General features: G+C 68.4%; 160 protein-coding genes (1 of these 160 only partly in view). 100 read left to right on the forward strand and 60 right to left on the reverse strand.

What is annotated here, in order from left to right; all coding sequences use genetic code 11:
- From Q8W67_RS05665 to Q8W67_RS05675, 3 genes are all read right to left on the reverse strand, one after another.
- A protein-coding gene (locus Q8W67_RS05665; protein WP_305542011.1) for an HD-GYP domain-containing protein crosses the window boundary here: on the reverse strand, positions 1 to 1,005 show its 5' portion. 69 nt of this gene lie to the left of the window's left edge; only the first 1,005 of its 1,074 coding nucleotides appear in the window; it begins with the start codon at positions 1,003 to 1,005; its stop codon lies beyond the left edge, outside the window.
- 114 nt (positions 1,006 to 1,119) lie between these two features.
- The gene (locus Q8W67_RS05670) at positions 1,120 to 1,272 is read right to left on the reverse strand and encodes a hypothetical protein (RefSeq protein ID WP_305542013.1); all 153 of its coding nucleotides are present in this window, start codon (positions 1,270 to 1,272) and stop codon (positions 1,120 to 1,122) included.
- 556 nt (positions 1,273 to 1,828) lie between these two features.
- Positions 1,829 to 2,521, reverse strand: a complete 693-nt coding sequence (locus Q8W67_RS05675; protein WP_305542015.1) for a GntR family transcriptional regulator — start codon at positions 2,519 to 2,521, stop codon at positions 1,829 to 1,831.
- 480 nt (positions 2,522 to 3,001) lie between these two features.
- Between Q8W67_RS05675 and oxlT the strand changes: the two genes are divergently transcribed.
- Complete coding sequence (gene oxlT / locus Q8W67_RS05680; protein ID WP_305542018.1) at positions 3,002 to 4,279, forward strand: oxalate/formate MFS antiporter; 1,278 nt, start codon at positions 3,002 to 3,004, stop codon at positions 4,277 to 4,279.
- A 161-nt stretch (positions 4,280 to 4,440) separates the two neighbouring features.
- Positions 4,441 to 5,097, forward strand: a complete 657-nt coding sequence (locus Q8W67_RS05685) for a class II aldolase/adducin family protein (RefSeq protein ID WP_305542020.1) — start codon at positions 4,441 to 4,443, stop codon at positions 5,095 to 5,097.
- A gap of 72 nt (positions 5,098 to 5,169) precedes the next feature.
- Here Q8W67_RS05685 and Q8W67_RS05690 read toward each other — a convergent pair whose 3' ends face one another.
- Entirely contained in the window at positions 5,170 to 6,102 is a 933-nt protein-coding gene (locus tag Q8W67_RS05690) for a methionyl-tRNA formyltransferase (protein ID WP_305542022.1), read from the reverse strand.
- 164 nt (positions 6,103 to 6,266) lie between these two features.
- Entirely contained in the window at positions 6,267 to 7,544 is a 1,278-nt protein-coding gene (gene frc / locus Q8W67_RS05695; protein WP_305542025.1) for a formyl-CoA transferase, read from the reverse strand.
- Between the two features lie 443 nt (positions 7,545 to 7,987).
- Here frc and Q8W67_RS05700 point away from each other — a divergent pair, with 443 nt between their 5' ends.
- Positions 7,988 to 8,272 carry a hypothetical protein gene (locus Q8W67_RS05700; RefSeq protein WP_305542028.1) on the forward strand — a complete coding sequence of 95 codons (285 nt, stop codon included), beginning with the start codon at positions 7,988 to 7,990 and terminating at the stop codon, positions 8,270 to 8,272.
- 121 nt (positions 8,273 to 8,393) lie between these two features.
- On the opposite strand, the gene Q8W67_RS05705 is transcribed toward Q8W67_RS05700, so the two are convergent.
- A complete protein-coding gene (locus Q8W67_RS05705; RefSeq protein ID WP_305542031.1) occupies positions 8,394 to 9,113 on the reverse strand; it encodes a hypothetical protein in 720 nt (239 codons plus the stop codon).
- A 523-nt stretch (positions 9,114 to 9,636) separates the two neighbouring features.
- On the opposite strand from Q8W67_RS05705, the gene Q8W67_RS05710 reads away from it, so the two are divergent.
- Genes Q8W67_RS05710 through Q8W67_RS05720 form a run of 3 tightly spaced genes read left to right on the forward strand, consistent with a single transcriptional unit; the run spans position 9,637 to position 13,027 of the window.
- Positions 9,637 to 11,520, forward strand: coding sequence for an MHYT domain-containing protein (locus Q8W67_RS05710; protein ID WP_305542034.1), 1,884 nt, complete (start codon positions 9,637 to 9,639; stop codon positions 11,518 to 11,520).
- The gene (locus tag Q8W67_RS05715) at positions 11,517 to 11,969 is read left to right on the forward strand and encodes a response regulator (protein WP_305542037.1); all 453 of its coding nucleotides are present in this window, start codon (positions 11,517 to 11,519) and stop codon (positions 11,967 to 11,969) included. Before Q8W67_RS05710 ends, Q8W67_RS05715 begins: the two co-directional genes overlap by 4 nt.
- Positions 11,966 to 13,027 (forward strand): response regulator, encoded by a 1,062-nt coding sequence (locus Q8W67_RS05720; protein WP_305542040.1) that lies wholly within the window; start codon positions 11,966 to 11,968, stop codon positions 13,025 to 13,027. The genes Q8W67_RS05715 and Q8W67_RS05720 overlap by 4 nt, the downstream gene beginning before the upstream one ends.
- Before the next feature lie 10 nt (positions 13,028 to 13,037).
- Here Q8W67_RS05720 and Q8W67_RS05725 read toward each other — a convergent pair whose 3' ends face one another.
- A complete protein-coding gene (locus Q8W67_RS05725) occupies positions 13,038 to 13,601 on the reverse strand; it encodes a TetR/AcrR family transcriptional regulator (protein ID WP_305542054.1) in 564 nt (187 codons plus the stop codon).
- A gap of 105 nt (positions 13,602 to 13,706) precedes the next feature.
- Between Q8W67_RS05725 and Q8W67_RS05730 the strand changes: the two genes are divergently transcribed.
- The 4 genes from Q8W67_RS05730 to Q8W67_RS05745 all read left to right on the forward strand — a co-directional run bounded on the left by Q8W67_RS05730 (position 13,707) and on the right by Q8W67_RS05745 (position 19,456).
- On the forward strand, positions 13,707 to 14,801 hold the full coding sequence (locus tag Q8W67_RS05730; RefSeq protein WP_305542057.1) for an efflux RND transporter periplasmic adaptor subunit: 1,095 nt from the start codon (positions 13,707 to 13,709) through the stop codon (positions 14,799 to 14,801).
- The gene (locus tag Q8W67_RS05735; protein ID WP_305542060.1) at positions 14,798 to 15,901 is read left to right on the forward strand and encodes an efflux RND transporter periplasmic adaptor subunit; all 1,104 of its coding nucleotides are present in this window, start codon (positions 14,798 to 14,800) and stop codon (positions 15,899 to 15,901) included. The genes Q8W67_RS05730 and Q8W67_RS05735 overlap by 4 nt, the downstream gene beginning before the upstream one ends.
- Before the next feature lie 22 nt (positions 15,902 to 15,923).
- A complete protein-coding gene (locus Q8W67_RS05740) occupies positions 15,924 to 18,989 on the forward strand; it encodes an efflux RND transporter permease subunit (RefSeq protein ID WP_305542063.1) in 3,066 nt (1,021 codons plus the stop codon).
- Positions 18,990 to 19,234: 245 nt separating this feature from the next.
- Positions 19,235 to 19,456, forward strand: coding sequence for a hypothetical protein (locus Q8W67_RS05745; protein WP_305542066.1), 222 nt, complete (start codon positions 19,235 to 19,237; stop codon positions 19,454 to 19,456).
- A gap of 26 nt (positions 19,457 to 19,482) precedes the next feature.
- Here Q8W67_RS05745 and Q8W67_RS05750 read toward each other — a convergent pair whose 3' ends face one another.
- A complete protein-coding gene (locus Q8W67_RS05750) occupies positions 19,483 to 19,860 on the reverse strand; it encodes a 4a-hydroxytetrahydrobiopterin dehydratase (protein WP_305542068.1) in 378 nt (125 codons plus the stop codon).
- A gap of 188 nt (positions 19,861 to 20,048) precedes the next feature.
- On the opposite strand from Q8W67_RS05750, the gene Q8W67_RS05755 reads away from it, so the two are divergent.
- Genes Q8W67_RS05755 through Q8W67_RS05765 form a run of 3 tightly spaced genes read left to right on the forward strand, consistent with a single transcriptional unit; the run spans position 20,049 to position 22,536 of the window.
- On the forward strand, positions 20,049 to 21,032 hold the full coding sequence (locus Q8W67_RS05755) for an ABC transporter substrate-binding protein (RefSeq protein WP_305542071.1): 984 nt from the start codon (positions 20,049 to 20,051) through the stop codon (positions 21,030 to 21,032).
- Positions 21,033 to 21,083: 51 nt separating this feature from the next.
- Entirely contained in the window at positions 21,084 to 21,821 is a 738-nt protein-coding gene (locus Q8W67_RS05760) for an ABC transporter permease (protein ID WP_305542074.1), read from the forward strand.
- On the forward strand, positions 21,802 to 22,536 hold the full coding sequence (locus Q8W67_RS05765) for an ABC transporter ATP-binding protein (RefSeq protein ID WP_305542079.1): 735 nt from the start codon (positions 21,802 to 21,804) through the stop codon (positions 22,534 to 22,536). Before Q8W67_RS05760 ends, Q8W67_RS05765 begins: the two co-directional genes overlap by 20 nt.
- A 6-nt stretch (positions 22,537 to 22,542) precedes the next feature.
- Here Q8W67_RS05765 and Q8W67_RS05770 read toward each other — a convergent pair whose 3' ends face one another.
- Together Q8W67_RS05770 and Q8W67_RS05775 are read right to left on the reverse strand one after the other, a co-directional pair.
- Positions 22,543 to 24,459, reverse strand: coding sequence for a hypothetical protein (locus Q8W67_RS05770; RefSeq protein WP_305542082.1), 1,917 nt, complete (start codon positions 24,457 to 24,459; stop codon positions 22,543 to 22,545).
- Positions 24,460 to 24,610: 151 nt separating this feature from the next.
- Positions 24,611 to 24,937 carry an iron-sulfur cluster assembly accessory protein gene (locus Q8W67_RS05775; RefSeq protein WP_305542084.1) on the reverse strand — a complete coding sequence of 109 codons (327 nt, stop codon included), beginning with the start codon at positions 24,935 to 24,937 and terminating at the stop codon, positions 24,611 to 24,613.
- A gap of 155 nt (positions 24,938 to 25,092) precedes the next feature.
- On the opposite strand from Q8W67_RS05775, the gene Q8W67_RS05780 reads away from it, so the two are divergent.
- From Q8W67_RS05780 to tatC, 7 genes are all read left to right on the forward strand, one after another.
- A complete protein-coding gene (locus tag Q8W67_RS05780) occupies positions 25,093 to 26,340 on the forward strand; it encodes a deoxyguanosinetriphosphate triphosphohydrolase (protein ID WP_305542087.1) in 1,248 nt (415 codons plus the stop codon).
- Positions 26,341 to 26,482: 142 nt separating this feature from the next.
- Entirely contained in the window at positions 26,483 to 28,234 is a 1,752-nt protein-coding gene (gene argS, locus Q8W67_RS05785) for an arginine--tRNA ligase (RefSeq protein ID WP_305542091.1), read from the forward strand.
- A gap of 49 nt (positions 28,235 to 28,283) precedes the next feature.
- A complete protein-coding gene (locus Q8W67_RS05790; RefSeq protein WP_305542094.1) occupies positions 28,284 to 29,660 on the forward strand; it encodes an SPOR domain-containing protein in 1,377 nt (458 codons plus the stop codon).
- Positions 29,661 to 29,901: 241 nt separating this feature from the next.
- On the forward strand, positions 29,902 to 30,909 hold the full coding sequence (gene nagZ, locus Q8W67_RS05795) for a beta-N-acetylhexosaminidase (protein ID WP_305542097.1): 1,008 nt from the start codon (positions 29,902 to 29,904) through the stop codon (positions 30,907 to 30,909).
- A gap of 144 nt (positions 30,910 to 31,053) precedes the next feature.
- Positions 31,054 to 31,329 carry a twin-arginine translocase TatA/TatE family subunit gene (locus tag Q8W67_RS05800; RefSeq protein ID WP_305542100.1) on the forward strand — a complete coding sequence of 92 codons (276 nt, stop codon included), beginning with the start codon at positions 31,054 to 31,056 and terminating at the stop codon, positions 31,327 to 31,329.
- 103 nt (positions 31,330 to 31,432) lie between these two features.
- On the forward strand, positions 31,433 to 32,044 hold the full coding sequence (tatB, locus tag Q8W67_RS05805) for a Sec-independent protein translocase protein TatB (RefSeq protein ID WP_305542103.1): 612 nt from the start codon (positions 31,433 to 31,435) through the stop codon (positions 32,042 to 32,044).
- Positions 32,041 to 32,841: a twin-arginine translocase subunit TatC gene (gene tatC, locus Q8W67_RS05810; RefSeq protein ID WP_305542106.1), complete on the forward strand. Its 801-nt coding sequence runs from the start codon at positions 32,041 to 32,043 to the stop codon at positions 32,839 to 32,841. Before tatB ends, tatC begins: the two co-directional genes overlap by 4 nt.
- A gap of 30 nt (positions 32,842 to 32,871) precedes the next feature.
- Here tatC and Q8W67_RS05815 read toward each other — a convergent pair whose 3' ends face one another.
- The 8 genes from Q8W67_RS05815 to tyrS form a co-directional block, all read right to left on the reverse strand.
- Positions 32,872 to 33,561 (reverse strand): response regulator, encoded by a 690-nt coding sequence (locus tag Q8W67_RS05815; RefSeq protein ID WP_305542109.1) that lies wholly within the window; start codon positions 33,559 to 33,561, stop codon positions 32,872 to 32,874.
- On the reverse strand, positions 33,558 to 36,272 hold the full coding sequence (locus Q8W67_RS05820) for a sensor histidine kinase KdpD (protein ID WP_305542112.1): 2,715 nt from the start codon (positions 36,270 to 36,272) through the stop codon (positions 33,558 to 33,560). Before Q8W67_RS05820 ends, Q8W67_RS05815 begins: the two co-directional genes overlap by 4 nt.
- A 12-nt stretch (positions 36,273 to 36,284) precedes the next feature.
- Complete coding sequence (locus tag Q8W67_RS05825; protein WP_305542115.1) at positions 36,285 to 36,890, reverse strand: K(+)-transporting ATPase subunit C; 606 nt, start codon at positions 36,888 to 36,890, stop codon at positions 36,285 to 36,287.
- 14 nt (positions 36,891 to 36,904) lie between these two features.
- On the reverse strand, positions 36,905 to 39,016 hold the full coding sequence (kdpB, locus tag Q8W67_RS05830) for a potassium-transporting ATPase subunit KdpB (protein ID WP_305542118.1): 2,112 nt from the start codon (positions 39,014 to 39,016) through the stop codon (positions 36,905 to 36,907).
- A 60-nt stretch (positions 39,017 to 39,076) separates the two neighbouring features.
- Complete coding sequence (locus Q8W67_RS05835) at positions 39,077 to 39,277, reverse strand: hypothetical protein (protein ID WP_305542121.1); 201 nt, start codon at positions 39,275 to 39,277, stop codon at positions 39,077 to 39,079.
- Positions 39,278 to 39,280: 3 nt separating this feature from the next.
- Entirely contained in the window at positions 39,281 to 40,996 is a 1,716-nt protein-coding gene (gene kdpA, locus Q8W67_RS05840; protein ID WP_305542124.1) for a potassium-transporting ATPase subunit KdpA, read from the reverse strand.
- A gap of 19 nt (positions 40,997 to 41,015) precedes the next feature.
- Positions 41,016 to 41,105, reverse strand: coding sequence for a K(+)-transporting ATPase subunit F (locus Q8W67_RS05845; protein WP_305542127.1), 90 nt, complete (start codon positions 41,103 to 41,105; stop codon positions 41,016 to 41,018).
- A gap of 332 nt (positions 41,106 to 41,437) precedes the next feature.
- Positions 41,438 to 42,709 carry a tyrosine--tRNA ligase gene (tyrS, locus tag Q8W67_RS05850; RefSeq protein ID WP_305542130.1) on the reverse strand — a complete coding sequence of 424 codons (1,272 nt, stop codon included), beginning with the start codon at positions 42,707 to 42,709 and terminating at the stop codon, positions 41,438 to 41,440.
- Positions 42,710 to 42,833: 124 nt separating this feature from the next.
- On the opposite strand from tyrS, the gene Q8W67_RS05855 reads away from it, so the two are divergent.
- The 5 genes from Q8W67_RS05855 (at position 42,834) to ribB (ending at position 47,355) form a co-directional block, all read left to right on the forward strand.
- Positions 42,834 to 43,973 (forward strand): anhydro-N-acetylmuramic acid kinase, encoded by a 1,140-nt coding sequence (locus Q8W67_RS05855; RefSeq protein WP_305542133.1) that lies wholly within the window; start codon positions 42,834 to 42,836, stop codon positions 43,971 to 43,973.
- 69 nt (positions 43,974 to 44,042) lie between these two features.
- A complete protein-coding gene (locus tag Q8W67_RS05860) occupies positions 44,043 to 44,462 on the forward strand; it encodes a hypothetical protein (protein ID WP_305542135.1) in 420 nt (139 codons plus the stop codon).
- Complete coding sequence (locus tag Q8W67_RS05865) at positions 44,459 to 45,082, forward strand: DUF3578 domain-containing protein (RefSeq protein ID WP_305542138.1); 624 nt, start codon at positions 44,459 to 44,461, stop codon at positions 45,080 to 45,082. The genes Q8W67_RS05860 and Q8W67_RS05865 overlap by 4 nt, the downstream gene beginning before the upstream one ends.
- Before the next feature lie 60 nt (positions 45,083 to 45,142).
- The gene (aroC, locus tag Q8W67_RS05870; protein WP_305542141.1) at positions 45,143 to 46,243 is read left to right on the forward strand and encodes a chorismate synthase; all 1,101 of its coding nucleotides are present in this window, start codon (positions 45,143 to 45,145) and stop codon (positions 46,241 to 46,243) included.
- 35 nt (positions 46,244 to 46,278) lie between these two features.
- Positions 46,279 to 47,355, forward strand: a complete 1,077-nt coding sequence (gene ribB / locus Q8W67_RS05875) for a 3,4-dihydroxy-2-butanone-4-phosphate synthase (RefSeq protein WP_305542144.1) — start codon at positions 46,279 to 46,281, stop codon at positions 47,353 to 47,355.
- Positions 47,356 to 47,393: 38 nt separating this feature from the next.
- Here ribB and Q8W67_RS05880 read toward each other — a convergent pair whose 3' ends face one another.
- Entirely contained in the window at positions 47,394 to 48,011 is a 618-nt protein-coding gene (locus Q8W67_RS05880) for a LysE family translocator (protein WP_305542148.1), read from the reverse strand.
- Between the two features lie 160 nt (positions 48,012 to 48,171).
- A complete protein-coding gene (locus Q8W67_RS05885) occupies positions 48,172 to 49,101 on the reverse strand; it encodes a histone deacetylase family protein (RefSeq protein WP_305542151.1) in 930 nt (309 codons plus the stop codon).
- A 183-nt stretch (positions 49,102 to 49,284) separates the two neighbouring features.
- Here Q8W67_RS05885 and Q8W67_RS05890 point away from each other — a divergent pair, with 183 nt between their 5' ends.
- The 8 genes from Q8W67_RS05890 (at position 49,285) to Q8W67_RS05925 (ending at position 55,899) form a co-directional block, all read left to right on the forward strand.
- Positions 49,285 to 49,863, forward strand: a complete 579-nt coding sequence (locus tag Q8W67_RS05890) for a L,D-transpeptidase (RefSeq protein WP_305542154.1) — start codon at positions 49,285 to 49,287, stop codon at positions 49,861 to 49,863.
- 162 nt (positions 49,864 to 50,025) lie between these two features.
- Positions 50,026 to 50,466: a hypothetical protein gene (locus tag Q8W67_RS05895; protein ID WP_305542157.1), complete on the forward strand. Its 441-nt coding sequence runs from the start codon at positions 50,026 to 50,028 to the stop codon at positions 50,464 to 50,466.
- A 100-nt stretch (positions 50,467 to 50,566) separates the two neighbouring features.
- Positions 50,567 to 52,570: an acetyl/propionyl/methylcrotonyl-CoA carboxylase subunit alpha gene (locus Q8W67_RS05900; RefSeq protein WP_305542160.1), complete on the forward strand. Its 2,004-nt coding sequence runs from the start codon at positions 50,567 to 50,569 to the stop codon at positions 52,568 to 52,570.
- Between the two features lie 381 nt (positions 52,571 to 52,951).
- A complete protein-coding gene (locus tag Q8W67_RS05905; protein ID WP_305542163.1) occupies positions 52,952 to 53,383 on the forward strand; it encodes a gamma-glutamylcyclotransferase family protein in 432 nt (143 codons plus the stop codon).
- 145 nt (positions 53,384 to 53,528) lie between these two features.
- Positions 53,529 to 54,377, forward strand: a complete 849-nt coding sequence (locus Q8W67_RS05910) for a formate/nitrite transporter family protein (RefSeq protein WP_305542166.1) — start codon at positions 53,529 to 53,531, stop codon at positions 54,375 to 54,377.
- Between the two features lie 57 nt (positions 54,378 to 54,434).
- Entirely contained in the window at positions 54,435 to 54,719 is a 285-nt protein-coding gene (locus Q8W67_RS05915) for an acylphosphatase (protein WP_305542169.1), read from the forward strand.
- A gap of 113 nt (positions 54,720 to 54,832) precedes the next feature.
- Positions 54,833 to 55,594: a DUF599 domain-containing protein gene (locus Q8W67_RS05920; RefSeq protein ID WP_305542172.1), complete on the forward strand. Its 762-nt coding sequence runs from the start codon at positions 54,833 to 54,835 to the stop codon at positions 55,592 to 55,594.
- Positions 55,591 to 55,899: a DUF3253 domain-containing protein gene (locus tag Q8W67_RS05925; protein ID WP_305542175.1), complete on the forward strand. Its 309-nt coding sequence runs from the start codon at positions 55,591 to 55,593 to the stop codon at positions 55,897 to 55,899. The genes Q8W67_RS05920 and Q8W67_RS05925 overlap by 4 nt, the downstream gene beginning before the upstream one ends.
- Here the strand turns inward: Q8W67_RS05925 and Q8W67_RS05930 are convergent.
- The 5 genes from Q8W67_RS05930 to epmA all read right to left on the reverse strand — a co-directional run bounded on the left by Q8W67_RS05930 (position 55,836) and on the right by epmA (position 60,136).
- Positions 55,836 to 56,663 carry a YdcF family protein gene (locus Q8W67_RS05930; protein ID WP_305542484.1) on the reverse strand — a complete coding sequence of 276 codons (828 nt, stop codon included), beginning with the start codon at positions 56,661 to 56,663 and terminating at the stop codon, positions 55,836 to 55,838. The two genes, Q8W67_RS05925 and Q8W67_RS05930, sit on opposite strands and share 64 nt — an antisense overlap.
- A gap of 9 nt (positions 56,664 to 56,672) precedes the next feature.
- Positions 56,673 to 57,326, reverse strand: a complete 654-nt coding sequence (locus Q8W67_RS05935; RefSeq protein WP_305542178.1) for a dimethylmenaquinone methyltransferase — start codon at positions 57,324 to 57,326, stop codon at positions 56,673 to 56,675.
- Between the two features lie 86 nt (positions 57,327 to 57,412).
- Positions 57,413 to 58,024, reverse strand: coding sequence for a glutathione S-transferase family protein (locus Q8W67_RS05940; RefSeq protein WP_305542181.1), 612 nt, complete (start codon positions 58,022 to 58,024; stop codon positions 57,413 to 57,415).
- Positions 58,025 to 58,040: 16 nt separating this feature from the next.
- A complete protein-coding gene (locus tag Q8W67_RS05945; protein ID WP_305542184.1) occupies positions 58,041 to 59,084 on the reverse strand; it encodes a lysine-2,3-aminomutase-like protein in 1,044 nt (347 codons plus the stop codon).
- Positions 59,081 to 60,136 (reverse strand): EF-P lysine aminoacylase EpmA, encoded by a 1,056-nt coding sequence (epmA, locus tag Q8W67_RS05950; RefSeq protein WP_305542187.1) that lies wholly within the window; start codon positions 60,134 to 60,136, stop codon positions 59,081 to 59,083. Before epmA ends, Q8W67_RS05945 begins: the two co-directional genes overlap by 4 nt.
- A 299-nt stretch (positions 60,137 to 60,435) precedes the next feature.
- Between epmA and efp the strand changes: the two genes are divergently transcribed.
- Positions 60,436 to 61,002: an elongation factor P gene (gene efp, locus Q8W67_RS05955; protein WP_305542190.1), complete on the forward strand. Its 567-nt coding sequence runs from the start codon at positions 60,436 to 60,438 to the stop codon at positions 61,000 to 61,002.
- 27 nt (positions 61,003 to 61,029) lie between these two features.
- Here the strand turns inward: efp and Q8W67_RS05960 are convergent, their stop codons facing one another.
- The gene (locus Q8W67_RS05960; protein WP_305542193.1) at positions 61,030 to 62,040 is read right to left on the reverse strand and encodes a heparan-alpha-glucosaminide N-acetyltransferase; all 1,011 of its coding nucleotides are present in this window, start codon (positions 62,038 to 62,040) and stop codon (positions 61,030 to 61,032) included.
- Between the two features lie 356 nt (positions 62,041 to 62,396).
- Between Q8W67_RS05960 and Q8W67_RS05965 the strand changes: the two genes are divergently transcribed.
- From Q8W67_RS05965 to Q8W67_RS06000, 8 genes are all read left to right on the forward strand, one after another.
- The gene (locus Q8W67_RS05965; RefSeq protein ID WP_305542196.1) at positions 62,397 to 63,002 is read left to right on the forward strand and encodes a cold-shock protein; all 606 of its coding nucleotides are present in this window, start codon (positions 62,397 to 62,399) and stop codon (positions 63,000 to 63,002) included.
- An 89-nt stretch (positions 63,003 to 63,091) separates the two neighbouring features.
- A complete protein-coding gene (locus Q8W67_RS05970; protein WP_370693822.1) occupies positions 63,092 to 63,577 on the forward strand; it encodes a DUF192 domain-containing protein in 486 nt (161 codons plus the stop codon).
- Positions 63,578 to 63,696: 119 nt separating this feature from the next.
- A complete protein-coding gene (locus Q8W67_RS05975; protein WP_305542201.1) occupies positions 63,697 to 64,095 on the forward strand; it encodes a hypothetical protein in 399 nt (132 codons plus the stop codon).
- Positions 64,096 to 64,178: 83 nt separating this feature from the next.
- A complete protein-coding gene (locus Q8W67_RS05980; RefSeq protein ID WP_305542204.1) occupies positions 64,179 to 65,051 on the forward strand; it encodes a dienelactone hydrolase family protein in 873 nt (290 codons plus the stop codon).
- A 191-nt stretch (positions 65,052 to 65,242) separates the two neighbouring features.
- The gene (locus Q8W67_RS05985) at positions 65,243 to 65,698 is read left to right on the forward strand and encodes a response regulator (protein ID WP_305542486.1); all 456 of its coding nucleotides are present in this window, start codon (positions 65,243 to 65,245) and stop codon (positions 65,696 to 65,698) included.
- Between the two features lie 76 nt (positions 65,699 to 65,774).
- On the forward strand, positions 65,775 to 65,975 hold the full coding sequence (locus tag Q8W67_RS05990) for a hypothetical protein (RefSeq protein WP_305542207.1): 201 nt from the start codon (positions 65,775 to 65,777) through the stop codon (positions 65,973 to 65,975).
- Positions 65,976 to 66,090: 115 nt separating this feature from the next.
- Positions 66,091 to 67,260, forward strand: a complete 1,170-nt coding sequence (locus Q8W67_RS05995) for an alpha/beta hydrolase (protein WP_305542210.1) — start codon at positions 66,091 to 66,093, stop codon at positions 67,258 to 67,260.
- A 75-nt stretch (positions 67,261 to 67,335) separates the two neighbouring features.
- Positions 67,336 to 67,536 (forward strand): hypothetical protein, encoded by a 201-nt coding sequence (locus tag Q8W67_RS06000; protein ID WP_305542213.1) that lies wholly within the window; start codon positions 67,336 to 67,338, stop codon positions 67,534 to 67,536.
- Positions 67,537 to 67,539: 3 nt separating this feature from the next.
- Here Q8W67_RS06000 and Q8W67_RS06005 read toward each other — a convergent pair whose 3' ends face one another.
- From Q8W67_RS06005 to Q8W67_RS06035, 7 genes are read right to left on the reverse strand one after another with little or no spacing between them, the layout of a single operon-like run.
- Positions 67,540 to 68,496, reverse strand: coding sequence for a YncE family protein (locus Q8W67_RS06005; RefSeq protein ID WP_305542216.1), 957 nt, complete (start codon positions 68,494 to 68,496; stop codon positions 67,540 to 67,542).
- Positions 68,493 to 69,026, reverse strand: a complete 534-nt coding sequence (locus Q8W67_RS06010; protein ID WP_305542219.1) for an SRPBCC family protein — start codon at positions 69,024 to 69,026, stop codon at positions 68,493 to 68,495. The genes Q8W67_RS06005 and Q8W67_RS06010 overlap by 4 nt, the downstream gene beginning before the upstream one ends.
- Positions 69,027 to 69,047: 21 nt before the next feature.
- Positions 69,048 to 69,638: a DUF447 domain-containing protein gene (locus Q8W67_RS06015; protein WP_305542222.1), complete on the reverse strand. Its 591-nt coding sequence runs from the start codon at positions 69,636 to 69,638 to the stop codon at positions 69,048 to 69,050.
- 3 nt (positions 69,639 to 69,641) lie between these two features.
- Positions 69,642 to 71,201 (reverse strand): DUF6513 domain-containing protein, encoded by a 1,560-nt coding sequence (locus Q8W67_RS06020; protein ID WP_305542225.1) that lies wholly within the window; start codon positions 71,199 to 71,201, stop codon positions 69,642 to 69,644.
- Positions 71,198 to 71,773, reverse strand: coding sequence for a uridylate kinase (locus tag Q8W67_RS06025; protein WP_305542228.1), 576 nt, complete (start codon positions 71,771 to 71,773; stop codon positions 71,198 to 71,200). The genes Q8W67_RS06020 and Q8W67_RS06025 overlap by 4 nt, the downstream gene beginning before the upstream one ends.
- Complete coding sequence (locus Q8W67_RS06030; RefSeq protein ID WP_305542231.1) at positions 71,770 to 72,471, reverse strand: (5-formylfuran-3-yl)methyl phosphate synthase; 702 nt, start codon at positions 72,469 to 72,471, stop codon at positions 71,770 to 71,772. Before Q8W67_RS06030 ends, Q8W67_RS06025 begins: the two co-directional genes overlap by 4 nt.
- A gap of 27 nt (positions 72,472 to 72,498) precedes the next feature.
- Positions 72,499 to 73,026 (reverse strand): DUF3280 domain-containing protein, encoded by a 528-nt coding sequence (locus Q8W67_RS06035; RefSeq protein WP_305542234.1) that lies wholly within the window; start codon positions 73,024 to 73,026, stop codon positions 72,499 to 72,501.
- A 185-nt stretch (positions 73,027 to 73,211) separates the two neighbouring features.
- Between Q8W67_RS06035 and Q8W67_RS06040 the strand changes: the two genes are divergently transcribed.
- The 9 genes from Q8W67_RS06040 to Q8W67_RS06080 all read left to right on the forward strand — a co-directional run bounded on the left by Q8W67_RS06040 (position 73,212) and on the right by Q8W67_RS06080 (position 82,283).
- Positions 73,212 to 74,456: an ABC transporter substrate-binding protein gene (locus Q8W67_RS06040; protein ID WP_305542236.1), complete on the forward strand. Its 1,245-nt coding sequence runs from the start codon at positions 73,212 to 73,214 to the stop codon at positions 74,454 to 74,456.
- A 122-nt stretch (positions 74,457 to 74,578) separates the two neighbouring features.
- Positions 74,579 to 75,562: a YVTN family beta-propeller repeat protein gene (locus Q8W67_RS06045; protein ID WP_305542239.1), complete on the forward strand. Its 984-nt coding sequence runs from the start codon at positions 74,579 to 74,581 to the stop codon at positions 75,560 to 75,562.
- A gap of 122 nt (positions 75,563 to 75,684) precedes the next feature.
- Positions 75,685 to 76,119, forward strand: a complete 435-nt coding sequence (locus Q8W67_RS06050; protein WP_305542241.1) for a hypothetical protein — start codon at positions 75,685 to 75,687, stop codon at positions 76,117 to 76,119.
- The gene (locus Q8W67_RS06055) at positions 76,119 to 76,361 is read left to right on the forward strand and encodes a hypothetical protein (protein ID WP_305542243.1); all 243 of its coding nucleotides are present in this window, start codon (positions 76,119 to 76,121) and stop codon (positions 76,359 to 76,361) included. Before Q8W67_RS06050 ends, Q8W67_RS06055 begins: the two co-directional genes overlap by 1 nt.
- Positions 76,358 to 77,107 carry an ABC transporter ATP-binding protein gene (locus Q8W67_RS06060; RefSeq protein ID WP_305542246.1) on the forward strand — a complete coding sequence of 250 codons (750 nt, stop codon included), beginning with the start codon at positions 76,358 to 76,360 and terminating at the stop codon, positions 77,105 to 77,107. The genes Q8W67_RS06055 and Q8W67_RS06060 overlap by 4 nt, the downstream gene beginning before the upstream one ends.
- A gap of 253 nt (positions 77,108 to 77,360) precedes the next feature.
- Positions 77,361 to 78,236, forward strand: a complete 876-nt coding sequence (locus Q8W67_RS06065; protein WP_370693823.1) for an ABC transporter permease — start codon at positions 77,361 to 77,363, stop codon at positions 78,234 to 78,236.
- A 13-nt stretch (positions 78,237 to 78,249) separates the two neighbouring features.
- A complete protein-coding gene (locus tag Q8W67_RS06070) occupies positions 78,250 to 78,888 on the forward strand; it encodes a hypothetical protein (RefSeq protein ID WP_305542251.1) in 639 nt (212 codons plus the stop codon).
- Between the two features lie 257 nt (positions 78,889 to 79,145).
- A complete protein-coding gene (locus Q8W67_RS06075) occupies positions 79,146 to 81,719 on the forward strand; it encodes a TonB-dependent receptor (protein ID WP_305542254.1) in 2,574 nt (857 codons plus the stop codon).
- Positions 81,720 to 81,929: 210 nt separating this feature from the next.
- Entirely contained in the window at positions 81,930 to 82,283 is a 354-nt protein-coding gene (locus Q8W67_RS06080) for a hypothetical protein (protein ID WP_305542258.1), read from the forward strand.
- An 82-nt stretch (positions 82,284 to 82,365) separates the two neighbouring features.
- Here the strand turns inward: Q8W67_RS06080 and Q8W67_RS06085 are convergent, their stop codons facing one another.
- The 4 genes from Q8W67_RS06085 to Q8W67_RS06100 form a co-directional block, all read right to left on the reverse strand.
- A complete protein-coding gene (locus Q8W67_RS06085) occupies positions 82,366 to 83,889 on the reverse strand; it encodes an undecaprenyl-phosphate glucose phosphotransferase (RefSeq protein WP_305542261.1) in 1,524 nt (507 codons plus the stop codon).
- 138 nt (positions 83,890 to 84,027) lie between these two features.
- Positions 84,028 to 85,227, reverse strand: a complete 1,200-nt coding sequence (locus Q8W67_RS06090) for a glycosyltransferase family 4 protein (RefSeq protein ID WP_305542264.1) — start codon at positions 85,225 to 85,227, stop codon at positions 84,028 to 84,030.
- Between the two features lie 130 nt (positions 85,228 to 85,357).
- Positions 85,358 to 86,041: a hemolysin III family protein gene (locus Q8W67_RS06095; protein WP_305542267.1), complete on the reverse strand. Its 684-nt coding sequence runs from the start codon at positions 86,039 to 86,041 to the stop codon at positions 85,358 to 85,360.
- A 148-nt stretch (positions 86,042 to 86,189) separates the two neighbouring features.
- The gene (locus Q8W67_RS06100; RefSeq protein WP_305542270.1) at positions 86,190 to 87,287 is read right to left on the reverse strand and encodes a COX15/CtaA family protein; all 1,098 of its coding nucleotides are present in this window, start codon (positions 87,285 to 87,287) and stop codon (positions 86,190 to 86,192) included.
- A 190-nt stretch (positions 87,288 to 87,477) separates the two neighbouring features.
- Here Q8W67_RS06100 and Q8W67_RS06105 point away from each other — a divergent pair, with 190 nt between their 5' ends.
- Both Q8W67_RS06105 and Q8W67_RS06110 read left to right on the forward strand, forming a co-directional pair.
- Positions 87,478 to 87,684, forward strand: coding sequence for a DUF2842 domain-containing protein (locus tag Q8W67_RS06105; protein ID WP_305542489.1), 207 nt, complete (start codon positions 87,478 to 87,480; stop codon positions 87,682 to 87,684).
- Between the two features lie 80 nt (positions 87,685 to 87,764).
- Positions 87,765 to 88,097: a hypothetical protein gene (locus Q8W67_RS06110; protein ID WP_305542492.1), complete on the forward strand. Its 333-nt coding sequence runs from the start codon at positions 87,765 to 87,767 to the stop codon at positions 88,095 to 88,097.
- Between the two features lie 84 nt (positions 88,098 to 88,181).
- Here the strand turns inward: Q8W67_RS06110 and Q8W67_RS06115 are convergent, their stop codons facing one another.
- Positions 88,182 to 89,243: a polysaccharide deacetylase family protein gene (locus Q8W67_RS06115; RefSeq protein WP_305542273.1), complete on the reverse strand. Its 1,062-nt coding sequence runs from the start codon at positions 89,241 to 89,243 to the stop codon at positions 88,182 to 88,184.
- A gap of 249 nt (positions 89,244 to 89,492) precedes the next feature.
- On the opposite strand from Q8W67_RS06115, the gene Q8W67_RS06120 reads away from it, so the two are divergent.
- The gene (locus tag Q8W67_RS06120; RefSeq protein ID WP_305542276.1) at positions 89,493 to 90,677 is read left to right on the forward strand and encodes a GNAT family N-acetyltransferase; all 1,185 of its coding nucleotides are present in this window, start codon (positions 89,493 to 89,495) and stop codon (positions 90,675 to 90,677) included.
- A 9-nt stretch (positions 90,678 to 90,686) separates the two neighbouring features.
- Here the strand turns inward: Q8W67_RS06120 and Q8W67_RS06125 are convergent, their stop codons facing one another.
- Positions 90,687 to 92,909, reverse strand: a complete 2,223-nt coding sequence (locus Q8W67_RS06125; protein ID WP_305542279.1) for a GumC family protein — start codon at positions 92,907 to 92,909, stop codon at positions 90,687 to 90,689.
- 188 nt (positions 92,910 to 93,097) lie between these two features.
- Here Q8W67_RS06125 and Q8W67_RS06130 point away from each other — a divergent pair, with 188 nt between their 5' ends.
- Positions 93,098 to 93,676, forward strand: coding sequence for a polysaccharide biosynthesis/export family protein (locus tag Q8W67_RS06130; RefSeq protein ID WP_305542282.1), 579 nt, complete (start codon positions 93,098 to 93,100; stop codon positions 93,674 to 93,676).
- 21 nt (positions 93,677 to 93,697) lie between these two features.
- On the opposite strand, the gene Q8W67_RS06135 is transcribed toward Q8W67_RS06130, so the two are convergent.
- Entirely contained in the window at positions 93,698 to 94,333 is a 636-nt protein-coding gene (locus Q8W67_RS06135) for a hypothetical protein (protein WP_305542284.1), read from the reverse strand.
- A gap of 188 nt (positions 94,334 to 94,521) precedes the next feature.
- The gene (locus Q8W67_RS06140; protein WP_305542287.1) at positions 94,522 to 94,770 is read right to left on the reverse strand and encodes a hypothetical protein; all 249 of its coding nucleotides are present in this window, start codon (positions 94,768 to 94,770) and stop codon (positions 94,522 to 94,524) included.
- 268 nt (positions 94,771 to 95,038) lie between these two features.
- Here Q8W67_RS06140 and Q8W67_RS06145 point away from each other — a divergent pair, with 268 nt between their 5' ends.
- Complete coding sequence (locus tag Q8W67_RS06145; protein WP_305542290.1) at positions 95,039 to 95,254, forward strand: hypothetical protein; 216 nt, start codon at positions 95,039 to 95,041, stop codon at positions 95,252 to 95,254.
- A gap of 19 nt (positions 95,255 to 95,273) precedes the next feature.
- On the opposite strand, the gene Q8W67_RS06150 is transcribed toward Q8W67_RS06145, so the two are convergent.
- Together Q8W67_RS06150 and Q8W67_RS06155 are read right to left on the reverse strand one after the other, a co-directional pair.
- Complete coding sequence (locus tag Q8W67_RS06150; protein ID WP_305542293.1) at positions 95,274 to 96,326, reverse strand: hypothetical protein; 1,053 nt, start codon at positions 96,324 to 96,326, stop codon at positions 95,274 to 95,276.
- 27 nt (positions 96,327 to 96,353) lie between these two features.
- Positions 96,354 to 99,392, reverse strand: coding sequence for a penicillin-binding protein 1A (locus tag Q8W67_RS06155; RefSeq protein ID WP_305542296.1), 3,039 nt, complete (start codon positions 99,390 to 99,392; stop codon positions 96,354 to 96,356).
- Positions 99,393 to 99,549: 157 nt separating this feature from the next.
- Between Q8W67_RS06155 and Q8W67_RS06160 the strand changes: the two genes are divergently transcribed.
- The 6 genes from Q8W67_RS06160 to Q8W67_RS06185 all read left to right on the forward strand — a co-directional run bounded on the left by Q8W67_RS06160 (position 99,550) and on the right by Q8W67_RS06185 (position 108,362).
- Complete coding sequence (locus tag Q8W67_RS06160) at positions 99,550 to 101,217, forward strand: alpha-amylase family protein (protein WP_305542299.1); 1,668 nt, start codon at positions 99,550 to 99,552, stop codon at positions 101,215 to 101,217.
- A 63-nt stretch (positions 101,218 to 101,280) separates the two neighbouring features.
- Complete coding sequence (locus Q8W67_RS06165) at positions 101,281 to 101,670, forward strand: hypothetical protein (protein WP_305542302.1); 390 nt, start codon at positions 101,281 to 101,283, stop codon at positions 101,668 to 101,670.
- A gap of 89 nt (positions 101,671 to 101,759) precedes the next feature.
- Positions 101,760 to 102,404, forward strand: coding sequence for an MBL fold metallo-hydrolase (locus tag Q8W67_RS06170; protein WP_305542305.1), 645 nt, complete (start codon positions 101,760 to 101,762; stop codon positions 102,402 to 102,404).
- Positions 102,405 to 102,408: 4 nt separating this feature from the next.
- Positions 102,409 to 103,371 carry an aldo/keto reductase gene (locus Q8W67_RS06175; protein WP_305542315.1) on the forward strand — a complete coding sequence of 321 codons (963 nt, stop codon included), beginning with the start codon at positions 102,409 to 102,411 and terminating at the stop codon, positions 103,369 to 103,371.
- A gap of 178 nt (positions 103,372 to 103,549) precedes the next feature.
- Positions 103,550 to 105,994 (forward strand): DNA topoisomerase (ATP-hydrolyzing) subunit B, encoded by a 2,445-nt coding sequence (gyrB, locus tag Q8W67_RS06180; protein WP_305542318.1) that lies wholly within the window; start codon positions 103,550 to 103,552, stop codon positions 105,992 to 105,994.
- A gap of 700 nt (positions 105,995 to 106,694) precedes the next feature.
- On the forward strand, positions 106,695 to 108,362 hold the full coding sequence (locus Q8W67_RS06185) for a methyl-accepting chemotaxis protein (protein ID WP_305542320.1): 1,668 nt from the start codon (positions 106,695 to 106,697) through the stop codon (positions 108,360 to 108,362).
- A gap of 27 nt (positions 108,363 to 108,389) precedes the next feature.
- Here Q8W67_RS06185 and asd read toward each other — a convergent pair whose 3' ends face one another.
- Positions 108,390 to 109,271: an archaetidylserine decarboxylase gene (gene asd, locus Q8W67_RS06190; protein ID WP_305542322.1), complete on the reverse strand. Its 882-nt coding sequence runs from the start codon at positions 109,269 to 109,271 to the stop codon at positions 108,390 to 108,392.
- Between the two features lie 32 nt (positions 109,272 to 109,303).
- Between asd and Q8W67_RS06195 the strand changes: the two genes are divergently transcribed.
- Positions 109,304 to 110,995, forward strand: a complete 1,692-nt coding sequence (locus Q8W67_RS06195) for an aminotransferase class III-fold pyridoxal phosphate-dependent enzyme (RefSeq protein WP_305542325.1) — start codon at positions 109,304 to 109,306, stop codon at positions 110,993 to 110,995.
- 43 nt (positions 110,996 to 111,038) lie between these two features.
- Here Q8W67_RS06195 and Q8W67_RS06200 read toward each other — a convergent pair whose 3' ends face one another.
- Together Q8W67_RS06200 and Q8W67_RS06205 are read right to left on the reverse strand one after the other, a co-directional pair.
- On the reverse strand, positions 111,039 to 111,650 hold the full coding sequence (locus tag Q8W67_RS06200) for a hypothetical protein (protein WP_305542328.1): 612 nt from the start codon (positions 111,648 to 111,650) through the stop codon (positions 111,039 to 111,041).
- A gap of 58 nt (positions 111,651 to 111,708) precedes the next feature.
- Positions 111,709 to 112,395, reverse strand: coding sequence for a class I SAM-dependent methyltransferase (locus Q8W67_RS06205; protein ID WP_305542331.1), 687 nt, complete (start codon positions 112,393 to 112,395; stop codon positions 111,709 to 111,711).
- Between the two features lie 822 nt (positions 112,396 to 113,217).
- Here Q8W67_RS06205 and Q8W67_RS06210 point away from each other — a divergent pair.
- Together Q8W67_RS06210 and Q8W67_RS06215 are read left to right on the forward strand one after the other, a co-directional pair.
- Positions 113,218 to 113,991 carry a lytic transglycosylase domain-containing protein gene (locus Q8W67_RS06210; protein ID WP_305542334.1) on the forward strand — a complete coding sequence of 258 codons (774 nt, stop codon included), beginning with the start codon at positions 113,218 to 113,220 and terminating at the stop codon, positions 113,989 to 113,991.
- A gap of 239 nt (positions 113,992 to 114,230) precedes the next feature.
- Entirely contained in the window at positions 114,231 to 115,316 is a 1,086-nt protein-coding gene (locus Q8W67_RS06215; RefSeq protein WP_305542337.1) for a DUF2778 domain-containing protein, read from the forward strand.
- A gap of 115 nt (positions 115,317 to 115,431) precedes the next feature.
- Here Q8W67_RS06215 and Q8W67_RS06220 read toward each other — a convergent pair whose 3' ends face one another.
- Together Q8W67_RS06220 and mdcB are read right to left on the reverse strand one after the other, a co-directional pair.
- Entirely contained in the window at positions 115,432 to 116,166 is a 735-nt protein-coding gene (locus Q8W67_RS06220) for a DUF3750 domain-containing protein (protein ID WP_305542340.1), read from the reverse strand.
- A 117-nt stretch (positions 116,167 to 116,283) separates the two neighbouring features.
- The gene (mdcB, locus tag Q8W67_RS06225; RefSeq protein WP_370693824.1) at positions 116,284 to 117,141 is read right to left on the reverse strand and encodes a triphosphoribosyl-dephospho-CoA synthase MdcB; all 858 of its coding nucleotides are present in this window, start codon (positions 117,139 to 117,141) and stop codon (positions 116,284 to 116,286) included.
- A gap of 1,118 nt (positions 117,142 to 118,259) precedes the next feature.
- Between mdcB and Q8W67_RS06230 the strand changes: the two genes are divergently transcribed.
- Positions 118,260 to 119,684 carry a methyltransferase domain-containing protein gene (locus Q8W67_RS06230; protein ID WP_305542346.1) on the forward strand — a complete coding sequence of 475 codons (1,425 nt, stop codon included), beginning with the start codon at positions 118,260 to 118,262 and terminating at the stop codon, positions 119,682 to 119,684.
- 103 nt (positions 119,685 to 119,787) lie between these two features.
- Here Q8W67_RS06230 and Q8W67_RS06235 read toward each other — a convergent pair whose 3' ends face one another.
- On the reverse strand, positions 119,788 to 120,480 hold the full coding sequence (locus tag Q8W67_RS06235; protein ID WP_305542349.1) for an SGNH/GDSL hydrolase family protein: 693 nt from the start codon (positions 120,478 to 120,480) through the stop codon (positions 119,788 to 119,790).
- Positions 120,477 to 120,974 (reverse strand): tRNA (N6-threonylcarbamoyladenosine(37)-N6)-methyltransferase TrmO, encoded by a 498-nt coding sequence (gene tsaA / locus Q8W67_RS06240; protein ID WP_305542495.1) that lies wholly within the window; start codon positions 120,972 to 120,974, stop codon positions 120,477 to 120,479. The genes Q8W67_RS06235 and tsaA overlap by 4 nt, the downstream gene beginning before the upstream one ends.
- A gap of 119 nt (positions 120,975 to 121,093) precedes the next feature.
- On the opposite strand from tsaA, the gene Q8W67_RS06245 reads away from it, so the two are divergent.
- From Q8W67_RS06245 to dprA, 21 genes are all read left to right on the forward strand, one after another.
- Complete coding sequence (locus tag Q8W67_RS06245) at positions 121,094 to 122,587, forward strand: AMP nucleosidase (protein WP_305542351.1); 1,494 nt, start codon at positions 121,094 to 121,096, stop codon at positions 122,585 to 122,587.
- A gap of 423 nt (positions 122,588 to 123,010) precedes the next feature.
- A complete protein-coding gene (locus Q8W67_RS06250) occupies positions 123,011 to 124,261 on the forward strand; it encodes an SLC13 family permease (protein WP_370693825.1) in 1,251 nt (416 codons plus the stop codon).
- Positions 124,262 to 124,391: 130 nt separating this feature from the next.
- Positions 124,392 to 124,793, forward strand: coding sequence for a succinate dehydrogenase, cytochrome b556 subunit (gene sdhC / locus Q8W67_RS06255; protein ID WP_305542357.1), 402 nt, complete (start codon positions 124,392 to 124,394; stop codon positions 124,791 to 124,793).
- A gap of 10 nt (positions 124,794 to 124,803) precedes the next feature.
- A complete protein-coding gene (gene sdhD, locus Q8W67_RS06260) occupies positions 124,804 to 125,223 on the forward strand; it encodes a succinate dehydrogenase, hydrophobic membrane anchor protein (protein ID WP_305542359.1) in 420 nt (139 codons plus the stop codon).
- A gap of 31 nt (positions 125,224 to 125,254) precedes the next feature.
- Complete coding sequence (gene sdhA, locus Q8W67_RS06265) at positions 125,255 to 127,072, forward strand: succinate dehydrogenase flavoprotein subunit (RefSeq protein ID WP_305542362.1); 1,818 nt, start codon at positions 125,255 to 125,257, stop codon at positions 127,070 to 127,072.
- An 81-nt stretch (positions 127,073 to 127,153) separates the two neighbouring features.
- Entirely contained in the window at positions 127,154 to 127,978 is an 825-nt protein-coding gene (locus Q8W67_RS06270; RefSeq protein WP_305542364.1) for a succinate dehydrogenase iron-sulfur subunit, read from the forward strand.
- A gap of 166 nt (positions 127,979 to 128,144) precedes the next feature.
- Positions 128,145 to 128,729 carry an AprI/Inh family metalloprotease inhibitor gene (locus Q8W67_RS06275; protein ID WP_305542367.1) on the forward strand — a complete coding sequence of 195 codons (585 nt, stop codon included), beginning with the start codon at positions 128,145 to 128,147 and terminating at the stop codon, positions 128,727 to 128,729.
- 149 nt (positions 128,730 to 128,878) lie between these two features.
- Positions 128,879 to 130,744: an ABC transporter ATP-binding protein gene (locus Q8W67_RS06280; protein WP_305542370.1), complete on the forward strand. Its 1,866-nt coding sequence runs from the start codon at positions 128,879 to 128,881 to the stop codon at positions 130,742 to 130,744.
- Between the two features lie 205 nt (positions 130,745 to 130,949).
- The gene (gene petA / locus Q8W67_RS06285; RefSeq protein ID WP_305542373.1) at positions 130,950 to 131,519 is read left to right on the forward strand and encodes a ubiquinol-cytochrome c reductase iron-sulfur subunit; all 570 of its coding nucleotides are present in this window, start codon (positions 130,950 to 130,952) and stop codon (positions 131,517 to 131,519) included.
- A gap of 13 nt (positions 131,520 to 131,532) precedes the next feature.
- Positions 131,533 to 132,819 (forward strand): cytochrome b N-terminal domain-containing protein, encoded by a 1,287-nt coding sequence (locus Q8W67_RS06290; RefSeq protein ID WP_305542376.1) that lies wholly within the window; start codon positions 131,533 to 131,535, stop codon positions 132,817 to 132,819.
- 21 nt (positions 132,820 to 132,840) lie between these two features.
- Complete coding sequence (locus tag Q8W67_RS06295) at positions 132,841 to 133,749, forward strand: cytochrome c1 (RefSeq protein WP_370693826.1); 909 nt, start codon at positions 132,841 to 132,843, stop codon at positions 133,747 to 133,749.
- Positions 133,750 to 134,054: 305 nt separating this feature from the next.
- Positions 134,055 to 134,930 (forward strand): S-methyl-5'-thioadenosine phosphorylase, encoded by an 876-nt coding sequence (locus Q8W67_RS06300; protein ID WP_305542381.1) that lies wholly within the window; start codon positions 134,055 to 134,057, stop codon positions 134,928 to 134,930.
- An 87-nt stretch (positions 134,931 to 135,017) separates the two neighbouring features.
- Complete coding sequence (gene hisB / locus Q8W67_RS06305; protein WP_305542384.1) at positions 135,018 to 135,605, forward strand: imidazoleglycerol-phosphate dehydratase HisB; 588 nt, start codon at positions 135,018 to 135,020, stop codon at positions 135,603 to 135,605.
- Positions 135,606 to 135,673: 68 nt separating this feature from the next.
- Positions 135,674 to 136,159, forward strand: coding sequence for a DUF2628 domain-containing protein (locus Q8W67_RS06310; RefSeq protein ID WP_305542387.1), 486 nt, complete (start codon positions 135,674 to 135,676; stop codon positions 136,157 to 136,159).
- Between the two features lie 19 nt (positions 136,160 to 136,178).
- On the forward strand, positions 136,179 to 136,838 hold the full coding sequence (gene hisH / locus Q8W67_RS06315) for an imidazole glycerol phosphate synthase subunit HisH (protein WP_305542390.1): 660 nt from the start codon (positions 136,179 to 136,181) through the stop codon (positions 136,836 to 136,838).
- A gap of 37 nt (positions 136,839 to 136,875) precedes the next feature.
- Positions 136,876 to 137,619: a 1-(5-phosphoribosyl)-5-[(5-phosphoribosylamino)methylideneamino]imidazole-4-carboxamide isomerase gene (hisA, locus tag Q8W67_RS06320; protein WP_305542393.1), complete on the forward strand. Its 744-nt coding sequence runs from the start codon at positions 136,876 to 136,878 to the stop codon at positions 137,617 to 137,619.
- A complete protein-coding gene (locus Q8W67_RS06325) occupies positions 137,609 to 138,001 on the forward strand; it encodes a DUF29 family protein (RefSeq protein WP_305542498.1) in 393 nt (130 codons plus the stop codon). Before hisA ends, Q8W67_RS06325 begins: the two co-directional genes overlap by 11 nt.
- A gap of 19 nt (positions 138,002 to 138,020) precedes the next feature.
- Positions 138,021 to 138,824 (forward strand): imidazole glycerol phosphate synthase subunit HisF, encoded by an 804-nt coding sequence (hisF, locus tag Q8W67_RS06330; RefSeq protein ID WP_305542396.1) that lies wholly within the window; start codon positions 138,021 to 138,023, stop codon positions 138,822 to 138,824.
- On the forward strand, positions 138,821 to 140,125 hold the full coding sequence (locus tag Q8W67_RS06335; RefSeq protein WP_305542398.1) for a dihydroorotase: 1,305 nt from the start codon (positions 138,821 to 138,823) through the stop codon (positions 140,123 to 140,125). Before hisF ends, Q8W67_RS06335 begins: the two co-directional genes overlap by 4 nt.
- Positions 140,125 to 140,739: a glycerol-3-phosphate 1-O-acyltransferase PlsY gene (gene plsY / locus Q8W67_RS06340; protein WP_305542401.1), complete on the forward strand. Its 615-nt coding sequence runs from the start codon at positions 140,125 to 140,127 to the stop codon at positions 140,737 to 140,739. The genes Q8W67_RS06335 and plsY overlap by 1 nt, the downstream gene beginning before the upstream one ends.
- A 51-nt stretch (positions 140,740 to 140,790) precedes the next feature.
- Entirely contained in the window at positions 140,791 to 142,017 is a 1,227-nt protein-coding gene (gene dprA, locus Q8W67_RS06345; protein WP_305542404.1) for a DNA-processing protein DprA, read from the forward strand.
- Here the strand turns inward: dprA and ruvX are convergent.
- Both ruvX and Q8W67_RS06355 read right to left on the reverse strand, forming a co-directional pair.
- Entirely contained in the window at positions 142,007 to 142,507 is a 501-nt protein-coding gene (ruvX, locus tag Q8W67_RS06350; protein WP_305542409.1) for a Holliday junction resolvase RuvX, read from the reverse strand. The two genes, dprA and ruvX, sit on opposite strands and share 11 nt — an antisense overlap.
- Positions 142,508 to 142,515: 8 nt before the next feature.
- Entirely contained in the window at positions 142,516 to 143,082 is a 567-nt protein-coding gene (locus Q8W67_RS06355) for an SMI1/KNR4 family protein (protein ID WP_305542412.1), read from the reverse strand.
- 171 nt (positions 143,083 to 143,253) lie between these two features.
- Here Q8W67_RS06355 and Q8W67_RS06360 point away from each other — a divergent pair, with 171 nt between their 5' ends.
- The 5 genes from Q8W67_RS06360 to gatB all read left to right on the forward strand — a co-directional run bounded on the left by Q8W67_RS06360 (position 143,254) and on the right by gatB (position 147,419).
- Positions 143,254 to 143,394, forward strand: coding sequence for a hypothetical protein (locus Q8W67_RS06360; protein WP_305542416.1), 141 nt, complete (start codon positions 143,254 to 143,256; stop codon positions 143,392 to 143,394).
- A 212-nt stretch (positions 143,395 to 143,606) separates the two neighbouring features.
- Positions 143,607 to 143,894, forward strand: coding sequence for an Asp-tRNA(Asn)/Glu-tRNA(Gln) amidotransferase subunit GatC (gene gatC / locus Q8W67_RS06365; RefSeq protein ID WP_043355468.1), 288 nt, complete (start codon positions 143,607 to 143,609; stop codon positions 143,892 to 143,894).
- A gap of 77 nt (positions 143,895 to 143,971) precedes the next feature.
- Entirely contained in the window at positions 143,972 to 145,450 is a 1,479-nt protein-coding gene (gene gatA / locus Q8W67_RS06370) for an Asp-tRNA(Asn)/Glu-tRNA(Gln) amidotransferase subunit GatA (RefSeq protein WP_305542424.1), read from the forward strand.
- Positions 145,447 to 145,746 carry a hypothetical protein gene (locus tag Q8W67_RS06375; RefSeq protein WP_305542427.1) on the forward strand — a complete coding sequence of 100 codons (300 nt, stop codon included), beginning with the start codon at positions 145,447 to 145,449 and terminating at the stop codon, positions 145,744 to 145,746. The genes gatA and Q8W67_RS06375 overlap by 4 nt, the downstream gene beginning before the upstream one ends.
- Before the next feature lie 200 nt (positions 145,747 to 145,946).
- The gene (gene gatB, locus Q8W67_RS06380) at positions 145,947 to 147,419 is read left to right on the forward strand and encodes an Asp-tRNA(Asn)/Glu-tRNA(Gln) amidotransferase subunit GatB (protein WP_305542429.1); all 1,473 of its coding nucleotides are present in this window, start codon (positions 145,947 to 145,949) and stop codon (positions 147,417 to 147,419) included.
- Positions 147,420 to 147,943: 524 nt separating this feature from the next.
- On the opposite strand, the gene Q8W67_RS06385 is transcribed toward gatB, so the two are convergent.
- The 5 genes from Q8W67_RS06385 to Q8W67_RS06405 form a co-directional block, all read right to left on the reverse strand.
- A complete protein-coding gene (locus Q8W67_RS06385; protein WP_305542432.1) occupies positions 147,944 to 148,108 on the reverse strand; it encodes a hypothetical protein in 165 nt (54 codons plus the stop codon).
- 84 nt (positions 148,109 to 148,192) lie between these two features.
- Positions 148,193 to 149,248 carry an HlyD family secretion protein gene (locus Q8W67_RS06390; protein WP_305542435.1) on the reverse strand — a complete coding sequence of 352 codons (1,056 nt, stop codon included), beginning with the start codon at positions 149,246 to 149,248 and terminating at the stop codon, positions 148,193 to 148,195.
- A complete protein-coding gene (locus tag Q8W67_RS06395) occupies positions 149,249 to 149,443 on the reverse strand; it encodes a DUF1656 domain-containing protein (protein WP_305542438.1) in 195 nt (64 codons plus the stop codon).
- A 23-nt stretch (positions 149,444 to 149,466) separates the two neighbouring features.
- Positions 149,467 to 151,503: an FUSC family protein gene (locus Q8W67_RS06400; protein ID WP_305542441.1), complete on the reverse strand. Its 2,037-nt coding sequence runs from the start codon at positions 151,501 to 151,503 to the stop codon at positions 149,467 to 149,469.
- A 143-nt stretch (positions 151,504 to 151,646) separates the two neighbouring features.
- Positions 151,647 to 151,937, reverse strand: a complete 291-nt coding sequence (locus tag Q8W67_RS06405; RefSeq protein ID WP_305542443.1) for a hypothetical protein — start codon at positions 151,935 to 151,937, stop codon at positions 151,647 to 151,649.
- 242 nt (positions 151,938 to 152,179) lie between these two features.
- Between Q8W67_RS06405 and Q8W67_RS06410 the strand changes: the two genes are divergently transcribed.
- On the forward strand, positions 152,180 to 152,815 hold the full coding sequence (locus Q8W67_RS06410; protein WP_305542446.1) for a glutathione S-transferase family protein: 636 nt from the start codon (positions 152,180 to 152,182) through the stop codon (positions 152,813 to 152,815).
- A 24-nt stretch (positions 152,816 to 152,839) separates the two neighbouring features.
- On the opposite strand, the gene Q8W67_RS06415 is transcribed toward Q8W67_RS06410, so the two are convergent.
- A complete protein-coding gene (locus tag Q8W67_RS06415; RefSeq protein ID WP_305542449.1) occupies positions 152,840 to 153,304 on the reverse strand; it encodes a DUF2147 domain-containing protein in 465 nt (154 codons plus the stop codon).
- 267 nt (positions 153,305 to 153,571) lie between these two features.
- On the opposite strand from Q8W67_RS06415, the gene ndk reads away from it, so the two are divergent.
- On the forward strand, positions 153,572 to 153,994 hold the full coding sequence (ndk, locus tag Q8W67_RS06420) for a nucleoside-diphosphate kinase (RefSeq protein ID WP_305542452.1): 423 nt from the start codon (positions 153,572 to 153,574) through the stop codon (positions 153,992 to 153,994).
- Positions 153,995 to 154,162: 168 nt separating this feature from the next.
- Positions 154,163 to 154,528, forward strand: a complete 366-nt coding sequence (locus tag Q8W67_RS06425) for a hypothetical protein (protein WP_305542455.1) — start codon at positions 154,163 to 154,165, stop codon at positions 154,526 to 154,528.
- A 57-nt stretch (positions 154,529 to 154,585) separates the two neighbouring features.
- On the opposite strand, the gene purN is transcribed toward Q8W67_RS06425, so the two are convergent.
- Together purN and purM are read right to left on the reverse strand one after the other, a co-directional pair.
- A complete protein-coding gene (gene purN, locus Q8W67_RS06430) occupies positions 154,586 to 155,236 on the reverse strand; it encodes a phosphoribosylglycinamide formyltransferase (RefSeq protein ID WP_305542457.1) in 651 nt (216 codons plus the stop codon).
- The gene (gene purM / locus Q8W67_RS06435; protein ID WP_305542461.1) at positions 155,236 to 156,303 is read right to left on the reverse strand and encodes a phosphoribosylformylglycinamidine cyclo-ligase; all 1,068 of its coding nucleotides are present in this window, start codon (positions 156,301 to 156,303) and stop codon (positions 155,236 to 155,238) included. The genes purN and purM overlap by 1 nt, the downstream gene beginning before the upstream one ends.
- 144 nt (positions 156,304 to 156,447) lie before the next feature.
- Between purM and Q8W67_RS06440 the strand changes: the two genes are divergently transcribed.
- The 5 genes from Q8W67_RS06440 to Q8W67_RS06460 all read left to right on the forward strand — a co-directional run.
- The gene (locus tag Q8W67_RS06440; RefSeq protein ID WP_305542464.1) at positions 156,448 to 157,575 is read left to right on the forward strand and encodes an AI-2E family transporter; all 1,128 of its coding nucleotides are present in this window, start codon (positions 156,448 to 156,450) and stop codon (positions 157,573 to 157,575) included.
- Between the two features lie 7 nt (positions 157,576 to 157,582).
- Complete coding sequence (locus tag Q8W67_RS06445) at positions 157,583 to 158,293, forward strand: hypothetical protein (protein ID WP_305542467.1); 711 nt, start codon at positions 157,583 to 157,585, stop codon at positions 158,291 to 158,293.
- Positions 158,294 to 158,398: 105 nt separating this feature from the next.
- The gene (locus tag Q8W67_RS06450; protein ID WP_305542469.1) at positions 158,399 to 160,780 is read left to right on the forward strand and encodes an RNA degradosome polyphosphate kinase; all 2,382 of its coding nucleotides are present in this window, start codon (positions 158,399 to 158,401) and stop codon (positions 160,778 to 160,780) included.
- A gap of 85 nt (positions 160,781 to 160,865) precedes the next feature.
- Positions 160,866 to 162,419 (forward strand): exopolyphosphatase, encoded by a 1,554-nt coding sequence (gene ppx / locus Q8W67_RS06455; RefSeq protein ID WP_305542472.1) that lies wholly within the window; start codon positions 160,866 to 160,868, stop codon positions 162,417 to 162,419.
- 516 nt (positions 162,420 to 162,935) lie between these two features.
- The coding region (locus tag Q8W67_RS06460) for a HAMP domain-containing protein (protein WP_370693821.1) at positions 162,936 to 164,304 on the forward strand (1,369 nt) is incomplete at its 3' end.

Here is a 164,304-nt window from a genome sequence, read left to right on the forward strand (position 1 = left end):
GCCGGAACTGTCGGCCATGATCGCCAGGGCCTCGGGGGCGCTGGCGGGCTGCCGGTAGGCGCGGCGCTCGGTCAGCGCCGAGAACACGTCGCAGATCGTCACGACCCGCACCAGATCGGTGATCGCCGCGCCGCCGAGCCGGTCCGGGTAGCCGGTGCCGTCGAGGCGCTCGTGATGATGGCGGACCACCTCGATCACCTCGTCCTCGAATCCGCCCTGCGCCAGCAGCAGGTCGGCGCCGATATCAGGGTGGCGCTGCATCAGGCGCAGCTCCTCGGGATCGAGAGGGCCGGGCTTGTTCAGGATCTCGGTCGGGATGCGCGACTTGCCGATGTCGTGCAGGAGGGCGGACCGCACCAAGCGCGCCAAGTCGATCCGACCCAAGCCGATCTGCGCGCCGAAGGTGGCCGCGTGGCCGGCGACGCCGAGGGTATGCTGGTAGACGCCGAAATCGTGACGCCAGACTTCGGCGAGCCAGGCCGTGATGCCGGCCTCAGAGATCGCAGTGAGGACCAGATCGGTTCCACGCTCGACATCGCCGCGCTGGAGTCCCGCGCCGAGCGCGGCGCTGTCAAACAGTTCCGCGACGATCGCGGTCGCGTCCGAGACGCGCCCTGTAAGCCGCCGCTGCCGCGCTTCGGCTGAGCGCGTCGCCGTCTCGATCATCGCGAAGACGTTCGCCAGTACCAGCTGGCGCGGCGCCGCAGCCGGTAGCTGCCGCAGGTGGGCGGCGGCGGTCGCAGGCTCGCCCCGCACGAGGACCAAGCGTGGCACCGGCGGACCCCGATGGGCAAGCGCCGGTTCCAAAGCGGCCGCTTGCGCGGGCGGGAGGTCCAGGATCACGAGGTGCGGGCGCGTCCGTGGAAGGGCTGCGCCGGCGGGAATCGCGTGGCAATCCATGACCAACGCGATCGCACGCTCCAGGGCCGCCCGCTCGAAGGGGCGATCCGAGATCAGCAGGACGAACGGACCGTCCGAGGCGCGCGATCGGGAGCCGAGGGCCAACGCGGATGCTCCCTCGCCCGCATGGTCAACGATTCGTTGACGCTAGCGGATAGTTTTGAGGAAAGCGTTAACCCTACGCACTATGCCGGCGTATGGACGCCGGAAAACGGGACCTCAGGCGAGGCTGACGGCGCCGTCCTCGCGGGCCGGCTTCGCCGACGGGCGGCCCGACTGGGTCGCCGGGCTCAGGACATCGGCGAGCTTGACGGTGAGAAGGGCCTGGCACGCCGCGAGGGCGACGAAAACGACGAGGAAGCTGGCGATCATCGAAGTACCCCTGGCGGCGGTGCGCGACGCGTATGTTGCAACGCAGAAATCCCATATCGCCGCGCAAACTGGTATGCCAGATACCGAATGCCATTCATGCTTGAGGCGCATGGCCGGAGATCAAGACCGCTCAAAACAGTGATCTGACCGAGGTGTCATGCATTTAGAAGAGAGTTGCGGTTGATTTACCGGATGCTGCAGATAGTGAGCATCAATGTCGCACTGCGTCCGTAAAAGCTGATCCGCGTGACGCGAGCTCGATTTATCGGACAAATCGAGGGCGTCGGCTCGGGCGTCGGCTACGCTCGTCCTGTCGGTCCTCAGCCTGAAGCTGGAGGTCCATAAGCCTGCAGAGCGCACATGCTCGCGGCCGGACGAAAGGCATGGATCGTGGCGGCTCGACGTGCCCAGGACAATTCTCGGTATCGCGGGAGCCGAACGGCTATCGACGGTGTAGGAGCCGGAAGGCGTCGGTCCGCAGCCGCTTCGATGATCCTCAACGTGCTGACGGGCGCCGAGGACTGGTTCCGGTGATCCGGGATCTCGGGAAGTGCCGTCAGTCCAGATAGTCGCCGTAGGTGTCGACGTGGCGGGCCAGACCGAGGCCGTGCTCCCGCACCAAGCGTTCCGCCAAGTCGGCGTCGCGTGCCTCAAGGGCAGCGATAATTGCCACGTGCTCGCGGATCGACCGCTCCGCCCGGTCGCCCTGGCGCAGGGCCGTGCTGCGGATACCGCGGACATGCATCAGCAGATTGCTCGTCAACTCCGCGATCGCCTCGCAATGGCCGAGGGCGATGATCCGCTGATGGAAGCGGATGTTGGCGTCCGAGTACTCGTCGATGTGCTCGGCCGGCTGTCCCTCGTAGAATTCCGGAAACGACTCGTGCAGGGCGCGCAGCTGCGCATCCGTGGCGCGGGTGCAGGCGAGACGAGCCGCCATGCTCTCCAGCGCCGTCCAGGCGTGGATCATGCCGACGATCTCGCGCTTGTTCTTCTTGATGACAAAGACGCCCCGGCGCGCCTCGGAGCGGACAAACCCCTCCTGCTCGAGCACGGTGAGCGCCTCGCGCACGGGCGTGCGGCTGACACCGAGATCCTGCGACAGCTTCCGCTCGTCGAGCCGCACCTCGTCGGGCCGGCCATAGATATCCATGTTGGTGATGGCAGACTTGAGCGCCTCATAGGCCAGGGTCCGTAGACTGGAGCTGGCGACGATCGGCTTTACGCTCAACGGCTCGGAGTTCGACATGCCTCGTCCAGTCGGCTCATGCACATGATTTCTCGCACGACTTTTCTCGTGCGCTCATAAAACGGACTAACCCAAACCTTTTCCCGATCCTAGTCGATTGCGGACCAACCCCACAGACCTGTGGCCACGCTCACGATCACGTGCTGATCCGCAAGGCACGGCAAACCCGAACGCAAATCCTGGAGCTTTGGGCTACGTCTGAGTGGAAGACTTAATCCAGTCTGATAAACATGAATTTTTATGCAGCATCCGTTGACAGGGCGACCGGCCATCAGCACTCTACTGCTGGCATACCGTCGACCACATCGGACGGGGCGCGGCATTCATGGGGGCTGATCGGCCCCCAACACTTTGTTTGTCTGGCGCCCAAGAATTTTTCAACGCACGCCGGCTGCTTTGTTCTGCCAAGTGCGACGGGGTGAGGGCATAGGAACGGCCCGGAATTGGACGCCAACAATAAACTTCGACAGGAGGGAACATATGTCCGAGATCCGCGAGCAGGTCGGTGCAGGCCGGTGGCTGCAGCTCGCGTTCGGCGTGGTCTGCATGTGCATGATTGCCAACATGCAGTACGGCTGGACCTTCTTTGTGAACCCGATGCAGGAGCGCCACGGCTGGGACCGGGCGGCGATCCAAGTCGCCTTCACGCTGTTCGTGGTCACCGAGACGTGGCTGGTGCCGATCGAGGGCTGGTTCGTCGATAAGTACGGCCCGCGGATCGTCACCCTGATCGGCGGCCTGCTCTGCGCCATTGCCTGGGTGATGAACTCCTATGCCGATTCGCTGACCATGTTGTACGTCGCCGCCGCGATCGGAGGCACCGGTGCCGGTGCAGTCTACGGGACCTGCGTGGGCAATTCCTTGAAATGGTTTCCGGATCGCCGCGGGCTCGCCGCCGGCATCACCGCAATGGGCTTTGGTGCCGGCTCGGCACTCACCGTCGTGCCGATCCAGGCGATGATCAAGGCGCAGGGCTACGAAGCGGCGTTCTTCTACTTCGGCATCGGTCAGGGCGCGATCGTGATGCTGGTCGCCCTCTTCCTCCGGGCGCCGGCCAAGGGACAGGTCCCGGAGGTCGCCCGGGTCAGTCAGTCGAAGCGCGACTTTGCACCGTCCGAGATGGTGCGCACGCCGATCTTCTGGGTGATGTACGCGATGTTCGTTATGATGGCCGCCGGCGGCCTGATGGCGACCGCGCAGCTCGGCCCGATCGCCAAGGACTTCAAGATCGCAGACGTGCCGGTCTCCCTCCTCGGGATCACCCTGCCGGCCCTGACCTTCGCGGCGACGCTCGACCGCGTGCTCAACGGCGTGACGCGGCCGTTCTTCGGCTGGGTCTCCGACCATATCGGCCGCGAGAACACGATGTTCATCTCCTTCGCGATCGAGGGACTCGGCATCTACGCGCTAAGCCAGCTCGGCGAGAATCCGGTGGCCTTCGTGCTGCTCACGGGTCTGGTGTTCTTCGCCTGGGGCGAGATCTACTCGCTGTTCCCCGCCACTTGCGGAGACACCTTCGGCTCGAAATATGCCGCGACCAATGCCGGCTTGCTCTACACCGCGAAGGGGACGGCGGCCCTGATCGTGCCCTACACCAGCGTGCTCACGAGCATGACGGGGAGCTGGCACGCGGTGTTCCTGGCGGCGGCCGGGCTGAACATTCTGGCGGCGTTCCTGGCCCTGTTCGTGCTCAAGCCGATGCGCGCAGCCTACACGAAGGGAACCCGAGCGAAGCTTGCGCCGGTGCTGGTGCCGTAGCGCCGGCGCGAGCGAGCGCGCGACAGAAGCGGCTCCAGCAGCGGGCCCGGCGCCGGCTTTACGGCGCCGGGCCTTCACGCGTACCCCGGAATCGAGACGCGTATTCCGGCGAACGGCCTCCGCCCGGCCGGAACGCGCGCGGGGCCATCCGGGGATCGAACATGGATACGGGCGAGCGGACGGCGCGGGAGCGCGTGGTGGCAGTGGCGCGAGACCTCGACGCGCAGGGTTTGAACCGCGGCACCTCGGGCAATGTTTCAATGCGCTTCCGCGACGGCTTGCTGATCACGCCCTCGGGACTGCCCACGGCGCGCATGGGCCCGGACGACATCGTTCCGCTCGCGTTCGACGGCACGCACCCACCGGGGCTCAAGCCTTCCTCGGAGTGGCGCTTTCATCGGGATATCCTGGCGGCGCGCCCCGAGTTCGACGGCGTCGTCCACGCCCATCCGGTCCACTGCACCGCCTTCGCCATGTGCGGGCGGGAGATCCCGGCGGTGCACTACATGATCGCGGCGTTCGGTGGCCCGCACGTGCGTTGCGCGCCCTACGCGCCCTACGGCACCGAGGAACTCTCGGACCTCGCGCTCGTCGCTCTGGCGGATCGGAGGGCGTGCCTTCTCGCCAATCACGGCATGATCGCTGCCGCCGAGAGCCTGGAGAAGGCGCTCTGGCTAGCCGTCGAACTGGAGACGCTGTGCTGGCAATACGCCCTCGCGCTCCAGGTCGGCGCCCCGCTGATCCTATCGGATGACGAGATCGCCTCGACCGTCGAGCGATTTCGCGGCTACGGCCTCAACGCCGCCGACCGGAACTGAACCGGGGGCGGCCGGCGGTTATCGAGCCGGCGAACGCACCTGCCGCGGGTAGGGAGGAGCGTCCGCCTCGGCTCAGCGGCCGAGGATCTGCCCGACCGCCAGGGCTCCGGAGGCGGCGAACTCGGCGGCAGCGATCTTCTTTCCATCCTCCGGCTTGACCTTTCGGATCTCGATCCGGCCGCCCTGCGCGCAGACGCTGAATCCGTCCTCGTCGACCGCGATCACTTCGCCGGGCTTGCCCTTCACGTCGGAGAGGCGGCGGACCGGATGCAGCCGCGCATCGAAGATCTGAATCTTCTTGCCATCCAGGGTCGTCCAGGCGCCGGGCGCCGGGTTCGCCGCGCGGATGAGGTTGTAGATCTGCTCAGCATGCGCCGACCAGCGGATCTCGGCCTCCGCGGCCCGGAACCAGCCCTCGTAGCTCGCCGCGTCCTCGTCCTGATCGATCTCGATATGCTGCCCCGCCACCACGAGGTCGGCCGCCTCCAGCATCGCGTCCACGCCCAATGGGAACAGGCTGCCGAAGTAGACGTCGCCGAGCGTCGCATCCCCGCCGATCTCGCAGGTCTTCTGGAGGATCACCGGACCCTCATCGAGCCCGTCGGTCGGGCGGAAGATCGTCAAGCCGGTCTGGAGGTCGCCCTTTGCGATCGGCCAGTTGATCGAGGACGGGCCGCGATACCGGGGCAGCAGGCTCGGATGATACTGGATCGTCCCGTGCTTCGGGATGTTGACGAAACTCTGCGGAGCGAACTGCAGCACGTAGGCCATGATGCCGATATCGGCCTCCAGGCCGCGCATCGCCGCGTCGGCCTCCGGGCTCTTCAGGCTCGGGAACTGGAAGACCGGGAGCCCCTTCTCCTGCGCCGCGATCCTCAGCACGTCCGGCTTCGCGCCCGGCTTCTCGGGTGCGCAGAAGACGCCAGCCACGCTGTCGCCGCGCTTGAGGAACGCCTCCAGGACGGCCTTGCCGAAATCCTGCTGACCGATGAAGGCGATGCGCATGCAAATCTCCGAGGTCGTCCGGCCCGTCGCGGGGCGGGACGAGAAACGTTCACGAGGTCAGGTTGAGCCTCGCGCGGCCGGGTTGGACGCTCGATCGTGCGCCGGACCTATGTAGCCCGAAGCCGGCGACCCACGGCGTATCGGCCGAGATCGCCGGCCGCGTCTCACTCCGCGGCGAACTTCTGCACCGCGCCGATGGCGCCGGAGCCTGAGATCTCCCCGACCTCTTCCTCCGAGTACTTGAGCAGGTCGCGCAGAATCTCCTCGGTGTGCTCACCGAGCAGCGGCGACCGTACCACCTCGGTGGGGCTCGCCGACAGCTTGATCGGATTGCCGACCGAGAGGTACCGGCCGCGGGTCGGGTGATCGACCTCCACGATGGTGCCGGTGGCGCGCAGCGCCTCGTCGGCTGCGATCTCCTTCATGGACAGGATCGGGCCGCACGGGATGTCGTGTCCGTTGAGGATATCCATCGCCTCGAACTTCGACATCTTCATCGTCCAGGCCTCGATGCGCGTGAAGATCTCGTTGAGATGCGGCAGGCGCGCCTTGGGCGTGGCGTAGTTGGGGTCTGTCTTCCAGCCCGGCTCCCCGATGATGTCGCAGATCGGCTCCCAGACTGGCGCCTGCGTGATGACGTAGATGTAGGCGTTCGGGTCCTGCTCCCAGCCCTTGCAGCGCAGGATCCGCCCCGGCTGTCCGCCTCCGGAATCGTTGCCCGCCCGCGGGGTGGCGTCGCCGAACGGGACGCCTTCGCCGAACTGGCTGTACTCCTTGAGCGGCCCATGCTGCAGCCGCTGCTGGTCGCGCAGCTTCACCCGGCAGAGGTTCAGCACCCCGTCCTGCATGGCGCAGTCGACCTTCTGGCCCAGCCCGGTCTGGGTCCGGTGGTAGAGGGCAGTGACGATGCCGAGCGCGAGGTGCAGGCCCGTACCGGAATCACCGATCTGGGCGCCCGTCACCATCGGGATGCCGTCCCGGAAGCCGGTGGTCGAGGCCGAGCCGCCGGCGCATTGCGCGACGTTCTCGTAGACCTTGCATTCCTCGTAGCGACCCGGCCCGAAGCCCTTCACCGAGGCGAGGATCATGCGGGGGTTCTTCGCGTGGATCTTCTCCCAGGTCAGGCCCATGCGCGCGAGCGCGCCCGGCGCGAAGTTCTCGACGAGGACGTCGCATTCCTCGATCAGGCGCCAGAGCACCTCCTTACCCTTCGGGTTCTTGGAATCGAGCGTGATCGAACGCTTGTTGTGGTTCAGCATCGTGAAATAGAGGCTGTCCACATCCGGTATATCTTGCAGTTGCTGGCGGGTGGCATCGCCGACGCCGGGCCGCTCGACCTTGATCACGTCGGCGCCGAACCAGGCCAGGAGCTGAGTGCAAGTCGGGCCGGATTGGACGTGCGTGAAGTCCAGGATGCGGACGCCTTCGAGGGCCTTGGTCATGGTCGGTCTCGGGTCGGGTTTCGGGATGCGGCGGGAAATGCGTCTCAGGTCGGGGCGGGGCCGATGCGGAGCAGTACCGCGTGCCGGCCACGGAAAGCGGCGTTTCCCGTCCTCGAACGGACCATGCCTGCCCTCCCTCCCGACGCGCGGTCCCGTCGAGCCGCGGTCCCGTCACTCATAGTCCGATCTGGTCGGCCCATGAACATGTATACCACATGCCATCAGCTCGACGCGAGTGCGAACGGAGGCGCGGGAAGTTAGTCGCTCGGTCCCAACCATAGACTGAAGATTCTGCTGTCTCAACGCAGGTTCGGGCGGCTGCGTGCAGGGGAGCAAGAGCGCGCCGCCCCCCTTGGCAGACGTTCAAAGGCGGTCCATGATTTCGTCAAAATGAGCCCGCCTCCCGGTAGCCGGCCGACACCAACGCTGAACGAGGAACGCCCATGCTCGCCAGCACAAGCCTGATCAAGTCGTCTTGGATCGCAGTGGATGTCAGCCGCGACCGCGCAGAGCGCGTGCTCGTTGTGGAAACCTACATCGCGGTGAGTCCGCTGGAGCCGAATTTCGACGCTGCTCAGTACGATCGCGTCCTGGGCTGCGTGCAGAAGGTGCTCAAGGCGCATCCGGAGATCGATCGGGCATCGATTCTCAGCATGCATCGCGGCTCCGGCTGCACGGCGCTGTTCCGTGAGCCGCCGGCGGACGTCGCGCATCCCGCGGCAGCCTGAGTTCGGCACCGCCGGCCGGGCGCACCAGTCTGCGTCCCGGTCCGCAGCAGGGATCAGCGTGTCCGGTCGAACGAATCGGCGCCTTGTGCCGTCGCGCGTTCCCCGCTGTCGCCGAGGGTGATCACCCCCCAGGACCTCGCGACGCTCCGTCCTGCTCCTGGCAGGGCAGCGGTTCATGCGGCTCCAGGGCGACCCGGGCGGCGTGGAACCACCAGAGCGGGATGTCGCGGTTGGCACTGGCCAGTTCGGACGCCCAGCCCTCCTTGGGCATCACATCGGCCCGGTCGGCGAACAGCCGCAGCGCGCTCTCGGCGCGCTCGCGCCGGCACCGCTCACGGATCGCGGTGCGTTCAGCCTCGGCCCGAGCATCGGTCTGCTCGATCAGTCGGCGGGTCGCCAGTTCGTCGGCATCGAAGGCGAATTGCTGCCAGAAGGCCTCCGCCTCCCGGGCGACGTCCCGTTCCCGCTGCACGGTCAAGAGCGCGGCCTCCGCGGCGTCCTTCGCTGCCTCGGCCGCGGTGGCGCGGGCGAGCATGCGGTTGTTGGCGTCGAGAAGTTCGCGCTCCCGCTCCGCGGCCATCCGCTGGCGGCGCAGGACGCGCAGCTCCTCCTCGTGCGCGTTCCGGTCGCTCAACTCCGTGAGGAGCGGAGCGAGGGGACCCTCCGCCAGGGCGTCGGCGCGCTTCAGATAGCGCTCGCGCAGGCCCGGGTGCCGGGTGTCGAGGGCGCCCCCCTCCCAGGCCGGTTGATCTGTCATTCCTTCCCGGTCGTGCTCGTAGAGGGCACGCGCCAGGGAGCGGCGGAGGTCGTCCTGAGGCGGTGTCGCGGCGTGTTCTGTCATGACGCTACGCTGGCGTGAGCAACTGACCCGCCGTCAACGCATCCGCGCGGCCGCAGGGCCCACGTCCGTGACGATCCGGTTTTGCCGTTCAAAATACCATCTGGCGAGTTCACTGGCATGGCCCCGTTCACGCGACGCCGTCGAGGGTCGTTCCTCGCTTCGTCGTTGCGGCGATCAGATAAAGACGCCGACGCTAATTCTACGGGGTGTCGACCTCCCGGCGGCCGCGCACATCTTGGACGATGAACGCCCCATCCGGGAGGATCGTGTTTCGAGCTTGGCGACCCATAAGATCATGGGGCGCTCTGGCCCGCTAGCCGAGTCAGTCAGTACCGTCACGAGGGCAACGGCTCGGGCGCAACCGGCACCGACCGACGCCGCCGCGGCCGATGCGGATCGAGGCTGCACGGGCTCCGGATAGATCCAGTCTCCAAGGCGGCGTGGCTGCGAATGCTCCCGATGGCGCTCCCGTTCGACACGAGATACAGCACGAATAACGCGTCTCGCGTGCGAATGAGCGCAGATGGTCCATACCGGCTACAATCCGGCGCTCGTCGCCTTGTCGATCGCCATCGCGGTCTTCGCCGCCTACACGGCACTTGATCTCGGCGGACGCGCCCGGGGGCCGGTGCCCGGCCCGCGTTGGCCGTGGATTACCGGCGCGGCCGTGGCCATGGGCGGCGGCATCTGGTCGATGCACTTCGTCGGCATGCTTGCCTTCGAGATGGGCATGCCGGCCGCCTATGACCTGAGCCTGACGCTGATCTCCCTGCTGCTTGCCGTGGCGGTGACGGGCGGAGCCTTCGCGTGGGTCGCCCTCTCGGGGGAGCGGTTCGCCGGACTGCTGATCGGCGGCCCGCTCATGGGCCTCGGCGTCGCCGGGATGCACTACACCGGCATGGCCGCGATGCAGGTCCCGGGGAATCTCGCCTACAGCCCGTCGATCGTCGCGGTCTCGGTCGCGATCGCGGTGACGGCGGCGACGGCTGCCCTGTGGCTCACGTTCCGCCGCCACGGCGTCTGGCAGAAGCTCGTGGCCGCCTGCGTGATGGGCGTGGCCGTAGCCGGCATGCACTATACCGGCATGGCGGCCGCGACCTTCACGGCCGAGGAGACGGGCGCCCATGCCGCGCACACCGCGGTGATCGCCCAAAGCCAGCAGAACCTCGCGTTGTACGTGGCAGGGGCGACCTTCCTGATCCTGTTCCTGGCCATGCTGGCCTCGTCGCTCGATCAGCAGCGTGTGCAGATGGAACTCCAGGCCAGCGAGGCGCGATTCCGCGCCGCCGTCCAGGCCGTGCGCGGGGTCCTCTGGACCAACGACGCCGCTGGCCGGATGGTCGGCGAGCAGCCCGGTTGGAGCGCCATCACCGGGCAGACCCGGGCCGAATACGAGGGCTACGGCTGGGCCGACGCCGTGCACCCGGACGATGCGCAGGCCTCGATCGAAGCCTGGAACGAGACGGTGCGCGCGCGGCGCACCTTCATCCACGAACACCGGGTTCGCTCGCGGGACGGGACCTGGCGGCATTACGCGATCCGCGCCATCCCGGCGCTCAACCGGCGCGGTGAGATCCGCGAGTGGGTCGGCGTTCACACCGACATTACCGAGCAGCGGGAGGCAGAGGCCGACCTGCGGGAATCCAACGAGGAGATCCAGCGCTACGCTTACATCGTCAGTCACGACCTGCGCTCGCCGCTGGTGAACGTGATGGGCTTCACCAGCGAGCTGGAGACGACGCGGGACGACGTGCGCGCAGCCCTGGACGGCCATCCGCAGGCCGAGCGGATCGACACGGAATTCGGCGAGGCGCTGGGCTACATCAAGGCCGCGGTCAACCGCATGGAGGGACTGATCGCCGCCATCCTGAAGCTTTCACGGGAAGGGCGCCGCCAATTCAACGCCGAGCGCCTCGACATGACCGCCCTGCTGCGCGGGGTCGCGGATGCCCAGCAGCATCAGGCCGAGGCCGCGGGCGCGACGGTGACCATCGCGCCGGATCTCCCTTGGATCGTGGCCGACCGGCTGGCCGTTGAGCAGATCTTCGGAAACCTGATCGACAATGCCATAAAATACCTCGACCCCTCCCGGCCGGGGCAGGTGACGGTCACGGCCCGGTCGGCCGGCCCGCGCGGGGTCTGCTTTTCCGTGACCGATAACGGCCGCGGTATCGCGGCTCGCGACCACGCCCGGGTCTTCGAGCTGTTCCGGCGATCGGGGCGCCAGGACCGGCCCGGCGACGGGATCGGCCTCGCGCATGTCAAGGCACTCGTGCGCTCGTTCGGTGGCCGGATCGAGGTCGCCTCGGAACTTGGGCAGGGCACGACGTTCAGCGTGACCTTGCCGCGTGGCGCGGCTACAGCTCTGGATGAGCCCCTGGTTTCGGCACCTTTGGCCGCGGAATGAGCGTGGAGCGACCAGTGCACCCCGTCAGCATCGTGATGATCGAGGATGACGAGGGCCATGCGCGGCTGATCGAGCGCAATATCCGGCGCGCCGGTGTCAATAACGAGATCGTCCCCTTCCGGGACGGCACATCGGCGCTGCAGTACCTCCTCGGGCCGGATGGTTCTGGCGAGGCGAGCTCCCGGCGCCACCTGCTGATCCTGCTCGATCTCAACCTGCCGGACATGACCGGCCTCGACATCCTCGAGAAGGTCAAGGCGAACCCGCATACGCGACGCTCGCCGGTGGTGGTGCTCACGACCACCGACGACAATCGCGAGGTCCAGCGCTGCTACGATCTCGGCGCCAACGTCTACATCACGAAGCCGGTGAACTACGACGGCTTCGCCAACGCGATCCGTCAGCTCGGATTGTTCTTCTCGGTCATGCAGGTTCCCGAAAACCCATGACCGATCCGGGCGCTCCCGGGGATGCCGCCGCGGCGGCGCGCATCCTCTACATCGACGATGATCCCGGCCTCGGTCGGCTGGTCCGGCGCTCCCTGGAGGCGCGCGGTTACGCAGTCGAGCTCTGCGCCAGCGGCGCCGAGGGGCTCGTGCGGCTGGCCGAGGGCGGTATCGACGCCGTCGCCCTCGACCATCACATGCCCGGCCAGACCGGCCTGGACCTGCTGCCCGAGATCCGCGCCCTGCCGCAGGCCCCGCCGGTGATCTACGTCACCGGATCCGAGGACAGCCGCGTCGCCGTGGCAGCGCTCAAGGCCGGCGCGGTCGACTACGTCTGGAAGGATGTCCAGGGCCAGTTCCGCGAACTCCTTGGCGAGGCGGTCGCCACCGCGCTCCGCCAGGAGGCACTTCGGCGGGACAAGGAGCGCGCCGAGGCCGAGATGCGCGAGGCGCGCGACCGGGCGGAGCTGCTCCTGCGCGAAGTGAACCACCGGGTTGCGAATTCTCTCGCCCTGGTGGCGGCGCTGGCCCACATGCAGCGCAACACCGTGACCGATCCGGCCGCTAAGGCGGCGATCGATGAGATGCAGGCCCGGATTTCGGCCATCGCCGGCATCCACCGGCGGCTCTACACGTCGGACGACGTCGAATCCGTCGAGCTGGACGCCTACCTCGAGAGCCTCGTCGAGGAATTGCAGGCCGCCATGCGGGCGAGCGGGCGCGATCACGCGATCCACCTGCGTGCGGATTCCGTGCGGCTCTCCACCGATAAGGCGGTCTCGGTGGGAGTCGTCGTGACCGAACTCGTCACCAACGCGTACAAGTACGCCTATCCCGCCGGCACGTCGGGGGAGATCCGGGTCGCGGTTGAGCGCCACGGGGCCGACAACATCCAGCTCGCGGTGGAGGATGACGGCGTCGGATGGACAGGGGACGGGGAGATCCGCGGCACCGGACTCGGCTCGCGGATCGTGCGGGCCATGGCGACGAATCTGCGTTCGGGCCTGTCCTACGTGCCGGGGCATCCGGGGACGCGGGCGCTGCTCTCGTTTCAGGCCTGACCGGACGGCCTCACGATCCGGATTTGCGGGCGATGCGCTCAAGCGCTTCGAACATGGGCTGGAGTTCGTCTGCCTCGAGCTGATGGAAGCCCAGCGTGCGGCCCATCATAAGGCCTAGGATCGAGAAGAACAGGATCGAGCCCTCGCCCGGGCAGGCTCCGTTCATCTCGGCGAGCCGCCCGAGCCGTTCCGCCACGAAGCTGCGGTAGTCGTTCAGAGCCTCGGGATACTCGATCGAGGCTAGGAGCAGGGCGCGCGATGACTGGTCGTCTTCGCAGTAATGCGCTCGGGCATGCGCCACCATCGCCATCGGCAGTTGCGACGGTCCCGGCGGCGCGTCGGCTTCGCAGGCGGCGATGCCCTCCCGCAGTTCAGAGAGCTTCCGGCCGACCAGCGCCAGGATCAAAGCGTCCTTCGAGGCGTAATGGTGGAGCACCCCGCCCTTACTCAGCCCAGCCTCCGCCGCGACAGCGTCGATGGTCAACGCCCGCGCGCCACCCTTCCGAAGGACCGCATCGGCCGCCTCCAGGATGATCTCGGGCCGTTCGGCCAGCCGCTGGCGCTTAACTCGCATAGGTCATCCCGTTAAAAACCGACTGGACGGTATGTAGCCGATAGCGTAAGGAGGCGTCACGCAGTTCGCCGCGATTCTGCGGCGTGGGCGGACCGCAAGAACACCATGATCGCTCACCCTTACACAGTCCTCCTGCTGGCGACGATCGCCCTCTGTCCGGTCGGCGCAGTCGCCGTCGAGCCGGCTACTGAGGCCGATCCATCGCTGGCGCGGGTCAGGATCGTCGAGGCGCGACGTACGCCGGTCGCCTCCGAGGTGGTGCTCACCGGCGATATCCAAGCCCAGGCACAGGTCAACGTCTCATTTCGGACGAACGGCAAGGTCGCCGAGCGCCGCGTCGAGGTGGGAGATCACGTCGAGGCGGATCAGGTGCTCGCCGTGCTGGAGCCGCTGACCCAGCGGGCGAACCTCGACAACGCCAAGGCCGCGCTGAACTCGGCCGAGGCGCAACTGACGCAGGCCAAGATGGCTTTCGAGCGCCAGAAGCAGCTCATGGTCGGCGGCTACACGACGCGGCCGTCCTACGACAACGCCGAGCAGGAGTTGCGCACCACGCAGGCCGCGGTCGATTCCGCCAAGGCCGCACTCGGCACGGCGCAGGAGCAGTTCTCGTACACGGAGCTGCGCGCCGGCGTTGCCGGGATCGTGACGAGCCGAAGCGTCGAGGTCGGGCAGGTGGTCCAGTCCGGCCAGACGGTGCTCGTGCTCGCCCAGGACGGCCCTCGCGACGCGGTCTTCAACGTCTACGAGTCGCTCACGGCCCGCCCGGCGGCCGACAAGACCATCACGGTCGCGCTGCAGACCGACCTGTCGGTCACGGTGCGCGGGTCCGTGCGTGAGGTCTCGCCGACCGTGGATGCGTCGAGCGGCACGGTCCGGGTCAAGGTTGGCCTGGAACGGACGCCGCCCGCCATGGGCCTGGGGGCCGTGGTCGTCGGTCGCGGGCGCTTCGCCCCGCACGAGGCGGTGATCCTGCCCTGGTCGGCGCTCTACCGCTACGACGGCCGCCCCGCCGTGTGGGTCTACGATCCGGGGCGGCGCACTGTTTCGGTGCGCGCCGTGGAGATCGACCGCTACGGGCCGGACGTGATCGCCCTGAAGAACGGTGTCGAGCCGGGCGAACGCATCGTCGTCGCCGGCATCCAGTTTCTGCGGCCCGGGCAGACCGTCGCTGCCGCCTCCGTCGGGAGCAATCCATGAGCGCCCGCGCAGTTCTTGCCCTCGCCGTCGTCACGATGGGTCTCGGGGCTTGCGGTAATCACGGTGAGGAGCCGCGTGAGCCGGACTCCGCGGCGACGGTGCGGCCGGTGCTGACGCAGGCCGCGGAGCCGAGCGACGCCATCATGTTCGGTCCCTTCGCGGGCACGATCCAGCCCCGCTACCAGTCCGAGCTCGGCTTCCAGATCCCCGGCCGGATGGTGGCGCGCGACGTGACCGTCGGCGATATCGTCAAGAAGGGGCAGCGTCTGGCCGCCCTCGACACCGTGGTCACGCGCTTCGACCTGACCCGCGCCGAGGCCGATTATGCCGACGCCAAGGCCCAGGCCGAGAACGCCGAGGCCGCCGAGATACGCAGCCGGCGCCTGATCTCCGGCAACACGGTCTCGCAGGCCACCCTCGATCAGGCGGTGGCCAAGCGGGACACCGCGCGAGCACGCGTCGACCAAGCGGCGGCGAGCCTGCAGAAGGCCCGGGACCAGATGGGCTACACGGAGCTGAAGGCCGAGTTCGACGGCGTTGTGACCCAGCGCCTCGCCGAGATCGGTCAGGTGCTCAGCGCCGGCCAGGGCGTCGTGACCATCGCCCGACCGGAGGTCCGCGAGGCGGTGGTGGACATCCCGGAGCAACATGTCGGCGCGCTGCCGGCGGACGGCGTGTTCACGGTCAGCCTGCAGAGCGCTCCGGAGCTGACGGCCCGGGGCCGCATCCGGGAGATCGCGCCGCTCGCCGAGACCGGCACCCGCTCGCGCCGGATCCGCATCGCCCTCGACGATCCCGGGCCTGCCTTCCGGCTCGGCGCGACGATCGACGTGTCCCTCGCCCGCAAGGTGGCGCGCCGCTTCCTGCTGCCCGCCTCCGCGCTCCTCGAGGAGGGCGCGCGCCGGTCGGTCTGGATCGTCTCGGCCGACGGCAAGTCGGTGGCGCGCCGCGACGTCACCCTGGCCTCCGCATCGGAGGCCTCCGAGGCCGGTCGCATCACCGTCTGCGCCGGGATCGAGCCGGGCGAGCGGGTCGTGGTCGCCGGCGTCCATGCGCTGCATCAGGGTCAGGCCGTGCGCCTGACCGACGACGCCCGCTGAGCCGACCGGACGAGGTCTTCGCGTGAAGGATTTCAATCTCTCCGACTGGGCGCTCGGGCATCGCTCGTTCGTCTGGTTCCTGATGCTGGTCTCGCTCGTGGCGGGCGTGATGGCCTACGGCAAGCTCGGCCGCGAGGAGGACCCGCCGTTCACGATCAAGACCATGGTCGTGCAGACGACGTGGCCCGGCGCGACGATCAAGGACACCCTCGACCAGGTCACCGACCGCGTCGAGAAGGAACTCCAGCAGCTCAACGGGCTGGATTTTGTCCGCAGCTACACCACGCCGGGTTCATCCACCGTCTTCGTGCAGTTCCGCGATACGCTGAAGAAATCAGAGGTACAGCCGGCGTTCTACCAGGTCCGCAAGCGGCTCGGCGACATCAAGGGCCAGTTCCCGGACGGCGTGCAGGGACCGTTCTTCAACGACGAGTTCGGCGACGTCTACGGCAACATCTACGCGTTCACCGCCGACGGCCTGACCTACCGCCAGCTGCGCGACTACGTCGAGGGGATCCGCACCGAGGTCCTCGGGGTCCCGGATATCGGCAAGACCCAGCTGATCGGGACTCAGGCCGAGACGATCTATCTCGACTTCTCGACCCGCAAGCTCGCGGGCTACGGCATCGACTTCCAGGCGCTGATCAAGGCCTTGCAGGCGCAGAACGCGGTCTCGGCTTCGGGGGTCGTGCAGGCCGGTCCGGAGCGTGTCTCCCTCCGGGTCAGCGGATCGTTCACTTCGGAAGCCTCGCTGCAGGACGTGAACCTGCGGGTCAACGACCGGTTCTTCCGGCTTGCCGACATCGCCGACATCAGCCGCGGCTACGAGGACCCGCCCGCCCCGATGTTCCGGGTGGACGGCAAGCCCGCGATCGGGCTGGCCATCGCTATGCGGCCGGGCGCCAACCTGCTGCATTTCGGTGAGGCCTTGAAGGAGCGCATGCGCCGGATCGAGGCCAAGCTCCCAGTGGGCGTGGGCGTCCACCTGGTCTCGGACCAGCCCAAGCAGGTCGAGCACGCGGTTGGCGGCTTCACCGAGGCGCTGGTCGAGGCGGTGATCATCGTGCTCGCCGTCAGCTTCGTCAGCCTCGGCGTCCGGGCCGGGCTGGTGGTCTCGGTGTCGATCCCCCTCGTCCTGGCGATCGTCTTCGTCGTCATGCAGATGATGGACGTGACGCTGCAGCGCATCTCGCTCGGTGCGCTCATCATCGCTCTCGGCCTGCTGGTCGACGACGCCATGATCACCGTCGAGATGATGGTCGCCCGGCTCGAACAGGGCGACTCGCTCCGCAAGGCGGCGACCTTTGCGTACACCTCGACCGCGTTCCCTATGCTCACCGGCACCCTGGTGACGGTGGCGGGCTTCCTGCCCATCGGCTTCAACGGCTCTGGGGCAGGCGAGTACACCTACTCGCTGTTCGTGGTCTTGGCCGCCTCGCTTCTGGTCTCCTGGGTGGTGGCCGTGCTGTTCGCGCCGCTGATCGGCGTGACGCTCCTGCCGAAGACCGTGAAGCACCACGCCGAGAAGCGCGGGCTCTTTACCCGGCTGTTCCTCGTCGCCCTCAGGCTCGCCATGCGCTGGCGATGGACCACGGTCGTCCTCTGCTTGGCGCTGATGGCGGCGGCGATCGTCGGAATGGGCCACGTGCAGCAGCAGTTCTTCCCGTCCTCGGACCGCTCCGAGGTGCTTGTCGACCTGACGCTGCCGCAGAACGCCACCATCAGTGAGACCCGGTCGCAGATGGACCGGTTCGAGGCCAAGCTGAAGGACGACGCGGACGTGACGAGTTGGTCGTCCTATGTCGGGCAGGGGGCCGTGCGGTTCTACCTGCCCCTCGACCAGCAGCTCGCCAACGCCTTCTACGGCCAGATCGTGGTCGTGACGAAGTCGCTGGAGATCCGCGACCAGGTGATGGCGCGCCTGCAGGAGATCGGCCGGCGCGATTTCGTCGGCACCGACGTCCTCGTCCAGCCTCTGAGCCTCGGGCCGCCCGTCGGCCGGCCGGTGCAGTACCGGCTCAGCGGCCCGGACATGGAGAAGGTGCGCCGGCTCGCCCTCGACCTCGCCAACGTGGTGGCCGCCGACCGGCGCCTCGATGTGCCGACCTTCGACTGGAACGAGCCCGGCAAGGTGCTGCGGGTCGAGATCCTTCAGGACAAGGCACGCCAGCTCGGCGTGACAAGCCAGGACATCGCCGGCATCCTGAATGGCATCGAGGGCGGGCAAGCGCTCACGCAGGTGCGCGACTCGATCTACCTGGTGAACGTCGTCGGCCGGGCCGGAGCGGCGGAACGCTCCTCGCTCGACACCCTGCAGTCGCTGCAGGTCGGGCTCGCGAACGGTTCGGTCGTGCCGCTGCTCTCCTTCGCGCGGATCGGCTACGACCTGGAGCAGCCGATCGTCTGGCGCCGGGACCGACGGCCGACCGTGACGGTACGTGCAACGATCCGCGACACCACGCAGCCCGCCACCATTGTCACCGCCCTGCAGCCCGGGATCGACGGCTTCGCGAAGGCGTTGCCCGAGGGCTACACGCTGGAGACCGGCGGCGCCGTGGAGGAATCGGCCAAGGGCCAGGGGCCCATCGCCGCCGTCGTCCCGGTGATGCTGCTCGCCATGGCGCTGCTCCTGATGGTGCAGCTCCAGAGCGTCGGCCGGATGCTGCTCGTCTTCACGGTGGCGCCGCTTGGGCTGATCGGTGTGGTGCCGGCGCTCCTCCTGTTCGACAAGCCGATGGGATTCGTGGCGATCCTGGGCATACTGGCCCTGATCGGCATCATCATCCGCAACGCCGTGATCCTGGTGAGCCAGATCGAGGAGTTCCGCGCCGAGGGCATGCCGCCCTGGGAGGCCGTGTTCGAGGCGACGCACCATCGCATGCGGCCGATCCTCCTGACCGCGGCGGCGGCCAGCCTCGGCCTGATCCCGATCGCCCGCGAGGTATTCTGGGGGCCCATGGCCTTCGCGATGATCGGCGGCATCCTGGCGGCGACTTTCCTGACCCTCCTGTTCCTGCCGGCCCTGTACGTCGGCTGCTACCGCATCCGTCCGGAGACCGGCAGCCGGGCCGCGGCGACGGGCGCCTGAGCATCCGAGGGAACGAGCACGCCGCGTCACGGAGTTTGGAGCCTCGCCCGATCTCGACGAGAGCGGGCGAGGCTCCGATGAGTTCGCAGCGCCATCCGACGCTGCGAGAAGCGGTCGGCCCGCCCCTCCGCCCCCTCAGGGCGGGCCGACCGTGACAACCCTCTGGGGCGCGTTCTGCACCGACGGCCGAAACTCCGGGCGCCCCCCGCGCGTAAGAGGGGACGAGAACGGAGGAAACCGCCCGTATGAACGCCTTCATCGCCGTCGTCCTGGTCTGTGCCAACGGTCTCGCCCAGGAGGCCTGCACGGACACCGACGCGCTGGAGGTGCGCAAGGTCCGGGTCGCCAACGAATTGGGCTGCGCCACCGGCTGGCAGGAGATCATCGCCCGCACCGAGCGACGCGACGAGGTCGGCAGGACGGCCTATCTGAAGACCGAGTGCCGCCGGGTGAAGGAGCCGCAGTGACGATCCGGGCCCGACGTCCGGTGCCGCTACTTGGCGTACTTGATGTAGGCAAAGCGGGGATCGGTCGGCGTGCCTTCGAGCCCCTGTCCCTCGAGACCGGGCTGCCACGAGACGACCTCCTCGATCTTCCTGGCCAGGGCGAAGTCCTTGTCGGTGATGCCCTTGGCGGCATGGTTCATCAGCCGCACCTCGACCCAGGCGTAGGAGGCCGTGATGTCGGGATGGTGCCAGGCTGCCTCGGCGAGGTGGCCCACGGTGTTGATCACCATGAGGGTGCTCTTCCAGCCCGCTGTCTTGTAGGTGCGGCGGATCCAGCCGTCCTCCAGCCGCCACGTCGGCAGTTCCGCCTTCAGCCGCGCCTCCACGGTCGCATCGTCCAGAACGCCCTCGCGCCGCTCGCTCATCGCCCTCATCCCTCTCGTCCCGGTTTGGAGGCCCGAGGGTGCCCTCGTGGCAGGCCGTGCGCAAGCGCGCTTCCCCCGGTGGACGGCGTGCCGTGCGGGCCCTATGACCATTTTCCGAAGGCGCGCGGACAAATCCTCGCTCAGACCGCCGTCTCTGAAGACTGCGCAATACGATGGGAGAAGGCGTGATGCTGTCACGGCGCGCGATGCTCGCCGGCGGCCTGCTCGGCGGCCTCGGCCTGCGGGCAGCGCGGGCGGACGTGCCGGTGCTCCGCCTCGGGAGCCTGCCGTTCGGCACCTCGACCTGGGAGGCGGCGGTGATCAAGGCCCGCGGCCTGGATTTGGCCAACGGCTTCCAGCTCGACGCCGTCAAGCTCGCCGGTAACGACGCTGCGCGGATCAGCTTCATCGGCGGTCAGGTCGACACCATCATCGGCGACCTGCTCTGGGCGGCGCGCCTCGGCAATGACGGTCAGGCGGTGCGGTTCATCCCGTACTCGACCTCGGAGGGCGCCGTGATGGTGCCGGCCGACAGCCCGATCAAGAGCCTCAAGGACCTCGACGGCAAGCGCTTCGGCGTGGCCGGAGGACCGCTCGACAAGAACTGGCTGCTCCTGAGGGCGCAGGCCAAGGACGCCGCCGGCATCGACCTGGAGCACGCCGCCGAGATCGCCTATGGCGCGCCGCCTCTGATCACGCTGAAGCTGGAGCAGGGCGCCCTCGACGCGGCGCTGACCTACTGGACCTATTGCGCGCGCCTGGAGGCCAAGGGCTTCCGGCGCTTGGTGGGCGCCGAGGACATCATGCACGCGCTGGGAGTGGCCGGCGACGTGTCGCTGATCGGCTACTTGTTTCAGGACGCCACCGTGAAGGAGAAGCCCGCTGCCGTGGCCGGCTTCGTGCGGGCCTCACGGGCCGCCAAGGACATGCTGGCGTCGGATCCCGGCACCTGGGAGATCGTGCGTCCGCTGATGGCGGCCGAGAACGATGCGACCTTCGAGGCGCTCAAGCGCGACTTCCTGTCCGGTATTCCCCGCCGTCCGGTGGCCGATGAGCGAGTCGACGCGGAAAAGCTCTACGCCGTGATGGCGCGGCTCGGCGGCGCACGCCTCGTCGGAAAGGGAACCGGGCTTCCGCCAGACCTCTACTACGATAGCGGTCGCAATGGCTGAGGCGCCCGCCCAGCGGGGTTCCATATCGGACTGCCGGAACTCCGGGACCGCATGGGCGCGCTGACCCGCATCGCGTCCCTCGCTGTGCTCGTGGCCGCCTGGCAATTCGCCGCGCTGGAGGCTGGGTCGCGCCTGCTGCCCGCGCCGATGGCGGTGCTGCGCTTCATCGTCCAGGAAGCCGAACGCGGCGATCTCACCCACAACGTCGGGGTCACACTGCTGCGGGTGGCGATCTCCTTCGCGGTAGCGATGGCGCTTGGGATCGCGCTGGGCGTCGCCCTCGGGCGCTCGAAAGCCGCCGACCTCACGCTCGACACGCCGCTCCTCGTCCTGCTCAACACGCCGGCCCTGGTGATCACGGTGCTGGCCTATGTCTGGGTCGGCCTGACGGAGACCGCCGCGATCATCGCGGTGGTGCTCAACAAGCTGCCGAACGTGGCTGTGATCGTGCGCGAGGGCGCGCGCAACCTAGACCCCGCCCTCGACGAGATGGCCCGCGCCTACCGGTTCGACCGGCGCACCTGGGCGCTGGATGTGCTGGTGCCGCAACTCCAGCCCTACGTGGTCACGGCAGCCCGCTCCGGCCTGTCTCTGGCCTGGAAGATCGTGCTTGTGGTCGAGCTGCTCGGGCGCCCCGACGGCGTCGGCTTCGCGATCAACTACTACTTCGTGCAGAGCACCGACGTGGCCGCGATCATCGGCTACAGCCTCGTCTTCATGGCGGTGATGATCGGCATCGACGTCCTCCTGTTGCAGCGGCTCGAATCCCATGTCCGCCGCTGGCGCTGAACCCGTCCTCCAGGTCGCGATCGCCGCGAAATTCTACCGCCCCAAGGGGGCGGAGCCCGTCGAGGCTGTACGCCGCCTCACCTTCGGGGTTCGTGCCGGTGAGATCGTCTGCCTCATCGGGCCGTCGGGAGCCGGCAAGACCACGACCCTGCGCATCCTGCTGGGCCTCGACACCGATTTCGAGGGGCAGGTTTCCGGGGCCGAGAAGGCCGGGATGGTCTTTCAGGAGCCGCGGCTGCTGCCCTGGCGCAGCGTCGAGCACAATGTCCGCCTGGGGTTGCCGCGCGCCCGGCGCGGGCGCGACCTCGACGGGCTCTTTACGCGCCTCGGCCTGACGCCGTGGCGCGCGAGCTATCCGAAGGCGCTGTCGCTCGGCATGCAGCGCCGGGTTGCGCTCGCCCGCGCACTCGCAGACGGTCCCCGGGTCCTCGTCCTCGACGAGCCGTTCGTCTCCCTCGACGACGCGGCCGCAGCCGAACTGCGCGGGCTCGTTGTCGACACGGTCGATTCCGCCGGAATGAGCGTCCTGATGGTGACCCACAACGTCGCGGAGGCCATCGGCATCGCGGACCGGCTGCTGCTCGTCTCGAAGCGTCCGGCGAGCCTTCTCGCGGACGTGCCCCTCGACCGACCGCGCGGCCGGCGCGATCGCGCCTGGGCTGAGGCGACCCGGGCGGCGCTCGCAGCGCGCCATCCCGAGATCATCGCCGAATAGCGGGCCTCAATTGGCCTTGGCATCCACGTCGAGCCGCTCCAGCACCGCGGCGGGTGAGCGCGCCGCGCCGATATCGATGAAGCCGATACCGGCCGGCTCCTTCGACTTGGCGCGCACCACAAGCTTGCCAGGTTTCATCACGAACTGACCCATCGCGGCGCCGAGACCCTTGGCGGCCGGCGTGTTGCCAAGGATCACCGGGACGCCGAGCAGACTGGCAGTGACGTATTCCTTGCGCAGCTCATCCGGCTTGAGGCTCAGATCCTTCGACTGGGCGGCGAGGAATCGCTCGAACAGGCCTGCATTCTCGACAGTCACGTCAAGATTCTTCGCGCTGCCGGAGAACATCAGCATCGTGGCAGCCGGCAAGCTTCCGGAGAACAGCTCTGGCCCGATGCCGCCGAGGGTACCGGTGAGCCGGACCGTGCCGATGTCGCGCCCCGAGACGGAGACCTCGCGTATCGACAGGTCGCGCGCCTTCTCGTCCAGGGCGGCATCGGCCACCACGTCGAGGTCGAGATCCCGATAGCCATAGGCAGGCAGCGCGCCGATGATGGGTGCACCCGCCACCAGATCCGCGGGCAGGCTCAGGCCGGTCAGGGTGAGTCGGCTGGCGCTGGGTAAGCCGTCCTGGAGCGGGCCGAAGGAGAGTGCGGCCGCGCGCAGGGCGACCCGGGGGGTGGAGGGCGGTGCGATCGTGACCGCCAGCGGATCGCCCGGCTTCGGTTCCGAGAGCTTCGCCGATGCGGATTTGGTCGGGTCGGGCGCTGCCCCGCGAGACGGGACATGCGGGTCCCGCGGGACGATCTTCGGGGGCCCGGTATCGGGCGGCAGATCGACGCTCAGGTCGCTCAGGGTCAGGCCGCCCAGGGCCGGAGTGAGCCGATGCATCTCGGCGTCGCTGAACCCGGGTCGGGGCTCCGGATCGGCAGCGGCGGCGCGTAGGGCCGCGACCGTAGGCGCGAGTGACACGCCGGTCAGCGCCAACCGACCGAGATGGGCGCGCAGGCTCCCGCGTGACAGCGACACGTTCTCCAGGACTGTGCCGGCATCCGGACCCGTCGCGGCATAGGCGGCGCGGTCGATCTCGAACAGGATCGGTCCCCGCGGATCGGAATCGCTGACGCTCAGCCCGTGCATCTCCAGGCTGCCCAGCGCGCTCGCCTCGATGAGGTCGGCCGCCGAATCGGCGAAGGGCCGACGGTCCTTCGGCCCCTGGAAGCCCGCGGCCACGATCTCGAACGCGCCGTTCCAGCCATCCGGCACCTGCCGGGCACCGAGGTCGCGCCCGTTGAGACGCGCGATCTTTACCGTCGTGCCGCGCGCGTCAGAATAGGTCACGTCCGAGACTTGGATCGTGCCGTAGACTCGTTGGACCGGCCCCTTGCCGTCGCCCGGGACCGTATAGAGGCGGCTGAGCGCGGTGAGGTCGAGGTCGGTCGCCCGCACCTGCCCATAGGTTCCGGTGCCGCGATTCGGTCCCGCGACGGCGCTGACCGTCGCGCCCGCGGCGGTCAATTCACCCACGCGCCCCGACCGAACGTCGCGGGCGACGACGTCGCGGTAGGTCACGGTCTGCCGGTCGTCGCCGGGCCCGGCATGTTCGGATGTCAGAACCGGGATCGTCAGGCTCCCGGCATCGAGCCGCGCCAGCCGCGCCTCCCAGGCCTCGGACGAATCCGGCCGCAGGATCGCCGCCAGATCCTCCTTCGAGAGTCGCGTGCCGCTGGCAGTCAGCTTCGGAGCCTTGAGCAGCGTGCCCCCGAGCGGCAACATGACGTCGGTGACCGTGACGTCCTGAACGGCGGCGGCGCCTTCCTGGGCCGCGAGCGGCGCCGGCGAGGCTGCCCCGGCGAGGAGGACCAGCGCGCAGGTCGCGGCCAGGGTCGACCGGAGGCGGGATCGGGCCTTCGGATGGATCATGGGAGGGTCCGTATCACGGCTCGCGGGGGGATCCGCATGGGTGCCGCGTTTTACCCCACGAGGCAATCGCGCATGGTGTGCCCGGAGCCCGAGCCCCTACCGGTGTCGTACCGGCGCAACGGCGTCGGCGTGCCGACGCCGGGCAGGCGCGTCAGAGCGAGAACGACGTGCCGCAGCCGCAAGAGGCGGTGGCCAGCGGATTCTCGATCTTGAAGGACTGGCCGATCAGGTCGTTGACGAAGTCGATGGTTGAGCCGGACATGTATTCCAGCGAAACGGGATCGACGATCACGGTGGCACCGTCGCGCTCGATCGCCACGTCCTGAGCCTCCCGGGTGCGGGCGATGTCGAACGCGTAGGAGAAGCCCGAGCAGCCACCGCCGTTGACGCTGATGCGCAGCGACGAACCGGGCGGTTCCGCGCCCATGATCTCGATGATGCGCTTGGCGGCGCGGGGGGTCAGGGTGATTTCAGCCATCTTACGCTCTGGCCACGCATGTGTCCGGTGGATGGCGCCGCCCGGCCGTTGCCGGACGCGCCTCGGCCCACAAGATATGGACTTGAGGTCCGCGCCGCAACGCGCCGGGCGGGGAGGGGTCATGAGCAGGCTGCGCGAGATCGGGAGCGGACGCCGTGCGGCCGAACGGTGAGCGCTGGCGCGCGCCCTACGCCACGGATCCGGGACGCACGCGCGGACGGCTGATCGCCGAGGAATCTTCGCCGACGCGGAGCGACTTCCAGCGCGATCGGGACCGGATCATACACTCGACGGCGTTCCGTCGGCTGAAGCACAAGACACAGGTCTTCGTGCATCACGAGGGCGACCATTACCGCACCCGCCTGACCCACACTCTGGAGGTCAGCCAGATCGCCCGGGCTCTGGCCCGGGCCCTCGGGCTCGATGAGGATCTGGCGGAGGCGCTCGCTCTCAGCCACGACCTCGGCCATACTTGCTTCGGGCATACCGGCGAGGACGCGCTGGACGCCTGCATGGCCGCACATGGCGGTTTCGACCACAACGCGCAGGCCCTGCGGATCGTTACCCGGCTCGAGCGGCGCTATGCCGGATTCGATGGCCTCAACCTCGCCTGGGAGACCCTGGAGGGGCTAGTCAAGCATAACGGGCCGCTGTTGACCGCGGACGGGCGGCCGGCGCCCCGCTACGCCGAGCGTGGCATTCCGGCCGCCATCCTCGAATACGACGCCCTGAACCCGCTGGACTTGTGGAGCCAGGCCGGTCCGGAAGCGCAGGCGGCCGCGCTCGCCGACGACATCGCCTATGCGGCGCACGATCTCGACGACGGCCTGAGGGCCGGCCTGTTCGAGATCCCGGAGCTGCGGGCGGTTCCCTTCCTGGCCGAGCTGCTCGACGAGATCGACCGGCTGCATCCGGGCCTCGAACCGTCGCGGGTCATTCACGAGCTGGCCCGGCGGGTAATCACCCGTTTCGTCGAGGACGTGGTCCGAGAGGGCGGCTGCCGGATCGCCGCGCTCGATCCGCGCAGCGTCGCGGACATCCGCGGCGCCGACGCGTCGGTCATCGCCTTCTCGCCGGCCATCGCGGCAGCGGATGCCGACATCATGCGCTTCCTGTGGTCCAGGATGTACCGGAACCCGGGCGTGGTGGCGGTGCGCAGGAAGGCGGACGCGATCGTCCGCGATTTGTTCACGGCCTTCACGGCCGCGCCGTCAAGGATGCCGGAGGAGTGGAGCACCGGGCTGGCCGACGCATCCGAGGGGCGCATCGCGCGCCGGGTCGCCGACTACATCGCCGGCATGACCGACACTTACGCGGTCCTGGCGCACCGCCGGATCTACGACGCCACGCCCGACCTGCGCTGGGAGCTCCCGAGCCGCGGCCTGCCCCTCGCCGAGCCCTGAGGGTCCGAAGCCGGCGGTCCGCGCGGGCGTGCCCGGCGTCGGCGGCGCCGTGACACCCTCCCGCCCCCTTGCTAGACGGCCCCGGCGGACGCAGGCCTATGGGGCCGGGCGGCAACACCCCGCGCGAGCGAGACCGAGACCAATGAACATCTTCGCCCTGTTCGAGGCACGCGTGCGCGAGGCCGTGGAGGCGCTGACCCGAACCGGCCAACTGCCCGAGGGCCTCGACCTCGGGCGTGTCGTCGTCGAGCCGCCCCGGGACACGTCGCACGGCGACCTCGCCACAAACGCCGCGCTGGTGCTGGCGAAGGAGTCCAGGACGAACCCGAAGGCGCTGGGCGAGGCACTGGCGGCGGAACTCCGCACGGACCCGCGTATCGTGGAGGCGAGCGTCGCTGGACCGGGCTTCATCAACCTTCGCCTGGTACCTGAGATCTTCCACGCAGTCGTTCGCAGCGCGCTCTCCGAGCCGGAATCCTTCGGTCGGGCGCAGCTGCCGGGTGGCGCGATCAACGTCGAGTACGTCTCGGCCAACCCGACGGGGCCGATGCATGTCGGCCACGGGCGCGGCGCCGTGTTCGGCGACGCCCTTTGCAATCTCCTGGTCGCTGCGGGGCGGCAGGTCACGCGCGAATATTACATCAACGATGCGGGTGCCCAGGTCGACGTGCTGGCCCGCTCCGCCTATCAGCGCTACCGCGAGGCCCTGGGCGAGCCGTTTGCGATCGCAGACGGGCTCTATCCGGGCGACTACCTCAAGCCCGTGGGCACCCGGCTCGCCGAGAACCACGGCCGAGCGCTTCTCGATCAGCCGGAGGCAGAGTGGCTGCCGGTCGTCCGCGAGACCGCGCTCGGCATGATGATGGACATGATCCGGGCCGATCTCGCGGCGATCGGCATCCGCCACGACGTCTTCTTCTCCGAGAGGACGCTCCAGGACAGCGGTGCCGTGAAGGCGCTGCTCCAGGAACTGCGCGAGAAGGGCCTCGTCTATGAGGGGCGCCTGCCGCCGCCCAAGGGCCAGCTCCCAGAGGATTGGGAAGACCGGGAGCAGACGTTGTTCCGCACCCGCGAGTTCGGCGACGACAGCGACCGACCGCTCCTCAAGTCGGACGGTTCCTACACCTACTTCGCGTCGGACATCGCCTACCACCGGGCGAAGTATCTCGCGGGCGCCACGGAGCTGATCGACGTGCTCGGCGCCGACCATGGCGGCTACGTCAAGCGCATGCAGGCAGCGGTCAAGGCCGTCAGCGACGGCAAGGCGACGCTCGACGTGAAGCTGTGCCAACTGGTGCGGCTGTTGCGCGCGGGCGAGCCCGTCAAGATGTCAAAGCGCGCCGGCGAATTCGTCACCCTGCGCGACGTGATCGACGAGGTCGGACGCGACGCGATCCGGTTCATGATGCTCTACCGCAAGAACGACGCGACGCTCGATTTCGACCTCGCCAAGGTGGTCGAGCAGTCGAAGGACAACCCCGTCTTCTACGTGCAGTACGCTCATGCCCGAGTCCGCTCGGTCCAGCGGCAGGCCCGCGAGGCGTTCCCGGATGCGGACCTGTCCGGAAGCGCGCTCCTGCGCGAGGCCGAATTCGGAATGCTGACCGATCCGGGCGAGATCGAGATGATGCGGCTGATCGCCCAGTACCCGCGGGTGCTGGAGTCCGCGGCCGTTGCGCATGAGCCGCACAGAATCGCGTTCCACCTCTATGAAATGGCCTCGGCACTTCATAGTTTCTGGAACAAGGGCAAAGACTTGCCGCAATTACGGTTTGTTAATGCAACCGACCGAAAGTCGACCTGGGCGCGGCTGGCGCTCGTCGAGGCTCTGCGGAGTACTCTCGCGGCCGGCCTCGCGATTCTCGGTGTGACTGCCCCGGACGAGATGCGCTAGGCCCGTTTCGCATCGGGCCTGCGACCGGCGCTGATGTGAGGAAGCTGCCATGACGAACGCTTCGCGCGCTCAGGTCGATTTGGACGCTCTCGCGCGCGATCTGCGTCAGGATCGCGGCGGCGCCCAGGGCGGCAAGCCAGACCCGCTTGCGGAGCTTGCCCGCATCGTCGGCCAGGACGACCCGTTCCGCGCGCTGCTGGCGGCCCGTGACGAGATGCGGGGCGCGGCCGCGACACAGCCCCAGGCCAAGCAGCAGGACGGCTGGAACGGCCGGGTCGAGCCGAGCTTCGCTCCCGAGGTCGTAAAACCGAATCCCGCCGACGCCTTCGACCAGTATCTGGCCTCGGTGGAGCGCGACACCCACCAGGAGGCCGCGACCTACGGCGCTGAGGCCGAGGAGGCGCAGAACGCCGTCCCGGACTACGAGGATGGCCGCGGGCTCCGGCGCGCGAACCCACGCCGCCGTCTCGCCTCTGTCGGCGCCGGTATCGCGATCGTCGCCGTCGCCGTCACGGGTGCGCTCACCTACAAGGCCTTGCACGGCTCCGGAGGGAGCGGCGGCGTGCCCGTCATCCAGGCCGATTCCACACCCCTCAAGGTCGCCCCGAAGGTCGCCGACGGCGTCGAGATTCCGGATCAGAACCGGCAGATCTACGATCCGAAGGGCAAGTCCAAGGACGGACAGATCAAGATCGTCAACCGCGAGGAGCAGCCAATCGACGTGGCCGAGGCCGCCCGCGCCGCGCAGGGGACCGGACCCGCCGGGGGTGCCCAGAGCGGCACCACGCCGGGCAATGGCCCGTTCGAGGCGTTCGGCGAGCCGCGCCGGGTGCGCACCGTCGCGGTGAAGCCGGAGACGCCGCCTGCGCCGCCGCAGCGTGAGGCACAGGCCGACGCCGGACCCACCCCGATTCCCACGATGGTCCTGCCGACCGATGAGCCGCCGCAGGCCAAGCAGAAGCCCGGTCGCCAGGCCGCGGCGGCACTTCCGACGCCCGTGCCGGCGCCGGTCGAGGCGCCGCCGCCCCCCACTCCGGTGGAGGCGCCCCAGCCCAAGCCCGTGGCCGTGAAGCCGCCACCGAAGGCAGCGCAGCGGGTCGCGGCCGTGGTCCCGCCGTCGCCTCCCGCCCAGGACGCGCCCGATGCGGCGGCGGAAGCCGACGCCGCCATCAGGACGGGTTCCACCGGCGGCTACGCCGTCCAACTGGGGGTGCGCAGCTCCGCCGCCGAGGCGAAGGCCGCGTTCCGGCAGATGCAGGCCAAATTCGGCCAGCTCTCCGGTAAGCCGGAGCTGATCCGGCAGGCGGAGGTCAACGGCAAGACCATCTTCCGCGTCCGCGTCGGGCCCCTCGCCAAGACCGAGGCCGCGAGCTTGTGCAGCGCCCTGCAGGGCGAGGGCGGACAGTGCTTCGTGGCCAAGAACTGAACCCCGGCGACCCAGCCTCGGACTGAGACCGGCGGACGGGTTCTCGCCGACCTTCGAGGCGACCGGACGCGAGTCCGGCCAGCAACAATCGCCATCCGTCCAACCCTTCAACGGTTCGGACGCACGGTTTCGCCTTGCCGGCCCCGCGTTCCCGCCCGACTCTGCCGGCATCGATTCGCTGGATCGTCTGTTTCCTCCGCCCCACCCGTGCGGTCACCGAGAAGTCCCCCGAGAAGTCCCTATGACATCCCGTGCCTTGATCCTCGGTTGCGCCGGCAAGACGCTCTCCACCGAGGAGGCCGCCTTCTTCCGCGATGTGCGGCCCTGGGGCTTCATCCTGTTCAAGCGCAATATCGGCACGCCCGACGAGGTGCGCGCCCTGACGGCGTCGCTGCGCGACTGCCTCGGCTCCGACGCGTCGCCGATCCTGATCGACCAAGAGGGCGGCCGGGTCCAGCGCATGGGGCCTCCGCACTGGCCGGCCTACCCGGCGGGCGGCCGCTACGGCCGCCTCAACGGCAGCGCCACCGCGATGGCGCGGCTCGGGGCGCGCCTGATGGCGCACGACCTCGCCGAGGTCGGGATCAATGTCGATTGCGCACCGGTCCTCGACGTGCCGGCACCCGGAGCGCACGACATCATCGGCGACCGGGCCTATGGGTCGAGCCCGGATACCGTCGCCGAGATCGGCCGCGGTGTGGCCGAGGGCCTGATGGCCGGCGGCGTCCTTCCGGTGATGAAGCACGTGCCCGGCCACGGGCGCGCCGCCTGCGACAGCCACCACGGGCTCCCGATCGTCGAGGCAACCCTGGAGGCCCTGGCCGCACAGGATTTCAGGCCGTTCCAGGCGCTGGCCGACCTGCCGATGGCGATGAGCGCCCATGTCGTCTTCACGGCGATCGATCCCGATCGACCGGCAACCCAGTCGGCCGCCGTCATCCGGGACGTGATCCGCGGCGCGATCGGCTTCGATGGGCTGCTCATGACCGACGACCTGTCCATGCACGCGCTCTCGGGTACGTTCCGCGCCCGCACGGAGGCGGCCTTCGCGGCGGGTGTCGATGTCGGGCTGCATTGCAACGGTACGATGGACGAGATGCGGGCAGTGGCCGAGGCGGCTCCGGCGCTGGAGGGCGAGTCCGCCCGGCGGGCCGCCGAAGCGCTGGCGCGCCTCGATCACGCCTGCGACGGGCTCGACGTGCCGGCGGCCCGTGCGCGCTTCGCGGCGGCGCTTGCCCCTGCGGCCTGATCCGCGGCCTTCCACCGCGGCCTTCCACCGTCCCTGGCACCGCCTCTGCTTGTGTTCGGGCGGCGCGATCCCTAGGTTCGCCCGGAAATCTTCAACCGGTCGTGGCGTCACGCTCCCGCACGGGGGCGTTCGCAGGAGGTTGCCATGGGCAGCATGAGTATCTGGCACTGGGTCATCGTTGCCGTCATCGTGATGCTGCTGTTCGGGCGCGGCAAGGTCTCCGACCTGATGGGTGACGTGGCCAAGGGCATCAAGGCGTTCAAGAAGGGCATGGCCGAGGACGAGACGCCCCCGGTGAGCCAGCCGGCCGCTGCTCCGCCGAGCGAGCCGGTCCGGACGATCCCGCACACCGCCGAGACCAGCCCCGGCACGGCGATCCCCGCGAGCCACCTGCCGGGCGGCGAACGCAAGCCTGTTTGAGAGCCTGCCGGTCTGAGGACTGTCAGGGCGCGCGCGCTGGTGTAGAGCCTGACGGGGGTTCGGGCTCGGGTCCGGATCCCAGGACAGCAGGACCGTCGACGACATGCTGGATATGAGCTGGGGCGAGGTGATGCTGATCGGCGGCGTCGCCCTCATCGTCATCGGGCCGAAGGATCTGCCGAAGGCGCTTCGCACCGTCGGGCAGATCACGTCGAAGCTGCGCCGCATGGCCGGCGAGTTCCAGATGCAGTTCAACGAGGCGATCCGCGAGGCCGAACTCGACGAGGTCCGCCGCGAGGTGGACGGCATCCGCAACACCGTCCGTAACGCCAGTTCCGGGTTCAACCCGGTTCAGACGATCCGCGACGAGTTGAAGGGCGCCGTCGAGGGGCGTGTCGCCAAGGTCGGCCCCGAAAGGCCTGATCCCGACGCGACTGGCGCCGGATTGCCGGCGCCGGAGTCCCGCTCTCTCGCAGACGCCACCGCACAGCTTCGAGCTGAGCAGGAGGCCGCCGCGCCCGGCGGGCCGGAGCAGGCCGCAGAGCCAGCGTCCGGGGCAACCGCAGCGCATCCGCAGCCGCCGCAACTCGCCGCCGTTCCTGAGGCGCCGCTTCCGGTCCCCGGCTCGGTCGACGATCCGTTCGGTCCCCCGCCGGAGCCGGCGACCACGCACGATTCCCCGATGGACCCGAAGAACGGCGCCGCCGCCCGATGATCAGCGAAGCGGATGAGGCCGAGATCGAGGCGTCGCGGGCGCCCCTGCTCGAACATCTGATCGAGCTGCGGTCGCGACTGATCAAGTCGCTGATCGCCTTCGTGGTGATGTTCTTCGGTTGCTTCTTTTTCTCGCGCGATATCTACAACGTGCTGGTCTATCCGTACGTGTCGATCGTGGGCGCGCAGAACGCAGAGCTGATCGCGACGCATTTCCTCGAGCAGGTCTTCACCAACATCAAACTCAGCGTCTTTGGGGCGGCGTTCCTCGCTTTCCCGGTGATCGCCACGCAGATCTATGCCTTCGTGGCGCCCGGCCTGTACCGCAACGAGCGCAAGGCCTTCCTGCCCTACCTCGTGGCCACGCCAATCTTCTTCGTGCTGGGCGCGCTGGTGGTGTTCTTCCTGGCGATGCCACTGCTGATCAAATTCTCGGTGTCGCTGCAGCAGGTGGGCGTCGCGGGAGAGCCGACGATCAAGCTTCTGCCCAAGGTCGACGAGTATCTCTCGCTGATCATGACGCTGATCTTCGCCTTCGGCATCGCGTTCCAGCTGCCGGTCATCCTGACCCTGCTCGGCCAGATCGGGATCATCGACGCGGCCTTCCTGCGCGAGAAGCGCCGCTACGCCATCGTGCTGGTCTTCGTTGCCGCCGCCGTGCTGACGCCGCCGGACGTGATCTCCCAGCTCTCGCTCGCGGTGCCGATGCTGCTCCTCTACGAGGCCTCGGTATTCTCCGTTGCCCGCGTCGAGAAGCTGCGCGCGGCGCGGCGGGTCGCCGATGGGCTCGATCCGTAGGAGCCAGCCGAGCGATCCGGCAGCCTCCCGTCATGACTCCGGCGCGCGCAGGCGGTAGCCGACCCCGGTCTCGGTGAGCAGGTAGCGCGGACGCTCCGGGTCCGGCTCCAGCTTCTGGCGCAGCTGGCGCATGTACACGCGCAGGTATTGCGGGTCCGACGAGGACGGTGCGTGTCGCATGAGCTGCGCGTGGGTCAGGACCTTCCCCGCGTGCTGCACCAGCACGCGGAGGAAATCGTATTCCCGCGGTGACAGTTTTACCTCGCGTTCGCCCAAGCGCACGATCCGGCGCACGAGATCGACCGACAGGTCGTCGAGCCGGAATACCGGCCGCTCGCCCTGCATGGCGAGGCGGTGGCGGAGCGCAGCGCGGATACGGGCCAGCAGCTCGTTCATGCCGAAGGGCTTGGTGACGTAGTCGTCCGCCCCGAGATCCAGGGCCTCGACCTTGCCGCGCTCATCGTCGCGGCTCGACAGCACGACGACGGGCAGGTCCGGCCACCGCTCGCGGATCGCGGACAGCAGCGCATGGCCCGCCATGTCGGGCAGGCCGAGATCGAGGATCGCGAGGTCGACGCCGCCGCCGGCCAGGGCTGATAGGGCCGACGCGCCGTCCGCGGCCTCCACCACCGCGTAGTCCTGCGTGCCGAGGCCGGTGCGGAGCAGCCGGCGGATAGGTGGCTCGTCGTCGATCACGAGGATGCGGGCTGGCGCGCTCACGCGGCACTCTCCAGGGCAGGGCGGTCCGGCACAGGCAGGATCACGGTGAAGACCGCACCCGTGCGGTCCGGGCGATTCCCGGCGGAGATCGTGCCGCCCATCGCCTCGACGAAGCCCCGAGCGATGGCGAGACCCAGCCCGGTGCCGGCGCGGACGCGGTCGCCTTTGCGGACCCGGTAGAACTTGTCGAACACGCGCTCCCGATCCTCCTCGGCGAGACCCTCCCCCTCGTCCAGGATCTCGATGCTCACGCGTTTGCGCTGTGTCCGCGCCCGTATCGTGACGCGGCTCCCCTCGGGCGCGTATTTGGCGGCGTTGTCGAGCAGGTTGACCAGCACCTGCTCGAACAGCACCGCATCGAGGTCGAGCGGCGGCAGATCGGGGCCGAGGTCGAGCACCACCCGCTCGGGGGCGAGCGTGCGCTCGACCCGTTTCAATGCCGTGGCGACGATCTCGCCGAGATCGTGAAGCCCGCGGTTCGGCGCCACCGCTCCGGCTTCCAGGCGGGTCATGTCGAGCAGGTTGGCGATGAATCGGTTCAGGCGTTCCGCCTCTGCAATGACGGTGCCGATGAGGTCCGCCTTGGCGTCGGGATCGAGGCCCGCGTCGAGGTCGCGCAGGGTCGTGGCGGCGCCGAGTACGCTGGCAAGCGGCGTCCGCAAGTCATGTGAGATGGAGGTCAGCAGCGCCTGCCGCAGGCGCTCGGTCTCGGCGGAGCGCTCGGCCCGGTCGAGATCTTCCACGAGGTGGACGCGCTCGATGGCCAGCGCCCCCTGGTCGGCGAGCGCGTCGAGGAGGCGGCGGCTATCGGGGGTCAGCAGGGGTCCCTGGCCGTCGGCGTCGATGCCGACCACCCCGATGATGCCGCGACCGGTTCGCATCGGCAGGAACAGGCGCTTCGCTCCCGGCAGGGTATCGGCGCCGCGGCCGGCCGGCCGGTCGTTGTCGAACGCCCAGCGGGCGGCGGCGAGGTCCGCCTCGTCGAGGGTGTCCTCGGGCGGGTAGCCGGCGCGCACGCCGAGGGTGCCGTCCTCCGGCAGGATCAGCACGACCCGGACCTTCAGCATCGCGGCGACCTGATAGGCGGTCGCCCACAGAACGTCGTCCAGGGTGCCGCAGCTCGCGAGCTTGCGGCTGAAGCCGTAAAGAGTCTCGGTGGTCCGTGCGCGCGAACCGGCAATCAGCGCCTGCTCCCGCGTCCGCGCCGTGAGGTTCGAAACCAGCACGGCGACCACCGCGAAGAAGAACAGCGCCGCGATGTTGGTCGGGTCGGCGATGGTGAAGGTGTAGAGGGGCGGCAGGAAGAAAAAGTTGTAGGCAAGCGACGAGGCCGCGACCGCGACGAGCGAGGGATAGAGGCCGAAGCGGACCGCCACCGCCACCACCGCGGTGAGGAAGACGAGGTCCACGGTCTCGATCCCGACCAGCGGCTGGACCAGCTCGGCGAGGCCGAGCGAGGCTGCTACCGCAGCGAGGGCGATCACCAACGGCAGCGCCCAGGGCCGCTTCTCTCGGGCCGTGCTCACGCGCTGCCCGAGCTTCGGGACGGCTGCGCCGACCTGATCTCCGGCAATCACGTGGACGCTGATCGCACCGGAGCGCCGCACGAGTTCGTGCACCACCGAGCCGTGGAGAATCTCGAACAACCGCGAGCGGCCCGACTTGCCGACCACGATGTGGGTGACGTTCTGCGTCTCTGCGTAGGCGATCACGGCTTCCGCGATGCTCTCGCCGATGCCCGGCACGGTCACGGTCTCGCCGCCGAGTCGGTCGGCCAGCCGCAGGGTCTCGGCCAGCCGGTCGCGGGCCGGCTCGGGCAGCGTCGCCGAGCGCCTCGTCTCCACCGCGAGCGCGATGAACGGGGCACGCAGCCGGTCGGCGAGCCGCTTGGCGTAGCGCACGAGTCCGGGCGCCGAGGCATCGTCACTGACGCAGACGAGGACGCGCTCGCCTGCGGCCCAAGGGCCGGCGATGGCGTGCGCCTGCATGTGGGTGAGGAGCTGCGCGTCGACGCGCTGGGCGGTTGCCCGCAGCGCCAGCTCGCGCAAGGCCGTGAGATTGCCGGGCGAGAAGTAGCCGGCGAGGGCCCGCTCGGCGTGGTGGGGCAGGTAGACCTTGCCGGCCTTCATCCGGGCCATGAGTTCGTCGGGCGCGAGATCGACGACCTCGATGTCGTCCGCCGCATCCAGCACGGCGTCCGGCACGGTCTCGCGGACCCGCACCCGCGTGATCTGCGCCACGACGTCGTTCAGGCTCTCGACGTGCTGGATGTTGAGCGTGGTGTAGACGTCGATCCCGGCCGCCAGGATCTCCTCCACGTCCTGATAGCGCTTCGGATGGCGCGAGCCCGGAGCGTTGGTGTGGGCGAGCTCGTCGACCAGCGCCAGCGCCGGTCGGCGGGCGAGCAGCGCGTCGAGATCCATCTCGGCGAGGCTGCTGCCCTTGTAATCGACCTGTCGGCGGGGAAGCATCTCGAGCCCCCGGAGCAGCTCCTCGGTCTCGCCGCGGCCGTGCGTCTCCACGACGGCCGCGACCACGTCGATGCCGTCGCGCAGGCGAGCATGCGCCGCCGTCAGCATCTCGTAGGTCTTGCCGACACCAGGAGCGGCGCCGAGGAAGATCTGCAGGCGGCCGCGCACGCCGCCCGCCCGCCGCGTCTGGGCCAACAGCGCGTCGGGCGAAGGTCTGGTGTCGCGCCGGCTCTCGGGCATGGGGCGTTGTAGCTAGCCCGGCGGCAGGGCGTCGAGGGCGAGGTTCAGTTCCAGCACGTTCACGCGCTTCTCGCCGACCACGCCGAGGAGCCGGTCCGCGGTGTTGGCAGCCACCAGGGCGCGCACGCGAGGCTCGGGCAGGCCCCGGGCCCTGGCGACGCGGGGAACCTGGAACTCGGCCGCCTCCGGGGAGATGTCCGGATCGAGCCCGGAACCGCTGGTCGTGACGAGGTCGACGGGGATCGCGCTGCCGGGATTGTCGGATCTGAGCGTCTCAAGGTCCCCCTTGATCCGCTCGGACAGAGCCGCGCTGGTCGGCCCGAGATTGGCGCCGCCGGAATTGGCGGCGTTGTAGGGCACCGGGATTGTCTTAGTCACATCGGCCGGGTCCGGTGCGGTCGTCGCCGAAGGGCGGCCGTGGAAGTAACGGGCTTCGGCGAAGGGCTGGCCGATCAGACGCGAGCCGACGACGCGGCCGCCGCGCTCGATCAGGCTGCCTTCCGCTTGCCGGGGGAGGAGGGTCTGCGCCAGTCCGGTGACGGCCAGCGGATAGGCGAGACCGGTGATCGCCGTCAGAGCGACGATCAGCACGAGGGCGGGACGGATAAGGGTGATCATGGCGGTAGATCCGGTCAGACGAGGTGGAGGGCGCTGACCGCGAGGTCGATCGCCTTGATGCCGACGAACGGCACGAGGATGCCGCCGAGCCCGTAGATGGCGAGGTTGCGCCGCAGCAGCGCCCCGGCACCGACGGCCCGGTAGGTGACGCCCCGCAGGGCCAGCGGGATCAGGGCCACGATGATCAGCGCGTTGAAGATGATAGCCGAGAGGATCGCACTCTGCGGCGAGGCCAGCCCCATGACGTTGAGGGCCTGGAGCTGCGGATACAGCCCGAGGAACATCGCCGGGATGATGGCGAAGTACTTCGCCACGTCGTTGGCGATGGAGAAGGTCGTCAGCGCCCCCCGTGTCATCAGCAGCTGCTTGCCGATGCCGACGATCTCGATGAGCTTCGTCGGGTCGGAATCGAGGTCGACCATGTTGCCGGCCTCGCGGGCCGCGACCGTGCCGGTGTTCATGGCGACGCCGACATCCGCTTGGGCCAGTGCCGGGGCGTCGTTGGTGCCGTCGCCGCACATGGCCACGAGCTTGCCGCCGGCCTGCTCGCGCCGGATCAGCGCAAGCTTGTCCTCGGGTGTGGCCTGGGCGAGGAAGTCGTCGACGCCGGCCTCGGCGGCGATCGCCGCGGCGGTGATAGGGTTGTCGCCGGTGATCATCACTGTGTGGATGCCCATGCGGCGCAGCTCCGCGAAGCGGTCCCGGATGCCGCCCTTCACGATGTCCTTGAGGTGGATCACCCCGAGGAGCTTGCCGTCGCGGGCGACCGCGAGCGGTGTCCCACCGGACTTGCCGACCGCATCCGCGATTGCGCGCAACTCCTGGACGATGTGCGGATCGATGTCCGACCGGTAGGCGAGGGCGGTGTTGGAGCGCGGCATCGGCGCGGGACCCGCATCCAGCGACGCCGTGATGGCGTCGACAGCGCCTTTGCGGATCGACACGCCGTCGAGGTCGACGCCGGACATCCGCGACTGGGCCGTGAACGGCACGAAGGTCGCGTTGAGGCTCGCCATGTCGCGGGCGCGGATGCCGTAGCGCTCTTTGGCGAGCACCACGATCGAGCGGCCCTCGGGGGTCTCGTCCGCCAGGGAGGCGAGCTGGGCTGCGTCGGCAAGCACCTGTTCGGAGACGCCGGTGACGGGCCGGAACTCCGTGGCTTGGCGATTGCCGAGGGTGATCGTGCCGGTCTTGTCCAGAAGCAGCGTGTCGACGTCGCCCGCCGCCTCGACGGCCCGGCCCGACATGGCGAGCACGTTGAAGCGCACCAGCCGGTCCATGCCGGCGATGCCGATCGCCGAGAGCAGCGCGCCGATCGTCGTGGGGATCAGGGTGACGAACAGGGCGACCAGCACGATCAGCGGGATGGCGCCGCCGGCATAGGTGGCGAAGCTTGGAATGCTCGCCACCGCGAAGACGAACACGAGGGTCAGGCCGGCGAGCAGGATGTTCAGGGCGATCTCGTTCGGGGTCTTCTGGCGCGACGCGCCCTCGACCAGGGCGATCATGCGATCGATGAAGGTCGATCCCTGCGCGGCGGTGATGCGCACCCGGAGCCAGTCGGAGAGCACTTGCGTGCCGCCGGTCACCGCCGAGCGGTCGCCGCCGGATTCACGGATTACCGGAGCCGATTCACCGGTGATCGCCGCCTCGTTGACCGAGGCCACGCCCTCGATCACCTCGCCGTCGGAGGGGATCAGGTCGCCTGCCTCCACAAGGACGACATCCCCAACCTTGAGGGCGGTGCCCGGTACCGTCTCGTAACCGGTGCGGCCGCCGCCGGGACCGGCGGAGGCGCCGCTCAGGCGCTTGGCCTGGGTTTGGGTCCGGGTCTGGCGGAGCGAGGCGGCCTGCGCCTTGCCGCGGCCCTCGGCCAGTGCCTCGGCGAAGTTTGCGAAGATCAGGGTGAACCACAGCCACAGGATGATCTGCCCGGAAAAGAGCAGGTCCGCACCGCCGGTGGCGATGTCGCGCACGAACAGAACGGTGGTGAGGGCCGCGACGACCTCGACCACGAACATCACCGGGTTTCGGATCATCGTGCGGGGATCGAGCTTGCGCAGGGAGCCGACGAGCGCGGGGCCGACGAGGGCCGCGGTGAACAGCGAGGATTGGGTACGGGCCATGACGGGGTGTCCGAACAGGGGGCTGGGCGGCCCGGCGCGGCGCCGGGTCTGCGTGCGTGGTCAGGGGGCGAGGGTTCGCCCGAGCATGGCGGCCGCGGCGGCCAGGGCGAGGCCGCCGAGCAGCGCGACGCCGAGGAGCGCCAGGATCAGGTCTGAGGTCCTGGCGGCCGCGGCCGCCGGCCGGCCGCTCCGAGGGGGCGGCGACCGGTGCGGCATCAGCCGATGGCGCGGGACCCGCCGCGGCGGGATGACGTGGCGCATGGCTCAGCCCCCCGTGGCGAAGGTCTGGCCGGCCGCGCCCGCGAGGTGCTCGACGATCGGTCCGAGCGCCAGGGATGGAAAGAAGGTCAGGCCGCCGACGATCAGGATCACCCCGACCAGCAGCCCGATGAACAGGCCGCCATCCGTCGGGAAGGTGCCCGCCGAGGCCGGGACCGTTTTCTTGGCCGCGAGCGACCCGGCGATGGCGAGCGCCGGCACGATCACGAAGAACCGCCCGACCAGCATGCCGGCAGCCAGCATCGTGTTGTAGAACAAGGTGTTCCCCGAGAGCCCGGCGAAGGCCGAACCGTTGTTGGCCGCCGCCGAGGTGAAGGCGTAGAGGATCTCCGAAAAGCCGTGCGGTCCGGCATTTGCGGGGCCCGCGAGCCCGGCCGCCACGACGGTGGCGACGGCGGTGCCCCCGAGCATCATCAGCGGCAGGCACAGGATGGCCAGCATCGCCATCTTCACCTCGCGCGCGTCGATCTTCTTGCCGAGGTATTCCGGCGTGCGCCCGACCATGAGGCCGGCCACGAAGATCGCGACGATCACGAAGACCAGCATGCCGTAGAGCCCGGCGCCGACGCCGCCGACGATGATCTCGCCAAGCTGCATGTTGATGAGCGGGATCAGGCCGCCGAGCGCCGTGAAGGCGTCGTGCATGGCGTTGACCGCGCCGCAGGACGCGGCGGTGGTGACAACCGCGAAGAGCGCCGAGCCGACGATGCCGAACCGGACCTCCTTGCCCTCGAGGTTCCCGCCGGTCAGCCCGAAGGCGTGGAGCACGGAGCTGCCGCTCGCCTCGGCCCAGTAGGTCACAGCGGTTCCGGCGAGGAACAGCACCGCCATTGCCGCGAGGATCGCCCAGCCCTGCTTCTCGTCGCGGACCATGCGGCCAAACACGTTGGTGAGCGCTGCCCCGAGCGCGAAGATCGAGACCATCTGGACGAGGTTCGACAGCGCCGTCGGATTCTCGAACGGATGGGCGGCGTTGGCGTTGAAGAAGCCGCCGCCGTTCGTGCCGAGCATCTTGATCGCGACCTGGCTGGCCACGGGACCGACCGCGATCGTCTGCTTGGCGCCCTCCAGTGTCGTCGCGTCGATATACGGCTGAAGCGTCTGCGGGATGCCCTGCCACACCAGGAACAGCGCGTAGGGCACGCAGAGCGGGAGCAGCACGTAGAGGGTGCAGCGGGTGACATCGATCCAGAACGAGCCCACCGTTTTGGCCGAGGCGCGGGAGAAGCCGCGGATCAGCGCGACCGCCAGGGCGATGCCGGTGGCGGCGGAGAGGAAGTTCTGGTGCGTCAGCGCCAGCATCTGGGACAGATACGAGAGCGTGCTCTCGCCCCCGTAATTCTGCCAGTTGGTGTTCGTGACGAAGCTCGCCGCCGTATTGAAGGCGAGGTCTGGCGCGACCTCTCCCTGGCCAGCCGGGTTGAAGGGCAGCACGGTCTGGAGGCGCAACAGCCCGTACAGAACCAGGAAGCCGAGCGCGTGGAAGAGCAGCATCGCCACCGCGTAGGACTGCCAGTCCTGCTCGTGGTCGGGACGGATGCCGGCCACGCGGTAAAGCCCGCGCTCGACGGGGCCGAGCACGGGCGAGAGGAACGTGCGCTCGCCGGTGAAGACGTGCGTCATGTACAGACCGAGCGGACGCACGAGCGCCAGCACGATCGCGCAGAACAGCGCGATCTGGATCCAGCCGTTGATGGTCATGGGTGAGTTCTCGCGTCGCTCAGAACCGCTCGGGGCGGACGAGGGCGTAGGTGAGGTAGACGAAGAGCAGAGCGGTCACGGCACCGCCGAGTATGTAATCGAGGGTCATGTCAGCCTCACAGGCGCACGCAGACCGCGGCGTAGGCCGCGGCGAGTGCGAAGAAGGCGAGACCTGCCGCTACGAAGACGAGGTCGAGCATCGGCTGAGGGCTCCGGCCCGCGCCGCGTCCGTTCGGGGATTCGATCGGTGCGCCGCGCTGACCCGGACATGCTCGCGTCTCCGTGAGGATGCGAGACGATCAGCGGGTCCGGCGCGTTAGGATCGCATAAGGAAACGACCCATCCGACGCGCGGCCCATCGCAATACGGCGCGCCTGCTCCCTCGTCATCGGGAGGTGACGCGCCGTCGAGCCGCTCGGTTGGGAATGCGGCGTTCGAAGCCTATTCGGCGCGCAGCAGCACGTGCCGCTTCTTGCCGAAGGACAGCTTGATCACGCCGTCCTGAGTCAGGTCCGCAAGCCTGAGCAACGCCTTCTCGTCCGTCACCGGCACGTCGTTGACGCGCAGGCCCCCACCCTTGATCTGCCGTCGCGCCTCACTGGTCGAGGGCACGAGCTTGGCGATCTCCGGCCCGAAGGCCGTCAGTACGCCAAGCCCCGCCTCAAGAGCTGCCGCGGGCACGGTGACGCTGGGCAGGTCAGCGGCCAGCGTCCCCTCCACAAAGGTCTTCCGCGCCGTCTCGGCGGCGGTCTCAGCGGCGTCCCGGCCGTGCATCAGCGCCGTGGCCTCGGTGGCGAGCACCATCTTGGCCGCGTTGATCTCTGAGCCGGCGAGGGCGGCGAGCCGCGCGATCTCGCCCATCGGCAGCAGCGTGAACAGCCTGAGGAAACGGGCCACGTCCGCGTCCTCGGTGTTCCGCCAGAACTGCCAGTAATCGTAGGGCTTCAGCATCTCCGGGTTGAGCCAGACGGCGCCGGCAGCGGTCTTGCCCATCTTGGCGCCCGAGGACGTGGTCAGCAGCGGGCAAGTCAGCGCGTAGAGCTGCGGCGTTCCCATGCGCCGGCCGAGATCGATGCCGTTGACGATGTTGCCCCACTGGTCCGAGCCGCCCATCTGCATCACGCAGCCGTAGCGGCGGTTCAGCTCCACGAAGTCGTAGGACTGGAGGATCATGTAGTTGAATTCCAGGAACGAGAGTTCCTGGTCGCGCTCGAGGCGCAGGCGTACGCTGTCCATCGACAGCATCCTGTTCACCGAAAAGTGGCGGCCAACGTCGCGCAGCATCTCGATGTAGTTGAGCTTTGTCAGCCACTCGGCATTGTCGACCATCACGGCGTCGCCGGCCCCCTCGCCGAAGCGCAGGAACCGGTCGAAGGTCTTGCGGATCTCGGCCTTGTTGGCGTCGATCTGCTCCACCGTCAGGATTTTACGGGTCTCGTCGCGGCCGGAGGGGTCGCCGACCCGGGTGGTGCCGCCGCCCATCAGCGCGATCGGCCGGCCGCCGGTGGCCTGGAGCCAGTGCAGCATCATGATCGACAACAGGTGCCCGACATGAAGCGAAGGCGCCGTGCAATCGTAGCCGACATATGTGGTCAGCCGTCCCTCCACGGCCGCCGCGTCGATCCCGGCAAGGTCGGAGGTCTGGTGAATGTAGCCGCGCTCGGTCAGGATCCGCAGGAAGTCGGATTTCGGCGCGAAGCTCTCGGCGGTCATGGCAGCGGTCTCGGGTCGCGAGCCGGCGCGACAGGCCGAAGCTCTGCGTGCTAACTCGCGCTTGGGTTCAGGATACGGCGCGCTCATAGCAGGGCGTTGGCCGAAAGGCACGGGGCTGGGCGGCATGGCGATGATGCGCGCGATCGGGCTGATGAGCGGCACCTCGCTGGATGGCGTCGATATCGCGCTGATCGAGACCGACGGCGAGCAGGTCCACGTGGTCAAGGGCCACAACAACTTCCTGGAGCCGCTCGGGCCCAACGGCTATCGCGGCTATTCCGACACGGAGAAGGCGCTGCTGCGCGCCGCGACCAAGGACGCCGAGGCGGTGCTCCATCCGGGCGACCGGCCCGGGCGGCTGCCCGAGGCGGAGGCCTTCGTCACGCAGGCCCATGCCGAAGCAGTCGAGCGGTTCCTGGCCGAGAACGGCCTGAGCGCGACGGCGATCGACGTCATCGGATTCCACGGTCAGACCGTGATTCACCGGCCGGACCAGCGGATCTCGATCCAGATCGGCGACGGGCAGGCGCTGGCGGACCGGCTCGGCATAGCGGTGGTCTCGGACTTGCGCCGGGCCGACATCGAGGCCGGTGGCCAGGGCGCGCCGCTGGTGCCGGTGTTCCACAAGGCCCTGGCCGAGGCTTCGGGATTCGACGGCCCGTTCGGCATCCTCAACATCGGCGGCGTCGCCAATGCGACGCTGATCGATTCCAAGGGCGGCGTGATCGCCTTCGACACCGGGCCCGGCAACGCCCTGATCGACGAGTGGATGCAGGAGCGCGAGGGCAAGAATCTCGACGACGGCGGCCGCACCGCCGCCCGCGGCCGCGCCGACGAGCAGCTGCTCGCCTGGCTGCTGATGCACCCGTTCTTCTTTCGCCGGCCGCCGAAGTCGCTGGATCGGAACTGGTTCTCGCACAAGCTCGCTGGGCAGCTCTCCACGGAGGACGGCGCCGCGACGCTCACCGCCTTCACGGCGCGGGCGGTGGCGCGGGCGCTCGATCACGCACCCGAGATTCCGACCCGCTGGATCGTCGCCGGTGGCGGCGCGCGCAACGGCGAGCTTGTGCGTCTGCTGAATTACCATCTGCGCGCCGAGATCACGACCGCGGACGCCATCGGCTGGTCTTCCGCCTATCTGGAGGCGCAGGCCTTCGCGTATCTCGCGGTGCGCTCCCTAAAAGGGCTGCCGATCACCTTCCCGTCGACCACGGGTGTCCGCGAGGCGATGACCGGCGGCGTGCTGGCGCGGCCGAATGCCTGATCCCCGACGGTGAAACGAATGGCCGGCCGGTCGGTTGGTCCCGGACGCGTCGGAACGGGACTTGAGACCTTGGCCGAGACCCGCCTCCGCTATCACGACGGCATCGAGAGGCCGGCCCCGAAGGCGAACGAGACCGTCGGCGGCCTCATTGCGTCGATGACCCGCGAGAGTGAGACCAGAGCCGAACGCTGCGGGCGTTCCGTGGGAGCATCGCACGCCGAGGGGGCGACCCATCCGGCGATCGTGCGTTTCGCTCAGGCACCGCGCGAGCTTCCGAGAGACAGCCTCACCACCCACCGGGGCGTGGCGATCGAGGTGCTGGACGTCGCGGGCGCGGCACTGCGCGGCCACGGCGCGACGACGCAAGACTTCGTGCTCGCCACCGGCCCGGCCTTCCGAAAGCCGGACGCCAGGAGCTTCCTGGGCAGCATGAAGCACCTCGAAATCGGTACGACGGCAGGTGCGGGCTTGATGCGAGCCACCGAGTGAGCCTCGGGCATGCGCTGCGCCGGATCATCGAGGAATACCCGCTGGCCCGGCTCGACCCGCCGGCCGGCCATCCCCTGGCCTCCGTGATCCGGCGCGGCGCACCCGACGAGCTGCGCGCGGCTCTTGAAACGATCGACGGCCCGTTCCTGGTGAAGGGCAGCCCGGGGCGCGGCAGCAACTGGGCGGCCGTCCCCTGGGTGGCCGTTTTCGATCCCGCCATCACCACCAGCGCCACGCGCGGCTACTACCTCGTCTACCTGTTCCCGGCGCACCGCGAGGTGGTCCATCTGTCCCTGGCGCAGGGCACCGTGGCGGCGATCCGGGAGCACGGACCTGCGGCCGGTCCCTACCTGCGCGCCAGCGGCGACGCGCTTCGATCCCGGCTTACCGACTTCGCCGACCGGCTGCCGAACGCGACCATCACCCTCGGCAGCACGGGCGAGCTTCCGGAGGGCTACGAGGCCGCCCACATCTTCGGCCTCACCTACGGCCTCGACGATCTCGGCGACGAAAGCCGCCTGCGGGCGGATCTCGCCGTCGGGGTGGCGGCTTATCGGGCGCTGAAGGCGCGGGGCGGTCTTCAGCGACAAAAGGCGCTCATTGATTCGAGGCCGGCCTAGAACCCTGCCGCGCGGAGGCGGTTTGTGCCCCCGGCGCTCCCGCGCTAGACGGGCCGCGTCATGTCTCACAACACCTTCGGCCACCTGTTCCGCGTCACGACCTTCGGCGAGAGCCACGGGGTCGCGCTCGGTTGCGTGGTCGATGGCTGTCCGCCCGGCCTTCCGCTGGGAGCGGAAGAGATTCAGGCCGAACTCGACCGACGCAAACCTGGCCAGTCGCGCTTCACCACGCAACGCCGCGAGCCCGACCAGGTGAAGATCCTGTCGGGTGTTTTCGCTGACGACCGCACAGGCGGCCGTCAGTACACCACCGGCACGCCGATCGCGCTGATGATCGAGAACACGGATCAGCGCTCGAAGGACTATTCGGACATCCGCGACAGCTACCGGCCCGGCCACGCCGACTACACCTACGACGCCAAGTACGGCATTCGCGACTATCGCGGCGGCGGGCGTTCGTCGGCCCGCGAGACGGCGGCGCGAGTGGCGGCCGGTGCGGTGGCGCGCAAGGTGATCCCCGGCGTGACCATCCGGGCGGCGCTCGTCCAGATGGGCCCGCATGTCATCGACAGGTCTCGCTGGGACTGGGCCGAGGTCGGCAACAACCCGTTCTTCTGCCCCGACGCCGAGGCTGCGGCCCTCTACGAAACATACCTCGACGGAATCCGGAAGGACGGCTCGTCGGTGGGTGCCGTGATCGAGGTGGTGGCCGAGGGTGTTCCGCCCGGCCTCGGAGCCCCGGTCTACGGCAAGCTCGACGCGGATCTCGCCGCCGCGATGATGTCGATCAACGCCGTCAAGGGCGTGGAGATCGGCGACGGCTTCGCCGCCGCTGCACTCCGCGGCGAGGCCAATGCGGACGAGATGCGGGCCGGCAACGACGGCCGCCCGCGCTTCCTGGCCAACCACGCTGGCGGGATCCTCGGCGGCATTTCCAACGGCGAGCCGGTGGTGGTGCGCTTCGCCGTGAAGCCGACCTCCTCGATCCTGACGCCACGCCGCTCGGTGACCCGCGACGGCGCCGAGGTGGATCTCGTCACCAAAGGCCGCCACGATCCCTGCGTCGGCATCCGCGCGGTGCCGGTGGCGGAGGCCATGATGGCCTGCGTGCTGGCCGATCACTATCTGCGCCATCGCGGACAGGTCGGGCAGCAACCCTGAACCCGGCCCCGGTACCAAACGATTCGAGATTGCCCGTGCCCCACTGCACCGTCACCGAGGCCATCGCGGCCTTCGCCCGCGGCGAGATCGTCGTCGTCACCGACGACGACGATCGTGAGAACGAGGGCGACCTCGTTGTCGCGGCCTCGCTCTGCACGCCGGAGAAGATGGCGTTCATCATCCGCAACACGTGCGGCATCGTCTGCGCACCGATCACCCAGAGCGAGGCGCGGCGGCTGCACCTGGCCCCGATGGTCGCCTCGAACGACGCGCCGCTCGGCACGGCCTTCACGGTCACGGTCGACGTGAAGCACGGGCTCACCACCGGCATCTCGGCCGAGCAGCGCTGCAACACGGTGCGGGCGCTCGCCAACGGCAACATGGGCGCTGGCGACTTCGTGCGCCCCGGCCACGTCTTCCCTCTGATCGCCCGGGATGGGGGCGTTCTGATGCGCTCGGGCCATACCGAGGCCGCGGTCGATCTGTGCAAGCTGGCCGAGCTGCCGCCCGTCGGTGTGATCTGCGAACTCGCCAACGACGACGGAACCGTGATGAAGGGGCCGCAGATCGAGGCCTTCTCGGAGACGCATGGGCTGAAGCGGGTCTCGGTGGCCGACCTCATCGCCTACAGGCAGGCACGGGACAGGCTGGTGGAGCGGGTCGGGCATTTCCCGGTTCGGTCGAGCCACGGCGACATGACCGCCTATGTGTTCTCGACCCCGTTCGAGACGATCCAGCAATTCGCCTTTGTGACGGGCGAGATCGGCGACGGGCGTGACGTGCTGGTGCGGCTGCACCGCTCCAACGTCGCCGCCGATGTGATCGGCGGCGGCAAGCAGATCGACGCGGTGCTGAAACGCTTTGCAGCTGCGGGCCGCGGAGTGCTGGTCTACCTGCGGGACGGCACCGCGGGCGTCCCGCTGAAGAGCGTCACCGAGGAGGGCACGGAGGCCCAGCGTGCCCGCCAGTGGCGCGAGGTCGGCCTGGGCGCGCAGATCCTGCGGGATCTCGGCGTGGTCTCGATCCGCAACCTCGCGACCTCGTCGCGCTCCTATGTCGGTCTCTCGGGTTTCGGCATCGAGCTGCTGGGCGACGAGCCGCTGGAGGGCTGAACCGCTTCCGGGCGGACTGCTGCCTGTCGGTGGGAGGGTCAGGCGCGTCGTACGACGGTCCAGACCGCCGCGCCGGCCATGATGGCGGCCGCGCTTCGGTTCAGCCGGGCGCGGAATCCGGGTCTGCGCAGCGAGTCCCGGGCTCGCGCGGCCAGGGCGGCATAGGTCGTCATGACCCCAGCGATGACCAGGGCAGTCACGGCGACGAGGGCGGCGAAGTCGCCGCCCGTGACGTTGCGGAGATCGACGATCGTGGGCAGCACGGCGAGATAGAAGACGATCGTCTTGGGATTGGCGAGGGTGATGGTGATCCCGGCGACGAAGCTCGCGAGCGGCCGGTCGGCGGGACCGCCCTCGATCCGGTCGGTAGCCCCAGCCGAGCGCCAGAGCCGGAACGCCAAATAGGCGAGATACACGCCCGCGCAGAGCCGGACGACGACGAAGACCTCGCCGAGCGTTTCGGCGATCAGGGCCAGCCCGAAGACGGCCGCGGCGAGGTAGGTCAGATCGCCCAGGATCAGCCCTGCAGCGAAAGCCATCGCCGCCCGGAAGCCCGAACCGAGCGCGCGGGCGACGAGGGCCACGACCCCGGGACCGGGCACCGCAGCGGCAACGCACAGCGCCAGCGCGTAGGTCACGAAAGGGGCTGCCGTCATCGGCCGGCGACCCGTGCAACTCGGCACGCGATACCCGCGCGGCCGAACGCCCGGACAGGCGGGGCGCAGCGATTCAATGGCGGCATCGTTCCGAATTCCGCGAATCGGTCGATTATGTCGCAACCGGCGTCGGTCTCAATCCCGAACATGCCGCGCGTCCTCACCGTCCCATCAGGGCATCCACGTGCGCGGCGACCGACTTGGCGAGGCCCTCCAGGCTGTAGCCGCCCTCCAGCACCGACACGATGCGGCCGCCGGCGCAGCGCTCGGCCACATCCATCAGTCGACGCGTCGCCCAGCCGAAATCCTCCGCCTCCAGCCGAAGGTTGGCCAGGGGGTCAAGGCGATGGGCGTCGAAACCCGCCGAGATCACGATCACGTCCGGCCGGAAGGATTCCAGGCGTGTGAGGATGCCGGTCTCGAACGCCTCGCGGAAGACCTCGCCGTCGTCGTTAGGCCGCAACGGCACGTTGACGATCGTATCCTTCTCGCCCCGCTCCGAGGCGGCGCCGCTGCCCGGATAGAGCGGCATCTGGTGCGTGGAGCAGTAGAGCACAGACCCATCGTCCCAGAAGATGTCCTGGCTGCCGTTGCCGTGATGGACGTCCCAGTCCACCAGTGCGACGCGCTCGGCTCCGTGCTTCTCCTGGGCGTAGCGGGCCGCAATGGCAGCGTGGTTGAACAGGCAGAAGCCCATCGCCCGGGTTCGCTCGGCGTGGTGACCGGGCGGGCGCATCGCCACGAAGGCGTTGCGGCACTCGCCGGCCATGATCGCGTCGAGCGCGTGGGTAGCCCCGCCGATCGCCCGGAGCGTCGCCTCCAGGCTGCCGGCGGACAGGATCGTGTCGGCATCGATCCCGACCATGCCGTGCTTGGGCACCGCGGCGACCAGCGCGTCGACGTAATCCCGTGGGTGTACCAGGGTTGCAAGTTCGACCTCTGCCCGGGGGGCCGATGTCCGTACGAGGCAGGCGAAGCGCTCGTCCTCCAGAGCGCGCTCGATCGCCCGCATACGCGCCGGCCGCTCGGGATGCCCCTCCGGCACCTCGTGGTCGAAGCTCGCGGGATGGCTCACGTACAGGGTGGTCACGACGGTCGCTCCCGGATGCGGTCCTGTCGCGCACCTGCAACAGGAGCCGGCAATGTGCCATGGGCGCAACGCGCGGACTACGGCGGGGTGCCCGCACCCGGTATGGTTGACTGGATCTTCCACGGGACGCACCCGAACGCGGCGGCACGTCCGGCCTCGCGGAGGACGACCGAGGGTAGCAGCATGCGCTTAATCCCGATCTTCGCCTGCGCCCTGCTGCTCTCGGGCTGCAATTTCCAGTCCGTGCCGGACCCGAAACTCTCGGCCCGCGACGTGGAATTCATGGCGCTGGTCCCCGATGCGGAGTTCGATCCGCATTTCGCCCGTTACCAAGTGAGCGATCCGACCAAGCAGCCACCCGGCACGATCGTCGTCGAGACGAAGGAGCGCCAGCTGTACCTCGTGCTGCCGGGCGGCAAGGCGATCCGCTACGGCGTGTCGGTGGGCGATGAGGCCTATGGCTGGACCGGCACCGCCATGGTCGACCGAAAGGCGGCATGGCCGGCCTGGAACCCGCCGGCCGAGATGATCAAGCGCTGGCCCCATGTCCACGCCATGGCGGGTGGCCCCATGAATCCGCTCGGCGCCCGCGCCCTCTACCTGTCGGACCATGGCAAGGACACGCTCTACCGGATCCACGGCACGAACGAGCCGGAGAAGATCGGTCTGGCGGTTTCCTCGGGCTGCATCCGCATGCGCAACATCGATGTGGTCGACCTCTTCGATCGCGTCCCCGTCGGCGCTACGGTCATCGTCCGGTAACGCAACTGCTCAACGTCCCAATAAGCCTGATTGCTCGGGCGGTGTTTACCTGAACTTGCGTTCAGATTTCGCCGTTAACCTCTGGCAGGCATGCGGTCCCGTAAGTTCAGGACACACCGGGACAAGCACCGGCCACAGCAAAAGCCGGAGGAGCAGGCGACCATGACCATGATCTCCGTTCAACAGTTCTGCAACCATGCGGTTTCGACCGGCTCGATCAGCGACGAGGATCTCTTGGTCCTGAAGCGCGAAGTGCTGCCGGAGGGCATCATGAGCCGCGAGGAAGCCGACATGCTGATCGCCCTGGAGCGGGCCGTGATCGGCTCGGACGATTTCGCCGATTTCCTGGTGGCGTCGGTGGTCGACTTCGCCGTGTGGGGCCTGCGCCCGACCGGCTACATCGACCGAGAGGTTGCCGCTTGGCTCGCGGCTTCGCTCAGCGGTCGTGACGGCCCCACCGCGGTCGGCGCCCGGATCGCCATGGAGATCGTGCGCGAGGCCCAGGGCAGCGCCGAGTCGCTGATGGTCTTCGCCATGGAGGCAAACCGCTGGACCCGCGAGGCCGTCCGCGCCCCGCGCATCACCTTCGCGCTCGCCGCCTGAGCCTTCAACCAAGGCGCAGCTTCCGTCCGCGGCGCAAGTGATCTATCGGGACACCCAAGCCGGTGTGCAATCCGGCGATCTCGAAAGCAGTGCGCCAGCGATGTTCGACAAGATCCTGATCGCCAACCGGGGCGAGATCGCCTGCCGGGTCATCAAGACCGCCCGGAAGATGGGCATCAGGACGGTAGCGGTCTACTCGGACGCCGACCGCGACGCCGTGCACGTCGCCATGGCCGACGAGGCGGTCCATATCGGCCCCGCCGCTGCGGCCCAGTCCTATCTTGTCATCGAGAAGATCGTCGAGGCGTGCCTGCAGACCGGCGCCCAGGCGGTCCATCCGGGCTACGGCTTCCTGTCCGAGCGCGAGGCCTTCCCGAAGGCGCTCGAAGCGGCCGGCATCGTCTTCATCGGCCCGAATCCCGGCGCGATCGCCGCCATGGGCGACAAGATCGAATCGAAGAAGGCGGCAGCCGCTGCCGAGGTCTCGACCGTGCCGGGCTTCCTCGGGGTGATCGAATCACCTGAGCACGCGGTGCGGATCGCCGATGAGATCGGCTACCCCGTGATGATCAAGGCCTCCGCGGGCGGCGGCGGCAAGGGCATGCGCATCGCCCACTCGGCCGATCAGGTCGCCGAGGGCTTCGCCCGCGCAAAGTCCGAGGCGGCCTCCTCATTCGGCGATGACCGCGTCTTCATCGAGAAGTTCATCACCGACCCGCGGCACATCGAGATCCAGGTGATCGGCGATAAGCACGGCAACGTCGTCTATCTCGGCGAGCGCGAATGCTCGATCCAGCGCCGAAATCAGAAGGTTATCGAGGAGGCCCCGTCGCCGCTCCTCGACAAGAAGACCCGACGCAAGATGGGCGAGCAGGCTGTCGCGCTGGCCAAGGCCGTGAACTACGATTCGGCTGGCACCGTCGAGTTCGTCGCCGGGCAGGACAAGTCCTTCTACTTCCTGGAGATGAACACGCGGCTGCAGGTCGAGCACCCGGTGACAGAGATGATCACCGGCCTCGACCTCGTCGAGCTGATGATCCGGGTCGCGGCCGGCGAAAAGCTGCCGATCACGCAGGACGACGTGAAACTGAACGGCTGGGCCGTGGAGAGCCGCGTGTACGCGGAGGACCCGACCCGCAACTTCCTGCCCTCGATCGGGCGGCTGACGACCTACCGCCCCCCCGAGGAGGGCCGGCAGGGCTCAGCGATCGTTCGCAACGACACCGGCGTGGAGGAGGGCGGCGAGATCGCCATCCACTACGATCCGATGATCGCCAAGCTCGTCACGTGGGCGCCGACCCGCGCCGAGGCGATCGCCGCGCAGGGAGAGGCCCTCGACGCCTTCGCGATCGACGGTATCCGCCACAATATCCCGTTCCTGTCGGCGCTTATGGCCCATCCGCGCTGGCAGGAGGGCCGGCTGTCGACCGGCTTCATCGCAGAGGAATTCCCGAACGGCTTCACGGCTCCGGAGCCCGCGGGCGCAGTCGCGATCCGCATGATGGCCGCGGCGGCGGCGATCGACCACAAGCTCAACCAGCGCAAGCGCGGCATTTCGGGTCAGATGCGCGCCCCCGGCCTCTTCGCGTTCGAGCGCGAGCGCGTCGTGGTGCTCGCTGGCGAATCCTATCCCGTCACCCTCGAGCCCGAGGGCGAGGACCTCAGCGTGATCCGGGCCGACGGCACGGCGCTGTCGGTAGCGAGCACGTGGCGGCCGGGCGAGCCGGTCTGGATCGGCACGATCGGGGCAGAGCGCGTCGCCATCCAGGTGCGCAGCCTGCTGAACGGCGTGTTCCTTCAGCACGCGGGCGCAGCTGGCGAGGCCAGGGTGTACACGCGTCGGGAGGCCGAACTGGCCGCTCTGATGCCGGTCAAGGAGCAGGCAGGTTCAGGCAAGCAAGTGCTCTGCCCGATGCCCGGCCTCGTGAAGCAGATCCTGGTGACCGAGGGCCAGGAGGTGAAGAACGGCGAGCCGATCGCGATCGTCGAGGCGATGAAGATGGAGAACGTCCTGCGCGCCGAGCGCGACGCCACCGTGGGAAAGATCCACGCCAAGGAGGGCGATAGCCTGGCTGTCGACGCCGTGATCCTGGAATTCGCCTGAGCGCGGCGAGCGTTCGTCGTGAGCGCCGTTCACGACGAACGGACGCAGAGCTGCTGGCCACCGCGCTGAAGACTATTGCGGTGGCGTTCGTGGTGATCCGTTTCGTGGCGCCCATTTCCGCGATGAGTTTTGGAAGCGCCATCGCTGCCAGTCTGCGTCCGGCAACGGCTTTCTTCCCGGCGATCTGGCTTCGTGCCAGCATCAGCATAGTTTGGATCGGGGGATATGTGGTGCGGAGCCTAAGGCCGTGAGTTCGGGCGAGATCTTCGTCGCATTCGTGGTCCCGGACGTCGCAGTCACGTATGCGGCCATGCGGGCGAACGAGTGGATCGTGCGACGCGAGGTTAGCAAGTCCGGCAAGTAGCGTTCGAACCGTCAGGCATGCCTCTCTACTTCGCCTACGGGGCCAACATGGATGCCGCCGCGATGGCCCTGCGCTGCCCGATCTCGCGGATGGTCGGCGGTGGGCATCTGCCGCGGCACCGTTTCATCATCATGCGTGAGGGCTACGCCTCGGTGGTGCGCGATCCCGCCCGCACCGTCTGGGGCGTGCTCTGGGACCTGGCCCCTGGCGACATCCCGGCGCTCGACCGCTACGAGGGCGTCGCTGGCGGTCTCTACGCCAAGGCGACACTCCCGATCAGCACGGCGGTCGGCGTGAAGCGCGCGCTGATCTATCTCGGGCGCTCGACCGCGCCCGGCCGTCCGCGCCCGGGCTATCTCGACGCCATGCTGGCGGCCGCAAAGGCGGCGCAACTGCCGCCGGCCTACATCGGCGAAATCAGTCGCTGGATGCGCGGTCCGCCCGCCTGAACGACCGGCAACTGGTACGCAACCTGCTTGCTCGCGACTGACCGGACCCAGGCACCATCATCAGCGCCAGGCCGGCAGTTCGTGATTGCGCAGCGTGCTCATCGGTCAACGGCGATCGGCAGCCGCGTGCGAGGGAGAGGTTCGCATGTCCTATCTGGCGCCCGCCGATTTCGTGAAGAAGGCTGTCGATGCCGGTGAATCGAAGGTATTCATGGCGACCAAAGACACTTTCATCCGTGCCTACATGGCCGGCGCGATCCTCGCTCTCGCAGCGGCCTTCGCGGTGACCATCAACCAGACCACCGGGCAGCCGCTGGTTGGGGCGCTGCTGTTCCCGGTCGGCTTCTCGATGCTGTACCTGCTCGGCTACGACCTGTTCACTGGGGTCTGCGTGCTCACGCCGCTCGCCCTTATCGACAAGCGCCCCGGCGTGACCGTGGCCGGTATCGCGCGCAACTGGGTGCTGGTGTTCTTCGGCAATTTCGCGGGCGCGCTTACCACCGCCGTGATGATGGCGATCGTCTTCACCTTCGGATTCGCCACCGAGCCGAATGCAGTCGGCAAGCTGATTGCCGGAATCGGCGAGGCCCGCACCCTCGGCTACGAGAAGTACGGAGCCTCCGGCATGCTGACGCTCTTCGTTAGGGCCATGATGTGCAATTGGATGGTCTCCACCGGCGTAATCGGGGCGATGCTGTCCACTTCGGTTCCCGGCAAGGTGATCGCCATGTGGATGCCGATCACGGTGTTCTTCTTCATGACCTTCGAGCACTCGGTGGTGAACATGTTCCTGTTCCCGTCGGCGATCCTGATGGGCGGCCACCTGACCATCATGGACTACCTGCTGTGGAACGAGATCCCGACGCTGCTCGGCAATATCGTCGGCGGCCTCGCCTTCACGGGGCTGATGCTCTACTCGACCCACGTCCGAACCGGTGAGAATCGAATGGCCGCGGTCAATGCCGGCGTCCGTCGTCCGATGGCGGCCGAGTAACGCGCGCAGGGCCCGCGCAGTTTCTGGGCGGGCCTTACCAAGAGCGGTAGCCACCCGATGAGCGCAACCTGCACCGTTTCCGTCGTCATCCAGGGACGCGTGCAAGGCGTATCTTACCGGGCATGGACTCAAGCCGAGGCCCGAGCCCGACAACTGTCCGGAACGGTGCGCAACCGCGACGACGGTTCGGTCGAGGCAGTGTTCATCGGAGCGCCGGAAGCCGTCGAGGAGATCGTGACGTTGTGCTGGGCCGGACCGCCCGGGGCCTGTGTGACCGAAGTTACCGTGCGCGAAGGCGGCGATTCACCAAGTTCGGGCGGCTTCGAAATCCTGCGCGGGTGATACCGGGCGATCGGCGCAGAACGGATTCGCACAGCAGGCGGGTTCTGCGCGCGGAGCGGGACTGGTATTGCCCCGGGCTTATCCGATTCCATCTCCCGCCGGTCCCGGAGACCATGACCGACCTGACCGCCGGCACTGCCGCGTTCTCGCCCCTGGACATCGGGGCGCTGCTCTATTTCATCCTCGCCTGGATCGCCTACGGCCTGTCGGTCGGGCGAATGCGCGGGCGGATGGTGTCCCTCAGCCAGATCATGAACGGCCACCGGTCCAATTGGGCCCGGCAGGTCATCGGGCGTGACAACCGCGTGGTCGACACGCAGATCAATGCGTCGCTGCAGAACGGCACCGCCTTCTTCGCCTCCACCTCGCTGATCGCTCTCGGCTCGGTTCTGACCCTGTCGCGGTCCGGCGACGACGTGCTGAACCTGTTCGCGACGCTACCGTTCGGGACGGTGGCGAACCGTACCACCTGGGAGTTGAAGGTCGCTGGCCTCGCGCTGGTCTTTGTCTATGCCTTCTTCAAGTTCGCCTGGGCCTACCGGCTGTTCAACTATGCATCCATCTTGCTCGGTGCCGTGCCGTCGAAGGGCTCTGGGGCCGGCGAGTCCGAGATGCTCCGCGCGGTGCGCCGGCTCGCGGCGATGAACGTCAGCGCCGGCCGGCACTTCGCGCGCGGGCAGCGGGCGTTCTTCTTCGCGCTGGCCTATCTCGGCTGGTTCGTCAGCCCGTATGTGCTGATCGCCTCGACATCCGCGGTGGTGGTCATCATGTGGCGGCGGCAATTCGCCTCGGAAATCCGCAAGGCGCTGCTCGCGGCCGGCGAAGGCCCGCACGAGGGTCCGCTTCTGGACCCAACCGACGAGGCACGGATATGAATGCGATCAAGGCGGACGCGGCGGCGATCGAGGCGGCGATACTCGGCCTCGTCGCGGAGCGGGGCGTGGGCAAGACCGTCTGCCCGTCGGAGGTCGCCCGCGCCATCGGCGGCTTGCATCCCGACGGCTGGGGACCACTGATGCAGCCGGTCCGCCGGGTAGCCGTGCGCCTTGCGCAAGCGGGCCGGATCGCGATCCTGCGCAAGGGCAAGCCGGTCGACCCGGAGGATTTCCGCGGCATCTACCGGCTGGCGCTGCCGGACGCCGCGGGCGGTTCTGGCTCAGGCAGCCAATCCGACGTGTAGCCGGCGATCCGGTAGACGACGAGACCGATCCACTCCTTCGTGGCCAAGTCGAGTTGCAGAAGCCCGTCGGAGGCAAATCCGTTGAAGCGGGCGGCATCGCGCCATCCGCGGGTCCGGTAATCCACCGGGAAGGCGTCGATGGTGAAGCCCGCTTGGCGGAAGCAACCGACCGCCCGGGGCATGTGCCAGGCCGAGGTGACGAGCAACCAGCGTTCGCCCGGCTTCGGATGGACGAGAGCTGCCGAAAAGGCGGCGTTTTCCTGCGTATTGCGAGAACGGTTCTCGAGGATCAGCCGGGTCCGGGGCAGGCCCAGCGCGTCGGCCTGCCAGCTGACGATGTCGGCCTCCGGCGTGCCGCCCCCGACGAAACCGCTGCCGCCGGAAAAGACCAGTCGGGCCTCTGGGAAACGCCGGGCCAAGTCGGCGAAATAGATCGGCCGCTCCCCGGCATCGTTGACGACGACCTGATCACGCGCCTCGGACAGGCCGGCCTCGATGCCGCCGCCGAGCACGATGATGCCCACCGGAGCGGGGGCATCGGCCGGATATGGCGCAAACCGCTGCTCCAGCGGCAGCAGGACGATCTCCGACAGCGGTGACAACCCGCCGAGCGCCAGTCCCATCACGCCGAGACCAGCAAGGCCGAGGCCGGCCCGGCGAAGGCGCGTCGCCGCCAGCAGGCCGAGTCCGGCCAAAGCCGCGAAGACGAAGAAGTTCGACGGCGTGATCAGGAAGTAGACCACCTTCGACAGGGGGAAGAACACGGATGCCACTCAGCCCGGCTTCGTTTCGGCCTCGAACCGCGCCATCGCCGCCGCGTCTGGCGGCAGCAGGCTGGCGAGGGTCTCGCCCTTCTCGACCTCGCGCTGGATCCAGAGGTCGAGGCGCTGCTGCTCCACGGCTTCGAGCGCGAGCCGCTCGGCCATGTCGGCAGGAAGAGCGACGACACCGCCAGGTGCGCAGACCACAATGTCGCCGGGATGGATCGCCGCGCCCCCGCAGCAGACAGGTTGCTGCGTCCCGACAAGGGCCAGAGCGCCGCTCCCGGCTTCCGGTGCGCACCAGACCGGAAGGCTGACCTCCTCCGGCAGGGCGGCGTCCGTGACGAGAGCCGCGACCCCGCGCTGGGCGAGCCGCGCCGCGAGGATCGACCCGAAGGGCAGGGCGAGGCCCGAGCCGGCGGCGTCGATCACCACTACGGCGCCCTGCGGCACGGCATCGATCGCCGCGGCGACATCCCCCGCGCCATCGTTGCGGGCCGGGATCATCCGCAGCGTGTAGGCGGTACCGATGGCGCTTCCGCCGCCACGGCCGGAGAGGCCGCGCGGGTGGAACGCCGTCACGCCGGTCCGCGTAAGCGCGCGGACCAAGCTGGCGGTCGTCACGGCGGAGAGTGCGTCGCGCAGGGTCGTGTCGATCGCCATCATGAGGCTCCGTGAAAGGCCGGCGCCGGACGGATCGGCGAGTCCGGCCAAGGTGGATCGCGCGGGCGCGCCGACAAGGCCGCGCGGCCTCAGGCGATGGGCTCCCCGAGCGCCCGGGACGCGGCGGGCCGGGCAGCGATCCGCTCGTACCAGCGGCGCAATGCCGGCCGCTCGACGCGGTTCACCGGCAAATTGAGCCACCGATGCGCCGCACAGCCGAGCGCAATGTCGGCGATGCCGAAGCGGTCGCCGGCTACAAAATCCCGGTCGGCCAACCGAGCGTCGAGGATAGCCGCCATCGCCTCGCCCTGCTTCAAAGAGTTCTCGATCAGTCGCCGGTCCGGATCTGCCGTCCGGTAGAGCTGCCAGAAGGCATCCCGCATGGCAGGCGTGAAGCTCGTGGCCTGCCAATCGAGCCATTGCTCGGTTGGCGCCCGCGCATGCGGATCGTCGGGCAGCGCCAGAGCCGGCGAGGTGGCCGCGAGGTAGCGCAGGATCGCGTTCGACTCCCAGAGCGCGAACCCGTCCTCCTCCAAGGTCGGGACCAGTCCGTTCGGGTTCAGGGCGCGGTAGGCGGGGTCATCGACGACGCCGTAAGCGCCGCCCGCATCGATCCGCTCGTAATCGAGCCCGGTCTCGTCCAATCCCCAGACCGCCTTCTGCACGTTCACCGAGGTGAGCCGGCCCCAGAGCTTGCGCATCGTCTTCGGATCTCCGTCACGCCTTGGGCGGGTAGGCATGTTCGCACCCGTTTGGATCGGTCACCTGCGTCCCGTCCTCGGATTCGCGCAGATAGTGCGGCCCGACCGGCACCTTGCCGTAGCCGCCGGGGATGTCGAGCACGTAGGTCGGCTGCGCGAGGCCGGAGAGGCGGCCGCGCAGGGCGCGCATCAGGTCCTGTCCCTCAGCCAGACCGGTGCGCAGGTGGCCCGTGCCGGGCGCGAGATCGCCGTGGTGCAGGTAGTAAGGCTTGATCCGGTTCTCGACGAAGGTCCGCATCAGCGCTTCGAGGGTCGCGGCATCGTCATTGACTCCGCGCAGCAGCACCGACTGGCTGACCATCGGGATCCCGGCATCGACGAGCCGGGCACAGGCGGCGCGGGCAGCCGGCGTGAATTCGCGCGGATGGTTGGCGTGCAGGGCCACGAACACCGCGCGCCCGAAGCTCTTGAGCCCCTGCACCAAAGCGTCGCCGACGAGGTCGGGCTTCACCACAGGCACGCGGGTGTGGATCCGCATCACGCGCACATGGTCGATCGCCGAAAGGCGCTCGGCGATGAGGCCGAGGCGCCGGGCCGAGAGAGCGAACGGGTCGCCTCCGGTGAGCACAACCTCCCAGATCCGAGGATCCCGCGCGATATACGCGACGGCGCCTTCGAGTTCTGAATCCGTCAGGGTCCCGAGGCCGTCCGGCCCGACCATCTCCCGGCGGAAGCAGAAGCGGCAATAGACCGGGCAGATGTGCAGCGGCTTCAGCAGGACGCGGTCGGGATAGCGGTGCACGATGCCGGGTACGGGGGCATGGGCGCCGTCGCCGATCGGGTCCGCGCGTTCCTGCGGGGCGACCGTGCACTCCTCGACCCGCGGCACGAACTGGCGGGCGATGGGATCCTCGGGGTCGTCCGGGTCGATCAGTTCGGCCATGTCGGCCGTCACCGCGACGGCGTAACGGGCCAGCACGTCGCGCAGGGCGCGCGCATCCGTCCCGGACAGCAGGCCGGCTGCGGAGAGGTCGTCGGCGCCGCGCAGGGTGCGGTTCACGGCAGGGTCTCCGCCACCGGCGTCCAGATCACGTCGTCGACGCGGCTCGCGCCGCAGGCCAGCATGGCGAGGCGGTCGAAGCCGAGGGCGATCCCGGAGGCCTCGGGCATCGCGGCGAGCGCGACCAGGAAATCCTCGTCGATCGGGTAGCACTCGCCGTAGACGCGGTGCTTCTCCGCCATCTCGGCCTCGAAGCGGCGGCGCTGCTCGGCCGGGTCGGTCAATTCGCCGAAGGCGTTGGCGAGTTCGACACCGCAGGCGTAAAGTTCGAAGCGCTCCGCCACCCGCGGATCGTGGGGTGCCGGCCGGGCGAGCGCCGCCTCGCTGACCGGGTATTCGTACAGGATTGTCGGACGTCCGTGGCCGAGATGGGGCTCGATCCGGGCCACCAGCACCCGCGAGAACAGGTCGGCCCAGGTGTCGTCTGGCGCGACCCGCAGGCCCGTCTCCGCTACGGAGGCAGCCAGACCGTCGCGGTCGGTCTCACCGGTCCGCGAAACCGTGGCCAGGAGATCAATGCCGGCGAAGCGGGCGAAGGCCTCCGCCAGGGTCAGCCGCTCGGGCTCGGCCTGCGGGTCGGCCTCCCGGCCCCGGTAGAGAAAGCGGGGCGTGCCGGCGGTCTCGGCGGCGCGCCGGAGCAAATCGGTGCAGTCCGCCATAAGGTCCGTATAGGGCGCGCCGGTTCGGTACCATTCCAGCATCGTGAATTCGGGGTGATGCAGTGGTCCACGCTCGCGATTGCGGAACACCCGCGCGAAGCTGAACAACCGCGTCTCGCCCGCCGCCAGCAACTTCTTGCAGGCGAATTCCGGCGAGGTGTGCAGGTAGAGCGGCGTGCGCGCTCCGCCTGCGCCGACCGCCTCCGTGGCGAAGGCCGACAGATGCGCCTCGTTGCCAGGTGAGACCTGAAGGCAGGCGGCCTCAGCCTCGATGAAGTCGCGAGCCGCGAACCAACTGCGGAACGCGGTGAGGATGCGGTTCCGCAGGAGCAGGGCCGGCCGGCGGTCCGCATGCCGTTCGGGCGACCACCAGGGTGACGGCGTATCGGTCAACGCCGGCATCCCGGGCCGGCCGGGAGCATTCCGCAGCTGCGCCCACAGTAAAAGTTTCGCGCTGGCCGATGGTTGATGCGTGTTCTCATGCCTCGTCCTGACCCGTTCCGGACGGCAGGCAGAACCGGGATCCGGGGGATTCCGGCGCGGCTCCCGCCTGACGCGCCGGGGCGCCACGCTACACGGTTCATGGCCGCCCGCTGGCAACTGCGCCACAGATGCGATAGTGGCGAGGCCCGAGATTCAACGCACGCGCTTGGCGTGTGCCGGCCCGCCTTGTCAATGCAGGACCTAATTCCGTGAAGGTGATCGCCTCAACGCTCCGTAAGGGCAACGTCGTCGAAAAGGACGGCAGGCTCTACGTGATCCTGTTCGCCGAGAACATCCACCCCGGCAAGGGCACCCCGGTGACCCAGCTCGACATGCGCCGCATCACGGACGGCGTGAAGGTCTCGGAGCGCTACCGTACCACCGAGCAGGTCGAGCGGGCGTTCGTCGAGGATCGCGAGCATACCTTCCTGTACAGCGACGGCGAAGGTTTCCATTTCATGAACCCGGAGAACTACGAACAGATCGCCGTGCCGGCGGACGTGGTCGGCGACGCCGCCCCCTATCTTCAGGAGGGCATGGCTGTGATGCTCTCGGCCCATAACGGTGTGCCGCTCACCATCGAGCTGCCCCAGCGCGTGACGCTTGAAGTGGCCGAGACCGAGCCGGTTCTGAAAGGCCAGACCGCATCCTCGTCCTACAAGCCGGCCACGCTCTCGAATGGCGTGCGCACCACCGTGCCGCCGCACATCGCCGCCGGCACCCGCGTCGTGGTGATGACCGCCGACGGCGCCTACGTCGAGCGCGCCAAGGACTAGTCGAAGGCCTCGCTGCGCGACGTCGCGTCAGTGCGGCGTCCGGGCGGCTGCCTCGATGTTCGCGTAGCATTCCTGCGACAGGCCTTGCGCGCGCAGCCGCTCCGGCGTGCTGAACGGCCTGCCGTCCTCCCGGAGGAGATCCTCCCGCAGCAATGCGTCCGAGGTGCAGCGGGCAGCGATGCGGCAAAGGGGCGGTTCTCCGCCGGTGCGTGTGCAGATCCTCACGTAATCGGCCCGGAATCCCCGCAGGCTTGCCTGCGGGTTCGATCCGGTCAGCGTGACGAGGCCCGTGAGCAATGCCAGCAGCAGCGGCTGGTGGATGAGGTAGACGACGAGGCTGTGGCGCCCCGCGAAGGTCGCGGTTCGCCCGAAGGTCGAGACAGGGCTCCAGGCGCCGAGGCGCGAGCGCGCGAGTCTGGGTAGCCCCGAGCGGCCGAGAACAATGCCGGACAGGACCCATCCGAACCACGGGACCAGCGGCACATAGTCGTTGGTCCGCGGCGTCCCGATGCCGAGGCCGAGGAAGTAGAGAGCCGGAGCGTCCAGCACGGGCGCGTGCACGAAGTGGGGAGCCGCGATCACGGCAGCGGCCCCCAGCACGGTCACGGGGACCGGCAGGAACAAGAATGGCAAGCCCAGCACGCTCGAGACGGCGATGCAGTGGAGGACGCCGAAGAAGATATAGGCGTCGGGAAAGGCGATCCAGGTCCCGAGCGTGACCAGAAGCGCGGCCCCCCCGATCCGCGCGAGCCGCAACAATGTCGGCCTCAGGCGGATGCCGCGCCCGTTCATCAGCACCATGCCGACCCCGACGAGAACCAGGAACGTGCCGGCAATCGCCTCGGCGGCCCTGTGCCCCGCGGGTGTCAGGGCGTAATTGTCGGGCGTCAGCCGCAGATAACCGAGGTCCCAGAGCGTATGATAGCTCGCCATCGCCAGTAGCGCAGTCGCGCGTGCCGCGTCGATGACCGGCATGCGGCGCCGCGGTGCGGTCACGGCGGGAGACGATCGGAAGGCGAGGGCTGCATCAACGGACATGGTGAGCGCCTCAAACCATGCTGACGGCGCGCGCGCCACCAGGGGCGACGGTTATTTCCGACTGGCGCACCGCCAGGGCCGGGCGCCCGCCTCTCGAAAACGTGAAGGTCCGGACTTCCGCGCCACGGTAAGTCGGGAGGGGATGGAGACCGGCGAAATACACGTAGCCGTTCCGGCGCTTAAACGTCGCATTCCGTGCCGCCTGCGACTGATCGACTGTTGCTGACGTGCCTCCCACAGCCGAGATTGCATCTTGGCGGGGCTCTTCTGCCGGTCAAATGGGCTTCCCGGGAATCAGGACTTCGTTAATCTTGCTGAGAGAGCGCGCGGCGTGATTCGGTGTAGGTTGCTCGGCCATGTCTGACGAACGCGGATCCGGGCTAGAGAAGTCCAGTCGACTGGAGGGCAACGCGGCTCCTGAGGCAGCTCTCGGCGGCGACGAGGCCCTCGATCTCATCGAGGTCGCCGGGCGGATCAAGTGGTTCGATGTGGCCAAGGGCTTTGGCTTCATCGTGCCCGATGACGGGTCTCCGGACGTCCTGCTGCATGTCACCTGCCTGCGCCGGGATGGCTATCAGGCGGCAAGCGAGGGTGCGCGCATCGTCGTGGAAGCCGTCGAGCGTCCCCGTGGCTGGCAGGCATTCCGGGTGCTGTCACTGGACCAGTCGGCGGCGGTGCATCCCTCCGAGATGCCGATGCCGCGCACCCACGTGACCGTGACGCCCACCAGCGGCTTGGAGATGGCGGTGGTGAAGTGGTTCAACCGGCTGCGCGGGTTCGGCTTCCTCACCCGCGGGGACGGCACGCCCGATATCTTCGTGCACATGGAGACCCTTCGCCGCTACGGGATCGCCGAGTTGAAGCCAGGTGAGGCAGTGCTTGTGCGCTACGGGGACGGTTCGAAGGGCGTCATGGCCGCCGAGATCCGCCTGATCGACGGAGCGCTCCCTGCTTCGCACTGACGGCGTGACCCGGACGCGCTATGTCTTCCGCGCGACGGGCCTTGGGGCTCGCGCACACGTTTCCCAAGGGGCATGCACCGGTGAGAGCCATATTTCACGTCGCGCAGTCGGTCGCCATCGCCTGCCTCGTCCTGACGTCATCGGCCCAGATTCTCCCCGTCGCCGCGCAGACTGCGGCACAGGCGGCCACCGCTCAGACCGAGCCGCTCACCATCGTCACGAAGTCCGGGCCGAAGCGCTTCGAGGTCGAGGTGATGCGAGACGATGCCGGTCGCTCCCGCGGCCTGATGTTCCGCCGGCATATGGCGCCCGAGCACGGCATGCTGTTTGATTTCGAGCGGATCGAACCCGTCACCATGTGGATGAAGAACACCTACCTGCCCCTCGACATGGTGTTCATCCGCCCCGACGGAACTGTGAGCCGGATTGCAGCCGACACGGAGCCGCTGTCGACGGCGATCATCCCGTCGGGAAGTCCGGTCGTGGCGGTCCTGGAACTCAATGCGGGCACTGCGGCCAAGCTCGGCATCCAGGCCGGTGACCGCGTCGAGCATCCGATGTTCAAGGGCCGCTGAGAGCCGCCGCCCAACTGCGAACGCACCGGGAACAATCGTCTTGACCGCCGCGACGATCCGCGCCAGTGTTCCGGCAATGTTCCGGCGCGCCGGGACGCTGGTTCAGCGCGGAGGACCCGATGAGCGACGTGGCCGATGCCGAATTGTTCGGCAATGACGATTGGTCCGTCAGTGCGGACGGGATCGAGCACCGCGATACCGGTTACTTCATCGCCCGCGGGCTCGTGGCGGCGCGCCGGGCCGAGGGGCTGTGGGACTGGCCGCTGCAGATGGCGGAGAAGAACTGGTGCCGGCCGAGCCTGTTCCGCGAGGCGTTCCTGACCGCCCTGGATCGTTTCGGGATCACGCGCGATGCCGGCCTGACCCGCTCCTTCGCGCTGGGCTACGGCATCCGGGCGATCGATTGCCCGGATGCGGACGGGTTCGTGGCTCTGGCAAACGTATTGCAGCCGCGTGAGGTCCCGGAAGCGGCCCGCGTCGCCACGCGGCGTCCGGCGCTGGCGGCGGCTGTGGCATAAGGCCTTCGTCCGTTTGCGGCGCCATTTGACCGCGCCGGTCATGCCCGGATAGCCCTCCTCGCTGGAATGAGAGAGGGATCGTCATGGCGGATCTGTTGAAGGACGGGCTGGATGGGCTGATCACGCCGCCGTTGTCGCGACGCGGCTTCGTGATGACGAGCCTGATGAGCGGCCTGACGCTGGCGACGACCAGCGTCGAAGCGCAGGTCATCCACACCGATACCGCTGGCATCGCGGCCGGCGAGGTGAAGATCCCGGCAGCGGACGGTCCGATGCCGGCCTACCGGGCCGTTCCGGACGGCCCGGGTCCGTTCCCGATCGTCCTGGTGATCGAGGAGATCTTCGGCGTCCACGAGCACATCAAGGACATCTGCCGCCGGCTGGCCAAGGCCGGATATTGTGCGGTCGCGCCCGAACTCTACGCCCGCCAGGGCGACCTCGCGACCATGACGGATCCGAAGCTGATCATCCGGGACGTCATCGCGAAGACGCCGGACGCGCAGTGGATCAGCGACCTCGACGCAACGGTCGCGTGGGCGGTTTCCGCGGAAAAAGGCGACTCGAACCGGCTTGGCGTAATGGGCTGGTGCCGGGGTGGGCGGGACGTATGGCTATACGCGGCGCATCGTCGCGACCTGAAGGCCGCGGTCGCCTGGTACGGCCCGGTGGGCGGCGAGCGCACAGGCATCCAGCCGCGCACTGCCGGAGACGTCGCGGCCGAGATCCATGCGCCGCTGCTTGGCCTCTACGGCGGTGCCGACGCCGGTATCCCTGTCGCCGATGTCGAAGCCGCCCGCGACCGCGCTAGGCAAGCGGGCAAGAGTGTCGATCTGGTGATCTATCCGGATGCGCCGCACGGCTTCTACGCGGACTACCGGCCGAGCTACCGCAGGGACGCGGCCGAGGATGGCTGGAAACGTGCACTCGCCTTCATGAAATCGCACGGTGTCGGCTGATCCCGGGACTTCGCAGCGTCGAACCGGGATGTTCCTGGGACGCTGTGCTTCCCAGGACACGGCCGCAAATTGTCGATTGTGCAAGGATCAAGGGAGGATCTGTGCCTGCGCGGGTCCGGCCCACCGCGACGATCGGACCGTTGAACCGATCGGCGTGGCCGCCGTTCAGCCCCTGTAGAGTGTCCTGGTCCATGAGCGATTCGGTACAGCCTGGACAGAAGCCCGTAATCCTCGTCGTGGAAGATCAGCCCGACGAGCGCTTCCTCGCGGCTACCTTGCTGGAGGACACCGGCTTCACGGTGATCGAGGCCGAGACCGCCGACCGGGCGCTCGCCATCCTCAACGACCGGGGCGATGAGGTAAGCGTCGTGTTCTCGGATGTGCGCACGCCCGGCCCGATCGGCGGTTTCGAGCTAGCTCGGATCATCGGCGTGACTTGGCCCCGGGTGCGGGTGCTGCTGACGTCGGGCGATGCGGGCGACCAGCCGAGCGATCTGCGCGTATCGGCGACCTTTATCCCGAAGCCGTGGCGGGCAGAGGACATCCTCGCTTGGGTGGAACACGCCGCTGGCCGTCCGGCGAGCGTGGCCGGACCAGCCGTCATCGGACCGGGAGGAAAATTAATAACGCCTGGGGTGGAAACCTGAGGCCAACTCGGGGTTGTAGCCCACTCCCGGAGCGCGTGGCGCCCGGCCCTCCCAACGCCGGGCCCCGATGAAAGTCATGAAGACCATCGCTGCCAACCATGCCGACTGCCTGCGCCGACCCGCCTCGGAGGACACGCCGGAGGCGCTGGTCGTCGATACGGTGAGCGGGGAACTGCGCGTCCTTTACGGCGAGACCACCGACGACCTACCTGCCGGTATGGCCGTCCTGCTGAAGCAGCTGGACGGTATCCGAGCCGATCGGATGTGCAGAGCCTGAACGGAATCTCGCGATTCGAGCCCTGCCCGGCAAGGGCGAGTCGCAAAGGCAGTGGAATCTGCTATTCAGCCGCTACTGACCTGCCGGCGCATCGCGTCTCTCAATCGAGCCCCTCATGCGTCTCAACGTTCTTCGCGGATCGCTCGCCGCGGGCGTGATCTTGTTTCTGGCCGGAATCGTCTCCGTCGAGGCCGCTTCCCCGCCGTCACAGCCGGCCGAAGGGCCCGGCGGCGTGGGCGACCGCAAGGCGACCGTAGTTAAGCGCCTGCTCGGGCGCGGCGCCGCAACCACCTTCGCGTTCTATTCTTCCGGCGCTCCCCCCGCGGCCGGCCGCCCGGTCGTGATTTTTCTGCACGGCTGGGGCGTGGTGAACCCGCAGAGTTACGGCGGTTGGATCGACCACTTGGTTCGGCAGGGCTGGCTCGTGCTCGTCCCCCGCTTTCAGGAGGTGAACCGGACGCGCCCATCGGATGCCCCGGGCATCGCCGAGACCCTCGTGAAGTCTGCGATCACCGACCTCGCATCCGATGCCGATGCCAAGCCTGATCTCGCTCGGGTCGCCCTCATCGGGCACCTTGCCGGTGCTGCCGTCGCCATGGACCTGGCTGCGGACGCCAGATCCCACGGGCTTCCGGTCCCGAAATTGATCTTTGCCGCCACCCCCGGGGGCATCGCCAGTGGGCCGAAATCGCGCGGGATCACACTGACAGACCTGTCCGCCGTCGATCCATCCACGATCATTGTCACGATGGTTGGCGACAAGGACACGCGGGCGGCGGACCTGGCCGCGAAGCGCCTCCTGCGCGAAGCGAGCGCCGTCCCGCTCGAGCGCAAGCTGTTCGTCCGCGCCCTATCGGACGACCACGGCTTCCCGGCCCTGACCGCGACACTCGCGGCACCGGCGGGCGTCGACCCGGCCTTCGACGGCGGCGCGATCAAGCAGGGTCCCGAGCCGAAGGATGCGCCTAAGGATACCCCGAAGCCGCCGCCGTTCCGGTGGTCGCCCGAGATGGCGCTCACCGGCGAGCAGCAGACCCTGGTCTCCCAGGTCAACATCGCGCGCGTCGATGCCTTGGACTACCTCGGCTTCTGGAAAACCTTCGACCTCGCCGCCGCGGCTGCGTTCGCGGGTTCCGATGCCATCGCGATCAAGAACAATGCGCGGCTCGCCGACATGGAACGGTGGAGCGACGGCTGGCCGGTGAAGCGGCTGTTCATCGAGACGCCGCGGCCCGCGCCGGCAGCGCAGGCCGGTGCCCCGGCGGCTGCGGCCCGCAAGCGCTGAACTGTTGCGAAAGCCGTGCTTTCCCTTGGCGCACGGCTTGCTGCTCTCACCGTGTGCGCCACGGGGGATGGAATTATGCCCGAGTTCGTCGCCAGCCTGCTCGCCGCGGCTGCCTTCTGCCTGACGCTTCTCGCGCTGAACGCGCTGACGCGGCTTCTGATCCAGTCGCACGTGGCGCCCCTGGATCTCGGCGAGACCGGTTTCCTTCAGATCGGCGGCGCTTTGGTGGTCGCGCACGCGGTCTACCGGCGGGCACCGCTTCGCCGGCCTTACTGATCGTCAGCGCAGGAAATCGCCGAACGATCGCGGGCCGTTCCCGGTGGGGAGCGTCGCCAGCACTTTCAGGCTGCGCGCGTCGAGGACGCTCAGCGTGTTGTCGCCCCAGTTGGCGACGTAGAGGCGTCCCTCCCCATCCGCCGCGATGCCCTCGGGGTGATCTCCGACTTCGACATCGCCGATCGGTTTGAGGGTCACGAGATCGAACGCCGTGACGCTGCCGGCATATTGGTCGGTGACGAAGCCGCGACCCTGCGAGAGCGCGATCACATAGGGCCGCCGCCCGGTCGGGATCCGGCCGATCTCGCGCCCGGCTGCGAGATCGATCACCGAGACGTCGTCGCTCATCACGTTGGCCGTGTAGGCCCGGCCCGCAGCGGCATCCAGGGTGATGCCAAAGGGGTGCTGACCGACCGGGATCACCTTAGTCTGGCGGCGCGCGGCAGCGTCGACAATTGAGACCGAGTCGGCCTCGCGATTGGCGATGTAGAGTGTCGCTCCGTCGGGGCTCACCGCGATGCCGGAGGGTGAGGCGCCGACTTCGATCTCGCCGTCTGGGGCGAGTGCGCCGTTGCGCTCGGTCAGGACAAGAACCCGGTGCCCGTACCAGTCCGCGACGTAGACCGTGCCGCCGCGCGGATCGGCGGCGACCCCCAACGGTCCGCCGGGCAGCGCCACCTCGGAGACCACGCGGCCCGCATCGAGGTCGAGCACGGCGAGGCCGTGCCCCTCGGGCCGGGTCACGTAGGCGCGCTTACGGTCGGGCGACAGCGCGATACCGGCCGGCGCCCCGTCGACTGGAATGCTGCGCACCACCTTACCGGCGGCGAGATCAACGACCTCGACGGCACCGCCGAGTTGGGCGGTGACGATCGCTTCCCGCGCCGGTGCGGCGGATACGGCCGTCGCGGCCAGGGCGAGGCCTGCGGCGAGCGCCGCGCGGCCCCGGTCGCGCTTCACGAGCCCTTCTCGACCTTGGCCTTCAGGTTCGCGAGGCTAGCCTTGATCCAGTCGCCGACGCCCTTTTCCGAGGCCTCGTCGTTCAGTTCGGGCGGCGGATCGTTGTTCATGTAACCGCGGTAGAACGCCGCCTTCCACTCGACCTTGGACTTCGCATCGCCCGCTGGCTCGACCGTGATCGTCGCGGAATAATCGTTGGCCGGCAGATCCTTCACATCGACCTTGTCGATGTAGTACGAGAACAGCTTGTCGTCGGGCTTGTACTTGTTGCTGGTCTCCTGGATCTGGTCGCCATTCTTGAGCGTCAGCACGCGCTTGAACTTGCTCGTCACGTCGCCGCTGACCTCGGTCTTGGTGACGTTCTGCATCCAGTCGGCGTTATTCACGTCGCCGAGGACGGCCCAGACCTTGTCGGCCGGCGCGTTGATCTCGATCGACTCGTTGATCTTGCGACGTGTCGGGCCGTGGGCCTGCGCCGTCGCGGCCACCAGGGCAGCGGTGGCCGCCAGGGCCAGGGTGATTTTCTTCATCTTGTGCTTCTCCTCCCGCCTTCAGCGGTCGTCCCGACCGAGAACACGCGCCTCGGGGCCGAGCGCCGCCGCGACCTTGTCCTCGATCCAGCCCCAGGCCTCGCGCTCGCGCGGTCCCGCGGTCTTGCCGACGGCGATGGCGAGGTAGGCCATCTCCGTCAACACCTTGTCCGGCTCCAGCATGTGGAGCCGGGTCGAAAGGATGGCGGCTTCCATTACCGCGGCCTGCGCCCGGTTATAGCCGATGAACGGCGCGTGCGCGGCACTGTGGACAATACGACCGCGGAAGCGCGGCCGCGTCTCGTGGTGCTCGACAGCCGCGACCTCGAACTCCGCGTGGCCGAAGCTGTCGGCGAGACGCCGGCCAGGGATTGCCGCGCATGCCAACGTCGGCCACTCGCGCCGACCCGTCACCGCGCCGGCGATGACCCGGATGTCGCGCGGGCTTGAAGCGGCGAAACACGGGTTCGCTTCGAGGTTGACGATGGTCGGAGACGGGCGAAACGGCGCCAGCACGTAGCCCTCGTCCTCGCCGATCAGCCCGAACGGAACGAGATGAAGCTCGCCGGCGTCCGACAGCGTGGTTACGATCGTCTCCAGGATCAACGGCATCGTCTAAGACCTGTCCGCCGGCACGACGCGTCCGCAGACCAGTTTGACCGACGGCTTTGATCGGTCCGGGACGGCCGCGTCACGGGCCTCCGACCGCGAGATCGTCTCGGGCGCCACCGCGTCGGTCTCGGGCTTGACGGCGCGCGCGTCGCGGGTGCCGGGCGGCGGTGCGTCCGGCCCGGAATGGCGGGTGTGACCAGCCTTCTTGAAGGCGGTGGAATCCTCCACCTCCGCGTCGGCCGCGCAACCCCAGTCGAGGGGCTCGTCCTGGACATAGCGCTTGCCGAGCCGCCAAGCGGTCTCGGCCTTTGCGAGTTCCGCCCCGAGATAGAAGGCATGGGCACCGTCGCTCGCCACGTCGAGATCGGGGAAGAAGGCCATCGCGTCGGTGCCGACCCTGTGGACATCGCGGTTGTAGACGTGGATCCCGTCCTCCGCGACGGCGATCCGGTAGTTCGGATCCCGGACTTCCGCTGCGGCCAACGCGATATCCTCGGCGGTCTGCACGAAGGGACGCTTGTCGTGAAGGGCCAGCAGCGCCCGCCCGTAGCCTTTGGGCAGGGCAGAGTCCGCTTTTGCCGCATACATCACCCGCCGCGCGGCGTCGTGCTCCTCCACGGTGCGGCGGGTGTGGTTCGAGACCTGCACGATCAGTACGTTGCGGATCGCCAGCTCGGAGCACATCCCGATCAGGAGCGCGGTGATGCCGAGCGAATCCGCCTCGGTCAGCTCCGTGAGGTTGCCGGTGCCCATCATCATCTCGATGTCGGGCCAGCGCACGCGGGTATCGCGGTAACGGGCGATGGAATCGACGAAGCCGTGGTGGATCGGCTCCAGGATCGGGTCTGCCAGGAACGGGCGCCCGGCCTTCAGCATCCGCTCAATCGCCCGGTCGAGGGAGAGCGGGTCGTCAGGGCGCAAAGGTACCAGAACCGGCACCGCGTCGGTCTCGAAGGCGAGGTCGAGCGTGTCGATATTCAGGCTGAGCAGATAGTCCGCCCCGGCATGGGCGCCCCTGGCGAGTTCCTCGCGGGAGAAGGAATCGACGCTGACCTTCAGGCCCGCGCCCTTCAGCGCCGCCACCGATTCTTCTAGGTGGGGGAAGGTCGTGTCGGGCAGTCCTCCCAGGTCGATCACGTCGGCGCCGCGGCGGGCGAGATCGAGTCCCTTCGCCAGGATCTGATCGGGCGTCATCTTCGAGGCGTCTACGATCTCCGAGAAGATGCGCAGATCGTGGCGCGAGAGGTCGATCTTGCGTGCCGCGAGGCCGAGCCAAGCCGGCAGATCCACGACCTCGTCGGGGCCGCGCTCAACCGGCATACGGAAATGTTCGGTGAGTCTGGCGACATCCGCCCGGCATCGGCCCGGAAGGATGATCCGGGTCGCGCCCTCGGGCAGCTCGACCCGTCGGCGGATGATCTCTTCGGTCATCAGCGCGGCGACCTTCACGCCGGCATCCGCGATGCTCCACCGAATGGTGGTCGGCAGGCCGGCCGCGACCTTCTCCAGCCGCGCCCGGGCGAGGCGCCCGGTGATGAAGACGATGTGCTCAGGGTGGCTCACGCCGCCGCCCTCCGCTCGACCGCGACCTTGCCGGTTGGTCCCCAGATCTCGATGACGCCGCTGTAGCGCGACGCGAAGGCCGGGAACGCGGCGTCCACCAGCCCGGCGGCCGCCAGAGTGGCCGGGAGGTGGCCAGGGCGCGCGTCGACCGACTTCACCAGGATGCAACGCGCCGCCCGCAGCTGTGCCGCGAGCCAGATCGCGAGGCTGTCGGAGGTGACGTCCCAGCTCTCGGGAATCGCGGGATGCCCGGCGCGCAGGACGGCCGGGTCCCAGACACGCACCACGGCATCGGACGGTTCGTTCCAGGGTTCCGTGCTGCGCGCGAGGCGCGGCTCGATCCTGCGGAGGGCGTCAGCCATGCGGCCCATGGCATCGAGCGCCCGGCGATGGGCCTCGGATTCGTCGAATCCGGCGCGGGTTTGGGCGTCGCGCACGGCATCCGCGAAGGCGCCCCCGCCCGGCACGACGACGCAGCGGCCGTGGACGCCATCCGCTAGGGCCGCCAGCAGGGCGCGCCGGCGCTCCGGGTCCGCCGCGAGGCTGCCGCCGATCTTGACGATCGTGATCACGCCGCGTCCCGGCGGCTCAGGCGCAGGGTGCGCAAGGCCTCGGCCACCCGCAGCGGATCGATGCCGTTGCGGCGGTCGAAGTCGCGGCAGAGGCCGCCGCGGAAGCCGAGATAGTCCGTGCCGTGCGCTAACAGCCCGGCAATATCGGTGACCCGGAGCGAGCCCGCGAGGCCACTCATCAATCCGTGGGCCCTGCACACCGACGTGAACGCGGAGAGCTCCGCTGGCCCGGCTAGATCCGGCAGGCGCACGCCGGACTTGCCCACGGTGTCGATCATCGCGCCCGCGAAGCCGGCCTTCGCCAGCCTGGGCACCAGATCCGCCGTGGGCCCATCCTCTGCGAACAGTACGGCGATCAGCCGTCCGGGCGAGGCGGCAGCCAGGGCCGCGAGAGCAGGGTCGTCGGATCGCTGCACCGGTCCGAGGCCGGTCTTCACCCAGTCGACGCCGGTCTCGGCCATTGCGGCCACGGCCGCCGGGGAGGCCTCGGCCACGGCGCTCGTGGAGGCGGCGCCCGCGATGCGCGCGACGATGTCTTCCACGATGCAGATTTCGAGGGCACCGAGCGCCCCGCGCTCGGGATCCTTGGCGTCGATCAGGTCTGCACCGGCGAGCTGGGCGGCCTCGGCCTCGGCCGGGTCGCGGACGCTGACGAGGAGCCGGGGCGGGGAGCCGGGCGAAAGGGGAAACGCGGACACGGATTTCTCAGGACTCGCGGATAAGCCTCACGACTTGCCGGGCAGCGGCTCGGCGAGCAGGCGGTTCTTCACCACCCAGCGCATGGCGTGCGCCCAGGTGTCGTCGGTGTCGGCACGGATCGTCACCTGCCCGCCGCGCACCACCTTGCCGGTCTCGGCCTCGGCGATGGCGACGCTCAGATTGAAGATCTGCCCGGATCCCTTCTCCACATAGCCGGTCACGACGAGGTCCGCACCCAGGCTCTTGGCGATGTCGGCCGCGCAGCCATTGCACTTGTAGAGCGGCCCTTCCTTGGCGACCACGTCCGACTTGGGCGCCGTATCGACGATCTCCAGCCCGGCCTGATCATGGAGGGCGTTGCGCAACTCGTCGGTCACGAGGGTGAGCTTCTTGGTGTCCACCGGCCTCACCCGCGTCCCGTATGAGGCCCCGGGGTCGAACAGCTCCACCGGGAACACGGCGGCCTTCTCGGCCGCGACGGCCCTGATCGGGCCCGCGATCCCGAAGGTCAAGAGACCGCAGGCGCTTACCGCGCACAGGGACAGATGGCGCATGCTAGGGGATCCCTCTCGACGATCCGCGCCGCGTCGGCCGGCGGCGTCGCTGCCGATATAGGTCGGGCGAAGGGACAATTTGGCAATGTACTTCGCCGCACAGGTGGCCCACGACGCGAACGTGAACGCCCGAACAAAGAGCCGCGGTTGAGCGGCCGGAGCGGAAGCTGATAGAGGCCGCGTACATGCACGATCCTGCACACGAGATGGCCCTCCCGCGCGCGACGCGCCCGGATTTCCTGCGATCGACGATCGCCGCGGGCGCATTCCTGGTGCTGGCCTCTCCGGTGGCGCGGGCGCAGCAGCCCGCACCGCAGCCGATCGACACGCATGTCGGGCTGATCTACCGGCCACAGCCCGCACCGTCCTCGTACGACGCCGAAGCCGCACCGGAGGACGAGGGTCTGGCGGGCGCCAAGATGGGCATTGCAGACAACAACACCACCGGCCGCTTCACCAAGCAGACCTTCGCGCTGGACGAGATCGCCCTGGGCGACGAAAGGCCGGATGCCGTGGCGGCCGCCAAGGACCTCGTGGCCAAGGGCTTACGGTACCTCGTCCTGGCGCTGCCCGCCGATTCGGTGCTGGCAGTGGCCGACGCGGTCAAGGACACTGGCGCCGTGGTCTTCAATGCCGGCGCCTCCGACGATCGCCTGCGCGGCACCGATTGCCGCGCCAACGTGTTCCACGTCGCTCCGTCGCGGGCGATGCTGACCGACGCACTGGCGCAGTATCTGACGGTTATGCGCTGGCGGAAGATTTTCCTAATCGTCGGGCCGACGGATGCCGACAAGGCCTACGCGGACGCTCTGCGCAACTCGGCCCGGAAATTCGCGCTGAAGGTCACCGCCGAGAAGCCCTGGACCTTCGGGCCCCTGGCCAAGGCGCGCGGCGACACCCCCACGCGGGCGGAGGCGATGGTCTTTACCCGGGGCCTCGATTACGACATGGCGATCGTGGCCGACGAGGAGGGGGACTGGGGCGACTACGTCTCCTACCGCACCTTCGATCCGCGCCCGGTGGGAGGCACGCAGGCCCTGACCCCGACCACTTGGTCGCCCGTCCTCGAGACCTGGGGCGCCGCGCAGGCGCAGAACCGCTTCCGGCGGCTCGCCTCACGGCTGATGCGCCCGCTCGACTATCAAGTCTGGGCGGCGGTGCGGACGGTGGGCGATGCCGTAACCGCGAAGAAGACCAACGATCCGGCGGTGCTCGCGCCTTACCTGGTGGATCCGGCCTTCAACCTGCCGGCCTACAAAGGCGTGTCGCTGAGCTTCCGGCCGTGGGACCACCAGCTGCGCCAGCCCATCATCGTCGTGCAACCGAAGGCGCTTGTCTCGGTCGCGCCCGAGCAGGGCTTCCTGCACCAGCGCACACCGCTGGACACGCTTGGGGTCGACCTGCCGGAGACGACCTGCAAGTTTCAATGAACGCTGCTCCCTGCGGCGTTGGCGAGCGGCCCACGCCCTCGCAACGCGCGGAGAACGCACTACAATCGCGCGCTGAGAATGTCCTTCGAGGACGCCGGAAAGTCGCAAGGGAAGGGAATCGGATGAACCGCCGCTTCGAGGCAGGTCTGAGTGCGGTCGCCGTCGGTGCGTGGTTCGCCCTGTGCGGGCCGGCCGCGGCCAACACCGTCTACGTCACCAATGAGAAGGGCAACTCGGTCAGCGTCATCGACACGAACACGATGGCCGTCACCGGGACCTGGAAAGTCGGGCGGCGGCCCCGGGGGGTGACCGTGTCGAAGGACGGCAAGGAATTGTTCGTCTGCGCGAGCGACGACGACCGCATCGACGTGCTGGATACCAGCTCCGGCAAGGTCGTGCGCTCCCTGCGCTCCGGCCCGGATCCCGAGCAGTTCATCCTCGATTCCTCGGGCAACCCGCTCTACGTCGCCAACGAAGATGACAGCCAGGTCACGATCATCGACATCGAGAAGAACAAGGTGCTCGCCGAGGTGCCGGTGGGCGTCGAGCCGGAGGGGATGGGCCTGTCGCCGGACGGAAAGATCCTGGTCAACACCTCTGAAACCACCAACATGGCTCACTTCATCGACACGAAGACCTTTCAGGTGATCGATAACGTGTTGGTGGACGCCCGCCCGCGCTTCGCCGAATTCACCGCCGACGGGAAGTTCCTGTGGGTTTCCGCGGAGGTCGGCGGCACGGTCAGCGTGATTGACGTGGCGCAGCGCCGGGTCGTCAAGAAGATCACCTTCAAGATCCCGAGCGTGAACGACGAGGCGATCCAGCCGGTCGGCATCCGCATCACCAAGGACGGGACCAAGGCCTTCATCGCCCTAGGTCCTGCAAACCGGGTCGCTGTGGTCGATGCCAAGACCTACGCGGTCGAGAAATACCTGCCGGTGGGCCAGCGCGTCTGGCAGCTCGCCTTCACGCCGGACCAGAAGATGCTGTTTACGACGAATGGCACGTCCAACGACGTCTCGGTGATCGACGTGGCTGCCGAGAAGGTGGTCAAAAGTATTCCGGTCGGGTTGCTGCCGTGGGGCGTGGCGATCTCGCCCAACTGATCGTTCGGAACGGACAGCGGCCTGCCGGGCGCCTTCCGAAAGCCGCGTCCGATCCGGAACCCGGTCGGACGGGCCAAGCAGACCATGACCGCGAGATCGGCGGCACAACGGTAGGAACCGACATGAGGCGGACGTTTCGGATCGCATCCCTCGCTCTCGCCGGCCTGTTCGCGGCCGGTCCCGCGGGCGCGCTCGACCTGACCAAGAAGCGGGAGAACCTGCCCGACCTCGTCCTGGGTGACGATCAGGGCAACGACTTCACGGTCGAGAACAAGGACATCAGCCTCGAATCCGGCAAGGCCTATCGGCTGCGCATCGTCGCCAAGGGACATCAGGAATACAAATTCTACGCGCCGGAGTTTTTCCGCTACATCTGGCTCAATCAGATCGTCATCGAGCACAAGGAGATCCATGGCGGCGGCGCGCCCGATCACTTTGAGTTCGACGATCCCGGCGAGATCGCCGTGGAGTTCGTCGCGATCAAGCCCGGCACCTACAAGTGGGAGGCGCGCGGACTGGAAGCTAAGGGCATGACCGGCACGCTGACGGTGAAGTGATGCGCGTGTTCCTCGTTGCCTGCACCCTCCTGCTCCCGGCTCCGGCCATGGCCGCGGACGATGCCTCGGCCTGCGCCGAGGGCATCACGATGATCCGCGACTCGCTCGCTCTGAACCCGCCCGAAGCCGCACTGCCCAAGCTGAAGAAGGCTTTGCGCGTGGCCGAGCGGGAACAGAAAGAGGGCGAATTAGACGAATGCCTCGAAGCGGTGGCCGAAGCCCGGAAGGTCCTGGGGCGATGAGCGCCGGGGAGGTGCCAGCACTCTTGGTCGAGCATGTCGGCCACCGCTTCGGCACGCGCGCGGCCCTCGACGACGTGTCGATCGCGGTCGAGCAAGGTCGGTTTGCCGCGCTGCTCGGACCGAACGGCGCCGGCAAGACCACGCTGTTCTCGGTGATCACCCGACTCTACAACAATCAGACCGGACGGGTCTCGATCTTCGGCCATGCCCTTGACCGCGAGCCGTCGCGGGCGCTGGCCCGGCTCGGCGTGGTGTTTCAGGCGCGGACCCTCGATACCGACCTGACCGTCGAGCAGAACCTGCTCTACCATGCCAGCCTTCACGGCATCACCCGTGGGGCGGGTAAGCTCCGGGTGGGCACGTTGCTCGACCGGGTCGGGCTTGCGGACCGGCGTCACGACAAGGTCCGCACGCTCTCTGGCGGTCAGTCACGCCGCATCGAGATCGCCCGCTCGCTGATCCACCGCCCGGACTTGCTCCTGCTCGACGAGCCCACCGTCGGGCTGGACCTGGAGTCGCGCGCCGACATCGTGGCGATCGTTCGCGCCCTGGTGCGCGAGGAAGGGCTATCGGTGCTCTGGGCCACTCATATCTTCGAAGAGATCGCTCCGGAGGATGACGCGGTCGTGCTGCACCGGGGCCGAATCGTCGCCCGGGGCCGCGCCGGGGATATCGGGGCACCGGGGGAGGGGCTAGCCGATGCGTTCCGCCGCCTCGTGGCCGAGCCGGGGCGAGCGGCGGCATGATCGCTGAATCACGCCAGCGGAAGCCGGCACCCTCGCCGTACTCCCTTGGCGAGGGTGCATTCCCTCCGGAGCGGGGAGGGAGAGGGGCGTTGCAACGCTGCAGGACGTGGTTGCCGTCGCGATCTCCCCGGATGCGTCTCTCCACTCCTGCGGGCCTTCGTCCCGGCCCGATCCCTGCCGACGCAGGGTCCGACCTCTCCCGCAAGGAGAGGAGGGAAGGCCCCTTGCTGGACATGGGCATGCACGCATGACGATGCCGACGCCACGTTCCCTAGCAACGTCGCAAGGAGCCCCAGCCCGGATCGGGCGCCTTGACGCGGTCGGCTACCTGATCTGTCTCGGCGGCATCGTTCGCCGGGAATTGCTTCGCTTCTTCAATCAGAAGGAACGGTTCTTCTCCGCACTGGTGCGGCCGCTCGTCTGGCTGTTCATCTTCGCGGCGGGCTTCCGCAACACGCTCGGGGTTTCGATCGAGCCGCCCTACCAGACCTACGTGCTCTACGAGGTCTACGTGGTGCCCGGGCTTGCCGTGATGATCCAGCTGTTCAACGGCATGCAATCGTCGCTCTCGATGGTCTACGACCGCGAGGTCGGCTCGATGAAGGTTCTGCTGACATCGCCCTATCCGCGGTGGCTGCTGCTTCTGGCCAAGCTGATCGCGGGCGTCTCGGTCTCCATTGTGCAGGCCTACGCGTTCCTGGCGGTCGCGTATTTCTGGGAGACCGATATCCCGCCGCTTGGATACCTGGCGGCGCTGCCGGCCTTCCTGGCCTCGGGGCTGATGCTGGGGGCGATCGGTCTGTTCCTGTCCTCCCTAGTGCGCCAGCTCGAGAACTTCGCCAGCGTGATGAACTTCGTGATCTTCCCGATGTTCTTCGCCTCCTCGGCGCTCTATCCCCTGTGGCGGATCCGCGAGTCGTCGGAGTCGCTGTATTGGATCTGCGAGCTGAACCCGTTCAGCCACGCGGTCCAGCTCGTGCGCTACGCCCTCTACATCCAATTCGAGCCGGTCGCCTGCGCCGTCGTGGTCGGCGTGACCCTGGCTTTCTTCGGCATGGCGGTCATCGCCTATGATCCCGGCCGCGGCATCATGGCCCGGCGCGGTGGTCCGGCCGGCGATAATTCTTGATGGAGCCCGCTCGATGAACCGATTTGCCCTCCACTTTGTCGGCCCTGCGCTCGGCCTCGCGCTCCTGGCCGGACCAGCGCTCGCGCAGCCTCGGCAGGATCCGGACTGGCCCTGCGTCCAGCGCAAGGTCGGGAGCTTGAGCCCCGGCCAGTTCTGGACCGGGCCCGATATAGCCGCGGCGGGCGATTGGGGCGCCGACAACGATGCCGCAGTGCTAGCCCAGAAGATCGCATCCCGCCGGACCGAGCTATCCCAGGTCGGGCCGCTCCTCGACGCCTACGTCGAGAAGCTCGGTTCCGACAAGGACGCGAAGGACAAGGCCCTGACCCGGGTCTATGCGGGCGTATTCGAAGTCATCAACGGCGAGCGCGACAAGGTGATGGGCGGGATCTCCCGCTACGCGCAGGGCCAGCGCCGGATGGCGGAGCGGATCCGCGACGAGGCTGACAAGGTCAGCCAGACCAAAGATGCACCGAGCGCATCGGACGCCACCGAGTTGCCGAAAGATCAATCGGATCTCGAGACGAAATTCGCCTGGGACCGGCGGATCTTCCAGGAGCGCAGCCAGTCGCTGACCTATGTCTGCGAGGTTCCGCAATTGCTCGAGCAGCGGCTCGGCGAGATTGCCCGCATGATTCAGGCGCACCTCTGACCGGTGGCGTGGACCGCGGGCGCTCACATTGCCTAAACATCCTGTCCTGCTTGCCGAAATCTCCCTAAGCTCCTGAAATCGTTATAAAAACTGTTGCCATTAAACCACGTCGGTCCGCGTTCGATCGCCGTATTTCCCAAAGGTTGCCGAAACTGGGCACACGTGGTTTCGGATCAATTGTCTCCGCTTCCCCGACTCGCCAAGAATGATTGCAAGCCCGTCAGAAACGGGCGTGGGGTCATGGCAAGGGGAATGGGATGTCACTTCGGGCGCTTCGGAGCAGCCTCGTCGCGTCTGCGTCGATACTCGGGGGATCGATGCTCCCCAGCGCGGTGCAAGCGCAGACCGCAGTGACCCTCGGCGAGATCAGTGTCGTGTCGACCACGCCAGTGGGCTCGGGCGGCGGCAACGCGAGCGGAACCCAGAACCTCGACGGACCTGCGCCGCAGGCTGCGGCCAGTTCCGCCGTCCCGCCGGGCGGTCCGGTCCGCCTGCGCGGCAGCGACCAACCGCTCTACAAGATCCCCAGCACGGTCGAGACGGTCACGGCAAGCGACATCGCGGCCGATCGCGGTTCCGACAATGTCATCGCCACGTTGGCGCGGCGGACGCCCGGCATCAACCTGTCCGACGCGCAGGGCAATTCCAACCGGCCCGACGTCACCTATCGCGGCTTCACCGCCTCGCCGGTCCAGGGCGTGCCACAGGGGCTCGCTGTCTATCAGAACGGCGTGCGCATCAACGAGGCGTTCGGCGACACCGTCAACTTCGATCTGATCCCCCCGCAGGCGATCCAGCGCATCGACGTGGTGACGGGCAATCCGGTCTTCGGCCTCAACGCGCTCGGCGGCGCGGTCAACATCCAGATGAAGAATGGCTTCACGTGGCAGGGCACGGAGATCAGCGCCTGGGGCGGCTCCGACGCGCGCACGGCCGGCTATCTCGAATACGGCAAGGTCTCCGGGCCTTGGAGCGTGTACTTCACCGGCGACGGGCTGAACGATCGCGGCTGGCGCTACGAGAGCCCGAGCACGATCGGCCGACTCTACGGCGACCTCGGCTACCGCTCGCAGGATTCGGAATTCCACCTGATCGGGCTCGCCGCACGCAGCTACTTCGGGGCGGCCGCGGCGACGCCGGTGGACTTCACCCACCGCGATCCGCGGGCTATTTTCACCTATCCGCAGACCACGACCACCGAGGTCGGAACCATCCAGCTCACCGGTCGGGTCGATATCTCGCCGACCTGGGATCTCGCCGGCAACGCCTATTTCCGCCGCTTCAGCCAGACCTACGTGGACGGAAACGACGGCAACTTCGAACAGTGCAGCTCGCGTTCCAGCTACCGCGGCTTTCTCTGTTACGAGGATGACGGGTTCAGCCCCTCCGCCGGCCAGTCACAGAATGCTTTCCGAAACCAGTTCCTGATTCTGGGCCAGCAAAATCAGCGCGTCCCGTTCCGGGCCAACATCCCCTACGGCACCCTCGACACGACCCAGACCGAGGCCACGGGTTTCGGCGGCTCGCTGCAGGCGTCCAATCGCGACCGGGTCTTCGGCCTGCCCAACAGCTTCGTGGTGGGCGGCAGCATCGATACGGCGAACTACTCGTTCAAGTCGTCCAGCACGCTGGGGGTGATCAATCCGAACCTGTCGATCACCACCGATCCCAGCAATCCTTATTACGGCCCCATTCCCGGTCTCGGGACGCCGATGCTTCGGACGGCCGGGGCGCTCGGCATCGCGCCGAGCTCCGTCAACGGCTCGAACGTCTATATGGGCCTCTACACCCTCGACACCCTGGACGTCACCGACCGGCTGTCGCTCACCGCCGGGGCGCGGCTCAACTTCGCGCGCATCGAGAGCGAGGATCTCACGGGCTTCTCGCCGGACGTAACCGGGACGCACTACTACAACAAGATCAATCCGGTCGCCGGCCTGACCTACCGCTTCACCGACGCGCTGAACCTCTATGGCAGTTACTCGGAGTCGAACCGCGCGCCGACACCGCTGGAGCTGGCCTGCGCCAATCCGGCCCGGCCCTGCCTCCTGCCGAACTCGCTGGTGGCCGATCCGCCGCTCAAGCAGGTGACCGGTCGGACCTACGAAGTCGGCTTCCGCGGAGCGTTGCCCAACACCTATGACGGCGGCGTCATCACCTACAAGATCGGCGCCTTTCGCACCGACCTGACCAACGACATCCTATCGCTCGCTACGCCCGGAAACACCGCTCGCGCCTACTTCGTGAACGTGCCCTCCACCCAGCGGCAAGGGATTGAGGTCGGCAGCGAGTACACGGCCGACTACCTGCGGGTCTACGCCAACTACGCCCTGGTCGACGCCACCTTCCAGTTCAACGGCACGCTGTCCTCGCCCAACAATCCGCTGGCCGATGACGGCGCGATCCAGGTGCGCAAGGGCAACGTCGTTCCGCTGGTGCCCAACCACCAGTTCAAGGCTGGGTTTGACTATTTCATCACTCCCGATTGGCAGGTCGGCCTCTATCTCCAGGCCTTCTCGGCGTCCTACTACCGCGGCGACGAGTCGAACTTGAACCGCAAGCTGCCGCCCTACTACGTGATGAACTTCCAGACGAAGTACCAAGTCACGAAGAACCTGGAAGTGTTCGGGATGGTCACTAACCTGACCAACAACCGTTACGCGACCTTCGGCACCTATGCCCAGCCCGGCGCCGTGGCCGGCAACGTGGGGATCACCGATCCGCGGACCACGACTCTTGCGCAGCCGCTCTCGATCTATGCCGGCATTCGCTACGCCTTCGGTCCCGATCCGGTGCCGATGGCCGCTGAGCCGATTATCAGGAAGTACTGAGACGTCGCAGGCCCAGGGTCGGGCGCCTCCTTGCTGTCTTCGGACCGCAGGGGGCGCCCTTCGTGGTCCCGATCGGTGCGGCCTCAAGCCTCAGGAACGGGCCTCCCTCCGCCGCGTCTCTCACGGGAGCTGCCGACGATTCGGCTGAGCCGCCCGGTAAGCCGGGCCGGTCAAGCCGAAGGCGGCATGAGGACCCGGAGAAACGCCTCGATGATGATGAGATGTGCAATTGCAGCCCTGGCGCTCGCTGCCGCTACGCCGGCCCTGGCGACCCCGTGCGCCGACGAGGTAGCCACCCTGGAGCGGCGCCTCAACAGTTCGGGCGCCGCTTCGGTGACAGGCACGACGCCGCCCGGCGGTACGACCTCCTCGAATTCCGACAAGGCTCTCGCGACGCCGCCGACCCTGACGAAGAGCGATGCCGGCGTGAAGCCCAGCGCGTCGGGCGTCGAGGAGGCGAAGAAGCTCGTGGCGAAGGCCCGTGACGAGGACAAGGCGGGCGATGCTCAGGCCTGCCGCGACACGATCATGAAGGCCAAGGAGAAGGCCGGCGCACTGCCGTAGCCGCGCGAACGGCCGGCGCCCGCGGGCGCCGGCTTCCGGGATAGGAACGCTGCTCTCGCCCCGGTTCAGCGGCCACCGGCATTCAGTAAGCGTTTTCGGTCTTGAGCAGCGCGAACGGCGTGGTGAGCAGGATCTGTAGATCGAGCAGGACCGACCAGTTCTCGATGTAATAGAGGTCGTGCTCGACGCGGCGCTGGAGCTTCTCGGACGTGTCGGTCTCGCCGCGCCAGCCGTTTACCTGCGCCCAGCCGGTGATGCCGGGCTTGACCTTGTGGCGGGCGAAATAGCCGTCGACGACCTGATCGTACAGGGTGTTGGCGGCTTTGGCCTGCAGCGCGTGCGGGCGCGGCCCGACCAGCGACAGGTCGCCTTTCAGCACGTTGAACAGCTGAGGCAGCTCGTCCAGCGACGTCTTGCGGATGAAGCGGCCCACGGGCGTCACGCGCGGGTCGTGGCGCGTGACCATCCTGGATGCGCCGGCGTCGCACTGGTCGACATACATCGACCGGAATTTGAAGACCTCGATCAACTCGTTGTTGAACCCGTGGCGCTTCTGCCGGAACAGGATCGGCCCGCGCGACGTCAGGCGTACGGCCAGCGCGACCGCGAGCATGACCGGCGACAGCGCGACCAGCATCAGCAGCCCGACGCAGCGGTCGAAGACGGCTTTCATAACCACATCCCAGTCGGCGATCGGACGGTCGAAGACGTCGAGTACCGGAACCGAACCGAGATACGAGTAGCTTCTCGGGCGCAGTCGCAGCTTGGCGGCGTGGGCCGATAGCCGGATGTCGATCGGCAGCACCCAGAGCTTCGCCAGCATCTGAAGGATGCGCGCCTCCGCGGTGATCGGAATCGTGAACACGATCAGGTCGAGGCGGGCGTGCCGGGCATAGGATACGAGGTCGTCCACATTGCCGAGCTTCGGGTGGCCTGCCACCACGTCCGAGGAGCGGTCGACATTGCGGTCATCGAACACGCCGACGATGCGGATGCCGCTGTCGTTCTGCGATTCCAGGGCACCGATCAGGTCCTCGGCCGGCTTGCCGCCGCCGACGATCGCAGTCCGGCGGTCGAACCGGCCAGCCCGAGTCTGTGCATCGATCACGTGGGCGAGGGCGAAGCGACCGATGAGGAGCGCCGCGAGGCCGGTCCCGAAGAAGGCCCCGAGCCACAGGCGCGAGTAATGATCGGCGACCTTGGCGAGCACCAGTACGGCGGCGACCATCAGGAAGGTCGTCGACCACGCCGCGATCAGCCGGATCGACGTCTTGATGAACGCGCGGAAGGCGGAGAGCCGGTAGCCACCCGACGCCTGAACCAAGGCGACGGTCGTCACCGAGATCAGTCCGATGATGCCCGCATAGGTCACCCCGAAGGGCACGCGTCCGCGGAGCATCAGTACATGCAGCAGCGCACCCAGACTGCAGATCAGGACGCATTCGATCGCCCGCACCAAGCCAGCCACGACCAGCGGTGAGATCGCCGCCGGCCCGGGGGCCACCGTTTCGGCGAGCGGCACTGCGCCGCTTCTGCGGGTCGCGCTCGCCTGCGCATCGAGCGGACCGGTCGCCTCAAGGAGATCGCGGATATCGAACGCGCTCATCGATTGGCTCCTCCCGGACAAGTCGGCGGCTGAAGGCCTTGACCCTCGCATGGCGGACTGTCGGAATACTTAAAGGCGAGTCCGGTGCGGTCGGCTTCACCGCGCCGGGCTTGCGAAACGGCTCACGTCAGCGTGGCCTCAGGCAGTTCTGGTCTGGGCGAGCTTGCGCGATCCCACGCTGCGGCGCTCGTCGCGGGCCTGGAATGCCGCGGCATAGCCGGAGATAACGTCGCCACCCATGCGCTCGAGGGAGAAGCGCTGACGGATCGATCTGCTGAGGCCTTGAACTCGTGCGGCGAGCACCTCCGGGGCCTCGTCGAGCACCCGGCGGATGGCGGAGGCGAGAGCGCCGGCATCGCGGGACGGGACGAGGTCGACGGCGGCCTGACCGAAGATCTCCGGAATGCCTCCGACGCTGGTGGCGACCAGCGGCTGGGACGCGGCGGCGGCCTCCAGGACCACGTAGGGCAGCGATTCCGCGAGCGAGGGAACGACCAGGATCCGGCCCTTTGCCAGCGCAGCCCGGATCGCCTGCGGCGGCTCGAAGGCTGCCGCGCCCGAAAGGCCGAGCTGGCTCACCATGCTGCGCAGGCTGTCGGCATCCGGGCCGGATCCGACCATCAGCAGACGCAGCGCGCGGCCCTCGGCCCGGAGCTTGACCAGCGCCTCGAGCAGGTATGGCAGGCCCTTGGCCTCGCGCAGCTCGCCGACATAGAGCAGATCGAAGCAATCCTCGGCCAGCGGAACCGGGGCGAACTCGGATTCCGCGATGCCGTTGTGGACGATCCGGGTCACGCGGTCCGGGCCGCCCACGAACGCCCGGTGCCGTTTCGCGACATATTCACTCTCGAACAGGAACGCGTCGGTCCTCCGGGCGAGCACGGCTTCGGCGGCCATGTAGACCCGGTGCAGCGGGCTGCCCGGCCGGTAATTGTAGCTTCCGCCGTGCGGGGTGTAGGCTCGGATCGCCGAGTCAGCGGGCGCGAGCCGCGCATAGACGCCGCCCTTGGCTCCGTGCCCATGGAGGACATCCGCGCCAACAGCCGCCGCCCGCCGTGACACGGCGCGCAGGCAGGTCAGATCAGACAGGTGCGGGTCACGCCGCATCGGGATTCGGACGAGCCCGAGCTCCAAGCAGGGCAGGAGTTCGGCCAGAGCCTGCCCGCCACGCTCTCCGCCCGTTGTGGAATCGCAGACGATGCCGACGGCGTGTCCCGCGCTCGCCTGCAGGCGCGCAAGATCCATCACGTGCCTGAATAAGCCGCCGACCGGTGCTCGGAATACGTGCAGGATCCGGTGGGACTGGACGGTTCGAGTCTCGTTCGGCTCCGCAGCCACGGTATCGCTCCCGGGAATATCAGTCCCAGGATTGTGGGGCGCTGAGCGTCGCAGCAAACTTAAAGCGTGGCCGCCCGCTTCGACCTTTTCCGCGAGAGGGTAAGCGGAGTTTTACTGACCAAGAATCTATTTACGTCAGCGGCAACCCATTCAGGCTCGCCCAGATCGTCCCGTAATGACAGGCGCTGGCGGCGAGCACGAAGGCGTGCCAGATGGCGTTCTGGAACGGCAGCTTGCGCCAGATGTGGAACACCACACCCACCGAGTAGAGTGCGCCGCCGATCGCAAGCAGCCATAGCGCTGTCGGCTGCAGGGCTGCGATGACCGATTCGTAGGCGAGCAGGCCGCTCCACCCGAGCGTGAGGTACAGGGCGATCGACAGGCGATCGAAGCGCCCTGGCAGCAGCAGCTTCACGGCGATCCCGACCAGCGCGACAGCCCAGATCACCGCCAGCAGGATGTAGGCCTTACGTCCGGACCCGACGAGTGCCACCAGTGGCGTGTAGGTCCCTGCGATCATGAGGTAGATCAGCGCGTGATCGGCGCGGCGCAGCAGCCATTTCCGAGGGCTCACCGGATAGAGGTTGTACACCGCCGAGACGCCCAGCATCAGGACCAGCGCCGTTGCGTAGAGGACCACCGCGGCCCGCTCCCCGAAGCCCAGATGCCCGGTGACCGCCGTCGCCACCAGGGCCACCGCACCGGCCAGGCCCAGGACGACGCCGAGGCCGTGGACCACACCATCCGCCACGATCTCCCGCGGCGTGTAATGCCACGTCAGAGTGAGTGGGCGACCGTCCTCCGCGAGAGACATCCTAAGGCCTCCTGCAACGCTTGAAGTTTAAAGCTTGAGGGGTCTCAGTCGTTCCATGTGCAGAGTGCTGAGGGCAAGTTATCCCAAGCTTCCGGCCAAGACGGTAAAGGTCTCCTGCGGCGCGGGCCCCGCCGCGCCGCCGAAAAGCTCATGCGCTGCGATGCGCCAGCCCTTCGAAACCGAGCGCAGGCTCCGTCCCTCTCAGCCGGACGCGGCCGACGCCGCGGCTAAGACGCGCGTGGACCGTGGCCATCGTCAGGACTGCCATCGCCAGGATCTGATGTGCCAGGGCGGCCCAGAGCGGCACCGCCAGGAGCAGCGTCGCTATCCCGAGGCCGGCCTGGGTCAGCGCCAAGGCTGCCACGCCGCTCGCGCGCCCGGCCGCCCCGGAGGAGCCGGTGAGGCGGGCGTCCAAGGCGTGCAGGACGGCGACGGCGACGATCAGGTACGCCGTCATCCGGTGGTCGAACTGGACCAGGGCGTGATTGTCGACGAAGTTCTCGATCCAGGGGCGGATGGCGAAGAGGCTGTCCAGCGACGGCACGAGATCGCCATCCATGCCGGGCCAAGTGTTGTAGACGAGCCCGGCATGCGATCCGGCGACGAGGCCGCCGAGGAAGATCTGCACCAGCACCATCACGGGCAGCAGCGCTGCGACCGCCCGGACACGTCCGGGCGCGGCTTCCACGATGCCGCCGCGCTCGCCGGCCGCGAGCCAGACGAGCCCGGTCAGGATCAAACTGGCGGTGGTAAGATGCAGTGCGAGCTTCAGCGGCGCCACCGCGGTCATGCCCGGCTGGAGGCCGGACGCGACCATGATCCAGCCGATCGCGCCCTGGAAACCCCCGAGTACGCCCAGCGCGAGCAGCCCCAATCCGAGGCGCCGACTGATGAGCCCGCGCCACCAGAACACGACCAGCGGCAGGAAGAACACCAAGCCGATGAGCCGTCCGAGCAGGCGATGGCCCCATTCCCAACCGTATAGCACCTTGAAGGACGACAGACCCATCCCCTGGTTCAGGATGTTGTATTGCGGCGTGTCCTTGTATTTGGCGAATTCCGCGGCCCAGTCTGCTTCAGACAGGGGCGGTATGATGCCGGTCACGGGACGCCACTCGGTGATCGACAGGCCGGATCCGGTCAGACGCGTCGCGCCACCGACGGCGACCATGGCGACGACGAGAGCCGCGACCACGTAGAGCCAAGCCCGTACCGCTCCCGATCGATGGTCCGCCGAGACTCCCATGACCACGCGCATCCCTTCCGTGGAGGCCGGATCCGTCCGGCCGTTGCGACCCGTTAGGGGAAGCGCGCGGTGCGGGCAACGTCGGCGGCGCCGCAGCCCGCGGCAGGTGGCGCGTTGCCAAGCGCGCCGGCGGAAGTTAGCCGTCAGCCATCAGCGCCGCTGCAAGGATCGCGAGGCTGAAGGGATGACCATGCGCCGCCGCACCCGCACCCTGATCGGCACTGTCGCGATCCTGGCCTTCGTCTGCCTCTACGGGCCGCTGGCGATGGCACTGGCCGACAGCCGCATCGCCGAGACACCGGCGGCGATCCAGGCCGTGCTCTACTCGATCCTGGGCATCGCCTGGATCGTCCCGCTGATGCCGCTGATCCGCTGGATGGAGCGGCCGGATCGCTGAGGCGACCCCTCGATTTCGCCGCACTCGGGCGCCAGAAGCCTCCCGCCCGTTTTCGAGATCCATTCGTGTATCGCTCGCCCATGCGCCTCAAGCATCTGGCCGCACTCGCCCTGCTGGTCGCGCCGCTTCCCGTCCTCGCACAGGGAACGCCGCGTTCCATCGCGGAGTGCGAGCGGCTGAAGAACGATCTCGCCTACAATCAATGTCTCGCGATGTTCGGGCCGGCAGCCAAGAATGTGGCGGGCGGCTACGCGTCGGCCGACGCGGCGGCCGCTCCCGCCCTCGCCGAGGCGATCCCGCAGGCCGAAGATGTAACCGAGACCATGCCCAGCCGACGGAGCCGCTACCGGTCGCGCAGGGGCCGGCAGTACGCCTCGTTCACGAGCGGCTACCGGCATCGCCGCCGACGGTAGCGCAGTTCGAAACGGGCAGCATCTCGCGGCCGTACCATTGGCATTTCCGCACGCCGAGCCGGCTTCGAGACCGCGGGAAGGCGCTCATGCGACGTTGAGACGCCGGCCCCGGTTCCAGGCCAAGAACGGGACGCCGGACAACAGGCCGGCGAGCGCCGCCCGCGACTGGTGGCAGCCGTTCACCGAGACGCGCGGGAGCGCGTGCAGGTGGCCGGCATGCTCCGGGAAGAGGTGGCCGGGTCGGGTCGTCACGGCGGTCGCGAAACCGTTCTCCCGCGCCATCGCGAATTCGCGCGGCCCCGCCGAGGTCGGGTCGCCGACAGGGTAGGAAAAGTGTCGCACGGTCAGGCCGAGCTCGGCCTCGATCCTGGCGCGGCCCGCGACGATCTCCCGCGCGGCGGTCGCCGGGTCGTGCTTGGCGAGCATCGGGTGGCTGACCGTGTGGGCGCCGATCGTCACCGCGGGGTCCCGGGCCAGATCCCGCAACGCATCCCAGGACAGGCAAAGTTCGGACGCGACCCGCCCTGGCGCGAAGTCGGCCTGCGCGCAGAGATCGGCGATCCGGTCGAGCAGCTCCGATTCGGTGCCGCGGCGCAGGTCGCGATAGACGGCCTCGAAGGCGAGGGCCTTCTCCTGCGGGCTCCGTGCCGGCAGATCGAGGCTGCGCGGACCGACGGAGATCCGCACCCGGTCGAGCCGCGCGATCGCCCGCTCCAGCTCGATCCACCACAGCCGGCCGCTCTGGTCCGCGAAGGTACTGGTCACGAACAGCGTCCAGGGTAGCCCGTGCCGCGCCAGCACCGGACGGGCGTGCTCGACGTTGTCGCGGTATCCGTCGTCGAAGGTCAGGACCGCGAAGGGCGGCCCGTAATCCGGCTCGGCGAGGCGCTCCGGCACCGCGTCGAGCCCGATGACCTCGAACCCGCGCGCGTCGAGTTCGCGCAATGTCAGCGCGAGGAAGTCCGGCGTGATGGACAGCAGGCGGTTCGGCGCGAAGGCCGGGACCGGCTCCGGCGTGACGTGGTGAAAGGTGAGGATCACACCGAGGCCCCGGGCGGCGGGACTGAGCCAGCGATCTGCCCCCAGGGCCTGGATCGCGCGGAAGCCGGACGAGAAGACCCGATGCTTGGCACGCGACGAGATCATGGAAGGAAACCGTTCGAGCCGAACCGCCCTGGCACCGCCAGCCTTCGCGCAGCGCGGTAAACAAAGCCGGAATCCGCGTGACGGAACAGTCCACACCGCAAGGTTGTATTAGCCAAGCTGGCGTTTTGACGGGTCGCAGCGCGCTGGAATGGATGTCTTCGCCATTGAGGTCACGGGCTATTCAGCGGGCACCCCCAGTTTCGGCGCCCGGCTACGGATCGTTCCCGGTCCGGCGGGAGGATCGAGACCATGGCGACCGGCGTCCAAATAGCGGGAATGGACATGATCGGCGCGCGCACGCGTGGCACGCTGACGGCGGAGATCGTCGCCGATCTCACAGCTGTCGAGGCTCTTTGGCGGCAGCTCGAATCCGATGCGGCGAGCCTCCAGACTCCCTACCAGCGGTTCCATTGGGTTGCCGCCTACCTGCGGGCGACCGGCGCGGCTGACAGCGCGCGGATCGTCGTGCTGCGGGATGGCGACGGCCGGCCGCGCATCGTCCTGCCCCTGGTGGTGCGGCGAGAGTTCGGCCTCGCCGTGGCACGCACCGTCGGGGACACGCACGCGAACTTTCACATGCCGCTCTTTGCCACCCGCGATGCGGCCGCCATCGCCCCCGGCGAGGTCACCGCGGCCCTGATCCGCACAGGGCGCGCCTCCGGCATCGACGTCTTCGCCCTTCAGCATCAGCCCCGGATGTGGGAGGGCGCCGCCAACCCGCTGGCGTTCACGGGAGAACCCGAGGCCAGCGATGCCTATGGGCTGATGCTGGGACCGGATCCCGAGGCGACGGTGCGCCGGGTGTTCAGCGCCGACGCCCGCAAGAAGTTGCGCTCGAAGGAAAAGCGCCTCGTCGAAGCCAAGGGTGCCCTCGCGTACCGCCGCGCGGAGACCCCTGAGGAAGCCGCCCGCTACCTCGCCGCCTTCTACGCGCAAAAAGCGGCCCGGTTCGCCGGGATGGGCGTCGCCGATCCCTATGCCGCCGATCCGATCCGTCACTTCCTGTCGGCGGCCACTTCCGGCGCCGATCCGGCGATCGAACTCCATGCCCTGTGCCTCGCCGAGAGCGGGCGTGTGCTCGCGACCTTCGGGGGGGCGGTGAGCGACCGCCGTTTCAGTGGCATGATGACGTCGTTCGATCCCGATCCGGAGATCGCCCGGTTCAGCCCGGGCGATCTGCTGCTGCAGCACCTCGTGCGAGACCAGACGGCGCGTGGCCGGCAGGGCTTCGACCTCGGGGTCGGGGAAGCCCGCTACAAGGCCAGCATTTGCGACGAGACCATCGAGCTGGTCGAAACCGTTGTGCCGGTGACCATTCGAGGACGCGCCTACGGGGTGGCGCGCTTGGGCCTCACCCGGACGAAGCGGCGGATCAAGCGCGATCCGCGCCTCTACGCCGCCGTCTCGCGCCTGCGGTCGCTGCGCCGCCGCTAGCTCCGACGCTCAGGCGGCGCTCAGACGCAGCTCGCCGGCCGCGACCTCGGCCGGCCGGTCCTGGGCGACCAGGATCTGTCCGGCCCCCGCCTCTTCCGCGATGGCGTAGAGATCGGCCAGGGCGGGATCCTCGGCAGACGCGTTCGAGGCGACGATGACGCTGTCCATATAACCGGCGACGAGTTCGAGAAGGTCGACGGCACCGGGGACGGCGTGAAGACGGCACACCACCCAGTCATAGGCTTCCGCCATGGCCTCGAATGTCAGGTTCAGGGCGTCCTGCTCCGCGAATAGCGCCGCTGCGTCGGCGCGCCCGGTCTCGATCCGGTGGACGCTGCCGTCGGGCCGGGCCTGGATCACGTCCAGGAATGCGGCCTGTCCGGCCACGAGATCGGTGAAGCCGAGATCGCCCGAACCGGCGCCCGAACCGTTCAGCTCCACGGTGACGACGCTCGCGTTGCGGCCGAGGGCGCGGACCAGCGCCTCGGGCAGCGGCTGCTCGCCGCGGGACAGTTCCGTCTCCATGATCAGGATCCGGCGTCCGGACCGATCGCCCGGCTCCCGGGTGGCGGACGAGATCCGCGCGATCAGGGGCGCGAGGTCGTAAGCCTCGGCCGCCGTCCTCGGGTTCGACCGTTCGACCGATGCCGCCGCCGAGGCGGCCGGCTCTGCGCCGTCCGCAGGCTCGGACCAGCGCGCCGGCGGCATCGCTTCCGGAAAGGTGAAGCGCGGCCGCTCCAGTTCCGGCTCGCGACGCGGGCGCCGAGCCGCTGGATCGAAACTGGAATCCGAATCGGCTTCCGCCCGGCCGGACTCGGCCAGCAGCGCGCTCGCGAGCACCCCGCCGACCGCCAGCATCAGCGTCACGAGGGTAGCGAAGCCGATGATGGGCCACTTCTTGGGGAAGGACGGGACTTCGGGGGTCACCGCCCGCGAGACGATTCGGGCATCGGCCGGCGTGGCGCTCTCGCCGTCGCGCGCCGCCGCCTCGCGATAGCGGGACAGGTAGGATTCGAGCTGCTCGCGCTGCGCCTTCGCCTCCCGCTCCAGCGCACGGAGCTGGATCTCGCTGGAATTGCCCTTGACGACCACGTCCTGCTGGCTGTCCACCGCCGCCTGCAGGCTCTCCACCCGGGAGCCGGCGATCTTGGCGTCGTTCTCCAGCGTGCGCACCACGCGCTCGGCCGAGGTCTTGATCTGCAAGTCGAGGTCATCGAGCTGCGCGTGCAGCTCCTTGATCCGCGGATGCGCCGGAAGCAACGTCCGTGACTCGAGCGCGAGCTGCGCCCGCACTGCGATACGGTTCTCGACGATGCGCCGGATCACCTCGTTGTTGGCGACGTCAGCGATCTCGAAGGCGCGGCCATCCTTGATCAGGTCCTTGATCGCCTTCACCTTGCCGGCGAGATCGGCCTTGAGAATCCGGGCCTGGGAGAGCTGGCTCGAGAGTTCGCCGAGCTGCTGCGTGGTCAGCGGCTGACCTGTGCTGCCGGTGCTGCCGACGAGTCCGTTCTTGGCCCGGTACGCCTCGACCTTCGCCTCCGCCTCGGCGACGCGCTTGCGCAAGCCGTCGATGTTGCCGCCGAGCCAGGATGAGGCGTAGCGCGCGGTATCGACCTTGTCGGCCTCGAGCGACGAGATGTAGAGCTGCGCGATGGTGTTGGCGCCGTCGGCCGCCAGTTTGGCATCCTTCGAGCGAAACTCGATAGCCAGGATGCGCGACTTGCCTGCCGGATAGACCAGCAAGTGCTCGAAATAGGCGTCGAGGACCCGGTCCTCAGCCGGACGGTCGAGGGGATTGGCGCCGATCCCGAGCATCATCAGGACGCGCTGGATCGGGCCGATGCTGCCCACGCCCGGATCGAATTCGGGATTGCCGACGAGCTTCAGGCGGCGGATCGCCTCGCGGGCCAAGTCGCGCGACATCACCACCTGGACTTGGCTCGCCACCGCCTGCTCGTCGATCGGCGCGAGCTGATCGGCGCGGTCCTGCGCGGTCCGGGCGAAGGCCGGATCGCGGCTCTCCAGGATCAGCTTCGCCTCGCCGGTGTAGCGCGGGCTGACGACATTGACAAATACGCTGGCCCCGAGGGCGACCACGAGGGTCGGCCCGACGATCCAGCCGATGGATCGGCGTAGGATCTGCGGCACCTGCGCGAGGCCGAGGCCCTGGCCGGCACGGGTTTGCGGCCCGGATTCGGTCTCAGTCGAGCGCAGGCTGATACGGGACATGAAGACGCTCTGAGCACGAAGGCCAACCGGACGGCGCGTGATGCCCTCCGAGCGCTATTAGAGGATGTTAAGGTTGCCCAAGAGTTAAGGCGCGCCGGCGTCGGTCTGTTCGGTTACGGGCGCCTGCATGATCAAGGTTCATTAACCTTAACGGCCTAGACAACGCCGAATTGGAATCCTTTACGGCGATGGTGATGAACCGGCGCGCTCTGCTCCTCGCTCTTGGCTCGACTCTGGCTCTCGGCGGATGCCTGCGTCCGACCTTCCGCACCGACCAGCTCGACGCTACCGGCACCGGCTCGATCGGCGCCCGCTATCCCCTCGCGGCCGGCGATAAGCTGCGGGTGATCGTGTTCGGGCAGGACAACCTGTCGAACATATACGCGGTCGACGGCGCGGGCCGGATCGCGATGCCGCTGATCGGGACCGTGCAGGTCGGCGGCCAGACGACCGGCCAGGCCGCTCGGGCGATCGAGGCCAAGCTCGCGTCCGGCTTCGTTCGCGAGCCGCACGTCACCGTGGAGGTCGACACCTACCGGCCATTCTACATTCTCGGCGAGGTGACGACGTCGGGACAGTACCCGTTCGTCAACGGCATGACCGTCGAGACCGCCGTGGCGATCGCGGCGGGCTTCGGGCCCCGGGCGGCCCGGGACTACGCCGTGCTGACCCGCGACAGCGGGGGTGGGCTTGTTTCCGGCATCGTGCCGATGACCTATCCGGTCCGGCCGGGCGACACGATCGTGGTCAAGGAGCGCTTCTTCTAGATCGGCCCGCCGCCGAGGCTCTCACTGGCCGGTCTGCCAGACATTGATCACCCGCATCGCGGTCTGCTGTGGGGGAAGCGGCGTCGCCGCAGGGGGCGGCTCCTTGTGCAGGCGCGCCACGATGCGGCGTGCCTCGTTGGCGGGCATGGAACCCACCGGAGTGAACAGGCCCGCCAGAACCTTGCGGGTGCCCTTGCTGACATAAGCCGAATTCTGGACCGGCTCGAAATCCCGCAAGGCGTGGCGCTTGTCGGGATCACCGGCGAAGACGCGGGCGCCGGAATTCAGGACCACGATGTCTCCCGGCCGGAGAGTCTCGTCCTTCAGCAATGCCGCCGCAGCCCCGCCTTTCATGTCGATCGGCGTCTGGCGCGCACTGACCTCCGGCTCCTTCACGTGAATCCTTACCGGGAGTGCGGCGTATCGGGTCTGGAGCCGATGGCGCGCCGCACCGAGCCGTGGTGTCGAGCGGCGGTAGGGTGTCCGATCGCCGAATGCCGCGGGGGGCTGGACCTGCTGGACCTGCTGCGGCGCCGGCCGTGCCCCGAACAGCATCTCAAGAAAGCCGATCTCGGCCGCCTGGGCGCTGGCTGCGGTCCCGGCGAGGAGCCCGGCGGCGGCCATCACGGCCAACCAGCTGCTCGTGCGAAACCTCATAGCGTTCTCCGGAAACGGCGTCGTTTTCGAGCGCCCGACCTTCAACCGCAAGGCGAGCGCGACGGTTCCGGAATATTGGAGCTTTGCAGCCGGACTTCGGAACATCGTGTCGAAGATCCAATCTTCGACCCGCTACGCCAGAGATCCATTGCGCAAAACCGATCGCGCTTGCGCGGCCGGTATCTGATTCAGGCCGGCGCGACCTGCTCACCCTCGCCGATGCAGTCGAGGGCGCGTTCCACGGCGCTCACGGCGTCGAGAAGATGCTGAACCGTGCGCTCGACTTCGAGCGGGGGACGGCCCATCGCGGCAGCGCGGGCGCTTACGTCCTCGAGCTGCTCCAGCAGGGCGAGGAGGTCGCCGGCCACGGTCACGACCTCGCAGCGTGCGAGTCGCGTGACGGTCGGGCGCGGCCGGAAGGGCAGTACATTGCTCATCGAGGCTGGTTGTCGCCCGAAAGCCCCCGGATTCGCCAGGGGGCGGGAGCCGCAACCGACACGATTGCCGGCCATATCCGCCGCAAACAAGCGGAGTGGTGGATTTTCCGTGGCCGCCGCGCATCGGAGGCGGCAGAACCGATTTACGGGTCGCGGCCAAGCTTGACGGAACCTCCGCGGCCCTGACCATGCCCTAACGGCCCGCTGACCTGCTGATTCTCGGTCGATATCAATCCACCGGCCGGATCGGCTCCATTCAGGACACGTGATGCGCTTTACCCTTTTCGCTCTCTCGATGCTGACGATCGGCGGCCTGTGTGCCTGCGCCACGGACGGTCCCGACTCCCGCAGTGGTCTCGCTGAGAGCCTCAACCTCGACAACTATCGCGCCTCGAACAACACCAACGGCACCCAGACCCGCCGCGACGTCAACCGGACCTACACGCAGCCGACGCTGCCGACGATCGGCAACCGCGGGTTCTGAGCCGGGCGGCGTTGACCGGTCAGCGCTTCGTGATCGCGTCCGCGAAGGTGGAAATGCGATTGCGGGCGTAGACCGGCAGGCCGGCGCTGATCGAGTTGCCGGTGTTGAAGCTCGAATTGCCCATCAGCACCTGCGCGGGGAGCAGGTTCTTCAGAACGGGGACGCGGGCATATTCGGCCTTTCGATCGAGAACGTCGGCCTTGATCGCAAGCGCCATGTAGGTGGTGACCACCGTCTTGGTGGGATCGTTCGGCATCGGCTGGAACACGGCCAGGAACTTGCCGAAGCGCAGGATCTGGTTGACCCAGAAGATCGTCTGCTCGAGGCCTCCGATGACCGCGGTGTCGACCTTCGTCAGCGCCTTGAGGGGCCCGTCCTGGTCGGGCCCAAGCACGCGCAACTCGCTCTGGAAGGAGACGTACTCGGCGATCTTCTTGGCCGAGCCCTCCTCGAGCTTGTTGGCCAGCTTCACGCCCAACGGCAGCTTGCCTTCGAGATCGTATCGGGACTCGATGCAGGCGCCGGCGCCCTCACACCAGGGGCGGTCTGGGCGCTTGGCGAAGGCGGCGGCCGGATCCTTGTTGGGCGTCACATCGGCGACGGTGATCGCCCGGTGCTTGATGGCCGGATCCATCTTCTGAACGAAGCCCAGATTGGCGAAGGCCTGGAGGTCGATCGCCTCGGGCGGCCGCGGGACCACGAACCGCCCCTCCGCCACGTAGACCTTCAGGGTCTCGTGCCGCGGCTTGGTGACCCCGTTCACCGTGACCGTGTAGTCGGGCTCCATGTAGCCCGGATAGGGGGCGAGCATCGCAGCCTCGGCCGGTCGCGCCTTCATCCAGTCCAGGTAAGGTATCAGCCCGTTCTCCGGGGCCGTGGGGTTGTCCCGATGGTCCGTGAACAGGACCTGGCCGGGCTTGATCGACGCCGGATCGACGGCGACCACCGAGGGAACCTCCTTGATCCGCTCGGGCCCCGGCGTCGCCGCTGTGTTGGCGGCGGGGGTCTGCGCGCAGACCGGGATGGCGGTCGTCAGGGCGAGGGCGAGGGCGGCAGGGAACTGCGTGCGCAACGGGCGTCTCTTCGAACGGGAGGGGCGTCAGTAGCCCGGGTCTTCGCCGAACAAATAGTCCGGGTCGCGGCGGCGCGGCCGGCGCGTGTCGTCGTCCCCGAAGGGCGAGCGGGCGGTCTGGCCGGGCCACGGCCTGTAGGCGTCCTGGCCGTCGGAATCCAGATTTCCCTGCGCACGGCGGCCGTGCGGACGCTGACGTTCGCCGAACGGGTCCAGGGGATCGGGCGGCGCGCGCTCGCCTGTCATGTTGCCGTAGTAGTCGCCCGCGACGCTGGCGCCGTCCTCGGCGCCGGACAGGTCGCCATCCTCGGCATCCGGCCGCATGGCGTAGAGGGTCTCGCGCGGCACGAGGCGATACTGCGTGTCGGCCAGGCGACCGTCGCCGCTCGTGCGGAAATGCTCGACGAAGCCTCCGCCCGCGATCCGCAGGCCGCTGCGCGGGTCGATCGGCAGGTCGGCGATGAAGGGGCGCGCCTCGGAGGAGGGGCCCCGCAGAGGCGTCTTCGGGACGCCGTTTGCCCAGGCCGCCTGCAGGATAGCGGACGCGATCGGGACCGAGACATGGCCGCCGGTCTGGCCGCGGCCGAGGGTCTTGCGGCTCCCGTCGGCGTTGTCGTAGCCGACCCAGACCACCACGGTGATCTCGTTGGTGAGCCCCGCGAACCAGGCGTCGTTCTCGTTCTCGGAGGTGCCGGTCTTGCCGGCGACGTAGGCCGAGACCTTCGCCAGCGCGGAGGCGGTCCCGTGCTGCGTCACGCCCTGCAGCATGGTCTTGAGCTGGTAGAACGCCACCCGGTCCGCCGAGCCGATCCGCACCGGCTCCCGGGCCGCATGGGTGTAGAGCGGCTTGCCGTCGCGCTCGACCGATTCGAGCGCGTAGGGCGCCGGCCGGGCACCCTCGTTCGCCACCGCCGCGTAGAAGCCTGCCAGATCGAGCATCCGCACCGGCTGGGCACCGAGCACGAACGGGTAGTAGGGCTCGCACTCTGCGTAGATCTGCGCCTCCAGGGCGATATCGCAGACCCGCTTGAGGCTCGCAGGGGCTTTCGGGGCGATACCCCCCTGGAGCAGCCGGGCGGTGACGAGGTTTTTCGAGAATTCGAGGCCTCTCCGAAGCGTGGTCGGGCCGGAGCCGCCGCCCTCGTAGTTCTTCGGCGACCAGGAATCGCCGGAGCCCCCGATCGGCGGCAGGGTCACGGCCGAATCCAGCACCAGGGTGTTCGGTTGGAGTCCGGCGTTCAGCGCCGCCAGGTAAGTCAGCGGCTTCAGGGTCGATCCGGGCTGGCGCACGGCCTGGGTGACCCGGTTGAGCTGGCTCAGCGGATACGAGAAGCCGCCCGCCATCGCCAGGATGCGGCCGGTCTGGTTCTCCATCACGAGCGCCGCGCCCTGAACGCTCGGCCGGACCCGGATCTGCGCGCGCGGCGCGCCGCGACCCTCGGTGAGCTTCACCCGCACCACATCGTAGAGCTGCAGCCGCCCGCGGGCGATGCCCGGCTCCAGGGTGGCGATGCGGCCGTCCGCGAGGCCGACTTTGACCGGCCCGCGGCCGGCTTCGAGCACGACCGCGATCGGCCAATGCACGTCGTAGAGGACCGGCCGCGCGCTCTCCAGCGCGAGAAGCCAGGCCGGCTTTTTCTGCGGGGTCGCCGCGTTGGCCTTCGGCCGTGTTGCCCTGTCCGGCTTGGCGGTTTGCCGGGTGACGTCCTTGGCCTCCGCGCGGGCGCCGGTCACGCTTGGGGCGGCTTGAGCCGATCCTTCCGGCGCCGGCGTCGCCGCCTGGATGCGGCGGACGCTGTCGGCAAGGTTGAGTTCGGGCCCCGGATAGGTCTGCCGCCCGGTCGCGCGTTCGTAGTTGGCGAGCCCGTCCTGCAGCGCCCCCTCGACGGCGCGCTGGAGCCCGGCGTTGATGGTCGAGCGCACCGTGAACGAGCCGGCGGTGAGCGAATCGACGCCCGCGAAGGTGCGGGCTTCCCGGTTGAGATAATCGACGACGTAGAAGCCCGTATCCCGCCGCGCCGCCTCGATCGGCTTCAGTCCGAGATCGGCATTGATCGCGGCGTTCATCTCGGCCTCGGTGATCGTGCCGTCTTCCTTGAGGCGGGCGAGCACGTAGGCGCGCCGCTCGCGCGCCCGGTCCGGATACTTGTCCGGACTGTAGAAGTTCGGCCCCTTGGGCATGCCGGCGAGCAGCGCCGCTTCCGGCAGGGTGAGCTGCCCGACCGACTTCCCGAAGTAGCTCTCCGCCGCCATTTCGATGCCGTAGGCACCGCGGCCGAGATAGATGCCGTTGAGGTAGAGACCCAGGATCTGCGGCTTGCCGAGGATCCGCTCCAGGCGCGACGCGACGATCATCTCGCGGATCTTGCGCTCGTAGGTGACGTCGTCGCCCACCGAGAGGTTCTTCACAACCTGCTGGGTGATGGTCGATCCGCCGGCCGGGCGCCCCGGCGAGGCGAGGTTACCGATGAAGGCGCGGATCACCCCGCGCTCGTCGATGCCGTGGTGGCTTTCGAAGCGCTTGTCCTCGGCGGCGATGAACGCCTTCTGCACCAGCTGCGGGACCGCGGTGATCGGCACGACCAGACGGCGGCCGTTCGGCTCGAAGGTCTCGGCGAAGGGTTTGCCCGAGCCGTCGAGGATCCGGGTCATGCCGGGCAGCGCCTTGTCCCGAAGCGCTTCCGCGGTGGGCAGGTCCTTGGTGGCGTTGTCGTAGAACTCGATCACCGCCCGGGCATCGAACGGCGAGTTCGCCGGGTTCTCGCCCTTGCAGAACTGCTTGTAGCTCGTGTTCAGCTCGTTGAGGTCGAGGCCGTGCAGGATCTTCGGCGCGTCGGGACCCGCCACGCTCGACGGATCCTCCATGGCGGTGGTGATCAGCTCGTCGAGGTTGATGTCCTCGATGTCGAAGGCCTTGCGCATGTGGGCGCAGCCGTCGCGCAGCAGGCGCACGACCTCGGCCTGGTCTGTGAACGGATCGAACTGGGTCCGCACCGCGTCCGGCCGTGTCGTGACCTGACTCAGCGTGAGGGCGGTCGCGAACAGCTTGATCAGGATGGCGTTCATGCGGTCCGGGCTGCGGAGGCGGGGCTGAGCCCGGCCTGGATAACGCTATGCCGGGGCCGCTGAATAGGCGCCGCACAACGCGGCTGTTTTGAGACAGCGAACGGCAACGCTTTGGCCGGGCCCGACGTTCGTCGAACGCGCAACGCGGGGCGGCAGCATGATCACCGATCTCTGGTACAAGAACGCGGTCCTCTATTGCCTGTCGGTCGGCACCTTCATGGACGCCAACGGCGACGGCATCGGCGACTTCGCCGGGCTGGAGCGCCGGCTCGACTACATCCAGGGGCTGGGCGCCACCGCGATCTGGCTGATGCCGTTCCAGCCCTCGCCCAAGCGCGACGGCGGCTACGACATCTCGGACTATTACGGGGTCGACCCCGATTATGGCTCGCTGGGCGACTTCGTGGCGTTCGCGCACGCGGCCAAGCAGCGGGGACTGCGGGTGCTGATCGACCTCGTGGTCAACCACACCTCGGACCGCCATCCCTGGTTCCAGTCGGCCCGCTCCGACCCGGATTCACCCTATCGCGACTGGTATGTCTGGTCGAAGGACCGGCCGGCCACCACCGAGGAAGGTATGGTCTTCCCCGGGGTCCAGAAGACGACCTGGACCTACGACGAGAAGGCCAAGGCTTGGTACTTCCACCGCTTTTTCGATTTCCAGCCCGATCTCAACACCGCCAACCCGGAGGTGCTGGCCGAGATCCTGAAGATCATGGGGTTCTGGATCGAGCTCGGCGTCTCCGGCTTCCGCATGGACGCGGTTCCGTTCGTCATCGCCGAGAAGGGCGCCGATGTCGGCGGCAAGCCGCGCGAGCAGTTCGACATGCTGCGCGATTTCCGCGAGTTCCTGCAATGGCGCAAGGGCGACGCGATCATTCTGGCCGAAGCGAACGTCCTGCCGGACCAGGACTTCGACTATTTCGGCGACGACGCCGACCGCATGCACATGATGTTCAACTTCCAGGTCAACCAAGCGACCTTCTACGCGCTGGCGGCCCATGACGCCCGCCCCCTGGTGAAGGCGATCGAGCGGACGAAGCCGCGCCCGCTCTCCTGCCAATGGGGCATCTTCCTGAGGAACCACGACGAGTTGGACCTGGGTCGGCTCACCGAAAAGCAGCGGCAGACCGTGTTCGAGCAGTTCGGTCCCGAGAAGCGGATGCAGCTCTACGACCGGGGCATACGCCGCCGGTTCGCTCCGATGCTGGCCGGCGATCCGCGGCGCATCCGGCTCGCCTATTCGCTGATGTTCACCCTGCCCGGGACGCCGGTGCTCCGCTACGGCGACGAGATCGGCATGGGAGACGAGCTGGCCCTCAAGGAGCGGGACTGCGCCCGCACGCCGATGCAGTGGACCGCTGAGCATCACGGCGGCTTCTCGAAGGCGGAGCGCACGGTTCTGCCGCCGATCGACCACGGCCCCTACGGCTACGCGCATGTCAACGTCGCGGACCAGCGGCACGATCCGGGCTCGCTGCTCAACTGGATGCAGAGCATGATCCGCCAGCGCAAGGAGGCGCCGGAGATCGGCTGGGGCGACGTGGCGGCGGTGCCGACCGGCAAGCCCTCGGTCCTGGCCCTGCGCTACGACTGGCGCGGCAACGCGATCCTGTGCGTCCACAATCTCGCGGCCGAACCCGTCGAGATCGCGCTTCGATCCGATGTGCCGGAGCCGGAGCCCGACATCCTGGTCGATCTCCTGACCGGCGCGCGCAGCGAGGCCGGGTCGGATGGGAGCCACTGCCTGTTCCTGGAGGGCTACGGCTACCATTGGTTCCGGGTCGGCGGCCTCGATGCCCTTCTGAAGCGGACGCCGAGCTGAGCGGGACCACGCCTCGCTCTCGCCCGGCCGGCGCGATAGGATCCGGGCGGAACGAGGTAGGACATGGCCCGGACGAAGCATCATCCCCCGGACGCGACGATCGCGGACGTTCTGCCTGGCCTCGAGGACGGCGAGGCCTATATCCGCCAGGTTCTGGCCACGATGCGGATGTGCCAGAAACACTACGGTGACGCCTGGGTACGGATCGGCGTTACCGGCAAGGCCGGGGCACCCTCGTATCGGATCGACCGGCCGGACGCGTCGTCCGCCCCCGAGGATGGCGTCACGATCGAGGCGGGCCGGGCGGTGTTCGGCGCCTACGGTGGCAGGTCCCACGACCGCTTCACGCAGATCAACGCCGCAGAGACCCGCTGGAGCAGCCGGTCGCTCGGCATGGCCGAGATGCTGAAGCTGCACGATGCCCTGCGCCGGCCGAGGGGCGGGGCGGCCTGACCGGCTCCTGAAGGGTGCCGCAAGGCTGCTTCTGCGCTAGAAGCCGATGACGTGCGCCGGAGGCCGGCGCGGCCAACCCGTGGAACGACATGCCAGGAACGCCACGCGCCGGGATCATCCCGGTCACGCCCTTTCAGCAGAACTGCACCCTGATCTGGGACGACGCCACCAAGGTCGGCGCGGTGGTCGACCCCGGCGGCGATCTCGATCGGATCGAGGCGGCGATCCGGGAACAGGGCGTGCAGGTCGAGAAGATCCTGCTGACCCACGGCCATGTCGATCATGCCGCCGGGGCGGACGAGTTGCGCGAGCGCCTCGGCGTGCCGATCGAGGGGCCGCACCGCGCCGACAAGTTCCTGCTCGACAGCCTGCCGGAGACGGCCGCCAATTACGGGCTCGGCGAGGCCCGGGTGGTGACCCCCGACCGGTGGCTCGACGACGGCGACGCCGTGACGGTGGGCGAGCTCGGCTTCGACATCCTCCACTGCCCAGGCCACTCGCCCGGCAGCGTGGTCTTCGTGAGCCGGGACGCGCGCTTCGCCCTGGTCGGAGACGTCGTCTTCAAGGGTTCGGTCGGCCGCACCGACCTGCCGGGCGGCAATCACGATCAGCTCATCCGGGCGATCAAGGAGAAGGTCCTGCCGCTCGGCGACGACGTCGCCTTCATTCCCGGCCATGGGCCCACCGGCACGCTCGGCGAGGAGCGCGTCTCCAATCCGTTCCTGCAGGACTGAGACCATGGACAAGCGCCGCATCGGCCGCTCCGACCTCACGGTCGCTCCCTTCTGCCTCGGCGGCAACGTCTTCGGCTGGACCGCCGACGAGGCGACGTCCTTCGCGATCCTCGACCGTTTCGTCGAGAGCGGCTTCGACTTCATCGACACCGCCGACGTGTACTCGCGCTGGGCGCCGGGCCATATCGGCGGCGAGTCCGAGGCGGTGATCGGGCGCTGGTTCGCGGCGCGTCCGGGTGCGCGGGACAAGATCGTGCTCGCCACGAAGGTCGGCATGGACATGGGCGAGGCCGGCAAGGGCCTGTCCGCGCGCCACATCGAGCGGGCCTGCGAAGCGTCCCTGCGCCGGCTCGGGACCGACCGGATCGATCTCTACCAGTCGCATGTCGACGATGCCGAGGTGCCGCTGGAGGAAACGCTGCGGGCCTACGAACGCCTGATCGCCGGCGGGAAGGTCCGGGCGATCGGCGCCTCGAACTACGATGCTTCGCGGCTCGCCGATGCGCTGACGGTCTCGGAATCCTCGGGGCTGCCGCGTTACGAGTGCCTTCAGCCCGATTACAGCCTCGCCGAGCGCGGCTACGAGGCGGCCCTCGAACCCCTGTGCCGATCCGAGCAGATCGGCGTGATCGGATACTTCTCCCTGGCCGCCGGTTTTCTCACCGGAAAATACCGGTCGGCGCAGGACGCTGCCGGAAGGGCCCGGGAGAACCGGGTGGCCCAATACCTCACCCCGCGCGGCCTCGCCCTCCTCGACGTGCTCGATTCGGTCGCAAAAGCGCAGGGCGCGAGCCAGGCGCAGGTCGCGCTCGCCTGGATCATGGCCCGGCCCGGCATCACCGCGCCGATCGCCAGCGCGACCTCGGTGGCGCAGCTCGACGACCTGCTCGGCGCCGCGCGGCTGACCCTGCCGGCGGAGGCCGTCGCCCGTCTGGACGCGGCCAGCGCGGGCGGCCTTCAGGGCTAACGCGGCGTTAAGCGGGCGGCGTCAGAAAAGCGGGTGCAGGGGCCGTCCGTAGCCCATAAAATCGTGCAATCTCAACGCGGAACCCCTATATCAGGTGGACCAAGCGAGAGCGCAGGCGTGGGCGCCCGACGGCGCGAGTCCCTCCGTCGCGAAATGGCCCGCCTGCCCGAGGAATTTCATGGCCGACACCCCCCAGACCGAGCACGCCGATTACGGCGCGGAATCGATCCGCGTTCTCAAGGGTCTCGATGCCGTTCGTAAGCGTCCCGGCATGTATATCGGCGACACCGACGACGGCTCGGGCCTGCACCATATGGTCTACGAGGTGGTGGACAACGCCATCGACGAGGCGTTGGCCGGCCATGCCGACCTCGTGACCGTGACGCTGAACGCCAACGGGTCGGTCACGGTCTCCGACAACGGCCGCGGCATCCCCACCGACATCCACAAGGAGGAGGGCGTCTCGGCGGCCGAGGTCATCATGACCCAGCTGCATGCGGGCGGGAAGTTCGACCAGAACTCCTACAAGGTCTCGGGCGGCCTGCACGGCGTCGGCGTCTCGGTGGTGAACGCGTTGTCGTCCTGGCTCCGCTTGCGCATCTGGCGCAACGACAAGGAGCACGCGATGGAATTCCGCCACGGCGATGCCGTGGCGCCGCTCGAGATCGTCGGGCCGGGCAACGGTAGGCGCGGCACGGAAGTGACGTTCCTGCCCTCGACTGACACCTTCACGATGATCGAGTTCGATTACGGCACGCTGGAGAAGCGCCTGCGCGAACTCGCCTTCCTCAATTCCGGCGTGCACATCGTGCTCACCGACGCGCGCCATGCCGAGCACAAGCGCGAGGACCTCTATTACGAGGGCGGCATCGAGGCGTTCGTCCGCTACCTCGACCGCTCGCGCAAGCCGATCGACGGCATCACCGCCCCGGTCTGCGTCCGCGCCGAACGCGACGGGATCCGGGTTGAGGTCGCGTTCTGGTGGAACGACTCGTTCAACGAGACGGTCCTGCCCTTCACCAACAACATTCCGCAGCGCGACGGCGGCACGCATATGGCGGGCTTCCGCGCGGCGCTGACCCGGCAGATCACGGGCTACGCCGACTCGTCGGGCGTCTCCAAGCGCGAGAAGGTCTCCCTCACCGGCGAGGATTGCCGCGAGGGCCTGACGGCGGTCATCTCCGTGCAGGTGCCGGACCCGAAGTTCTCGTCGCAGACCAAGGACAAGCTGGTCTCGTCCGAGGTCCGGCCCGCGGTCGAGAACGTGCTCAACGAGGGCCTGTCGACCTGGCTCGAGGAGAACCCCCAGCAGGCCCGCTCGGTGATGGGCAAGGTCGTGCTGGCGGCCTCGGCCCGCGAGGCCGCCCGCAAGGCGCGCGAGACCGTCACCCGCAAGGGCGCCCTCGACATCGCGTCCCTGCCGGGCAAGCTCGCCGACTGCCAGGAGCGCGACCCGTCCAAGTGCGAGATCCTGCTGGTCGAGGGCGATTCGGCCGGCGGCTCGGCCAAGCAGGGCCGCGACCGGGCGTTCCAGGCCGTGCTGCCGCTGCGCGGAAAGATCCTCAACGTCGAGCGGGTGCGGGCCGACCGCATGCTGTCCTCGGCGGAGATCGGCACGCTGATCACGGCGCTGGGCGCCGGGATCGGGCGCTCCTCCACCGACCGCGAGGGCTTCAACCCGGAGAAGCTGCGCTACCACCGCATCATCATCATGACCGACGCGGACGTGGACGGCTCCCACATCCGGACGCTGCTCCTGACGTTCTTCTTCCGCCAGATGCCGGAGCTGATCGACCGCGGCCACCTCTACATCGCCCAGCCGCCGCTCTACAAAGCCGAGCGCGGGCGCAAGGCGATCTACCTGAAGGACGAGCGCGCCCTCGAGGACTACCTGATCGACCAGGGCACCGACGGGGCGATCCTCCGGCTCTCGACGGGCGCGGAATTCACGGGCCCGCAGCTTAAGAGCTTGGTCGAGGAGGCTCGCGGCTTCCGCAACGTGCTCCAGGGCCTGCACACCCGCTACGACCGCACCGTGGTCGAGCAGGCGGTCCTGGCCGGGGCCTTCGACGCGGAGGCGGCCTCTCGGCCGGGCGAGGCCGAGGTGCTGGCCGACATGACCGCGCGCCGGCTCGATGCGATCGCCGACGAGATCGAGCAGGGCTGGGCGGGAGAATCTTTCGACGGCGGCTACCGCTTGAGCCGCACCCTGCGGGGCGTCCGGCAGGTGGCGACCCTGGATGCGAGCCTGATCGCATCCCAGGAGGCGCGGCGCCTCTCCGAGCGTGCCGACGCGTTCCGCGAGATCTATGGCGAGCCGGCTACGCTGATGCGCAAGACGGACGAGACCGTGCTGCACGGGCCCGTCGCCCTGTTCGAGGCGGTGATGGCCTTCGGCCGCAAGGGCCTGCAGCTCCAGCGCTACAAGGGCCTCGGCGAGATGACCGCCCAGCAGCTCTGGGAGACGACTCTCGACCGCGACGTGCGCTCGCTGCTGCAGGTGAAGGTGAAGGACACCACTGACGCCGACGACCTATTCGTGAAGCTGATGGGTGACGTGGTCGAGCCGCGGCGCGAGTTCATTCAGGAGAACGCGCTCAGCGTTGCCAATCTGGACGTGTAGCGCGCGTCGCATTGCTGCTGTTCGCCAGCCTGCTCTCTGAACGGGCTGTCGACAGCGCCGTGTCGCTGTCTTATCGCCGCAAACCATGCGGACGACACATCACTCGTATTCGCTCGAAGCGACAGCACCGCGTATCAAATATCGACCCACCTCCGCCCGCTGCCGATCTCGGTGCGCACGTATCGACTCTGCATGAATTTAAGCAACCACCATGCGCTTGGTCGACTGGGTCGCGCCGGGCGCGCGGATTGGCGGACAGAGACAACCTCGATTCCGATTCGCGATTTATTTTTCAGATATAGATCGTGTGATTTTACCCAAAGATACGATAAGCTATAAAAATCCCCCTACGGTACGTCCTTAGAATTTATATTTAAGTTATGGCTCGCTTATCGAATTTCAGTTATGCATTGCCTTGATAAAGTTTCATGGTTGACCTAAGCACGCCAGTGGCCGCAGGGGAATCGATCGCTCGATTGCATCGAACGGCAGCGACACATTCCAAGATCTCACCACGCTGATTGCGGGCGTTGGCCTGCGACGTCGCGTTTTGGCTGAACGTCAGGCGCACGGAATTCCGGCATCGAGCATAATGAATTGATGGCACTTGCCTGTAAAACGTGATGATAAAGCCTTCCTCGCTTAAATCTCGGCGAAAATTTTAGAAAATACCAACGCTGACACGCATTGGATGCCTTTCATGCCGCTGACGATCAGACTCCGACTCGCCTCACTGTTGGTCGTGCTTGGATCTCTTCTTTTAGGCGCTACCGTTTTGGGAAATCTTGCGCTGTACTGGAATCATCGCAGCCTGCAGACAATTTTCATCGACAGAATTGCCCCGCTGGAACAGTTCAACGACATGCGGGACTCCTATTACGATTTGCTCAGGCACCTGCGACAGGTCCGCGAAAACACGGTTGCGCCCCAACAGGGCGCGACTGTTATTCAAGACGCCAATAATAATATAAAAAAGAATTGGTCTGAGTATCTGGCGACATATCTCACGCCAGAGGAGCAGGACATTGCGAAAGAATTTCAGTCACAGCTTAATCAAAATACTGATAACATTAATAATATTGTCGGCATGTTGAAATCCGGAGCCATGAAAGATTTCCCAGTCGCATCAGCAAATCTTTTGCGCGCCTGGGAGCCGACAAACGCCGGCATCGGGAAGCTGGCGGCCCTGCAGGTCCGTGAAGCGAAAGCCGAATTCGCCCGCGCCGAGGAGACAGCCAGCCGATCGAGCATCCTGCTTCTCGTGTGTCTCGGGCTGGCCGCCATCGCGGTCGCGTATGGCATCTTCACAATCTACACGAAGGTGGCTCGGCCCATCACCGGCATGACGGAGACGATGACGCGCCTCGCGTCTGGCGAACTCGACGTTCAGGTACTGGGCGTGGACCGTCGCGACGAGATCGGCGCCATGGCCAGGGCGGTCCATGTCTTCAGGGAAGCCCTGGTCGCCAAGCGCGCGGCAGACGCCGCCGCTGCCGCGGAGAACGACGCCAAGATCCGCCGCGCGGCGGCTCTCGATGCCGCGACGCGCGCGTTCCAGGCGCAGGTTTCCCGGACGACCAACAGCCTCTCGGCTGCGGCCACCGAGATGGAAGCCACCGCCCAGACCATGAGCCGGAGTGCCGATAAGTCGGCCAGCCAGTCGCTCGCCGTCTCGTCGGCGGCCGAGCAGACATCCGCCAACGTCCAGACCGTGGCTGCAGCGAGCGAGGAACTGGCAGCCTCGATCGGCGAGATCAACACTCAGGTCGCCCGCTCCTCCGACATGGCCGAACGGGCCGCCAACGACGCCAACGAGACGAACGTCATCGTGATGGGCTTGGCGGAAGGCGCACACAGGATCGGGGACGTCGTCGGGTTGATCTCCGGGATCGCCGCGCAGACCAACCTCCTCGCGCTGAACGCGACCATCGAGGCCGCGCGGGCCGGCGAGGCGGGACGCGGCTTCGCGGTGGTGGCCGTCGAGGTGAAGACTCTGGCCGAGCAGACCGCCAAGGCCACCGAGACGATCTCCCAGCAGATCGCCACGATCCAGAGCGAGACGGACCGCGCCGTGGACGCCATCCAGGCGATTGCCGCGACGATCATGGAGTTGCGCACGATCGCGGTCGGCGTTGCCGCCTCGATGGAGGAGCAGGGCGCGGTCACGCACGAAATCGTGCGCAATGTCAGCGATGCCGCCCGGGGGACGCAGGCGGTGACGGTCACGATCGGCGCGGTCAGGCAGGTCACCGAAGAGACCGGTGCCTCGGCGGCCCATGTCCTCACCGCGGCGGCGGAACTGTCCCGGCAATCCGAGCAGCTGAGCGCAGAGGTGGCGACCTTCCTGGCGACGGTGCAGGCTGCGTAAGCCCGGCCCGGGGAGACTGCGGGTCGTTCACGGCAGGCGCATCAGTGGCTCACCCATGCGCAGGCCCGCGCCCTCGCGCAGGGTAGGCCACACATCGAAGCCCGCGGGGGCGAGCACCACGATGGTGGAGCCATGCTCGAACCATCCCAGCTCCGCGCCCTTCCCGAGGCGGGCCGTGCAGGGTAGCGTCCGGCCGCCCGTGCGGCGCAGCGCGCCGCCCTCGGGCAGGAAGCCGAGGCGCAGCCCCGCCACCAGGATCGCCGCAACCGGCACCAGGGTCACCGCGTGACCGGCGATCCGCAGGCGCAGGACCGCGCGCTCGTTGCGGCAGAACAGGGCCTCGACCCGCTTCAGCGCGATCGGGTTCACGTTCCAGGTATCCCCCCAGATGTGGCGGACCGATTCGACGTGCAGGTCGTGGGGCGCATGGAACCGGTGGTACATCCCGGCGGTCAGCCGCAGGGTCGCGTAGGCACCGCCCTCGTGGGCCTGCGCCAGCGCCGCATCGCCCCCGAGCAGGTCGGCGAGGCTGTAGGACAGGCCCTTGATCTGGAACAGGCGGCCCCCCTCGATCCGGCCATGCGCGCCCAGGATCGCGTCGCTTGGGCTTGTCAGGATCGCCGGGTCCGCGGCGACCGGGCGGGCGCCGGGGCGCAGCGCGCGCACGAACGCGGCATGGAGGCTTGGGAATCTGGTGTCCTGCGCGTCGCTGAGGTCGACGTCGCAGAACAGGCGCCATGTGGCGATCGAGACATCGCGCACCAGGGGCTGCTCGATCCGGCTGAACCAGCCCATGAACCGGGTGGCGAGCCGGCGCGGCAGGCGGTTGGTGAACAGGAAGTTCAGATCCTCCTGGGCCCCCACCTGCGCCAGGGCGCGCCGCAGCTGCGATCCCGAAACCGTCATCATGCCGTGAACCACCTCCGATACGGCGTGGCGCGATGTCCGCGCTCCTCGCCACCCTGTCCGCCACCGCCGCAGCCGCGGTGTTCGCCCTGCCGCGGGCCGCGCGGCGCCTTCAGCTGTCGCGCGCCAAGCATCCCTCGCTCACGGGCCACGCGCGCATGGCCCGGCGCGTCGCCGGGCTGATCCCGCACTACGCCTATTCCGAGCGCGCCTTCTTCCGCTCCGACGATCCGGACGAGACGGTGGCGCTGCGGCGGGAGAACGGGTTCGCCCGGCTCTCGGACCTCTACCGGAGGCGGTTCGCCCGCACCCGCGCCGAGACCGATTCCGTCCGCCACTTCCTGTCGGATCTCCAATTCACCGGCCTCTACCGGGTGCCGTTCCAGTACGCCCGGCACGTTCGCGCCCATCTCGGGGCGGGTGCCTTCGCGGCCTCCTCCGAGGGCGTGACCATCACGGACCTCGACGGCAACGACTTCTACGATCTCGCCGGCTCCTACGGGGTCAACCTGTTCGGCGTAAATTTCTATCGTAGCTGCCTGGAGGAGGGCGCCGCGCGCGTCGCCGCTCTTGGGCCGGTTCTGGGCCCGCTCCATCCGGTGGTCACCGCCAACGTCGCGCGGCTCACGGCGCTCTCCGGCCTCGACGAGGTCTCGTTTCACATGTCCGGGACCGAGGCGGTGATGCAGGCGGTGCGCCTGGCGCGCTACCACACCGGCAAGCGCCGGATCGTGCGCCTCTGCGGCGCCTATCACGGCTGGTGGGGTGACGTGCAGCCGGGCATCGGCAACCCTGTGCCGGCCCGCGACACGCTTACCCTGGCCGACATGTCCGACCGGACGCTGCAGGTTCTGGCTGCGCGCACGGACGTGGCCTGCGTTCTGGTCAACCCGCTGCAGGCCATGCACCCGAATGCTGGCGCTCCGGCCGATTCCGCCCTGGTCGACAGCGGCCGCAAGGCGGCCTTCGACCGCGCAGCCTATACCCGTTGGCTCCAAGAGTTGCGCGCGGTGTGCAGCGACCGGGGTATCGTGCTGATCCTCGACGAGGTCTTCCTCGGCTTCCGTCTCGCCCGGGGCGGCGCGCAGGAATATTTCGACGTGCGGGCCGACATGGTCACCTACGGCAAGACCCTGGGGGGCGGCCTGCCGGTCGGCGTGCTGTGCGGGCGCGCCGACCTGATGCGGCGCTACCGGGACGACCGGCCGGTCGATATCTGCTTCGCGCGCGGGACATTCAACGCCCACCCTTACGTGATGGGCGCCATGAGCGCGTTCCTCGATCGGCTCGACACGCCCGAAGTGGCGGCCCTCTACGACAGGCTCGACGCGACCTGGGACGCGCGGGCCGCGCGGTTGAACGCGATGCTGGCGGAGGCCGAGCTGCCGGTGCGGGTGGCCAACATGTCGACCGTCTGGACAGTCCTCTACACGCAACCGTCGCGCTATAATTGGATGTTGCAATTCTACCTGCGTGCCGAGGGTTTGGCCCTGTCCTGGGTGGGGACCGGCCGCCTGATCTTCAGCCTTGCCTACGATGATGCGGCGTTCGAGGCCGTCGCCACGCGGTTCGTGGCGGCTGCGAGCAGCATGCGGGCGGATGGCTGGTGGGAGGGCGGTGCACCGAGCGACAAGGCGATCCGTCGCGCCATCCTGCGCGAGGTCGCGGCGGTCCGTCTCGGAAAGCTCGGCGCCCGTCTCGGTCTCCGGGCGCCGGATCAGGCCTGAGTCCGACGGGCGCGCCGGACCGGATCCGGCGCGCCGCCCAGCCTCAGGCGCCGTGCTCGTGCGGCTCGTGCTCCTCGGCGAGTTCACCCTGCAGCAGGGCCAACGGTGCCCGGTGGTAGAGCTTGATGTCGTGGAACGGGTCCGTGAGGATCTTGGTCGCCCAGACCAGCCCGGTCTGCACGTCGCGCTGCAGGAAGAGCTGGCCGGTGCGGAACACCAGGCCCCCAAGCGCCAGCCACAGCCAGATCCAGCCTATGTTGCGGATGAGGTCCGTGGTCGTGTGGTGCGGCTCGACCAGTCCGAACAGGCTCGGATCGAAATACAGCGGCAGCGGCGACAGGGCCCAGATCGCCAGCAGCACGACCTTGCGCTGGAGGTTGTAGCCGACCTTGATCTCCTCCTTGTGCTCGTGCGTGGCGTCGTTGACGTGGTCGTAGCCCTTGGGCTCGAAGAACAGGTGCCCGGCCTGCCGGCTCGTCATCGCCAGCAGCCAGCCGACCAGCGCAGCCGAGGCGGGATCCTTGAACGCCAGCGCGTAGGCCACCAGGAAGCTCACGGCGCTGACCATGTGCAGGCTCTGGTTGACCCGATTGTGGTGATAATAGCGGTGGTCGTCCCAGCGCTGGATGCGCAGCGCCTCCCGAAAGCTCGCCATGCCGTGCGTCTCCGATCGATCGTTGGTGGAATGGTAGATGGCTCGCGCGCCGGCGCCGTCAGGCGTCTCGCTTGCGCAGGCGAATGAGGGAGAAATGGCCGAGCGGCGGGAGCGCCCGGCGTTCGACGATCTCGACCGGCGCGGTCGCCGCCCAGGCGGCGTAGCGTTTCCAGGCGAACTCGGTCCGCCACCCGAGGCGGCTCGTCACTGGCGCCAGCGTGTGTTCCACGAAGCGGCGCAGGCCGCCCTCCGCACCGATCCGCGTCGTGATGACGATCTCTCCGCCCGGGCGGAGCACGCGGGTGAACTCGTCGAGCGCGGCCTCGGGGTTCGGCACCGCCGTCACGACATATTGAGCGACAACCACGTCGAAGGACGCGTCCGCGAAATCGAGATGCTCGGCATCCATCACGGCGAGGCGCTCGACGTTGCGCAGGGCCAGCCGCGTCACCCGCTGGCGGGCCTTCTCCAGCATGGGTGCGGAGATATCGATGCCGACGATGCTGCGCGCACGCCGGTAGGCCGGCAGAGACAGACCGGTGCCCACGCCGACTTCGAGGATGCGCCCGCCGATCCGCTCCGCCGCTGCCGCCGCCAGCGTCCGGCCCTGGGCGAAGACCGGGCCGAACACCAGATCGTAGACCGGCGCCCAGCGGCCATAGGCCTTGGCCACGCCGTCGCGATCGAGGTCGGGGCCGAGCGTGGCCCCCCGCGGTGAACCGGTGCCGTGCGTTCCGAGGGCCATGAGGGTCCGTCTCTCGTTGTGTGCCAGGGCGAAGCGACCGGCCGCCGCCGGCGCCGCGTACCGATCGAGGGTGGGTTCAGAAAGCGGCCGGGCTCATACCCAGCCTCGGGGAAGTCGGGGTTCGAGCCTCGCCGCGCGCCCGCGAGGCGGCGTGCGCCGCCGAAGCACAGATCGGGTTCCGCCAAGCGGCTCGCGGTTCGGGGTGGCCAGACCGCTGGCCCTGCGCGCGCCTGACGGGTGCGACCCCTCGGGCAGTGACATCGCGGACATCGCGAAGCGCTGGCCGCCGATCAGGACAAACGGAGACGCCGGAGGCGCGCATCCGACCGGCACGTCATCGCCCCCACACTGTTTCCCCGCAGCACTCTTTCCGCCGGCAAAGCTATGATTGTCGTTTGACAATGTTGTGACAAGACAACCGAAGCATTTTGACTGAATTCGATTTGTTGGCAAAGCATTTATCCTGGCGCCACATGTGGCCCTGATGGCTGTCGTCTTGTCGCCTGTGCGGCGAAACCGGGCCTGCCAGACCGGTGGCGTCGCGGTCGCCGCCCCCGTTCCGGAGGCGCGCCGGCGCATTTCGTCGAGCCCGACGACGTCGATCGGCGCCGCTTATTGTTCACGATGATGAGAAACGCCCGGCGGCGCGGTCTCAGCGGGTCAACAGGCTTGCGCTATGTTGTGAATACCCCGATGCCGTCGGACCGCTTGTCCGACATCTTCTCGCCCTGTTGTCGACGAGATAAGGCCCGGCAACGGCAGACGAACGTAGCGCGCCAGCGCGCTGGAGGAGTGTTTCGCGTGATCGAAGAAATGCGGCGTATGACCCTCGCCCTCACGGCAATCGCCGGGCTCGCCTGCGTGGCCGGGCAGGCCGAGGCCGCGCAGTGCGGCAACTCGGCGGCCGGGTTTGAGACCTGGAAGCGCGAATTCGCCGAGGAGGCCCGCGGCAAGGCCAGCGCGGCGAGCCTGGCGGCGCTCCAGACCACGAGCTACTCGACGCCTACGATCGCAGCGGATCGCGGCCAGCGCAGCTTCAAGCTGTCGCTGGACCAGTTCCTCGCCAAGCGGGGCGGCCCGACGATCGTCTCCCGCGGGCGCGCGCTGAAGCGCACCAACGCCGCCCTGTTCGAGTCGATCGAGCAGCGCTACGGCGTCCCCCCGGGTCCTCTGCTGGCGATCTGGGGCATGGAGACCGGTTTCGGGGCGGTCCGCGGCAACGTCAACACGCTCTCGGCGGTCGCGACCCTCGCGTATGATTGCCGCCGCTCCGAATACTTCACCGATCAGCTTTACGCGGCCCTGACGCTGGTCGATCGTGGCCTGCTCTCGCCGAGCACCCGCGGCGCGGCCCACGGAGAGGTCGGTCACACGCAGTTCCTGCCGAAAAACGTCCTGGCCTACGGCACCGGCGACCTGAACAATGTCGGGGCCGCCCTGTCGTCGACCGCGAACTTCCTGAAGGCCCATGGCTGGCGCGCCGGCGCCGGCTACCAGCCCGGCGAGCCGAACTTCGCCGCGATTCAGGGCTGGAACGCCGCGCCGGTCTATGAGCGGGCGATCGCGCTGCTCGGACGTCAGATCGACAACGAATAAGGTACATCCGCTGGCGGAAACTGACTCTGATTCGTGTGACAGAGTGTAACCGCGCCCAAAAATGGTCTCGATCGATCCAAGATCGACCACGCAGCCGCCCCAGAAAAGCCGGCCCGGCCCCGCTGTTTCAGTCCGAGCGGGGCCGGTCGGCCCGTCGATTCGAGCGTGCGGCTACTCAGAGCCGCAGCGACGACGGTCCGGCGGGCACCCGCTCCGCGACGAGGAGCATTGGCGCCCGCATGGCCATCGATTCCGTGCCGCTGGACGGCCCCACCTACGCAAACGCGCGCCGCTCGTGCGCCGCCCCGATGGCCGTACTCGCGGCGGCGGTGGCAATGGCGGTGCTCGGGAGCGGTATAGCCCGCCGCGACCTCGTCCCGGCCGAAACGCTCCGCGTGCCGGAGACCCAGGTGACCCTGGTCGAGCCGCCCGCCGAAGCTCCGTCCGTCGACACGAAGGAGGAGGCCGCTTCGAGCGAGCCGTGGCGCGACGCCATCGGCGGTCCCCTGTCGCGCTGGGCCTGGGCGCAGATCGCGCCGCCCGCCCTCTCGCCGGAGCCCGAATCGGCCCCGGCGCCCGATTCGCCGGGCACCGAGCCGCCGCGAGCGGAGATGACCGTGCCGCTCCCGGTGCCGCGACCGCCCGAATTCCGCGCGCCGCGCGCGGCCGGTTTAACCCGCAGGGCTGCCCGGCGTATGGCACGGATCGAGCCGGCCGCGCCGCCGCAGGCACCGGCTGACGAACGCTCGTTCCTCGAGAAACTGTTCGGCGTCGAACGCACGCCCGCGCTGTCCTACACGGCGCTCGAGACCAAGCCTGCGGAGCTGGCGCCTCGGCGACGCATCAGCCCGCCGCTCGGGCCCATGACGGAGACGAGCCCGACCGCGGGCGTCGCCGTCTACAATATCGCTGCCCGCTCCGTGATCTTGCCGAACGGCGATCGCCTCGAAGCGCATTCCGGCCTCGGCGACGGCCTGGACGACCCGCGCCGCGTCAATGTGCGGATGCGCGGACCGACGCCGCCCGGGACCTACGACCTCACCGAGCGCGAGCAGCTGTTCCACGGTGTCCGCGCCATCCGCCTCACGCCGGTCGGCGGCAGCGAGGCCGTCTACGGCCGCGTCGGGCTCCTGGCCCACACCTTCATGCTGGGCCCGCGCGGCGATTCGAACGGCTGCGTCTCGTTCCGGGACTACGACCGGTTCCTCCAGGCGTATCTGCGGGGCGAGATCCAGCGCCTCGTCGTCGTGACGGGCACGCAGGACCCGCTGCCGAGCGTCGCCGATGGCAGCGCCGGTACGCGGATGGCGCGGAACGGCGGTTGAGGCCGCCGGACGGTGGCGTCTCGAGCCCCCGTCACCGTGATGGCAGCCGGGCCGGCGCCAGCGAGCGCCCCAAGACCGACGGCGCGGGGCTGAGCTCGCGGCAGGGGGTGCAGCTCTAAAGGCCCACGCGCCCGAGGGCCGGCAGCTTGAGAGCCGGACGGCGCAGGTCGATTCCGGCCACGCCGCCGAGCAGGTTGAGCTCGAGTCCCTCAACCCAGGCAAGTGTCAGCCCGAGATAGCCGCCGAGGTTGATCCGGATCCCCGTGCCAGACGGCGTCCATCCGAGCCAGCGTCCGTCGTAGGGGAAATCCTTTCCGATCGCCGTGGCAGGCAGGCTGGCCCGCATATCGGGGACCGCCGCCATCACGGCGGCGACGAAGGTATTCGAGTTCGGTCCAGGCCAGACGACATAATCACCGGGCCGTGCGTAGCGGTACTCGGCCACGGCCTTGCGGATGCGCGGGAGCATCGCCTCGGCATCCGGCCCATCCGCGGCGAACACCACCGCGGGCGCGTTGCCGAACCAGCGGCCGTCGGGCACGAAGCGATCGACCCAGATCGGCTGGCCCCAGGCCGTGTAATCGAAGCGGCGATAGGCACGCTCGCCCCGGCCCTTGATCACGATCCAGCTGTGCGTCGCGACAATGCCGCGCCAGCTCACGGTACGCGCGGAGAAGATGCGCACCACGGCCCCGGGATTTGCGTCGGCCGCGATGAGCAGCCCGGCGCTGGATCTGTCCGCGAGGCGCCAGTCGCCGCTCGCTCTGAACCAATACAGCGTCGCCGAGACCGCGATGGGAACGAGGAAGATGGCAACAAGCGCGATGAGCGCGATCCTGATCAGGAACACGAGACTTGCCCGGTCGTGGTGGGTGGAAGGGCGGATGTAGGACGGCGCAGCCGGCGTTGAACTGCGTCGGAACGGTGCAGGTCATAAACACGCCGGGCGGAACGGCAGCCCTACGCGTCAGGCCTGCGCGGCAAGCGCGTCGAGAAAGAGAGTCGTGGCGAGCAGGTCCGCGCAACCGCCTGGACTGAGGCGCGCCGCCACAAAGTCGCGATGGATCCGGACCGCTCGGTCGCGCCAGCCCGGTGCCGCGATCCCGCCGGCGTCGAGAAAAGCCGCCGCCGCCGCCCGCGCTCCGGCCAGACCGTCGGCGCCGCCCCGGTGCAGGAGATTGGTGTCGTCCACGATGGCCAGGAGCGCGAAGAAGCATTGGACCCGGGCGGCTTCAGGGTCACCGGACGCCCGGGCGCGGCCGAGGCGGAGCGCCGGCAGACCGACTGCCCGGATCGTCGGGAATCCCGCCGCCGCCTCGGCGCTGGCACCGCCGACGCCGTAGCGCCGCGCGGCGCGACCGCCATGGCTCGTCGCCGAGGTCGGCGCCCGGGCGATCGCACCGCCCCAAAGCCGGCCGACAGCCTCCGCCCGCGCCTCGGCCGAGAACGGTGCGTCGCCGGCCGCCCCCGCTCCCGCGCAGATCAGCCCCAGGGAGAAGATGGCACCGCGATGCGCGTTGACGCCGCCGGTCGCGGCCAGCATCGCCGCCTCGGCCCGCAGACCGATCAGGCGCAGACTGTTCATGTCCGCCCCGCGAGCGCCTGCTACAGCCAGCTCGGCGAAGAAGGGGCGGATCGACGCGGCGCTGCAGCGCAGGGTATCGGCGTCCATGTCGGTGTGGCTGCCCGAGTCGACCGGGCTCACGAGACCCGGCTTCGGCCAAGTTTCCAGCTCGTCGATCAACGCGGCATGAGCGAGATCCGCGATGCCCACGGCCCAGGAAGCCGAGGGGCGCGATCCGTCGATGGCACACACGTCAGAAATGGGAAGATTCCGGCTGGGTGCCGCACCTCGCCGAGAGGTCGGTCGCTGCAATCGGTGGCGAAGACCGGCTTCGAAGCGCGCCCGTAAGGCGATGACGCGTCGATCCAGCATCGGACAGCAGCTACGTGCGCCCGACCGGTCCGTCAAATTTCCCGGCCCTCCAACGCCTCGCATCTCGCAGTTTCGGAGGCCGAAACGCTCGGGACGTTGCGTTCGTCGGCGCAGCCGTCTCGGCTTCGTCGTCGACCCCATCTGTCTTCGAAAGCACGTCGGCGAAGCCGTCGAGTTATTGCAACCCATCGGGTCGGCCGAGGCGGCGCATGCGGGCGGCGGCGGCCGCCGCATCACGGACCGCGAATTCGGGCGCATGCATCAAGCGTCTTCCGCCGACGCATCGGCCCGCGGCGGATCCGCGAGTTCCGGCACCGGACCATCCCATCTTGCCGCGCTCCAGCTTTGCTAGAATAACCCCACGAAGCGATCCGGTAATCGCCTTAGATCGGGAGCCTGCGCCCAACTCTTGCGCTGGATTGCGTCCGTGAATATCATCTTCGTAGCTTCGCAAATATCGTTGCCGTGCCGCATCTGCACGGGCTTCCTTGCAATATCGCCAAGATCGGATTTTATGAAAGCGCGGAAGGTTGTGGTATCAATTGCAGAATTTGTATCATCCATACAAAGTGGTGCCGCTGCGTTGCGTTTTTCCGGCGTTCGAACATGATTTCATTTTTGAAGAGAGCCGAGTGAAAAATCAACACACTTTCAAATTTCGGGCGATTTTTTGGATCGAGCGAGGGAAGACAGTGTGAAAATCGATACGTTTCGAAAGCGTATTCGATTTGCATAATAATCATATTAGGCGCGTACAGCGCGTCTGTTGTGAGATGGGACGGCGGAGATCGATCTGCACCTCGTCATGGACATGTCGAATATAGGTGTCGAAGTGATCGAGGACTTCGGCGACTTCCGAGACGCGACGCGGTCCGGGAGCGTAAGCGCCATATCCGGATCGGGAAGCATCAAGCCCCTTCCTATCGGGCTCATATTCTCTGAAATCTGAATCTGGCCTTAGGATACTTCATATCTACCAGGAAGCTGCTCAGGAGCTGAGGTTGGGAATGGATCGTGCGCAGTCGCTTCTGCAGTCCCTGACGAAAGAGGCACGCATCATCGAGATCGGGCCGAGCTTCAATCCACTGGCCCCGAAGCGTGATGGCTGGAACACTTTCGTCATTGATCACGCCTCGCGCGACGAATTGATAAAGAAATATCACGATCAGACAATCGACCGGATCGAGGATGTCGATTTCGTCTGGAGCGGCGGCTCGCTCGCGGATGCGGTTCCGAGCGACCAGCATGGGAGCTTCGACGCGTTCATCGCCAGCCACGTCATCGAGCACACGACCGACATCGTGACGTTCCTGCGCGCGGCCGAAACATTGCTGCGGCCCGACGGCGTCGTGATCCTGGCGGTGCCCGATAAACGCAAGTGCTTCGATTTCTTCCGCTATCCGTCCGCCACGGCGGACGCGATCGCGGCCTTCCTGGAGCGGCGGGACAGGCATACGGTCCGGACGCACATCGACTACGCCCTGAACATGGCGCTGAAATCCAACACGCATGGAGCCTGGGCGGGTGACGACGTCCGGCCTGTGGAACCCGTCTGTTCCCTCGCCGACGAGCCGAATTGGCGCGCCGTGGCACAGCTGCCGCACTACACCGATGCACACGCCTGGGTCTTCGTGCCGGCCAGCTTCCGCTTGATGATCCTGGAGTTGTCGCTGCTGGGCTATTTGGATCTTCGGGTTGAAGACACGCTCGAGAGGCATGAGACCGAGTTCTTCGTCTGGCTCCGCAAGGGGGCGCCGCGCCTCGCGCTCGACGAGGCTCGTCGGGAGCGTGTCGCCCTCATGCATCACGTGATCGTCGAGCTGGCGGAACAGTCGCGGCACCTGCCGGACGATCCGCTGGGCCCATCGGCTTCGGCGCGGGCCTTGCGCGACCAGCTTCAGGAGGCGCGGATCCGGACCGCCATGCTACGGACGGTCCTCGCTGCAGTGCGGGAAAGCACCAGCCGGCTCGGCCTGGATCGACGCAAGTTCCGGCGCCTGATCGCTCTGGCGAGCCAGACAATTCCGGCCACCGCGTCGGCCGCGATTCAACACCGGATCCTGCTGGCCGAGGCGACGAAGGTTCTCGACAGGCAGAGACATTCCGCGACCTTGGCCGACGACGACGAGACGACCCTCACCGCCACGGACAGTGCCGTCCTCGTCGGCCTTGTGAGCGCCGCCCGGTTGGGCGATCCGTCGCTGGCCTCTGAGTTGGAGCAGGAGAGGCAGCGTTCGCGCGCCGTGCGCATCGTGCTCAATGCCGTTCTCGCCAGCCTGCGGTTCCGGTCTTTGGACAGGAAGCGCTTCAAGTCGATCGTCGCGAAGGCGGCACAAGCGACGCCCAATGAAGGGCCGGAAGCGGCGCGCCACGCCGTGCTCCTCGAGGAGTCGCGAAAGGTGCTGGGCGTTCCCCCTGGCGGTCCGTCCTGACCTCTCGCCCTGGCGGAGACGGCGCCCGCCTCGGCGCATAGCATAGTCGGCCCAGCCTGGCGGCGTCGGCCATCGTCCGGAGCGGCTGCCTGAACGCGAAGGCTTACCGATTGCACAGCGTCGGCCCGAGTGCCGCCAGCACCGGCCGATACGCTGCGAGGTGCAGCCCGTCCCGCATGGTGCCGGGCTTGGCGAAGCCGGTGTCGCCATCGCGGATCGCCGCGAACGGGTCCGCGAAGACGCAACCGATGCGCCCGCACAGGCCGCGCAGCCGCTGCGAGTAATCCGCCACGGCGCCCGCATCGACGAAATGGGCGATCTCGCGCCCGACCGGGGGGAGGGCGGTGACAACCACCCGGGGGCTCACGGCCTGAAGCCGCTTCACGATCGCTTCGGCGGCGGCCTCGAACCGGGCCGCCGCTTCGGGCGAGCGGGGCTTGTTCTTCAGCAGGATGTCGTTGGTGCCGATCGTCAGTGCCGCGAGCCCGGGATGGGCATGGAACGTCAGGTGGGCGAGGTAGTCCGCGTAGGCGGACGCCGTCGCACCGCTGACGCCGCCGTTGACCAAGGCGAGGCCGCACGGACCCTGGCCTCCGGGCTGGAGTTCAACCTGGGAATCGCCGCCCCAGAACAGGTAATCCGCCGGCGCCTCGTCCAAGCTCACCTGCACGGCGACCAAGCGCATCCCGGCATAGGCACGCGCATCCGCGGCCGGCTTGTGCAACTGCCAGCCGGACAGGCCGCCAACGGTCAGGAGTGCGAGGCCGCCGAGGAGCGGGACGACGAGACGCCTCACGGAGCGGCACCGGCCCGGTCGACCTGCGCGTCCGGCCGGGAGTCCGTCGAGGCGTAGTAGGGCTTGATGTCCAGGAGCGGCGTGCCGTCGAGGCAATCGAGGCCGCGCACCCGCAGGGTGTCGCCCTCCCGGGCGATCAGCTCGACCACCGAGAGCGCGATCGGGTTCGGCCGCGCCGGCGAGCGCAGGGAGAAGGTCCCGCGCGGGCCGTCGGCGTGGCGCGGCCGCTGCACCACGAGGCCGCGGGTCGCCCGGTCCATCCAGTAGAGCAGGATCAGGTGGCTGCAGCCCGTGACGTTGCGCAGGGCGGGGACATAGGCCGCGTCGAGTTCGACCGTGCAAACTGCGTCGGTCTGCGATCCGTTCTTCGGGCAATCGGGCCGGGTGTGCCAGGGCGTGCGCAACCGGCCGATGAAATGGAGGCCGGCGTCGAAGCGCGCGGGCAGGGTCGCCATCTCTTCGCCGGGACGGGTCCCGAACTCGTCCGCGCTCATGTCCATGCAACCTCGCTTCGATTGGGCCGGCTTCTCGGCCAAGCGCCAGCCGGCCGCAAGCCCGTAGCTCGCGCCGCCGCATGGGGCGGTGTAGAGCCGGGCACAGGACGGGAGGCGACATGATCGAGCGGGAATTGCGGCCGATGCAGGCCGTCGCGGACGCGGGCAGCGCGATCGACCGTCTGGTCGCGCTCTACGAGGACGCGGCCGGCGCCCTGCGGACCGCGCTGGAGCGCTACCTTGCAGGAGGGCCGCCACCGGACGCCACCGAGCGCCTGGCGTTCCGCTATCCCGAGCTGCGGATCAGCTACCGTCCCACCGGCCCGCTGCCGCGGGTGCGGCGCGCCACCGCCAAGCTCCAGGCAGCCGGCACCTACGCGACCACGGTCACGCATCCGGCCTTCTTCCGCGAATATCTCACCCGGCAGCTAGAGCCGCTGATCGCCGATTACGGGATCCAAATCGAGGTCGGCCAGAGCGCCCAGGAGATCCCTTACCCCTACGTCCTGGAGGCGGGGCTCGATGCCGGTGGCCGGACGGTCGACGGCGCGGAACTCGCCACCTTTTTCCCGGTGCCGCTGCTGTCGCTCGTGGGCGACGAGATCGCGGACGGCACCTTCGACGTTTGCGACGGCGAGCCGCTCCCCCTGGCGCTGTTCGATGCCGTGCGGGTCGATTACTCCCTGCGCCGCCTGGTCCACTACACGGGCTGCGACTGGCGTGACGTTCAACCCTGGATCCTGCTGACCAACTACCACCGCTATGTGGACCAGTTCGTCCGCCACGGGCTGGAGCGGCTGGCCTCCGGCGAGGAGGGTTTCGAGCGGCTGGTCCTGCCGGGCGGTCTGTCGGTGAGCCGGGCCGAGGCGGCCACGGCCGATCCCGCCGCGGTGATCGCCGCCTCGCCATGGCACCGGCACCAGATGCCGGCCTACCACCTGGTCGCCCGGGGGGCTGACGGGACCATGCAGGGGACGAGCCTCGTCAATATCGGCGTCGGCCCGTCGAACGCGAAGACGATCACCGACCATCTGGCCGTCCTGCGCCCGGATTGCTGGCTGATGGTCGGCCATTGCGGCGGCTTGCGGCAGTCGCAGACCATCGGCGACTACGTCCTGGCGCACGCCTATCTCCGCCGGGACCGGATCCTCGACGAGCTGGTGCCGCCGGACGTGCCGGTGCCGGCGCTGGCCGAGGTGCAGGTCGCGCTCCAGAACGCCGCCGCCTCCGTCACGGGCGAGCAGGCTGAGGCGCTCAAGCGGCGCCTGCGCACCGGCACGGTGGTGACCTACGACGACCGCAACTGGGAATTGCGGTTCAGCCAGGAGCGCCGCCGGATCAACCAGTCGCGCGCCATCGCGGTGGACATGGAGAGCGGCACCGTGGCGGCGCAGGGCTTTCGCCTGCGCGTGCCGTACGGTGCGCTGCTCTGCGTCTCGGACAAGCCGCTCCACGGGGAAATCAAGCTGCCCGGAGCCGCCAATGCATTCTACGATCGGGCCGTCTCCGAGCACCTGCGCGTAGGACTGGCGGCGCTCGACGTACTCCGCGCCGACAGGCACGGGCTCCACTCGCGCAAGCTCCGAAGCTTCGACGAGCCGCCGTTCCGGTGATGAGCCTTTATCGATCACGGACTGATACGGTTTCGCGTTGAACGACCGTCGCCGCCTGTCGCCGTCTGCGGACCCTGGCGAAGCAACTTCGTGGATCACGCGGTTCCCCATCGTCGCGTGTCCCTGGCTCGCTGCGTTCGCGATGGCGGTGAGCGACGATAGGCCGGGCGAGCCAACCGAAACCGCATGACAGGCCGAGGATGCCTCGGAAACGTTGGCCCGGCCGAACGTTCGCGTGCGGCGACCCTTGCGGAGATCAGCCTGCGCGGGCCGCCAGCCTTCGTCTATCGCGAAGGATGAGTCGCGGAGTCCCGAATTGCGAACCGTTCCAAACCGGCCCATGCACCGCTGGCGCAGACTTTGGAGGTTCGGTTGAACGGCGAGGCTGTTGTTCCGGCGACAGCTGCCCTGCTCATGCTGTGCATGGGCCTGTGGGCCACCGCGCTGCTGCCCGAAATCGTCACGGCGCTCGCCTTTTTCGGGCTGGCGATGCTGCTGCGGCTCGGCGGTGCCGGGACCGTGTTCTCCGGTTTCTCGGCTTCGGCCTTCTGGCTGGTTCTCTCCGGCATGGTCGTGGGCCAGGGCATGACCCGCACGGGCCTCGGCAACCGCATGGCACGGGCGTTGGCTTTGCGCCTGTCCGGCTCCTACGCGCACTTCATCGCCGGCCTCGTGATCCTGAGTTTCCTCATCGCCTTCGTGATGCCGTCCAATCTCGGGCGAATAGCCCTGATGATCCCGGTGACGCTCGCGCTCTGCGACGCCTTCGGACTTGCGCCCGGCCGGCCGGGACGGACGGGCGCGGTCCTGGCGGTCGGCGTGGCAACACCGATCCTGTCCGCGGCGATCCTGCCGGCGAACGTTCCCAACCTCGTGATGGCCGGCTCGGCGGAGCAACTGCTCGGCCTGCACCTGTCCTACCTGTCCTACTTTGTCCTGCACGCGCCGGTCCTGGCCATCGTCAAGGGCGTGATGCTGGTGGCTTTGATCGTGAGGCTGTTCCCTGACCGGCTGCGCCTCGGGATGCATGTGCTGCCGGCCCTTCCGCCGGTCTCGGCCGCCGAACGGCGGCTGGCGACGATTCTCGCCTGCACCCTAGCGCTCTGGATGACCGATGGCGTCCATGGCCTCGCCCCCGCCTGGATCGGGCTCGCGGCGGCCGTGATCTGCCTGCTTCCGCGGGTCGGCGTGCTGCCGGCTGAGGCGTTCCAGCAGGTGAACCTGCGCACATGTTTCTACATCGCGGCGCTGCTCGGGCTCGTCGCGCTGGTGAACGAGACCGGGCTCGGCGAGCGTCTCGGCCACCTGCTGCTCGCAGTCGCACCGCTCGCACCCGGCGCGCAGCTTCAGAACTTCGCGGTCCTCACCGGCATCGGCACGGTGCTGACGCTGCTCGTCACCGCCAACGGGGCGCCGGCCCTCTACACGGCTCTGGCGGGCGAGATGTCGAAGGCCAGCGGCCTGTCGCCGCTGGCGGTCGTCTCCCTACAGGTGATCGGCTACTCGACGCTCTTCTTCCCTTACCAGGCGCCACCGATCGTATTCGCGAGCGAACTCGGCGGCGTCCGCCTGCGGGACGCCACGCGGCTCACTCTGAGCTTCGGCTTGGCATCGCTCCTGATCGCGGCGCCGCTCGATTACGCGTGGTGGCGTCTGCTGGGCCAACTCCGGTGACAGAACCGCCGCGCTATCAAGCCGCTACGGCGCATTGCGGCGCAGCATGACACATTGCCGCTTGCCCGCGCAGGCACTAGCGCTACCAGATTAGAGACGGTCCAGTTCGCAGCTGCGAGGCTTCAACCCGATGGCACCCACCGCGCGCCCGACAGTATCACAGCCGCTTTCGCCACATCTCCAGATCTACCGCTGGACCTGGACGATGGCGATGTCGGTGTTTCACCGTATTACCGGCACCGCCCTCTACGGCGGAACTGCCCTCGTGGCGATCTGGCTCGTGGCCCTTGCCTCAGGACCGGTGGGTTATTCATACGTGGCCGGGTTCTTCGGTTCGCTGTTCGGGCGACTGATCCTGTTCGTCTATACATGGGTGCTGATGCACCACATGCTCGGCGGCGTCCGGCACCTGATATGGGATACCGGCATCGGATTCGACCGGGAGAAGCGCCTGGGCATGGCGCGCTTGACGCTCATCGGGTCCGTCGCGCTCACCCTCGTCATCTGGGCGACTGCCCTACTGGTCCGCTGAGGAGGCCGGAATGGCTCAGGAACAGATCCGACAGGATACACGCCTCTCGATCCGCACACCCCGGGCGCGCATCCGCGGCCTGGGGGTCGCCCATCACGGCGCCGGCCATTGGTGGCTCCAGCGGATCACCGCTTTGGCCAACACCGTATTGATGCTGGCCTTCGTGGTCATCGTCGCCAGGATGGCCGGTCGCGGCTACGTCGAAGCGACGCAGCTGGTCGCCAAACCCTTCGTCTCCATTATCCTGATCCTGGCGATCCTGTCGGTGACGATCCACATGCGGCTCGGCATGCAGGTGATCATCGAGGATTACGTTCACGCGCCGGCGACGAAGATCGTCTCGGTGCTCGCCAACAACATGTACGCGGTCCTCGTGGCCGTAGCCTGCCTCTACGCGGTCCTGCGCATCGGCTTCGGACAGCCGGCCTGACCCCCGCCAACAGCATCTCGAGGAGCCGAACATGGCCGCCAACGGCACCAACGGCAGCGGGCCTGCCTACACCATCCACGACCACGCCTTCGACGTCGTGATCGTCGGCGCGGGCGGCGCAGGCCTGCGCGCCACCGTCGGCTGCTCCGAGGCGGGCCTGCGCACCGCCTGCATCAGCAAGGTGTTCCCGACCCGCTCGCACACCGTCGCGGCGCAGGGCGGCATCTCGGCCTCGCTCGGCAACATGGGCCCGGACGATTGGCGCTGGCACATGTACGACACGGTGAAGGGGTCGGACTGGCTCGGCGATCAGGACGCCATCGAGTACCTCGTGCGCAACGCGCCCGCGGCGGTCTACGAACTGGAGCATTGGGGCGTGCCTTTCTCCCGCACGGAGGAGGGCAAGATCTACCAGCGCCCGTTCGGCGGCATGACGACCGATTACGGCAAGGGAACCGCTCAGCGGACCTGCGCGGCGGCCGACCGCACCGGCCACGCCATGCTGCACACCCTCTACGGGCAGGCGGTGAAGAACCAGACCGATTTCTTCATCGAGTACTTCGCCCTCGATCTGATCATGGATGACGAGGGCCGCTGCCGGGGCGTCATCGCCCTCGACCAGGCCACCGGCGAGATCCACCGGTTCCGCGCTCAGATGACGATCCTGGCCACCGGCGGCTACGGGCGCGCCTATTTCTCGGCGACGTCGGCGCATACCTGCACGGGCGACGGCAACGCCATGGTGCTGCGCGCCGGGCTGCCGCTCCAGGACATGGAGTTCGTGCAGTTCCACCCGACCGGCATCTACGGCGCGGGTTGCCTGATCACCGAGGGCTCGCGTGGCGAGGGCGGCTACCTCACCAACTCGGAGGGCGAGCGCTTCATGGAGCGCTACGCACCCTCTGCCAAGGACCTGGCCTCGCGCGACGTGGTCTCGCGCTCCATGACCATGGAGATCCGCGACGGCCGCGGCGTCGGCAAGAACAAGGACCACATCTACCTGCACCTCGACCACCTCGACCCGAAGATCCTGCACGAGCGCCTGCCGGGCATCTCGGAGAGCGCGAAGATCTTCGCTGGCGTCGACGTGACCAAGGAGCCGATCCCGGTCATCCCGACCGTGCACTACAACATGGGCGGCATCCCCACGAACTATCACGGCGAGGTGCTGACCCTGCGCGACGGCAACCCCGACACCGTCGTTCCCGGGCTCATGGCGATCGGCGAGGCGGCCTGCGTCTCGGTGCACGGCGCCAACCGCCTCGGCTCGAACTCGCTGATCGACCTCGTGGTGTTCGGCCGCGCCGCCGGAAAGCGCTGCGCCGCGATCGTCGAGCCGAACGGCCGCGCGATGGAACTGCCGAAGGGCGCCACCGACAAGGCGCTGGAACGGCTCGACCGCTTCCGCCACGCCAACGGCTCGACGCCGACTGCGGAGCTGCGCGCAGAGATGCAGAAGACGATGCAGAACAACTGCGCCGTGTTCCGCACCGGCGAGGTGCTGGAGGAGGGCAAGGGCCTGATCCACAAGGTCTGGAACGCCGCCGCCGACGTGAAGATCACCGACCGCTCGCTGGTCTGGAACACCGATCTCCTCGAGACCCTGGAGTTCGACAACCTGATCGGGCAGGCGGTGGTGACGATGGAATCGGCCGCCAATCGCAAGGAATCCCGCGGGGCCCACGCCCGCGAGGATTTCCCTGACCGTGACGACAAGACGTGGATGAAGCACACGCTCTCCTGGCTCGACGAAGGCCAGCATCAGGTCGCCATCGATTACCGGCCGGTGCACACCTACACGATGTCGAACGAGATCCAGTACATTGAGCCGAAGGCGCGAGTGTACTGATCTAGATCTATAATTCTCGTGGCGGCGAAGATTTATGATTTGAGCCGCCGCATTCTGCTCTAGCGGAAGCCGTCGAGAACCATGGCCCAGTTCAACCTTCCGAAGAACTCACAGATCACGCAGGGAAAATCCTGGGCGCCCCCGCCCGGGGCCAGTAATCTGCAGACGTTCAAGATCTACCGGTGGAACCCGGATGACGGGGCGACCCCGCGGATCGACACCTATCAGGTCGATCGGGACGATTGCGGCCCGATGGTGCTCGACGCGCTTCTGTGGATCAAGAACAAGGTCGATTCGACCCTGGTCTTCCGCCGTTCCTGTCGCGAGGGCATCTGCGGCTCCTGCGCCATGAACATCGAGGGCCAGAACGCGCTCGCCTGCACGATGGGCATCGACGAGTGCAAGAGCCCCGACAATGCCCTCCCGGTCATGACCCGCAAGGACAAGGACGGGGCGATTCGGATCTACCCGCTGCCGCACATGCCGGTCCTGAAGGACCTGGTTCCCGATCTCACCAACTTCTACGCCCAGCACGCCGCGATCGAGCCGTGGCTCCAGACCGAGACGCCCGCTCCAGAGAAGGAGTGGCGCCAGACCCCCGAGGATCGGTCCCGGCTCGACGGACTCTACGAGTGCATCCTGTGCGCGTGCTGCAGCACGTCGTGCCCGAGCTACTGGTGGAACGGCGACAAGTTCCTGGGTCCGGCGGCCCTGCTTCAGGCCTATCGCTGGCTGATCGATTCGCGCGACGAGAACACCGGCGACCGGCTCGACTCCCTGCACGACCCGTTCCGGCTCTACCGCTGCCATACGATCATGAATTGCGCCAACACCTGCCCGAAGGGCCTGAACCCGGCCAAGGCCATCGCCGAGATCAAGAAGATGATGATCGAGCGCACGGTCTGACTGCTGCACGGTGAGGCCTCCCGGTCACACCGGGGGGAAAAGGCCGTCCCTCCGCAGCGGACTGGGGCGCGGTCGGCACCCTCGCCTTGCGGTCAGCGTATTTGGCATCGAGTCAGGAGGAAAGCGCGTCCCCGCGCTCATTCCAAGCCCGATCCGAAGTGGTCCGATGCTGCGCCCGAACCTGTCGACGTTCGCTGCCCTCTGCCTGAGCGCCAGTCTCGGCGCCTGTGCCACCAGCCGCCTTGACGGGCCGCGGAGCCGGGCTCCATCGCCCCAGGCCGCCCTCGAGACGGTGCCGGCGTTCCCGTCGGGCACGGTCACGGCGGCGCCCCTCGCCCCGCCGCCCGGCGCGGCGGCGAGCCCCGATGCGCCCCCGCCCCCCGGCGCCCAGGCGGGCCAGCCGGCCTCCGGCCCCACGGTGATTGCCGAGCCGGTGACGCCGCCCGCGCCGCCGCCTCCGGTGGTCGCGAGTGGCCGCTCCTCCGTAGTCGGTAGCTGGGATGCCAAGGACGCCACGGGCGCGAGTTGCAAGGTCACCCTGTCGAGCGCGCCGGCCCTGGACCTCTACAAGGCCTCGACCTCGGGCTGCCCCAACAAGGATCTCGCCAGGGTCTCGGCCTGGGATTTCCGTGACGGCGAGGTCTACCTCTACCAGCCGGGCGGCACCGTGGCGGCGCGGCTGCGCCAGGGCGGCGGTTCGCTCGACGGGGCGCTGACCAAGTCGGGCGCGTCGCTGGCCCTCGTCCGGTAGGGGCCGTCCGGGCCAGCCCGATGGGGTCGGCCCGGGTCCTCCGCGAGGAATGTCGTCTTCGAGAGACGGCCCGCGACGACCGCGCGCGCTTGGCGGCCGGCGGCCGTCGCTTACATGTGGGGCTCCCGCAGAGACACGCCCCCGAAGAGATGCTCCTGGATTGGCTTGAGCGCCGCGTTGACCCGTTCGCGCCGTTCGACGAGGCGCGGATGCCGCCGCGGACGGTCTCCGGCTTCGCCTGGTTCTACCTGCGTCCGATTCGGGCAGCGCTGGCGGCGCTGTTCGTGATCGCGGTGATCGCCGGCACGGTCGAGGCATCGCTCTATCTCGTCATGCGCTGGTTCATCGACCTGCTCGGCACAGCCGACCGGGCGACCGTGTTGTCCGACCATGCGGGCGGCCTGACCTTCGTCGTCCTGCTCGTCGCGGTGGTGCGCCCCGTCTCGATCTGGGCGCACGAGGTTCTGTCGAACCAGCTCGTCGTGCCACAATCCACGAACCAGATCCGATGGCGGGCACATCTTTACACCCTCGGGCACGCGCTCTCGTACTTCCAGGGGGACTTCTCGGGGCGCCTCGCCAATCGCGTCGTGCAGGTCGGGCCGGCGGTGCGCGAACTCGCCGTGGTCTTCATCGACACGCTGCTCTACGTGGCGATCTACGCTGTGACCGCGGTCGGTCTGTTCAGCTCGATCTCGCCCTGGCTCGCCCTGCCGGTGCTGCTCTGGATCGCCGCCTACGCCGCCCTGACGACGTGGTTCGTGCCCCGGGCCCGGAGCCGCTCGCACCGCACGGCGGACACGCGCTCCGTGCTGATCGGTCGCATCGTCGACAGCTACACGAACATCCTGACCGTGAAGCTCTTCGCCCGCGACCGCGAGGAGCGGGCGGCGGTCCGGGATGCGGTCGATGTCCATACCGGCGCCTACCTCCATCAGTTCCGGCTGGTCACCCTCACGACGAGCCTGCTCGGGCTGCTCAACAGCGGGCTGCTGCTCGCCACCGGCGCCGCCAGCGTGGTCCTGTGGCGCAGCGGCGGGATGACGACCGGCGAGGCGTCGGCCGGCCTAGCGCTCGTCCTGCGGCTCATCGCGATGTCCGGCTGGGTGATGCAGACCGTCCGCGGCGTGTTCGAGAATGTCGGCGTGATCCAGGAGAGCATGCAGACGATGGCGCGACCGCACGGGCTGGTCGACGCATCGGATGCCCGGGAACTCGCGGTTTCGGGGGGCGAAATCCGCTTCGAGTCGGTCGGCTTCCATTACGGCCGTGGCGACGCCACCGTCATCGAGGATTTCTCGCTGACGATCCGTCCCGGCGAGAAGGTCGGGCTGGTCGGCGTCAGCGGGGCCGGCAAGTCCACCCTCGCCAGCCTGCTGCTGCGCCTCTACGATGTGGAGAGCGGGCGCATTCTTGTGGACGGTCAGAACATCGCCGTCGTGACACAGCAATCGCTGCGCGAGGCGATCGCAATGGTCAGCCAGGATACGTCGCTGCTGCATCGCTCGATCCGCGACAACATCGCCTACGGCCGTCCGGGCGCGACCCAGAATGAGATCGAGCGCGCCGCCCGGCTGGCGCACGCGGACCGGTTCATCGCCGATCTCGTCGACCACAAGGGGCGACGGGGCTACGACGCCCAGGTTGGCGAGCGTGGCGTGAAGCTCTCCGGCGGCCAGCGCCAACGCATCGCCATCGCGCGGGTGATCCTCAAGGATGCGCCGATCCTGATTCTCGACGAGGCCACCTCGGCCCTCGACAGCCAGGTCGAGGCGGCGATCCAGGAGTCGCTCGACACGCTCATGGCGGGCAAGACGGTCCTGGCGATCGCCCACCGCCTGTCGACGATCGCGGCCCTGGACCGGCTTGTGGTCATCGATCGGGGGCGGATCGTCGAGGAAGGGACTCACGCCGCGCTCGTCGCGCGCGGCGGCGTCTATGCCGGCCTGTGGGCGCGTCAATCGGGCGGATTCCTGGACGACGGGACGGCCCGCTACAACGATGCCGTCGCGTAGCGGCCGGGACGGGGTGGTGCTGTGCAACATATCGTGGCGATCGTGTCCGATCCCTGGCGCCTGGCCCCAAGGCAAAGCTTGACTCAGGGGTGGCAGACGGTCTCATTGCCCAGATTAGAACGATAATGCTTTGATAGCGGCCGAGCCGGGCCCTCAGAGCTGGGTGCCTGCGGCCCCTTCATGCCAACGCTTGGAGTTCCGAATCTTGGCGAACACCTCCGCCGCCGCTTCCGCAGGCGCCCCACCCGAGGGCAGCCGCCGAGACTTTCTGTTCCTGGCCACAGGTGCCGCCTTGGCCGTAGGGGCCGCAGCCGCGGCCTGGCCCCTGGTCTCGTCCATGGCCCCAGACGCCGACACGATCGCTGCCGGCGCTCCGATCGAGGTCGATCTGACGCCGATCCAGGACGGGCAGATCGTCAACGTCTTCTGGCGTGGCAAGCTGATCTTCGTGCGCAAGCTCACGGCCAAGGAGGTGACCGACATGCAAGCGGTGCCGCTGTCGGCCATGATCGACCCTGCGGCCTTCACCGCCCGCGTGAAGAACGGTCACGATCAATGGCTGATCGTGTACGGCAATTGCACGCATCTCGGATGCGTGCCGATCGGCCACCAGGGGAATTTCGAGGGCTGGGCGTGCCCGTGCCACGGCTCCCAGTTCGATGCGGTCGGCCGCGTCCGCCACGGGCCGGCGCCGATCAACCTGCCGATCCCCCCCTACGCCTTCGAGACGGACACCAAAATCCGGATCGGCGAAGGCGGCAAGGAAGCGGCTTGAGGAGGACGCAGCCATGAGCGGAACTGCCAGCACCTACGTCCCGAAGAGCCGCGTTGCGAAGTGGTTCGAAGCGCGGCTGCCGATCGCCGGCCTCGTGCACTCGTCGTTCATCGCCTATCCGGTCCCCCGAAACCTGAACTACTTCTGGACCTTCGGGGCGATCCTCGCGGCCTTCCTGGGGATCCAGATCATCACCGGCGTCTGGCTGGCGATGCACTACGAGCCTTCCGCGACGGGCGCGTTCAATTCCGTCGAGAAGATCATGCGCGACGTGAATTACGGCTGGCTGCTGCGCTACGCGCACGCCAACGGCGCGTCGATGTTCTTCATCGCGGTCTACGTCCACATGTTCCGGGCGCTCTATTATGGGTCCTACAAGGCCCCGCGCGAGGTGCTCTACATCCTCGGCGTCGTCATCTACCTGCTGATGATGGCGACCGCCTTCCTGGGTTACACGCTGCCCTGGGGGCAGATGAGCTTCTGGGGCGCCACCGTCATCACCAACATCCTGGCGGCGATCCCGGTCGTCGGCGACACGATCCAGACCCTGCTGTGGGGCGGCTACTCGGTGGGCAACCCGACGGTGAACCGCTTCTTCTCGCTGCACTACCTGCTGCCCTGGATGATCGCCGGCGTGGTCGTGCTGCACGTCTGGGCGCTCCACGTCACCGGCCAGAACAACCCGGCCGGCATCCCGATCAAGTCGGGCAAGGACACGGTGCCGTTCACTCCCTATGCAACCGTGAAGGACGTGTTCGCCACCTGCGTGTTCATGATCCTGTTCTCGTGGTTCCTGTTCTACCAGCCGAACTTCCTCGGCCACGCCGACAACTACATTGCCGCCAACCCCGCGGTGACGCCCGCCCACATCGTGCCGGAATGGTACTTCCTGCCGTTCTACGCGATCCTTCGGGCGGTCCCGAGCAAGCTCGGCGGCGTGATCCTGATGTTCTCGGCGGTGATCATCCTTGCCTTTGCGCCGTGGCTCGACACGTCGCGGATCCGCTCGTGCAACTATCGGCCGATCTACCGGCAGTTCTTCTGGGTGTTCATCGGCGCGACGCTGCTGCTCGGCTGGCTCGGCTCGCAGCCGCCCGAGGGCGGATACGTGCTCGCGGCGCAGATCTGCACGGCCTACTACTTCGCCCACTTCCTGATCGTCATGCCGCTCTGCGGCCTGTTCGAGACGCCCAAGGCGCTGCCGGGATCGATCCTGGAGAGCGTCACCGGACCAGGCAAGCAGGTGAGCGGATCCGGGATGCCGGCGGGTGCTGCCGCCGCTCCGACCACCCAGGGCTGACGGGCTGACGACAGGACCATGATGATGACCCGCGTCCTCTCGACCACCGCCGCAGCCGCCCTCGCAGGGCTGCTGATCGGGGCTGCGCCGGCCCGTGCCCAAGAAGGGCACGGCGGCCCGGTGCCGGCCCGCGTCAACTGGAGCTTCGCCGGCGTGTTCGGCCGCTTCGACACCGCGCAACTGCAGCGCGGCTTCCAAGTCTACAAGGAAGTCTGCTCGGCCTGCCACTCGATGAAGCTGGTCTCCTTCCGAAACCTCGCGCAGGAGGGCGGCCCGGACTTCTCGGCCGGTCAGGTGAAGGCGTTGGCCGCGACATACCAAGTCAAGGACGGCCCGAACGATGCCGGGGACATGTTCGACCGGCCCGGGCGGCCTGCTGACACGTTCCCGCCGCCCTTCCCGAACGACCAGGCCGCAGCGGCCGCCAATGGCGGCAAGGCGCCGCCGGACTTCTCGGTGATCGCAAAGGCGCGAACCTTCTCCCGGGGCTCCCTGTACTTCCTGACCGACTGGCTGCCCCTCATCGGCTATTCCGAGCAGGGCCCCGATTACATCCACGCGCTGATCAACGGCTACGAGGATCCGCCCAAGGATTTCGCGCTCCCCGATGGCGGGCACTACAACAAGTACTATCCGGGCCACATCATCGCGATGCCACCCCCGATCACGGACGGGCAGGTGACCTATCCGAAGGGCGAGAACGGCCAGCCGGTGGTACCCGAGACTGTGGACCAGTACGGCAAGGACGTGGCGGCCTTCCTGATGTGGGCGGCCGAGCCACACATGATGGACCGAAAGGCCCTGGGCTTCCGGGTGATCCTGTTCCTGATGATCATGTCCGGGTTGCTCTACTACGTGAAGAAGAAGATCTGGGCGGATGTCGGCGGCGAGGTCCACGGCCTTCAGCCGGAGCTGCACAAGACCTTCTGAGGCGGACCCGCTTCGCTACCGGTACCGCTGCATGGGCCTCCTTCGGGAGGCCCATCTTTTTTGGGCTGTGGCCGCATGCTACCGCTCGAACGAACCGACGATCGGCCGTTTCGCTGCGCCGATCTCCGAATACGGACCTCATCCCGAGTCGGCCCCGTCGGCCGGCCTCGGAGGAGCCCTCGACGGATCGCCTTCGGTTCCGGGGGCCTCATCGAGGACTCCGCTTCACATCGGCACCTCGGCACGAGGTGGCGGATCGGACCTTCGGCGCTTTGGATGCGCCGCGACCACATTGGACAAGCGGCATGAGCGCAGCGGTACTCGGAGTGATGGGCGGGTCCGGCGTCTACGACCTGCCGGGTCTTGAGGACGTGCGCGAGGAGCGCGTCGCCTCGCCCTGGGGTGAGCCCTCGGACGCCCTGCGGATCGGCCGGATCGGCGATACCCGGGTGGTGTTCCTGGCGCGGCACGGGCGCGGGCACCGGTACGCGCCGTCCAGCATCAACTACCGCGCCAACATCGACATCTTGAAGCGGGCCGGCGTCACTGACCTCGTGTCTCTCTCCGCCTGCGGCTCGTTTCGGGAGGATTTGCCCCCAGGCCTTTTCGTGCTGGTCGACCAGTTCGTCGACCGCACGCATGGGCGAGCCGCGTCGTTCTTCGGTGACGGCTGCGTCGCCCACGTCTCCCTGGCCCATCCGGTCGGTCCCGGATTGCAGGCGCGGATCGCGACCGCCGCCCGGGCCGAGGACATCGCGGTCCATCGTGGCGGGACCTATGTCTGCATGGAGGGGCCGCAATTCTCGTCGCTGTCCGAATCCCGCGCCTACAAGGCGCAGGGCTTCGACGTGATCGGCATGACCAACATGCCTGAGGCCAAGCTCGCCCGCGAGGCCGAGATCACCTACGCCACCATCGCCATGGTGACGGACTACGATTGCTGGCACCCCGGCCACGACGCCGTGGACGTCGCCGCGGTGGTCGCCGTGGCCCGCGCCAATGCCGACAAGGCGGCTCGGCTGGTGGCGCGGCTGGCACGCGATTTCCCGGCAGAACGCGAGCCCTGCCCGGCGAAGTCGCACAGGGCCCTGGACGGGGCGATCATGACGGCGCCGACGGCCCGTGACCCGGCGCTCATCGCCAAGCTCGATGCGGTGGCGGGCCGGGTGCTGAACCCGTAAGGGGGCACCGCCCTTTCCAATCCGCAGAAAGTCCATCTAGAAGGCGCGGGCGGCCCGGGCCGCCCTCGACGCAAAGTCCGAACCAAGATGCGCAGCGCCACCATCAGCCGGAAGACCGCCGAGACCGACATCTCGGTCAGCGTCGGTCTCGACGGGACCGGACGATCGACGATCGCCACCGGAATCGGCTTCCTCGACCACATGCTGGACCTGTTCGCCCGGCACGGCCTGTTCGACCTAGAGGTCAAGGTCGACGGCGACCTGCATATCGACCAGCACCATTCCGCCGAGGATTGCGGCATCGCGCTCGGGCAAGCCTTCGCAAAGGCGCTGGGCGACAAGCGCGGGGTGACGCGCTACGCCGATATCCACCTGCCGATGGACGAGGCTCTGACCCGCGTCTGCGTCGACATCTCGGGCCGCCCGTTCCTGGTGTTCCGCACCACGTTCCGGGTGGAGAAGATCGGGCAGTTCGACACCGAGCTGGTCCGCGAGTGGTTCCAGGCCTTCGCGATGAATGCCGGGCTGACCCTGCACGTGGAGACCCTCTACGGCGACAACGCGCACCACATCGCCGAGAGCTGCTTCAAGGGGCTGGCCCGCGCCTTGCGGAAGGCCGTCGCCATCGACCCGCGCGAGGAGGGGCGCGTTCCTTCCACGAAGGGCTCCCTGTAGACCATCGTTTCGTCGCGCTCTGCGGCCGTCGTTCCGACGTCGAAGCGCGCTTTTCCGGGAGTCCCGCGATGCGGATGCGCAGCTACACGCTCCACTTGCCGACCGATGCGCGGCCGGGTGAGCCACTCGGCCTCGATCGGGCCGTGCTCGTGTCGGACGGGTTCGCGTGGTCGGCCTTCGCGTTCAGCGTGCTCTGGTTCCTTTACCATCGGCTCTGGATCGCGGCCCTGATCGTGCTCGCTGGCTTCGCGGCGCTGGCCGGTGCGGGGCTCGCCCTCGGCTTGTCCACGGGCGCGGCAATCGTCGTCACGCTGCTGGCGTCCTGGCTGGTCGGGCTGGAGGCATCGAGCCTGCGGCGCTGGACGCTGACCGGGCGGGGGTGGCCAGCCCGCGACGCCGTCGTGGCCGCCAGCCCCGAAGAGGCCGAGGCCCGAGCGCTCGGCCGCTGGCTCGAGTCCAGCACGGCCACGCCCCGCGCCCCGTTCCCGAGCGGGCCAACCCGCCGCGCCGAGCCGGTGATCGGTCTGTTCCCCGCCCAGGAAGGCGCCCGGTAATGTTTTGGTCAAGACGCGCATGAGTTCCGAGACGGTCGCGATCATCGATTACGGGTCCGGCAACCTCCATTCGGCCGCCAAGGCCTTCGAGCGCGCGGCTCGCGAGAGCGGGCGCGACGCGCGCATCCGCCTTACTGCGGACCCCGAGGTGGTGGCGGCGGCCGATCGCGTCGTCCTGCCGGGCGTCGGCGCGTATGCCGATTGCCGGCGCGGGCTCGACGCCGTTCCCGGCCTGGTCGAGGCGATGACCCACGCGGCTCATGCGGCCGGGCGGCCGCTCCTGGGCATCTGCGTGGGCATGCAGTTGCTCGCGACCCGCGGACTGGAATACACCACCACGCCGGGGCTCGGCTGGATCCCCGGCGACGTCGGCCTGATCCGGCCTTCGGATCCGGCCCTCAAGATCCCCCACATGGGTTGGAACACCCTGCGGGCCGCCCGCAACCACGCGCTCCTCGCCGGCATCCCCACGGGGGATGACGGCCTGCACGCCTATTTCGTGCACAGCTACGCGCTGACGCCGGAGCATCCGGAGGACGTCGTGGCGGTGGCCGAATACGGCGGCCCCGTCACGGCGCTGGTCGCCCGCGACAATGTCGCCGGCACGCAGTTCCATCCTGAGAAGAGCCAGACGCTCGGCCTCGCGCTCATCGCGAACTTTCTGAACTGGCGCCCCTGAGCGCGGTCCGGCCCCGGCGAGAAGGAAGACAACGCCCGTGATCCTGTACCCGGCGATCGATCTGAAGGAAGGACGCTGCGTCCGCCTCGTCCAGGGGGATATGGCGCAGGCGAAAGTCTTCGGCGACGATCCGGCAGCGCAGGCTGCGATCTTCGAGGACCAGGGCTTCCCCTGGCTCCACGTGGTCGATCTCGACGGCGCCTTCGCGGGCGCGCCGCGCAATGCCGATGCCGTCGATGCGATCCTGGCCCGGGTCGGCATCCCGGTACAGCTCGGCGGTGGCATCCGCGAGATGAAGACGCTGGAAAGCTGGCTTGCCAAGGGCGTCGCCCGGGTGATCATCGGCACCGCTGCCGTGCGCGATCCCGGTTTCGTCCGCGAGGCCGCGCGCCAGCACCCCGGCCAGATCGCGGTCGGCATCGATGCCAAGGACGGGCGCGTGGCCGTCGAGGGCTGGGCGCAGACCTCCAGCATGACCGCTGAGGAACTCGGCCGCCGGTTCGAGGATGCGGGCGTCGCGGCGATCATCTACACGGACATTGCCCGGGACGGGATCCTGAAAGGCCTCAACGTCGAGATGACACTGGCCCTCGCGCAGGCCGTGCGCATCCCGGTGATCGCCTCGGGCGGCCTCGCCTCGATCGCCGACGTGCACCGCCTGCTCCAGCCGGATTGCGCGCTCATCGCCGGCGCGATCACGGGCCGGGCCCTCTACGACGGCCGCATCGACCCGCAGGCGGCCCTGGCCGCGATCGCGCAGGCGCGCGGCACTGCGGCCTGATACAGTCTCCCGATCGAGAGACCTCGCCAGCGAGAACCTCGCCGAGGGGATCGAGAGCTCGGGAAAGCGCCGGTTCGCGAGCCCTTTTAGCGACTTCCGAGTGGCGCTGCTGCAGATGCTCAGGGTCGATCACCAGCCAGCGGCACGCACCCGAAATTGGGCGCTTCCGATCCCGACGCATCGCAACCATGCGGCCGATGAGTTCGAGGAAGGCCCAGGTCAGGAGGCTCGCTCGGGCGAGGCCATCGCGAAAGCATGCCGCCGCGCCCGACGCGACGCGGCAAAAGAGTCTTGCCTGCCGCTGAAGCGCTTCCCAGAGACCGGCCCCTACACTTATCAGGACATCAGAGATCGCCCGTTCGCGATCGACACCGACTCCTGATTCGACCCGCCGAGGGCCCGTGCTGAAGACCCGCATCATTCCCTGCCTCGATGTGAAGGAAGGGCGCGTCGTGAAGGGCGTGCGCTTCGAGGGCCTGCGCGACGCCGGCGACCCGGTGGAAGCCGCCAAGGTCTACGACGCGGCCGGCGCCGACGAGCTGTGCTTCCTCGACATCACCGCGAGCCGTGAGGCCCGGGGCACGCTGCTCGACATCGTCAGCCGTACTGCCGAGGCCTGCTTCATGCCGCTCACCGTCGGCGGCGGGGTGCGCAGCGTCGAGGACGTGCGCGCGCTGCTGCTGGCGGGCGCCGACAAGGTCGCCATCAACACCGCGGCGGTGAAGGACCCGGACCTCGTCGCGCGCGCGGCTGAGAAGTTCGGTGCCCAATGCATTGTCGTGGCGATCGACGCCAAGTGCGTCTCTGGCCCGGGAGAGCCCGCCGCCTGGGAGATCTTCACCCATGGCGGCCGCGATCCCACCGGGATCGACGCGGTCGCCTTCGCGCGTCTCGTCGCCGGGAAAGGCGCGGGTGAATTGCTGGTCACCTCCATGGACAAGGACGGCACGCGCTCGGGCTACGACCTCGGGCTCACGCGGGCGATCAGCGACGCCGTGAACGTGCCGGTCATCGCCTCGGGCGGCGTCGGCGGCCTGGACGACCTCGTGGCCGGCGTGGCCCAGGGCGGGGCCAGCGCGGTACTGGCGGCCTCGATCTTCCATTTCGGGCAGGCGAGCGTAGCCGAGGCCAAGGCCCACATGGCGGCGGCCGGCCTCGCCATGCGCCTCGACGGGCCGGCATCGTCAGCGAGGGCGCCCCTGTGACCAGCTACCTTCTGGCCAACGCGAAGCTCCTCGATCCCGCGACCGGCCTCGAGACCCCAGGCGCGGTGCTGGTGCGCGACGGCCGCATCGCCGATATCGCCGCCGGGGCTGCGCCCGGCGCCCCGGCGGACGCGAAGCGGATCGATTGCGCCGGGCGGGTCCTCACCCCCGGGCTGATCGACATGCGCGCCTTCGTGGGCGAGCCTGGGGCCGAGCACCGCGAGACCCTGGCCTCGGCCAGCGCCGCAGCCGCCGCGGGCGGCGTCACGACCCTGGTCTGCATGCCCGACACCAATCCGGTGATCGACGGGCCGGCGATCGTCGACTTCGTGCTCCGTCGCGCCCGCGACACCGCGAGCGTCAACGTCCTGCCCGCCGCCGCCATCACGAAGGGCTTGGCCGGCAAGGAAATGACCGAGTTCGGCCTGCTCAAGGAGGCCGGTGCCGTGGCCTTCACGGACGGGCTGCACGCGGTGGCCAACGCCCAGGTGATGCGGCGCGCGCTCATCTACGCCCGGGATTTCGACGCCCTGCTGATGCAGCACGTCGAGGACGGGGACCTCGTGGCCGAGGGCGTGATGAACGAGGGCGAACTCGCCACGCGCCTCGGGCTGATGGGCATCCCCCGCGAGGCCGAAACCGTGATGCTGGAGCGGGACATCCGCCTCGTGCGACTGACCGGCGCCCGCTACCACGCGGCGATGATATCCTGCGCCGATTCGGTGGATATCGTGCGGCGGGCCAAGCAGGACGGTCTGCCGGTGACCTGCGGCGTCTCGGTCAACAACCTCGTCCTGAACGAGAATGACATCGGACACTACCGCACCTTCTGCCGGCTCTCGCCGCCGCTGCGCGACGAGGCCGACCGGCACGCGGTCGTTCGGGCGCTCGACGAGGGCGTGATCGACGTGGTCGTCTCCGATCACAATCCGCAGGACGTCGAGACCAAGCGCCTGCCCTTTGCCGAGGCCGCCGACGGGGCGCTCGGGATCGAGACCTTGCTCGGCGCTTCCCTGCGCCTCGTGCATACCGGCGACCTCGCGCTCTCAAAGCTGCTCGCGGCGCTGACAGTGAACCCGGCCCGCATCCTCGGGCGCGAGGCGGGGCGCCTCGCGCCCGGCGCGCCGGCCGATCTGGTGCTGATCGACCCCGACCTGCCCTACGTCCTCGACAAGCGCCGGCTCAAGTCGCGCTCCAAGAACTCGCCGTTCGACGAGGCGCGGCTTCAGGGCGCCGCGGTGCTGACGCTGGTGGGTGGGCGGATCGTCCACGCGGTCGACGATCTGGCGGCGGCGGCCTGATGCTCACCGATCTCGCGACCCCGGCCGTCCTCGGCGGCCTCACCCTCGGCTACGCCCTGGGCTCGATCCCGTTCGGCCTTATCCTGACACGGTTCGCCGGCCTCGGCGACGTGCGGGCGATCGGCTCCGGCAATATCGGCGCCACCAACGTGCTGCGCACAGGCCGGAAGGGACTCGCCGCCGCGACCCTGCTGGGCGATGCCCTGAAGGGCACGGCGGCGGTGCTGATCGCCAAGACTCTGGGTGGGGATCTCGCCGAGGGTCCGGCAATGGCCGCCGGTCTCGGAGCCTTCCTGGGTCACCTCTTCCCGGTTTGGCTCGGCTTCCGGGGCGGCAAGGGTGTGGCGACCTTCATCGGCGTTCTCCTCGCCTTCAGCCCGCCGGCGCTGGGGGCATTCGCGGCGATCTGGCTCGGACTCGCCTTCGCGCTCAAGTACTCTTCGCTCGCCGCCCTGGCCGCCTCGGCGGCGACGCCCCTGGTGCTCTGGGCGCTCGGCGCGCCGACGCAAGCTGTGCTGTTCCTGGTGCTCGGGGCACTGCTATGGTGGAAGCACGCGCCCAACATCCGGCGGCTCGCGGCGGGCACCGAGGGGCGCATCGGCCAGAAGGGCTGAGCGTACACGCCTGACGGCACGGTCCTTCAAGGCGAATTCCTGGGGGCCGCCATGCAGCTCACCGATGCGCAGCGCCTCGACTGGCTGCGGTTGATCCGCACCGAAGGCGTCGGGCCGCGGACCTTCCGCGCCCTGATCAACCGCTTCGGTGGTGCCGCCGCGGCGTTGGACGCACTGCCGGATCTGACCCGGCGCCAAGGCCGGCGCGTCGCACCGCCGACCCGCGCGCAGGCCGAGGACGAGGTCGCTGCCCTGCACCGGCTCGGCGGCCGGCTGATCGCCACCGGCGAGACGACGTATCCGCGCCTGCTCCAGCTGACCGATGCGGCACCCCCGCTGATCGCCCTGCGGGGTGATCCTAAGATCCTGAACCAACCCGCCATCGCGCTCGTCGGCTCGCGCAACGCCTCCACGGCGGGGCTCGCCTTCACGGAGCGCCTCGCCCGCGGCCTCGGTGCGGCCGGGCTGGCGGTGGTGTCCGGCCTCGCCCGCGGGATCGACGCGCGGGCCCACAAGGCGAGCCTCGAGACCGGCACCGTCGCGGTGATGGCCGGCGGCCAGGACCGAATCTACCCGCCGAGTCACGCCGCCCTGGTCGACGCGATCCTGGAGGCGGGTGGTGCGGTCCTCGCCGAGATGCCGATGGGCTGGGAGGCGCGCGGACGCGACTTCCCGCGGCGCAACCGGATCATCTCCGGGGTGTCCTACGGCACGGTGGTCGTTGAGGCCGCGCGCCGCTCGGGGTCCCTCATCACGGCCCGCTACGCCCTGGAGCAGAACCGCGAGGTGTTCGCGGTCCCCGGCTCGCCGCTCGACCCGCGGGCGGAGGGCACCAATGACCTCATCCGCCAGGGCGCCACGCTCGTGGCTGAAACGTCCCACGTGCTCGACGTAATCGGCCCGATCATCGAGCGCGGCCCCGATCCCGATGCCGCGCCCGCGCGCAAGTGGCCGGACCTCGCGGAGCAGCCGGATTTCTGGGACGAGATCGAGCTGGAGCCGCGCCCGAGCCCGGTGGATGGCACGGCTCCGCTGGTCCTCCTCGGCTTCGGCCTCCGGCCGCAGGGCGATCCGGACGCGCCGGACCACGCTGCCGAGCCCGCCGATGATCGCGAACGGATCCTCGCCCTGCTGGGCCCGAGCCCGGTCGGCACGGACGAGCTCGCGCGGAGCGCCGGCGTCGGCGCCCGGGTCGTGCAGACCGTACTGCTGGAGCTGGAACTCGACGGCCGGATCGAACGGCACGGAAGCGGAGCCGTATCGCTCGTCAGTCGTTGACCGGATCCTCGCCCGATTCGGCGTCAGCGAGGTTGCGCATGACGTCGAGGCAGCCCTGCAGGATGTAGGCGGCGGCGAGCTTGTCCACGAGTTGGCCTCGCCGCGCCCGCGAGGCGTCGGCCTCGATCAGCGCGCGGGTCACCACGGCGGTCGACAGGCGCTCGTCGAAGAAGACGTGGGGCAGGTCCAGGATCGGCTTGAGGTTGCGCATGAAGGCCCGGGTCGACTGCACCCGCGGACCTTCGCTGCCATCCATGTTGAGCGGCAGGCCGATCACGAGGCCGCCGACAGCGTGCTGCCGGCAGAGCGCGGCGAGCCGCTGCGCGTCCGGGGTAAACTTCACACGGCGGATCGTCTCCAGCGGCGTCGCGATCTGCCGTCCGAGGTCCGAGAGGGCGAGCCCGATCGTCTTGGTGCCGAGGTCGATCCCGATCAGCCGGGCGCCCCCCCGCGAAGCTGCCGCGAAGGCGCGAATCTCATCGAAGTTCATGGTCCCGCCTACGCGACGCAGCCGCCCCGCGCCAGGGTCGCTTCGCTGATCCCCTCGAAGCTGGCGGGCAAAGGCTCCATTCCCGGCCCGAGGACCAGCGCGGCACCGGGGCCGGTCACCCGGCCGAAGAAATCGGCCAAGCTCTCGCCGCCGAAGCGGATCGTCTCGAGATCAGGCGCGAGCAGCCAGACATCGTATTCCTCTCCGGTCCCGGAGACGTCCCAGAACAGGAAGCTGCCATCCTCGCCCGCGCCGAAGAAGCAGCCGCGCTCGATCATGGCCGGATCCCCGCCCTCGACCTCGAAGTGATGCGGCTCGGCGCCGTCCTCCAGCTTCTGGACGGCACTGCCGACGCTGTAGGCGATGATTCCGGCCTGGGTCGCCAGATCGCAGGGCTCGAACGGCGCCGGCACCGCGACGCGGAACTGCGCCCCCGCCACGCCGATTCCGCAGGTCTCGCAGAAGCTGCGGTACGAGGCGGGCAGGGGAAAGCCCAGCTCAGCCGCGGCCTGATCCAGGGCCGCCGGTCCAGCCGTGAAACCCGGCGACAGGTTCTCGAAAACCCGTTCCCACATCGATCCCGCTCCGCCGTCCACAGTCTTGATGCACTCCGCAGATCGCCCCCGGTGCGCACGGAGCCGTTCGCGAATAGGTAGGTTAAGATTTCGTTAATCCACGCATCGGGTACCGCCTTGTCGATGATCGGCCAGCCCACCTCCACCGCTCAGACCTGCCGCAGCCGCACCATGACCAGGAAGCAGTGCTGGATTCTGCTGCTTGCCTTCGAGGTCCTGGTCTTCGGCTTCGCCCAATCCGTGTACCGGCCGGTGCGGCAGGCCGGGATCACCATCGAGATGTCGGTGAAGCCGAACCACGTGGTGACCTGATCCGGTCCAGGCATGGCACCGTGTCGGAGAATACACCGGCGGCGGTAGATCGCCGGTTGCAATCGCTCGCGGCCCGGTCGCGTCCACAGCGGACGCCGAGGGCGGCCCGCATCGTGCGGCAACGCTTCACCTGCGTTGCGGCCCGCCGAAGGCCGGTGCTATAGCCCGACCGGCCGCGGGGAAGCCTCCCGGGCAGGGACGAACGGGACGGCATGTCGGTCGACGAGAAGACGGTTCGGCGCATCGCGCATCTGGCGCGGATCGCGGTCACCGACGACGAAGTCGGCCCGCTGCAAGGGGAGCTGAACGCGATCCTGGCCTTCGTCGAGCAGCTCGGCACAGTTGACGTGACGGGGGTGGAGCCGATGACCTCGGTGACGCCGATGGCGATGAAGAAGCGCGAGGACGTGGTCACCGAGGGCGGCCGTGCCGCCGACGTGGTCGCCAACGCCCCCGAGACCGAGGACAATTACTTCCTGGTCCCGAAGGTGGTCGAGTAGGCCGGTCACGGCTGCGGCCTTCAGCGGACGGGATTTCTGGCGGGCAGGCGCGCAGCGCGCGCGAGGACGGGAACAGCGTGGATCCGAACGAACTCACCCTGGCCGAGGCGCGCGACGCCCTCAAGGCGAAGCGGATCTCGGCCCGCGAGCTGACGCAGGCGCATCTCGCCGCGATGGCCAGGGCCCGCGCGCTGAACGCCTTCCTGCTGGAAACGCCCGATCACGCCCTGAAGATGGCGGACGCGGCGGACCAAAAGATCGCGGCCGGCGCCGCACGCCCGCTGGAGGGTATCCCGCTGGGCATCAAGGATCTGTTCTGCACCCACGGTGTCACGACGACGGCGGGCTCAAAGATCCTGCAGAGCTTCGAGCCGCATTACGAATCGGCGGTCTCCGCCAACCTGTGGCGCGACGGCGCGGTGATGCTGGGCAAGCTGAACCTCGACGAGTTCGCCATGGGCTCGTCCAACGAGACCAGCGCCTACGGCAACGTGATCTCGCCCTGGCGCCGCACAGGATCCGAGGCGCCGCTGGTGCCGGGCGGCTCCTCCGGCGGTTCGGCCGCCGCGGTCGCCGCGCGGCTCTGCCTCGGCGCCACCGCCACCGATACCGGCGGCTCGATCCGCCAGCCCGCCGCCTTCACCGGCACGGTCGGAATCAAGCCGACCTACGGCCGCTGCTCGCGCTGGGGCACGGTGGCCTTCGCGTCGTCCCTCGACCAGGCCGGCCCGATCGCCCGCACGGTGCGCGACTGCGCGATCCTGCTCGGCTCGATGGCGGGCCCGGACGCTCGCGACACCACCTGCGTCGACCTTCCGGTGCCCGACTTCGAGGCCGCGGTGAGCCGCGGCGTGAAGGGCCTCACCATCGGTATCCCGAAAGAATACCGGGTTGACGGCATGCCGGCCGAGATCCAGCGGCTCTGGGACGAGGGCGCCGCCTGGCTGAAGGTGGCAGGCGCGACGATCAGGGAGATCTCGCTGCCGCACACGTCCTACGCTCTGCCGGCCTACTACATCGTCGCCCCGGCGGAGGCCTCCTCGAATCTCGCCCGCTACGACGGCGTCCGCTACGGGCTGCGCGTGCCCGGCAAGGACATCGCCGGGATGTACGAGAACACCCGCGCCGCCGGCTTCGGCCGCGAGGTGAAGCGCCGGATCATGATCGGCACCTACGTGCTCTCGGCCGGCTACTACGACGCCTATTACGTCCGCGCCCAGAAGATCCGAACCCTGATCAAGCGCGACTTCGAGCAGGCCTACGCGTCCGGAATCGACGCGATCCTGACCCCAGCGACGCCGTCTTCCGCCTTCGGCATCGGCGAGAAGGCCTCGGCCGACCCGGTGGAGATGTACCTCAACGACGTCTTCACCGTGACGGTGAACATGGCCGGCCTCCCTGGCATCGCAGTGCCGGCGGGCATCGACGGCCAGGGCCTGCCGCTGGGCCTCCAGCTGATCGGCCGGCCCTTCGACGAGGAGACGCTGTTCGCGGTCGCGCAGGTGATCGAGGATTCGGCCGGTCGGACCGTGCTGCCCGAGCCTTGGTGGGCATGACCGTCCCGTACTATCCCTGGACGGTCTGGATTTGGGCCGCGTTCGATCCGGCGCTGATCGTGGTGGCGGTCTATCTCGGCTGGACCGCGAGCCAGTTCGGCAAGGTGTTCATCGCGGCGATCGCGGCGCTCGGATTCTCGGTCCTGTTCTCCTGGGCGGTGAGCGCGGCCGGGATCCCGTGGCCCGCCCCGATCACCCATGACGGGCCGACCTTCTTCCCGGTGCGGGCTATCGCAGCCCTGCTCTGGGCGATCCTCGGCTTCGGCGCCCGGCGGGCGATCGGACGCCGCGCTTGATTTGTTCGCGGGGCGGCCCGTAAGTGTGGTCCGCACATCGAGAGCTTCGGCAGGCCCGTCATCCACATCGCGACCTCTTCCTGAGACGCCCGCGCAAGCGGGCCTCGAAGAAGCCCTCCTTCGAGGCTGCGGCGCAGCACCTCGGGACGAGGGTCCGGATGGGATTGAACGGAGACCGCCCAACACCGGCCCGGACGACCATGAACGCACCTGTCGACCCCAAGAAGCTGATCAAGGGCGGCCTGTACGATTGGGAGGTGATCGTCGGCATGGAGATCCACGCCCAGGTCTCCAGCCGGGCCAAGCTGTTCTCCGGCGCCTCGACGGAGTTTGGCGGCGAGCCGAACGACCACGTCTCGCTGGTGGATGCGGCGATGCCCGGCATGCTGCCGGTGATCAACGCGGAATGCGTCGCGCAGGCGGTCCGCACCGGCCTCGGTCTGAAGGCCAAGATCAACCTGCGCTCGGTGTTCGACCGGAAGAACTATTTCTACCCGGACCTGCCGCAGGGCTACCAGATCTCGCAGTACAAGGATCCGATCGTCGGCGAAGGCGAAGTGCTGGTCGACATGGCCGACGGCAGCTCGATCACAGTGGGCATCGAGCGCCTCCACCTGGAGCAGGATGCCGGCAAATCGCTGCACGACCAGGATCCGCTGCGCAGCTTCGTCGACCTCAACCGCTCGGGCGTGGCGCTGATGGAGATCGTCTCCCGGCCGGACCTGCGCTCCTCGGAGGAGGCCAGGGCCTACGTCACCAAGCTGCGCACGATCCTGCGCTATCTCGGGACCTGCGACGGCGACATGGAGAAGGGGTCGCTGCGGGCCGACGTGAACGTCTCCGTGCGCCGCCCCGGCGAGCCCCTCGGCACGCGCTGCGAGATCAAGAACGTCAACTCGATCCGTTTCATCGGGCAGGCGATCGAGACCGAGGCGCGCCGCCAGATCGCGATCCTGGAGGATGGCGGCACGATCGACCAGGAGACGCGCCTGTTCGATCCGGGCAAGGGCGAGACCCGCTCGATGCGCTCCAAGGAAGAGGCGCACGATTACCGCTACTTCCCCGATCCAGATCTGCTGCCGCTCGAATTCGACCAGGCCTACGTCGATGCGCTGGCCGAGGGCCTGCCCGAGCTGCCGGACGCCAAGAAGGCGCGGTTCGTCAAGGCGTTCGGCCTCTCGCCCTACGATGCCGGCGTGCTCGTGGCCGAGCGGGCCTCGGCCGACTATTACGAGGCGGTGGCCAAGGGCCGCGACGGCAAGGCCGCGGCCAATTGGGTGATCAACGAGCTGTTCGGGCGCCTGAACAAGGAGGGCCTCGCCATCGAGGCGACGCCGGTCTCGGCCGAGCAGCTCGGGGCAATCGTCGACCTGATCGGCGAGGGCGTGATCTCCGGCAAGATCGCCAAGGATCTGTTCGAGATCGTCTGGACCGAGGGCGGCGATCCGCGCGCCATCGTCGAGAGCCGCGGCATGAAGCAGGTGACCGACACCGGCGCCATCGAGGCGGCGATCGATCGGATCATCGCAGACAATCCCGACAAGGTCGCGCAGGCCAAGGAAAAGCCGACGCTGCTCGGCTGGTTCGTCGGCCAGACCATGAAGGCGACGGGCGGTAAGGCCAATCCGGCGGCCGTCAACGCGCTGCTGAAGGCGAAGCTCGGGATCGCCTGAGCGACCATGTGATCGCGACATGACCGTATCCCGGCGCGGCGTCGCCGGGCGGGTGAGGGCCGATCATGTCCAGGATAGAAAAACCGTGGCGAAAGCGGCTCAAAGTGGGGCCTTTCGCGCATTCGAAGTCGTGCCGAGTCGGCCGCTTCTGCGCCCCTGGGGCCGCTTCCGTCCGGTGTCCGTCTGTAGGGCCGCTGAATTCCGGGCCGAACCTATCCCGAAACCGTCGAGGCGGCTTTCTGCTGCGGTGGAGTCATGCCTGTCTCCCTCAGCGTCCATGGCTGCTCGAACACAACTCATTCCAGATGAGCTGGGCTTTTAGCCAATCCGTGCCCGCTTTCGCGCGGCACGGTTGAAGACTGCGCCGGCTTCAGAGGCCCGTCAATACCGAAATGACGGCCGCGCCAACGTTTCTCTGATCTACCGTCGATGTTGCGGGAGGCGGCCCCACCGATCACGTCTTTGTGCCGGTGAAACCGGCGGTGCGGCACATCTACATCGTGCCCATCCCAGTCGACCGCGATCTACTTGCCGGCGCCCATGTTGTTCTCCACCAGGAAGCGGATACCACGGTCGGAGGACTCGTCCGTGTCCCCGCGCAGATCGACGCTGTCGGCCTTCTTCGGGGCAGCCGCTGCCGGGCCGACGGAAAGCAACACGGCGGCGGTACAGAATGCGGTCCGAAACATGGACGTCTCTCTTGTCGGTGCGCTCTCGTCGCCGTCCGGGACAAACGCGGCGAGTCGTCGGCCGTGTCCCGAGCATCCGTGGGCTCAGCGCCTTTCGGCTTCGACCTGTGCGGCGGTCTCGTTCGACATCAGGCCCGAGACGCGGTTGCGCAGGTCGGCGAACCACGCAGGCGCCGGTGCGCGGCCGTTGCCCGCCACCACGGTGGCGGTCATGCCGGCGACCAGGGGCACCTCGGTCGGCACGTGGTCGATGCGGATGCGGACCGGAACGCGCTGGGCGAGCCGGACCCAGGTGTAGACCGGGTTCACGTCCGGCAGGCCCTGGGTGCTCGCGGCGGCGTTGGCCGTGGAGATGCCCAGGGTGATGCTCTCGACGGTACCGGAGAGATGGGGGCTGTAGCCCATCAGCTGGATGTCGGCCGGGTCGCCCACGTGGATGTTGGCCATCTTGGTCTCTTCGAAATAGCCGTCGATCCAGTAGGAATCCGTGTCGATGACGCTGATGTTCGAGGTGCCGGTACGGGCGTAATCGCCGACCCGCATCAGCAGATTCGTGACGCGGCCGTTCACGGTCGATCGCACCTGCGTCCGTTCGAGGTTGATCTTGGCCTGGCGCAGCTGGGCCCGGGCGCTCTCCAGCGCCGCCTCGGCGATCTTGGCCGTCCCGGCATATTGCTGCTTCTCCTCCACCGAGGTGGAGACCGTGGTGAGCGCCTGCCGCCGGGCGGACTGAGCGTTCTTCACCTGGAGGTCGGCTTCGCGGTTCCTCACCTCGGCATCCGCTGACGTGACCGCGACCTCGAAATCGATCGGATCGATCACGTAGAGCACGTCCCCGATGAGGACCACCTGGTTGTCGTGGACGCGAAGCTCGACGATCTGTCCGGCGACCTGGGGGGCGATGTTGGCGACCTGCACGCGCACCCTGCCGTCGCGCGTCCAGGGCGCTGCGACGTAGAACTCCCAGACGAACGCCGCCGCGGCGCACGCGAAGAGCATGATCACGCCGGTCGCGGCGAGGCGGAAGACCTTTGCGGCACGGCCTCGCTGCCGGGAGAGCAACGGCGGATCATCCCGGTGCCCGGCCCCTTCCCGGTAAGGGGGCTTGGGATCGTCCTCGTCGGCGGTGGTGGCGGGCATCTAGATGAACGCAATCAGGAGAGCGAGGACGCAGACGTAGATTCCGGCCTCGGCGAGCGGGGCATTGGCGACGTAGCGGCTGAAGCGGATGCGGGCAAAGAACCACCGCAGGACGAGGAGAATCGCGAAGGCGGCCAGCGCGTAGGCGACGAACGATGAGATCAGTACCCCGCCGATATGGATGTCCTCGTACATGCCGGCCCGAATAACCCCTTGCGCTAGAAGCGTGCGATGGCGAGGCGGTGAAGGAACCGCCGATGGCGCGCGATGGTTCGTGCCGCCGTGACGAGGTCGCTGGCGGCGCGCGCCGTCGTGAGGCGGATGCTTCGGTCCTGCCGCGAGGCGGCGCGGACCAGGTCGCGAGCCGCACGCTCCAGAGCGTGATCGTCGCCCGAAGCCAGACCGGCACGCGCCGGCCGGATCGAATCGCGCAGGGGCTCGACCGGCCAGAGGCGACGCAGCTCGGCGTGCGCTCGCGCCGCAGCGGCCTCCAACCGCGCAAGGGCGAGGGCGTGCAGGAGGTTTGCCCGCCGCACGGCGCCGCTGCCGGAGCTGTAGCCCGCGAACTGGAACAGGCGGTCCGCATTCAGACTGGTGCGAGTGGTCGCGTCCCCACCCTCGCCGACCAGGGCATCGGCGAGGGCCCGGCGAGCCGAATCGAGGGCGAAGAGCCGCTGCTGCGCGGGCGTCACCGGGAGCAGGAGCCGGACCACGATCGACAGGATGGTCGCCGCCAGCACGACCAGGAACGCGCTCAGCAGGAAGGTCTGCGCGTCATAGGTCTGCGGGTTCGCAGGCCCGAGGAGCACGGGGAAGAACACGATCACGATGAAGCCGATCCCGAAGGTCTTGGGATTCAACGACAGGAAGCACCCGAAGAAGATCACGGGCGCCATCACGATGGCCAGCATCGGGAAGCCCTGGACGCCGTTGAGGAACACGAAGCGGGCGATGCCCGCGAAGGTCGCGGCGAGGCACATGCCGATCACCACGCCGTTGGCGAATTTCTTGGGATCCGGCGTCGACGACGACAGGGCCGCAGTCGCCGCCACCTGCACGAGCGCGAAGGTCGCCTGCGGCAGGCCGAGGGCCACGAAGGACGCGGCCGTGACCGCGAAGCCGATCGCCACCCGCAGGGCACCGCGCAGGGCCACCGGGAAGTCCCGATGCGTCGGCAGCTTGGCGTCGCGCAGGGGCACATGGCCATCGGCGACGGCCAGGATCCCGTCCTGCGCGAAAGTCGCCGCGCAGACGAAGTCGAGGGCGCGCTGGAGCACCACGACTTCGTCGAGGGGACGGTCACCGGCGCGGATGGCCGCGTCGACGAGGTCGCGCAGGCGCTCGTCGTCCCGGTCGAGGGAATCGCGGTCGGGCGCAGCGGCGACCCGGCGGCAGATCGCGATCGCTTCCTCGACCGCCGGGCTGCGGTTGTGCAGACAGGACGCCGCGGCCGCCACCGCGCGGATCGCCGCCGCCATCACGTAGAGCGCTGCGATGCAGCTGCGTGCGCCCGCCGCCCGGTACCGGCCGTCGTCGAGTTCGCCGGCGATGGCGCTGGCGTCCGCCCGCATCGGCGCGATGGTGCGGATCAGCGCCGCGGTCCGGGACGCACCGAGGTCGCCCTCGGCCAGGGTTTCGCGGGCATAGGCGCGGGTGCGGTCCCAGGCCGTGTGAAGCTGCGGCAGCAGCGCCCGCCACGTGCTCGGCGAGGCGAGGGCGTCATTGATGAAGGTGATCGCGAGGATCCCGAGGACGATCACGGCGACCCGGGAGACGGCGGCGTCGAAGGTGCCCTGCGGCGCGTCGATCTGCCCGAGCGCAATGATCGCGACCGTGTACCCCGACAGCATCGCGCCGTAGGCGCGGGTGTCCTGCAGATACTGCGCGGTGAACACGCACAGACCGAGCCAGACCGTGAAGGAGAGCAGCAGCAGGACGCGGTCCTGCCCGAACAGCGCCATAAGCACGATCGACACCACCGCGCCGATCAGCGTCCCGAGCAGGCGGTAGACCGCCTTCGAGATCGCCTGTCCGCGCTTGGGCTGTGCCAGAATCGCCACGCAGGTCGCCGCCGAGGAGGCGCTGTCGAGCTGCAGCCAGAACCCGGCGGCCAGCGCCAGCATCATGGCGATCCAGATCCGCAGGGCGAACGCCCAGGCGGCGGGCTCCGGCACCCAGGCGTCGAGGGTTCCGATCACACGGTCGACGAGCGGAGCGGGGTGCCGGTCCGGGATGGCTGCCGACGCGTCAGCCATGCCGCGGGCGATCCGGCAGGCGGCGCATCGCCTTCGCCACCGCTGGCCGGGACGGCTGCCGATCCGTCATATCCGCACCGTCCCCGCTGGATGCCGCTTCGAGCCGTGGAAACGAGCGAGACGCGCGGCGGTTCGCCGGAGACTCAAGCTTTATCGCCGCCTTTCAGGCGCTTGTTGCACTTGCTCCAGTATTGCGGCCATTTCGGCCCCTGGGCGGTCTTCTGGGCATCAGTGAGCCCGCGCCACTCGGCGCCGCATGTCTTCTGGCGCTCACGCGCGGCGGTCTGACCGGCACTCGGCTGCTTGGGGGCCGGCGCGGTGGCCGGTGCCTCGGTGGCGGCCGGAGGCTTGGCCGGCACCTCCTTGGCCAGGAGCGGCTGTGCGATGAGAAGCGGCACCGACAACGCCGCGATCCGGACCAGACGGTCGAACATCTTGAATCCCCCCCACCGGCCGCCGATCCGGCGCCGGAGCCGCAGTCTCGCCGCTAGGTCCGGGGGCCGACAAGGGCGCGCCGGAGTTCGCCAACAGGCGAGGCACGCGCTCTCGCAATCGTGAGGCGGCCGGCCGCGATGCCCTTGAGCATGGCCGGGAAATCGTCTTCACTGACGGGGTTGTCCGAAGTCGGCGGGGGACCGCCGCGCCGCCGAACGATCGGTCGAGGAGCAGTCAAATCATGGCATCGGTGTCCGGGCGGCCGATCGACGTCCATACCTGGAGTACGCCGAACGGCTGGAAGATCCCGATCATGCTGGAAGAGTGCGGGCTTCCGTACCGCGTCGTGCCAGTCAATATCGCGAAGAACGAGCAATTCGCGCCCGACTTCCTTGCGATTTCGCCGAACAACAAGATTCCGGCGATCGTCGATCCGGACGGTCCGGACGGACAGCCGATCACGGTGTTTGAATCCGGCGCGATCCTTCAGTATCTCGGCCGCAAGACCGGCCAATTCTACCCGACGGACGAGCGCGCTCGTGTCGCCGTAGACGAATGGTTGTTCTGGCAAGTCTCGGGTTTCGGGCCGATGCTCGGCCAGACGCATCACTTCAAGATCTATGCGCCCGAGAAGGTCCCGTACGCGATCGACCGCTTCACCGCGGAGGCCAACCGCCTCTACGGCGTTCTCGAGCGCCGCCTGGAGGGCCGCGACTATCTGGCGGGTGCCTACTCGATCGCCGATATCGCGACGCTGACCTGGGCGAAACTCAATTTCAAGCAGGGCGTCGATATCGCCACCCTGCCGAACGTGGCGCGCTGGCTCGAGACGGTGCTGGCAAGGCCGGCGGTCCAGCGCGGCCTCGCGTCGATCTGACGAGCGCCGGCACGCGCCCCGGGATCAGTTCTTGTTCGCGGCCTGCTGGTTCACGTCCGGCACCCGGGTCCACGTCTGGGAGCCGCACAGAACCTTGAGCATGCAGCCGGAGACGCTGAGTTCGGCCTCGCTCTCGCGTTCCAGGCTGACCGTGTAAATCTTGCCTTCCTCGATATTGTAGAGTTCCCCGGTGAATTTCTCATCGTCAGGCTTCAGGCCGTCGATGAGTTTCAGTCCGATCACCGGACGGCTGCGCTTCTTCGGGTCCGGGTTCTTCAGGTCGGTGCGGGGTGCGCCGGTGTCGGTGGTGGGCGCCTTGAGCCAGACGACCTTGCCGCAGACGAGTTGCTGGCCCGGGCCGCACCGGTCGATCCGGATCTTGGCGCGGCCATCTCCGGTGAGCCAGGTGCCGGAGGGATCCTTGCCGGTATCGGCGGACGCGGCCGAGAGGCCGGCGAGGAGGAGGGCGGCGCTGAGGGCGAGGCGCATGGTTCGTCTCCGAGATTGTGGCGCCGGAGCGCCTGGGGATGGACGAAGTCGGCTTGGGCGGAGTGAGCCGTCGCAATCAGGCGATTTTTCGACCGTGTTGCGGCAGAGCCACGGCTGCGCTTGTTCCAGCTTGGCGCGGGCCGCCGCTTGAGGCACCGGAGGGCGCCCGCTATAAGCCCGGCACCGAAGCGAAATTCTCGCCCGTGACGCGCGCTCGACAGCGCGGCGTCAGCCCTTCGCGTTTTCCACAGACAGACCGGACAGATCATGGCCACCGAGCGCACCTTCTCGATCCTCAAGCCCGACGCGACGCGGCGGAACCTGACCGGCGCCGTGAACGCGGTGATCGAGGAGGCGGGCCTGCGCATCGTCGGCCAGCGCCGCATCCGGATGACCAAGGCGCAGGCCGAGACGTTCTACGAGGTGCACAAGGAGCGCCCGTTCTACGGCGAGCTGGTCAGCTTCATGACCTCCGGCCCGGTGGTCGTGCAGGTGCTCGAAGGCGAGAACGCCGTCGCCAAGTACCGCGAGGTGATGGGCGCGACGAACCCGGCGCAGGCGGCCGAGGGTACGATCCGCAAGCGGTTCGCCGAATCGGTCGGCGAGAACACCGTGCACGGCTCGGACAGCGCCGAGAATGCCAAGATCGAGATCGCGCAGTTCTTCCAGGACTCCGACATCGCTCGATAAGGCGGATGCCGGGTGGCGGGTCGGGCACACCGGCCCACCATCCGTCCGCGTCATGCCTAGTGGCGTGGTGAATGCCGCCAGGTGTGTCCGGGCCGCCATTGACGGAGCGGCGGCGGGGGGCGTCCAACGGCCAAGGTTATCGAACCTCAGCTCTGGACCGCCAAGACCATGACGATGCGCCGCCTGCCCCTGCTGATCGCGACCGGCCTGATCGCGATCGGCGCGACCGCCGCCCTCGCGGGCGGATCTTCGGCCCCGTTCCAGCAGTACGAGCCGGATCCCGCACTCAAGACCGCCACCAAGGCCAACCTCGAAGGCCGCGTGCGCCACGCCTGCACGGTCGTCCAGGCGCGCATGACCAGCGCGTCCGAGGCCACCCTGGAGCGCCCCTGCGGCTGTTACGCCCGCCAGACCCTGCGCAGCCTCGACGAATCCGAGATCGAGGCCTACCGCGCCACCGGCTATTTCAACGATTCTGCCCGCGCGAAGGCTCTCTCGGCGCTGGACAGCTGCAAACTGCAGCGGCCGGTCTGAGCCTCCGGGGCGCCCCCGGCCCGTGCCGAAACGACACGTCCTTCGGGAGGGGTCGGGCTACAGACTGAACAGGACGCCGTCCGGCGCGGCGTCTTCGATGATGACACGGTCGCCGTCGAGGCGAGCGCGTCCGCCCGCCACCAGCGCCAGCACCGCCGGGTAGAGGCGGCGCTCCTGGACGATCACCCGGTCGGCCAGACTGTCGGGGTCGTCCCCCTGGCAGACTGGGATCGCGGCCTGGGCCACGATCGGCCCCGCATCGAGCTCCGGCACCACGAAGTGCACCGTGCAGCCGTGCAGCCGTACGCCGGCCTCCAGCGCCTGCGCGTGCGTGTGCGTGCCCTTGAACAGAGGCAGCAGCGACGGATGGATGTTCAGCATCCGGCCCGCCCAGCCCGCCACGAAGCCCGGCGTGAAGATCCGCATGAAGCCGGCAAGACAGACGAGATCGACGTCCGCGGCCCGCAATTCGACGTCGAGGGCGGCGTCGAAGCCGGCCCGATCCGGGAAGGTCGTGTGGTCGATCGCCCGGGCCGGAATCCCGGCCTCGGCCGCCCGGGTGAGGCCGGCGGCGTCCGGCCGATTCGACAGAACCAGAACGATCTCGGCCGGGTAGGCAGGATCCTTCGCGGCCTCGATCAGCGCGGCCATGTTCGAGCCGCGTCCCGAGATCAGGACCGCGACACGGGTTTTCCGGCCGGGCGCCATCAGAGCGCGAGGCGTCCGCGGAAGGTCACGGGCTCTGCGCCCCGCTGGGTGATCCGGCCGAGGCGCACCGGCAGCTCCCCGGCGCGGGTCAGGGCCTCGTCGACGTCGTCGACCGCCTCGGCGGCGGCGATCACCACCATTCCGATGCCGCAGTTGAAGGTCCGCAGCATCTCCGCCTCGGCCACGCCGCCCTCGCGGGCGAGCCAGCCGAAGACCGCCGGCGGCCTCAGCGCGTCGAGGTCGATCTCGATGCCGATGTCGTCCGGCAGGACCCGGGGCAGGTTATCGGGGAAGCCGCCGCCCGTGATGTGCGCCAGGGCCCGCACGCCGTCCGTATCCCCGAGGGCGGCGAGCAGGGGCTTCACGTAGATGCGCGTCGGCTCCAGCAGGGCCTCGCCGAGGCTCCGGCCGGGCGCGAACGGGGCCGGGGCATCCCAGCCGAGGCCGGTCTTGGCCACGATCCGGCGGACCAGCGAGAAACCGTTGGAATGGACCCCGGAGGAGGGCAGGCCGAGCACCACGTCCCCCGGGCGGATGCCAGGCCGCGGCAGGAGCGTGCCGCGCTCGGCGGCGCCCACCGAAAAGCCGGCGAGATCGTAATCCGACCCGTCGTAGAGGCCGGGCATCTCGGCGGTCTCGCCGCCGATCAGCGCGCAGCCGGCCTGGCGGCAGCCCTCGGCGATGCCGCGCACGATGTCGGCACCGACGCCGGGCACCAGTTTGCCGGTGGCGTAGTAATCCAGAAAAAACAGCGGCTCGGCGCCCTGGACCACGAGGTCGTTGACGCACATCGCCACGAGGTCGATCCCGATCGTGTCGTGCTTGCCGGTCTCAATGGCGATCTTCACCTTGGTGCCGACACCGTCGTTGGCCGCCACGAGGATCGGATCGCGAAATCCTGCGGCCTTGAGATCGAACAGGCCGCCGAAGCCGCCGATCTCGGCATCCGCCCCCGGCCGCCGGGTGGAGCGCACCAGCGGCTTGATCGTCTCGACCATGGCGTTGCCGGCATCGATATCGACGCCTGCCTCCGCGTAGGTCAGTCCCTTCCCGTCCTTGGCCGTCATGCCAGCGTCGTCCCGGTCATCATCGGGTTCGCTCTAGCGGCTTAAGGCGCGCCGCGCGAGTCGGCAGCCGCGAGGCTTGATCGGCGCAGTGCGCATGCCCACTCTGCGGCTGGGCGTCGTATGCCGCGTCAGAGGAGCGACATCATGCGCGCACGGGCTTTGATCGCGCTGGCCGCACTCGTCGCTCTCGGAATCCTCGTCTACCTGCTCCGCGAGGTGATGCTGCCTTTCGTGGCCGGAATCGCGCTCGCCTACCTGCTCGATCCGCTGGCCGACCGGCTGGAGCGGCTCGGGCTCGGCCGCCTCGCGGCGAGCCTGCTGATCCTGGCGCTCTTCGTCGTCGCGCTGATCGTGTCCCTGCTGATCCTCATCCCGCTCACCGCGAACCAAGTGGTGGCTCTGGTCAACGCGCTGCCCGGGATGGTCTCTCGGCTCCAGGCCATCATCGCCGAGCGCGCCGGGCCGCTGCTGGAGCGGATCGGCGGCGCGAACGTGCTGACCGAGCTGCAGGCTTCCGTGGGCACCCTGGCCAGCCAAGGGGGCGCGTGGCTGCTCGCCTTCCTCAAGTCGATCTGGTCGGGCAGCCAGGCTCTGATCTCGATCGCGTCGCTGCTGGTCGTGACCCCGGTCGTGGCGTTCTACATCCTGGTCGATTGGGACCGGATGGTCGCGGCCATCGACAGCTGGGTCCCGCCCCGGCACCGGACGACCGTGCGCGACCTGGCGCGCCAGATCGACGGCGCGGTCACCGGCTTCGTGCGGGGCCAGACGCTGGTCTGCCTGATCCTCGGCAGTTTCTACGCAGTCGGCCTCTGGCTCGTGGGGCTCAATTTCGGTGTCCTGATCGGCTCGATCGCCGGCCTGCTGACCTTCATCCCCTATGTCGGTACCTTGACCGGCTTCATGCTCTCCGTCGGCGTCGCGCTGGTGCAGTTCTGGCCGAACTCGGACTGGCTGCATCTCGGGCTGACCGTGGGCGTGTTCCTGGTCGGCCAGTTCCTGGAGGGCAACGTCATCGCCCCGAAGCTCGTGGGCGGGTCCACGGGCCTGCACCCGGTCTGGCTGATGTTCGCGCTGCTGGCCTTCGGCACGCTTTTCGGATTCGTCGGCCTGCTCTTGGCGGTGCCGGTGGCGGCCTCGATCGGCGTGCTCGTGCGCTTCGCCCTGGCGCGCTACCTCCAGAGCCGGCTCTACCATGCCGAGCAGCCCGTGCTGATCGACCTTCCGCCGGAGGGCGGCCGGAGCTTGACCTCGACCGGCGCTAGATCCTGAGCGACCCATGCCCGAGAACGCACCACCCCGTCAGCTAGCCTTCGACCTGCCCCTCGATCCTCGCTACGGCCGCGAGGACTTTCTCGTCGGGCCGGCCAACGAGGCGGCCTACGCGCTGATCGAGGCTTGGCCGGACTGGCCCGACAGCGTGCTCGTGCTCACCGGCCCGTCGGGCAGCGGCAAGAGCCATCTCGCGGCGATTTGGGCCGAGCGGGCGCATGCCTGGACGACCTCCGCGGCGGAAGTCGGCGCGGATGCCGTGCAGCACCTCGTGTCGAATGGGGCGCTCGTCATCGAGGATATCGACGAGTCCGAGCGCCGGGACGAAGCGGCCCTGTTCCATCTGCTGAACCGCGCCCGCGAGCGGGCCTGCCCGGTCCTGCTGACCAGCGCCAGCGGGATCGACGGGCTCGGCCTCGCCACGCCGGATCTGCGCTCGCGGCTGCGCCTCGCGCCGAGCATCGGCATCGACGCGCCGGACGATGCGCTGCTGCGCGCCGTCCTGGTGAAGCTCTTCGTCGATCGGCAACTGGTGGTCGATCTCGGCGTGATCGAAGCGCTGGCGCTGCGAATCGACCGCTCGCTCGGTCGCGCCCGCGACGTGGTGGCGGAACTCGATCGCGACGCGCTCGGGCGGGGCCGGCGGATCAGCCGGCCGCTGGCCCTCGCCGTGCTGCGGCGGATGGGGTTCGATGAGGATGGGGACGTGAGCGCCTGAGCGCGGAAACCCGGTGGTCGTCACGAAAGCGTCGTGAAGGCCATAGGTTTTCAATGTTAAACGCTCGGCGCCGCCAGGGGGCCACGGGCAAGGACGGGAATCGGGATGGAATCGACGCAGAAGCCCATGGATCGTGACGCGGCCGACGAGGCCGCGGAGCCCCGTCGGCGCGGCGCGACCAATCCGCCGGCGCGCCGCACCGCCGTCAGGCGCGCATCAGCCGCGGTCGCCGGCGGCGAGGCCGTCGAGCCGACCGCGGTGCCGGTCGACACGAACGACGAATGGCCCGCCGTCGCCCTGCCGGCGGAGCCGCTGGCCGGCGCCGCGCGCGAGCCCGTGATCGAGGCCGGGCGCTCCCTGCGCCATTCGCCCGAGCGGTTCGTGAACCGGGAGCTGTCCTGGCTGCAGTTCAACCGGCGCGTGCTGGAGGAGGCCTCCAACCCGAACCACCCGCTGCTGGAGCGCCTCCGGTTCCTGTCGATCTCGGCGAACAATCTCGACGAGTTCTTCATGGTCCGGGTGGCCGGCCTGATCGACCAAGTCCGGGCCGGGCTGACGCTTCCGTCCCAGGACGGTCTGACGCCGTCCGAGCAGCTCGTGCGGATCGGCACGGAGGTTTCGCGGCTCGCCGCCGACCAGCAGGCCCGCTGGCGCGACCTGCGGGCGGAGCTGCACGCGTCCGATATCGACATCGTCGAGCCGGTCTCGCTCACCGCCGAGCAATCCGCTTGGCTGGAGGAGTACTTCCTCAGCCACGTCTTCCCGGTGCTGACCCCGCTGGCGATCGATCCGGCCCACCCGTTCCCGTTCATCCCCAACCTCGGCACCACCATCGCCCTGATGCTGGTGCGGCCGCGCGACGGGCGGGTGCTGCGGGCGCTGATCCGGGTCCCGGGTGTCCTCGACCGGTTCGTGCGCCTGCCGACGAACGACAGCGAGACCTCCGCGCGGCTGATCCCGATCGAGCAGGTGATCGGCCTGTTCACCGGGCGGCTGTTCCCGGGCTATCTCGTCAGGAGCAGCGGCGCGTTCCGGGTGGTGCGCGATTCCGATCTGGAGATCGAGGAGGAGGCCGAGGACCTCGTCCTGCATTTCGAGAGCGCCCTGAAGCAGCGTCGCCGGGGCGTGGTGATCCGTCTCGAGGTCGAAGCCGGAATGTCGGAGGAGCTCCGCAGCTTCGTGGCGGATGAGCTCGAGATCTCCGCGGACGCGATCTTTCTGATCGAGGGCATGCTCGCCCTGAACGAGCTCTCCCAGATCGTCGGGATCGACAGGCCCGACCTGAAGTTCAAGCCCTACAATCCGCGCTTCCCCGAGCGCATCCGCGAGAGCGGCGGGGACGTTTTCGCGGCGATCCGGCAGAAGGACTTCATCGTCCATCACCCCTACGAGTCGTTCGACTCCGTGGTGCAGTTCCTGGCGCAGGCCGCCCGTGATCCGAACGTGGTGGCGATCAAGCAGACGCTTTACCGCACGTCGTCGAACTCGCCGATCGTCGCGGCGCTGGCAGAGGCGGCCGAACTCGGCAAGTCGGTCACCGCCCTGGTCGAGCTGAAGGCGCGCTTCGACGAGGAGGCGAACATCCGCTGGGCCCGCAACCTGGAGAAGGCGGGGGCGCAGGTGGTGTTCGGCTTCGTCGAACTGAAGACCCACGCCAAGCTGTCGCTGGTCGTCCGGCGCGAAGGCGACAGGCTCGTCACCTACTGCCATGTCGGCACCGGCAACTATCACCCGATCACGGCGCGCATCTACACCGACCTGTCCTTCTTCACGGCGGACCCGGCGATCGCCCGGGACGTGTCGCGGATCTTCAACTTCATCACCGGCTACGCCGAGCCGGCCGAACTGGAGCGGATGTCGGTCTCGCCGCTGACGCTGAAGAACCGTCTCCTGGAGAACATCGAGGCCGAAGTGGCCCACGCCAAGGCCGGCCGCCCGGCGGCGATCTGGATCAAGTGCAACTCCCTGGTCGACGCGCAGATCATCGACGCCTTGTACGATGCCGCCTCCGCGGGCGTGCAGATCGACTGCGTCGTGCGCGGCATCTGCTGCCTGCGGCCGGGCATTCCGGGGCTGTCGGAGACCATCCGGGTCAAGTCGATCGTCGGGCGCTTCCTGGAGCACGGGCGGATCTACGCCTTCGGCAACGGCGTCGGGCTGCCGCACCCGAAGGCCACGGTCTACATCTCGTCGGCCGACCTGATGAGCCGCAACCTCGACCGCCGCGTCGAAGCGCTGCTGCCGATCACGAACCCCACGGTGCACCAGCAGGTTCTCGACCAGATCATGCTGGCCAACCTGCTCGACAACCGCCAGAGCTGGCGGCTGCTCGCCTCTGGGGGCTGCGAGCGTATCCAGCCCGCCGACGGCGAGGAACCGTTCAATGCGCACAAGTACTTCATGACGAATCCGAGTCTTTCGGGCCGTGGCAAGGCGTCGAAGAAGTCGAGTCCGCGTGCACTGAGCCGCCGGGCGCAGCGCGCCTGAGTTTCGCTGCGCGGTCGCAGCGGGTTACATTGCACGCCCGACGTACCAATCAGGCGCGTCGGACTTCGATCAAGGACTCGGACGTTTGGGCAGCCCTCGCGCCAATCTTAGCCTCGCGCATTCCGCGGATCCTTCTGCGCGCGAATCTCAACCGCCAGTGGCGATCATCGATATCGGCTCGAATTCGGTCCGGCTCGTCGCCTATGACGGCCTGACCCGGGCTCCGACGCCGCTCTACAATGAGAAGGTGCTCTGCGGCCTCGGACGCAACGTCCTGACCACCGGCCGCCTCAACGAAGACGCGGTCGCCCGCGCGCTGACAGCCCTCGGGCGCTTCCGTGTCCTGTGCGAGACCATGCGCGTCAGCCGGGTGTTCGTGCTGGCCACCGCGGCGGCCAGGGACGCCGAGAACGGCCCCGAATTCCTGCGCGCCGCGGAGGCGGCCTGTGGCCATGAGATCCAGCTGCTGTCCGGCCGGCGCGAGGCGGAGCTGTCGGCGCTCGGCGTGGTCTCGGGCTTTCACGCGCCGGACGGCGTCGTCGGCGACCTCGGCGGCGGCTCACTCGAGCTCGTGGACGTTCGCGGGACCGTGGTCGGACAGGGCGTGACCATGCCGCTCGGCGGCCTCGCGCTTCAGGACCTCTCCGGCGGGTCGATCAAGAAGGCCGGCAAGATCGTGCGCGAGCACATGCGCAGGGCCGCACCCCAGCTCGAAACCCTGCGCGGGCGGACCTTCTACGCGGTGGGCGGCACGTGGCGCGCCATCGCGCGGCTGCATCAGGCCTCCCGCGGCTACCCTGTCCATGTGATGCACGGCTACGCGGTCGAGCCCACCGACGAGCTGAGCTTCCTTCAGGTCGTCGAGCAGACGGACGTCGCCCTGCTTCCGGACGTGGACGCGATCTCGGAGGCGCGGCGTCCACTTCTCGCCTACGGCGCCGCGGTCCTCGAGGAGATCATCCGGGTCGGGCGCCCGCGCGAGATCGCGATCTCGGCCTCGGGTGTGCGGGAGGGGCTGCTGTTCGAGCAGCTCGACCGCGATTCCCGGTTGATCGATCCGCTGCTGGCCTCGGCAGCGGAATTCAACACCCTGCGCGCCCGCTCGCCCCGCCACGGGGAGGAGCTGATCGCCTGGACGGACCGCTTCGTGACGACGCTGGACGGACACGAGACGGCGGACGAGCGGCGCCTGCGCCATGCGGGCTGCCTGCTCTCGGATGTGGGCTGGCGGGCCCATCCCGATTACCGCGACGAGCAGAGCATCGCGGTGATCCAGAACGCCGCCTTCGTGGGAGTCGATCACCCGGGACGGGCCTATCTCGCCCTCGCGGTGTCCCTGCGGCACAGCGGCCTCGCGCTCGAGAAGGCCAACCCGATCCTGCGCAATGTGGCCGGGCCGCGGCTGTTCGAGCGGGCTCGGTTGCTCGGAGCGATGCTTCGCGTTGCGTTCTCGATCTCGGCCGGCATGGATGGGGCGCTCGTCCGGGCCCCGCTCGCCGTCGAGGACGGCCGCGTAACCCTGCGGATGCCGCCGGATTGGGCCGACCTCAGCAGCGACCGCCTGTTGAACCGGGTCCGCGGCCTCGGCCGCTTGGTCGGCCTCGAAGGCCGGATCGAGATCATGGGCGCGGCCGACTGACGGACGGACGGTTCGCGCGGTGAACCCCGGTCGCGTGCTCGCGGCGCAGACGTCTTCGGCTTTGATCCGACGACCTGACCACATCCGGACCGGCGGGCTCCCTTCTATCCCACGTCCTTGTCCGGTGGTCCGGCCTACCGTCGTCGGGATGCACCGCGATGACGAGGCGGCGCCTGGGATGACCCGGGGCCTGTGGCTCGAAGCGTCGCAGCTGCGCCACTTGGCACGCGTCGAGCACGAATATTTGCTATAGTTTTTAATGGAACACCGTCGAGAAATTGATTTTCCTGTTAAATGAATTAACTTGCATTTTATTTTGGTCTATATACGCATTCTGTATTTCACCATTAAATCAATCTCTATAGATGATAAAATCAATGCTATGCATTGTCCGCATTGCTGCGATAAACGGTGATTCCGGTGCTTGCTACCGGGTGCCGGAGTTCGACGATGCGTTGGCTGGGACGGTTCTCAATCCGAACACTGATGTGCTTGGTCATAGGCGCGATGGCGCTCATGTTGCTGGGTTACGCCACGAATACGCTGATCGAGGCGAAGCAGCAGGCCGAACAATCTCGCAAGGCTGCCACGCTGGTTCTTGCGAGCCGCAGCTTGCTCAGGGCGATCCTGCCGCTGCGCGTGGAGCGGGGATCGAGCCTCGCTCTGGGAAGTGAGGACCCCGCAGATCCGGAGACGCTGGCGATCGTCACGAAGAATCGGCAGGCGATGATCGACGGCTTTCAGGCATCGCAGTCGCTCTTGCGCGACCAGGATGTTCCGACCGTCACAGCGACGCTCGATCGGCTCAGCGCGGCGCACGAGGCCTTGAAGGCCCTCCGCCCCCGCATCGATGCCGCCCTGCGCCTGACGAAGGCACAGCGCGACGCGACGCTGATGCCCGCCGCCCTCGCCGCCTTCCAGGCGCTCCTGGATGCGCTGGCTGCCACGACGGATGCCGTCGATCACGCCATTCCTCACGCCGACGCGATCCTGCAGCGCTATCTCGTCCTCAAGCGCTCGGCGTGGGAGACGCGGATCGCGAGCGGGAACGTCGCACTCCGCGTGCAGGCCTCGCTGGCGGACGGGACGTTCTGGTCCCTGCCGGAGACCGTAGCCGCCGCCGAGGAACGCGCCCGGTTGCGCACCGCCTGGGCGAACACGACCGAGGCCGCAGCCGATGCCTCGGAGACAGTCCGCGCGGCCTTCCAGAAGGCCAGCGCCAGCAATTTCGAGGGTGCGCCCGCGGCCCTCGCGCGGACGGTCTTCGATGCGCTCAGTCAGCAGAAGGCGCCGGGCGTCACGTTCAAGGAAATGCGGCAGCGCAACACCGTCGAGCAGCGGACCATTGTCGATCTCGCCTACGCCTCACTGGAGGAGATGGTTCATCGCGCCGAAGAACTGGCCCATCAAGCGAGCAATACCCTGGCGCGCAACGCCGCGACCTTGCTCGCCGCGATCGTGCTGGTGGCTCTCGGCCTGTTCGCTCTGTTCGGCGGCGTGTTGCGGCCGATCCGGACGATGGCGGCGACGATGCGGGTCTTGGCGGAGGGTGATACGTCCGTCGAGGTGCCGATCCGCGATTACCGGAACGAATTCCGCCCGATGGCGGCGGCGGTCCAGGTGTTCAAGGACAACCTGATCCGGAGCCGCCAACTCGAGGACGAAGCGGCACAGGCGCGGCTGGCCGTCGAGGAGCAGCGCAGGGCCGGCATGCGCCGGATGGCCGAGGGCTTCGAGGCCGCGGTCGGCGGCATCATCGGGTCGGTCTCGGCCTCGGCCACCGAACTGCAGGCCACCGCGCAGACCATGACCGCCACCGCCACCCAGACCGCCAGCCAGTCGACCACGGTCGCGGCCGCCGCCGAGGAAGCGGCTTCCAACGTCG

This window comes from Methylobacterium sp. NEAU K (assembly GCF_030700285.1).
Lineage (GTDB): Bacteria > Pseudomonadota > Alphaproteobacteria > Rhizobiales > Beijerinckiaceae > Methylobacterium.

Excerpts from the sequence above, each read along its gene's own strand:
- Q8W67_RS05670 (WP_305542013.1), bottom strand. The coding sequence starts at position 1,272 with ATGATCGCCAGCTTCCTCGTCGTTTTCGTCGCCCTCGCGGCGTGCCAG.
- Q8W67_RS05675 (WP_305542015.1), bottom strand. The coding sequence starts at position 2,521 with ATGTCGAACTCCGAGCCGTTGAGCGTAAAGCCGATCGTCGCCAGCTCC.
- oxlT (WP_305542018.1), top strand. The coding sequence starts at position 3,002 with ATGTCCGAGATCCGCGAGCAGGTCGGTGCAGGCCGGTGGCTGCAGCTC.
- Q8W67_RS05685 (WP_305542020.1), top strand. The coding sequence starts at position 4,441 with ATGGATACGGGCGAGCGGACGGCGCGGGAGCGCGTGGTGGCAGTGGCG.
- Q8W67_RS05690 (WP_305542022.1), bottom strand. The coding sequence starts at position 6,102 with ATGCGCATCGCCTTCATCGGTCAGCAGGATTTCGGCAAGGCCGTCCTG.
- frc (WP_305542025.1), bottom strand. The coding sequence starts at position 7,544 with ATGACCAAGGCCCTCGAAGGCGTCCGCATCCTGGACTTCACGCACGTC.
- Q8W67_RS05700 (WP_305542028.1), top strand. The coding sequence starts at position 7,988 with ATGCTCGCCAGCACAAGCCTGATCAAGTCGTCTTGGATCGCAGTGGAT.
- Q8W67_RS05705 (WP_305542031.1), bottom strand. The coding sequence starts at position 9,113 with ATGACAGAACACGCCGCGACACCGCCTCAGGACGACCTCCGCCGCTCC.
- Q8W67_RS05710 (WP_305542034.1), top strand. The coding sequence starts at position 9,637 with ATGGTCCATACCGGCTACAATCCGGCGCTCGTCGCCTTGTCGATCGCC.
- Q8W67_RS05715 (WP_305542037.1), top strand. The coding sequence starts at position 11,517 with ATGAGCGTGGAGCGACCAGTGCACCCCGTCAGCATCGTGATGATCGAG.
- Q8W67_RS05720 (WP_305542040.1), top strand. The coding sequence starts at position 11,966 with ATGACCGATCCGGGCGCTCCCGGGGATGCCGCCGCGGCGGCGCGCATC.
- Q8W67_RS05725 (WP_305542054.1), bottom strand. The coding sequence starts at position 13,601 with ATGCGAGTTAAGCGCCAGCGGCTGGCCGAACGGCCCGAGATCATCCTG.
- Q8W67_RS05730 (WP_305542057.1), top strand. The coding sequence starts at position 13,707 with ATGATCGCTCACCCTTACACAGTCCTCCTGCTGGCGACGATCGCCCTC.
- Q8W67_RS05735 (WP_305542060.1), top strand. The coding sequence starts at position 14,798 with ATGAGCGCCCGCGCAGTTCTTGCCCTCGCCGTCGTCACGATGGGTCTC.
- Q8W67_RS05745 (WP_305542066.1), top strand. The coding sequence starts at position 19,235 with ATGAACGCCTTCATCGCCGTCGTCCTGGTCTGTGCCAACGGTCTCGCC.
- Q8W67_RS05750 (WP_305542068.1), bottom strand. The coding sequence starts at position 19,860 with ATGAGCGAGCGGCGCGAGGGCGTTCTGGACGATGCGACCGTGGAGGCG.
- Q8W67_RS05755 (WP_305542071.1), top strand. The coding sequence starts at position 20,049 with ATGCTGTCACGGCGCGCGATGCTCGCCGGCGGCCTGCTCGGCGGCCTC.
- Q8W67_RS05760 (WP_305542074.1), top strand. The coding sequence starts at position 21,084 with ATGGGCGCGCTGACCCGCATCGCGTCCCTCGCTGTGCTCGTGGCCGCC.
- Q8W67_RS05765 (WP_305542079.1), top strand. The coding sequence starts at position 21,802 with ATGTCCGCCGCTGGCGCTGAACCCGTCCTCCAGGTCGCGATCGCCGCG.
- Q8W67_RS05770 (WP_305542082.1), bottom strand. The coding sequence starts at position 24,459 with ATGATCCATCCGAAGGCCCGATCCCGCCTCCGGTCGACCCTGGCCGCG.
- Q8W67_RS05775 (WP_305542084.1), bottom strand. The coding sequence starts at position 24,937 with ATGGCTGAAATCACCCTGACCCCCCGCGCCGCCAAGCGCATCATCGAG.
- argS (WP_305542091.1), top strand. The coding sequence starts at position 26,483 with ATGAACATCTTCGCCCTGTTCGAGGCACGCGTGCGCGAGGCCGTGGAG.
- Q8W67_RS05790 (WP_305542094.1), top strand. The coding sequence starts at position 28,284 with ATGACGAACGCTTCGCGCGCTCAGGTCGATTTGGACGCTCTCGCGCGC.
- nagZ (WP_305542097.1), top strand. The coding sequence starts at position 29,902 with ATGACATCCCGTGCCTTGATCCTCGGTTGCGCCGGCAAGACGCTCTCC.
- Q8W67_RS05800 (WP_305542100.1), top strand. The coding sequence starts at position 31,054 with ATGGGCAGCATGAGTATCTGGCACTGGGTCATCGTTGCCGTCATCGTG.
- tatB (WP_305542103.1), top strand. The coding sequence starts at position 31,433 with ATGCTGGATATGAGCTGGGGCGAGGTGATGCTGATCGGCGGCGTCGCC.
- tatC (WP_305542106.1), top strand. The coding sequence starts at position 32,041 with ATGATCAGCGAAGCGGATGAGGCCGAGATCGAGGCGTCGCGGGCGCCC.
- Q8W67_RS05820 (WP_305542112.1), bottom strand. The coding sequence starts at position 36,272 with ATGCCCGAGAGCCGGCGCGACACCAGACCTTCGCCCGACGCGCTGTTG.
- Q8W67_RS05825 (WP_305542115.1), bottom strand. The coding sequence starts at position 36,890 with ATGATCACCCTTATCCGTCCCGCCCTCGTGCTGATCGTCGCTCTGACG.
- kdpB (WP_305542118.1), bottom strand. The coding sequence starts at position 39,016 with ATGGCCCGTACCCAATCCTCGCTGTTCACCGCGGCCCTCGTCGGCCCC.
- Q8W67_RS05835 (WP_305542121.1), bottom strand. The coding sequence starts at position 39,277 with ATGCGCCACGTCATCCCGCCGCGGCGGGTCCCGCGCCATCGGCTGATG.
- kdpA (WP_305542124.1), bottom strand. The coding sequence starts at position 40,996 with ATGACCATCAACGGCTGGATCCAGATCGCGCTGTTCTGCGCGATCGTG.
- Q8W67_RS05845 (WP_305542127.1), bottom strand. The coding sequence starts at position 41,105 with ATGACCCTCGATTACATACTCGGCGGTGCCGTGACCGCTCTGCTCTTC.
- tyrS (WP_305542130.1), bottom strand. The coding sequence starts at position 42,709 with ATGACCGCCGAGAGCTTCGCGCCGAAATCCGACTTCCTGCGGATCCTG.
- Q8W67_RS05855 (WP_305542133.1), top strand. The coding sequence starts at position 42,834 with ATGGCGATGATGCGCGCGATCGGGCTGATGAGCGGCACCTCGCTGGAT.
- aroC (WP_305542141.1), top strand. The coding sequence starts at position 45,143 with ATGTCTCACAACACCTTCGGCCACCTGTTCCGCGTCACGACCTTCGGC.
- Q8W67_RS05880 (WP_305542148.1), bottom strand. The coding sequence starts at position 48,011 with ATGACGGCAGCCCCTTTCGTGACCTACGCGCTGGCGCTGTGCGTTGCC.
- Q8W67_RS05890 (WP_305542154.1), top strand. The coding sequence starts at position 49,285 with ATGCGCTTAATCCCGATCTTCGCCTGCGCCCTGCTGCTCTCGGGCTGC.
- Q8W67_RS05895 (WP_305542157.1), top strand. The coding sequence starts at position 50,026 with ATGACCATGATCTCCGTTCAACAGTTCTGCAACCATGCGGTTTCGACC.
- Q8W67_RS05900 (WP_305542160.1), top strand. The coding sequence starts at position 50,567 with ATGTTCGACAAGATCCTGATCGCCAACCGGGGCGAGATCGCCTGCCGG.
- Q8W67_RS05905 (WP_305542163.1), top strand. The coding sequence starts at position 52,952 with ATGCCTCTCTACTTCGCCTACGGGGCCAACATGGATGCCGCCGCGATG.
- Q8W67_RS05910 (WP_305542166.1), top strand. The coding sequence starts at position 53,529 with ATGTCCTATCTGGCGCCCGCCGATTTCGTGAAGAAGGCTGTCGATGCC.
- Q8W67_RS05915 (WP_305542169.1), top strand. The coding sequence starts at position 54,435 with ATGAGCGCAACCTGCACCGTTTCCGTCGTCATCCAGGGACGCGTGCAA.
- Q8W67_RS05920 (WP_305542172.1), top strand. The coding sequence starts at position 54,833 with ATGACCGACCTGACCGCCGGCACTGCCGCGTTCTCGCCCCTGGACATC.
- Q8W67_RS05925 (WP_305542175.1), top strand. The coding sequence starts at position 55,591 with ATGAATGCGATCAAGGCGGACGCGGCGGCGATCGAGGCGGCGATACTC.
- Q8W67_RS05935 (WP_305542178.1), bottom strand. The coding sequence starts at position 57,326 with ATGATGGCGATCGACACGACCCTGCGCGACGCACTCTCCGCCGTGACG.
- Q8W67_RS05940 (WP_305542181.1), bottom strand. The coding sequence starts at position 58,024 with ATGCGCAAGCTCTGGGGCCGGCTCACCTCGGTGAACGTGCAGAAGGCG.
- Q8W67_RS05960 (WP_305542193.1), bottom strand. The coding sequence starts at position 62,040 with ATGTCCGTTGATGCAGCCCTCGCCTTCCGATCGTCTCCCGCCGTGACC.
- Q8W67_RS05965 (WP_305542196.1), top strand. The coding sequence starts at position 62,397 with ATGTCTGACGAACGCGGATCCGGGCTAGAGAAGTCCAGTCGACTGGAG.
- Q8W67_RS05975 (WP_305542201.1), top strand. The coding sequence starts at position 63,697 with ATGAGCGACGTGGCCGATGCCGAATTGTTCGGCAATGACGATTGGTCC.
- Q8W67_RS05980 (WP_305542204.1), top strand. The coding sequence starts at position 64,179 with ATGGCGGATCTGTTGAAGGACGGGCTGGATGGGCTGATCACGCCGCCG.
- Q8W67_RS05985 (WP_305542486.1), top strand. The coding sequence starts at position 65,243 with ATGAGCGATTCGGTACAGCCTGGACAGAAGCCCGTAATCCTCGTCGTG.
- Q8W67_RS05990 (WP_305542207.1), top strand. The coding sequence starts at position 65,775 with ATGAAGACCATCGCTGCCAACCATGCCGACTGCCTGCGCCGACCCGCC.
- Q8W67_RS05995 (WP_305542210.1), top strand. The coding sequence starts at position 66,091 with ATGCGTCTCAACGTTCTTCGCGGATCGCTCGCCGCGGGCGTGATCTTG.
- Q8W67_RS06000 (WP_305542213.1), top strand. The coding sequence starts at position 67,336 with ATGCCCGAGTTCGTCGCCAGCCTGCTCGCCGCGGCTGCCTTCTGCCTG.
- Q8W67_RS06010 (WP_305542219.1), bottom strand. The coding sequence starts at position 69,026 with ATGAAGAAAATCACCCTGGCCCTGGCGGCCACCGCTGCCCTGGTGGCC.
- Q8W67_RS06015 (WP_305542222.1), bottom strand. The coding sequence starts at position 69,638 with ATGCCGTTGATCCTGGAGACGATCGTAACCACGCTGTCGGACGCCGGC.
- Q8W67_RS06035 (WP_305542234.1), bottom strand. The coding sequence starts at position 73,026 with ATGCGCCATCTGTCCCTGTGCGCGGTAAGCGCCTGCGGTCTCTTGACC.
- Q8W67_RS06040 (WP_305542236.1), top strand. The coding sequence starts at position 73,212 with ATGCACGATCCTGCACACGAGATGGCCCTCCCGCGCGCGACGCGCCCG.
- Q8W67_RS06045 (WP_305542239.1), top strand. The coding sequence starts at position 74,579 with ATGAACCGCCGCTTCGAGGCAGGTCTGAGTGCGGTCGCCGTCGGTGCG.
- Q8W67_RS06050 (WP_305542241.1), top strand. The coding sequence starts at position 75,685 with ATGAGGCGGACGTTTCGGATCGCATCCCTCGCTCTCGCCGGCCTGTTC.
- Q8W67_RS06055 (WP_305542243.1), top strand. The coding sequence starts at position 76,119 with ATGCGCGTGTTCCTCGTTGCCTGCACCCTCCTGCTCCCGGCTCCGGCC.
- Q8W67_RS06060 (WP_305542246.1), top strand. The coding sequence starts at position 76,358 with ATGAGCGCCGGGGAGGTGCCAGCACTCTTGGTCGAGCATGTCGGCCAC.
- Q8W67_RS06065 (WP_370693823.1), top strand. The coding sequence starts at position 77,361 with ATGCCGACGCCACGTTCCCTAGCAACGTCGCAAGGAGCCCCAGCCCGG.
- Q8W67_RS06070 (WP_305542251.1), top strand. The coding sequence starts at position 78,250 with ATGAACCGATTTGCCCTCCACTTTGTCGGCCCTGCGCTCGGCCTCGCG.
- Q8W67_RS06075 (WP_305542254.1), top strand. The coding sequence starts at position 79,146 with ATGTCACTTCGGGCGCTTCGGAGCAGCCTCGTCGCGTCTGCGTCGATA.
- Q8W67_RS06080 (WP_305542258.1), top strand. The coding sequence starts at position 81,930 with ATGATGATGAGATGTGCAATTGCAGCCCTGGCGCTCGCTGCCGCTACG.
- Q8W67_RS06085 (WP_305542261.1), bottom strand. The coding sequence starts at position 83,889 with ATGAGCGCGTTCGATATCCGCGATCTCCTTGAGGCGACCGGTCCGCTC.
- Q8W67_RS06095 (WP_305542267.1), bottom strand. The coding sequence starts at position 86,041 with ATGTCTCTCGCGGAGGACGGTCGCCCACTCACTCTGACGTGGCATTAC.
- Q8W67_RS06100 (WP_305542270.1), bottom strand. The coding sequence starts at position 87,287 with ATGGGAGTCTCGGCGGACCATCGATCGGGAGCGGTACGGGCTTGGCTC.
- Q8W67_RS06105 (WP_305542489.1), top strand. The coding sequence starts at position 87,478 with ATGCGCCGCCGCACCCGCACCCTGATCGGCACTGTCGCGATCCTGGCC.
- Q8W67_RS06110 (WP_305542492.1), top strand. The coding sequence starts at position 87,765 with ATGCGCCTCAAGCATCTGGCCGCACTCGCCCTGCTGGTCGCGCCGCTT.
- Q8W67_RS06115 (WP_305542273.1), bottom strand. The coding sequence starts at position 89,243 with ATGATCTCGTCGCGTGCCAAGCATCGGGTCTTCTCGTCCGGCTTCCGC.
- Q8W67_RS06120 (WP_305542276.1), top strand. The coding sequence starts at position 89,493 with ATGGCGACCGGCGTCCAAATAGCGGGAATGGACATGATCGGCGCGCGC.
- Q8W67_RS06125 (WP_305542279.1), bottom strand. The coding sequence starts at position 92,909 with ATGTCCCGTATCAGCCTGCGCTCGACTGAGACCGAATCCGGGCCGCAA.
- Q8W67_RS06130 (WP_305542282.1), top strand. The coding sequence starts at position 93,098 with ATGGTGATGAACCGGCGCGCTCTGCTCCTCGCTCTTGGCTCGACTCTG.
- Q8W67_RS06135 (WP_305542284.1), bottom strand. The coding sequence starts at position 94,333 with ATGAGGTTTCGCACGAGCAGCTGGTTGGCCGTGATGGCCGCCGCCGGG.
- Q8W67_RS06140 (WP_305542287.1), bottom strand. The coding sequence starts at position 94,770 with ATGAGCAATGTACTGCCCTTCCGGCCGCGCCCGACCGTCACGCGACTC.
- Q8W67_RS06145 (WP_305542290.1), top strand. The coding sequence starts at position 95,039 with ATGCGCTTTACCCTTTTCGCTCTCTCGATGCTGACGATCGGCGGCCTG.
- Q8W67_RS06155 (WP_305542296.1), bottom strand. The coding sequence starts at position 99,392 with ATGAACGCCATCCTGATCAAGCTGTTCGCGACCGCCCTCACGCTGAGT.
- Q8W67_RS06160 (WP_305542299.1), top strand. The coding sequence starts at position 99,550 with ATGATCACCGATCTCTGGTACAAGAACGCGGTCCTCTATTGCCTGTCG.
- Q8W67_RS06165 (WP_305542302.1), top strand. The coding sequence starts at position 101,281 with ATGGCCCGGACGAAGCATCATCCCCCGGACGCGACGATCGCGGACGTT.
- Q8W67_RS06170 (WP_305542305.1), top strand. The coding sequence starts at position 101,760 with ATGCCAGGAACGCCACGCGCCGGGATCATCCCGGTCACGCCCTTTCAG.
- Q8W67_RS06175 (WP_305542315.1), top strand. The coding sequence starts at position 102,409 with ATGGACAAGCGCCGCATCGGCCGCTCCGACCTCACGGTCGCTCCCTTC.
- gyrB (WP_305542318.1), top strand. The coding sequence starts at position 103,550 with ATGGCCGACACCCCCCAGACCGAGCACGCCGATTACGGCGCGGAATCG.
- Q8W67_RS06185 (WP_305542320.1), top strand. The coding sequence starts at position 106,695 with ATGCCGCTGACGATCAGACTCCGACTCGCCTCACTGTTGGTCGTGCTT.
- asd (WP_305542322.1), bottom strand. The coding sequence starts at position 109,271 with ATGATGACGGTTTCGGGATCGCAGCTGCGGCGCGCCCTGGCGCAGGTG.
- Q8W67_RS06195 (WP_305542325.1), top strand. The coding sequence starts at position 109,304 with ATGTCCGCGCTCCTCGCCACCCTGTCCGCCACCGCCGCAGCCGCGGTG.
- Q8W67_RS06200 (WP_305542328.1), bottom strand. The coding sequence starts at position 111,650 with ATGGCGAGCTTTCGGGAGGCGCTGCGCATCCAGCGCTGGGACGACCAC.
- Q8W67_RS06205 (WP_305542331.1), bottom strand. The coding sequence starts at position 112,395 with ATGGCCCTCGGAACGCACGGCACCGGTTCACCGCGGGGGGCCACGCTC.
- Q8W67_RS06210 (WP_305542334.1), top strand. The coding sequence starts at position 113,218 with ATGACCCTCGCCCTCACGGCAATCGCCGGGCTCGCCTGCGTGGCCGGG.
- Q8W67_RS06215 (WP_305542337.1), top strand. The coding sequence starts at position 114,231 with ATGGCCATCGATTCCGTGCCGCTGGACGGCCCCACCTACGCAAACGCG.
- Q8W67_RS06230 (WP_305542346.1), top strand. The coding sequence starts at position 118,260 with ATGGATCGTGCGCAGTCGCTTCTGCAGTCCCTGACGAAAGAGGCACGC.
- tsaA (WP_305542495.1), bottom strand. The coding sequence starts at position 120,974 with ATGAGCGCGGACGAGTTCGGGACCCGTCCCGGCGAAGAGATGGCGACC.
- Q8W67_RS06245 (WP_305542351.1), top strand. The coding sequence starts at position 121,094 with ATGATCGAGCGGGAATTGCGGCCGATGCAGGCCGTCGCGGACGCGGGC.
- Q8W67_RS06250 (WP_370693825.1), top strand. The coding sequence starts at position 123,011 with ATGGGCCTGTGGGCCACCGCGCTGCTGCCCGAAATCGTCACGGCGCTC.
- sdhC (WP_305542357.1), top strand. The coding sequence starts at position 124,392 with ATGGCACCCACCGCGCGCCCGACAGTATCACAGCCGCTTTCGCCACAT.
- sdhD (WP_305542359.1), top strand. The coding sequence starts at position 124,804 with ATGGCTCAGGAACAGATCCGACAGGATACACGCCTCTCGATCCGCACA.
- sdhA (WP_305542362.1), top strand. The coding sequence starts at position 125,255 with ATGGCCGCCAACGGCACCAACGGCAGCGGGCCTGCCTACACCATCCAC.
- Q8W67_RS06270 (WP_305542364.1), top strand. The coding sequence starts at position 127,154 with ATGGCCCAGTTCAACCTTCCGAAGAACTCACAGATCACGCAGGGAAAA.
- Q8W67_RS06275 (WP_305542367.1), top strand. The coding sequence starts at position 128,145 with ATGCTGCGCCCGAACCTGTCGACGTTCGCTGCCCTCTGCCTGAGCGCC.
- Q8W67_RS06280 (WP_305542370.1), top strand. The coding sequence starts at position 128,879 with ATGCTCCTGGATTGGCTTGAGCGCCGCGTTGACCCGTTCGCGCCGTTC.
- Q8W67_RS06290 (WP_305542376.1), top strand. The coding sequence starts at position 131,533 with ATGAGCGGAACTGCCAGCACCTACGTCCCGAAGAGCCGCGTTGCGAAG.
- Q8W67_RS06295 (WP_370693826.1), top strand. The coding sequence starts at position 132,841 with ATGATGACCCGCGTCCTCTCGACCACCGCCGCAGCCGCCCTCGCAGGG.
- Q8W67_RS06300 (WP_305542381.1), top strand. The coding sequence starts at position 134,055 with ATGAGCGCAGCGGTACTCGGAGTGATGGGCGGGTCCGGCGTCTACGAC.
- hisB (WP_305542384.1), top strand. The coding sequence starts at position 135,018 with ATGCGCAGCGCCACCATCAGCCGGAAGACCGCCGAGACCGACATCTCG.
- Q8W67_RS06310 (WP_305542387.1), top strand. The coding sequence starts at position 135,674 with ATGCGGATGCGCAGCTACACGCTCCACTTGCCGACCGATGCGCGGCCG.
- hisH (WP_305542390.1), top strand. The coding sequence starts at position 136,179 with ATGAGTTCCGAGACGGTCGCGATCATCGATTACGGGTCCGGCAACCTC.
- plsY (WP_305542401.1), top strand. The coding sequence starts at position 140,125 with ATGCTCACCGATCTCGCGACCCCGGCCGTCCTCGGCGGCCTCACCCTC.
- dprA (WP_305542404.1), top strand. The coding sequence starts at position 140,791 with ATGCAGCTCACCGATGCGCAGCGCCTCGACTGGCTGCGGTTGATCCGC.
- ruvX (WP_305542409.1), bottom strand. The coding sequence starts at position 142,507 with ATGAACTTCGATGAGATTCGCGCCTTCGCGGCAGCTTCGCGGGGGGGC.
- Q8W67_RS06355 (WP_305542412.1), bottom strand. The coding sequence starts at position 143,082 with ATGTGGGAACGGGTTTTCGAGAACCTGTCGCCGGGTTTCACGGCTGGA.
- Q8W67_RS06360 (WP_305542416.1), top strand. The coding sequence starts at position 143,254 with ATGACCAGGAAGCAGTGCTGGATTCTGCTGCTTGCCTTCGAGGTCCTG.
- gatC (WP_043355468.1), top strand. The coding sequence starts at position 143,607 with ATGTCGGTCGACGAGAAGACGGTTCGGCGCATCGCGCATCTGGCGCGG.
- Q8W67_RS06375 (WP_305542427.1), top strand. The coding sequence starts at position 145,447 with ATGACCGTCCCGTACTATCCCTGGACGGTCTGGATTTGGGCCGCGTTC.
- gatB (WP_305542429.1), top strand. The coding sequence starts at position 145,947 with ATGAACGCACCTGTCGACCCCAAGAAGCTGATCAAGGGCGGCCTGTAC.
- Q8W67_RS06385 (WP_305542432.1), bottom strand. The coding sequence starts at position 148,108 with ATGTTTCGGACCGCATTCTGTACCGCCGCCGTGTTGCTTTCCGTCGGC.
- Q8W67_RS06390 (WP_305542435.1), bottom strand. The coding sequence starts at position 149,248 with ATGCCCGCCACCACCGCCGACGAGGACGATCCCAAGCCCCCTTACCGG.
- Q8W67_RS06395 (WP_305542438.1), bottom strand. The coding sequence starts at position 149,443 with ATGTACGAGGACATCCATATCGGCGGGGTACTGATCTCATCGTTCGTC.
- Q8W67_RS06400 (WP_305542441.1), bottom strand. The coding sequence starts at position 151,503 with ATGGCTGACGCGTCGGCAGCCATCCCGGACCGGCACCCCGCTCCGCTC.
- Q8W67_RS06405 (WP_305542443.1), bottom strand. The coding sequence starts at position 151,937 with ATGTTCGACCGTCTGGTCCGGATCGCGGCGTTGTCGGTGCCGCTTCTC.
- Q8W67_RS06410 (WP_305542446.1), top strand. The coding sequence starts at position 152,180 with ATGGCATCGGTGTCCGGGCGGCCGATCGACGTCCATACCTGGAGTACG.
- Q8W67_RS06415 (WP_305542449.1), bottom strand. The coding sequence starts at position 153,304 with ATGCGCCTCGCCCTCAGCGCCGCCCTCCTCCTCGCCGGCCTCTCGGCC.
- ndk (WP_305542452.1), top strand. The coding sequence starts at position 153,572 with ATGGCCACCGAGCGCACCTTCTCGATCCTCAAGCCCGACGCGACGCGG.
- Q8W67_RS06425 (WP_305542455.1), top strand. The coding sequence starts at position 154,163 with ATGACGATGCGCCGCCTGCCCCTGCTGATCGCGACCGGCCTGATCGCG.
- purN (WP_305542457.1), bottom strand. The coding sequence starts at position 155,236 with ATGGCGCCCGGCCGGAAAACCCGTGTCGCGGTCCTGATCTCGGGACGC.
- purM (WP_305542461.1), bottom strand. The coding sequence starts at position 156,303 with ATGACGGCCAAGGACGGGAAGGGACTGACCTACGCGGAGGCAGGCGTC.
- Q8W67_RS06440 (WP_305542464.1), top strand. The coding sequence starts at position 156,448 with ATGCGCGCACGGGCTTTGATCGCGCTGGCCGCACTCGTCGCTCTCGGA.
- Q8W67_RS06445 (WP_305542467.1), top strand. The coding sequence starts at position 157,583 with ATGCCCGAGAACGCACCACCCCGTCAGCTAGCCTTCGACCTGCCCCTC.
- Q8W67_RS06450 (WP_305542469.1), top strand. The coding sequence starts at position 158,399 with ATGGAATCGACGCAGAAGCCCATGGATCGTGACGCGGCCGACGAGGCC.